Source organism: Exiguobacterium sp. s160 (genome assembly GCF_018617575.1).
In the GTDB taxonomy this organism is placed as follows: Bacteria; Bacillota; Bacilli; order Exiguobacteriales; family Exiguobacteriaceae; genus Exiguobacterium; species Exiguobacterium aestuarii_A.
Genome location: NZ_JACSKK010000003.1, coordinates 57,672 through 248,494, shown reverse-complemented (window position 1 = coordinate 248,494; position 190,823 = coordinate 57,672). Strand labels below are relative to the sequence as shown.

General features: G+C 48.7%; 189 protein-coding genes, 1 other RNA gene, 1 pseudogene and 4 other annotated features (1 of these 195 only partly in view). Of the genes and pseudogenes, 37 read left to right on the top strand and 154 right to left on the bottom strand.

The window, feature by feature from the left end:
• Window positions 1-231: 231 nt before the first annotated feature.
• The 4 genes from KNO86_RS09600 to KNO86_RS09585 all read right to left on the bottom strand — a co-directional run bounded on the left by KNO86_RS09600 (window position 232) and on the right by KNO86_RS09585 (window position 6,702).
• Window positions 232-1,578 (bottom strand): cryptochrome/photolyase family protein, encoded by a 1,347-nt coding sequence (locus KNO86_RS09600; protein WP_214695602.1) that lies wholly within the window; start codon window positions 1,576-1,578, stop codon window positions 232-234.
• A gap of 53 nt (window positions 1,579-1,631) precedes the next feature.
• A complete protein-coding gene (locus tag KNO86_RS09595) occupies window positions 1,632-5,066 on the bottom strand; it encodes a pyruvate carboxylase (RefSeq protein WP_214695600.1) in 3,435 nt (1,144 codons plus the stop codon).
• A gap of 35 nt (window positions 5,067-5,101) precedes the next feature.
• Window positions 5,102-6,337: an FtsW/RodA/SpoVE family cell cycle protein gene (locus tag KNO86_RS09590; protein ID WP_214695598.1), complete on the bottom strand. Its 1,236-nt coding sequence runs from the start codon at window positions 6,335-6,337 to the stop codon at window positions 5,102-5,104.
• A gap of 86 nt (window positions 6,338-6,423) precedes the next feature.
• Complete coding sequence (locus KNO86_RS09585) at window positions 6,424-6,702, bottom strand: Fpa/YlaN family protein (RefSeq protein WP_015881276.1); 279 nt, start codon at window positions 6,700-6,702, stop codon at window positions 6,424-6,426.
• A 172-nt stretch (window positions 6,703-6,874) separates the two neighbouring features.
• Here KNO86_RS09585 and KNO86_RS09580 point away from each other — a divergent pair, with 172 nt between their 5' ends.
• Window positions 6,875-7,342 carry a hypothetical protein gene (locus KNO86_RS09580; protein WP_214695596.1) on the top strand — a complete coding sequence of 156 codons (468 nt, stop codon included), beginning with the start codon at window positions 6,875-6,877 and terminating at the stop codon, window positions 7,340-7,342.
• Window positions 7,343-7,441: 99 nt separating this feature from the next.
• Window positions 7,442-8,638, top strand: coding sequence for a multidrug efflux MFS transporter (locus KNO86_RS09575; RefSeq protein ID WP_214695594.1), 1,197 nt, complete (start codon window positions 7,442-7,444; stop codon window positions 8,636-8,638).
• Between the two features lie 38 nt (window positions 8,639-8,676).
• Here the strand turns inward: KNO86_RS09575 and KNO86_RS09570 are convergent, their stop codons facing one another.
• Together KNO86_RS09570 and KNO86_RS09565 are read right to left on the bottom strand one after the other, a co-directional pair.
• Complete coding sequence (locus tag KNO86_RS09570; RefSeq protein ID WP_214695586.1) at window positions 8,677-9,993, bottom strand: PhoH family protein; 1,317 nt, start codon at window positions 9,991-9,993, stop codon at window positions 8,677-8,679.
• Between the two features lie 33 nt (window positions 9,994-10,026).
• Window positions 10,027-10,476 carry a PNPOx family protein gene (locus KNO86_RS09565; RefSeq protein ID WP_214695585.1) on the bottom strand — a complete coding sequence of 150 codons (450 nt, stop codon included), beginning with the start codon at window positions 10,474-10,476 and terminating at the stop codon, window positions 10,027-10,029.
• A 115-nt stretch (window positions 10,477-10,591) separates the two neighbouring features.
• On the opposite strand from KNO86_RS09565, the gene KNO86_RS09560 reads away from it, so the two are divergent.
• Window positions 10,592-10,792: a YlaI family protein gene (locus KNO86_RS09560; RefSeq protein WP_074034957.1), complete on the top strand. Its 201-nt coding sequence runs from the start codon at window positions 10,592-10,594 to the stop codon at window positions 10,790-10,792.
• Window positions 10,793-10,829: 37 nt separating this feature from the next.
• Here the strand turns inward: KNO86_RS09560 and KNO86_RS09555 are convergent, their stop codons facing one another.
• Complete coding sequence (locus KNO86_RS09555; RefSeq protein WP_214695583.1) at window positions 10,830-11,174, bottom strand: YlaH-like family protein; 345 nt, start codon at window positions 11,172-11,174, stop codon at window positions 10,830-10,832.
• Between the two features lie 88 nt (window positions 11,175-11,262).
• A complete protein-coding gene (gene typA, locus KNO86_RS09550) occupies window positions 11,263-13,107 on the bottom strand; it encodes a translational GTPase TypA (RefSeq protein ID WP_074034963.1) in 1,845 nt (614 codons plus the stop codon).
• Between the two features lie 163 nt (window positions 13,108-13,270).
• On the opposite strand from typA, the gene KNO86_RS09545 reads away from it, so the two are divergent.
• On the top strand, window positions 13,271-13,450 hold the full coding sequence (locus tag KNO86_RS09545; protein ID WP_074034965.1) for a DUF5325 family protein: 180 nt from the start codon (window positions 13,271-13,273) through the stop codon (window positions 13,448-13,450).
• Between the two features lie 58 nt (window positions 13,451-13,508).
• Here KNO86_RS09545 and KNO86_RS09540 read toward each other — a convergent pair whose 3' ends face one another.
• The 3 genes from KNO86_RS09540 to KNO86_RS09530 all read right to left on the bottom strand — a co-directional run bounded on the left by KNO86_RS09540 (window position 13,509) and on the right by KNO86_RS09530 (window position 15,532).
• Complete coding sequence (locus KNO86_RS09540) at window positions 13,509-14,762, bottom strand: inositol monophosphatase family protein (RefSeq protein ID WP_214695581.1); 1,254 nt, start codon at window positions 14,760-14,762, stop codon at window positions 13,509-13,511.
• 78 nt (window positions 14,763-14,840) lie between these two features.
• Window positions 14,841-15,029, bottom strand: a complete 189-nt coding sequence (locus KNO86_RS09535) for a hypothetical protein (protein ID WP_015881266.1) — start codon at window positions 15,027-15,029, stop codon at window positions 14,841-14,843.
• Between the two features lie 236 nt (window positions 15,030-15,265).
• Window positions 15,266-15,532 (bottom strand): UPF0223 family protein, encoded by a 267-nt coding sequence (locus KNO86_RS09530; RefSeq protein ID WP_214695627.1) that lies wholly within the window; start codon window positions 15,530-15,532, stop codon window positions 15,266-15,268.
• Between the two features lie 157 nt (window positions 15,533-15,689).
• On the opposite strand from KNO86_RS09530, the gene KNO86_RS09525 reads away from it, so the two are divergent.
• Window positions 15,690-17,171, top strand: a complete 1,482-nt coding sequence (locus tag KNO86_RS09525) for an aminotransferase class I/II-fold pyridoxal phosphate-dependent enzyme (RefSeq protein WP_074034979.1) — start codon at window positions 15,690-15,692, stop codon at window positions 17,169-17,171.
• 118 nt (window positions 17,172-17,289) lie between these two features.
• Here the strand turns inward: KNO86_RS09525 and KNO86_RS09520 are convergent, their stop codons facing one another.
• Window positions 17,290-17,595: a DUF3055 domain-containing protein gene (locus KNO86_RS09520; protein WP_074034985.1), complete on the bottom strand. Its 306-nt coding sequence runs from the start codon at window positions 17,593-17,595 to the stop codon at window positions 17,290-17,292.
• A gap of 75 nt (window positions 17,596-17,670) precedes the next feature.
• Between KNO86_RS09520 and aac(6') the strand changes: the two genes are divergently transcribed.
• Entirely contained in the window at window positions 17,671-18,120 is a 450-nt protein-coding gene (aac(6'), locus tag KNO86_RS09515) for an aminoglycoside 6'-N-acetyltransferase (protein ID WP_214695579.1), read from the top strand.
• 20 nt (window positions 18,121-18,140) lie between these two features.
• On the opposite strand, the gene lpdA is transcribed toward aac(6'), so the two are convergent.
• The 4 genes from lpdA to pdhA form a co-directional block, all read right to left on the bottom strand.
• Window positions 18,141-19,553 carry a dihydrolipoyl dehydrogenase gene (gene lpdA / locus KNO86_RS09510; protein WP_074034989.1) on the bottom strand — a complete coding sequence of 471 codons (1,413 nt, stop codon included), beginning with the start codon at window positions 19,551-19,553 and terminating at the stop codon, window positions 18,141-18,143.
• Window positions 19,554-19,557: 4 nt separating this feature from the next.
• Window positions 19,558-20,850 (bottom strand): dihydrolipoamide acetyltransferase family protein, encoded by a 1,293-nt coding sequence (locus KNO86_RS09505; RefSeq protein ID WP_214695577.1) that lies wholly within the window; start codon window positions 20,848-20,850, stop codon window positions 19,558-19,560.
• Between the two features lie 78 nt (window positions 20,851-20,928).
• Entirely contained in the window at window positions 20,929-21,906 is a 978-nt protein-coding gene (locus tag KNO86_RS09500; RefSeq protein WP_074034993.1) for an alpha-ketoacid dehydrogenase subunit beta, read from the bottom strand.
• A 3-nt stretch (window positions 21,907-21,909) separates the two neighbouring features.
• The gene (gene pdhA, locus KNO86_RS09495; protein WP_015881258.1) at window positions 21,910-22,995 is read right to left on the bottom strand and encodes a pyruvate dehydrogenase (acetyl-transferring) E1 component subunit alpha; all 1,086 of its coding nucleotides are present in this window, start codon (window positions 22,993-22,995) and stop codon (window positions 21,910-21,912) included.
• A gap of 331 nt (window positions 22,996-23,326) precedes the next feature.
• Between pdhA and def the strand changes: the two genes are divergently transcribed.
• Window positions 23,327-23,866, top strand: coding sequence for a peptide deformylase (gene def / locus KNO86_RS09490; RefSeq protein WP_214695575.1), 540 nt, complete (start codon window positions 23,327-23,329; stop codon window positions 23,864-23,866).
• A gap of 1 nt (window position 23,867) precedes the next feature.
• The gene (locus KNO86_RS09485) at window positions 23,868-25,493 is read left to right on the top strand and encodes an alpha/beta hydrolase (protein ID WP_214695573.1); all 1,626 of its coding nucleotides are present in this window, start codon (window positions 23,868-23,870) and stop codon (window positions 25,491-25,493) included.
• Between the two features lie 39 nt (window positions 25,494-25,532).
• On the opposite strand, the gene KNO86_RS09480 is transcribed toward KNO86_RS09485, so the two are convergent.
• Both KNO86_RS09480 and rnjA read right to left on the bottom strand, forming a co-directional pair.
• Window positions 25,533-26,990 (bottom strand): phospholipase D family protein, encoded by a 1,458-nt coding sequence (locus KNO86_RS09480; protein WP_214695572.1) that lies wholly within the window; start codon window positions 26,988-26,990, stop codon window positions 25,533-25,535.
• A 60-nt stretch (window positions 26,991-27,050) separates the two neighbouring features.
• Window positions 27,051-28,718: a ribonuclease J1 gene (rnjA, locus tag KNO86_RS09475; RefSeq protein ID WP_015881254.1), complete on the bottom strand. Its 1,668-nt coding sequence runs from the start codon at window positions 28,716-28,718 to the stop codon at window positions 27,051-27,053.
• A 212-nt stretch (window positions 28,719-28,930) separates the two neighbouring features.
• Between rnjA and KNO86_RS09470 the strand changes: the two genes are divergently transcribed.
• Complete coding sequence (locus KNO86_RS09470) at window positions 28,931-29,707, top strand: Cof-type HAD-IIB family hydrolase (RefSeq protein WP_214695625.1); 777 nt, start codon at window positions 28,931-28,933, stop codon at window positions 29,705-29,707.
• A gap of 79 nt (window positions 29,708-29,786) precedes the next feature.
• Here the strand turns inward: KNO86_RS09470 and KNO86_RS09465 are convergent, their stop codons facing one another.
• The 5 genes from KNO86_RS09465 to KNO86_RS09445 all read right to left on the bottom strand — a co-directional run bounded on the left by KNO86_RS09465 (window position 29,787) and on the right by KNO86_RS09445 (window position 35,268).
• Window positions 29,787-30,449: a potassium channel family protein gene (locus KNO86_RS09465; RefSeq protein ID WP_214695570.1), complete on the bottom strand. Its 663-nt coding sequence runs from the start codon at window positions 30,447-30,449 to the stop codon at window positions 29,787-29,789.
• Window positions 30,450-30,577: 128 nt separating this feature from the next.
• Window positions 30,578-31,609 carry a cytochrome d ubiquinol oxidase subunit II gene (locus tag KNO86_RS09460; RefSeq protein ID WP_074035002.1) on the bottom strand — a complete coding sequence of 344 codons (1,032 nt, stop codon included), beginning with the start codon at window positions 31,607-31,609 and terminating at the stop codon, window positions 30,578-30,580.
• A gap of 14 nt (window positions 31,610-31,623) precedes the next feature.
• On the bottom strand, window positions 31,624-33,012 hold the full coding sequence (locus tag KNO86_RS09455; RefSeq protein ID WP_214695568.1) for a cytochrome ubiquinol oxidase subunit I: 1,389 nt from the start codon (window positions 33,010-33,012) through the stop codon (window positions 31,624-31,626).
• Window positions 33,013-33,271: 259 nt separating this feature from the next.
• Window positions 33,272-34,393, bottom strand: coding sequence for an N-acetyldiaminopimelate deacetylase (locus tag KNO86_RS09450; RefSeq protein WP_214695560.1), 1,122 nt, complete (start codon window positions 34,391-34,393; stop codon window positions 33,272-33,274).
• Complete coding sequence (locus KNO86_RS09445; RefSeq protein WP_074035014.1) at window positions 34,390-35,268, bottom strand: transcriptional regulator CcpC; 879 nt, start codon at window positions 35,266-35,268, stop codon at window positions 34,390-34,392. The genes KNO86_RS09450 and KNO86_RS09445 overlap by 4 nt, the downstream gene beginning before the upstream one ends.
• A gap of 108 nt (window positions 35,269-35,376) precedes the next feature.
• On the opposite strand from KNO86_RS09445, the gene KNO86_RS09440 reads away from it, so the two are divergent.
• Entirely contained in the window at window positions 35,377-35,763 is a 387-nt protein-coding gene (locus tag KNO86_RS09440) for a disulfide bond formation protein B (RefSeq protein WP_214695558.1), read from the top strand.
• Window positions 35,764-35,807: 44 nt separating this feature from the next.
• Here the strand turns inward: KNO86_RS09440 and nadE are convergent, their stop codons facing one another.
• From nadE to KNO86_RS09400, 8 genes are all read right to left on the bottom strand, one after another.
• Entirely contained in the window at window positions 35,808-36,623 is an 816-nt protein-coding gene (nadE, locus tag KNO86_RS09435) for an ammonia-dependent NAD(+) synthetase (RefSeq protein WP_214695554.1), read from the bottom strand.
• A 111-nt stretch (window positions 36,624-36,734) separates the two neighbouring features.
• Window positions 36,735-37,529 carry a BsuPI-related putative proteinase inhibitor gene (locus KNO86_RS09430; protein ID WP_214695547.1) on the bottom strand — a complete coding sequence of 265 codons (795 nt, stop codon included), beginning with the start codon at window positions 37,527-37,529 and terminating at the stop codon, window positions 36,735-36,737.
• A 99-nt stretch (window positions 37,530-37,628) separates the two neighbouring features.
• Window positions 37,629-37,823: a hypothetical protein gene (locus KNO86_RS09425; RefSeq protein ID WP_214695545.1), complete on the bottom strand. Its 195-nt coding sequence runs from the start codon at window positions 37,821-37,823 to the stop codon at window positions 37,629-37,631.
• Window positions 37,824-38,068: 245 nt separating this feature from the next.
• Entirely contained in the window at window positions 38,069-39,160 is a 1,092-nt protein-coding gene (locus KNO86_RS09420) for a virulence factor (RefSeq protein WP_214695543.1), read from the bottom strand.
• Window positions 39,161-39,245: 85 nt separating this feature from the next.
• Window positions 39,246-39,485 carry a hypothetical protein gene (locus KNO86_RS09415; RefSeq protein ID WP_074035023.1) on the bottom strand — a complete coding sequence of 80 codons (240 nt, stop codon included), beginning with the start codon at window positions 39,483-39,485 and terminating at the stop codon, window positions 39,246-39,248.
• A 68-nt stretch (window positions 39,486-39,553) separates the two neighbouring features.
• A complete protein-coding gene (locus KNO86_RS09410; RefSeq protein WP_214695536.1) occupies window positions 39,554-40,114 on the bottom strand; it encodes an NADPH-dependent FMN reductase in 561 nt (186 codons plus the stop codon).
• The gene (locus tag KNO86_RS09405; protein ID WP_214695534.1) at window positions 40,101-40,820 is read right to left on the bottom strand and encodes an alpha/beta fold hydrolase; all 720 of its coding nucleotides are present in this window, start codon (window positions 40,818-40,820) and stop codon (window positions 40,101-40,103) included. The genes KNO86_RS09410 and KNO86_RS09405 overlap by 14 nt, the downstream gene beginning before the upstream one ends.
• Window positions 40,817-41,392 (bottom strand): GNAT family N-acetyltransferase, encoded by a 576-nt coding sequence (locus KNO86_RS09400; RefSeq protein ID WP_214695532.1) that lies wholly within the window; start codon window positions 41,390-41,392, stop codon window positions 40,817-40,819. The genes KNO86_RS09405 and KNO86_RS09400 overlap by 4 nt, the downstream gene beginning before the upstream one ends.
• A 149-nt stretch (window positions 41,393-41,541) precedes the next feature.
• Here KNO86_RS09400 and KNO86_RS09395 point away from each other — a divergent pair, with 149 nt between their 5' ends.
• Entirely contained in the window at window positions 41,542-42,273 is a 732-nt protein-coding gene (locus tag KNO86_RS09395; protein ID WP_214695530.1) for a hypothetical protein, read from the top strand.
• A gap of 273 nt (window positions 42,274-42,546) precedes the next feature.
• On the top strand, window positions 42,547-42,834 hold the full coding sequence (locus KNO86_RS09390; RefSeq protein WP_015881237.1) for a hypothetical protein: 288 nt from the start codon (window positions 42,547-42,549) through the stop codon (window positions 42,832-42,834).
• A 78-nt stretch (window positions 42,835-42,912) separates the two neighbouring features.
• Here the strand turns inward: KNO86_RS09390 and KNO86_RS09385 are convergent, their stop codons facing one another.
• The 4 genes from KNO86_RS09385 to KNO86_RS09370 are packed head-to-tail and all read right to left on the bottom strand — an operon-like array spanning window position 42,913 to window position 44,762.
• Window positions 42,913-43,104: a hypothetical protein gene (locus KNO86_RS09385; protein WP_214695528.1), complete on the bottom strand. Its 192-nt coding sequence runs from the start codon at window positions 43,102-43,104 to the stop codon at window positions 42,913-42,915.
• Window positions 43,097-43,633: a hypothetical protein gene (locus KNO86_RS09380; protein WP_214695526.1), complete on the bottom strand. Its 537-nt coding sequence runs from the start codon at window positions 43,631-43,633 to the stop codon at window positions 43,097-43,099. The genes KNO86_RS09385 and KNO86_RS09380 overlap by 8 nt, the downstream gene beginning before the upstream one ends.
• A complete protein-coding gene (locus tag KNO86_RS09375; protein WP_214695525.1) occupies window positions 43,630-44,217 on the bottom strand; it encodes a phosphatase PAP2 family protein in 588 nt (195 codons plus the stop codon). The genes KNO86_RS09380 and KNO86_RS09375 overlap by 4 nt, the downstream gene beginning before the upstream one ends.
• On the bottom strand, window positions 44,217-44,762 hold the full coding sequence (locus KNO86_RS09370) for a phosphatidylglycerophosphatase A family protein (protein ID WP_015881233.1): 546 nt from the start codon (window positions 44,760-44,762) through the stop codon (window positions 44,217-44,219). Before KNO86_RS09370 ends, KNO86_RS09375 begins: the two co-directional genes overlap by 1 nt.
• A 175-nt stretch (window positions 44,763-44,937) precedes the next feature.
• Here KNO86_RS09370 and KNO86_RS09365 point away from each other — a divergent pair, with 175 nt between their 5' ends.
• Window positions 44,938-45,447 (top strand): YjcG family protein, encoded by a 510-nt coding sequence (locus KNO86_RS09365; RefSeq protein ID WP_214695523.1) that lies wholly within the window; start codon window positions 44,938-44,940, stop codon window positions 45,445-45,447.
• Window positions 45,448-45,449: 2 nt separating this feature from the next.
• On the opposite strand, the gene KNO86_RS09360 is transcribed toward KNO86_RS09365, so the two are convergent.
• Together KNO86_RS09360 and fabI are read right to left on the bottom strand one after the other, a co-directional pair.
• Window positions 45,450-45,638, bottom strand: a complete 189-nt coding sequence (locus KNO86_RS09360; RefSeq protein WP_074035057.1) for a hypothetical protein — start codon at window positions 45,636-45,638, stop codon at window positions 45,450-45,452.
• Between the two features lie 83 nt (window positions 45,639-45,721).
• A complete protein-coding gene (gene fabI, locus KNO86_RS09355) occupies window positions 45,722-46,495 on the bottom strand; it encodes an enoyl-ACP reductase FabI (protein WP_214695521.1) in 774 nt (257 codons plus the stop codon).
• 149 nt (window positions 46,496-46,644) lie between these two features.
• Between fabI and KNO86_RS09350 the strand changes: the two genes are divergently transcribed.
• Window positions 46,645-47,811, top strand: a complete 1,167-nt coding sequence (locus tag KNO86_RS09350; protein ID WP_214695514.1) for an FtsW/RodA/SpoVE family cell cycle protein — start codon at window positions 46,645-46,647, stop codon at window positions 47,809-47,811.
• Window positions 47,812-47,873: 62 nt separating this feature from the next.
• Here the strand turns inward: KNO86_RS09350 and KNO86_RS09345 are convergent, their stop codons facing one another.
• The 6 genes from KNO86_RS09345 to yjbM all read right to left on the bottom strand — a co-directional run bounded on the left by KNO86_RS09345 (window position 47,874) and on the right by yjbM (window position 51,869).
• Window positions 47,874-48,038: a hypothetical protein gene (locus KNO86_RS09345; RefSeq protein WP_214695512.1), complete on the bottom strand. Its 165-nt coding sequence runs from the start codon at window positions 48,036-48,038 to the stop codon at window positions 47,874-47,876.
• Between the two features lie 20 nt (window positions 48,039-48,058).
• Complete coding sequence (locus tag KNO86_RS09340; RefSeq protein WP_214695507.1) at window positions 48,059-48,922, bottom strand: permease; 864 nt, start codon at window positions 48,920-48,922, stop codon at window positions 48,059-48,061.
• A gap of 110 nt (window positions 48,923-49,032) precedes the next feature.
• Entirely contained in the window at window positions 49,033-49,362 is a 330-nt protein-coding gene (locus KNO86_RS09335; protein WP_214695505.1) for an ArsR/SmtB family transcription factor, read from the bottom strand.
• Window positions 49,363-49,538: 176 nt separating this feature from the next.
• On the bottom strand, window positions 49,539-50,411 hold the full coding sequence (locus KNO86_RS09330; protein ID WP_214695498.1) for an RluA family pseudouridine synthase: 873 nt from the start codon (window positions 50,409-50,411) through the stop codon (window positions 49,539-49,541).
• Between the two features lie 3 nt (window positions 50,412-50,414).
• Window positions 50,415-51,212, bottom strand: a complete 798-nt coding sequence (locus tag KNO86_RS09325; protein ID WP_214695497.1) for an NAD kinase — start codon at window positions 51,210-51,212, stop codon at window positions 50,415-50,417.
• A 12-nt stretch (window positions 51,213-51,224) separates the two neighbouring features.
• Window positions 51,225-51,869 (bottom strand): GTP diphosphokinase, encoded by a 645-nt coding sequence (gene yjbM, locus KNO86_RS09320; protein ID WP_214695495.1) that lies wholly within the window; start codon window positions 51,867-51,869, stop codon window positions 51,225-51,227.
• Between the two features lie 109 nt (window positions 51,870-51,978).
• Between yjbM and KNO86_RS09315 the strand changes: the two genes are divergently transcribed.
• Together KNO86_RS09315 and KNO86_RS09310 are read left to right on the top strand one after the other, a co-directional pair.
• On the top strand, window positions 51,979-52,560 hold the full coding sequence (locus tag KNO86_RS09315; protein WP_214695493.1) for a CYTH domain-containing protein: 582 nt from the start codon (window positions 51,979-51,981) through the stop codon (window positions 52,558-52,560).
• A gap of 86 nt (window positions 52,561-52,646) precedes the next feature.
• On the top strand, window positions 52,647-53,420 hold the full coding sequence (locus tag KNO86_RS09310) for a DsbA family protein (protein ID WP_214695491.1): 774 nt from the start codon (window positions 52,647-52,649) through the stop codon (window positions 53,418-53,420).
• A gap of 204 nt (window positions 53,421-53,624) precedes the next feature.
• Here the strand turns inward: KNO86_RS09310 and pepF are convergent, their stop codons facing one another.
• Genes pepF through cls form a run of 3 tightly spaced genes read right to left on the bottom strand, consistent with a single transcriptional unit; the run spans window position 53,625 to window position 58,030 of the window.
• A complete protein-coding gene (gene pepF / locus KNO86_RS09305) occupies window positions 53,625-55,427 on the bottom strand; it encodes an oligoendopeptidase F (protein ID WP_214695489.1) in 1,803 nt (600 codons plus the stop codon).
• Window positions 55,412-56,506, bottom strand: a complete 1,095-nt coding sequence (locus tag KNO86_RS09300; RefSeq protein ID WP_214695487.1) for a competence protein CoiA — start codon at window positions 56,504-56,506, stop codon at window positions 55,412-55,414. Before KNO86_RS09300 ends, pepF begins: the two co-directional genes overlap by 16 nt.
• A 12-nt stretch (window positions 56,507-56,518) precedes the next feature.
• Window positions 56,519-58,030 carry a cardiolipin synthase gene (gene cls / locus KNO86_RS09295; protein ID WP_214695480.1) on the bottom strand — a complete coding sequence of 504 codons (1,512 nt, stop codon included), beginning with the start codon at window positions 58,028-58,030 and terminating at the stop codon, window positions 56,519-56,521.
• A gap of 83 nt (window positions 58,031-58,113) precedes the next feature.
• Here cls and KNO86_RS09290 point away from each other — a divergent pair, with 83 nt between their 5' ends.
• On the top strand, window positions 58,114-58,839 hold the full coding sequence (locus KNO86_RS09290) for an SDR family NAD(P)-dependent oxidoreductase (protein WP_214695478.1): 726 nt from the start codon (window positions 58,114-58,116) through the stop codon (window positions 58,837-58,839).
• A gap of 38 nt (window positions 58,840-58,877) precedes the next feature.
• Here KNO86_RS09290 and KNO86_RS09285 read toward each other — a convergent pair whose 3' ends face one another.
• From KNO86_RS09285 to KNO86_RS09270, 4 genes are all read right to left on the bottom strand, one after another.
• Window positions 58,878-60,110: a DUF2254 domain-containing protein gene (locus KNO86_RS09285; protein WP_214695476.1), complete on the bottom strand. Its 1,233-nt coding sequence runs from the start codon at window positions 60,108-60,110 to the stop codon at window positions 58,878-58,880.
• A gap of 64 nt (window positions 60,111-60,174) precedes the next feature.
• Window positions 60,175-60,831, bottom strand: coding sequence for an adaptor protein MecA (mecA, locus tag KNO86_RS09280; protein WP_214695474.1), 657 nt, complete (start codon window positions 60,829-60,831; stop codon window positions 60,175-60,177).
• A 171-nt stretch (window positions 60,832-61,002) separates the two neighbouring features.
• The gene (gene spxA, locus KNO86_RS09275; RefSeq protein ID WP_015881217.1) at window positions 61,003-61,401 is read right to left on the bottom strand and encodes a transcriptional regulator SpxA; all 399 of its coding nucleotides are present in this window, start codon (window positions 61,399-61,401) and stop codon (window positions 61,003-61,005) included.
• Between the two features lie 177 nt (window positions 61,402-61,578).
• Window positions 61,579-61,716, bottom strand: coding sequence for a hypothetical protein (locus tag KNO86_RS09270; RefSeq protein ID WP_214695472.1), 138 nt, complete (start codon window positions 61,714-61,716; stop codon window positions 61,579-61,581).
• 221 nt (window positions 61,717-61,937) lie between these two features.
• On the opposite strand from KNO86_RS09270, the gene KNO86_RS09265 reads away from it, so the two are divergent.
• Window positions 61,938-62,471: an HD domain-containing protein gene (locus KNO86_RS09265; RefSeq protein WP_074035089.1), complete on the top strand. Its 534-nt coding sequence runs from the start codon at window positions 61,938-61,940 to the stop codon at window positions 62,469-62,471.
• Window positions 62,472-62,550: 79 nt separating this feature from the next.
• Here the strand turns inward: KNO86_RS09265 and KNO86_RS09260 are convergent, their stop codons facing one another.
• The 5 genes from KNO86_RS09260 to KNO86_RS09240 form a co-directional block, all read right to left on the bottom strand.
• On the bottom strand, window positions 62,551-63,501 hold the full coding sequence (locus tag KNO86_RS09260; RefSeq protein WP_074035095.1) for an ABC transporter ATP-binding protein: 951 nt from the start codon (window positions 63,499-63,501) through the stop codon (window positions 62,551-62,553).
• Window positions 63,501-64,574 carry an ABC transporter ATP-binding protein gene (locus KNO86_RS09255; RefSeq protein ID WP_214695470.1) on the bottom strand — a complete coding sequence of 358 codons (1,074 nt, stop codon included), beginning with the start codon at window positions 64,572-64,574 and terminating at the stop codon, window positions 63,501-63,503. Before KNO86_RS09255 ends, KNO86_RS09260 begins: the two co-directional genes overlap by 1 nt.
• A 23-nt stretch (window positions 64,575-64,597) precedes the next feature.
• Complete coding sequence (gene opp3C / locus KNO86_RS09250) at window positions 64,598-65,623, bottom strand: oligopeptide ABC transporter permease (RefSeq protein WP_412093968.1); 1,026 nt, start codon at window positions 65,621-65,623, stop codon at window positions 64,598-64,600.
• Complete coding sequence (gene opp3b / locus KNO86_RS09245; protein WP_214695468.1) at window positions 65,623-66,549, bottom strand: oligopeptide ABC transporter permease; 927 nt, start codon at window positions 66,547-66,549, stop codon at window positions 65,623-65,625. The genes opp3C and opp3b overlap by 1 nt, the downstream gene beginning before the upstream one ends.
• Window positions 66,550-66,855: 306 nt before the next feature.
• Entirely contained in the window at window positions 66,856-68,475 is a 1,620-nt protein-coding gene (locus KNO86_RS09240; protein ID WP_214695466.1) for a peptide ABC transporter substrate-binding protein, read from the bottom strand.
• A gap of 269 nt (window positions 68,476-68,744) precedes the next feature.
• On the opposite strand from KNO86_RS09240, the gene KNO86_RS09235 reads away from it, so the two are divergent.
• Window positions 68,745-69,113, top strand: a complete 369-nt coding sequence (locus KNO86_RS09235) for a DUF3899 domain-containing protein (RefSeq protein ID WP_214695464.1) — start codon at window positions 68,745-68,747, stop codon at window positions 69,111-69,113.
• A 42-nt stretch (window positions 69,114-69,155) separates the two neighbouring features.
• Window positions 69,156-69,362: a binding site (T-box leader), on the top strand.
• 51 nt (window positions 69,363-69,413) lie between these two features.
• Window positions 69,414-70,415 (top strand): tryptophan--tRNA ligase, encoded by a 1,002-nt coding sequence (gene trpS / locus KNO86_RS09230; RefSeq protein WP_214695462.1) that lies wholly within the window; start codon window positions 69,414-69,416, stop codon window positions 70,413-70,415.
• A gap of 104 nt (window positions 70,416-70,519) precedes the next feature.
• Here trpS and KNO86_RS09225 read toward each other — a convergent pair whose 3' ends face one another.
• From KNO86_RS09225 to KNO86_RS09155, 15 genes are all read right to left on the bottom strand, one after another.
• A complete protein-coding gene (locus tag KNO86_RS09225) occupies window positions 70,520-72,178 on the bottom strand; it encodes a peptide ABC transporter substrate-binding protein (RefSeq protein ID WP_214695461.1) in 1,659 nt (552 codons plus the stop codon).
• 197 nt (window positions 72,179-72,375) lie between these two features.
• A complete protein-coding gene (locus tag KNO86_RS09220; RefSeq protein ID WP_214695454.1) occupies window positions 72,376-73,914 on the bottom strand; it encodes a peptide ABC transporter substrate-binding protein in 1,539 nt (512 codons plus the stop codon).
• 66 nt (window positions 73,915-73,980) lie between these two features.
• Window positions 73,981-75,213, bottom strand: a complete 1,233-nt coding sequence (gene fabF, locus KNO86_RS09215; protein ID WP_214695452.1) for a beta-ketoacyl-ACP synthase II — start codon at window positions 75,211-75,213, stop codon at window positions 73,981-73,983.
• Complete coding sequence (locus KNO86_RS09210; protein WP_214695450.1) at window positions 75,210-76,169, bottom strand: beta-ketoacyl-ACP synthase III; 960 nt, start codon at window positions 76,167-76,169, stop codon at window positions 75,210-75,212. The genes fabF and KNO86_RS09210 overlap by 4 nt, the downstream gene beginning before the upstream one ends.
• 85 nt (window positions 76,170-76,254) lie before the next feature.
• Window positions 76,255-76,956: a 5'-methylthioadenosine/S-adenosylhomocysteine nucleosidase gene (gene mtnN / locus KNO86_RS09205; RefSeq protein ID WP_214695448.1), complete on the bottom strand. Its 702-nt coding sequence runs from the start codon at window positions 76,954-76,956 to the stop codon at window positions 76,255-76,257.
• A 54-nt stretch (window positions 76,957-77,010) separates the two neighbouring features.
• The gene (gene greA / locus KNO86_RS09200; RefSeq protein WP_074035127.1) at window positions 77,011-77,484 is read right to left on the bottom strand and encodes a transcription elongation factor GreA; all 474 of its coding nucleotides are present in this window, start codon (window positions 77,482-77,484) and stop codon (window positions 77,011-77,013) included.
• A 66-nt stretch (window positions 77,485-77,550) separates the two neighbouring features.
• Window positions 77,551-78,186, bottom strand: a complete 636-nt coding sequence (gene udk, locus KNO86_RS09195) for a uridine kinase (protein ID WP_074035132.1) — start codon at window positions 78,184-78,186, stop codon at window positions 77,551-77,553.
• Between the two features lie 16 nt (window positions 78,187-78,202).
• Entirely contained in the window at window positions 78,203-78,844 is a 642-nt protein-coding gene (locus KNO86_RS09190; RefSeq protein ID WP_214695438.1) for an O-methyltransferase, read from the bottom strand.
• Window positions 78,845-78,906: 62 nt separating this feature from the next.
• Window positions 78,907-80,049 (bottom strand): endolytic transglycosylase MltG, encoded by a 1,143-nt coding sequence (gene mltG, locus KNO86_RS09185; protein ID WP_214695437.1) that lies wholly within the window; start codon window positions 80,047-80,049, stop codon window positions 78,907-78,909.
• Window positions 80,050-80,116: 67 nt separating this feature from the next.
• A complete protein-coding gene (locus KNO86_RS09180; protein ID WP_078146594.1) occupies window positions 80,117-80,413 on the bottom strand; it encodes a DUF1292 domain-containing protein in 297 nt (98 codons plus the stop codon).
• Window positions 80,414-80,426: 13 nt separating this feature from the next.
• A complete protein-coding gene (ruvX, locus tag KNO86_RS09175; protein WP_015881197.1) occupies window positions 80,427-80,849 on the bottom strand; it encodes a Holliday junction resolvase RuvX in 423 nt (140 codons plus the stop codon).
• A gap of 1 nt (window position 80,850) precedes the next feature.
• The gene (locus tag KNO86_RS09170) at window positions 80,851-81,117 is read right to left on the bottom strand and encodes an IreB family regulatory phosphoprotein (protein WP_015881196.1); all 267 of its coding nucleotides are present in this window, start codon (window positions 81,115-81,117) and stop codon (window positions 80,851-80,853) included.
• 37 nt (window positions 81,118-81,154) lie between these two features.
• Window positions 81,155-83,797: an alanine--tRNA ligase gene (gene alaS / locus KNO86_RS09165; protein ID WP_214695431.1), complete on the bottom strand. Its 2,643-nt coding sequence runs from the start codon at window positions 83,795-83,797 to the stop codon at window positions 81,155-81,157.
• 309 nt (window positions 83,798-84,106) lie between these two features.
• On the bottom strand, window positions 84,107-86,314 hold the full coding sequence (gene recD2 / locus KNO86_RS09160; protein ID WP_251126976.1) for an SF1B family DNA helicase RecD2: 2,208 nt from the start codon (window positions 86,312-86,314) through the stop codon (window positions 84,107-84,109).
• Window positions 86,315-86,384: 70 nt separating this feature from the next.
• On the bottom strand, window positions 86,385-87,071 hold the full coding sequence (locus KNO86_RS09155) for a hypothetical protein (RefSeq protein WP_214695426.1): 687 nt from the start codon (window positions 87,069-87,071) through the stop codon (window positions 86,385-86,387).
• Between the two features lie 115 nt (window positions 87,072-87,186).
• Here KNO86_RS09155 and KNO86_RS09150 point away from each other — a divergent pair, with 115 nt between their 5' ends.
• Window positions 87,187-87,735 carry a VOC family protein gene (locus KNO86_RS09150; RefSeq protein WP_214695424.1) on the top strand — a complete coding sequence of 183 codons (549 nt, stop codon included), beginning with the start codon at window positions 87,187-87,189 and terminating at the stop codon, window positions 87,733-87,735.
• 59 nt (window positions 87,736-87,794) lie between these two features.
• On the opposite strand, the gene KNO86_RS09145 is transcribed toward KNO86_RS09150, so the two are convergent.
• From KNO86_RS09145 to cymR, 4 genes are read right to left on the bottom strand one after another with little or no spacing between them, the layout of a single operon-like run.
• A complete protein-coding gene (locus tag KNO86_RS09145; RefSeq protein ID WP_031421459.1) occupies window positions 87,795-88,454 on the bottom strand; it encodes a tetratricopeptide repeat protein in 660 nt (219 codons plus the stop codon).
• A 10-nt stretch (window positions 88,455-88,464) separates the two neighbouring features.
• Window positions 88,465-89,586 (bottom strand): tRNA 2-thiouridine(34) synthase MnmA, encoded by a 1,122-nt coding sequence (gene mnmA / locus KNO86_RS09140; protein WP_214695422.1) that lies wholly within the window; start codon window positions 89,584-89,586, stop codon window positions 88,465-88,467.
• Window positions 89,587-90,723, bottom strand: coding sequence for a cysteine desulfurase family protein (locus KNO86_RS09135; RefSeq protein ID WP_214695420.1), 1,137 nt, complete (start codon window positions 90,721-90,723; stop codon window positions 89,587-89,589). It lies immediately after the preceding gene.
• A gap of 18 nt (window positions 90,724-90,741) precedes the next feature.
• Window positions 90,742-91,149 (bottom strand): cysteine metabolism transcriptional regulator CymR, encoded by a 408-nt coding sequence (gene cymR, locus KNO86_RS09130; protein ID WP_214695418.1) that lies wholly within the window; start codon window positions 91,147-91,149, stop codon window positions 90,742-90,744.
• 60 nt (window positions 91,150-91,209) lie between these two features.
• Between cymR and KNO86_RS09125 the strand changes: the two genes are divergently transcribed.
• Window positions 91,210-92,526 (top strand): replication-associated recombination protein A, encoded by a 1,317-nt coding sequence (locus tag KNO86_RS09125; protein WP_214695416.1) that lies wholly within the window; start codon window positions 91,210-91,212, stop codon window positions 92,524-92,526.
• 12 nt (window positions 92,527-92,538) lie between these two features.
• Here KNO86_RS09125 and KNO86_RS09120 read toward each other — a convergent pair whose 3' ends face one another.
• From KNO86_RS09120 to KNO86_RS09110, 3 genes are all read right to left on the bottom strand, one after another.
• Window positions 92,539-93,306 (bottom strand): tRNA threonylcarbamoyladenosine dehydratase, encoded by a 768-nt coding sequence (locus KNO86_RS09120; protein ID WP_214695414.1) that lies wholly within the window; start codon window positions 93,304-93,306, stop codon window positions 92,539-92,541.
• 96 nt (window positions 93,307-93,402) lie between these two features.
• Window positions 93,403-93,589, bottom strand: a non-coding RNA gene (gene ssrS, locus KNO86_RS09115) — 6S RNA.
• A 74-nt stretch (window positions 93,590-93,663) separates the two neighbouring features.
• A complete protein-coding gene (locus KNO86_RS09110; RefSeq protein ID WP_214695406.1) occupies window positions 93,664-94,878 on the bottom strand; it encodes a DASH family cryptochrome in 1,215 nt (404 codons plus the stop codon).
• A 337-nt stretch (window positions 94,879-95,215) separates the two neighbouring features.
• On the opposite strand from KNO86_RS09110, the gene KNO86_RS09105 reads away from it, so the two are divergent.
• Window positions 95,216-95,869, top strand: coding sequence for a YczE/YyaS/YitT family protein (locus tag KNO86_RS09105; protein ID WP_214695404.1), 654 nt, complete (start codon window positions 95,216-95,218; stop codon window positions 95,867-95,869).
• Window positions 95,870-95,894: 25 nt separating this feature from the next.
• Here the strand turns inward: KNO86_RS09105 and KNO86_RS09100 are convergent, their stop codons facing one another.
• Both KNO86_RS09100 and KNO86_RS09095 read right to left on the bottom strand, forming a co-directional pair.
• Window positions 95,895-96,935, bottom strand: a complete 1,041-nt coding sequence (locus KNO86_RS09100) for an alcohol dehydrogenase family protein (protein WP_214695402.1) — start codon at window positions 96,933-96,935, stop codon at window positions 95,895-95,897.
• Window positions 96,936-97,035: 100 nt separating this feature from the next.
• Window positions 97,036-98,748, bottom strand: coding sequence for an ABC transporter ATP-binding protein (locus tag KNO86_RS09095; protein WP_214695400.1), 1,713 nt, complete (start codon window positions 98,746-98,748; stop codon window positions 97,036-97,038).
• 120 nt (window positions 98,749-98,868) lie between these two features.
• Between KNO86_RS09095 and KNO86_RS09090 the strand changes: the two genes are divergently transcribed.
• Window positions 98,869-99,219 (top strand): iron-sulfur cluster biosynthesis family protein, encoded by a 351-nt coding sequence (locus tag KNO86_RS09090; RefSeq protein ID WP_214695399.1) that lies wholly within the window; start codon window positions 98,869-98,871, stop codon window positions 99,217-99,219.
• A gap of 308 nt (window positions 99,220-99,527) precedes the next feature.
• Here the strand turns inward: KNO86_RS09090 and KNO86_RS09085 are convergent, their stop codons facing one another.
• The 8 genes and pseudogenes from KNO86_RS09085 to secD form a co-directional block, all read right to left on the bottom strand.
• On the bottom strand, window positions 99,528-100,655 hold the full coding sequence (locus KNO86_RS09085; RefSeq protein WP_214695398.1) for a hypothetical protein: 1,128 nt from the start codon (window positions 100,653-100,655) through the stop codon (window positions 99,528-99,530).
• 169 nt (window positions 100,656-100,824) lie between these two features.
• Window positions 100,825-102,597: an aspartate--tRNA ligase gene (gene aspS, locus KNO86_RS09080; protein WP_214695395.1), complete on the bottom strand. Its 1,773-nt coding sequence runs from the start codon at window positions 102,595-102,597 to the stop codon at window positions 100,825-100,827.
• Window positions 102,594-103,874 carry a histidine--tRNA ligase gene (hisS, locus tag KNO86_RS09075; protein ID WP_251126098.1) on the bottom strand — a complete coding sequence of 427 codons (1,281 nt, stop codon included), beginning with the start codon at window positions 103,872-103,874 and terminating at the stop codon, window positions 102,594-102,596. The genes aspS and hisS overlap by 4 nt, the downstream gene beginning before the upstream one ends.
• A gap of 44 nt (window positions 103,875-103,918) precedes the next feature.
• Window positions 103,919-104,153, bottom strand: a binding site (T-box leader).
• A 38-nt stretch (window positions 104,154-104,191) separates the two neighbouring features.
• Window positions 104,192-104,635, bottom strand: a complete 444-nt coding sequence (gene dtd, locus KNO86_RS09070; RefSeq protein WP_031421442.1) for a D-aminoacyl-tRNA deacylase — start codon at window positions 104,633-104,635, stop codon at window positions 104,192-104,194.
• A 16-nt stretch (window positions 104,636-104,651) separates the two neighbouring features.
• Window positions 104,652-106,841: a RelA/SpoT family protein gene (locus tag KNO86_RS09065; protein WP_211781458.1), complete on the bottom strand. Its 2,190-nt coding sequence runs from the start codon at window positions 106,839-106,841 to the stop codon at window positions 104,652-104,654.
• A 189-nt stretch (window positions 106,842-107,030) separates the two neighbouring features.
• The gene (locus KNO86_RS09060; protein ID WP_015881175.1) at window positions 107,031-107,549 is read right to left on the bottom strand and encodes an adenine phosphoribosyltransferase; all 519 of its coding nucleotides are present in this window, start codon (window positions 107,547-107,549) and stop codon (window positions 107,031-107,033) included.
• 1 nt (window position 107,550) lies between these two features.
• Entirely contained in the window at window positions 107,551-109,845 is a 2,295-nt protein-coding gene (recJ, locus tag KNO86_RS09055; RefSeq protein WP_214695391.1) for a single-stranded-DNA-specific exonuclease RecJ, read from the bottom strand.
• A 99-nt stretch (window positions 109,846-109,944) separates the two neighbouring features.
• A pseudogene (gene secD / locus KNO86_RS14870) lies at window positions 109,945-112,162 on the bottom strand (protein translocase subunit SecD).
• 211 nt (window positions 112,163-112,373) lie between these two features.
• On the opposite strand from secD, the gene zupT reads away from it, so the two are divergent.
• Entirely contained in the window at window positions 112,374-113,234 is an 861-nt protein-coding gene (gene zupT / locus KNO86_RS09040; RefSeq protein ID WP_214695368.1) for a zinc transporter ZupT, read from the top strand.
• 36 nt (window positions 113,235-113,270) lie between these two features.
• Here the strand turns inward: zupT and KNO86_RS09035 are convergent, their stop codons facing one another.
• From KNO86_RS09035 to KNO86_RS08995, 9 genes are all read right to left on the bottom strand, one after another.
• On the bottom strand, window positions 113,271-115,043 hold the full coding sequence (locus KNO86_RS09035; protein WP_214695366.1) for a methyl-accepting chemotaxis protein: 1,773 nt from the start codon (window positions 115,041-115,043) through the stop codon (window positions 113,271-113,273).
• A gap of 184 nt (window positions 115,044-115,227) precedes the next feature.
• Window positions 115,228-115,506 carry a preprotein translocase subunit YajC gene (gene yajC, locus KNO86_RS09030; protein ID WP_031421435.1) on the bottom strand — a complete coding sequence of 93 codons (279 nt, stop codon included), beginning with the start codon at window positions 115,504-115,506 and terminating at the stop codon, window positions 115,228-115,230.
• Between the two features lie 84 nt (window positions 115,507-115,590).
• Window positions 115,591-116,736: a tRNA guanosine(34) transglycosylase Tgt gene (tgt, locus tag KNO86_RS09025; RefSeq protein WP_015881169.1), complete on the bottom strand. Its 1,146-nt coding sequence runs from the start codon at window positions 116,734-116,736 to the stop codon at window positions 115,591-115,593.
• Window positions 116,733-117,776, bottom strand: a complete 1,044-nt coding sequence (queA, locus tag KNO86_RS09020; RefSeq protein ID WP_214695614.1) for a tRNA preQ1(34) S-adenosylmethionine ribosyltransferase-isomerase QueA — start codon at window positions 117,774-117,776, stop codon at window positions 116,733-116,735. Before queA ends, tgt begins: the two co-directional genes overlap by 4 nt.
• Before the next feature lie 18 nt (window positions 117,777-117,794).
• The gene (gene ruvB / locus KNO86_RS09015; protein WP_214695364.1) at window positions 117,795-118,796 is read right to left on the bottom strand and encodes a Holliday junction branch migration DNA helicase RuvB; all 1,002 of its coding nucleotides are present in this window, start codon (window positions 118,794-118,796) and stop codon (window positions 117,795-117,797) included.
• Window positions 118,797-118,806: 10 nt separating this feature from the next.
• On the bottom strand, window positions 118,807-119,394 hold the full coding sequence (gene ruvA, locus KNO86_RS09010; protein ID WP_015881166.1) for a Holliday junction branch migration protein RuvA: 588 nt from the start codon (window positions 119,392-119,394) through the stop codon (window positions 118,807-118,809).
• A 701-nt stretch (window positions 119,395-120,095) separates the two neighbouring features.
• A complete protein-coding gene (gene nadA / locus KNO86_RS09005; RefSeq protein WP_214695362.1) occupies window positions 120,096-121,175 on the bottom strand; it encodes a quinolinate synthase NadA in 1,080 nt (359 codons plus the stop codon).
• Window positions 121,138-122,007, bottom strand: a complete 870-nt coding sequence (nadC, locus tag KNO86_RS09000) for a carboxylating nicotinate-nucleotide diphosphorylase (RefSeq protein ID WP_214695360.1) — start codon at window positions 122,005-122,007, stop codon at window positions 121,138-121,140. The genes nadA and nadC overlap by 38 nt, the downstream gene beginning before the upstream one ends.
• Window positions 121,961-123,394: an L-aspartate oxidase gene (locus KNO86_RS08995; RefSeq protein ID WP_214695358.1), complete on the bottom strand. Its 1,434-nt coding sequence runs from the start codon at window positions 123,392-123,394 to the stop codon at window positions 121,961-121,963. Before KNO86_RS08995 ends, nadC begins: the two co-directional genes overlap by 47 nt.
• A gap of 95 nt (window positions 123,395-123,489) precedes the next feature.
• Between KNO86_RS08995 and KNO86_RS08990 the strand changes: the two genes are divergently transcribed.
• The 4 genes from KNO86_RS08990 (at window position 123,490) to KNO86_RS08975 (ending at window position 126,716) form a co-directional block, all read left to right on the top strand.
• On the top strand, window positions 123,490-124,620 hold the full coding sequence (locus tag KNO86_RS08990; RefSeq protein ID WP_214695356.1) for a cysteine desulfurase family protein: 1,131 nt from the start codon (window positions 123,490-123,492) through the stop codon (window positions 124,618-124,620).
• Window positions 124,598-125,137: a transcription repressor NadR gene (locus tag KNO86_RS08985; protein ID WP_214695354.1), complete on the top strand. Its 540-nt coding sequence runs from the start codon at window positions 124,598-124,600 to the stop codon at window positions 125,135-125,137. The genes KNO86_RS08990 and KNO86_RS08985 overlap by 23 nt, the downstream gene beginning before the upstream one ends.
• A gap of 107 nt (window positions 125,138-125,244) precedes the next feature.
• Window positions 125,245-125,823, top strand: coding sequence for a DedA family protein (locus KNO86_RS08980; RefSeq protein ID WP_214695352.1), 579 nt, complete (start codon window positions 125,245-125,247; stop codon window positions 125,821-125,823).
• A 119-nt stretch (window positions 125,824-125,942) separates the two neighbouring features.
• Entirely contained in the window at window positions 125,943-126,716 is a 774-nt protein-coding gene (locus KNO86_RS08975) for an NUDIX domain-containing protein (protein ID WP_214695345.1), read from the top strand.
• Window positions 126,717-126,759: 43 nt separating this feature from the next.
• Here KNO86_RS08975 and KNO86_RS08970 read toward each other — a convergent pair whose 3' ends face one another.
• From KNO86_RS08970 to KNO86_RS08905, 14 genes are all read right to left on the bottom strand, one after another.
• A complete protein-coding gene (locus KNO86_RS08970) occupies window positions 126,760-128,028 on the bottom strand; it encodes a hemolysin family protein (protein ID WP_353047394.1) in 1,269 nt (422 codons plus the stop codon).
• A gap of 51 nt (window positions 128,029-128,079) precedes the next feature.
• Window positions 128,080-129,369, bottom strand: coding sequence for a GTPase ObgE (gene obgE, locus KNO86_RS08965; protein WP_214695341.1), 1,290 nt, complete (start codon window positions 129,367-129,369; stop codon window positions 128,080-128,082).
• Window positions 129,370-129,810 carry a Spo0B domain-containing protein gene (locus tag KNO86_RS08960; RefSeq protein WP_214695339.1) on the bottom strand — a complete coding sequence of 147 codons (441 nt, stop codon included), beginning with the start codon at window positions 129,808-129,810 and terminating at the stop codon, window positions 129,370-129,372.
• Window positions 129,811-129,876: 66 nt separating this feature from the next.
• Window positions 129,877-130,158, bottom strand: coding sequence for a 50S ribosomal protein L27 (gene rpmA / locus KNO86_RS08955; protein ID WP_015881155.1), 282 nt, complete (start codon window positions 130,156-130,158; stop codon window positions 129,877-129,879).
• A 12-nt stretch (window positions 130,159-130,170) separates the two neighbouring features.
• Window positions 130,171-130,506 carry a ribosomal-processing cysteine protease Prp gene (locus tag KNO86_RS08950; RefSeq protein ID WP_074035231.1) on the bottom strand — a complete coding sequence of 112 codons (336 nt, stop codon included), beginning with the start codon at window positions 130,504-130,506 and terminating at the stop codon, window positions 130,171-130,173.
• Window positions 130,507-130,509: 3 nt separating this feature from the next.
• Complete coding sequence (gene rplU, locus KNO86_RS08945; RefSeq protein ID WP_015881153.1) at window positions 130,510-130,818, bottom strand: 50S ribosomal protein L21; 309 nt, start codon at window positions 130,816-130,818, stop codon at window positions 130,510-130,512.
• Between the two features lie 15 nt (window positions 130,819-130,833).
• Window positions 130,834-130,906, bottom strand: a sequence feature (ribosomal protein L21 leader region).
• Window positions 130,907-130,961: 55 nt separating this feature from the next.
• Window positions 130,962-132,287, bottom strand: a complete 1,326-nt coding sequence (locus KNO86_RS08940) for a ribonuclease E/G (RefSeq protein WP_214695337.1) — start codon at window positions 132,285-132,287, stop codon at window positions 130,962-130,964.
• A gap of 43 nt (window positions 132,288-132,330) precedes the next feature.
• On the bottom strand, window positions 132,331-133,188 hold the full coding sequence (gene minD, locus KNO86_RS08935) for a septum site-determining protein MinD (RefSeq protein ID WP_214695335.1): 858 nt from the start codon (window positions 133,186-133,188) through the stop codon (window positions 132,331-132,333).
• A 5-nt stretch (window positions 133,189-133,193) separates the two neighbouring features.
• Complete coding sequence (locus KNO86_RS08930) at window positions 133,194-133,862, bottom strand: septum site-determining protein MinC (RefSeq protein ID WP_243834777.1); 669 nt, start codon at window positions 133,860-133,862, stop codon at window positions 133,194-133,196.
• Between the two features lie 5 nt (window positions 133,863-133,867).
• On the bottom strand, window positions 133,868-134,362 hold the full coding sequence (gene mreD, locus KNO86_RS08925; protein WP_083600174.1) for a rod shape-determining protein MreD: 495 nt from the start codon (window positions 134,360-134,362) through the stop codon (window positions 133,868-133,870).
• 1 nt (window position 134,363) lies between these two features.
• The gene (gene mreC, locus KNO86_RS08920) at window positions 134,364-135,254 is read right to left on the bottom strand and encodes a rod shape-determining protein MreC (RefSeq protein WP_074035245.1); all 891 of its coding nucleotides are present in this window, start codon (window positions 135,252-135,254) and stop codon (window positions 134,364-134,366) included.
• Between the two features lie 13 nt (window positions 135,255-135,267).
• On the bottom strand, window positions 135,268-136,305 hold the full coding sequence (locus tag KNO86_RS08915) for a rod shape-determining protein (RefSeq protein WP_214695333.1): 1,038 nt from the start codon (window positions 136,303-136,305) through the stop codon (window positions 135,268-135,270).
• Window positions 136,306-136,502: 197 nt separating this feature from the next.
• Entirely contained in the window at window positions 136,503-136,943 is a 441-nt protein-coding gene (locus tag KNO86_RS08910; RefSeq protein ID WP_214695331.1) for a hypothetical protein, read from the bottom strand.
• Window positions 136,944-137,017: 74 nt separating this feature from the next.
• On the bottom strand, window positions 137,018-137,788 hold the full coding sequence (locus KNO86_RS08905) for a DUF2785 domain-containing protein (protein WP_214695330.1): 771 nt from the start codon (window positions 137,786-137,788) through the stop codon (window positions 137,018-137,020).
• Window positions 137,789-138,127: 339 nt separating this feature from the next.
• Between KNO86_RS08905 and KNO86_RS14790 the strand changes: the two genes are divergently transcribed.
• Window positions 138,128-138,784, top strand: coding sequence for an excalibur calcium-binding domain-containing protein (locus tag KNO86_RS14790; RefSeq protein ID WP_214695328.1), 657 nt, complete (start codon window positions 138,128-138,130; stop codon window positions 138,782-138,784).
• A gap of 476 nt (window positions 138,785-139,260) precedes the next feature.
• On the opposite strand, the gene radC is transcribed toward KNO86_RS14790, so the two are convergent.
• From radC to KNO86_RS08845, 11 genes are all read right to left on the bottom strand, one after another.
• Window positions 139,261-139,890 (bottom strand): RadC family protein, encoded by a 630-nt coding sequence (radC, locus tag KNO86_RS08895; RefSeq protein ID WP_214695326.1) that lies wholly within the window; start codon window positions 139,888-139,890, stop codon window positions 139,261-139,263.
• Between the two features lie 23 nt (window positions 139,891-139,913).
• Window positions 139,914-140,498, bottom strand: a complete 585-nt coding sequence (locus tag KNO86_RS08890) for a Maf family protein (RefSeq protein ID WP_214695320.1) — start codon at window positions 140,496-140,498, stop codon at window positions 139,914-139,916.
• A 141-nt stretch (window positions 140,499-140,639) separates the two neighbouring features.
• Entirely contained in the window at window positions 140,640-141,347 is a 708-nt protein-coding gene (locus tag KNO86_RS08885; protein ID WP_214695319.1) for a hypothetical protein, read from the bottom strand.
• Complete coding sequence (gene pilM, locus KNO86_RS08880; RefSeq protein WP_214695317.1) at window positions 141,344-142,912, bottom strand: pilus assembly protein PilM; 1,569 nt, start codon at window positions 142,910-142,912, stop codon at window positions 141,344-141,346. Before pilM ends, KNO86_RS08885 begins: the two co-directional genes overlap by 4 nt.
• Window positions 142,913-142,925: 13 nt before the next feature.
• Window positions 142,926-143,678 carry a prepilin peptidase gene (locus KNO86_RS08875; protein ID WP_214695315.1) on the bottom strand — a complete coding sequence of 251 codons (753 nt, stop codon included), beginning with the start codon at window positions 143,676-143,678 and terminating at the stop codon, window positions 142,926-142,928.
• Between the two features lie 92 nt (window positions 143,679-143,770).
• Window positions 143,771-144,241 carry a prepilin-type N-terminal cleavage/methylation domain-containing protein gene (locus KNO86_RS08870; RefSeq protein ID WP_214695313.1) on the bottom strand — a complete coding sequence of 157 codons (471 nt, stop codon included), beginning with the start codon at window positions 144,239-144,241 and terminating at the stop codon, window positions 143,771-143,773.
• A gap of 142 nt (window positions 144,242-144,383) precedes the next feature.
• Window positions 144,384-145,601, bottom strand: a complete 1,218-nt coding sequence (locus tag KNO86_RS08865) for a type II secretion system F family protein (protein ID WP_214695311.1) — start codon at window positions 145,599-145,601, stop codon at window positions 144,384-144,386.
• 6 nt (window positions 145,602-145,607) lie between these two features.
• Window positions 145,608-146,645 carry a type IV pilus twitching motility protein PilT gene (locus KNO86_RS08860; RefSeq protein WP_214695310.1) on the bottom strand — a complete coding sequence of 346 codons (1,038 nt, stop codon included), beginning with the start codon at window positions 146,643-146,645 and terminating at the stop codon, window positions 145,608-145,610.
• The gene (locus tag KNO86_RS08855; RefSeq protein WP_214695309.1) at window positions 146,638-148,308 is read right to left on the bottom strand and encodes a GspE/PulE family protein; all 1,671 of its coding nucleotides are present in this window, start codon (window positions 148,306-148,308) and stop codon (window positions 146,638-146,640) included. Before KNO86_RS08855 ends, KNO86_RS08860 begins: the two co-directional genes overlap by 8 nt.
• 1 nt (window position 148,309) lies before the next feature.
• Window positions 148,310-148,594 (bottom strand): hypothetical protein, encoded by a 285-nt coding sequence (locus tag KNO86_RS08850; protein ID WP_214695308.1) that lies wholly within the window; start codon window positions 148,592-148,594, stop codon window positions 148,310-148,312.
• Window positions 148,591-149,802 carry a G5 domain-containing protein gene (locus KNO86_RS08845; protein WP_214695307.1) on the bottom strand — a complete coding sequence of 404 codons (1,212 nt, stop codon included), beginning with the start codon at window positions 149,800-149,802 and terminating at the stop codon, window positions 148,591-148,593. Before KNO86_RS08845 ends, KNO86_RS08850 begins: the two co-directional genes overlap by 4 nt.
• A 158-nt stretch (window positions 149,803-149,960) precedes the next feature.
• Here KNO86_RS08845 and KNO86_RS08840 point away from each other — a divergent pair, with 158 nt between their 5' ends.
• Genes KNO86_RS08840 through KNO86_RS08830 form a run of 3 tightly spaced genes read left to right on the top strand, consistent with a single transcriptional unit; the run spans window position 149,961 to window position 152,569 of the window.
• Complete coding sequence (locus tag KNO86_RS08840; protein ID WP_214695306.1) at window positions 149,961-150,410, top strand: prepilin-type N-terminal cleavage/methylation domain-containing protein; 450 nt, start codon at window positions 149,961-149,963, stop codon at window positions 150,408-150,410.
• Window positions 150,352-150,912: a PilW family protein gene (locus KNO86_RS08835; protein ID WP_214695304.1), complete on the top strand. Its 561-nt coding sequence runs from the start codon at window positions 150,352-150,354 to the stop codon at window positions 150,910-150,912. The genes KNO86_RS08840 and KNO86_RS08835 overlap by 59 nt, the downstream gene beginning before the upstream one ends.
• 16 nt (window positions 150,913-150,928) lie before the next feature.
• Window positions 150,929-152,569, top strand: coding sequence for a hypothetical protein (locus KNO86_RS08830; RefSeq protein WP_214695296.1), 1,641 nt, complete (start codon window positions 150,929-150,931; stop codon window positions 152,567-152,569).
• Window positions 152,570-152,614: 45 nt separating this feature from the next.
• Here the strand turns inward: KNO86_RS08830 and KNO86_RS08825 are convergent, their stop codons facing one another.
• Window positions 152,615-154,129, bottom strand: a complete 1,515-nt coding sequence (locus tag KNO86_RS08825; RefSeq protein ID WP_214695294.1) for a hypothetical protein — start codon at window positions 154,127-154,129, stop codon at window positions 152,615-152,617.
• Between the two features lie 74 nt (window positions 154,130-154,203).
• Window positions 154,204-155,418, bottom strand: coding sequence for a bifunctional folylpolyglutamate synthase/dihydrofolate synthase (locus KNO86_RS08820; protein WP_214695292.1), 1,215 nt, complete (start codon window positions 155,416-155,418; stop codon window positions 154,204-154,206).
• A gap of 109 nt (window positions 155,419-155,527) precedes the next feature.
• Here KNO86_RS08820 and KNO86_RS08815 point away from each other — a divergent pair, with 109 nt between their 5' ends.
• Together KNO86_RS08815 and KNO86_RS08810 are read left to right on the top strand one after the other, a co-directional pair.
• Window positions 155,528-156,964, top strand: coding sequence for a protein adenylyltransferase SelO (locus KNO86_RS08815; RefSeq protein ID WP_214695290.1), 1,437 nt, complete (start codon window positions 155,528-155,530; stop codon window positions 156,962-156,964).
• A 94-nt stretch (window positions 156,965-157,058) separates the two neighbouring features.
• Entirely contained in the window at window positions 157,059-157,514 is a 456-nt protein-coding gene (locus KNO86_RS08810) for an ASCH domain-containing protein (protein ID WP_214695612.1), read from the top strand.
• A 78-nt stretch (window positions 157,515-157,592) separates the two neighbouring features.
• On the opposite strand, the gene KNO86_RS08805 is transcribed toward KNO86_RS08810, so the two are convergent.
• From KNO86_RS08805 to KNO86_RS08700, 22 genes are all read right to left on the bottom strand, one after another.
• The gene (locus KNO86_RS08805) at window positions 157,593-158,312 is read right to left on the bottom strand and encodes a hypothetical protein (protein ID WP_214695288.1); all 720 of its coding nucleotides are present in this window, start codon (window positions 158,310-158,312) and stop codon (window positions 157,593-157,595) included.
• 128 nt (window positions 158,313-158,440) lie between these two features.
• On the bottom strand, window positions 158,441-161,092 hold the full coding sequence (locus tag KNO86_RS08800; protein WP_214695286.1) for a valine--tRNA ligase: 2,652 nt from the start codon (window positions 161,090-161,092) through the stop codon (window positions 158,441-158,443).
• Window positions 161,093-161,149: 57 nt separating this feature from the next.
• Window positions 161,150-161,373 (bottom strand) — a binding site (T-box leader).
• 47 nt (window positions 161,374-161,420) lie between these two features.
• A complete protein-coding gene (gene hemL / locus KNO86_RS08795; protein ID WP_214695278.1) occupies window positions 161,421-162,725 on the bottom strand; it encodes a glutamate-1-semialdehyde 2,1-aminomutase in 1,305 nt (434 codons plus the stop codon).
• Complete coding sequence (gene hemB / locus KNO86_RS08790; RefSeq protein WP_214684739.1) at window positions 162,722-163,702, bottom strand: porphobilinogen synthase; 981 nt, start codon at window positions 163,700-163,702, stop codon at window positions 162,722-162,724. The genes hemL and hemB overlap by 4 nt, the downstream gene beginning before the upstream one ends.
• On the bottom strand, window positions 163,699-164,385 hold the full coding sequence (locus KNO86_RS08785) for a uroporphyrinogen-III synthase (RefSeq protein WP_353047690.1): 687 nt from the start codon (window positions 164,383-164,385) through the stop codon (window positions 163,699-163,701). Before KNO86_RS08785 ends, hemB begins: the two co-directional genes overlap by 4 nt.
• Window positions 164,357-165,274 (bottom strand): hydroxymethylbilane synthase, encoded by a 918-nt coding sequence (gene hemC / locus KNO86_RS08780; protein ID WP_214695276.1) that lies wholly within the window; start codon window positions 165,272-165,274, stop codon window positions 164,357-164,359. Before hemC ends, KNO86_RS08785 begins: the two co-directional genes overlap by 29 nt.
• Before the next feature lie 53 nt (window positions 165,275-165,327).
• Window positions 165,328-166,674, bottom strand: coding sequence for a glutamyl-tRNA reductase (gene hemA / locus KNO86_RS08775; RefSeq protein ID WP_214695274.1), 1,347 nt, complete (start codon window positions 166,672-166,674; stop codon window positions 165,328-165,330).
• 184 nt (window positions 166,675-166,858) lie between these two features.
• Window positions 166,859-168,028 (bottom strand): AI-2E family transporter, encoded by a 1,170-nt coding sequence (locus KNO86_RS08770; RefSeq protein ID WP_214695272.1) that lies wholly within the window; start codon window positions 168,026-168,028, stop codon window positions 166,859-166,861.
• A 110-nt stretch (window positions 168,029-168,138) separates the two neighbouring features.
• Window positions 168,139-168,732: a ribosome biogenesis GTP-binding protein YihA/YsxC gene (gene yihA, locus KNO86_RS08765; protein WP_074032795.1), complete on the bottom strand. Its 594-nt coding sequence runs from the start codon at window positions 168,730-168,732 to the stop codon at window positions 168,139-168,141.
• Window positions 168,733-171,033 (bottom strand): endopeptidase La, encoded by a 2,301-nt coding sequence (gene lon, locus KNO86_RS08760; RefSeq protein ID WP_214695270.1) that lies wholly within the window; start codon window positions 171,031-171,033, stop codon window positions 168,733-168,735.
• 73 nt (window positions 171,034-171,106) lie between these two features.
• Complete coding sequence (clpX, locus tag KNO86_RS08755) at window positions 171,107-172,375, bottom strand: ATP-dependent protease ATP-binding subunit ClpX (RefSeq protein ID WP_015881113.1); 1,269 nt, start codon at window positions 172,373-172,375, stop codon at window positions 171,107-171,109.
• A gap of 211 nt (window positions 172,376-172,586) precedes the next feature.
• Complete coding sequence (gene tig / locus KNO86_RS08750; RefSeq protein ID WP_214695268.1) at window positions 172,587-173,879, bottom strand: trigger factor; 1,293 nt, start codon at window positions 173,877-173,879, stop codon at window positions 172,587-172,589.
• An 89-nt stretch (window positions 173,880-173,968) separates the two neighbouring features.
• Entirely contained in the window at window positions 173,969-174,880 is a 912-nt protein-coding gene (locus KNO86_RS08745; RefSeq protein ID WP_214695266.1) for a hypothetical protein, read from the bottom strand.
• A 542-nt stretch (window positions 174,881-175,422) separates the two neighbouring features.
• Window positions 175,423-175,935 carry a metallophosphoesterase family protein gene (locus KNO86_RS08740; protein ID WP_074032782.1) on the bottom strand — a complete coding sequence of 171 codons (513 nt, stop codon included), beginning with the start codon at window positions 175,933-175,935 and terminating at the stop codon, window positions 175,423-175,425.
• Between the two features lie 5 nt (window positions 175,936-175,940).
• Window positions 175,941-176,531: an XTP/dITP diphosphatase gene (locus KNO86_RS08735; RefSeq protein ID WP_214695264.1), complete on the bottom strand. Its 591-nt coding sequence runs from the start codon at window positions 176,529-176,531 to the stop codon at window positions 175,941-175,943.
• Entirely contained in the window at window positions 176,528-177,277 is a 750-nt protein-coding gene (rph, locus tag KNO86_RS08730; RefSeq protein WP_214695256.1) for a ribonuclease PH, read from the bottom strand. Before rph ends, KNO86_RS08735 begins: the two co-directional genes overlap by 4 nt.
• Window positions 177,270-178,073 carry a glutamate racemase gene (racE, locus tag KNO86_RS08725; protein ID WP_214695254.1) on the bottom strand — a complete coding sequence of 268 codons (804 nt, stop codon included), beginning with the start codon at window positions 178,071-178,073 and terminating at the stop codon, window positions 177,270-177,272. The genes rph and racE overlap by 8 nt, the downstream gene beginning before the upstream one ends.
• Before the next feature lie 113 nt (window positions 178,074-178,186).
• Window positions 178,187-178,450 carry a phosphocarrier protein HPr gene (locus KNO86_RS08720; protein WP_015881106.1) on the bottom strand — a complete coding sequence of 88 codons (264 nt, stop codon included), beginning with the start codon at window positions 178,448-178,450 and terminating at the stop codon, window positions 178,187-178,189.
• A 74-nt stretch (window positions 178,451-178,524) separates the two neighbouring features.
• On the bottom strand, window positions 178,525-178,965 hold the full coding sequence (locus KNO86_RS08715; RefSeq protein WP_074032771.1) for an acyl-CoA thioesterase: 441 nt from the start codon (window positions 178,963-178,965) through the stop codon (window positions 178,525-178,527).
• Between the two features lie 8 nt (window positions 178,966-178,973).
• Window positions 178,974-179,762 (bottom strand): succinate dehydrogenase iron-sulfur subunit, encoded by a 789-nt coding sequence (gene sdhB, locus KNO86_RS08710; protein WP_193343274.1) that lies wholly within the window; start codon window positions 179,760-179,762, stop codon window positions 178,974-178,976.
• Between the two features lie 8 nt (window positions 179,763-179,770).
• Complete coding sequence (gene sdhA, locus KNO86_RS08705) at window positions 179,771-181,528, bottom strand: succinate dehydrogenase flavoprotein subunit (protein ID WP_074032768.1); 1,758 nt, start codon at window positions 181,526-181,528, stop codon at window positions 179,771-179,773.
• A 16-nt stretch (window positions 181,529-181,544) separates the two neighbouring features.
• Complete coding sequence (locus KNO86_RS08700) at window positions 181,545-182,162, bottom strand: succinate dehydrogenase cytochrome b558 subunit (protein WP_015881102.1); 618 nt, start codon at window positions 182,160-182,162, stop codon at window positions 181,545-181,547.
• Between the two features lie 222 nt (window positions 182,163-182,384).
• Between KNO86_RS08700 and KNO86_RS08695 the strand changes: the two genes are divergently transcribed.
• The gene (locus tag KNO86_RS08695) at window positions 182,385-182,777 is read left to right on the top strand and encodes a YslB family protein (protein ID WP_243834707.1); all 393 of its coding nucleotides are present in this window, start codon (window positions 182,385-182,387) and stop codon (window positions 182,775-182,777) included.
• A gap of 25 nt (window positions 182,778-182,802) precedes the next feature.
• Here KNO86_RS08695 and KNO86_RS08690 read toward each other — a convergent pair whose 3' ends face one another.
• Complete coding sequence (locus KNO86_RS08690; protein ID WP_214695249.1) at window positions 182,803-183,579, bottom strand: aminoglycoside adenylyltransferase domain-containing protein; 777 nt, start codon at window positions 183,577-183,579, stop codon at window positions 182,803-182,805.
• On the bottom strand, window positions 183,576-185,366 hold the full coding sequence (gene uvrC, locus KNO86_RS08685) for an excinuclease ABC subunit UvrC (protein WP_214695247.1): 1,791 nt from the start codon (window positions 185,364-185,366) through the stop codon (window positions 183,576-183,578). Before uvrC ends, KNO86_RS08690 begins: the two co-directional genes overlap by 4 nt.
• A gap of 70 nt (window positions 185,367-185,436) precedes the next feature.
• Between uvrC and KNO86_RS08680 the strand changes: the two genes are divergently transcribed.
• On the top strand, window positions 185,437-186,750 hold the full coding sequence (locus KNO86_RS08680) for a dihydrolipoyl dehydrogenase family protein (RefSeq protein WP_214695246.1): 1,314 nt from the start codon (window positions 185,437-185,439) through the stop codon (window positions 186,748-186,750).
• A gap of 42 nt (window positions 186,751-186,792) precedes the next feature.
• Here the strand turns inward: KNO86_RS08680 and mnhG are convergent, their stop codons facing one another.
• The 7 genes in view from mnhG to KNO86_RS08645 are tightly spaced (at most 7 nt apart) and all read right to left on the bottom strand, a layout consistent with a single transcriptional unit that may run on beyond the window.
• A complete protein-coding gene (gene mnhG / locus KNO86_RS08675) occupies window positions 186,793-187,152 on the bottom strand; it encodes a monovalent cation/H(+) antiporter subunit G (RefSeq protein WP_015881097.1) in 360 nt (119 codons plus the stop codon).
• Entirely contained in the window at window positions 187,130-187,426 is a 297-nt protein-coding gene (locus tag KNO86_RS08670) for a Na(+)/H(+) antiporter subunit F1 (protein WP_026826530.1), read from the bottom strand. The genes mnhG and KNO86_RS08670 overlap by 23 nt, the downstream gene beginning before the upstream one ends.
• Complete coding sequence (locus KNO86_RS08665; protein ID WP_214695244.1) at window positions 187,426-187,911, bottom strand: Na+/H+ antiporter subunit E; 486 nt, start codon at window positions 187,909-187,911, stop codon at window positions 187,426-187,428. Before KNO86_RS08665 ends, KNO86_RS08670 begins: the two co-directional genes overlap by 1 nt.
• 7 nt (window positions 187,912-187,918) lie before the next feature.
• Window positions 187,919-189,403, bottom strand: a complete 1,485-nt coding sequence (locus KNO86_RS08660; RefSeq protein WP_214695242.1) for a Na+/H+ antiporter subunit D — start codon at window positions 189,401-189,403, stop codon at window positions 187,919-187,921.
• Complete coding sequence (locus KNO86_RS08655) at window positions 189,396-189,737, bottom strand: Na(+)/H(+) antiporter subunit C (RefSeq protein ID WP_015881093.1); 342 nt, start codon at window positions 189,735-189,737, stop codon at window positions 189,396-189,398. Before KNO86_RS08655 ends, KNO86_RS08660 begins: the two co-directional genes overlap by 8 nt.
• Entirely contained in the window at window positions 189,737-190,174 is a 438-nt protein-coding gene (locus KNO86_RS08650) for a Na(+)/H(+) antiporter subunit B (RefSeq protein ID WP_214695240.1), read from the bottom strand. The genes KNO86_RS08655 and KNO86_RS08650 overlap by 1 nt, the downstream gene beginning before the upstream one ends.
• A protein-coding gene (locus tag KNO86_RS08645; RefSeq protein WP_214695238.1) for a Na+/H+ antiporter subunit A crosses the window boundary here: on the bottom strand, window positions 190,146-190,823 show its 3' end. It continues 1,764 nt past the right edge of the window; the window shows 678 of its 2,442 coding nt (coding positions 1,765-2,442); its start codon lies beyond the right edge, outside the window; it ends in the stop codon at window positions 190,146-190,148. The genes KNO86_RS08650 and KNO86_RS08645 overlap by 29 nt, the downstream gene beginning before the upstream one ends.

Here is a 190,823-nt window from a genome sequence, read left to right as displayed (position 1 = left end):
AGCCTGTATGTGTAGCCTTTCAGCATGTCCGTCTCTCCTCCCCTCAGAAGATCGTGATGTGTCTTCTTCATCCGATACCCGTGGAGGGGGAGGGAGAATCTGACGGAATAACGAACTTTTGTTCGCAAAATCTGTCACAGGGAGAGAAAACTGTTGAACCGGGCGATTCATCCCCCACCTACGCCGGGCTACGCCCCGAGACGCTTAGAGGAGGAAGAATTCTCGCCTGATTTAGTTAAATCGTTCGAGGGCACGCTCTCTAGCTTCTTTATGGTCGACGAGCGGCATCGCATAATTGTCTCGCTCTGACGGGTCCGGAAAATGAATCGATTTGTCTGTCACATGTTTCAGCTCCGGCACATACTTCCGGATGAACGTCCCATCTGGGTCGAACCGTTCAGATTGCGTCGTCGGATTGAAGATACGGAAATACGGAACGGCGTCCGTTCCGACCGAGGCGGCCCATTGCCAACCCCCGATATTCGAAGAGGCCTCGTAATCAATCAACTTCCTCTCGAAATACCGTTCCCCTTTCCGCCAATCGAGAAGAAGGTGTTTCGTTAAGAAAGATGCGACAATCATGCGTAGACGGTTGTGCATCCATCCGGTCTCATTCAATTGACGCATCGCTGCATCGACAATCGGATAACCCGTCTCCCCGTTACACCACTTTTCGAACTGCTCCTCATTGTCTTCCCATTTGAGCGATTTGTATTTGTCATTGAACGGTTGATCTTTCAATCCTTTGAACTTCGCCATCACCATATAATAAAATTCGCGCCACAACAGTTCGTCGTAGTACGTGTCACGTCCTTTAGATTTTCTGGCGGCCAGCACCTGCTCGGTAATCGTACGAATCGATAATACACCGGTCCGTAAGTATGGGGATAACCGGCTCGTCCCGGCAATACTCGGGATGTCACGTTTTTCATCATAATCGACCATCCGATCATTGACGAAGCGCGTCAACCGCTTCTTCGCCTCGGTCTCCCCTAGCCCTTTCCACTCTCGCTCACAGCGTTTGAACAAGTCTTTCAGTTCACTCGGCTGCTCGTTTTTCGAGCTGATGAAATCCGTTAAACGATCGATATCGACATCGTACGGTTTCGGCGGTTGCTCGGCATAAGCCGCTTTTTTGAACGGGGTGAACACTTTATACGGATCTCCACTCTTCGTATTGAACGCATCGGGATGAAACAGATGCCGGTCAAGGAGTCGTACGACTTTCACGTCTTCACCAAGTGCCTCGATGACACGGTCGTCTCGCTGTTTGAACGGTTCCACATACTCCGCATTGAAATAAAGCACATCCATCTCCCCGACCTGTCCCACGAAATCCTTCTCCGTTTCCGCGACTAGTACTCGAAGCCCCAACCCTTTTGTCTCCAAATCATCCATAAACGTTCGCATTGTCGAGAAGAAATAATCATGACGAACTTCAAACGGATCACAGTATTTCGGATTTAACCAAAAGACGAAGGCGAGGTCGTCCCCCTCTTCCATATCTTTCAGCGCACGGTGAAGCATATGATTATCGGTCAATCTAAAATCCGATCGAAACCAACATACTCGTTTCATCATTCCCACTCCCATCTACAAAAAAGAAGCATAGCGAACTATGCTTCTTTTGATTATACAAATTCAATTAACAAGTCGTCACTTTGTATTGTGTCGCCTTCTTTAATATGGATGGCTTTGATTTCGCCATCTTGCGCTGCCTGGATGGTCGTTTCCATCTTCATCGCTTCCGTGACGAGCAGTTGCTCTCCACGATGTACACGACTTCCTGGTTCGACCAACACTTTCAAAACAGAGCCCGGCATTGAGGCGCCGACTTGTTTCGAGTTCGAACGGTCCACTTTCGGACGGCTCGTTGTCGCTGATTTGACGTTCACGTCTTTAATCTCGATTTCACGCGGTACGCCGTTCATCTCATAAGAGACGAGACGAATGCCATCTTCGTTTGCCGCGCTCACTTGAACGAGCTTGATGATCAATGTCTTCCCTGTCTCGATCTCGACTTGAATCGTCTCACCGACGTTCAAACCATAGAAGAACGTTAACGTGTCGAGGACGGATACGTCACCGTACGTTGTCGTATGTTTGACATAGTCTTCGTACACTTTCGGATAGAGAGCATGAGCGAGAAGTTCAAAGTCCGTGACCGGTCGTTCAAATTTCTCGAACAGCTCTTGGCGCGCTGATTCAAAGTCATATGGCTTAATCAATTTACCAGGACGGACGTTCAGTGGCTCTTCCCCTTTTAAGATGACTTGTTGAACATCTTTCGGGAAGCCACCAGGAGGCGTTCCTAACTCGCCACGCATCATCTCGACGACCGAGTCTGGGAAGTCCAGTTGATGGCCACGCGTCATCACATCCTCTTCTGTTAAGTTGTGCTGCACCATGAAGAGTGCCATGTCGCCGACGACCTTTGAAGAAGGCGTGACTTTGACAATATCGCCGAACAACATGTTGACACGGGCGTACATTGCCTTCACTTCACCCCAACGGTCTCCAAGCCCGACCGCTTTCGCTTGTTGCTGTAGGTTCGAATATTGACCACCTGGCATCTCATGTTCGTATACAGACGGATGTGGTGCGCGCATATCACTTTCGAACGGCTCATAGTTATGGCGCACGTCTTGCCAATAATCACTGATGACTTCGTATTGTTTCGGAGCGATCTTCGGCTGACGTTCGTGATGGTTGAGCGCGTATACCAAACTTCCGCCTGAAGGCTGTGACGTCATCCCTGACATCGAACTTGCGGCAACGTCGACGATATCGACACCGGCATCCGTCGCACGTGCGTATGTGAAGATCCCGTTACCTGAAGCATCATGTGTATGCAAGTGAATCGGTAAGTCGACCGCATCTTTCAATGCTGACACGAGCGCATAGGCTGATTCCGGCTTCAATAAGCCGGCCATATCTTTAATGGCTAGAATATGCGCACCACTCGCCTCAAGTTTCTTCGCAAGGTCGATGTAGTACGGAAGATGATATTTCGGACGGTTTCCGTCATACAAGTCACCTGTATAACAAATTGCCGCCTCCGCTACTTTCCCTGTCGGTAACGTAGCATCGATTGCCAATTGAATCGACTCTAAGTTGTTGAGACTGTCGAAGATTCGGAATACGTCGACTCCTGCGTACGCCGCTTCATGCACAAACTTTTCAATGACGTTGTCCGCATAGTTTTTATATCCAACCGCGTTCGCACCGCGAAGCAACATTTGAATCAAGACGTTCGGCATCTTCTCACGAAGCTTCATCAGACGTACCCATGGGTCTTCTGACAAGAAACGGTATGCGACATCGAACGTCGCCCCACCCCATGCTTCGACAGAGAACAATTCTGGCATCAGTTTACTTGTCGGCTCTGCGATGTTGAGAATGTCCTGCGTCCGCATGCGCGTCGCGAGCAATGACTGGTGCGCGTCACGCATTGTCGTATCCGTCAACAACAGTTCCGGTTGACGTTTGATCCAGTCAGCCAACCCGTCAGGACCGAGTTCCGTCAAAATTTGTTTTGTTCCCGGTTTTGCTTCTGCAGGTAGGTCTTGCGGGATACGTACCGAGCGGCTGATTGGTTTGTCTTTCAAACCGACTCCCGGGAATCCGTTCACTGTCACATCACCGATATAGTTCAACAACTTCGTCCCACGGTCTTTTCGTTTCGGGAAGACGAACAGTTCTGGTGTCTCATCGATGAATGACGTGTTGTAGTCCCCATTGATGAAATTCGGATGCTTCATGACGTTAATCAAGAATGGGATGTTCGTCTTGATTCCACGAATCCGGAACTCGTTCAAGTTTCGGACCATTTTCGAGGCGGCTTGTTCGAATGTCATACCGTGCGTCGACAGTTTCACGAGAAGCGAGTCATAGTACGGTGAAATTTCTGCACCGACGTACGCATTTCCACCGTCAAGGCGGACACCAAAGCCGCCTGGAGAACGGTATGCCATGATTTTCCCTGTATCCGGCATGAAGTTATTCCCTGGGTCTTCTGACGTGACACGTGACTGAATCGCATAACCAAGAAGTTTAATGTCCTCTTGCTTCGGCATTTGAATCATATCGCCATGCAGTGACTCCCCTTGCGCAATCATCAATTGCGTTTGGACGATATCAAACCCTGTGACCATCTCTGTGATCGTATGCTCAACTTGAACGCGTGGGTTTACTTCGATGAAGTAGAATGATTCATCTTCTGTCACTAAAAATTCGACCGTACCAGCGTTGACGTATCCGACGTGACGCATGAGTTGGACAGCCGCATCACAAATCGCTTGACGTGATTCTTCAGACAATGTCACACACGGTGCCACTTCGACAACTTTTTGATGTCGGCGCTGGACCGAACAGTCACGCTCGAACAAGTGAACGATGTGACCGTGCTCATCTCCGAGAATTTGGACCTCGATGTGCTTCGGACGCTCGACTAATTTCTCTATGTACACTTCATCAGAACCAAATGCTTGTTTCGCTTCCGATTTCGCGCGCTCGATGAGATCTTTCATTTCCGCTTCTGTACGGATGACACGCATTCCGCGCCCTCCGCCGCCCATCGATGCTTTGACCATGAGTGGGAATCCATGCTCCTTCGCAAATGCTTCAGCATCAGCGTACGAAGTGAGTGGTCCATCTGAACCTGGGATAACAGGAAGCCCCGCAGCAATCGCACTCTGACGTGCCCGAACTTTGTCCCCGAACGCATGCAAGTGCGACTCGTGTGGACCGACAAAGATGATGCCCTCTTCACGGCAACGTCGTGCGAGGTCAATGTTTTCTGAAAGGAAACCATATCCCGGGTGAATCGCGTCACTGCCTGACTCCTTGGCGATGCGAATGACACCTTCGATATCGAGATACGCATCAATCGGCTTCTTATCGAGTCCTACCAAGTAAGCTTCATCGGCTTTAAAGCGATGTAACGAACCGCTATCTTCTTGTGAATAGACGGCTACAGTCCGAATGCCTAACTCAGTTGCCGCTCGAAATACGCGAATGGCAATCTCCCCACGGTTTGCAACAAGTAACTTTTTAATTGGTTTCAAATGAAATCCCCCCGTTAATAAATTTTAAATGTTTCTTACCTGACCACATGAAGCGATGAACGTTGAACGTTCTCTTCGGACTTCACCCGAATTTCTTCTCGTCGTGTCGCTTCTCGATGACGGTTACGCATCGAGATACTACTAAGTACCCCAAGAACACCCATCATCATGATCAGCGACGTTCCCCCATAACTGACCAGCGGCAAGGTCACCCCTGTCCCCGGGAACCAACCAGACATCGCGCCGATATTGATGGCTGTTTGAATAATGATTTGTGATGCAATCCCAAACGAGACGAACATCGCAAAATGACTATCCGCATGATTGGCAATATGAATCGCGCGAAACGCGATGAAGAAGAGCAGTACCAAAACCGTCAGCACACCGAAGAACCCTAACTCTTCAGCAATGATCGACATAATATAGTCGGTTTCAGGTTCTGGTAAATACCCATACTTTTGAAAACTGTTCCCAAGTCCGACACCGGTCAATCCACCATGTACGATGGAAATAATCGACATGAGCAACTGATGACCGTATCCTTCCGGGTCCATGAACGGGTTAAATACGACCTCAATCCGGCTCCTTTGATTCTCAGAAAAGATTGTCGTGAACAATAAGAACACAACACCAATTCCGGCTAAAATCCCTGGAATCATGATTCGAAGTGGCGCACCGACTCCGAACCACATGAGAAGCATGATTGAGCCGAGGACGAATAATCCCCCCATATCCGGCTGCCCATTGATGGCGATGGCGTAGAACGAAAAGTAAAAGAGAACCGGTACTAAGAAGAACGCTCCGATTTGAGCGCGCCAACCTTTTTTCACGATGGCAGCACGAGCGAGACGACCTGGTAGTCCTTTCAACTCATTATTCCATAGCTCATGGTAATAATTCGCAAGCAGTATGATGAGAACGAACTTTGCAATCTCGACAGGCTGAATGGTAAATCCGCCGATGATGAGCCAAGCTCGTGCCCCATTCAATGGCGGCATCGCCCATGTGACAAATAGCAAGATGACAGAGACCGCATAGAGACTGAGACGAATGCCTTTCTTCCGAAACATCTCATAGCGGAACAGCGTCGCGATCAAGTAGACAAAGATCCCAATTCCTACGTAGACGAGCTGGCGATAGAACAAGCTGCTATTCGCATAGTCCCCACGATTCCAAACGCTCGCACTGTAAATCATGATCGAACTGATCCCGACGAGTAAGAGCACTGACAAAAACAACGCAAAATCAAAATACCGAAACCGTGTTTTCATGTATTCACTTCCTTATGTAAAACAATCCTACAACCTTTATAAAAAAATACTCAAACAGCGCCACTTGCACAGTTTGAGTATAAGGTTCATAATTCTGAAGCTTCTGCCAAGGCAGACAACTTTTGTTCCAATGAATCGAGCAGTCCTTTACCTTCAATGTCTGAAATGAGTCCAAGACGAACCGCAAAATCAATTTGGCGCGATAGTCCAAACATATGTGTATCAAGCACCTCTTCATAAAGCGGGCACTTCGGCATTTTTAGGTTTTCTAACTGCACTTCAATCAGACAACGGATTTTTTCAGCATCCGCCTCGAGTAACTGAAGCGCTTGCTCCCGTTGGATTGCAGCCAAATTTGTCGCCACTACGACCCCTCCTCCGTACGATGACAGACTGTTTGTCATAACTCAACTGTACATTATCTTTCATCATAATTCAATGTACAGTATGGATGATTGCGACATTCTTCCTCTTTTCCATTTTAAGAGAAAGAGCGCTATAATGAAACGTGTAATGTGTATAAAGGGGGATGTAAGCATGATTTTTCCACTAGACGGAGCGGTTCGTCACAGTTTGACGATTGACCCGACCGTATGGATTTTTGACGACCGAAAACGAAAGATTGAAGAATTGGACTCTGTGACGGAGAATGACCGTGAGGCCTACTATGCGAAAATGGGGAAAGCATGGGACGATGGTCTATCACAAGGAACAAGAATCGACCACAATAAACCGATGTCTCGTCAAGACAAGGACGCAGCTTTACGCGATTCGTTCGCGATGCCGCTCTCGCCATTTTTGAACAATGCCGAACCTGTTGATTTGGCCACGCATGTCCGTTTTTACGGAGAAACGGTGTTGACGCTGTCGCTTAGCGAAGCATCGCGCGTGTACTTACAATTTTCAAAAGACGGGAAAGTACTCGCTGACGGACCGGTCTATGTATTATATGAAGATCAGATCATCCGCCAAGTGAACCACATCACTGTACTGAGCAATCAATGAGAAGGGACTTCCCTTCTCATTTTTTGGACTTTTTAGTTCATAAAGTGTAATATGTAGTGTATTGACTACAAATGAATAAGAAAGGTCGTGACGCTTACGATGCCTTTATGGAAACGAAATTTAATAGTTGTTTGGATCGGTAGCTTCTTGACCGCCGCTTCAATGAGTCTCGTCCTCCCCTTCCTGCCGTTGTTTATTGAACAACTCGGGGTAAAGGGCCCTGACCATGTCGTCACGTGGTCGGCGATCGCGTTCGGGGCGACGTTCCTCGTGGCCGCCATCGTCTCCCCGATGTGGGGGCGTCTGGCTGACCAAAAAGGGAGAAAGTTGATGCTCATTCGAGCGAGTCTCGGAATGGCCATCGTGATGTTTCTCATTAGTTTTGTGCAAGACGTGTATCAACTGGTCGGGTTGCGTTTACTCATGGGTGCCGTTTCTGGATTTATCTCAGCCGGCATCACCTTGGTCGCTTCCCAAACCCCAAAAGAGAAAAGTGGCTGGGCGCTCGGTACTCTGTCGACCGGTGGAATCACCGGTGGTCTACTCGGTCCGCTCATCGGCGGACTACTCGCAGACTGGATTGGGCTTCGATCCGTTTTTCTCTTTACCGGAAGTGCACTCTTCCTAACATTCCTCATCACGCTTTGGTTCGTAAAAGAAGACTTTGTCCCAGTGAAACGTGAAGAACTCGCTTCAGTGAAGTCCATTTTCGCCTCACTGCGGCATCCACAATTGATTGTCGGGTTGTTTGTGACAACGTTCCTTATCCAGTTCTCAACACAATCCATCGGACCACTTCTGACGTTGTACGTACGTGAATTAAATCCGCATACGACCGCACTTGCCTTCATGGCAGGAATTGTCGCTTCTGCTCCTGGACTCGCCGCACTCTTTTCGGCGCAACGGCTCGGGCGATTATCGGACCGATACGGGGCAGAACGGATTTTATTTTGGGCACTGCTCCTCTACAGCTTCTTCTTAATCCCGCAAGCATTTGTCACTTCGACGACTCAACTCATTCTGTTACGCTTCGGGATTGGATTTGCGACCGCTGCGTTGATGCCATCCGTTCAGTCATTGTTGCGACAGCATACACCAACCGCTGCAACCGGAAGAATCTTTTCCTATAATCAGTCCGCTCAGTTCATGGGAAATCTACTCGGACCGCTATTTGGATCTCAAATCGTGGCACACTTCGGATTTTCCGCACTGTTCATCGTCACAGGATTGATCATGATCTCGAACGCCTTTTTAGAACGGACGAACGTCCAATCGCTACAACTCGATACAAAATAACGCCGAGCGCTTAGCTCGGCGTTATTTGTCTATCTCGCTTATAACAAATCGGCCGCCAATCTTGCGAGAGACGAACGCTCCCCTTTTACCAATTGAACGTGACCGAAGACATTCTGTCCTTTGAATCGTTCAACGGCGTACGTCAATCCGTTCGAATATTCATCTAAATACGGATGGTCGATTTGGTACGGGTCTCCGACGAGAACAATTTTCGAGTTCTCCCCGACACGGGTGAGAATCGTCTTAATTTCATGTTTCGTTAAGTTTTGAGCTTCGTCGATGATGATGAACTGGTCGGGCATGCTTCTTCCTCGAATATAAGTGAGCGCTTCGAGTTGAATCGATTTCATGCCGGCCAGAATATTTCCTAGCTCATCTTTTGAATTGGCACTGAAGAGAAATTCTAGATTATCATAGATCGGTTGCATCCACGGACGTAACTTTTCTTCCATCTCTCCTGGCAAGTAGCCGATATCGTTCCCCATCGGGACGACCGGTCGGGCAACGACGAGCTTATTGTATCGTTGCTCGTCCTCAACGAGTGAGAGTCCTGCCGCTAGGGCAAGGAGCGTCTTACCGGTTCCAGCTTTCCCGAGTAACGTGACGAACGGAATGTCATCTCGCAACAATAAGTCGAGCGCCATCCGCTGCTGGACGTTTCGTGGATGAATCCCCCAGATGTGGTCAGCGTCAAGTGCTAACGGACGAACAATCGGTTGGAGCGTGTCGACCACTGCGAGCGCACTCGCTTTCGATACGTTACTTTTTAACACGACGAACGAATTCGGATATAACGTTTGTTTCGTCAATGCGGATGTCGGAAGTTGGCGTACTTTATAAAATTCATCGATGAGTGACTGATCGACCTCGATTTCACGATAGCCGGCATATAAATTCGTCGTATCGACGATATGGTCGGTCAGATAGTCTTCTGCATCAATTCCGATCGCGTCCGCCTTCACACGGACCAATATATCTTTTGAGACGACGACGACTTTATGGTTCGTGTCATGCTCGTATTGTTTCATTAATTTTAAGGCAACGAGAAGAATGCGGTTATCGTTCGTCATCACGTCGAATGGAATATCGACTTCGTGTTCGTGTCCAATCTCGACAAAGAGACGTCCACCGTTTTCAAGTGGGACGCCGTCATGAAGTTTCCCCGATGTTCGGAGCTGGTCTAGAACACGCGACGTTTCACGGGCGTTTCGCCCGACCTCATCCATGTTTCGTTTTTTACCATCAAGTTCCTCTAAGACAATGGCCGGGATGACCACGTCATGTTCTTCAAATTGAAATAAGGATAGCGGATCATGTAGGAGTACGTTCGTATCGAGTACATACGTTTTTTTCATAGACTTTGCCGCCCCTCGACTATAGGATGGTAATCAAGAATGAAGACTTTCTTTAACTTCACGGTCTAACTTTTCCGCCGCACGAATATCATACGTTTTCGTAATTTCAGGCTGAGCATATGCTGCACCATAAAATGAGATATTCCTCACTTCTTCGACATGTCCTTCAAAAAAACGAAGATGAAGGCTCGGTTTTACCGCTGGTTCAAATTCTCGGATGGATGAAAGTAAAACATGATAGGACTGACCATCTTCGATAAAGATGAGACCTGCTGTCTTTTCGGTTGATAAAATCGTCACGATATGCGAATTCTTGGTTAAGGCGAACCGCATCGTGTCCTTGTCGAGTGCTTGCACCCAACTGATGGCGTGGCTGATTGGCCAACGCTTTGCCTCATCAAAACCGACGAGAAATGTTAATGGCATGTCATTCAACAATCGCTGTTGAGCGGCTGTCAATTCAAACGTTGCCTTACTCGCCATTCAACTCCCCTCCTTTTAACCGGGTATGGTTGTACCATTCTCCCTTACCGATTCAATTCCCTGCTTTCAACGAATGAAATCATGCTATACTCATCCTATAGAGGAAGGTGAGAAGATGCGTGTAAAATGTTCTCTTTGCGATAAAGTCGAAACGATCGACTCATGGTCGTTTGAAGCAAAACGATTGCGCAACAAGCCGGCTAAAACGTATATGTGTCAAGACTGCCAGGAGCGAATCAGCGAACGTACGGCTGAACGCGCCGCATCTGGACAATTCAAGTTATATCCTACATTTCGACAAAAACGAAATTGGTAAATGAAAACGGGCGCCTCCGAAGAGACGCCCGTATTTTTTATGACTCGACTGCATCCTGACGACGGTTCCACCAGAGGCGGCCGCGATAGATGGCCAACACGATGGCCATGACAGCAAGTACTTCCGGAATCGGCCACGTGAAAAAGACGAGCGCCATCGTACCTGCGCCAAGTGCAAGTAGAATATAGACGATGAGTGATTTCCACCATGCCAATTGTTTTGCAAAACCAAGCTTAAAGACGAGAATCGTCAGTAAGATGACCGTGACAACGAGTGCGTTGAATCCGACCGAAAAATCGTTCGGGTCGCTCCCGACACCTAGCATCGAGGCAATCCACGGAATATCAATTTGTGTGATATCGATTGTTTGAGAAGCTTTCAAGACAAAGAGTCCCCCTTTATTTCATACACATCCATTCTACACTATTCCATGAAAAAGGGAACGCCGAAGCGTTCCCTTTTTCACCTACTTATTCTTTACCAAGTTTACGACGCTTGTCAGCTTTCTCGCGTTCGTTCTTGTTCAAGATTTTCTTACGAAGACGGATTGACTCCGGCGTGATTTCACAGTACTCGTCATCGTTCAAGAACGTGAGCGACTCTTCAAGTGAGAAGACGCGCGGACGTTTCAAGACTTGTGTCGAGTCTTTTGCTGAAGCACGCATGTTCGTCAATTGCTTCCCTTTAACAGCGTTAATCGCAAGGTCGACGTCACGGTTACATTCACCGATGATCATTCCTTCGTATACATCTGTACCTGGCTCGATGAAGATCGTTCCACGGTCTTCGAGTGCACCGATTGAGTAAGCCGTTGACTTCCCGTTTTCGATACAAACCATAACACCACTGCGACGACCACCGATATCAGCTGCGATATACGGACGGTACTCTTCGAACGTGTGGTTTAAGATTCCGTATCCGCGTGTAGCAGACAAGAATTCGTTACGGTAACCGATGAGACCGCGTGATGGAACGATGAATTCCATACGTGTCTGACCGTTATCGTTCGTGTTCATGTTAGCAAGTTCACCTTTACGGAGACCGATCGACTCCATGACTGAACCTGTGTACTCTTCTGGTACGTCGATGATCACGCGCTCAAACGGCTCAACTTTCGTACCGTTTTCGTCTTCACGGATGATAACTTGTGGCTTCGACACTTGAAGCTCGTAGCCTTCACGACGCATGTTCTCGATCAAGATACCGAGGTGAAGCTCACCGCGTCCTGATACAACCCACTGGTCAGGTGAATCCGTGTTTTCCACACGAAGTGATACGTCTGTCTCAAGTTGTTTCATCAAACGCTCTTCGATCTTACGTGCAGTGACGAAGTCCCCTTCACGTCCTGCGAACGGCGAGTTGTTCGTCATGAAGCGCATTTGAAGTGTTGGCTCATCGATACGAAGGAGCGGAAGTGGCTCTTCTTTACCGACTGGCGTAACTGTCTCACCAACGTTGATGTCTTCCATCCCGGCGATAGCAATCAAGTCACCTGCTTTAGCTTCTTCAATTTCAACGCGCTTGAGGCCGAAGTAACCGAACAATTTTGTGACACGGAGTTGCTTCACCGTACCATCTGTCTTACAGAGTGATACTTGCTCACCGACTTTGATTTTCCCACGGAAGACGCGACCTACACCGATACGACCGAGGTAGTTATCGTAGTCGAGCATCGTTACTTGGAATTGAAGTGGCTCGTCTGAGTTATCTACTGGAGCTGGTGTGTTTTCAAGAATTGTATCAAGCACATGTGTAATCGTGTCTTCTTGGTTTGCTGGATCAGGATCGAACGAACTTGAACCGCTGACAGCCGATGTGTAGACGACAGGGAATTCAAGTTGATCTTCATCTGCGCCAAGATCGATCAAGAGATCGACGACTTCATCGACAACGTCGAGTGGACGAACCATCGGCTTATCGATTTTGTTAACAACGACGATCGGACGAAGTCCTTGGTCGAGTGCTTTTTTCAATACGAAGCGAGTCTGTGGCATACAGCCTTCACGCGCATCGACGACGAGGATAACGCCATCAACCATACGCATGATTCGCTCAACTTCCCCACCAAAGTCTGCGTGACCTGGCGTATCTACGATGTTAATGCGTGTGTCTTTATAATCGATTGCCGTGTTTTTCGCGAGAATTGTGATTCCGCGCTCACGTTCGATATCGTTTGAGTCCATCGCGCGTTCTGCGACTGCCTCGTTCGTCCGGAAAGTACCAGACTGTTTCAATAATTCATCGACTAACGTTGTTTTACCGTGGTCAACGTGAGCGATGATGGCTACGTTACGAAGGTTTGTTCTTACGTTCATGTAGTTATTCCTCTCTTATTTAAAAAGTTTCAGCTTTTCTTCAACTTTAAGAGTATAGCACACGTCACAGTACCTTTGTCGAGTGGAATCGACTGTGAACGTTTTCATTGGACGTTTTTTATCATACAATGGGGTAGAGAAGAGAAAATAAGGAGGAGTCTCCATGCAGCTTATGTTTCTATTGATTGCCATGGCCGTCGTCGCTGGATTTGTTGGCATCGGCATCGGGGTGGCTGAAGGCAGCGCCGCCATCATTTTAGGTAGTCTCGTACTTAGTGGTGTCGCGACGTTCTTTGGTATTCAATTACGTCGTCGCATTCTTTCTGATCGTCAATCTTCATAAAGATAGAGGGTTGCTCTGACAAAAGTCGAGCGAACCCTCTTTCCTTTTATTTGATGATTCAAATCGGACGCGTCAAACAGATGCGGTCACGTAGGACTAAACCATCTTCCTCAATCGGATCGTATCCATGTTGTTTAAAATAATCACGTTCCACAGAATCAAATCGGAATCCGGCTTGTTGATAAAAGCGCAATTGCATGATGCTTGAATTCCCAGTACAAACGAGGAGTTCTTGGCCGCCGAGTGTTGTCGCCCGTTTTACCGCGTCTTGTAGCATCCGCTGACCAATCGTTTGGTTTTGTCTCTCCGGCTTCACCGCGATATTGACAAGCTCGACCCGTCCTGCCCCGTTCGATACGAGCATATAGGCACCGACGATTTCTCCTCCGAGTAACGCTTTAAACGTTCGTCCTGTTTGAAACTGTTCTCGCACCATCGCTTCATTCGGATTCGCTAAAACGAGCAGATCACGAATTTCTTCATACGATTCATGTTCCACGATTTGAAGATCCGGCTTCGCTTCCGGGGTCACCCCTTTTGCGATGACATAGTGTTTGATGACGTCATTGACGAATGTCTCGCTTCCTGCCAATACAGATGTTCTCCCATCGTATCGAATCGGCTCCCCATATAAAGAAACGACTCGTCCACCCACTTCTTCTACGAGCAATTTTCCTGCAGCATAATCCCACGGCATATTGCGCATCGTAATGTATCCGTCCACTCGTCCTGCGGCGAGCCAAGCAAGCTCAAGCGATGCAGCGCCGTGCGCCCGTGTTCCAATCGAATCTCGAACAATCGGGGCAAGGATTTCCGGGGCAATTTGATGGTTCGGCGTGACCCACGTCGCATTCATACTCAAAAATGCATCTCGTACATGATGTTCATGTAGATTCGTCAATGTCCGTCCGTTCAATGTCGCACCATACCCTCTTCTTGCCATGAACATCTCATCCGCCATCACGTCATAGACGAATCCGTACTCTACGACCCCATCGACCATCACGGCCACCGAGATGGCAAACATACGCTTCTGATGAATAAAGTTTAACGTCCCATCAATTGGATCGACGAACCAGACCGTTCCTGATAACGTATCTGGCGTATCCGTCGTTCCTTCTTCCCCCATGATTTGATGGTCCGGAAATCGGTTTTGGATCCGGCGGACAATCAGCTGTTCCACCGCTCGATCGATTTCAGTAACCAAGTCTCCTTTTCCGGTCTTTCGTTCCACTTCATAATGTTGATCAATCTCGCGACGAATCAGCTCTCCCGCCTGTTTGATTAAATCGACTGCAAACCATTCTATCATCTGTGATCACCTCAACTGTATTGTACCAAACAAAAACCAGTATCCGCTCGGAATACTGGTTGAATGTGTGTGTAATGGTCAGGCTTCGAGACGCAATAATTCTTGGCGATACTTCTCTAACCGATGCTTGCTAGCCTGAACTGTAGCATCATCCTGTGACGCCATCGCATCGAAAAGGGTTGCCAATTCATAATCAATCTCCAAGCGCAGCACCGGAATCCGTTTTTCTGCGTCTTTTCTTTTGAATGCCTCAATCACTTGTTTCATAAGATGCCACACTCCTTTTGTTGGGCTACAAGTTACGGTTTAGTGAGTTGAATTGAGTATATCAGATAAAATTCGTAAAAGAAAGAGAATTGTCTGACTATTTTGAATTTTTTATCTTAATGGATATATTCCCAATTTCAATGCCCTTAAACCTGAATAAGTGTTAGATAACTGTACCCGATTTAAAGAAGAAATAACAAAAAAGCATGCCTGAATTTGCTCGGGCATGCTCGGACTTACAATTTAATCATTTTGCTCGACGACTTCATCGCCGCTTGAACGGTACGATACGTAGAATATCCAGTCTGTTCGTCGTGAACCGTGTTCAGTTGTTTCTCCTCTGACTTAGATGTTACGATTTGCTTGAAGGCACGATACGCGTCTAGAAAAACCTCACGCTCGACTCCACCTTCATTCGCTTGTGCGACGACATTGTAGAACTCGACGACTTCGATCAATTCATCGGTCGTCCAATCCGGATTAATCGGATAGTTGATTTGCATAATGTTCACCTCGACACTCATTGTATCAACAAAAAAAACTATTGCAAGTTACGTCAGAAATCTCTATAGTTTTTTTGTTGCTTCTTTTTTAAATCAACATATAAATTAACGATATCATTCATCTAATAAATAAACTGATTCCAAGGGGGATTTACGATTGAAATTAAAAGGTGCTACTCAGCTCGAAACGCCACTATTTGACACGTTACTTGAACATGTCGACTCAAATCCGATTGCGTTCCATATTCCTGGTCACAAGAGCGGGAAAGGGATGGATCCGGAGTTTCGTGACTTTATTGGCGAAAACGCCCTAAAAATTGATTTGATTAACATTGCCCCACTCGATGACCTTCATCATCCAAAAGCGGCAATCGCTGAAGCGGAACGCTTGGCGGCAGAGGCGTTCCGTGCTGATGAGACCTTTTTCTCCGTTCAAGGAACGTCGAGTGCCATCATGGCGATGATCATGGGCGTCGTCGGACCGAATGAGAAAATCATCGTTCCACGTAACGTGCACAAATCGGTCATGTCCGCGCTCGTCTTGACGGGTGCACACCCGGTCTTCATCCACCCAGAATTCGATGAGACGTACGGCATCGCGCACGGGATTACAGCAAGTGCCGTAGAACGTGCACTCGAGCTTCACCCAGATACAAAAGCCGTACTCGTTATCAACCCGACTTATTTCGGTGTTGCGGGTGATTTGGAGCGAATCGTTGACGTCGCTCATGCGCAAGACGTACCTGTACTTGTCGATGAGGCACACGGTGTCCATCTTCCGTTTCACGATGAACTCCCACTCTCGGCGATGCAAGCCGGAGCGGACGTGGCGGCAACGAGCGTGCATAAACTTGGCGGCTCGATGACAGGAAGTTCCATCTTGAACGTACGCCGGGGTCTAGTGTCACCAGAGCGGATTCACGCGATGCTTTCGATGATCACGACAACTTCAACATCATACTTGCTCCTCGCTTCTCTTGATGCGGCGCGTCGACAACTTGCGACGAAAGGTCATATGATGAACGAACGTGCGCTTGACCTTGCTCGAGCAGCACGTACAGCAATCGGTCAAATGCCGAACTTGTCGGTTTACGGACATGCGGAGCTTCACTCAGAGTCGACTTATGCACTCGATGAGACAAAAGTGCTCGTGTCGGTTCGTGAGCTCGGTGTGACAGGATTTGAAGTCGAGAAGTATCTTCGTGAGAAACACCGCATCGAAGTCGAGATGTCAGATTTATTGAACGTGCTCTTCATTGTCACGTCAGCAGACGATGAGTCGACGATTCAAGCATTGATTGAAGCGATGCGTGACGTCGTGTCCGTTTATCAGAAGTCTGGGAATGACTCACTCTCGATCATGCTTCCTGAAATCCCGCCATTGGCTCTTAGCCCGCGTGATGCGTTTTATGAAGAGACGGAGACAATCCCTCTTGAGAACGCCGTCGGACGCATTTCAGCAGAATTCATTATGGTGTACCCACCAGGGATTCCAATTATCATTCCAGGTGAATTGATCACAACGTCGACACTCGATTACATCATGGCCAACATCGAAGCCGGTCTCCCGGTTCAAGGTCTTGAAGATGAGTCTCTTCAGATGATCAAAGTCATCCAACAAACAAAAGCGATTCGCTAAACAAAAAATGAGCCAGTCATCGTGACCGGCTCATTTTTTATGTCATCTCAGAAAAGGTGGCTGTAGATGATCGAATTGCTTCCCCTATTGCCTATTATAAGAAAACGCTTACATTTTTTCAAGTGTCAATTTCTTCAGATGCTTCTGTTTTTTCAACTAGGCAGAGTCGTAAAAATTCAGCGACGTGCTCTGTGTCATTCAAGTTAATACCGAGCATCGGATACAATTGACGGGGCTCTTCTAAAGCATGCAGATCGAGAAGGGCCGACTGACCGGTTTGCATACAGACGACTAACACCTTGCCCATGAATTGGTGTGTATAGACAAAACCAAAGTCATAGCGGGCAGCTTCTGTCTCAATCCCGGTGAAACGTACACGACTCGTCTCGGATACGGTATATAATAACTCCTCATCGAATGCCATCAGGATTCCCTCCCTTCTCTCTTCACAAGTATTTTCCTTTATACTACAAGTATGAAACCTAAGGAGAGAGTCAACATGAAAATTGCGTATGCCACACCGTCAGACCAAGAAACACTTGTGCAGTTGATGCATGAGCTATGGCCCGACGCCCTGATTGAGGAATTGCGGATGGAAGTCAAACTCGGTCTTGCTTCAAAGAACATGCATTATTTCATCGCATCCTCTGACACAAAAGCGATTGGATTTTGCCAGCTCAGTTTCCGGCATGACTACGTGCCAGGTTCAAGCACGTCTCCGACAGCCTACGTGGAGGGAATCTATGCCGTTGAATCCGAGCGTCAGAGAGGTGTCGCTGCCCGTCTGATTGATGCTGCGTCAATGTTCGCGGCACGTCATGGTTGTATCGAACTGGCATCGGATACCGAACTTGAAAACGAGAGCAGTCAACAGTTCCATGAAAAGATTGGATTCCAGGAAGTTGAACGCGTCGTCACCTATATCAAAAAACTCTCTCACGAAACGTGAGAGAGTTTTTTCTAGCGTGCTTATTTAACGACGTGGATTGGCATACCCATTGCGATTTCAGCAGCTTCCATTGCCATCTCACCGAGTGATGGGTGAGCGTGGATTGTAAGTGCGATATCTTCAGCAGTCATACCAGCTTCGATTGCGAGACCAAGCTCAGCAATCATATCTGATGCGCCAGTACCCGCGATTTGAGCACCGATCAAGAGACCGTCCTCTTTGCGAGTGATAAGCTTCATGAAGCCGTCTGGCTCGTCAAGTGCAAGTGCACGACCGTTCGCCGCGAATGGGAATTTCGAAACTGTGATTTCGAGTCCTTCTTCTTTTGCGAGTGGTTCTGTGTAACCAACAGTTGCGAGTTCAGGATCTGTGAAGACGACTGCAGGGATTGCAGAGTAGTCGAGGTAAGCTGGCTTACCTGCTGCTGCTTCCGCTGCGATTTTCGCTTCGTAAGATGCTTTGTGTGCAAGTGGTGGTCCAGGAACGATATCACCGATTGCATAGATATTTTCGTTCGAAGTCTTACACTGGTCATCGATTTCGATGATTCCACGGTCGCTGATTTTAACGTCCGCGTTCTCAAGACCGATGTCGCCTGTGTTTGGACGACGACCAACTGTGACGAGGACATAGTCCGCTTCTACAGATTGCTCTTCACCGTTTACTTCAAACTTAACAGTTACGCCGTCTTCCGTTTCTTCGACGCCTTTAGCAAGTGCGTTTGTGTGGATTGTGACGTTCCCTTTTTGTTTGAGTTTCTTCTTAACGATTTGCGTCATTTGTGGTTCGAAACCAGACAAGATGTCGCTAGCGCCTTCTACAACAACTACTTCTGTATCGAAGTTAGCGTATGCAGTACCGAGTTCCATACCGATGTATCCACCGCCGATGACGACGAGTTTCTTCGGTACTTCAGGAAGTGCCAATGCGCCAGTTGAAGAAAGGACGCGTTTTGACCATTTGAACGATGGAATCTCGATTGGTGTAGAACCAGTCGCAACGATCGCTTTTTTGAATTTGTAAGGAGTTGAGCTGTCTTCTGTGATGACACGAACTGTGTCTTCAGAAGCGAAGAAAGCTTCACCTTGAACGATTTCAATCTTGTTTCCTTTAAGGAGACCTTTGACACCGCCAGTCAATTTGTTAACAACTGACTGTTTCCAGTCTTGAACTTTTGTGAAGTCCACTGACACGTTGTCAGACGAGATTCCCATTGAATCATGTCCTTTAGCGTGTTGGAAGTTGTGTCCAGCTGTGATCAACGCTTTCGATGGGATACATCCGACGTTTAAGCAGACACCACCGAAGTTGCCTTTCTCAACGATTGTTACTTTCATTCCGAGCTGTGCGCCACGGATTGCGGCAACGTATCCACCAGGACCGGCACCGATGACAAGCAAATCAGTTTCTTGTGCGAATTCTCCTACTACCATGTTCTTATCCCTCCATCATTAGAAGTGCTGGGTCTTCGAGCAAGCGTTTCACCATGTTAAGAGCGTTTTGTGCAGTCGCACCGTCGATGAGGCGGTGGTCAAAGCTGAATGAAAGTGCAAGTACTGGCGCAGCAACGATTTCACCGTTCTTCACGACAGCTTTCTCAGCGATACGACCGATACCGAGAATTGCAACTTCTGGGTGGTTGATGACAGGTGTGAACCATTGTCCACCAGCAGAACCGATGTTTGTGATTGTGATCGATCCGCCTTTCATGTCTTCCCCAGCGAGCTTACCTTCACGAGCTTTACCTGCAAGTTCGTTAATGTTTGTAGCAAGTGCATAGATTGATTTACGGTCTGCATCTTTTACGACTGGTACAACGAGTCCGTTGTCCGTGTCAGCTGCGATACCGATGTTGTAATAGTTTTTGTAAACGATTTCTTCGTTCACATCATCGATTGAAGCGTTGATTGTTGGGAATGCTTTCGCTGCAGCAGTCAATGCTTTCACGACGAATGGCAAGTACGTGAGTTTCACGCCTTGGTCAGCCGCGACTTGTTTGAAGTCTTTGCGGAGTGCGACGAGTTTTGTAACGTCGACTTCGTCCATGAGTGTAACGTGTGGTGCAGTGTGTTTCGAGTTAACCATAGCTTTCGAGATGGCTTTACGGATTCCACGGATTTTCTCACGTGTTTCAAGTTCTGGAGTCGCTGACTCGTAAGGCTTGATTTCCGTTTTCGCAGCTGCTGCTGGTGCTACAGAATCTGTTTTCTCTGTTGTAGCTTCTGCAGACGGTGCTTCACCGTTCGCGAATGCATCGATGTCTTCTTTCAAGACGCGGCCGTTGTCGCCAGAACCGTTTACTTCACGGATGTCGACACCTTTTTCACGTGCATATTTACGGACAGATGGCATTGCGATGACACGCTCAGATTTGTGAAGTTGAACGTCGCGTGGCGCGTCTTCTTTCACATCTTCTTTTACGTCTTCTGTCTTCTCTTCTGCTTTTGGTTGTTCAGGTGTCTCTTCTTCTTCACCTGCTGGTGCGTCGCCTTCGATGTCAAACGAAATGAGGACGTCGCCGACTACGGCAACTGTACCTTCAGAAACTTTAACTTCTTTGACTGTACCGTCGACTGGAGCTGGGATTTCAACGACTGCTTTGTCGTTTTGTACTTCTAAAAGAACATCGTCCTCTTTGACCGTATCCCCTGCTTTTACGAACCACTTGACGATTTCACCTTCGTGAATACCTTCACCGATATCTGGTAATTTAAATTCAAATACTGCCACTGGTTTTTCCTCCCATCAATTCATCATGTAAACACGACAAGGGAGATAATTCTCCCTCATCATTTATTCGACACGATCTTAGAAGTTCACAACTTCCTTAACTTTTGCAACGACATCTTTATGGTCTGGTAACCACATGTCTTCACCTTGTGCAAATGCGAAGACTGTGTCTGGTGCAGTTACTCGAAGAACTGGTGCTTCGAGGTGAAGAATTGCGCGTTCTTGAATTTCAGTTACAACGTTTGCTGCGATACCTGCTTGACGTTGTGCCTCTTGAACGACGATCGCACGACCTGTTTTCTTAACAGATTCTACGATTGTGTCGATATCAAGCGGGCTCACTGTCATGAGGTCGATGACTTCAACGTTGATGTTTTCTTTTTCGAGCTCTTCCGCTGCTTTAAGTGAAGTGTGCACCATCGCACCGTAAGTGATGATTGAAACGTCTGTACCTTCACGTTTCACATCTGCTTTACCGAGTTCGATTGTGTAATCACCTTCAGGTACTTCGCCACGGAATGAACGATACAATTTCATGTGCTCGAGGAACACAACTGGGTCGTTGTCACGGATTGACGCGATCAACAAACCTTTTGCATCGTAAGGAGTCGATGGAATAACGACTTTAAGACCAGGTGTCTGAGCCATCAAACCTTCAAGGCTGTCCGCGTGAAGCTCAGGTGTCTTAACTCCACCACCGAATGGTGAACGGATTGTGATCGGTTGGCTGTAAGCGCCGCCTGAACGGTAACGCATACGTGCCATTTGAGCTGCGATTGAGTCAAATACTTCGAATACGAATCCGAAGAATTGAACTTCCATAATCGGACGGAATCCAGTAAGACCTAGACCGATTGCAAGACCACCAATCCCTGATTCAGCGAGTGGCGTGTCGAAGACACGGTCTTCGCCGAGCTCGTCTTGGAGACCTTCCGTCGCACGGAATACCCCACCGTTTTTACCAACGTCTTCTCCGAAGAGAAGTACTTTCTCGTCGCGTTTCATTTCAACGCGCATCGCATCAGTAATCGCTTGGATCATTGTCATTTGAGCCATAACTTACTTCGACTCCTTTGCAGTATATTCTTCAAGCTGTTCTTTCAAGTTTGAAGGAAGTTCTTCGAACATGTTGTTGATGAAGTCCGAAACTTTTTGTTTTGGTTCTTTGTCAGCTTGGCTGATTGCTTCTTTCACATCAGCTTTCGCTTGCTCGATCACTTCGTTCTCCATGTCTTCGTTCCAGAGTTTTTTGTTCTCAAGGAAGAGACGGAAACGTACGAGTGGATCTTTTTCTTGATACTCTGTGTCGAGTTCTTTTGTACGGTAACGTGTTGGGTCATCCCCAGCGAGCGTGTGTGGTCCGTAACGGTAAGTGAGTGACTCGATGAGCGTTGGTGTTCCTTCGAGTGCGTCTACGCGAGCTTGTTGTGTCGCTGCAAGCACTGCAAGAACGTCCATTCCGTCTACTTGGATTCCGTTGATTCCAGCTGCAACAGCTTTTTGCGCGATCGTTTTAGCTGCTGTTTGCTTCTCAACTGGTGTCGAAATAGCGAAGCGGTTGTTTTGAACGACGAAGATTGCTGGTGATTTGAATGCACCTGCAAAATTCAATCCTTCGTAGAAGTCACCTTGTGATGAGCCACCGTCACCTGTGTAAGTAATAGCGACATTTTTGTTGCCGTTGCGTTTGAGGCCCATAGCCACACCCGCAGTTTGAATGATTTGTGCACCGATGATGATTTGCGGCATCAATACGTTGACACCTTCAGGGATACGGTTTCCTGCCACGTGTCCACGTGAGAACAAGAACGCTTGATAAAGCGGAAGTCCGTGGAATACGAGTTGTGGAATATCACGGTATCCTGGAAGAATCCAGTCCTCTTTGTCGAGCGCGTATTGCGTCCCGATCATCGTCGCCTCTTGACCTGCCACTGGCGCATAGAATCCTAGGCGTCCTTGACGGTTAAGTGAGATGGCGCGTTGGTCCCAGATTCGAGTATAGACCATGCGGCGCATGAGTTCCTGAAGTTGCTCGTCCGTTAGGTCAGGCATTGCGTCTTGGTTGACGACCTCACCCTTCTCGTCGAGAATACGGAACGTTTGGAAGTTTTCTTCCACGTTTTGAAGTACCTGAACGTTGTTCATTCGTTTCACCTCATCCTTTCAACTATGAGACAATTGTCTTTTTTGTGATCAAACACTATCTCAAATCTTACGTGTATCTGTCCAAAAAAGCAATCTGTATTAACGTAATTCAGGAAAGTTATGCTCTCCTGCCGTTTCCTAGTTAGTATAAAACGGGTTGTTATAATAACGCAAAAAATATGCTTACTGAAATAAAACGCTTACATTCAAGGGATATGACATTCATTTTGTCTCTGTATCATTTTCGTTTCACCTTCTGTACCATCCACATTCTTCTCTCTTTAAATATGATATAATCAATCATATATGTTTTATAGAAAGGAAGTTGCACATGTTAACGATGAAAGACGTCATTCGCGAAGGAGACGAACGACTCCGCACACGTTCAATTGAAGTACCGATTCCTCCAACCGAAGAGGACTTGGCGTTACTCCACGAAATGGAGACGTTCCTCGTCAATAGTCAAGACCCAGAGATGAGTGAAAAATACGAGTTACGAGGTGGTGTCGGAATCGCCGCGCCACAACTCGGGGTAAACCGTCGTTTCTTCACAGTCTTGCTACAAGAAGAGGAAGAGACGTTCAAACTTTCGATTTTCAATCCTAAAATCACGAGCCACTCTGTCGAACAGACATTTTTAAATGGCGGGGAAGGATGCTTGTCAGTCGATCGCGTGGTCAAAGGAAATGTACCTCGTTTTCGTCGAATCACATTAGAAGGGTTCGACCGAGACGGACAGCCAATCAAGCTGCGCCTTCGGGGAATGCGTGCAATCGTGTGTCAGCACGAGCTCGACCATTTGGACGGCATCTTGTTCTATGACCGAATCAATACGTCGAATCCGCTAGACACATACGGCGAACCGATCTAACATGTTTAGCTCGAGAAAAAGGGCACTGTTGTTACTATTCCCATTTTTATTTCTTTTAATCGGCGGATGTGTGCGCATTAATTACGATGCGACCGTGCATTACGATCAATCCGTTTCACTCGAAACCACTTATGCTTTCCGCGACCACCCAGTGATGAAGTTGCTCAATCTCAGGCTCGACTGGGATACGTGGAAGGAGCAGGCCGAGGATAATGGGTACGAGACTGAAGATTATTCGAGCGCCGATGATTATGAAGGGATGGTCTTGAAGAAGACGTTCCGCAATGTGGATGAGTTACAACAGATTAAAGAAGAATGGAAAACCGGTCCAGCCGGAATTCTCGTCCCACCTGACATTCAATTCGATATCGAGCAACGAGAAGGCATCTGGTTCGACTCTTACACGATGCAGACGAACCTCGATCTTCGACTTGATCAGGTTGACTTACCGGGTGTCGAACTATCGGGCTCCCCGAAGAAATTAGCGGAGCGATATATCCGTCAAGCCGATATCCGGTTTAATCTGACTGTTCCGACCGGTGTGTTCGTGGAAGACGGGACTGGCCTTGACCTTCGCTCCATGAAGCATGTCGAGTGGCAAGTGTACGGTGGTCGCCAAAATAATTTAACACTCGTCGCCCATGTGCCAAACGTTAAAGCATGGGTGATCACCATCATCGTATTTGTGGGAGCGATTATTTTAGGGTATTTCATTTGGCGCAAGTATCGAAAAAACGTCGGTAACCCTAGGGAAACATCGATTCGTTCGCGCCTGTTAGGGTTATTGATTGTCTCCCTTTCACTCGTATTGATTGTCGGGACATTCCGACAAGAATTGGCGAATGAGCGACAATCCGAGGCGATTCGCCAAGCGTCGCAGACGAACGAGTTTATCCCTACTTTCGCGGTGCATGGTCTACTCGGGACTGACCGAACGTTCCTCCGCTTCTCGCAAGCGATGGAAGAGAGTGGTCAGGCTACCGACGGCGCCCTTTGTACGGTAACTGTCAAAGGAAAAACCGATTGCGAAATTTATGACTATAGCTCGAATCGTCCAATCGTTCGAATCGAGTTCGAGGATGCAGAAGCTTCTTTGAACAATCAAACGAAATGGTTAAATTCAGCCATTGAAACGTATAAGAAAACGAGAAACCGCTCATTCGATCGCATGTATATCCTCGGTCATAGTATGGGTGGCGTTGCAGCAGCCAACTACATTTTGAATCAGGAGACATACATCGTCGACAAGTTCGTCACGTTTGATAGTCCATTCGGCGGCACTCGACTCGCAAACTTTGGCCTATCGGCTAGTAACTTTGGAATCAACACAGGTAGCCCAGCTATCCGTGACTTATCACCCAACTCGGACGGGCTACAAGCGTTCCAGTCAAAACTGGAGACATGGCCACGATCCGTACAAGTGCTATCCTTCTCTGGACGAGGCGGCGAGTTCAATCTGATTGAGCCGGAGAGTTCTCTGTTACTAGAAGAATATACGAATAACATTCAAACAGAGACCGTACCGTACGATCATTTCTCGCTTCACCGTAAGAGTGACGTCTTGAAAGAGACCGGGAAATTCTTATATGAGTATACGAATGAGTTTAATCCAATCGAGACGAACTAACGTCAAAACAGCTATCCCCAATTTGAGGATAGCTGTTTTTTAGTACGTCATCGTCCATGTCACTTTTTGAAGCCAATACATCACATACTTTCCAAGCGGGATGTCGGTTTGAATCTCGTCATATGCCACTGTGTACGTTCCATTCTCGTTATTCCATAAGCGATTGAAATAATCGTCTACTTCATCAAAGAAAACTGTATCCTCTTCTCCTTTTACCTCGACGTCAGCCTCAAGGTTGTAATCGTTCATATTTCGTGTCGTATAATTTCCAGAACCTAAGACGACTGTCTTCTCTTCTCCATCCACATATAGGATTTTTGGATGATATTGTTCCTTGCCGACATCATACCAACGAATTTCGATCTGTTCAGGATTGACGGTATTCAGTTCTGCCGTTACAGGTAAGTTCGGCAATCCCGATTTTGAGCGACCAAAAGCGTTCGTATTGGGGTCGAGAATCATGTTCACGGTCACACCTCGGCCAGCGGCATCCTCAATCGCTTGAATAATATTTCGGTCAGCCAAGTAGAACATGCCGATCCAAATCGTATCTCCGTTTTCCGCTCCATTCATCGCATCGAGCACCGACTCCTGAATCTTTCCTTCCGTTACGTAACGAATCTCCATCGGCGCATCGTTCGGCGCGCTCTCGATCTTCGATAATGCGTCATCGTCCGGGAAACGTCGTGCATCGCCTTTTGAGAACGTCGCGACTGCTTGTTCCCCTTTAGCTATCTCTTTTAAAATGGGTCCTTTTAAATGAACACCGACATTTGAGTGATACCCACTCGCATCATGCGGGTTCGCCGATAATACGAACCCTTCATTTTCTGTCACCATCACTTTTCGGTGGTTCGCTTTAATGTTCAGCAATCTTAAATACGCCCGAACGGTAATATCCGGTGCCGACGAGGCCATCGGATTCGGCAACCATCCGTCCTGACTATCCCCAAACCATTGAATCGCCATCCGATAAAACGTGGAGTACAAAATGTTTGGGTCACGAAGTGCGTCGAGATTCGTGTACACAACTTCCACCCCCGCCTCTTCTAGCACATCGAAGTGGTCGGAAACGTGCCCGTTATACGTCGTATTGATATCGTCTGTAATAAAGACGACTTTCAAGTCCGGGTATCGCTCCATTTGCTCCAGCAGCGCTGATGATAATCGCGCCGTTATATCCGGATATTGCCGGTCTTCATTGGAATATGGATTGAATAAGAAAAAGTCCATGACGATATATTCCTCGGCTTCCTGAATCGCTCGCTCGACTTCCTTAAAAATTTCTTGCTCGACAATCTCCGTATCCTCTCCTTGATATGTCAAATCATGAAGAAAGTCGATTTGATCATCCGAAATGAGATAAGGTTCAGATTGTCGTGACACCCCATCCGGTAACGGTTTTACCTGGTGATACACAAGTGTGATGAGAAAAATGACAGCGATGATGGCTAATCCCCACTTGAGCCAGCCTTTTTTCTTTTTTTCTTTAGCCATGAGTTCCCCTCCTCCTTTACGGTTCAAAAAAAGGACTGTAGTCACCTACAGCCCGTTAGATCATACTTCCATAATAATCGGCAGGACCATCGGGTGTCTCCGCGTCTTTTGTGCCAGATACGGTGTGAGCGTATCGGATACGAGTTGCTTCATCTCCGACCACTTCATCTGTTTATTTGACAACCCTTGCTCGACGGTTTTCTTCAACAAACGTTCGCCGTCACGAATCAAGCTACCCGATTCACGCATATAGACGAAACCACGCGAGATGATATCCGGTCCTGAAACGAGTTTACGTGTCTTGCCATCGATACTGATGACAACGACGACAAGTCCATCTTCAGAAAGGATACGACGATCCCTTAATACAATATTCCCGATATCGCCGATTCCATTCCCATCAATGTAAACGGCGTTTGCAGAAATTTTACCGGTGACCGCAGCCGACTCAGAATCGACAGCGAGCACTTCCCCGTTATCCATGACGAAGCTATTTTCTTTCGGAATCCCGACTGATTCAGCAAGCTCCGCATGTTTCTTCAACATGCGATACTCTCCGTGAATCGGCATAAAGAATTTTGGATTGAGAAGACGAATCATCAACAACTGTTCTTGTTGTGAACCGTGTCCAGACGTATGAATGTTCGTTAACTTCCCGTAAACGACATCAGCCCCTGCTTTATACAACTGGTCAATCGTCTTGCCGACCGAAATGGCGTTCCCCGGAATCGGAGAAGATGAGAAGATGACCGTATCCCCTGGGATGATCGACACTTGACGGTGTGTCCCGTTCGCGATACGACTAAGCGCGGCCATCGGTTCACCTTGTGAACCGGTACAAAGAATGGCAATCTCGTTCGGGTCATAGTGGCGCATTTGATTCGCTTCAATGATCATCCCTTTCGGAACGTTGATGAATCCTAGCTCTTGCCCGATCGTCATGACTTTCTCCATGGAGCGACCGAAAATCATGAGGTGACGTCCTGTCTCAGCACACGCATCGACGACTTGTTGTAATCGATAAATGTTCGATGCAAATGTGGCGAAGATGATTCGACCGTCCGCTTTACGGAACGTCTCGCTAATCGTCCCCCCGACGACGCTCTCACTCATCGTGAAGCCTTCGACTTCCGCATTTGTCGAGTCAGACAAGAGACAGAGCACGCCTTCTTTTCCAATCTCCGCCATCTTGGCGAGGTCGGCCGGTTCACCGACTGGAGTAAAGTCGAACTTGAAGTCACCCGTATGGACGATGTTCCCTTGTGGTGTTTTGACGACAACACCGAGCGAGTTCGGAATCGAGTGCGTCGTTCGGAAGAACGAAATGCTCGTTTTACGGAACTTGATGAGTGAATCCTCATCGATTTCGTGGAGTTCCGCCTCACGCAACAATCCATGCTCCTCGAGTTTTACTTTAATCAAACCAAGCGCAAGTTTCGTAGCGTAAATCGGTAACTGAACTTGCTTGAGTAAGAATGGAATTCCCCCGATATGGTCTTCGTGACCGTGCGTGATGAATACCCCTTTTACTTTGTCCTTGTTCTTAATCAAATACGAGTAATCCGGAATCACATAGTCAATCCCAAGCAAGTCATCCTCTGGGAACATGATTCCCGCATCGATGACGATGATTTCATCTTGAAATTGAACAACGTATGTGTTCTTCCCGATTTCTCCTAGTCCGCCTAGTGCGAACACGGCTGTTTGGTGGTTCTTAACAAACTTCATTTAATCTCTCCTTACTTCAATTATTAATACATCTATGTGAAACATAAGTGATTCTCGAATATGTCCGTAAGATTCTTTTTTCATTATAGCTCATATCGTGGCAATATTTCACTAACGATGTGATATTCGTGGTAGTTTCCCTATTTCGTGTTATCCTTTTAGTGGGATCGAAAAACATATTTTTTAGATAAAGAGAAAGATTGGTGAATCAAATGGAAGATCAAAAAGTTGTTTTCTTCGACATTGACGGCACACTCTTGCATGAAGGTAGCTATATTCCACCTTCCACAATTTCAGCGATTCAAGCGCTTCGTGATAACGGCGTCGAGACGTTTATCGCGACGGGACGAGGACCAGCGATGTTATCGGATATTCCGGAACGCGTAGGAATCGATAGCCTTGTTTGTTATAACGGTCAAATCGTCGTGCATAAAGGTGAAATCGTGTATCGTAACACGCTCTCTAAAGATGCGCTCGGTCGTTTGACGACTCATGCCACTTCGAACGACCACACGCTTGTCTACTTGGGACAAGATCGAGGCGGCGCTTCAAAACCGGATGACGCCATCGTCAAGCAATCGCTCGGAGAACTCGACATGCCGATTCCTCGCTACGAACCAAACTTCCACGCAGAAGAAGACGTTTATCAAACGCTCCTTTACTGTACACCTGAAGATGAGCATCACTATCTCAATGCCTATCATGAGTTCGACTTCATCCGCTGGCATCCACATGCGATGGACGTCATCAATAAAGGTGCTAGTAAAGCTGATGGAATTCGTCACTTTATCGAAGCGAACGGTTATCGACTCGAGAATACGTACGCGTTTGGAGACGCTTTGAACGACTTGGCCATGCTCCAATATGTTGGGACAGGGATTGCCATGGGAAATGCCCGTTCTGAAGCGAAAAACGTTGCGGACTTTGTGACGAAATCGATTCTTGAAGATGGAATCGAATATGGATTGAAAGCGATGAAATTAATCTAAAAAAAGAGACCTCTTGCGTCAAACCGCCGAGTTGGATCAATCGATTCAACGATCACGGTATCGCTCAAGAGGTCTTTTTTTATTTCGAACGTAACGTCCGTTCAAGTCTATCGAGATCGGTATCTTTTCCGATGATAATCAAAATATCTTCTGATAAGATCATCTCATCCGCCTGCGGAGAAATGAGGACATCGTCATCACGACGAATGGCGACAATGTTGACCCCATATTTTGCCCGTAAATCCAAATCGATGAGCGATTTATTCGACAACTTATCTGACGCTTTGATTTCCACGATTGAATGTTCATTTGATAATTCAAGATAATCTAAAATGCTCTGGCTCATCAACCCGTTTGCAATCCGAACGCCCATATCTCGTTCTGGGTGGACGATATTATCTGCACCGATGCGACGGAGAACTTTTTCATGGTAATCATTTGTCGCTTTGACAGTGATAATTTGGACGCCAAGTTCTTTTAAGATCAACGTCGTCAAAATCGAAGCTTGAATGTTTTCACCGATGGCAACGATGACGTGTTCAAAGTTACGAATCCCTAAACTCTTCAACACGTTTTCATCTGTCGTATCCGCGATTACGGCATGAGTAGCTAAACCCATAAACTCATTGACGCGTTCCTCATCTGAATCGATGGCAAGAACATCGTATCCGTTTGAAGACAACTCACGGACGATCGACCCACCAAATCGCCCTAAACCAATGACTGCAAATTCACCTGTCATAATCCTACATCCCTTTCCTACACATGGTCTCTTCTTGATTCTTCGTTCAGTGTAACTGATTCCCTTTCAAAACTCTACATAAAACAAGATGGGATCTCCTTCATGTGAAGGAAATCCCATCTTTAAAGTCATGCTTTTCCGCTCGAACGTTTCCCGCGTACATAATCGTTGTCAAACAGGAACAAACGGAGCAACAAGTAGAGCGCCGGAACGAGAAGGAGCAATCCTAAGATGAATACGACGACGAGTGCTACCGCCATCGACTCGTTGACGACACTTCCATTGATATCGATATACGGATACAGGATATACGGTAAGTGTGAATATCCGTAGCCGAACCATGCCATAAAGAATTGTCCCATGACCATCAAGAAAGCAATCCCGTAATTTCGCTTCATATAAACGAATGATACGGCAATCACGAAGAAGAGGAAGCTCATTGCGAACCACCACCAGTTTCCTCCTAAGATGCTCTCGTAGTGCCAAGCAGCTTGCGACTTCAAACCGAAGAAGACGAGCCCAGAAGCAATAATCGTCGGAACGCTCCAGAAGAGCGCCCATTTTCTGACGAGTTCGACCGCATTTTGATCGCGTGCTTTGTCCGCATAGAACAAGAGGAACATCGCGCTAATATAGAGGACTGAAACAATCGCCAAGATGACGACTGTCCATGAATAAAAATTGGTGAACAACTTCGCGCCGTCAAAGAAGACGCCGTTTTCCGTCTCGGTGATGAATCCACCTTGACTGACCGTCAATACGGTCGACATCGAAGCTGGGATGAGTAATCCTGTGGCTCCGTATAGGAACATATACAGCGTGCTTTCTTTCGACCCATAGTTCGCGAATGCGTAAAAGCTACCGCGAATCGCAAGTAAAATCAACACGACGGATGCCGGAACGAGTAACGCCGTTCCATAGTAATAAGCTGTATCCGGAAAGAATCCGACAATCCCGACGAAGAAGAAGACGAAAAACACGTTCGTCACTTCCCACGTCGGTGACAAATACCGTTTAACGAGACGGTTCACCAAGTGATCCCGTTTTGTATAACGGCTATAGAATGCGAAGAAGCCAGCACCGAAGTCAATCGATGCGACGATGAGATAGCCGTATAGGAACGTCCATAAGACGGCAATCCCTAACTCTTGAATTTGCATGTCATACCCTCCGATCACACTTCATCCGCAAACATCGCTTCACCACGATGTTCGGATTGTTTTAGTTCTTTCCCTACTGGGTTCTCTTTGAACAGACGTGATAGAACGACCACTGTGACTGTTCCGAGCACCGCATAGAGGATCGCGAAAGCGACAAGCATCCAACCGACATTCGCTGATGTCGTAGCTGCTTCACTCGTACGCATCAACTCATAAAGCGCCCACGGTTGACGACCAAATTCAGCGAAGAACCAACCGAATTCAATCGCTGCCATCGCAAGCGGTCCACCGGCTGCAATCGCAAAGAGCATCGGTTTACTGAACTGATTCAAACGTTTAATATAACGCCCTAATACGAACAGGAAGGAAATCAGCGCTAGAAGCATCCCGATTCCAACCATCGCATCAAACAAGTAGTGAACAAAGAGCGGTGGCTGGTCTTCTTTCGCAAATTCATCGAGACCTGTCACCTCATAGTTCGGAACACCACCAGCAAGAATTGAAAGCGCGTAAGGAATTTTTAAGGCGCCGCGGACTTCATATCCGCCCTCACCGTCATCTTCTAACCATCCACCGAGAATCAATTCCGCCTCGGAGGAGGTTTCAAAGTGCCATTCGGCTGCTGCTAATTTATCCGGTTGATATTGTGCCAAATACTTACCTGAGAAGTCTCCGACAAGTGCTGTCGCAATCGCAAAGATCAAGGCGACTGTCATCGTCAAGCGAAGACCTTTTTTGTGATATTCGATTGACATCTTGTCCAGTTGATTACGACGTTGACGTAACAACTGTACAGCTGCAATCGCTGCTAAGATGAACGCAGACGTTAAAATTGCAGACGTCAATACGTGTGCCATCTTCGTTGGCATAGCTGGACTGAACATCGCTTCAAGCGGACTGACGTTCGCCAAACGACCGTCAACGATATCAAATCCTACCGGTTGGTTCATAAAGCTGTTTACCGTTGTGATAAAGAACCCTGAGAACAATGCACCGACTGCGACCGGAATCCCGAGAAGCATGTGATGCCACGGGTTTTTAAAACGATCCCACGTATACAAGTAAATTCCGAGGAAAATCGCTTCGAAGAAGAAAGCGAACGTCTCCATGAATAGTGGAAGTGCAATCGTTTGACCCGCAACACGCATCAAGTTCGGCCATAATAACGAAAGCTGTAGACCGATTGCTGTACCCGTTACAACCCCGACCGCTACGGTCACGACATAACCACGTGACCACCGGCGAGCCATGAGGGTATATTTCGGGTCTTTTTTACGAATTCCTAAAAATTCAGCCAATAAGATTAAAAGTGGAACCCCGACGCCGAGTGTGGCAAAAATCACATGAAAACCTAATGTGAGTGCCGTCAATGCTCGGCTCATCAGGACAGGATCTTGAAACATCTATTGATTACCTCCTATCTCTCTCTATCGCTTCGAACCCATGTATGAAACGACAATCACAGATGAATACCCTTCGATACTTCCATCATAATGATTTTATATTGTGCTGTAATGTCTCAATGCTCGAGTTTGCAAAATGTTCACATTTGAGCAATCGCCACAGAATTGTCGCTTTACATTCATATTTGATTCCCTTTTTGCTCACACTTCACTCTTTTTTGGGCACACTAAAAGCGGTCTCAAATGAGACCGCTTCGTGTTATTGAATCATGACCGTACGGAAATAGTGGTCAAACAATTCAATGGCTACTTCAATCGCTCGTTCGTCCGGGTTGAGTGTCGATTGATGGAGACCCGACCCCATATCGTTCACACCTAGCCAAACCATGAATCCAGGAACTTGTTTCAGCATATATCCGAAGTCTTCCCCTGTCATGGCAGGAACACACGTCTTATACGAATATCCTACCTCTTCGACCGCTTCTTCGAACTGATAAAGATAGCGTTCATCGTTGACGACCTCGTGATAGCGATTGCCGAATTCAAGGTCGATTTGAACGTTATACGTCATTTCGACACCGGCGATAATCTGACGAATCCGGCTCTCGAGTACAACCATCTCCTTGTCAGATAACGCACGTACCGTTCCATCTAACTTGGCCGTATCGGCGATGATGTTCTCTTTTGTTCCCGCTGCGACTTTCCCGATGCTGACGACCGCACTCCCCATCGGATCGATGTTCCGTGACACGATGGTTTGCAGTTGCATGATGAGGGCGGCTTGGACGATGACGGCATCAATTCCTGCGTGGGGGAATGCACCGTGCCCTCCCTTCCCATGAATCGTAATATGGAGTTCACGTGCACTTGCGAATAATACACCCGGTCTAGACGCTACCATCCCGACCGGATATTCCGGAGCGACATGTAATCCGAATAGCGCGTCCGGACGGAAGTGATAGAACAATTCGGATTTCGCCATCGGTTCTGCCCCGCCCGGCCCTTCTTCAGCCGGTTGGAAGAAGACGACAAGATGGTGGTTGAACGGGACTTCGACCGCTCGTTTGATCAATCCGAGCGCGATAGACATATGGACATCATGGCCGCACGCATGCATCATACCTTCATGAAGCGATGCAAACTCCAATCCGGTCTCCTCGGTAATCGGTAGCCCATCCATGTCGGCTCGGTACCCAATCGTCTTCTCCCCGACGAGACCATCCACGCGAACGAAAAGGCCCGTCCGCCAGTGCGTGATATGAACACGCGGCGAATCGAGCGAACGGATCAGTTGTTCGAGAGTCGCCTGTGTTTTAAATTCTTCATATCCAGCTTCCGGGATTAAATGCAGTTGTCTTCTTGCTTCGATTGCCCAATTCATGATTCAGTCTCCTTCGTAACTTCTTCAACAATGTTCCAAAATGCTTGTACTTGTGCCAATTCCAACATCGATTCTGTCGACAGCATCCACGTGTCCCGAACGAGCGGGACACCACTCGAGGACGTCAACGGAATCTTGTTCATTTCATTGACATCTTTAATGGTCGACTCCGGTAAAATGGCGAAGCCGATTCCGTGTAACGCCATCTGTTTACACGTTTCAATCTGATCCACGACGAGTGTGGTGAGCGGCGGACTCGAAAATCGTTCCTGCCACCATTCTAATATTTCCTGGTAATATGTCGAGTCGCTCTTAAATTGAATAAATGAGCGTTCGTTATTTTTTAGCTGGGCGAGATCTGTCATTTTTAAATCGACCAAGTGTAAGGAATCAGAGAACAGCTTCATGCGTTCCCCGCGCCAATCCGGATTTCCCCGAATGATGCCGATATGAAAATTCTCTTCAAGCATGTAACGCATCATTTCACTCGACCATCCGGTGACTAACTTGACACGGACAGACGGATATCGCTCCACGAACGTCTTTAACACCTTCGGGAGCCAATACTGTCCCATGATGGAAGCGACGGCAATCTTTAACGTCCCATATACTTCTCCCGGATTTGCCGTCAGCTCGCTGCGTAGCTCTTGTTCTTCACTGTACATTTTCTTGGCGAACTCGATGATTTTCTCCCCGTCTGGCGTCAAGGCAAGACCACGTGTCGAACGAACGAAGATCTTTTTTCCCCATTGATGTTCGATTGTCACGAGCCGTTGACTGAGCGCTGGTTGAGAGACGAATAACCGTTCCGCCGCTTTGCGCATATTCAATTCTTCTGCAAGGATAATCAACACTTCTACTTCCGATACTTGCATGACGTCACCTGTTTCTCTATCATTTGAAAGATTGTATACTGAATAAGTATTTGTTTCAATGTATCATATCATGTTTATTCATCAATTTGATTGTTAGGAGGAAATCTGATGCAACGCCATCATTTCGCCTTTATCGTTGCGACCGTCGCGACGCTTGGCAGCCTTTACTTCTCTGAAATCATGCTCTTTTTACCGTGCAAATTGTGTTGGTTCCAACGCATCTTTATGTATCCACTCGCCATCTACTACTTGACGATCATGTTGACCGCCCGCGATGTGAATCGATTGTTTGTCGGAATTATGGCCGGCGCCGGCTGGTGTATTAGTCTTTATCACGTCATCCTAGAACGTATTCCGAACGGAGAAGCCTTCTGCACGAACGACTGTCTCATTCGCTGGGTGAATTACTTTGGTTTTGTTACCATCCCACTTCTCAGTTTTATCGCCTTTACATGTATTCTCATTATCCAATTCGTCCCGTTCAAAAAAGCGTAAGACGTACAAAGGAGAAGCCGTCATCATGACGGCTTCTCCTTTTCTTATTGCCACCACTCGTCGTACAGAGAAGCAGGCATGTGATGCTTATGACGTGAACGTTTGAAAATCGTCTCAATCCGCTCTGCAATCACCGGGTCGACGGATTTTCCTTCTAAATAATCATCTAATTGGTCATATGTCATGCCGAGCGCCACTTCGTCAGGCAGGCCAGGACGACCGTCTTCAAGATCGGCTGTTGGCACTTTATAAATAACACGTTCATGTGCCTCTAGTTCGTGAAGCAACGCTTTACCTTGACGTTTGTTCAGACCAGTCAACGGTGTGAGGTCACACGCCCCGTCTCCGTGTTTCGTGTAGAATCCCGTCACATATTCCGCTGCATGGTCCGTGCCGACGACAAGGGCACCAAACGTTGCCGCGATATCATATTGCGCCTTCATCCGTTCACGCGCTTTCGTGTTCCCTTTATGGAAATCACTCAACTCAAGACCTGTCGCTTGTCGGAACGCTTCTACCGATGCGTCGACGGCAGGTTTGATATTGACGGTGAGCGACTTGTCCGGACGGATGAACTCGAGGGCGAGTTGGGCATCATCTTCATCATGTTGTTCGCCATACGGTAATCTTACCGCATAAAACGTGTAGTCCCCCGCATCTTCCGCTCGTAGTTCTTCCATGGCGAGCTGACACAGTTTCCCTGCCAAACTAGAGTCTTGTCCACCTGAAATTCCAAGGACAAGTCCTTTCGCACCGGCACGTTTCACATACGCTTTCAAGAAATCGATTCGTTGACGAATTTCCGCCTGCGGATCGATGGTCGGTTTGACATGTGTTGATTCGATAATATGTTGTTGCATGAATGACCCTCCCATAATTCTCTCATTTCGTTTTATTGTCTGATAATTCACAAACCCCGTCAACTAGCGACGTACAAAAGAAAGACGGAAACATTCGTTTCCGTCTCATGATTATTGAATTTGGAATGACGTAACTTCTCCACCAATCGGTGTCAATTCAAGGAATAATTTTTGACCTTCCGCTGGCGCTTCATCGAGCAACACACCAAATGTGAAGCTTCCACCCGTCACTTCTGCCGCACCTTGAGCATATAGGTTATGCCCGTCTGACACAGACCATTCAAACTCTACTTCTTCCGTGAAGCCACTGACTTGAATCATCGTATCATTCACATCGATTGTTACATCGCGGAACGCACCGTCTGTTTGCGGTTCAGATGCAGGTGTTTCTTCTGGCGTTTCTGTTGTGTCCTCTTCTGGCTCTTCTGCTACTCGTTCAACAGTGAAGAACGTCTCATCAGTCACAGCGATTTCTGGTGCTCCATCGACTTGACCGAGTGCGATCACTTCGACCGAGTATTCACCAGCTGCCAATTCTAATGGGAATACCTCATCGAAGATCTTTTGTTCATCCGCTTCCCACGTCTCTTCGATAATCGATTCCGTAAACATATATTCGCTACCATAGTCAAATACGGTTTCGTCACCTTGTTTGATGATCAATTGGAAGCGTTGTGAAGAGTTGAACGTCACTTTCGCCGCCTCTTCATTCGGGTTTGTCATCTTGACAGTTGCTGATAATGTATTGGCTGACGCATCATATGCCATTTCCGTGTCAAGCGTTAATGGAGCTGGTGGTTCAGACGAATCGCTATTCACTTGACTCGGTTTCGCCTCTTCTTTTCCACATCCTGCTACGACTAGTATGATTGCCGTCACGACGGCGAGTAACCAAGTTTTTTTCATGGATCCCACTCTCCTCAACAAAATAAAAAAACGTCTATAGCACCAGTGTATACAAAGTGCAGACGTTTGTAATGATTTTCCTTATATTATTTACCTTTTTTACGAAACTTTAGCTTGTTCCATGTACTGTTGCCAACCGGTCATGAACAACGAATCAGCGATATCGAGATCAGACCGGACTTGAGCCGAAATGGAGAACGTCTCACTATGCATCGATTCAAACGTGACGACCATCGTCTCTCCTACCACTTCTTTATAAGCTACAAGTTCAGGCGTTTCTGCAAACAACATCATAAGTATGGCTCCTTTGTTCATCTGTGATAAACCTAGTGTACCAATCTGAAACCAAGATGTAGGTCCTATCGTTCGACAGGAGAACAGTGACATTTTACCTATTGTCGAAACGCTTACATCAAATGTTAGTCAAATGGTGAAATGTGCATATAAGATATCGAAAAAGAGAGGGAATCCGCCTTGAAGACCCCTCTCCTTTCCTGAAAATGTAAATGAAATTGATTCATCACATGTCGAACGAAACATCACTTCGTGCGGTTTGAAATTTGTTGCCATACAGTTCCGAGAGCCGTTTCTCCGCTTGTGATCCGTTCTTTTGCGAGTCGTGCCTGCAATGAAACTTCAAATTCGCGGTCTTGTTCGGCAACTGTCAAAGCCGGAACAGCGCGTTCGTCTCCACAATCGAACAAGAAACGAGCCGCACGCCAACGAACGAGTTTATTCTTATCTTTCAGCGCCTCAATCATCGAAGGTTGAGATTGAGGTAACGCCCAATCTGAGACCGTATCCCCAGCCGTACGTCGCACGATCGGAGAAGCGTCCACAAGAGCTTGTTCGATATATGTGACATATTCCTCACGACGTTCTTCAAACATCCCGATCATAACGACAGCTTGTCGACGAATCGCCATCACGGAATCTTCGAGTGCACGGCGGAAATACACCATATTCTCGTCTTGAATGTCCAATTCGTCTAAGAAAGCCATCCGGTCTTTCCAATTGTCAGATTGCAAGTGGTTCGCATTTGCTTCAAAGTCAGCCTCGCGCCCAAACGCTCGAGCCACGATACGCTCCACTCGTTCTTGTGGATACGCAGCTTCTAACTCTTCTTGAGCGACGACACTGACCTCATCCAGTTCACCATAGCGTGGGGCTTGCTCCACCCAACGACGGTCTTGAATGACATTCTTCACTTGTGCTTGAACTTCCATGGCCGCGTCGACGAAACGTTTCGATAACCCGATCCGTTTTTCCTCGTCCCCTTTGACGAGTTTCAACTGCATCGGGACATCGAGCACGAACTGGACGGATACATGGACCGGTTCATAGTCTGTATCCATCTGTGCAGATTCGACTTCCTCGACTTGTTCTCCGAACGCCCGTCGGATTTCATTCATCACGTCATGCCAGTCATGTTTCGGATGACGCTCGACAGCGAGAAAATCAGATACCGCATATACGGATTTGACGCCTCGAAGCCCAACGATTTCTTGAATAATGGCTGGGGCATCCGTACTCGCTTTGTCATACGTGGTGCCTCTCCCTTCAAACGGAGGGTCCACAATGATCTTCAAGTTATTTGGACTTGGTGTCGGTTCAATTGCTACTAGTTTCATCCTCATCACCTCACTCTCAATCGTGACGAAAATGACAAAAAAACGCAAGCGAGTCGCTTGCGTTCGAGTCACCCATCTATTCTATTTAGAACAACGCGATAAACTGTTGGAGTGAATACGTCGTACCATCCACAGTAAACGTGTCGTCCTCTGAAATCGGTTCAAGGAAGAAACGTTTTTCACCATTCTCTTTTACGTAACCAAAAATATGATTGGATTGATAGAACAATTCAACAATCGTCATCCGTCCAAACGTCATTCCATCGTTCATTACCGCCCGATCACCTAATTCGCCGCCATTGTACAGTTCGATGTAAGTTTCCATTTTGGTGTCGCTCCTCTTGTGTTTGTTTTCACAATTCCTTTCTATCAAACTAAAAGAGCGACTTCAAGTTAATTTTTTGCGTTACGCTTCCAAAATTCAATCCATTTACGATACTCCGATAATGTTCTATTAATTTGATGAATCGATTTCTCATCGTGTAATCCCGTATCGTCAATCTTCTCCTTACAATGCGTGATGAAAATTTCATTTCCCGGTAAAACATTTGCACGATTTGTGGCAAATACTTGTCGGAGATGAATTTGACATCTGGCCGTTCCAAGGATGCCTGGTGAGGCACCAGCAATCATGACCGGTTTATCTCGAAGTGGCGTCCCCGGCTCGAGCGATAACCAGTCGATTGCATTCTTTAAGACACCAGGGATGCTATGGTTATATTCAGGTGTGACGATTAATAGTCCGTCGGCTTCTCGAACGGACTGCTTCAAAGCGGCCACAGCTTCTGGTTCATCCGGATCAATCAAATCGTCGTTGAACAGTGGGAGCTCAATGGAAACGACTTCAATATCAAAATCATCTTGAGCCAATTCAATAATTGAATGTAAAAGAGCGGTATTAAAAGATTTCTTACGCAGACTACCCGACATGGCGATTAATTTATATTTTTCCATGCTCTACCTCCTGAATCCACTTATTCACGATTTCCGCTTCTTCTTCAGGACCTTCCATCATCCCCATGTGACTATATGGGACAATCGCTGTCACATGACGTTCTGCACCTAGAAACGCACGCTCCTCATTCATATTCGGATCTTTTTCCCCATAAATGAATAAACCAGGGAGTTCAGTCGCCTGAACGGTATCGACTTCGTCTTCACGATCCCGAATCGCACGTTGCGCGTTCACAACCCCTTCAACCGACATCTCGTACCCAATCTCGATTGCTTGTTGGATGAGAACAGGATTTGAATCCTTTGTAAAGACATTCGGGATCATCCCGTCGATAAACGGCTTTATCCCTTCTTCAATGACCTTGTTGATTGCCCCGTTCCGTTTTTCTTTCGCTTCTTCTGAATCAGAGGCAGCGGTCGAATGCATCAATCCAAAGCCGGATAACTCTGTAGCATAGCGACGAACAAGGTTGGTCGTTACATATCCTCCGAACGAATGTCCGATAACAAGTGGTTGTTCAAGATTTCGAAGTCGAATCTCTTCCATGACCCAATCTGCGAACTGGTCCATCGTTTCCGGTCCGACTTCCGTTCCTGCATGACCCGGAAGTGTGAGTGCATGAACTTCAGCGTTCAATAACGGTTCTAACTGTTCAAAATATGTTGGCGAACCGCACAATCCATGTAACAATACGAGTGCTTTCATATCATTGAGTGCTCCTTTTCTTCCCATTCTGTTTTAAGTAGCCGATACATCGTCAAATCCATGAACCGACCGTGGCTGTATGCATAATCATGTAAGAGGCCTTCTTCTATAAATCCGAGCTTTTGTACGAGGCGATTCGACCCCTCATTCCCTGGTGCCACCAAGGCGGAGATTCGGTGAAACTTGAACTCTTCGAATCCATGTTGGATGACGGCAGTCGCCGCTTCAAAAGCCACCCCTTGTCTCCAATAATGGGGAGAGACTTCGAATCCGATTTCAGCCCGGTAATATTGAGGCGTCCAATTATGAAAACCGATTGTGCCGATTAACTCGTTTGTCAATCGATCACAGATGGCCCAACGAATCGCTTTGCCTTGTTGAAACTGGTCTTTAAAATAGGCGATGACATTTTTCGCCTCATAAACAGCAAGCAACGGGTCCGACCCATAATAACGCATCACTTCTTCAGTGGATAAGATGGTATAAAGTGCTCTAGCATCACGCGGTTCTAGCTCTCGCAGGATAAACCGGGGCGTAGCGAGCTCAGGAAAACTACGTTTCAATCCCCACATGTGGAACCCGCCTTTCCTTTTCGTTTCCTCAAGTATACTTCTATTTTCCCAAATGTATCGAACTCAACCCTCTTGAACCGTCTCAAGATAGCGGAAATCATGTGTTTTTGCTACTATGAATGTAGTATGTCAAACTGAGGGGATACCATATGTCAAAACAACTCTTTTATTTAAAACAAGACCGAGATGTCCAGCGCTTTACGCTACATGGCGTGACATTGGCCGACATTACAGAGGCCCTTTCCGTTACGAGACCAATGATCATTTGTCGAACCGATATTAAAGGAATGAGGCAATCTTCTAGGTCGCGTTTCCGATATATCGAAGCGCATGAGCTCTCTTCATTCTCGTCTAAGTATTTAAATAACCAAACGACATTCACTGCAATCGATTTCCCGGACTACAATACGCTTGAGACGCTGTCGGATCACGAAATCGCAGAGATCCTGTTTTTAAGTCATATGGAGCGCGGGATCAAGAAACCGTTTCTGGATTCACTTGATAATGAGATTGCGTTCTTCAATGAAGCGAACGATCGTCACAGCAGTCTCTACATTCGTGATTGGTCGACAATCAATCGTTTCGTTCAAAACATGTTGCAAAGCAAACTGGACCGAGACATCCGAAACATTAGCTTCGTGCCGATTCCACTCCCTGTCATCGATGAATTGCTCGAGTTGGCACCTCAAGGGCTCATCATCGATTTTGATCACACGAAACGAAGCCTGTTCAATCGTCAAATCGTGATTTCCTTCTATGTGGCCGGTCGCTACGAAGACATGTCCGTCCTCGAAGAAGACTTTGACGCCAAAAAAGAATCAATCGCGCTGAAAGGTCAGTTGTTATATCGTCGTCGCACGTGGCATATTGAGCGGTTATAAGGTCATGGATGTAAGAAATGGAATTGAACCTCTGAAAACGAGGTTCTTTTTTGCTATTTTCAGACCGATTGTTTCAAGTCAATTCCCTTCACGAGCGAGTGTGAACGCTATTCTTAAAAATTGATAACAAATTGTCTTAATTTTTTGTTAAATTAACACTTTTCTTTTTCGGACGAGGCGTTATACTAGGAATAACCTTCTGGAGGAATGGAAGGCAATATAGAGAAAGCGAGGTGAAAATCTATTCATCACGCGGATGGATAGATACACGAAATGGAACAACTGAAAGTACAAGGAGTCTCTTCGTTCACCAAGTTTGCGACGAATGGAAAAATGCTAAAACTTAAAGATGCTCACGCAGGGGAACAACGCATTTCACTTCAGGATGCGACTGACATTCAAGTCTCTCTGCTCGACGAGGACCATTCGCGCTTCACTATATTTGGTCATGCCCACCCACTCGTGGAACTGACCCTTCCTCATAATTCTTGTGAAGTCCTCTATGCATGGTTACTCCACAAGATGAAACGACAAAAAATTAAACTCGCTTCGAACGCGTAAAAAAATGAGGTCTTGTCTCCAGATGGGAGAAAGACCTCATTTTTATATAAAGTGAAGAAAATATCGTACCCTATTTTATTACGAAGTCGGTGCAACCGGATTGCGGCGATAAATTGTGATCCCGCCGTGCTTGGCTTCTCCTACAACTTGAAAGAGCCAGCCTTTCTCAATCAAAATCGTTCGAGCGTTCAAAAAATCTTCTCGAGGCACCTGGACTTCGTCCACTTCTTGATCAAGCAATTGTTGGAACGTCATTTCCCAATCAGTCATGTCCATTCTCCTTACGTGCGTCTTCTCCTTGAATCCATTCGAACAAACGATACCCCGAATTCAACCGGTCTGTCGCATCCCATAACTCGGTCGGAACGTCGTGACCGGTATCGATGGTCTCATCTCCTGCAAAGACGACACGTTCATTCGTCATCTTTTCAAGATAGTCGAGCGCAAACGATAAGATTGACGTTTCCGAGACGTGCCCACTTTCTTGTAAGGCAAGATTGTATGACTCGTCTCGTTGATTATTCACGAGTAACGTTCGTCCCCCGTCAAGTAATGCCATTGGTGGGACGGCATCAACGTGGAAAACTTCATATGAGCGATACGTTTCCTCATCATAAGCTAACAACGGAACGAATTGACGTTGACCCGTCCATTTTTTTAATTGGAATAAAATCTTCATGGAAGTGAACCACGTGGCCCCTTCTATCTTCTTCTCTACTAAAATCGTAGGGACCGACGCCTCATCCGCTTCTTTCTTTTGAACAAATAACCACTTCTCTACATCTACAACGACGATCAAACCGTTTTCCTCCTTATAACCCATTCAGATAAGGCGATCATAGTCAGCGCGACGAGCCAGCCTCCAATCACATCACTAAAGTAATGGACGTTTAAGACGACTCGACTGAGCGACACCGCAAGGACGAGGCACACAAGTACGATGACGGCGAATGTTGACTGTCTCTTGCGATATAAGACATAAGCCATTAATCCGTATAACGCCAGCGATCCTGATGCATGTCCACTCGGAAAGCTATATGTCGTCGCATCGAGGGACGCATCAATAAGCGGGCGATCGATTCCGTAAACGAGCTTTAGTACTTGTGTGAAAAGAAGTGTCCCAATCCCAACGAGCGCGAGTCGCCATGCCTCGACGCGGTTACCGCGCCACAACCAAAACAATAAACCTAAAATCGAGAGCCCGACTATGACTTGAGCGCTCCCTAATTCTGTGACGTATGCAAATACACGATCGGGTAACGGCTGTAACAATTCATACACGAACGTATTCATAGGGCCGACTGCTCCCAAAACGACAAACACCGACACGATCACATATGCAATCGTCCCGGTGATGACCACCTGCATCGGTGTCAATTTCATCAATACAACCCTTTTCGTTCACGCATCTCTTCTTCTCCGAAGTCGACCATATCACGAAGACGGTGTGCCAATCGTCCAGACGCGTTCGCCGCAATCGCGCCGACGAGGTCGTCCATGAACGTATGCACTTGCCCGTCATCCATTTTCGTATCAAGCTGTTTGATGATGCCGATCTTGGCCTTGTCTAAGTACCCGAACGTCGTTACGGCAATCGAACCATATGTGTTCACGGCACCGATCGCAATCGTTTCATCCACTCCAAATAAGCCTTCGTCAGATGCGATGATAGACAAGAGCGGTTCAGACAGTTGACCCTTCTCCGCCAACATATCGAGCTCCGATCCGACGAGAATGGCATGTTGCAATTCTCGTTTATCGAGAACCGCTTCGACGGAATCCATGCAATCTTTCAACGAAAGATGCGGCGAGTAAGGCGCCTGCATCTGATAAACGATTTCGGCAATCGATTCAATCGTGACGCCGCGCTCGAGCAGGCGAGCACGAGCTGCTTCACGGACATCTCGTGAGTGTGGTACGTGTTTCATAATAGGCGCAGGATTAAAATCCCGCTTCACATCCCTTCGTTCAGAGAGTCATCATCTCTCTAGTTAATATAACCATTATACTGAAAAATCGAAAAAAGACGAACCCTGCTTTGACTTCCCTCATTAAATCGGTCATCATAAACATGTAGGTTAAACGATTAAAGGGGGAAGAGGAATGAAGATTGGGGTAGTCTTATTTCCGTCTAAACAAGTGCAAGATTTTGCGAACTCTTATCGAAAACGTTATGACACAAAATATGCGTTGATTTCACCTCACGTGACCATTAAGGAACGGACGGAGGTGTCAGAAGAGGACTTGCCAAAAGTACTGGAGTACTTGCAACAAGTCGCGGATTCGACTAAACCGATTCAGTTAAAAGTCGATGGTGTCCGCTCTTTTGCGCCGACGAACAACGTGCTGTATTTGAAAGTGTTGCCGACACGTGAACTGTCTGCTCTGCAGCAGCGACTTCACGAAGACGTGCTCGGTCAGGCACCAAAATATGAATTCTTGCCACATATCACAATCGGTCAAGATTTGACCGATGCCGAACTGTTCGATGTCCTCGAACGGATGCGGATGGAGCAAGTTCATTTCGAAGAGACGATCACTCGGATGGCTGTCATGTACGAACTCGAAAATGAAACATGGAACGTCTATGAGACGTTCCGTTTCCGAGGCTAATCCTATATGCTCCGGTCGACAAAACGACCGGGGTTTTTTTCTTGCTCTTCTTCTAACCATTCTTCCCGCCGAGGTCGGATACGTTGAACGCGTTTGATCCGCGTCACTGGTTCGATGCTGGCTCGACCTGAAGGCTGGACTTGGCGGTTGACGTACTGAACGACAGTAAAATCAATCTGATAAGGACCCATGATCTGACCTCCTTCATAGGTACTTACCCCATTCAACCGCTAGATAATACAAAAATGGCGCATCACTGCGCCATTTCCCAAACTTATAAAATATGGTATCCGCTATCGACGTGAATGACTTCACCCGTGACGCCGCTTCCCATTCCAGAGAGAAGGAAGAGTCCTGTCGACGCTACTTCTTCTGCAGAGACGTTTCGACGTAACGGCGCTTTTTGTTCAAGCTCCGAGAGGATACTGTTAAAGTCGCCTACCCCTTTAGCCGACAAGGTACGAATCGGACCAGCCGAGATTGCATTGACGCGAACACCGTGCGGACCGTACTCGTTTGCCAAGTACTTGACACTTGAGTCAAGCGCCGCTTTTGCGACACCCATCAAGTTATAGTTCGGAACGACGCGCTCCCCACCGAGGTACGTCAACGTGATCACCGAGGCATCTGATGCAAAATATGGTTTCGCTGCTTTCACGACAGCCGTCAAACTGTACGCCGAGATGTCTAACGCCTGCGCGAATTGTCCACGTGTCATTTCCGAGAATTCGCCGCGAAGCGCTTCTTTATCTGCAAACGCGATTGAGTGGGCGATTCCTTGAATCTCCCCTGCTTGTTCATGGATTGAACGGAATGTCGTTTCAATCGCTTCGTCATTTGTTACGTCACACTCGAGCAAAATTGCTTCTTGTTTCAACTCGCTCGCAAGTGATTCAAGACTTGACTTGAAACGTTCAGCCGCGTACGTTAATACGAGCTTTGCTCCCGCTTCATCAAGCGTTTTAGCAATCGCCCATGCGATGGAACGCTTGTTGGCAATCCCCATGACGACATAAGTTTTATTCGTTAACGTTGGAAAAATTGACATCATAAACTCCCCTTTTTAGTACCTGGTGATAATATCTGTTATCAGATTACAGAAAGGTTTCTGTTTTGTCAACCGGCTCGTTTCGTATTGCGATTTTTTTAAGTTGCGGTAAGATAAAATACGTATAGAAAGGGTGACTCGACTCCATTATGAACCGTATTCAATCATATTTTAAAAGTTTAGACACGACGCTATTGACCATCGTCTTCCTATTGATGATCATCAGCCTCGGTGCAATCTATACGGCACAACCGATGTTGCCGACTCGACTTCAACATATCAACTTCGCTCTCGAACAGGGTATTCGATACGTCATCGGCTTTTTCGCGATGTTTGCCATCATGACAATCGAGTATGAGCAGCTCCGAAAAATCCATTGGTACTTATATGCATTCGGTCTCCTCTTGCTAGTCGGACTCATCCCGCTCCGTGATACGACACTCGTTCCGAACATTAACGGAGCGTATGGATGGTATAACGTACCAGGTTTCAGTTTCCAACCGGCAGAGTTCATGAAATTGTTCCTTCTCATTTCGATGTCGACGATTGTATATGACCACAACAAGCGATACGGCTCATCTCAACTCGACACGTGGCTGTTAGTCAAATTGGTGTTAGTCGCCATTCCGCCACTCGGTCTGATTGTAACGCAACCGGATTTAGGGACTGGACTCGTCTTGATGACGATGCTCGGCGCAATCATCATCGTCTCCGGTATCGGCTGGAAATGGTTACTCGGTCTGTTCAGCGCAGCCGCTTTGACCATCGGAACGTTCATGTATTTGTTCTTCTCTCATTTCGAAGTGCTACAGGCGTTCGTACCAGGGCACGCCCTGAACCGATTCCAGGCATGGATTTATCCTTACGAATACTCCGACGATTTGGCGTTCCAGCTGATCAAATCGTTGCAGGCGATCGGGTCTGGTCAGATGTTCGGAGCCGGATATGGACAAGGACTCGTCTATCTACCGGAATCACAGACAGACTTCATCTTTGCCGTCATCGCCGAACATTACGGCTTTATCGGCGCAGCGCTTGTAATCATCGTTTTCTTCTTGTTCCTCTATCGCATGATTCATATCGCGCTTGAATCAAGCAGCGCGTTCGGAAGTTACATCGTCACTGGCGTCATCGCGATGTTCACGTTCCAAGTGTTCCAAAACATCGGGATGACGATTGGTGTGTTGCCAATCACCGGACTCACTCTGCCGTTTGTCAGTTACGGAGGAACGGGAATCATCATGAACATGATTGCCATCGGTCTTGTCATGAACGTAGCCTCTAAATCAAAAACCTATATGTTTGATGACGATTAATATTCATCGTGATGTAAAAGGATCGAAGCAATGTCGCTTCGATCCTTTTATGATGGGTTTACTCATTCAGATTTTTCTTTTAAGTAATCTCCTGTTTGCTCGTTATCCTCAAGTTTTTCAGAATCACAGTTCGAATGATTCTCCTCACTTTCAACCTCTTGAATGTTCACCGTGCAACACGATGTAGCCGTCGGTTTAGATAATTGTTTTTTGAAGAATTTAAACATGTTTTTCACCTCCTCAGGATTCACACAAAGTAAAACATGATTCCTGATATCATCGACATCGACAGAACAGACAAGATGAATGCGATAATGAGTTCCTTTCTAAATATCGATTTCATCAGTACGATTTCTGGTAAACTTGCCCCTGCTGAACTGATCATCATGGCCATGACAGGACCTAGCGCCATCCCTTTCATAATCAATACTTGAGAGATGGGAATCATGCTCGACAATCGAATATATAAGGGGATCCCAATCACTGCCGCAATCGGAATCAACCACCAAGCATCATGACCGAACCATTTGACAATCCATTCAGTCGGCACAACACCATGTATCAATGACCCGATTGCAGCGCCAATGATCAAGTAGGGGTACACATTCTTTATCAATTGCCATGTTTCGTTCCATGCCCCTGACCAATTGAAGGTACTGGTTGACGGTTTAAACCCTGTCATCGTGACGCGTTTGACATACTTCTCAAAACCGAAGTGGTCCAAAGTGAATCCGATGATGATTGAACTGATGGCCGTGATGAGCGTATAAAGCCCCGCAATTTCCCATCCCATCACGACCCCCATCACCGTTATAATCGTCGGGTCAAGCACTGGTGAGGCAAAAAGAAAAACCATTACGATGGAAAATGGAATCTTATTTTTTAATAAATTCACAACGATCGGAATCGTTGAACAGGAACAAAACGGGGTAATAAAAGCGAATACAATTGCTACTATACTCGCCCCCATCCGATTGTTTCCGGTCATCTTCTTCTCGATTTTCTCGTAAGGAACGTATGCTTGTAAGATGTGAATCACAAAAGAAATAACGAAAAATAAAATGGTCAATTCAAGTGCAAGGATGCTAAAACTTTTTAGTATGTCGATCATCGGGCTGTACCTCCATTTCAATAAGGTTGATTTTTACATGCTTGATGATTAAATCAAATTATATTGATTTAATCATCAAAAAAAATTGATTAATAATTCAATTGATAGACCTAACAAACATCGTTAGGTCTGAACAAACAACATAATTCTGGGGACAGAAGATGATTCACTTCCTTTTCGTTGATTTGGTAATAACTCCACGTCCCTTTTGTCTCTTTCGTAATGAGGTTCGCCGTCAATAAGATTTTCAAGTGATACGACAGCTTGGATTGTGGCATATCGAATATCTCTGATAAATCAACAACGTTGATTGGTCCAGCGCACAATTGATTCAATATAAGCAGACGCTTTTGATCGGCTAGCGCTTTAAATCTCGCCTCATAATGTGCGAACGTATCCTGTAGCGACGAATCGATGGATGACTCTAGTTGATTACTCATTCGAACACCCCTTTCATCAACTTTTATTGATTAATCAAATCGTACTTCATCCCATGAAGAAAAACAATCATTTTAATCAAAAAAAATTGATGTATAATTCGCAACGACCTTTACGTTTCAAAATATGCGAAACAGGCGCAATGAGAAATCTCATCACGCCTGTTCGAACGTTCCAGTCAATCGTTTGTCACGTTTAAAAAATCTTCTGGGATTGGTGCTTCAATCATCACTTTTTCCCCTGTCATCGGATGAATAAAGTGCGCAGAGGCGCTGTGAAGGGCGTGACGTGACATTCGAGCCGCTCCCCCATACATCGAGTCTCCAATCAGCGGATGACCGATATGACGCAAATGAACGCGGATTTGATGGGTACGTCCGGTCTCGAGTTGAATCGTCAACAATGAGTCGCCACCAAATTGCCGACAATCGAGTATATGTGTAACAGCTCGTTGTCCGTCTTCAGATACGATTCGTTCGATGATAGAATTCTCGGCACGCCCAATTGGTGCATCGATTGTTTGGATGGGGACTTCTCCTTCTACAAGGGCCACATAAGAGCGCGTGAGCGCATTGGCTTTCTGGAGTTCGCTAAACCGATGGTGAATGAATCCATACTTCGCAAACAAAACGACGCCGCTCGTATCGCGATCGAGTCGATTGATCACATGAATCGCAGATGTCAAACCAATTTGTCGATAGTAACCGAGTACGGCGTTCGCGAGTGTGTCGGTCGGATGCAGTCGTGATGGAATCGTCGCGATTCCTGCCGGTTTATCGACCGCCAGCACCGTCTCATCCTCATACAAAATGTGAATCGGTCTATCCGAGACGACCATATCTGTCGAAGGCGACTCGGGCGGGAATCGCACCACTACTTCATCTCCTGGCTCGAGAACGTGCCGAACCGTACGATGAATCCCGTTCACTTCGATTTCTCCATCATGCTTTAAGAGCGTGAGCATCTTTCGAGAGATTCCGAGGTCTCCCATTAAAAAGTCGCGCAGTGGAAGAGCCTTCTCCACAACGCGATGAATCATAAATCCATGCATTCGTTACTTTCCTTCCTCAATGAACGATTCGCGTACACGGCGCCAAAACGGGAACGGGCGGAAACGGGCGAACGTCACTTTTTCTTTTGCGACCGCGCAACGAATCGACACGACGTCTGACCATGACAACGCTTCTTGATGGTCAAACGCCAATTCGAATTCCGTTTTCGTATGCGGCTTGATTTTCACTTGATGATGTTTCGGCAAAAGGAGCGGCGCCCCAATCGTCCGATAGACCAGATTATTGATAGAAGCCATTTCCGTCACTTGGATTGCTTCAATCGATGGATGGACGATTGCACCACCGAGCGCTTTGTTGTAGGCAGTCGAACCAGAAGGGGTGGAGATACACAGTCCATCACCACGGAACGTTTCAAAATAATCATCGCGAATCGACAAATCACAGACGAGCGTCCGCTTATAGTTTTTAATCGTACAATCGTTCATCGCCAATTGACGATCGGTCTTTCCATTCTCGTAATCGATCAGTACTTCGACGAGCGGGTATGAGACCGGTTCGAACGACTCACTCGTGATCATTTCCGTCAGCTCATCCAATTCATCCGGTTGCCAATCCGCATAAAATCCGAGGTGTCCGGTATGGATGCCGACGAGAAGCGTTTCATCGAGACGGTCAATATACTTATGGAACGCTTGTAGCATCGTCCCGTCCCCACCGACTGACACGACGATGCGTGGCTCTTCCGATAACGTATGCCCAGCGGCTTCAAGTTTTTCAGTCAGTTCCTGGGCGATTTCCGCTGATCGCGCATCTCCCCTCGATACAATCGCAAACTGCATATCGATTTCCCCCTAGTCCTCGTCTGATTTCACATTCATTTCTTTAACCCGAAACACTTGCTGCGCGTCTTGAATCTCGACACGGAGTTGACTCATCTCTGCATCGAGAAGAAATGCCGCCTCAGCCGCACGTCTCAATCGCTCTTGTACTTCAAGAGGCATATCGCCATCATATTTATAATTCAAAGAATGCTCGATCGTAGCCCAAAAGTTCATCGCAAGGGTACGAATTTGCACTTCGACAAGTGTCGGAATCTCCCCATGAATCGTCTGAACCGGATATTCGATAATGACATGATACGACCGATAGCCAGAATCTTTCTGATGCGTAATATAATTGCGTTCTTCCACTATTTTAAAATCTGTCCGACGATGAAGCAAATCCAAGACGTGAACGATATCATCGACAAACTGGCACATGATTCGTAATCCAGCAATATCTTGCATGTCGGTCGCAAGTTCATGGTCCGCAATATTTTTTCGCTTCGCTTTTTCAAGAATGCTCCCAACCGGCTTGACCCGACCTGTGACAAATTCAATCGGAGAGTGGTCATTTTGCGACTTGAATTGCTTACGAACGGCTTTTAACTTTACTTTCAACTCGTCTACCGCGATTTGATACGGTACTAAAAACTGATCCCAGTTCACTGATTGCATACGCTGTCACCACTTTCGTTCTTTTCCGGAAAAAACGCGTCCTTTCCGTATGTATCCGTTTGTATGGTATCATAAACGAACAATTGTTCATAGAATGGAGCGATGATTTATGACCCAAGAAGTGGAAATTGAATTTAAATCCATGTTAACAAAAGATGAGTATGAAAAACTGATTCAAGTTTACAAACTAGAAGATCAAGTCCGCTGGCAAGCAAACGATTATTTCGACACGCCATCCTTCCAGTTAAAAAAACAAGGTGCTGCCCTTCGTATTCGTGAGAAGAAACATGGTCAAGTGTTGACACTGAAACAACCGAACGAAGTCGGATTGCTTGAGACGCATGCCGCAATCACTGAAGAAGAAGCGGAAGACTTATTCAAGTACGGAATCATTCATGATGATCAAATGAAGCAAGCCCTCGCCCCGTTTCAACTGAATGCCGCACTCGAACACCTCGGACGCCTCGAGACAAATCGAGCCGAACATCAAACGGAAGATGGTCTTCTCGTTTTAGATGAAAGCCATTATTTGGAGACGACCGACTATGAAATAGAATTTGAAGTCACGAATGAAGAAGCGGGCAAACGTGCATTCGAACGACTGTTAGCAGAACACGGTCTCCCGTACCGTCCCGCCAAAAATAAAATCGTTCGATTCATGGAATTAAAAATGAGTCGGTCTGAAGGTTGAGCAGATACATTGCCAACCTTTTTTTTTCGTTGCTACAATGAGTTTACAACGTTAAATGAGTTTTTTGCCGAGAGGAGGCGACACAAATGGAACTTGAACAATGTAATGGGTCATCCTGTTCACTGGAAGAAACTCCTATTCAAGTAACGTATAAGCCATTGGAGTTATTCTATTTCATGGACATCTCGAGTCCTGAAAATTTTCACGTGATGACACTGATCAAAAAGTTAGAGATTGAATACGGACATGTGATTCGTTTCCGAATGGTCTCTACCGTTCCTAGCTGTGTTGGCGGATGTCAGGAAGAAGTTCGCCTTCTCACAATGATCAAAGCGCTAGAATTACAAGGGAAACGTCATGCGATGCGTTTTTTACGTCATTTGCATGTGAATGATTTATTCTCTGGTAAACAGTTAGGCTCAATTGATTTATGGGAAATCGCACGGTCTTTCGAAGAGTACGGTCTTGATTTGGATGAACTTGAAGCCGATCTTCAATCGAACCAGCTCTTGAATGCTTTAGCAGTCGATCATCAAGTGCTGAAAGATTGGGAGATTGAGTCATTGCCCGCTCTTACGTTCGTGACGCGCGATGAAGCATTGAAGATTGAAGGTGTCTATCCGTACGACGTGTATCAATCGGTCATGACCGAGTTGCTCGGTTATGCCCCGAGTCGTACGACTGACTGGGATGTAGCCAAAGTCTTGGCTCGTTATGACGCGTCGACGATTACTGAACTATCGTATATTCTAGACTTAGATAAAACTGTGATTGAACGCGAACTGAAGAAGCTCTCCTTGCAGCAACGCTGCCGCCCTGTACCGGGATGTAGCGGTGAGGCATGGGCGCAAACGAAATAAAAAAGAACCCCACGGCCGGGGAGCCGTGGGGTTTTTGACGTCTCAAGCGGGGACAAGAGCCGTCGTACCTTGAGGCCCGGGGAAGGCCTACAAGATGGGAGAAAGTTTACGGTCAATAAAGGGGTTTGTGATTGATTTCACACTTATAATATACCGAGTCCCTCTTCATCTGACAACTAGTTTGTGTACATTGTCACATATTGTTCACGAGAACAATAATGATTCCATTTCATCGAGCACCGCTTCGAACTGATCAAGCGCTTTGAGGACCGGTTCTTTCGTCGTCATATCGACACCTGCCGCTTTCAAGACCTCGATTGAGTAGTCGCTAGACCCAGCTTTGAGGAAGTTATCGATGTAACGACGTACGGCCGGCTCTCCCTCTTCCATGATCTGTTGCGACAACGCTGCCGATGCCGAGATTCCCGTCGCATATTGATAGACATAGTAGTTGTAATAGAAGTGCGGGATACGCGCCCATTCATATGAAATCTCTTCATCGATGACGATTTCTTCTCCGAAGTAGCGTTTGTTCAACTCTAAGTACGTCTCATTCAAATATTCAGGTGTGAGCGATACGCCTTCTTGAGCAGCCTTGTGAATCATATGCTCAAACTCAGCAAACATCGTTTGACGGAACAACGTCCCACGGAATGTTTCGAGTTGATTGTTCAACAAGTAGAGACGTTCTTCTTTTGCCGTCCGCGTTTTCAATAAATGGTCGTTCAATAACGCTTCGTTTGTCGTCGACGCGACTTCTGCTACAAAGATTGAGTAGTCACCATACGGATACGGCTGTGACGTACGCGTGTAATGGCTATGCACCGAGTGACCGAACTCATGCGCGAGCGTGAACAAGTTGTTGACGTTGTCCTGCCAGTTCATAAGGATGAACGGTTGTGTATCATATGCTCCTGATGAATATGCCCCGCTCCGTTTCCCACGTGTCTCGCGTACGTCGACCCAACGTGAATCGAGACCGTCTTTCACGATTTGAACGTACTCTTCTCCGAGTGGTGCCAAACCATCAACCATCAACTGTTTCGCTTCTTCGTACGACACTTTCATCTCTACATCTTTGACGAGTGGTGTATATAAATCATACATATGCAACTCATCTAATCCAAGCGCGCGTTTCCGCAATGCGACATATCGATGTAGCAAATCAAGACGCTCGTTGACCGCTTCGACTAGACCGTCGTACACAGACTCTGGAATCGCATTGTGGTGAAGGGCTGCCTGTCGCGCACTTCCAAATTTACGGACACTTGCATAGAAGTTGTCTTTTTTCACACTGCCTGAAAGCGTCGAGGCAAACGTGTTCAAATACTGCCCGTATGTCCCGTACATCGCTTTAAAGGCGTTCTCGCGGACACTTCGATCACTCGATTCGAGGAACGTGATGTAACGTCCGTGCGTCAATTCGACCTCTTCCCCTTTTTCGTTCTTCACTTTCGGGAATTTCAAATCCGCGTTATTGAGCATACCAAACGTCGAACTCGATTGTCCGAGCACGTCTCCAGCTTGCGCAAGGATTGCTTCTTCCGCTTCCGTCAATACGTGTGGACGTTCTTGCGCCAACTCATCGAACGCATGACGATACACGCGAAGTGACTCGTGTTGTTCCATAAAGGCTTCAATTTGAGCTTCATCGATTGAAAGAAGCTCTGGTGTCATGAATGCGAGTTGGGCTGAAATTTGCGAGGCGAGTGAGCCTGCACGGTCATTCAATGCCTGATAATGGCTGTTCGCCGTATCTTCATCGTAACGCATGTGCGCGTACGTATACAGCTTATGTAACTTACGAGAAAGCTCATCACGGAGTTGTAACGCTTCGTATAACGTTTCTGCCGATTCACCGAGTTTTCCTTTAAATCCGATCAAAGCCGGTACCTGCTCCTTCAATGCTTGAAAATCTGCTTCCCATGCTTGGTCGTTACTGTAGATCGTCTCTAAGTTCCACGTCTCTTCGACTGGAACTTGTTGTCGTGTCAATACTTCTGACATACGTTCACTCCCTTTTCTGATTGGTTCGTCGATTGTAACATCAATCGCTGAAGTCCTTGATACAATCGTGTATCGTGACGTCTCGCATCTTCATAGGTGATTGGAAGCACCCAAGTCGTGACATCACACGATAGACGACATGCATTCAAGAGTTGTTTCCATTGTACATGAAATGACTGGGAAAAGTCGCTTGTCGGTGTCACTCCGAACTGGCGGCACGTCTTTTGAATGCTCCACTCCACCGAATCATTCGGTGACTCATATCGATTTAAATAGAGGACGATTTGAAACTCAATCGGATGGATGTGTATTCCCCAAAGTGACGTGAGCGGAAGATAGCAGGCGGTCGGTAACAAAGCGGGAATCACCCCTAAAGGGTACAGCCGATTTAACATGAGACGTCGATTCTTTGGGGATGGGTAGATTGGCGACATTCGCTTTCGTCGAATCATCTCCGTCCATTCAAATGCATTGAACCGATAATATGCTTCATAGGGGGAGGTAATCACTGAAGACGAGACTTCCCAATTTCCGATTCCATACTTGATTGAAATGGGAAACCCATTGAAACGCACCAACTGTCCGTTTCTCACAGTCATCAACCGATGTCGTCGAAATAGTTCGAGGCGCATCCACGGTTGAAAAGATTGATTCATTCTAAGATCGAAACCGCTCGCAAGCCAAATCACATCCAGGCCCGCTCGTTTATAATCGTTCGTTCGTGCGATATATTCCTCCGGTCGCAATGGAGATGCCTGAATCTCAAATACGGTTGGCAACTCATCCACATTCGTAAGAATGTCGGCCCGCCGATTCTTAATCGTCACTTCTTGATCGACAGGGTACCCTCTTTCTTGTAGCCATTGGCATACTGCCCATTTATCCTGATGGTGCGTAACGGATTCCGCTCTCCCGCACGTATGGATGTGGGCGAAATGTAGCCGACGTTTCGCACCTTGCTTTAACATCAACATTTCCTGGCACGTCGGACATCGAAAAGGAGCAAGCTGCTCCGCCTGCATTCGATTTAGAGTAAAGGAATCAACGATATCCCCTTCTCGACCGATCGCAAACCGCATCTTGCTCCCCCCTTATAGTAGTGGTGAAAACATTCTGGCCAATGATTCTACGAGTTTTATAAAGAATGAGCGCTTCGCAAACTCTTCTAATACAAGTTCGTGAGACCCTTCAAAATCATGATATAAGTCTTGTTTCAACTGATGGACCGAGTTCGTGTTGTACAGGAGAGCATTTACTTCGAAGTTCAAATGGAAGCTACGAAAATCCATGTTCGCCGTCCCAATCGTGGCAAGTCCGTCATCGACGACGATGACTTTTGAATGCATGAATCCTTCTTCGTATAAATAAATCTTTACCCCAGCCAACAGTAACTCCTCATAATAGGAACGACTCGCATAAAAGACGATTTTATGGTCCGGATAGCTCGGTAAGACGATCCGAACATCGATGCCCGATAAAGATGCTGTCTTCAAAGCACTCATAATGTCCTCATCAGGAATCAGATACGGGGAGGAAATATAGACGGACTTTTTCGCAGCATTGATCAACGAGAAATAAATCGATTTCATCGTCTCGTACGGTTCATCAGGTCCGCTGGCAACGATTTGGACACCTCCGCTCGCGCTTCGTACCGTTTCGAGCGGTTCTAAATAGAATGGCGTGAACAGCCGTTCTCCCGTCATGTAGTACCAGTCTTGTAAAAAGATCAACTGTAACTCGGAAACCCCTTCTCCTCTGACATACAGATGGGTGTCGCGCCAAAAACCAAATTTAGAGTGTTCGCCTAAATACTCATCCCCTACGTTCAAACCACCAGTGAACGCCTCTGTTCCGTCGATGACGACAATTTTTCGATGGTTTCGATAGTTCGTCTTACTCGACACGAGCGGAAGGACGACTGGGAAGAACGCCTGCACTTGGACGCCAGCTTGTTTCATCTCCTCGAAAAACGTACTGCTCGTATGAATGGAACCGACGGCATCATATAAGAATCGAACTTCGACCCCTTTTTTGGCTTTCTCGATTAAAATCCGCTGAATTTCCCGAGAAATACGGTCTTCTCGAAAAATGTAATACTCTAAATGGATGTGCCGTGTCGCGCCTTTCAGAGCGGGCAATAACTTCGAGAATTTTTCACGTCCGTTCGTCAAAATCTGCGTGTACGTATTCGAAGAGACGGGCAATTGGTTCAACGAAGAGGTGAGATGCATCAACTTCTCATAATCATCATGCGCAAACATCAGTGACGGAGAGAGCGTCATCGCTTTTTGCCGATAGGCCAAGTACGTCTCTTCGTCGAGCATCGCCTTCTCTTTGAACATCCGCTTGCGACGATAGTTCTGACCGAACACAAAGTACGCAAATAGCCCGATGACAGGAAAGCCAATCATGACAATCGCCCAGATCAACGTCCGTTGCGGGTTGCGATTTTCAAGCAAAATCACAAGCAAAATACTGAACGTTGTCAAAAAGACGAGAATCGAGAAGAGCCCAATCACTTGTGAGCTCCAGTAATACGATAATATCGCAATGAGTCCTGCGAGCAAAATAAGGGAAAAGAGTACTTGTATGCGTCGCAACATATTATAACCTGACCTCGTTTCTGTCATGTATTATCATTAATTATACATCGTAACGCCAATTTTTTGAGGGGAGCGAATGAATTATGGGGACTTTTCTAATAACAGGCGCAACAAGCGGGATTGGGCGCGCCGTCGCCTTGCAGTTAACCGAGAATGGGCATCGTGTCATCGGAATCGGTCGTGATGAGACACGGGGGGCTTCTCTCGAATCAGATTCGAACGGATTGGCCACGTTCATCCGATGCGACCTCCATTCAGCGGAAGACATCGATCATCTCTTTGGACACTTAAAGGAACAAGGGGTGACGTTACATGGTCTTTTCAACAACGCCGCAACATTTGGTAGACCCGGTACACCGGAGCGTTTGACTCAAGACTCATACAATGAAGTGTTTGACGTCAACCTCTATGCACTGAACACCGTCACACAACGTGCCATCCCTTTGTTTGCTCAAGGCGCGAGTGTCGTCAACAACGCCGCCATCGTCGGACACGTCAAATTCCCACCTATGCTTGCTCATTATGCCGCCTCGAAAGCCGCCGTGGTTGCCTTGACGAAAACGTTCGCACATCGGATGAAAGGAAAGGTTCGATTCAATGCCGTCTGTTTCGGTCCGGTCGATACACCGCTCAGTCATAAACTATACGGTGGAAAAGCAAAATTCAAAGAGGCAATGTCCCATCATTTCCGGGGACATGCCGCCCTACCGGAAGAAGTGGCGCCTGTCGTCGAGTTTTTGTTAACCGATGCCTCAACCTATATAAATGGGCAAGCCATCACGGTCGATGGCGGATATACGCTCTCTTGAACAGAGACCACCTCTTCTTTTGAAAAGGTGGTCTCCTGTCATGTCGTCATCTTTTTAGCTCGCCCTATTTTATTGCGTAAATAGTTCTGTTCTTTCGAATGAAGACGTTCCCAATCAATCACATCTTCAAAATAATCAATCATCTCATCAAATGTCGAATCCAGCGTCTCATGCGCCTGGAGACGCGCCATTCGAATTGCCTCGAACACGGACCCCATCACAAAGATGTCTTTACTCGCGTAAGTCTGCATCGGCGATAGCGATTCAAAAAGAATCGTCTCGAGCGTTTTTCGCTTCACATGCCAATCGGATTTCCCATTCGAGTATAGAAAATCTCCATCCGGCAGTTCGCAGAGCTCCCGTAAAATATCCCCGATGTAATGAATCGCATGAATCGCCGTATTCGGGTCATTGATCCCTGGAGAGATTCCACGTAACGCAATCTCACTCAACTTTTCAATCGCAAATGAAGGGTCTTGCATCGAGGACCGCACTTCACCGATCTCAAATGGCTCGATGTCCGGGGCATCCTCACCTTTCCAAAATCCGAGTAAATCCCCTTTTGCGACAAATTCACCTACGGCTACGACCGATTCAAAGTCTGTTTCATGATCTCCCTGCTTCTCTCTTAAAAATAAGCGGATATACCCCGTCTGCGGCGCCCGTACCGCTTGACCTTCAAACGAATGAACAGAACGTGGTAATACGAGATTCACGTCATCTGACTCGATGGCGTCTTTTTGCTCACTGATTACCGATAGTGCTTCTTTATGTAACGCGGATAACAAACGTTCTGCCTGGATCGAGACACTGATGGTCTGAATGAACTTGACGAACGCCCAAATCGAACCAATGACTAAGAGTACACTGATTCCTGAAGATAATACGACACCATCATCTGCCGTTCGGACGAGGAATAAGTTCGAAATCCCGTAAACGGTCGTCATAATGAAGAGACCAAGCGTATGCTTAGCCGACGTGTTCGTCAAAAAATTATTGATGGTCCGTGGAGAAAACTGAGAAGAATATGTCGTCAACACAACAAGGATTGTCGAAAAACTAAACGTCATCATTGTCATAAGACTCGTGAACGTCGAAGACAGCACGGACGCCGCCGAGTCCAAGTCCAAATAAATAAAGTCCGGTAGTAAATCTCGGAAAAATTCACCGAACAGTTGTGTCAACGCTGTTAACGCGATGCCCCCCATCCCATATAGGAATGGAACGAACCATGCACTATCATCAAGTAGTAGTCGAATTCGTCTCACCATACCAACACCTCTTTACCATTGATTTGAAAAAATCGCCTGTCCGTCTGAACAGGCGATTGATCATTTAGAAGTAATGACGCACTTTCGCGAAGACGTCGCCATCGAGAATGAGTTTACCATACTCTTCAAGCATCGGTTGCGTCTGTGTACTAAATGTTAAATATTCTGCTAGAAGACTGAGTGCGTTCTCTTCGTCTTCAGGCTCCATTTCATCCGGGAAATCAATCCACAAGTAGTAACGGTCTTGATAATGATATAGTTTCAAATCAAGGTCACTGAACGTGTCACCTGCACGCTTACTCAGTGAAATGATCGCCTCGAAATCATCTGTTTCCATTGCGAGTGGCGCCCAAGCATCTGCTTCCGCTTCGAGTTCATCCAACTCACTCAATTGGTCGAGTACCGATTGTTGATCTCGTGCTTCATCAATCGCTGAACGAAGAAGCGAACCGAGTTCAGAATCGTCTTCCGTATCCATCACATTTTTCGCAATTGTCACGGTCACTTCTAGACCTTTTTCAAAAGCTTGGACTTGAATCCACAGTGGACCATCAAACGAGATGTCTTCACGTTCGTGAGCCTCGTCCATCATCTGCCAGAACAGCTGCTCGCCACGTTCTCGGTTGTACCAAATTTCATCACGTGCGAAGCCACGTTTTTCAATGTCCACATATGTGATGAAAAATTTGACGGTATTGTCATTGATGCGCTCAATTTTCACGATTGTCCACTCCCTTCTCACCTCGCTCCCATTTCACATAAGGAGGAGAGGGGAAATTGTCTTGTTATCTTTGTACCCTTTTTGACATCGTTCAATCTAGATGACGGGTTATAACTTTATTTTATAGGAAATAATCGATAATAAAAAGCACACTGCTTAGACAGTATGCTCTCATTCATTCACAAGTCGCTGTGCTTCTTGCAATTGGAACGTTCGAACCTTCCGTGGCAAGAATCGACGAATCTCATCCTCGTTGTATCCGACCTGTAGTCGTTTTTCATCAATCAAAATCGGACGACGTAGTAAGCCCGGATATTCTTGAATCAAATCATACAATTGTTGAAGCGATAACGCATCAACGGATACATCGATTTTAGAAAAGACTTTAGAACGAGTTGAAATAATCTCATCCGTTCCATCTTCTGTCATGCGTAAGATCTGCTTAATCTCATTTAGTGAGAGCGGTTCTGAAAATATGTTTCGTTCTGTAAACGGGATATCGTGTTCTTCGAGCCAAGCTCGTGCCTTTCGGCAAGATGTGCAGCTTGGAGACGTATAAAGTGTGACCATTTTTCTTCCTCCCTGATCGAGTATGCGTCCATCTTTTTAAGTGACTCTATCTGTATACCCAAATTCGCATCCACTTAATTATAATAATTCTTAATTATTAAAACTTCAATGATATTCTTTATCATTCAGATATGAAAAGAGGGCGCATTCGGTGAATGCGACCTTGAATGACCCATCTCAAGATGCCGGGAACCGAGACACTGGTTGAGACACCGTCTCTTTCCCTGGCTTGACTTGCAAGTCTTTCAACTTTTTCTTCAACACTTCTTTCAAAAGTCGTTTTTTCTCTCGTAGAACTTTGTCACGTTCTTTCATGGCCTCTCACCCCCGTACAGCGTAAGCAACCGACCGAGCATTACCGATTCTGAAAATCTTGAACTTGCACTAATCTACAAATAAATTATAGCACATTTGTTTGTGAAATGTGAATCATTCTTACGAGTTCATCATTTCTTTACACGGATATCATTTGCATTACGTACAAAAAACCTGTATAGTTTATAGAAATAACCTTTTTCTATTTAAGGAGGAGAGCGATGATGAGAATCACATTAGAAACCATTATGGGACATCCGGTAACCCAAAAATATTTAACTCGATCAGGATTAAAACATGCTGTAGACGTTTGTGAGCGCGCTCTCGAAATGGCAACGAAACGTGGTCTCGATACAGATCTAGCGACGAAAGCTGCGCTACTTCATGATATCGGTCACTATGAATGGTATACAGAAGGCAAATGGAATTATGACTTATATCGTCAGAACGATATTCATGCGATTAAAGGTGCGGAGCGGGCACATAAATTACTCATTCGTCTCGGGGAAGACCCTGCCCGTGCCAAAGAGATTTCTGTCATGATTCTTTTGCACACCGATTCCTATTTACCACCAAGCCGAATTCAACGGACCCCGCTTCAACAGCTCGTTCATGACGCCGATACGTTCGTAGAGCAACCAGGTGGTCTGCACCATTATGAGACAATGGAAATCGAAGATGCGCTAGCACGCGTCCGTCAAATCGATGCTATCGTTGAACGTCTCTCAAACTTACCACGCATTTCAAACGGATAATCCGTCACCTAGCACATTAGGTGACTTTTTTTTTGCGCTAAAAAAACCCTGACTTCCGCATGAAGTCAGGGTCATCATATTAAACGAGTTGTGCTTTATATGCTTCGTACTCTTCGTCTGTGAGCGAGACATAGTGTCCTGGCTCGACTTCGCGAAGTGGTGGGATACTTGAATCTTCATCCGAACGTCCGACTGGACCTTTCGAAGTTGACTCGTATACGATCCGTTTACGTGTACGTTCATGCTCCGGATCCGGAAGCGGAATCGCTGATAACAGCGATTTCGTGTACGCATGAATCGGGTTCTCATAAAGGCGATCTGCTGTCGCAAGCTCTACGAGGTGACCTTGATACATAACACCGATACGGTCAGAGATGTATTTAACCATCGACAAGTCGTGGGCGATGAACAAATACGTCAAATCGCGATCGCGTTGCAATTCTTTCATCAAGTTGACGACCTGCGCTTGAATCGAAACGTCAAGTGCAGAAATCGGCTCATCGGCGATGATGAAGTCTGGTTCAACCGCAAGGGCACGGGCAATCCCGATACGCTGACGTTGTCCACCCGAGAATTCGTGTGGGTAACGGCTCGCGTGCTCTTTCGTCAAACCAACCGTTTCAAGAAGGTCATACACACGGTTCATACGATCTTCTTTCGTCTTCGCAAGACCGTGAATATCAATCCCTTCTGCGATGATATCCGCAACCGTCATACGCGGGTTAAGCGATGCGTATGGATCTTGGAAAATCATTTGCATAGCACGGTTGAATTTCAACTTGTCAGCTTTTGATTTTTTACCGTGGACGTTTTCGCCTTTGAACACAACGTCGCCGTCAGTCGCGTCATAAAGACCGATGATTGTACGTCCTGTCGTAGACTTCCCACAGCCAGACTCTCCTACGAGTCCGAGCACTTCACCTTTGAAAATATCAAACGAGATTCCGTCGACCGCTTTGACAACGCGGCCACGGCCAATTTTAAAGTGCTGCTTCAGGTTTTTTACTTCGAGTAATTTCTCGCGTTCCATTATTCAGCACCACCTTTCGTAAACGATTTTGCGAACGCACTGTCCGGACGATACTTGAGAGCGAGTTCACGAATCGCACGTGGCGGACTAACCGCTGGTGCTTGTGGGTGTAATAACCAACTAGAAGCAAAGTGTGTATCACTCACCTGGAACATCGGTGGCTCTTTCTCAAAATCAATCTTCATCGCGTATGGGTTACGCGGTGCGAATGCATCCCCTTTTGGAGGATCGAGCAAGTTTGGAGGCGTACCCGGGATTGCCGGTAACGCTTCGTTACGGTCATCTGTCGGACGCGGCATCGAACCAAGAAGTCCCCATGTGTACGGGTGACGTGGCTCGTAGAAGATTTCATCAACCGTTCCTTTTTCAACTAGACGACCTGCATACATAACAGCAACACGGTCAGCCATGTTCGCAACAACGCCAAGGTCGTGCGTGATGAAGATAATCGCTGTACCTGTTTTTTGCTGAATGTCTTTTAATAGTTCAAGAATTTGCGCCTGAATCGTAACATCAAGTGCTGTTGTCGGCTCATCGGCAATCAACACTTTCGGGTTACATGCGAGGGCGATCGCGATAACGATACGCTGACGCATCCCACCAGAGAGTTGGTGTGGGTACTGTTTCAAACGCGCTTCTGGGTTTGGAATCCCTACAAGTGTCAACAATTCGAGCGTACGTTTCTTCGCATCCTCACCTGTCAATCCTTGGTGCTGTTTCAACCCTTCTGCGATTTGTTTGTAAATCGTCATTGTCGGGTTAAGTGATGTCATCGGGTCTTGGAAAATCATTGCGATATCGCGACCACGAATTTTAAGCATTTCTTTTTCCGAAAGTTTCGCCAAGTCTTTCCCTTCGAACATGATTTCTCCGTTCGTGATTTCACCTGGAGGGTTCGGAATGAGACGCATGATCGCCTTCGAAGTAACGGATTTACCTGAACCCGATTCTCCTACGATGGCGAGCGTCTCGCCTTTTTTCAAATCAAACGATACGCCACGAACGGCTTGAACCGTTCCTGCATATGTGTGGAACGAGACCTCTAAATCTCGGACTGATAAAATCGTTTCCATGCACGAGTCCCCCTCTTTCTTTTTTATTTACGCATTTTCGGATCGAACGCATCACGCAAGCCATCGGCAAGCAAGTTGAAGCTGACCATGAGCAAGACGATGATGACCGACGGGATAATAAGAAGGAACGGGAATGTCCGTAGTTCTTTGTATCCATCGTTGATCAACGTACCAAGTGATGCCTGTGGCGGTTGAAGCCCGATCCCGATAAAGCTGAGGAATGCCTCGAAGAAGATGGCAGATGGAATCGTGAACATGAGCGTGATGATAATCGCACCCAATGTGTTTGGAATCAAGTGTTTGAAAATCAATCGCGTACTAGATGCACCAAGTGTGCGAGCTGCCAAGACAAACTCTTGGTTTTTGAGTTTCAAAATCTGACCACGAACGAGTCGACTCATCCCGATCCAACCAGTGATGGCCATGGCGAGGATGATGGTGAATACACCAGGGTCAAAGATTAAGATGAACAAGATGATTAAGATCAAGTTAGGTACACCTGTCAAAATCTCAACAATCCGTTGCATGATGTTATCCGTACGTCCACCGAAGTAAGCTGAGACACCACCGTATGCGACACCAATCAATGTATCGATGATGGCCGCAACGAAACCGATGAAGAGGGAAATACGAGTCCCTTCCCAAATACGTGACCAAAGATCACGACCAAGGTAGTCCGTACCGAACCAGAAGTTCTCTTCTACGTTCTTTTGTTCGTAGAAGTCGATATCGCGACCACCGAGTGTCGCCATCCCATCAAAGCCAGCCCATTCAAGACCTGTGACTTTTGGCGGAAGTTTCGCTTGTGAAATGTTTTGTTCATACGCATCACGAGCCGATAACATCGGTCCGAACAATGCAAGTGCAACGAGAATTAAAATAATTGATAGCGAGATGATGGCCGCTTTGTTTTTCTTTAGGCGCATCCATGCATCTTGCCAGAAGTTTAAACTTTTCCCAGCGATTCGTTCACCAAGCTGTTCATTCATCTCAACAGGTGTGAACATGTCTTGGTCGAACTGTTCGTAATTCTTTTTGTTTTCAATCATCAGTTATTCCCCCCAAGACGAATACGTGGGTCAACAACCCCATAGAGCAAGTCGACAAGCAAAATGATAATAATGAACAATCCTGAGAAGAACAATGTCGTTCCCATGATGACAGAGTAGTCGTTCAACGTGATTGACGTGACGAACAATTCTCCAAGTCCTGGAACAGCGAAGATTTTCTCGATAACGAATGTACCCGTTAAGAGTCCAGCTGTCATCGGTCCAAGGATGGTGATGGCAGGAATCATCGCGTTACGAACCATGTGTTTCCACACGATGGCGTTACCCGTCAACCCTTTCGCTTTCGCAAGCGTGACGTAGTCTTGTCCGGTAACCTCTAACATCTCGGTTCGGACGAAACGGGCAATCGCTGCCGTGACACCGAGTGACAACGAGATTGTTGGTAAGACTGTATGTGCTGGTGTTTCCCAGAATGCAACTGGAAGCAACTGCAATTTAACTCCGACATAGTACTGAAGGAGGGCTGCAAAAACGAACGATGGGACAGAAATCCCGATTACCGATACGAACATTGAACCATAGTCAATGACCGTATTGTGACGAATCGCCGCAACAACACCTAACAATACGCCTACAAGAGTTCCGAGAACTAATGCCTGGAGCCCTAATTGTGCCGAAGGACCAATTCGTTCCATAATCAATTCAGTTACTGGACGGTTCGCCGTACGGAATGAAACGCCAAGGTCACCTTGGAGCATGTTTCCGATGTACGTCGCATAACGGACCGGAAGCGGATCGTTGAGTCCGTAGCGGTCATTCAATAATTGAATTTGTGATTCTGTCAGTTTTTCCTGGTTCTGATACGGTGAACCTGGGAGCAGGTCCATCAGGAAGAACGTGAACGTGGCAATCAAGAAGAACGTGATGAGGCCGTAAGTCAGCCGTTGTAGGATATAACGTCCCATGAATAAAAACCCCCTGTTTTTTCTAATTCTATCTACTACTTGCACCAACAGCTTCACTATGACATATGACCTATTTTTCAAATTCACAAAATGAAAGGAATATTCTGAAAGAATAGCGTATACGTCATCTCAAGGCTCTTAGCACAGCGGCTGAAAACAAAGAATATTCTTTTCAGAGATTATTCTGAATTTTCACTGTTACTACATTATACTTTACCAACAAAACATTTGAACAGTATTTTCTCTTACTTCGGTAGAATTTTTTAGAAAATCGGGGACATGCGGTTCGCATGCCCCCTCATCCCATTACTTGATATCAACGTATTTGTACTGGTAATCAGCACCGAACAGTTGACGGTTAAAGTTTTCGATGTTTGGACGAATCAAGTACGCCACACCAGCTTGATAAATCGGCATGATCGCTTGGTCTTGTTCGATTAAGAGAGCCTCAGCTTCTTTGAACAAGTCATAACGTGCATCGATGTTTGTTTCAGCAGACGCTTCATCAATCAACTGGTCATATTCAGATGACGCATAGTTAATGTCGTTTTGTCCGTTGTCTGATGTGAAGATACCAAGGTTCGTAAGTGGATCTTGGTAGTCAGGTCCCCAAAGTGCGAATGACATTTGGTAGTCACCGTTTGCTTCACGCTCAAGTTTGTTGTTGAAAGGTTGTTGAGCGATTTCAACCGTTACGTTCGGCAAGTTCGACTCAATTTGACCTTTCATATACTCAGAGATTTGTTTTGAAACTTCGCTATCGAACGAGAGGAGTTCGATTGTTGTCGCTTCTCCGCCTGTTGCTTCTTCCCAAAGTGAAGCAGCTTCGTCAGCGTTTGTTTGGAAGTACTCAACACCCTCTGTGTAATCCGTACCGTCTTCATATTTGATGAAGTCTTTTGGAATGAATGATGTTGTTGCAATTGAACCATTGTTCAAGAGTTGGTCGATGATTCCAGTTGGATCGACCGCACGTGCGATTGCTTTACGTGCATTCACATCAGAGAAGATTTCATCTTCGTGGTTGAATTTGAAATATCCGACAGCAGAACGAAGACCTGTGTTGTAATCTTCATCTTCTTGGAAAGCAGCAACTTGTTCTGATGCGAGACCTGCATAGTCAACATCACCAGCTTCATACAAGTTTACGACTGTAGATGTTTCTTTTACGACGCGAACATCAACGGCTTCAAGCGCGACGTTGTCTTTATCCCAGTACGTGTCGTTCTTTGTTAAGACATAACCTTGTTCACGATCCCACTCTGACCATGTAAATGGTCCGTTGTAGAGAAGGTTTTCAGGGTTCGTTGAGAAATCTTCGCCTTTCTCTGTCGCGAATGCTTCATTGATCGGTGTGAATGTACCGAATGAAGTAAGTGAAAGGAATGATGGGTCTGGACGCTCGAGTGTGACTTCGAGTGTTTTCTCATCGATTGCTTTAACGCCAAGCTCTTCTTTCGGTGTGTCACCTGTGTTGATCGCTTCAGCGTTTTTAATTGTGTTCATGATGTATGCATACTGTGAACCTGTTGCAGGATCAACTGCACGTTGCCATGCATACACGAAATCGTTGGCTGTAACTGGCTCTCCGTTTGACCATTCCGCATCACGAAGCGTGAATGTGTACACAGTCTCATCTTCGTTTACTTCTGGTTCGCCTTCAGCGAGAGCAGGTACGGCATTTCCATCTTTATCAAGACGGTAAAGACCTTCCATTGTGTTGGCGATCAAGTTGAATGCGACCGCGTCTGTAGCAAGAGCCGGATCGGCTGTTGTGATGTCTGACGTATCCGTCAAACGAAGAACTTTTTCTCCGTTTGAAGAAGAACCGCCGCCATCAGAGTCTCCGCCTGTCGAACAAGCCGCGAGTACTGAACCGAGTGCCAAGATGATCGTCATCATGAGCAAAATCGATTTTTTCTTCATTGCGATTTCCCCTTTCGTATTAAAAAGCTAGCCATTCGTCGAATGAACATCTTACTTTTTCTTTAATTTTCTGAATATTTCATAAAGTATTCGACGAAAGAACGTTAGGGCTATTGTAAGAAATTTTTAATCAAACTGTCAACTACATAATAAAACGCTATCATCTCATTCGAATTTCATACTCGCATTCTGCCCTACCTTACTAGTATCATAGAAGAAACGCGGAACGGTTGCTCGTTCCCTTTATGGCGTGAAAGGAGATTACATCGTTGAAAAAGTTTCGAAATATATTGATTGTTTGGGGGATTGTCACAATCCTGTACACCGTTTGGTCGATTTTTTCATATTTCCGAAGCGAATCTTTCCTGTTTCATTTGAGCGGCGGTCTATTCGTTTCCGGAATTCTCACGTTTGCGATCGGGATGTTCTCACATATGAGTGCGACAGGATTGTTCGATGGGATCATGTACGGTTTCAAGCGAAGTCGACGTGCAAAACTCAAAGAAATTGATGCGGATTATGAAGAGGATGAAGAAGAAGATCCTGAAGATCGGCAACTCCGTAAGCAATCGGCTTGGAACTGGGTGTTTGTCGGTGTCGGAAGTATCGTTCTTTCGTTTCTCATTGCGTTGATTTAATCTTTTCGGAAGCGACGTCCTATGCTACACTAGATGCAGAATAAGAACACTTGGATGAAGACAAGTAATTCAAATCCCCTTTTCCTCAGAGAGTCTACGGTGCTGCGAGTAGATGAAAAGACTTGAATGAATGGACTTCGGAGTGGCTCGCCTGAACATGAGTATGGCGAGACGGTTCACGCCCGTTACAGCGTTCAAGTGGCATAGTTTATGCAAATTTGGGTGGCACCGCGGTTATTCGTCCCGATTTATTCGGGCGGACGACTGCGGTTTTTTTATATTCTTCGGAGGTGTATACACATGGCAACGATTTTTTCAGGAATCAAACCGACCGGCGTCGTGACGCTCGGGAACTACTTAGGCGCGATGAAACAATTCGTCGATCTTCAAGATGACAACAATGCATATTATTGTATCGTTGATTTGCATTCCATCACCGTACAACTCGACCGTGTCGAGTTAATGAACAACACGCGAAAACTAGCGGCACTTTATCTCGCTTCTGGTCTCGACCCAGAGAAAGCGACAATCTTCGTTCAATCTGAAGTGAAAGCGCACGCTCAGCTCGGATGGATGTTAACATGCATCGCGGGAATGGGTGAGCTCGGTCGCATGACACAATATAAAGATAAATCGCAAGGCAACGAAAATGTTGGGGCCGGATTGTTCGTTTATCCAACACTAATGGCATCTGACATTTTGTTATACAATACGGAACTCGTTCCTGTCGGAGATGACCAAAAACAGCATATCGAATTGACTCGTGATTTGGCGGAACGGTTCAATAAACGTTACTACGAGACGTTCACGATGCCTGAACCACTTATTCAAAAAGAAGGCGCACGCATCATGTCTCTCACAAATCCCGTGAAAAAAATGTCAAAATCCGACACAAACGCCAAAGGATACATTTCAATGCTCGACGAGCCGAATGTCATCCGCAAGAAAATCAAGAGCGCCGTGACTGATTCAAGTGGCGTCATCTCGTTTGATCGTGAGAACAAACCAGGGATTTCAAACTTGTTAGAAATTTATTCACTCTCGACATGTACATCAATCGATGACCTCGTCAAGCAATACGAGAATTCAAATTACGGCACATTTAAACAAGATGTGGCAGAAGCAGTCGTCGCCTTACTCGAACCGATTCAAGCCCGTTACCATGAATTGATCGATTCTCCAGAACTCGATGAGATTCTCGATGCGGGTCGAGCCAAGGCTGAAGCCGTCGCGAATAAAAATCTCACGAAGATTGAAAAAGCAATGGGACTCAGTCGTAAACGTGCCAAAGTTAAAAAATAAACCTATATCAACAGAACTCTCCATGCGAGAGTTCTTTTTTTATAAATAATTGCATAAAAAAGAGAGACAGGCGTCCCTGTCTCTCTTGTAAGCGTGTAATGAAATTATTCTTTGCCTTCGATTGAAGCCCACTTGTAAGAGTAGTCTGCACCGAATGCGTGCTCAACGATACCTTTAACATATGGCTTCGTGAGGCGAGCAGATCCACGTTGGTAAACTGGTGAGATTGCGCTCTCTTCAAGAACGATCTTCTCAGCTTCTTGCATTTGTGTCCAACGTTCAGCTGGATCTGTGCTTGCTTTCGCATCAGCGATGAGTTTATCGAACTCGTCGTTCGACCACTTACCACGGTTGTATGGTCCGTCTGTGACGAAGAGGTCAATGAATGTCATTGGATCTTGATAGTCAGGACCCCAACCAGCGAATGTGAACTCAAACTCTCCTTTGTTCTCAAGGTCAAGTTTGTTGTTGAACGGTTGTTGCTTGATTGAAACGCTCATACCTGGAAGGTTCTTCTCAAGTTCACCTTTGATGAACTCACCGATTTGCTTCGCAGACTCTGAGTCATAGTTGAGGAGTTCAAGCTCAACTGTATCCGTTCCGAGCTCAGAAAGACCTTCTTCCCAAAGCTTTTGAGCTTCTTCCACGTTGTATCCGCCGATGTCGCCATTTCCTTCACGGAAGTCTTTTCCGTCTGGACCTGTTACGAAATCTTTTGGTACGAAGTAGTTAGCAGGGATTGAACCGTTCGCGAGAAGCGTTTCAGCGATGGCAGTTTTGTCATACGCACGGTCAATCGCGTTACGGATTTTTTGGTTGTCAAGCGCTTCCACTGCAGTGTTGAACTGAAGGTAGAAGAGTGTTGGCTCAACGACAGTTGAGAAATCTTCGTTATCTTGATATTGAGCAACGAGCTCAGAAGTCAAGCCTGTGCGGTCAACGTCGCCGTTTTCATACAAGTTAACACCTGTTGAAACTTCTTTAACGACTTTAACGTTGATCTCTTCAAGTTTAACTGTGTCAGCATCCCAATAGTCTTCGTTCTTGACCATTTTCCAGCCTTGCTCGCGCTCCCAGCTGTCGAGTTTGAACGGTCCGTTGTAGAGAGTTGTCTCTGCAGATGTACCGAAGTTCTCGCCTTGCTCTGTATCGAATGACTCAAGTTTTGGCATGAACACGCCGAAGCTTGTCAATCCGAGGAAGTAGTCAGCTGGTGCTGTCAATTTAACTTCAAGCGTTTGATCGTCGATTGCTTTAACGCCTACTGCATCACGCTCGCCTTCGCCAGTGTTGTACGCTTCTGCGCCTTCGATGACTGACATAACGTATGCATATTGTGAAGCGTTATCTGGGTTGAGTACTTCTTTCCAAGCGTATTCGAAGTCGTTCGCTGTGACAGGCTCCCCGTTTGACCAAGTCGCGCCTTCACGAAGTTTGAACGTGTACGTTTTTCCGTCTTCTGAAACTTCGTGAGATTCAGCCATACCTGGAGTTGGCTCATCGTTCTCGTCCATGCGGTAGAGACCTTCGTTAACGTTGTTTAATACGTTGAACGATACAGCGTCCGTTGCGAGCGTTGGGTTAAGTGAAGGAATGTCTGAGCTGTCGAGCAAGTTGAGGACTTGCGCTTCGTCTGCAGAACCTTCCGAACCTGATCCGTTTGAAGACCCTGTGTCTTCATCCCCTGTCGAACATGCAGCTAGGAAAGCACTTGAAAGAAGTGTAACCGAAGATGCTAAAGCAAAACCTTTTTTCTTATTCATTGCGATGACCCCCTGATTTTTTCGTTTTAACGAAGTGAATGATGGTAGAAAATTCAGTCATTTCTTCTGACAGTATTTGTTACCAAAATCCCGTTGATGCAATAATACAATATTCTGATAATTTTGCAAAGTGTTTATTTTGATTTTTCTAAAAAATTTTCTCTATAGTCAAAAAGCCCGCCTAGAGCGGCGGGCCTTTAGCTCAATTTTCGTATTTTTTTCGAAAAGGTTAGGACATATGAAGGACCGATGACCGGATAACCAATCTGATCGTATCCTTTTTCAACCAAATAAGAACGCCCTGCTTGATAGATTGGCATAACAACCGCCTCTTCTAACAGCTTCGCTTCCGCGTTTCGTAAAATGATATTACGTTCGTCCAAACTCTCGGTGGAGCGGGCTTGATCCATCAATTGATCGTATGACTCATTTGCATAACGACTTGAGTTGAGTACATCATCAGACTCGAATTGCGTCAAATAGGCAGATAGCATCGGGTAGTCGGGTTGCCATCCAGATAACGAAAAGGAATAATTTCCTGAGACTTCTTTCCTAACTTTATCTCCAAGTGGAAGCTCTACAACCGTGACGGTCAACCCGTCCAACTGTTCCAAATTCTCTTTTAATCTTGTCGAAATTTCACGTGCTTCCTCATCGACAAAGCTAAGCAATTCAATCTCGATGGTTTCTGTTTTTAAGCGTTTTTTCACAGTTTCAAATAATTGGTTGGCATCACCTTCCAACTCTGCAACCGAATCCTCCTCATCCATGACGAGAAGTCGTTCCGTCGTTTGTTCCGCTCGTGCAAGCGATTCTTCGAGTGCCGTCCGCTCAAGTGTCAGGGCGAGGGCTTTTCGAAATGCAACATCATTGAATGGTGCTTTTTCAACATTCGGTTTTAAATAAAACACCCCACTTCGCGGAACGTCTTTAATATTCATGACTTCCTCATCAATGGTAGAAGTGTCGAAGTCATAAGGAATCGGATGCATCCCTGACGTCGCAGTCAGATTTGATTCACTTTGGATGGTGATTGTTTCAAGCGTAACGTTGTCGACTTCTCGATACGTTTCGTTTTTATGTATCGAGATGCTTGTATCATCCATTCGATCAAATTTAAATGGACCGTTTGTTTCTAACTCATCCCATGATGTCACGGATGGTTGTGGCAAAAACGCTGGCATAGCGAAAACTTCTTCGAATCCTTCCATCGGTCGGATGAGGGTGATCTCGAGCGTTCGCTCATCGATTGCTCGAACACCTAACGTATCCGGTTCTTGTTGCCCGAGTCCGATTTCTTTCGCAGATTGGACATCCGCAAGTAAAAAACTGAATGGTGAGTTCGTCTCGTCATCGACGAGTTTACGGAAATGGCCGACGAACGTCTGCGCGGTAACTGCATTCCCTTCTGTCGTCATACTCTCTTTCAATGTGAACGTATAGACCGTTCCATCTTCAGATCGTTCTAACTTCTCGACGAGTCCTGGTTCAATCGCTCCATCTGCGCCGAACCGATAGAGTCCTTCATATAGATGTGACAATACCGTTTGGGATGCCGGGTCAATCGCGAGCATGACGTCCGGTTGAGTCGGAAGGGATTCCCCATGAATCGTAATGGTTTGTTCTTCTGGTGGTAGTAGTTCACGTGACTGCTCTCGTTGTTCGTTCCAAATGAATAAAAAAAGGATAAGGACTGAACCTAACAAGGCGGCCACGATGAATGATTTCTTGTTCATTCGTTGCACTCCTTTCTGTTAGACCAACCCTTATACCCTAACCTTTTTTGAATGATTTTTCTACCGTCAGTTCGTCACTTTCGCAAATGCGAGTGTCGCATTGTGGCCCCCGAAGCCAAGTGAGTTACTGAGTGCATACTGAATGTCAAGTTCCCGATTTCCTTCACGTACATAATCAAGGTCGCAATCTGCTGCAGGTGATTCACAGTTGATCGTCGGATGAATCTTCCCTTCATGAATCGAAAGAGCTGTGATGACTGCCTCGACGCCACCTGCTCCTCCGAGAAGATGACCAATCATCGATTTCGACGAGTTGACCGCGAGTTTGTCGGCGTGTTCCCCGAACACACGACGAATCGCTTTCGTCTCAAGCATATCGTTGAGCGGTGTGCTCGTGCCGTGTGCGTTGATGTATTGAACGTCTTCCGGCTTGATTCCCGCATCGCGAATCGCCTCACTCATCGCTTTTGACCCGCCTTCTGCTTCTGGTGACGGAGCAGTGATGTGATAAGCGTCTGAACTCATCCCGTATCCGACGACTTCTGCATACATTTTCGCTCCACGTGCCTTCGCATGTTCGTACTCTTCTAATACGAGTACGCCAGCGCCTTCACCCATGACAAACCCATCGCGGTTCTCGTCGAATGGACGGCACGCTGTATTCGGGTCCGGATTCGTCGAAAGTGCTTTGTTCGAACAAAAGCCAGCGAACGAAAGTGGTGTAATCGGCGCTTCCGCTCCACCGGCGAACATGGCAATCGCATCTCCCCGTTGAATGACGCGGAACGCTTCTCCGATTGAGTTCGTCCCTGATGCACATGCAGTCACGGAACAGTTACTTGGCCCTTTAGCCCCGAGGTAGATCGACACTTGTCCGCTCGCCATGTTCGGAATCATCATTGGAATGAAGAACGGGCTTACACGACGCGGTCCACGGTCATGAAGGATGGCTGACTGCTTGTCGATTGTTTCAACGCCACCAATTCCGCTTCCGATCCACGTTCCGACTTCATCGGCAATCGCTTTGACATCGAGTCCGCTGTCTTTATGGGCAGCGTCTGCCGCCAAAAGTGAGTATTGGATGAACGAATCCATTTTACGCGCTTCTTTTGGTTCGACTAAGTGTTCGATGTTCCACTCTTTTACTTCCGCTCCGACTTTTGCCGGATATTGGCTGATGTCGATTTTCGTCAACGTATCGATTGCGTTGTCCCCTTTTAAAAGACGATCCCACATTGTCGACACGTCGTTTCCTAACGGTGATACGACTCCTAATCCTGTCACTACTACTCGTTTCATGAATGATTCCCCTCCGTAATTGTTGCATGATTCCATGTCAGACAGCTTGCACCCCACGTGAGTCCAGCTCCGAAACCTGCGATGACGATTGTTTGTCCGTCTTGGATTTTACCAGATTTGACGGCTTCCGCTAAGGCGAGCGGAATGGATGCCGCCGATGTATTCGCATGGTCTTGAATGGTCATGACGACTTTCTCTTCTTCTAAATCTAAACGTTCCATCGCCGCATCGATGATTCGACGATTCGCTTGGTGTGGCACAAGGACGTCGAGGTCGTTCAACGACTTATCGGCCTTGTTTAACGATTCGAGCACGATCTCCGGCATTTTCCGTACGGCGAACTTAAACACTTCGCGACCGTTCATGACGATCTTTCCTTCATCGTTTTCGTACAAGTGCTTGCCACCTGTACCGTCACTTCCAAGTACGATGGAGTCGATTGAAGCGATCTCGTCTTCCCCGAGTACGACAGCTCCAGCTCCGTCTCCGAATAGGACAGCTGTCGACCGGTCATCCCAGTCAATCAAACTTCCCATCTTCTCTGCTCCGATGACGAGCGTTTTCTTGAAGCCTTTCGAGTCCATAAGGCTTTTCGCTGTATCCATTGCGAAGATAAATCCACTACATGCTGCACTGACGTCGAATGCCACAGCGGCTTTCGCGCCAAGATTCGCCTGAACCACGCAGGCGGTTGCCGGGAAGGCTGGCGCAGTCGCCGTCGCACAGACAATCGCCTCGATCTCATCGATGCTGACCCCAGCGCTCTGTAACGCCCGTTCTGCAGCACGTGTCGCCATATCCGAGACTGATACGTCACTTTCTGCTAAATGTCGCGCCTCGATGCCTGTACGCGTACGAATCCACTCATCGCTCGTATCCATTCGTTTTTCTAAATCGATATTTGTCACCCGATTGTTCGGTAAGAACGATCCGATGCCGATGATTCCAATATTCATATCGTCGACCCCTATTCTTAGTATCTGGTACTAATATAAGGGAATAAAAAGAGGATGTCAATGCATCCTCCTCATGATCAATCGATTAAGCTTGTTCGAGACGTTTCGTGACAGCCATGACCATCTTCGCAGAGTTGATCGACGCCGTTTCTAAAAATTCATCAAACGATAAGTTCGCCTCTTCGTCTGCGCTGTCTGAAATCGAGCGTGTGACGACGAACGGGACACCGAACTGGTAACACGTTTGCGCGATTGGAGCAGCTTCCATCTCGACGGCAGCGACGCCATCGAAATGCCCAAGGATGTCTGCTACGCGTTTCGAGTCGTTGATGAACGAATCTCCCGTTACGATCAATCCTTGATGCACGTTCACGTCCGGTAAGTTTTCAATCACATCTTTACAGACGCTGACGAGCTTTGGATCGGCTTCATATGCTGGTGGCATCCCTGGTACTTGTCCGTACTCATAACCGAATGCTGTCACGTCGACATCGTGGTGACGTACTTCTGTTGAGACGACGACGTCACCGACTTTCATCCCTTTTTTAAATCCGCCGGCAGAACCCGTATTGATCACGACGTCCGGTTTGAACTTATCAATCAAGAGTGTCGTCCCGATGGCGGCATTGACTTTCCCGATGCCTGACTTCAAGATGACGACTAGCATGTTTCCAAGATATCCTTCATAAAAATGATAGCTTGCGATTTCTGTATCTTTACGTTCAGTTAGTTCGTTCCGAAGTAAATTCACTTCTTCTTCCATCGCACCGATGATTCCAACTTTCATTCCGATTCCTCCTCAGAAAGAGAGCGACTTCCAAGATGGAGGTCGCTCAACAACTTATTTGATTTCTTTGATTTCGACAATCATGTCGCCACCTGGTGTTTGAACCGTGACCACATCTCCAATCGTACGGCCAAGAAGCGCTTTCGCGATTGGTGATTCGTTCGAGATTTTCCCTGTGAACGGGTCTGCCTCGGCACCACCGACGATTGTGTATGTCTCGTCTTCGTTATCTTCTTGGATGAAGAACGTTACCGTTTTCCCGATTGAGACAACCGAGTTATCTCCTGCATCATCTTGAATGATGACTGCGTTGCGGAGCATTTCTTCTAATTGTGCGATTCGTCCTTCGACCATCGCTTGTTCTTCTTTCGCCGCGTCGTATTCCGCGTTTTCTGATAAGTCACCGAAATCACGAGCAATCTTAATATTTTCAACGACTTCTTTACGGCGGACCGTCTTCAGTTCGTTTAATTCATTCTCGATCTTCGCTTTTCCGTCTAACGTCATATAGTGTTGTTTTTCAGCCATTTCTGTCACTCCTTCATTGTCTCCTAGTATATTACAGCTAGGGTAAATTGAAAACGATTTATTTCCTCACGCGCGATTACGCTCAGTGAGCACCCAACGGATCTTCGTCACGAGTAAATCGATTGCGACAAAGTTTTCTCCGCCTTCAGGAACGATGATATCCGCATACCGCTTCGTCGGCTCGCAGAACTGCAAATGCATCGGTCGAACGACATTCGTGTATTGTGCCACGACTGAATCAATCGAACGTCCACGTTCATTGATATCCCGCTGCATGCGGCGCAGGATGCGAACGTCAGCATCCGTATCCACGAACACCTTAATATCCATCAATTCACGCAAACGGGCATCTTCAAGTGCTAAAATCCCCTCAACGATGACGACATCGACCGGTTCGATCAAAATCGTCTCATCAGAGCGCGTATGGGCCGCGTAGTCATATACCGGCTTCTCGACAGCCTGATGTTGTTGCAATTGTTGGATATGTTCAATTAGCAAATCGTTATCAAAGGCGAAGGGGTGGTCGTAGTTTGTCTTGTACCGCTCCTCCATCGTCATTTCAGATTGATCTTTATAATACGCGTCTTGTTCAATCATGACGACCGATTGACCTTTAAACGCATCGACGAGCGCACGGGCCACGGTCGTTTTTCCAGATCCGGTACCCCCGGCCACGCCAATAATGACGGGTTTATGTTGCATCAAAGTTAAGTCCTCCTCATCGTAATTTACGACTGATTGCTAGGCCATCACCAAGGGGCAAAATTGCAGTATGATAATCGGTCCGTGCCATCAATTGCTCAGTAAACTGCTTCACGAGACGGACAAGTCGGCGTCGACGTCGGTCCAATACTGACACGTCCTCGAGCAAGACGTCCCCTCGTAAAAACAAATTATCGCTGTAAATCGTACCACCAATTGGTACTAAAGCGCCATACCCATCAAAAAATTTTTGATATTGTCCTTTTGCCGCATCAATAAACACGGCATCGAACTTACCTTCAATCGAACCAATCAATTCAACGGCGTCACCGTGAATCAATGTGATGCGATCGCGAACATCAGAACGTCCGATAAAACCAGTCGCCTCTTCGAATCGACGAGCATTTCGTTCAATCGTGACGATTTCGGCATCTGGTAACAACTCTGCCATACGGATTGCACTGTAGCCAATTGCCGTCCCCACCTCAAGGATGCGGGTCGGTCGCTGCATCGCCAACAAAGAGAGAAGTACTTCAGAGCCCGTCAAGTCCATGATTGGGACGTGATGTTCTCGCGCAAATGCCTCCATCTCTGTTAGTAGCGGAGAGCGGTCATTAATCAATTGTTCTACATATCCCTCATAGGATGCATGGTCCACTCGTTCCACCTCTTAACTCTTTTCATTCAAACGACCGGAAGCATCCGCTTCCGGTCGTCCCATCAATTACTGTTCGCTTCTTCAAACGCTTCCCATTCGGAACGGTACGTATTGACGTTTTGTTGATGGTCCTCATAATTGACTTCGAACAAGACTTCTCCATTCGGGAAACCTTCACGTGGAGGGCGTGCATAGAAGTAAATGTTCTCTGTGTCGTTCGGGTTGAGTACCGCCTCAAACGCGTCGCGACTGACAGCCGCGATTGGACCGATTGGAATCCCTTCATAACGGTACGTGTTATATAAGGAATCGTTCTCCAAATCTGCGAATGAAGTGAAAATCGATGTCTCCCCCGTGCCGTACCAGACGGTCGGGTCAGACTGTAATTTCATGCCGTCGTTCAGGCGATTTTCAAAGACACCGGCAATCTCTTTCCGGTCTTCCGTCGAAACAGCCTCTTTCTCGACAACCGATGCGAGCGCGAGCGTCTCATGGAAGGTACGTCCTGAATCGGCCAAACGACCTTTGTACTCTTGATACATACTTTCAGTCGGGAGTAGCATCTCATCGATAATTTCAGTGAGTGTTACCCCTTTGTTGAATTCATATGTTGCTGGGAACAGGTATCCTTCAAGCGGATGATAAATGCCTTCCTGCAATACTTCCTCCGTCAACATCTCATGCTCGTTCACGAGCGAACTGATATATTCACGGTCACTCAATTGTTCGGAAATCTCTTCTTTCGGAATATCGGCCTCTTTCGCAAGTCGCGCGATGACCTGGTCGATTGTGAACCCTTCCGGAATGACGAGCTTGATATCAGGAACCACAATGACTTTACCTGTTTGCAACGTTTCAATCAACTCATCGATTGATTGAGATGGTGACAACGTATACGTCCCCGCTTGGAACGATGACTCGTTTTTAAAGCGTGTATAGAAACGGAAAATCGTGCTACTCCTTACAAGCCCATTCTCTTCTAGTAATTCACCAATGTATCCCGAACCGGCACCGAGTGGGACTTCGACCTCAACGGTTTCCGTCGATGTCGGATCAATCGGTTCGACGGAGCGCTTCACGAAGACGTAAGCGAGTGCCGAGCCTGTGGCGATGACGAGAAGGAAGATGGCAAGGATGACAACCGTGATGCGACGAACAATCCGGTTGCGGGCACGTTTCTCATCTGACATAGATGGATGATTCATGCATTTCTCCCCTGTTCATTTTATAAAGAGAGGCGACGAGGGAAATCCCTAGCCGCCTGTCCCCTATTTAGTCTAGACCGACTTCGTCATTGACGATATCGAATGCTTCCATGACCTCTTCGAAGTCTTCATCGTCTTCGACGAGCTTCAAGATGAATTCGCCATCTTCAAGTTCTTCAATTTCAAATGCGTATACTTCGATTGTGTCTTCATCTTCTGTTTCCGGAGCGCCGACTGGTTCGAGTACAACGAATGTTTTCTTCGAACGGTCGCTTGTCATACGGAAAATTTCTGCAAATAAATGCTCGTCTCCATTTTCATCTGGAATACGGTACATTTCTTCTTCACGACGGATTTCTGCCATGAGAGATTCCTCCTTATTTCCCGGAACGGTCCAGGTAGTTTTGTAAAATCATCACGGCCGCCATTTTGTCGATGACCGCTTTTCTCTTTTTGCGGCTGACATCTGCTGAAATGAGCATCCGTTCCGCTTGCATCGTCGTTAATCGTTCATCCACCAACACGCAAGGTAAGCCTGTCTGTTCGGTGAACGCCTCGGCAAACGCCTCTGACGCCTCACCGCGCGGACCAACTGTTCCATTCATGTTTTTCGGGTGACCGACGACAACTTCTTTCACATCGTACTGCTCGATAAACGGACGAAGGAGACGGACGGCTTCGTCAAAGTCGGGTTCGGTCCAATAGACCGTCTCCACACCTTGTGCCGTCCATCCCATCAGGTCACTCACCGCGACACCAATTGTCTTCGATCCGACATCGAGTCCCATGACTCGCTTCATATTAATCCTCTCTACGATCGTTCAAATACGATTTGACCAACTCTTCGAGAAGTTCATCCCGCTCAATTTTGCGAATCAAGTTTCGCGCATCATTATGACGTGGGATGTAGGCGGGGTCACCTGACAATAAGTATCCCACGATTTGATTGATCGGTTGATAACCTTTTTCCTCGAGTGCTTGATATACCGTAATCAGCGTCTCACGTGTGTTAGCACGTTGATCATCTTCTGGAAAATTGAATTGCATCGTGCGATCCATTTGGCTCACAAGAATCCACCTCTTTCCGTTTGCACTTCACACTCTATTATGCCAGTGATTGGACGTAATGTGAAGCAAACTTCAATGCTTCGTCCAGTTTTGTTGCATCACGGCCACCTGCTTGTGCCATGTCAGGACGACCGCCACCACCGCCGCCACAGCGTGTTGCGACTTCTTTAATGAGTTTTCCGGCATGGAAGCCACGGTCGTTCAAGTCTTTCGTCACACCTGCGACGAGGTTGACCTTCTCACCGTTCGCCGACCCGAGGATAATCACGGCAGAACCGAGCTTCCCTTTCAAGTCGTCGACCATGCTACGGAGGGCATCCATATCTTGTCCATCGACACGCTTCGCAATCAATTGAACGTCACCAATCGTTTCGATTGCATCCGTCAATGAAGAAGCTTCGATGTTCGCAAGTTTTGCTTTGAGCGACTCTGAAGCACGCTCCACGTCTTTGATTTCAGCCTGGAGTGCTTGAACACGTGCTGGGACCTCAAGTGGTTTCGTCTTCAACAGTTTCGCTGCCGCTTCGAGCGTCTCGATTTGCTGGTTCATCACTTCGTATGCGCCAGCCCCTGTGACCGCTTCGATTCGACGTGTTCCTGCGCCAATTCCTGATTCAGACAAGATCTTGAAGAGTCCAATTTCAGCCGTGTTAGATACGTGACAGCCACCGCAAAGCTCAACTGAGTAGTCCCCAGCCGATACGACACGAACGACATCGCCGTACTTCTCACCGAAGAGTGCCATCGCACCTTTTGCTTTCGCATCTGCGATATTCATTTCTTCGATGTCGACACCGATCGATGCCCAAATCTTCTCGTTCACTTGACGCTCAATCGATTGAAGCTCTTCAGCTGTCACTTGACCGAAGTGAGAGAAGTCGAAACGAAGACGATCTGGTGTCACGAGTGACCCAGCCTGGTTGACGTGCTCGCCGAGCGTGTCTTTCAAGGCACGGTGAAGGAGGTGCGTCGCCGTATGGTTTTTCACGATCGCTTGACGTGAGTCTTGGTCAACCGTTGCTGTCACTGCCACTTCCGCTTTCGCGACGCCTGACTCGACTGTGACCGTGTGCAAGTTTTGCCCATTCGGTGCTTTCGACACATCTTTTACGCGAAGAAGGAAGTCTTCGCCGACGATTTGACCTTTGTCACCGATTTGACCGCCGCTCTCTGCGTAGAATGGCGTTTGATCGAGGATCACTTGTGCCTCTTCCCCTGCAGCGACGACGTCAACGAGTTCCCCGTCGTGAATCAAGCTGACGATTTTCGCGTTCGTCTCAAGGTTGTTGTATCCGAGGAATGTCGATGGCATCGTGATGTCCGCGAGTACGCCAGACTGGATTTGCATCGATTCAACGTCAGCGCGCGCTTGACGTGCACGTTCGCGTTGCTCATTCATCGCTTCCTTAAAGCCGTCTTCATCGACCGTCATCTGATGGTCTTCAGCGTATTCGATTGTCAATTCAAGTGGGAAGCCGTACGTGTCATAGAGACGGAACGCATCTTGACCACTGATCACGTTTGAACCTGCAGCTTTTTGCGCTTTCGCGACTTCGTTCAAGATTGCGAGTCCGTCGTTCAACGTTTCATGGAAACGCTCTTCCTCGTTCTTGATGACTTTCTTGATGAAGTCTTTCTTCTCGTTCACTTGTGGATAGAAGTCGACCATGATGTCACCGACGACATCGACGAGCTCATACATGAACGGACGCTCGATGCCGAGCATCTTCGCATAGCGGACCGCACGGCGGAGAAGACGACGGAGGACATATCCACGTCCTTCGTTCGACGGGAGTGCACCGTCTCCGATCGCGAACGATACGGTACGGATGTGGTCAGCGATGACTTTGAACGCCACATCCTTGCTGCTGTCTTGACGATACACGTCGCCACTGATTTTTTCTGTTTCACGAATGATCGGCATGAAGAGGTCCGTATCGAAGTTTGTCGGTACGTCTTGAAGGACGCTCGCCATCCGTTCGAGTCCCATCCCTGTATCAATGTTTTTACGTGGAAGCTCTGTATAGTTCCCGTGCCCGTCATGGTTATATTGGCTGAACACGATGTTCCAGATTTCAAGGTAACGCTCGTTTTCTCCACCTGGATAGAGTTCAGGGTCTGTCGGGTCGTCTCCGAACGCTGGTCCACGGTCGAAGAAGATTTCGGTGTTCGGACCAGATGGGCCTTCGCCGATTTCCCAGAAGTTATCTTCAAGTGGGATGATGCGGTCAGCCGGCATGCCGAGGTTCAACCAGATTTGTTTTGATTCTTCATCGTCCGGGTGAATCGTGACAGAGAGGCGATCTGGGTCGAGACCGTACCACTCGTCACTCGTCAAGAGTTCCCAGCCCCATGTGATCGCTTCTTCACGGAAGTATTCTCCGACTGAGAAGTTTCCGAGCATTTCGAAGAACGTATGGTGACGTGCTGTCTTCCCGACGTTCTCGATATCGTTCGTACGAATCGATTTTTGTGCGTTGACGATTCGTGGGTTCGCTGGGATGACACGTCCATCAAAGTATTTCTTCAATGTCGCGACACCAGAGTTGATCCATAACAAAGTCGGGTCTTCGACCGGTACGAGCGACGCACTCGGCTCAACGCTGTGACCTTTTGATTTGAAGAAATCTAAGTACATTTGGCGAATCTGTGCGCCAGTCAATGATTTGAGCGGTTTCATGAACAATTCCTCCTTATTTCTGAACGAAACGAAAAAAAGCGATGCCTGCCCCTGTGGAAAGGGACGAAAGCATCGCTTCGTGGTACCACCCTCGTTCGCACGGTAAACACCGTGCCTCGAACATCCGTTAACGTGGATGAGGCGCCCAGGTTGAGTGGGGACTCCAGAATAGCTTCGGTCGGCCAACCTCCATCTTCTCGCAGCCTAGGAAGATGTCTCTGTAGAGGCGGTGACGACGTACTCATTTCCTTCATCGTCTGTATCGTTTCAGTTGTCTATTCGTCATTATCACATGCGCTTATGAAGACGTCAAGACTTCCCGCCTAAGCGTTCGACCAATTTCGTTCGACGAACCGGCTCTTCTTCTCGTGTCGCTGCCTCGAGCGCTCGTACGTCTCCAAACAACAGTAAGCTTTTCTTCGCTCGCGTGACGGCCGTATAAATCAAGTTCCGCGACGAGCGGAAGCCTCCAGTGAAGAAGACCGGCATGAGCACGATCGGGAATTCGGAACCTTGCGACTTATGAATCGTGATCGCATACGCATGAGTGAACTGGTCCCATTCACTGCGGTTATATTCGACTTCTGTCTGATCGAATCGGATATAAATTTTATCGACTTTATCGACGTTCTCTTTTGCGAAGAAAATATTTGTGATTTCCCCGATATCTCCGTTATAGACGTTCTCTTCGGCGTTGTTGACGAGTTGTAGCACTTTATCGCCATTTCGGTAAATACGTGTCCCATGCTTCACTTCTCGGGCGCTGGATTTCGGATTGAATACGTGTTGGAGCGCCTCGTTCAACCCGTCGATTCCACACACACCTCGATACGTCGGCGCGAGCACTTGGATATCAAATGGCGAATAGCCTTTCCGGAGGGCCGCACCTGCCATCTGACAAATCGCTTGAAGCGCCGTCTCTTGGTTCGCCGTGTAGAAACGACGGTCCGGGAGCGCCGCCAATAAGTCTTCTGGCATCTTTTTGGCGTTCAAGGAATGGGCGAGCCGTAAAATACTTGACTCCGACGCTTGGCGGTGGACGACGTCGAGGCGGACGACCGGAATCCCATCCGTCGCCATCAAATCGGCGAGTACTTGTCCCGGTCCGACTGACGGGAGCTGGTCGCGGTCGCCGACAAACAAGATCTTCATGCCGTTCGGCACCGCTTTGAGTAAGCTTCTGAATAAGAAAATATCAATCATCGACGCTTCGTCGACGATGAGCACTTTCCCCGCAAGTGGGTTCGTCTCATCGACTTGGAACGAACTTCCGTCAAATTTCAAGAGACGGTGAATCGTCGATGCCGGAAGACCCGTCGATTCACTGAGTCGCTTCGCGGCCCGACCCGTCGGTGCGGCCAAGACGAACGGGAACGGTTGGTTCGGTACAGGCTCTAGCTTCCAGTCGAAGACGTCACTGAGTGCATGAATGATGCCACGGACGACCGTTGTCTTCCCCGTACCCGGACCACCAGTGAGCACCATGAGCGGCGATTTGAGCGCGAGCTCGATCGCTTCTCGCTGTTGGGTCGCATATTCAATCGAAAACATCTCCTCGACACGTCCGACCGCGTCAAAGATTGTCGTCATGTCCACGTCTTCCGTCGTCGATGTCGCCATGATACGCGCCAATTCCTCTGCCGCCTTTCGTTCAGCGCGGAACACCCGAGGATGATAGACGACCCCGTCATCGATGACGACCCGCTCTTCTTTTGCGAGCGACTCTAATGCCGTGACGAGTGAGTCACCTGGGTCCGCCCCGATGATCCGAGGCATCTCCGCTTCGAGTTGCTCCGCCGTCACGTATAGATGACCGTTCCCTTGTTCGAGTTCTAACACGTAAAGTACCGCTGCCGCGATGCGTTCAGGATGAATGCCTTGAATCCCGAAATGCGCGGCGATGGCATCCGCCGTCTTAAATCCGATGCCTTGTACATCGTACATGAGTGCATACGGATTCTTCTCGATCGTCTCCATCGCCCGTCCTTCATATTCTTTATGAATCTTTGAGGCGAGACGCGGTGTCACATCAAACGGAGCGAGAAACAAGAGCAGTTGGTCGACCCCGTATAAGACGTTCAGACGTTCCGTGATCACACGTGCCTGCTTTTCTTTTAACCCATCGACTTCTGACAAGATGCTCGGATGTTTCACGATTTGGTCGATGCAATCATCCCCGAGCGTATCTGCAATCTTCTGAGCGGTCTTTTGTCCGATTCCGGGGAAGGAGCCGTTCGTCAAAAAGCGGACGGCTGCTCGTTTCGTCATCGGAACGACGCGACGAATCCAATCGGCCTTCATCTGTTTTCCGAATCGGGGATGTTCGACGAGACGACCGTGCGCCTTATACGTCTCCCCTTTTTCGATGCCGACCCCGACGCCAGCGATGACCATCTCGGTCTCGTCCGTCTCAAAATTCTTTTCTTTTATTCGTACGAGCGCAATCGTATGCGCTTCTTCTTCTGATTGAAACAGGACTCGAATGACTTTTCCAGTCAACTCGTAAGGTGCTGCCATCATATCTGACACCTCCAGCTATTTTTCCATCATCCATTATAGCCCGAGATGAATCGATTGAACAAATGACCTATCCGAACAGATTTAGGATTTGCTCGATTCGGTCGAGGTCGACGACTTCCAAAATGCGAATGAGTTGTTCGAGGTCGACCCTGTCCAAAATGCGCTCGACTTGTTCGAGGTCCACTTCTTCAATCAACCGCTGGATTCGGTCTAAATCACCCGACGCCTCGTACGCCTCGAGTCTTGTGAAGAGTTCTGTCTTCTCGATTCGAATCGAATCCTCCAACATCCCCCGAGCACCAAATAAGACAAGACCGATGACCCCCAATTGAATCAACCAATTCGTCACGACTTTCCAGAATAGGACGGTCTGTCCGATCAATGGGATGAGCGGGATGAACGTCAATTGTAGGAGCAACATCCCGACCTGAACGTATACATTCGGAATCAACAAGCCTAAAATCGCAAGAATCAACGGAACGATCCATCCGACCCCGACATGTTCAGACGTGAGTTGCCAGGACTTCTGTTCCGCGTACACATAATGAACAATCCATCCGACAATGAGGAGCACCACGAATAGAATGAGCAACAGCGTTAAAAGCCCCTGCGGTTCGACGACCACTTGATATAAAATCGTGTTCGTCCACCTCCCATCCGCAAGTCGCTGATTCACCGTTTCAAATAATTGCGTGAACCACACATACTCAATAATGAAAAATAAAATGACACTGACCATGCTATATTTTCGCAAGTCATTCGACCTCCTTCTATCCATTGTCATTCCCTGACTTCGAGACAGCTAGTCGCGTTTTTGATTTGAAGAAAGCGGGAAATGTTCGAATGACATAGTGAAGGAGGAGTCATATATGGGTAAACGAATTCCAATCAGCGGATTATGTGAACTTGTGTTAGAAGTGACAGATATGGAGGAAGCCGTTTCGTTTTGGTCTGAGAAATTAGGTCTCCCCGTCGTCGAACAATGGGTCGGAGACGATGCCGAGCCAAGTGAATCGCAAGAACAAGCGAACGAGCCTTGGGCAACGTGGCTCTACATCGGAGGCAATACGCGACTAGGGCTTTGGCTAAAACGAGACTTCACCGAGGAAGAGGATGCGAACCGTAAACAGGACGTGACCGAGTGGGATACACTCTATGATGAAGGTGGGGTCCATGTCCACTGTGCGTTCTTCGTTCCGATGGAGTCGTTTGAAAAGGCACTCGAGATCTTGGATGAGACCGATGTCCCTGTAAAACTACGGACGTGGGACGAGGATGAGACAAAGAATGGGAAAGAACGCTCGGCATACTTCAAAGACCCGAGCCACAACATCATCGAACTGTATACGAAAAATATGGACGAGGCATACGGCGACTTCGCCGGGGAACCCGTCAAAATCACGACGAAACAACTCTAATCGCGTTAACGAAAAAAGTGCCATCGCTCATGGGCGATGGCACTTTCCTATTCAAGAGATCAGTTCCCGAGCAGTGCGTCCATCTTCGCGATGGCATCACGTGCGAGTTCGTGATCCGGTTGCATCTCCAAGACGCGTTGAAGCTCGGCATACGTCCGTTCCTGGTCACCCAAGAACGCATACGCGATTGCCAAGTTGTAACGGGCATCCGTATGGCTCGCATCGAGGTCGAGCGTCTCTTCTAACGCGACGACCGCTTCTTCAAGCTGTTCACTTTGTGCGAGTGCAAGTCCGTATTGGAACGTGATTTCCACGTCTTCCGGCGATTGTTTCTTCGCTTCACGTAGGCGTGGCATCGCGCGGACGAAATCACCCATCGCTTTGTACGTCAAGCCGAGCATGAAATGAAGATCGGCATCATCCATCCCTGAAAGGAGCGCTTGGCGAAGCGACGCTTCTGCCGACTCCAATTGCTCGAGTTCATAGGCAAGGGCACCTTTCGCATAATGCGCGGCACCAAACGAGCCATCGAGTTCAATCGCTTTGTCATAAAAGATGACGGCACGATCGTAATCGTTGATCGCCTGAAGCAACGTCCCCATGTTGACGAAACCAGTCGGGTCCGTCGGGTTCGCTTCAATCGCCTCATTGAAATGTTTGGCTGCCTGTTCGAATTCACCTTGTTGCATCGCTTGGATGCCTTGTTCGTTTGCGTTCATATCAATCACCTCATCCGATATAGTCGAGTCGTTTTCCGTTTCGGTACGCTTCGTCAATCGTTGCCCCACCGAGACAGATGTCGCCGTCATAGAAGACGACCGCTTGTCCAGGAGTGATGGCACGTTGTGGCTCATCGAACTTGACGAGTACTTCGCCGCCCTCAAGTGGAGCGACCGTGACCGGCACGTCTTGTTGACGATAGCGGAACTTCGCCGTTGCCCGGAATTCTCCTGTAGGAGCAGCCCCTGTCCACGAAAGTTTCGAAGCGAGAAGCGCATCTGAATAGAGCGCGTCGTGATGGAAGCCTTGTCCGACGAACAAGACGTTGTTCTCGACATCTTTCCCGACGACGAACCAAGGGTCCCCATCGCCACCGATTCCGAGACCGTGACGCTGTCCGAGTGTATAATACATCAACCCGTCATGACGTCCTTTGACGACACCGTCGAGCGTCCGCATTTCACCTGGCTGTGACGGAAGGTATTCCGACAAGAACTCTTTGAAGTTCCGCTCACCGATAAAGCAGATTCCGGTCGAATCTTTTTTCTTCGCTGTCGCGAGTCCTGCTTCTTCAGCAATGACACGCACATCTTTCTTGTCCATATGACCGATCGGGAACATCGTCCGCGCGAGTTGGTCTTGAGACAATTGGTTCAAGAAATACGTTTGGTCTTTGTTGTCATCTTTCCCACGCAACAAGCGGTGTTCGCCGTCGACGTATTCCACTTGTGCATAATGACCGGTTGCGACAAAGTCCGCACCGAGTCGAAGCGCATGGTCCAGGAACGCCTTGAATTTGATTTCTTTGTTACACATGACGTCCGGGTTCGGTGTACGACCGAGACGATATTCTGCCAAGAAATACTCAAAGACACGGTCCCAATATTCTTTTTCAAAGTTGACCGCATAATATGGGATCCCGATTTGGTTCGCGACGGCGATGACGTCTTCATAGTCCTCTGTCGCCGTACATACACCATTTTCGTCCGTGTCATCCCAGTTTTTCATAAAGATTCCGATGACATTATACCCTTGTTCTTTCAATACGTGGGCCGTCACCGATGAATCGACGCCACCTGACATCCCGACGACGACCGTCGTCTCTTCAGGGGCTTTCGTGCGTAAATTCATCTATCTCACTCCGTTCATAAATGTCGAGACGACTTCTTGTAGTCGCTCCGCGAGCCGTTTCGCGTCCTCGACCGAGTTACCGTGGCCAAAACTGATTCGAACAGACTGACGCGTCCGCTCTAAATCCCCGTACATCGCCGACAATACATGGGACGGTTCGACCGACCCTGCCGTGCAGGCACTTCCACTTGAAATCGCCATGCCCCGCATATCCATCATGATGAGGAAGGGTTCAAGGTCAATTCCAGGAAGGTATAGGTTCACGATGTGAGGTAAGCGATTTGATCCGTTCACCTCATAAGATACGCCTAGTTCGTCAAGGCGCTGACGTAGTGCCAGATCGAGCGACTCATAGAGAGCCACTCGATCTTCACGCTCTGCCATGACGAGTTCAGCTGCTTTTTGGAATCCGACGGCACCCGGAACATTTTCCGTGCCGGCTCGACGTTTACGTTCTTGTTGTCCACCAAAAGAACGTGACGCTAATTTTACACCTGTTTTCATGAAAAGAAAACCGATACCTTTTGGTCCATTCACTTTATGTGCGGACGCCGACAATAAATCGACATGAATCGCCTTTACATCAATCATTTCTGTACCGAGCGCTTGTACCGCATCGGTATGGAAAATGGCGTGATGGTCTTGTAACAACTCACCGATTTCTTGAATCGGTTGGCGCGTCCCGACTTCGTTATTGCCGTACATGACCGATACGAGAATCGTGTCATCCCGTAAGGCTGAACGCACGGCGTCGACAGTGACGGATCCCGACGCATCGACATCGAGATACGTGACCTCGAAGCCCTCACGCTCGAGCTGTACCATCGCATGAAGAACGGCATGGTGCTCGACTTTTGTCGTGATGATATGTTTGCCTTTTTCCTGATGGGCATATGCCGCACCGAACAAGGCATAGTTATCTGACTCCGTCCCACCCGATGTAAAGACAATCTCGTTTGGTGAAGCACCGATCCATTTCGCGAGGACGCGACGTGACGAATCGAGCGCCGCCCGCGCGTTACGCCCAATTCCGTGAATGCTCGACGCGTTGCCGTACGTCTCTAAAAAGTAAGGGGTCATCGCCTCGAGGACTTCTTGTCGCATCGGTGTCGTCGCAGCGTGATCAAAATAGTTCATGTAAGGGTCACCTCGTTCTTAAATATAAAACATATAGCCGTCTGACTCTTCCTCGGCAAGGTCGGCGAGTGTCGTTTCGTCAAGGACGGTATCGATGGCTTCTTTGATTTTATCCCAAAGCTTCCGTTTCACCGCATCATCTGCTTCAGATTCCTCGACCACGGCTAACGGCCCTTCGAGTAAGCGAATGATTTCACCCGCCGTCACTTCTTCTGCCGGTTTGACGAGCTGATAGCCACCGTACGCGCCGCGTACACTCTTGACGAGTCCACCATTACGGAGTGGACCGATCAATTGCTCCAAATAATGCTCCGGCAACTCATGGCGTGCCGCAATCTTCTTTAAGCTGAGCGGCTTGTTGTCAGTTTCTCGCGCCAACGCAATCATGATCGTTAAGCCATAACGGCCCTTAGTAGATATTTTCATCTTCAAGTCTCCTTCTGTTATACTAATCGAACAAACGTTTGTCGAAAGGAATGGTTACGTATGTCTGATTTGTTTCATCAATCGAATGGCGGACCGCTCGCCAATCGCATGCGCCCCGAAACGTTAGATGACGTCATCGGACAGCGCCATATCATCGGTGAGGGCAAGCTACTTCGTCGTGCCATCGAAGCCGACCGACTCGGCACGATTATCCTATACGGTCCGCCTGGCACCGGGAAGACGACACTCGCCCGTGTCATTTCGAATTATACGAAAGCGACATTTGTCCAATTGAACGCCGTCACAGCCAAACTTGATGAATTGCGGAACGTCATTCGTGAAGCGGAGTCCCGGTTTGATTATGAGGACGAGCGCACGATTCTCTTTTTAGATGAGATCCATCGATTTAATAAGCTTCAGCAGGATGCGCTCCTCCCTGCCCTTGAGTCCGGAAAGCTCGTCCTCATCGGAGCGACGACCGAAAACCCAAGCTTTGAAGTAAATGCCGCCCTCTTGTCACGGGCGACCGTATTTCGGCTTGAACCACCAGGTGCCGAGGAGTTACGTATCGTCCTCGAGCGTGCACTACACGACTCACGCGGGCTCGGAAATTACCCGGTGAAGATGGATGAAGCTGCCGCTGACCATTATATCAAAATGGCGGATGGTGACTACCGTGTCCTATTGAACGCACTCGAACTCGCCGTCTTAACAACGCCAGAAGTGGATGGACAAATTCACATCACGCTCGAGGTCGCGGAAGAGTCGATTCAACAGAAGTCGATCAAATACGATAAGACGGGTGACCGACATTACGACGTCATCTCGGCGTTTATCAAATCGATTCGTGGGTCGGACCCTGATGCGGCGCTATACTGGTTAGCCGTCATGATCGAGGCTGGCGAATCGCCGCGCTTCATCATGCGTCGCCTTTACGTCCATGCCGCCGAAGATATCGGAATGAGCGATCCGAACGCACTACTCATCGTGGATGCGGCGGCTCGAGCGAGCGAATACATCGGTTTCCCGGAAGCCCGCATCCCGATTGCCGAAGCTGTCATCTATTTGGCGACCGCACCAAAATCAAATGCGGTCATCACCGCCATCGACAAGGCACTCCATCACGTCCGCACAGTTGAGGGTGGACCTGTACCCGTAAATCTCCGTGATGCTCATAGTCCAGGGGCTCGCGAACTCGGAAACGGGGTCGGATACAAATACCCACACGATGAAAAAGATGGGTTCGTTCCTCAAAACTATTGGCCAGAAAACTTAGCCCGAAAACGACCAACCTACTATAAACCGACGCCACGTGGATTCGAGCAACAAGTTCAAAAACGGCTCGATTATTGGGAAAAACGACGCGACTCGAAATGAGCCAGCGTCGTTTTATTTTTGGATGCGGTTGATTTCGACGCCCGCCTTTTCGAGCAAATCGTTAATGACGTAACCGGCAGCCACAAGTCCTGCAACCGATGGGACGAACGCGTTCGAACTCGGTGGCATCTTCGCTTTGCGGATTGGAGCGTCTTTCTTCCCGACGACTTCATTCACGTCTTCGCGTGTCACGATCGGAGACTCATCTGAGAAGACGACCGGAACACCTTTGTAGATTTTTTCTTTACGTAGACGGGTACGGACCATCTTCGCGATCGGGTCGTATGACGTGTCTTTAATGTCGACGACTTTGATACGTGTCGGGTCCATCTTGTTCGCCATCCCCATGCTCGAGATGACCGGGATGCCGCGACGCTTACATTCCACGATTAAATGAATCTTATAAATAATCGTATCTGAGGCGTCGATGACGTAATCGATATTTTGAGCGAAGAACTCCTCATATGTCTCTTCTGTATAAAACATTTTCAATTGGACGAGGTCTAAGTCCGGGTTGATGTCGAGTAGACGTTTTCCCATCGCTTCGACTTTCGGTTGACCGACCGTCGACAATAATGCGTGGATTTGACGGTTAACGTTCGTGATGTCGATGTCATCTTTGTCGACGAGGACGATGCGTCCGACGCCACTGCGCGCAAGTGCCTCTGCCGCAAATGAGCCGACGCCGCCGATTCCTAAAATCGCGACTGTTTTATTCTTTAAAACATCAAGGCCTTCAGAACCGATAGCCAATTCATTTCGTGAAAACTGGTGTAACATATTTCTTCCTCCAACTAATTCTATTTTCTCATACTATTTTACTCGGAATTATATTCAAAAAAAAGACGTCTCGCGACGTATTTACAAAAAAAATCGATGGGGCCCGGAGTGCCGTGACGATGCCTTGCTTTTGAACCTGCGTATGCAGGTGGGTGACCTAGCGTTTCCTTCACAAGTCCTCCTGCACGTGATGAGGCAGTTGATCTGGTTAGCAGTTCGGTCTCCCGTATTCAAAGTGTTGGCTCAAAATAACGAAGGCGGCTCTCGTACACCTCAGGTATCCCATCTGTTGATTTAACTATAGCGCTTCTGTAAAAAGAAGTCAATGAGAAACACCGACTTCTCGTGACAGTTTGGTCACAACCATCTGTTACGAAACGCACGATCTGGGTCATACGTAAACTGCTGACGATCGATGTTGAAGCGTCGGTCGCGTGAGTCGTTTCCGACACCGGCCTGGTACGCCCAATTGCCGTAATTGCTCGCGACATCGTAATCGATCAGTTTCGATTCAAAGTAGGCAGCCCCGTAGCGCCAATCTTGCTTTAACTCTTTGGCAAAATAATTGGCCACGATTTGCCGTCCCCGATTGGACATCCAGCCCGTCGCATTCAATTCGCGCATAAACGCATCAACGAAATCGACGCCCGTCTCTCCCCGTCGCCACTTTTCAATGACATCCGCCTCGACGCGCCAGTCTTTTCGTTTCGACCGGATGCCTTGTGCCCGAAACAATTTCTTCCCTTGTTCGAGCGCAACCCATTGGAAAAATTCACGCCACAAGAGTTCAAAGTAGAGCCAATAGGTCGATTCGTTCACCCCATGCGTTCGTTCATGCGCTTCAAGTTCAAAGAATACCCGTCGTGGCGATAACGATCCGTTCGCTAAATATGCAGACAACTTCGTCGAGTCATCGACCCCAAACCCATTCCTCGTCTCTTTATATGTTCGAATCGGTACAGATAAATAGTCATTCAATCGACGCTTCGCAGCCAGTTCGCCACCTTTAAACGGAAATGCCGTCCTTGGGTCGTGCTCGACTTCTTGAACCGGAAACGGGAATGTCACCTCACGTGTGGCAGCAGTCGCCTTTCGGGAGATCAATTCACGAGGACGGACATCATATTCGACCGCTTTTCGAAACTCCGTAAAGAGAAACGGCATTTTCTCAAACGGGATGTCATCCTCTTCAAATAACGTGAATCCAGCGAACGCCTCGTACTCCCCTTTCCACTTTTTCATCACCTCACCTTCACGCCGGCGCTCATTGTACCCAATGGCCCGTTGAAACAAGAGACGGTCATTCGGATCGAGTGTTTCGAGCGGATGACCGACATGAACAAAAAATGGGATTCCGAGCGCATCCAATGAACCGGCCACATCTTCTAACGAGTCTTTCAGGAAGTGGAGTCGTTCGCTCCCGAGTGGAATGACACCATAACGATTTTCAACGAGTTGTTTTGGACTAATAAAATAATGACCTTCAATTGGATCATCATGACGCAATGCTTCCTCGAGGGGCAAATGATCATCGACACGTAAATCGTTTTGGTACCAAATGATTGTTTTCATGAATAGACCTCCTCCACTTCTTTAGTATGATAGGTTTATATGCAGTCCATAAGGATGGAATGTGCTAGGGATATGTTTTTAAAATCAAATTGTGTGGAATATATTGTTCTAGAAGAGAAAGGGGTGCAGCATAATGGCTAAGAAAGGCAAAATGGGAACACTGATCAAAATCGCGACGGCGGTCGCTCCGTTCGTCTACGATTATTATAAAAAGAACAAAGCAAAGAAATCACCGAAGAAATGAATCCAGCGTCTCAGCCAACAAGCTGAGGCGTTTTTTTCATGTTTTCAAATCGAATGTGCTAAGATAAATCAATCATTTCATGGAAACGAGGCGATGTTCGTGCAAGTCCGATCCATCCACTTTTTACGAATTCTCTTCAAATGGGGTCTTTTCATGACCGGGCTGTTCTTACTCGCACTCGGATCATCGATCATGATCACGGCAGATCTCGGTGTCTCCACCTGGGACGTCCTCCATATCGGGATTGCCCATCACCTTCCGATTTCAATCGGAACTGTCATCTTATGCGTGGGACTTCTACTCGTCCTGTTCAAATACATACTCGACCGAATCCGCCCTCAATTCGGTACGCTCGTCAATGCGGTGTTTGTCGGGGTATTTATGAACCTGATCTTAAACGAGCAATGGCTCCCGACATTCGATGGCTTATTTGTAAACGTCGTTTGGCTCACGTTCGGGATATTCGTCATGGGGATGGGGGCTGGGCTGTACGTCGCCGTCGGATATGGAGCTGGTCCACGCGACGGACTGACACTCGCCTTAGCAGATCGTTTTCAAACGTCTGTCCGTTCCATGCGGACCTGGATGGAGCTGATCGCCTGTCTCATCGGTTTGGCGCTCGGGGGGCCGCTTTTCTTCGGTACCGTCCTATCCATCTTCCTCATCGGACCGTTCTTCCAGTTCTGGTTGGAACGCTTCCGTCTGTTCATCGCCTACGTTGATCGCCTGAAAGTCAAATTTGCATGAAAAAGAGAGGGATCACCCCTCTCTTTTATGTGTTCGGAATCAAGACGATCTTTCCGAACTTACCCGATTGTTTAAAATACGTTTGTGCCTCACGCGCTTCTTCGAGTGGGAACGTCCGATCGATGACCGGCTTTAACTTCCCTTCTGCAATCGAACGCAACATTTCAGCGAACTCATAGCGTGTCCCGAGTACAGACCCGTACATGGCGATATGCTTCAAGTAGAGTGTCCTGAAGTCGAGATGGGTCGTCTGTCCCCCGGCAGATCCAGAAATGCAGAACTTTCCACCTTTCTTCAATACTTGAAGAGATACATCAAATAACGCATCTCCGACAACATCAAGCACCGCATCGACCGGACCACCGTTCGCAGCGATGATGTCCTCGGCGAGCGTCTCAGAACGATAAGAAAACACTTCCGTCGCCCCGAATGATTTCAACTCTTTCTCATTTTTTAAGTCACCGACGATGGCGAACACCTTTGCACCAAAAACGTTCGCGGCAATTTGAACGTTGAGCGAACCGACCCCACCGCTCGCGCCTGTGACGACAATCGTTTCACCGGAACGGATGTGTAACTGCTCGTTCATATGCCATGCCGTGAGTCCGCTCACAGAAAAGACCGCACTTTCGACAAAATCATCAAGTGGCATATCAAAACAAAGGTCAGCCGGCCAGGCTACGTATTCTGCGTAACCTCCGTCATATTCCGACCCGATGAAGGACATATCGTCCGACAAATGTTCTTTTCGTTCAGGACCGCTCGAGGTGAATGGGAACAAGACGACGTGGCGTCCCATCATCCCTTGGTCGACCCCGTCCCCGAGCTCGACGATTTCTCCTGTGATATCCGATCCTGGAATACGCGGGAACTGGACGCCTTCCGGACGCCAACCTGACTTCTCACCAGTTCCGTACGCCCCTTCTCGCATCCATATTTCTGTATTGTTTATGGCACAGGCGCGTATCTTGATCAGCACTTCTCCAATTTTTGGTGTCGGTTTTGGGATATCGACCACCTGGAGTTGATCGACATCTCCGTATCCTACAACTTGTACAGCTTTCATGGTGTATCTTCCTCCTTCTCTTTCGCTCATCCATATGTATTTACCCACGAACCACCCATATCACGCCAGAAAGGCCACCTTTTAAAAGGTGACCTTCCGTTTACAGTTGTTGACGTTGTAGCAGGTTCGTGAAGACGCCGCCTTTTTGGCTAAGCTCTTCATGCGTTCCATCTTCTACGATTCCTTCTGCCGTCACGACAAGAATCCGATCGGCATTTTTTACTGTCGCTAAACGGTGGGCGATGATGAGCGTCGTCCGATTCGCAGCCAGTTCATTAAGTGAATCTTGAATGATGGCCTCCGTTTCCGTATCGAGCGCCGAGGTCGCCTCGTCCAAAATCAAAATCGGCGGATTTTTCAAAAACATGCGCGCAATGGCGATGCGTTGTTTCTGACCACCCGAGAGCTTCAGTCCCCGTTCCCCGATTTGTGTGTCGAGACCGTGCTCGAGTTCCTCGACGAGCGTCCCGAGATGCGCTTTCTCGACCGCGTGCATGATGTCCCCATCGGTCGCATCGAGCTTCCCGTAAGCGATATTCTCACGTAGCGTACCCGCAAACAAGAAGACGTCCTGTTGCACGATTCCGATTTGACGACGTAAGCTCTCTTTCGTCATATCGCGGATATCCATGCCGTCAATTGAGATGGCCCCATTCGTCACATCATAAAAGCGAGGGATGAGTGAACAGATGGTCGTTTTCCCCGCTCCACTCGTTCCAACTAATGCAACGGTCGTCCCTGCCTTGATTGACAAGTCAATATCCGTCAACACTTGGCGGTAGTCTGAGTAGCCAAACGAGACGTCGTCAAAGACGATATCGCCCTTCAACGTCTCGACTTCGATGGCATTCTCACGGTTCTCGATATCTGGTTCCTCATCGAGCAATTGCGTGAACCGTTTGAACCCTGCCATCCCTTTCGGATACATCTCTAAAAGCGCCGTGATTTTTTCAATCGGCTTGATGAGTAAGTTCATGTACAAGATGAACCCGACGAGCTGTCCGTATGATAACTGACCCTCGTACGTTAAGTACGCCCCGTAGACGAGGACGAGCAACGTCATCAAACGCGTCGTGATGTAAATGCCCGCGAGCGACGTACTCATGACGCGATATGCCTCAATCTTCGAGCCACGATAGAAGTTGTTGTCTTTTTGGAAACGTCCGATCTCGAACGCCTCGTTCGTAAACGATTGGACGACACGTGCTCCGGACACACTGTCCTCGACGCGTGCGTTCACTTCCCCGATATTCGTGTACATCTTTTGCCACGCCTTGTTCATATTCTTATTCGCATACGTGATCATGATGATCAGGAACGGTACCGCGACAACGGTGACGAGTGCGAGTTCCGGGTCGATCGAGAACATGATCCCGAACGCACCGAGTAACGTCATGATGGCGATAAAGAAGTCCTCCGGTCCGTGGTGCGCCACTTCCCCGATGTCGAACAAGTCGTTCGTGACCCGACTCATCAAATGTCCGGTCTTATGATTATCAAAGAATCGGAACGACTGTTTATGGATATGCGTGAACAACTCTTCCCGCATGTCTGTCTCGATGTTGATCCCGAGCTTATGCCCCCAGTAGTTGACGACATACTGCATCATCATGGCCAATATGTATAGAATCAATAGACCAATGCTGACGATGATAATCCAGTTCCATTCCCCACCCGGCAACAAGTCATCGATGAACCATTGAACGGCGAGCGGAAACCCGAGTTCAAGTAGTCCGACGAGAATCGCGAATGAAAAATCGAGCAGGAATAACTTTTTATGTGGTCGATAATAACTAAAAAAACGTGAAATCATTCTCTTTCCCCCTTCTCAACACTCTAAGTGTACGCTTTTTTCCGAAAGGTGGAAAACAGGATGCATCCCTTTTTCATTCTTTTTTCAATCGGCGTATAATAAAGGTAAGGAGTGATACACATGCATGTACACATTACAGACCGCGCGCTCGAACGAATCGAGTCATTGAAAGGCGAACGTGAGGGACAGATGCACCTTTTCTATGAGACAGAAGGTTGTGGCTGTGGAAATAGCGGGATTTTCGAAATTCGATACGTCACGGGGAAGACCCCAGAAGACGTCGAAATCGAATCGAACCTTGGTCCAATCTTAATCAAAAACTGGACGAAAGTATTTTTAGACGAACAGATGAAAATCGACTTCCTTGAAGACCGTCGTACGCTCGTCTTGAAAAGTGACGGACAAGTGTTCAATTCGAACCTTCTCGTCACGGACGGTACAGGTTGTCAGTTGAACGTTCCAAGTCGATGAAACAGACGCTGAAACAACATCCGAGACTCCTTATTCTTTTTTTCGTGAGTTTTGGGCTTGGACTGTTCGGAATCTATCTGGCGCTCATCAATTCGGTATACACGATGTCCGCAGTTATCGCCTCGCTGTTTGCCTTTGGTTTCGCTTTGCAGCGAACAGCGAAATATATGCAACGCGATGAGGAAAAGAATTAAGGGAGATATCGTCTTTCAGGGACGAATCTTCCTTTTTTATATTCAAAAGAAAAGGGTTCGCATTTGCGAACCTCCTCCCTTCATAAAACCGTACTACCGATGATATTTATCGTTTTACTTCACATCAATGACGTAGAAACGAACCAATCCCTCACCGTCTAATTCAGCATACGCTAATTTTCCATCTTTAAAGACTGGCTTGGATACCGTTCCACCGTCATTCGGTAAATACGAAACGGTCTCTTCTCTTAAATCCGCGATAAGCAATCGATTCATCCCTTCGCGGAACAATATATAATCGTCACGCAAATAGCGAAACGCATCGAACGTAATGTTTTTCTGCGAGCCGTTATACACGTATTTCACGTTGGACGGAGTTGCGGATATAAATTCGACTCTTCCTTCTTTGCCAAGGGAGACGAACTTGCTTCCTCGTTCGAAATCAATCAATGCCCCACCTTCTTCATCAAATGAACCATCGGTCGTGACTAATCTACTCGTCAGGTCACCTTCGTTGAAGACACTTTTATGTAGGATTAATCCTTCCTCACCCGAGCGATAATCAAAGATATATTCCCCGTCACGCTTTCCCTCTTCTTGGAGCGTGAATGCCTCAATCGTTTGAATCGAATCCGACATCGGAGAGAACTGCATGACCGTCGTCTTTGTATCCGATGCCGACGCCTCATAATCGACCCATGTGACGGTATCATCTGAAGCTGTTACATAAGGAACGGGCGTCTCAAATCGACTAGTCCCTTCCGCTATTTGTTCAGGTTTTTGTTCGTCCAACGACATCGTAAAAATCGACCATTCATATGCATACTCTTCAGCCTGTGCATATTCAACCCAAAACACTTCATCTTGAATCCCGACAAGATTCCCAATCGTTTTGGAGGACGTATGAATAAGATCGTTTGTATTACGCCCCGTATCGTACACATTTATTTGACTGCTGCTTTCTTCAATCAACTCCGTATAGACGATTCGGTTGCCAGTGATGTGCTCTGGTGCGATCATCGGTACTTGATCTGCAAAGAATAGAGATAAGTCATACGATTCCACTTCCCCAATCGATTCGCTCTCTCCCGCACTTTGTAAACGGATGGCTGGTTCCGACGTTTCCTCCGGTTCGGATGTTGCTGGTGCATCCGGTGTCGATTCTGTCGTCGACTCCTTCTTTTGAACAACCTCTTCCACTTTTGGTGCAGCTTTTGTGTCATCCGTACACCCGGATAACATCGTTGCAACCCCTAGACATACCCCTAATGCCAACGTATTGATTCGCTTCAACATTTCCCCTACTTTCAAAATACATTTTATTCCATAATCGTATCATAACCTTATACAAAGTTGTCAGAAAAATATAAAAAAGGATTCGCCGAGAACGACGAATCCTGTATGAAGCGTATTATTTTTTCTCTTTTACTGCCGTACGAATCGACAACTCTTCAAGTTGCGCGTCCGCGACCGGGCTCGGTGCTTGCGTGAGCAAGTCGCTTGCCGAAGCCGTTTTCGGGAAGGCAATCGTGTCGCGAAGGTTCGAACGACCAGCAAGAATCATGACGAGACGGTCGAGACCGAGTGCGATTCCCGCGTGTGGTGGTGTACCGTATTCGAACGCTTCGAGTAAGAAGCCGAACTGTTCAACTGCCTCTTCTTGCGTGAAGCCGAGCAATTTGAACATGCGCTCCTGGATGTCACGCTCGTAAATACGCTGTGAGCCACCACCGAGCTCGTAACCGTTCAAGACGAGGTCATAGGCGATGGCGCGTACGCTTGCCGGGTCTGTCTCGAGAAGGTGAAGGTCTTCACGGTTCGGCATCGTGAACGGGTGGTGGTTCGCATAGAAGCGACCGTCTTCTTCTTCAAACGTCACGAGTGGGAAGTCTGTCACCCATAGGAAGTTGAATTTGGACTCGTCGATGAGACCCAGGTCGTGTCCGAGTTTGACGCGGAGTGCGCCAAGGCTGTCTGCGACGACAGTTGGTTTCGATGCGACGAAGAGGAGAAGGTCTCCTGCTTCTGCATTCGTTGCTTCGATCAACTTCTGTGCGTACGTTTCGTCGAAGAACTTCGCGATCGGACCGTTCAAGCCTTCCGCTGTCACTTTGAGCCATGCGAGACCTTTCGCACCGTAGACCGCTGTGAACTCTTGAAGCTTGTCGATGTCTTTACGTGAGAAGTTGTCCGCCTCACCTTTGACATTGATTGCTTTGACTTGCCCGTTTGATTCGAGTGCGGCGTCGAACACTTTGAAGCCGGCACCTTTCACCGCGTCTGCCACATCGATGAGTTCAAGACCGAAACGCGTGTCCGGCTTATCTGAACCGAAACGGCGCATCGCTTCCGCGTATGTCATACGCTCGAACTTAGCCGGTGTATCCGTGCGACCGAGTGATGACTCCATGACTTCACCCATCATTGATTCCATCATCGCCATCAAGTCTTCGATATCCATGAAGCTCGTCTCGATGTCGACTTGCGTGAACTCAGGTTGACGGTCTGCACGAAGGTCTTCGTCACGGAAGCAGCGTGCGATTTGGAAGTAACGGTCAAATCCTGCGACCATGAGCAACTGTTTGAATAGCTGTGGTGATTGCGGGAGTGCATAGAACTCTCCACCGTGGACACGGCTCGGTACGAGATAGTCACGTGCGCCTTCAGGTGTCGACTTCGTCAAAATCGGCGTTTCGACTTCGAGGAACTCTTGCTCCGTCAAGAAGTTACGAATCGTGTTCGACGTCTTCGAGCGGAGACGGAACGTCTCTTGAAGCGCTGGACGACGCAGGTCGAGGTAACGGTATTTGAGGCGAAGGTCTTCTGAGACGTTTTCCGCTTCGTCACCGATCGGGATTGGTGTCATCTTCGCCGCGTTCAAGATGTTGATCTCAGACGCGATGACTTCGATGTTTCCTGTCGGCATGTTCGGGTTCTTGTTCTCACGCTCGAGAACCGTTCCTTTTACGTCGAGGACATACTCGCTACGGATTGTTTCCGCGAGTTGGTGGACTGCTTCATTTTCTGGGCGTACGACGACTTGGACAATCCCTGTGCGGTCACGAAGGTCGATGAAGATGAGTCCCCCGAGGTCACGACGTTTTTGTACCCATCCTTTTAATTGTACTTCTTGGCCGATGAGTGACTCTGTCACGCGGCCGTTCATATGTGTGCGTCCGATCATTGTCCTGCTCCTTCCGATAGTTCACGAATTTTGTCTGCGACGGCCGAAAGTGGCACGTCAACTTGTTCACCAGTCGTCATATCTTTCAAGGCGGCTGCCCCGCGCTCGACTTCATCATCCCCTAAGATGACTGTGAACTTGGCTTTCAGGCGGTCCGCCTGTTTGAATTGTCCTTTGAACTTGCGTCCTTGGTAATCACGGTCAGCCTTGAAACCTTCCATGCGAAGGAGTTGCAAGAGGCGCGTCGCCGTTAGTTCAACTTCTTTCTCACCTTGCGCAACGATGAAAACATCAAGACCTGTCTCGAGTTCAGGTAAGACTCCTTCATTCTCCAATGCGAGGATGAGGCGCTCCAATCCGATCCCGAAACCGATTCCCGGCATGTCCGGTCCGCCGATATCTTGTACGAGACCGTTATAGCGTCCACCGCCACAAAGTGTCGTGATGGCTCCGAACCCTTCTGCCTCGGACATGATTTCAAACGCCGTGTGTGTATAGTAATCGAGTCCACGAACGAGCGTCGGGTCGACTTCATAGGCGACACCGAGTGCGTCGAGCTGAGCGAGCACTTGGTCGAAATATGCTTTCGACTCTTCGTTCAAATATTCAAGGATCGACGGTGCTGTCTTCATCGATGGGTGATCGCGGTCGACCTTACAATCCAAGATGCGAAGCGGGTTCTTGTAAAGACGTGACTGGCAGTCTTGGCAAAGTTCGTCTGCCACCGGCTCGAAGTGACGGATGAGCGCATCGCGGTGGGCGTTGCGGCTTTCCGCGTCCCCAAGCGAGTTGACGACGACTTTGATTTTCTGAAGCCCAAACGACTTGTAGATCGAGTAGGCGAGGCTGATGACTTCAGCGTCAACGGCCGGATCGCTACTGCCGATCGCTTCGACACCGTATTGGTGAAGCTGACGGAAGCGGCCTTTTTGAGGACGCTCATAGCGGAACATCGGTCCCATGTAGTAGAGCTTCGTCGGTTGGTCCGGATTTCCGAACAGTTTGTTCGTCACGAACGCACGGACGACAGATGCCGTTCCTTCTGGGCGAAGCGTGTACTCGTCTTTCCCTTTCTTCACGAGCGTGAACATCTCTTTTTGTACGATGTCCGTCGTTTCCCCGACACTGCGTGTGAACAGGTTCGTTGTTTCAAAGATTGGTGTGCGGATTTCTTTATAGTTGTAACGGGCACTCATGTCGCGAAGTTTTTCCTCGACATATTGCCACGTCTCGACCGTGCCCGGAAGCAGGTCTTGTGTACCGCGTGGTGCTTTCATCATCACATTTCCCTCCTTAAAAAATACAAAAAGGCCCTCGTCCGCAAAGGGACGAGAGCCTGTGTAAGTTTCCCGTGGTACCACCCTCGTTGCAGAGCCATTACTTGAAACTCTGCCACTCGAAATCGGTTAACGCCCGATGAGACGGCTCCCCCTACTCGTTTTCAAGGGAGCACCTCCAAAGTGTCGTTCGGGTCATCATCCAGTCGATGCTTTCAGCCAAGGCATCGCTCTCTTTGCTGGTGGGTTGACCGTACTCTTCTTTATCATAGGTGTTTGACTATATGCTTCATGATGCCGAATCAAGCTGGCATCTGTCAAGCGTTTTTTTCGAGCATGAGTGTGACCGGTCCGTCATTGACGAGTGCGACGTCCATCATCGCACCGAAGCGTCCCGTCTCGACGACGAGCCCGTTTGACCGGAGTCGCTCATTGAATTTTTCATAGAGCGTCTCGGCCATGTCCGGTTTTGCGGCCTTTGTAAAAGCAGGTCGCCTTCCTTTCATCGTATCTCCATACAATGTGAATTGCGAGACCGACAAGATTTGACCGGACACATCTTGAATCGATAAGTTCATCTTTTCTTGATCGTCCTCGAAGACGCGAAGACCGGTCACCTTATCGGCGAGCCAGTTCACTTCTTCTTCAGTATCTTCATGTGTCACACCGACGAGAAGCAAGTATCCGGCGTTGATTGCACCGACGACTTCTTCCTCGACTGTGACCGATGCTTCTTTCACTCGTTGCAATAATACACGCACGTTCCTCTTCCTTTCGTCACGTCATCATGACTCGGCTGACCGAATACACGTCTGAGATTTGTTTGATGCGCTCGACGACTTTCTGCAAGTGATTCACGTTCGGAATCGAGATCGTCATCGAGATGCGGGCTTGTTTGTTTTGGTCGCCCCGACCGCTGACGGCCACGATATTCGTATTCGTCGCCGATACTGCTTGAAGGACGTCGTTCAAGAGACCTGAACGATCATATCCCGTGATCTCGATATCGACGTTATAGTTCTTCTCTTTCGCCTGTCCGACTTCCCATTCGACGTCAAGGAGACGCTCCGGGTGTTGTTCATTGACGATGTTCAAGCAGTCTTTCCGGTGAATCGAGACCCCGCGTCCACGGGTGATGTATCCGACGATTTCATCTCCCGGGACCGGGTTACAGCAACGGCTCATACGGACGAGCATATTGTCGATCCCTTTGACCGTTACGCCCGCTTCCGTCGTTTTCTTCTTCGGTGCCTGACTGACTTTTAGTTCGCTGATCGCTTCAGAAAGTTCGAGTTTCGGCTCTTTCCGCTGTTTCTCCGTCAATTTATGTGCGACTTGAGCGGCCGTGATGCCTTGGTAACCGACAGCGGCATACATCTCTTCCTCGTTCCCGAAGTTGAACTTCTCGACGACGATACTGAGTGCCGGCTCATCGATAATCTCTTTCGGTTCAAAACCAAGCTTCTTGATTTCTGCCTCGACGAGATCTTTCCCTTTCTCGACGTTCTCTTCACGCTGTTGACGTTTGAACCATTGACGAATCTTGTTCTTCGCCTGACTCGAAACAGCGAGTTTCAACCAGTCCTTACTCGGTCCATAACTGTGCTTCGACGTGATGATTTCAATGATGTCACCCGTCTCGAGTTTGTAGTCGAGCGGGACCATCCGACCGTTCACTTTCGCACCTGTCATCCGATGGCCGATCTCCGTATGGATCCGGTAGGCGTAGTCGATCGGGACAGAGCCTTTCGGCAATTCGAATACGTCCCCTTTTGGTGTGAAGACATAGAGCATATCACTAAAGAAGTCGACTTTAAGCGACTCCATGAATTCCTCGGCATCGGTCGTATCTTTTTGAAGCTCAAGAATCTCACGAAGGTGCGCAATCTTCTCGTCAAACCCGTTCGTCGAGACGTTTTTGCCTTCTTTATACGCCCAGTGTGCCGCAATCCCGAACTCGGCGATAAAATGCATGTCTTTCGTCCGAATCTGGACTTCAAGCGGTTCACCTTTCGGACCGATCACGGTCGTATGGAGCGACTGGTACATGTTCGGCTTCGGCATGGCGATATAATCTTTGAAGCGCCCTGGCATCGGCTTGTATTGCGTATGGATGATCCCAAGTACCGCATAACAATCGCGAATCGAGTCGACGATAATGCGGACCGCCATCAAATCATAAATTTCATTGAATTCTTTTTTATGCTTCACCATCTTATTGTAGATGGAATAAATATGTTTCGGTCGACCATTCACGTCGGCATCGATATGCACTTCTTCAAGAACTCCGTTCACTTCCGTGATGACAGAAGTGACGAGCGCTTCTCGTTCCGTCCGCTTCTGTTTCATCATCGAGACGATCTTGTAGTATTGCTGCGGGTTGATATAACGTAACGAAATATCCTCGAGCTCCCACTTGATCGTCGAGATCCCCATCCGGTGTGCGAGCGGGGCAAAGATTTCTAGCGTCTCTTCGGCCTTTTGGACTTGCTTTTCTTTCGGCATATGCTGAAGTGTCCGCATGTTGTGAAGACGGTCCGCGAGTTTGATCAAGATGACGCGCACGTCTTCCGCCATCGCGATAATCATCTTCCGGTGGTTCTCGGCGAGTTCTTCTTTTTTCGACTTGTATTTAATCTTACCAAGTTTCGTGACGCCATCGACGAGCATGGCCACGTCTGGACCGAAGTCGTCCGTCAATTGCTGTAACGAAATATCCGTATCTTCGACAACATCATGTAAAAGCGCTCCGATAATCGTCGTGGCATCTAAGCCGATATCAACGAGAATACCGGCCACTTGGACCGGATGGAGGATATAGGGCTCGCCCGAACGTCGGAACTGACCGGTATGATGAAGTTTTGCGTATTCGTAAGCGCGTTTCACTTCGGCTATATCGTCGTCACCCATATACTCCCCGAGCGCGTCGAGAAGATCCTCAATACTTACGATTTGTTTTTTGGTCATAACATTCGACACCCTTTTTCTTACCGCTCCAATCGCCTCGGATTCGTCGCAGCATGGTAGTAGTTTATATACAAGATTCTCTAATTTTTATAACCATTATCGAAAAAATCTGACGACCTGTCAAAGGTTGTAGGTTATTTTCCTCAAAAACTATTCAAAAACGGGAAGCATATGCTTCCCGTTTAAACATTAGTCTTCGTATCGGATGAGTGAGAAGACGTCATATCCTTCAAGACGCTCACGTCCACCGAGTCCGTCGAGTTCGATCAGGAACCCGATTCCTGCCACAACTCCACCGAGTTGTTCAATCATTTTGATCGTCGCTTCAATCGTACCACCTGTTGCGAGCAAGTCGTCGAGGATGACTACTTGTTGTCCAGGTTGGATTGAATCTTTGTGCATCGTTAAGATGTCTGTTCCGTACTCGAGACCGTATGATACACGTACTGTCTCACGTGGTAACTTTCCTTCTTTACGTACAGGTACGAACCCGAGTTCAAGTGCATATGCTGCCGGGCAACCGACGACAAATCCGCGCGCTTCCGGTCCAGCAATCAACTCTGCTCCACGTTCACGTGCATAAGCGACGAGTTCATCTACCGATTTCTTGTAGACTTCGCCATTTTGCATGAGTGACGTGATGTCTTTGAAGCTGATTCCTTCCTTCGGGTAATCCGCTACTTCTTTAATATGCTGTTTGAAATCCATTTTATGTGTATGCCTCCTGCATCTTGTTCGATCGCAACGATTGTAACCGCTCTTTGAGCTCCGCCAATGACGCGTATACGAAACGCTCTTCGAGTTGTTGGCGCCCAATTCGGCGTTGATAGCACGGCGCCTCGGTCAAATCGCGTTTCGGTGCTTCTGGATTGACTCCAGGCAGTCCGTCTTCCATTGTAACAAGAAATTCGAGTTCAGAGAATACTTGATGCATAAATTGAATCGTATTTTTTGACCATTTTCGCTCTTTTGACAGACGAATCAGGTTTTCACGTAGATTTTTCCGTTCGCATGTCGCCATGTGTACATAATACGTTCGGAAATCCTCACGCGAAGGAAGCCGTTCAAAGAAAGAGTCACCCTGTCCGAATGCGCAATAAATCCGCTCGACGCCTTCATGGAGTTTTTCTGCGAGAATATCTTCATCGTCAGGCAAATCGAGCAGGACGACGAAACGATTGAGTGGCTCGTCTCCCTCATGGAGCGGGTAGTCTTCGGTTGTTCCCTGGAACGACAAGAACGACGTATGTTCTTTCGGTAAGTCCTTCAGCTCTTGTACCGATTTTTTCTTCCCGCGATAGTCGAACACTTGGAAGTCATCGACGCGTAAGTCTTGAATCATGAGTTGAGGCTTTCGCATCCCGTTCCATTCATTCACTTGAAGACTGCCCATCACCGAGATGTGGGCCATCTGTGAGATTTCCGAGACGACATGTCCGAAACCGAAGCCGATGCCGTCGAGTTCACGCTTGTCTCCGGCGAGCTGTACTTTCAAATGTGTCGCATCACGTCCGATTTGACGAATGTCGCGCAGTTTCGCATCTGCGACGACGACGCGTGGAGACGGGTTGCCCATCCCGAACGGTGCCAGTTTCGCAATCTCTGAAATCAAATCGAGCGAGACGTCATTGACCGTCAGCTTCAAATCGACGTTGACCCGCGGCACGAATACGTCATCTGGAATCCCATCTGCTTGGCGATTCAGTCGTTCGCGCAGTTCGGCGACGTTCTCGGACTGAAGCGTCATCCCAGCAGCGGCCGGATGCCCCCCGAAGTGCGGCAAAATGTCTTCATTTTTCGAGAGTTCTTTAAATAGGTCAAACCCATCAATCGAGCGACCCGATCCTTTCGCCTTTCCCGTCTCCGGGTCGTGGCAAAGGAGAATGACCGGACGATAGTACGCCTCGACGAGACGAGAGGCGACGATCCCGACGACTCCCGGGTTCCACTTCTCACTCGCGACGACGAGCACACGGTCCTCGGTCATCGATGCTTCGACGAGTTCTTTCGCTTCAGCCGTAATCGTTTTGACGATGTCTTGACGTTCTTTATTCTGCTTATCGAGCTGTTTCGCAAGTTCGAGCGCTTCTTCGACGTGTTCGGCAAGGAGCATTTGCAGCGCCGGCATCGCTGAATCGAGACGTCCCGCCGCATTGATCCGTGGACCGAACGCGAAACCGACCGATTCTTCGTTTAACACGCTATCACCGAGACCACACACTTCACGTAATGCTAAAATGCCAGGTCGTTTCGAGGCTTCGAGTGCCGCGATTCCTTTTTTCGCGAGCAATCGGTTCTCACCGTCGAGTGGGACGAGGTCAGCAATCGTTCCGAGGACGGCCAAATCAAGGAGTTCCTCTGGCATTCTTCCTAAAACGGCATGCGCCACTTTGAGGGCGACCCCCGCACCGGCGAGTTTATCGTATGGATATCTCGGGTCGATGTGCGGGTGGATGATGGCATACGCGTCTGGGAGTGTCTCCTTCGGTTCGTGGTGGTCGGTGATGATCAAATCGACACCAAGGTCTTTTAACAGTGTCGCTTCTTCAATCCCTGAGATTCCACAGTCCACTGTGATCACCAAGGTGAACCCTTCGTTCGCTGCCCATTGGAACGCTTCCTTGTTCGGTCCATACCCTTCCGTGAAACGGTTTGGGATATAGCACTCGGCCATGACACCGATTTCGGTCAAGGCGTGCCACATGACCGAAGAGGCACTGACACCATCGACATCATAGTCGCCATAGATGAGTACCATCTCCCCGTCGTCTGCAGCCTGCTTGATCCGGGATACGACTTTTTCCATTTGTTCAAACAAATACGGGTCATGAAAGACGAGTTCTTCCTCGGCATACAAAAATGCCTTGGCCGCTTCTACATCCTGATGTCCACGCTGAACAAGCAACGTCGCGAGTTGTGCTGATATATTTAATTCGTTTTGTAAACGTGTGACATCGTCCGGGTTCGTTTCCGGGTAGAGCCACTGTTTCTTCGAATGGTACATGTCCTTCACTCCAATCAATTGTAGATTATAGCAGACCACGTGAAAGATGTGCCGTCTTGACATTTAAAAAGGTCTCCCGTTTGAAGGGAGACCCACTTGTTACGCCTCTGTGACCGGCGTATCTTTTTTCTTGTTGATGGTCGTGCGTTTGATGAGGAGCCACAAGTACGATGCGATGAAGATGGATGAGTACATCCCCATGAAGAGTCCGATAATCAATGCGAGCGAGAAGCTGCGAATCGACTCGGCACCGAACACGTACAAGGCGATCGCCGTCACGAGTACCGTGATGACGGTGTTGACCGAACGGACAATCGTCTCTTGAATCGATTTGTTGATGATCGACTCATAGACGTCCATCGAACGAATCTTCCGTTCTTTTTCATACGACGTGATGTTCTCCCGCACGCGGTCGAACGTAACAATCGTATCGTTGACGGAATAACCGATAATCGTCAGAATCGCTGCGATGAAGTACAAGTTGACTTCAATCCCAAAGAGTGAGAATGCGACGATCATGAAGAAGGCATCGTGTAACATCGCCACCACTGTCGCAACCGCATAGGAGAACTGGAAACGGACCGTGATGTACAGGATGATCCCGATCGACGCAACGGCTACCGCATACAAGGCGTTTTTCGCCAAGTCACGACCGACCTGAGCCGACACGGTGCTGATGTTCGGGTCGTTGCCGAACTGCTCCGTGAACGCCGTCTTGACGCTTGCGACTTCTTCTTGACCTAGTTGTCCGACGAACGTGACATATGCCAAACGTCCTTCATCTGCATATTGGACACTCGAAATCTCTTGGTCGATGCCTGCGTCATTGAACGCTTGCGTGAACTCTTCTTGCGAGACACGTTCTTCCGTTAATACCTCGACACGTGTTCCTGAGGCGAAGTCAATTCCAAGGTTCAATCCCCGGAAGAACAAGAGACCGATTCCGAGAACGACGATTGCCGTCGAAACCAAGAACATCGTGCGCATATGTTTGACGTAATTCCATTCAGTAAGCTTAAAGTTCACGGATTTCACTCTCCTTCACACCAAACCATCCTTTACGTTTGTCGAACAGACGACTTGAGACAAGGAGGTGCATCAAATAACGTGAGATGAATACGTTCGAGATGAACGTCATCCCGATTGAAATCATGAGCATGACGGCGAACCCTTTGACCGAGCTTTGTCCAAAGTAGAACAAGACCGCAGCCGAGATGAGCGTCGTCAAGTTGGCATCAATGATCGTACTGAGGGAACGACGGTTACCGGCACGGAATGCCGACAAGACCGACTTCCCAGAGCGGAGCTCATCTTTGATTCGTTCCGCCGTGATGATGTTCGCATCGACCGCCATCCCGACCCCGAGGACAAGTGCCGCAATCCCTGGGAGCGTCAAGACCGCATTGATTCCATTGAAGAACAACATGATCAAGTTAATATACAGTACAAGCGTGATGATCGACACGAGTCCAGGTAGACGATAGAAGAACAACATGAAGATGAACACGGCAATGATCCCGATTGAAGCGGCAAATACCGTCTCTTCTAATGCGTCTTGACCGAACTGAGCCGATACCGACGTCGAGTAGATCTCGTCAAGTTTGACCGGGAGTGCCCCTGCGTTCAAGATGTCGGCAAGGCGTTGTCCGCTCTCCGCATCAATCCCACCACCAGAGATAATCGCTTTATCTGACAAAATCGGACCATTAACAGAAGCATCCGAAACGATTTTCGAGTTTTCTTTTTGAATCTCTTCTTCGTATGTGTCACCTTCTTCGTAATCGAGCCAGATGACGAGACGGTTCTCAGGAGCCGGACGTTGTGAGATTTCAGACGTCACTTCGCCGAACTGATCGGCCGATTGAAGTGTCAACTCAACGACTGGTTGCCCTTGCTGATTGTAGCTAAGTGCCGCACCACGAGGCGCCAAGTCTTTCCCGTCGAGCAAGACGTTGTCGTTCACGTCACGGAACGTCAATTGCGCCGTTGACGAGATGACTTCGCGCGCTTCGTTTTGGTTCGATACGCCGGCAAGCTGGACACGGATTCGATTGTTCTCTTCGATTCGAACGTCCGGTTCGGAAACCCCGAGGACGTTGATTCGGTTGTTGATGGCGCGAACGGTTGCATTCATCGCCGACTCGTCGATGACGTCGCCGTCTTCGAGCGGTTGTACTTCATACAAAACTTCGAATCCACCTTTTAAGTCGAGTCCGAGGTTCGTGTTCTTGACGACCCAAGGTGTCGAGAACACAGCGAGCAGGATTGTCGCAATCATGATGATCGCGAAAATCGCAATGTTGCCTTTTTTGTACATACGACTATTTCCTTTCTAAACCACTGTTCTTTATATAACTTCTCTCGTTAACATTACAAATTTTCTAAACATTTATCAATCATTTTCCTAAAATTGTAACGTCTATTCACGGAAATGTAGCGTTAATTTGCGTACGAGACTAAATGTTGCACAAGGGCAAAACTTCATGTATGATGTAGCTAACATCACAACATCAAAGGAGTCTTACCACATGGACAGCACAATTATTTTTGCGTTCCTCCTCACCTTGTTCGCAGGTCTTGCGACAGGGATCGGGAGTATGATCGCATTCTTTGCGAAACGAACGAACACGGCTTTCTTGTCCATCTCTCTCGGATTTTCAGGCGGTGTCATGATTTACGTATCCTTTATTGAGATCTTCCCAAAGGCGCTTGAAGAACTTGTCGGTGCACACGGGGAGTATACTGGAACGATTTACACCGTCCTCGCGTTCTTCGGGGGAATGTTCTTGATCGGTATGATCGATAAGTTCATCCCGAAAATGGAGAACCCGCACGAGGTCAAGTTCGTTGAATCGATGCAGAACGATCCGTCAACGCAAGAGTTGGCAACGACAGCAACAAATGAAGCGGCTCCAATCAATCATCCTGAGACACAAAGTCGCCTAAAGAAAATGGGAATCTTCATGGCACTCGCCATTGGGATTCACAACTTCCCGGAAGGACTTGCGACGTTCATCTCAGCGCTTGATGACCCAGCCGTCGGCGTGGCCATTGCCATTGCCATCGCGCTGCATAACATTCCAGAAGGGATCGCCGTCTCTGTGCCGATTTATTATGCGACCGGTTCACGGAAAAAGGCGTTCAAGCTTTCGATGTTATCCGGTCTTGCAGAGCCTGCCGGAGCAGCCATCGGATTTTTACTCCTCATGCCGTTCTTGAGCGACACGGTATTTGGTCTCTTGTTCGCGGCAGTCGGTGGGATCATGGTCTTCATCTCGCTCGACGAGTTGCTTCCTGCAGCCCGTGAATATGGGCATGCCCACCATTCAATGTACGGAATGGTCGCCGGAATGATCGTCATGGCGACAAGTCTGATCCTATTAATGTAACGAGTAATGCCCTGACGCGAGGCGTCAGGGCATTTGTCATGTCGTCTTAAACACATGGACGACATCTTTTAATTCAGACGACATATGGCTCATCGTTTCGGCGATGCTGTTGATTTCTTGGATGGCCGCGAGTTGTTCCTCGACATTGGCCCCCGCCTCTTCGACGCTTCGTTGTGTCGAGACGGCGTTCGTGGACATATCCTCGACCGAAACGGCAACTTCTGTCGTATTGGCACTGACTTCTTCTGTCGCCGCGGCAATCTCACTCATCTGACGCGACGTCTCTTCGATGACCGATACAATCTCACGGAACGCCGAGGCGACTTCACCCATCTGTGATACCCCACTCTCGACATGCACGCTCGATTCTTCGAACGCCGTCTCGACTTGCTCCGTGTCGCGCTGGATGTCACGGACGACAGTCTGAATTTGAATGGCAGATTGCTTCGACTCCTCGGCAAGCTTTCTCACTTCTGCCGCGACGACCGCGAACCCTTTCCCATGTTCACCCGCACGTGCCGCCTCGATGGCCGCATTGAGCGCAAGCAAGTTCGTCTGTTCCGTGATGGCCGTGATCGAACGCGTAATCTTCTCAATCTCAAGCGACTGATTCGAAAGACGGGTCACCATCTGTTGCGTGAGCTCATTGGCGCGACGAATCTCTTGCATTCGTTTCTCAGCTAATTGAACGGTCTCAAGTCCACCGTTTGCTGCTTCAAGTGTATGAATCGTCTGTTCGTTCACTCCTTGTGACGCTGCAGCAATCTGGTTCAACCCATCGACCGCTTGATTGACGCCAATCGTCCCTTCTTCCGCTCGTTTAGACGACCCTTGGGCCGCCACATTCATGTCTTCAAACAAACGAGAGACACCTTGAGTCGTTGTCGCCACGTGGTCCGTACTCGCATACAGTTCTTCTGAATAGGCAGTGACTTTCTCTGAAGCCTCGCCAACTCGACGAATCAATCCGACGAGGTTATGTTTCATCTCATTGAAAGCCGTGACAAGATCTCCGAGCTCATCGTTTGAGGCGACCTCAATATCTTCGCCCGTCAAATCCCCGCCCGCCATAATTCGCGCTTGACGACCGAGTCGGTTGATCGGTTTTAAGAAGAGGCGTTGTAAGGCAAGCAAGGACAGGATTCCGATCACGACACCGACGACGCTGATGACAAGCATCCAGAGGATTGAACTCTCCGCTTCGGCTTGTACAGCTTTCGTCTCGGATGCGAGGAGTTCACCTTTGTATTCGACAAGGTCTGTCACTGTCATCCGAACACGGTCCGTTGTCGGCGTCACGCTCGTATTGAGGACCGTCTTATACCCAATCTCATCTTGTTGCTGGCGAAGTTCGATTGCACGATTCATCTCACGGTCCAACAACTCGTTAAATTTCTCCAAATCCCCCAACCAAGATAAAATCTTCTCATCTGAAGAGGATTCCTTCAGTGAAGCCATCAACTCGTCACGCTGCTCCTGAACACTTTGCAGACTGATGAGTGTTTTCGGATTGGCAACGAGCATATAGTAGTTCAAATAACGTTCTGCATCGGTCACCGCAAGCGACAGATTTTCAGCCAACAGCATTTCCTGTGTTCCCTCGTTCAGCACCCGGTCATATGCAGCAGTCGATTGTCTCAGTTGATATGAACCAAGCGCTCCGACAAGGACGAGCGCGATAATTGTGGGAACTAGCGCGATCGACATTCGTCTTCTGAGAGAAGAACGCCCTTTCTGTTTTGTACCGCTCCGCTTCCATGTCCACCCTTTCCACTTCTTCATCGGTCGTACCAATCGTTTCACGTCCATGTCATCCGTTCTCCTTCATCTCGAATTTCTTCTCAATTTGACATTAATGCAAACGTTTTCATGAATCAAATCGATTTTTCGAAATGAGGTGGATGAATCACCTAATTGACATACTTTGTCAAAAAACAGTCGCTTTTCTATTTAAAAAAAAGCGTCCGACCATAATGGTCAGACGCTTACTTGCTTATTCCTCAAATGAGGCATTCGCTTTTTTCACGACTTCCGCAACTGCGCTTCGGTTGAAACGGAGAAGCGATTGATCGCATTTCAAAACGACATGTGTGTCTTCGATTTGATGAACGACGCCGTGTAAACCGCCGATTGTGACAACGCTGTCGCCACGCTCGAGGGCGTTTTGCATCGCTTGTACTTCTTTTTGGCGTTTCGTCTGTGGACGAATCAACAAGAAGTAAAATACGACGAAAATCAAGATCATTGGTAATAACGCAACGATTGTTTCCATGAGTAACATTCACCCTTTCCTTCAATATCAGGTTCATTATACCGTGAAACTGAAGCATTGTCACACAATGTCCGACACGTTTCCTTAGAAATTCTTCGCATTCGGCTTGTTGTAGCCGTATTCTTCGAAGAACTCTTCTTTGAAATCGAGCAAACGGTCTTCGCGAATCGCTTGACGAACCTGCTCCATCAACTTCACGAGGAAGTGAAGGTTGTGTGTCGTACATAAGTGAAGGCCGAACATCTCGTCCGCACGAATCAAGTGATGGACATACGCACGTGAGTAGTTCTTACACGTGTTGCAGTCACACTTCTCATCGATCGGGCCGAAATCCGTCTTATACTTCGCTTGCTTGATCGTGACGCGACCTTTCGATGTCATAAGCGTCCCGTTCCGTGCAATCCGTGTCGGGAGGACGCAGTCAAACATATCGATTCCACGAATCGACCCTTCAATCAACGCGTCTGGCGAACCGACACCCATCAAATAACGTGGTTTGTTTTCCGGCATGAGCGGCGTCGTGAACTCGAGGGCACGATACATGACGTCTTTCGGTTCACCGACCGAGAGACCGCCGACCGCATATCCTGGGAAATCGAGTGAGACGAGATCTTGTGCGCTTTGACGACGAAGATCCTCATATTCCCCACCTTGAATGATCCCGAAGAGCGCTTGGTCTTCTGGACGCTCGTGTGCCTCAAGGCAACGTTCTGCCCAGCGGCTCGTGCGTTCGACCGACTTCTTCATGTATTCATGTGTCGCCGGATAAGGTGGGCACTCATCGAATGCCATCATGATATCCGACCCGAGTGCGTTTTGAATCTCCATCGCCTTTTCCGGTGACAAGAACAACTTGTCGCCGTTCAAGTGGTTACGGAAATGGACGCCTTCTTCTTGAATGTTTCGAAGATCGGCAAGCGAGAACACTTGGAAGCCACCTGAGTCCGTGAGAATCGCGCCGTCCCAGTTCATGAACTTATGAAGCCCGCCAGCTTGTTTGATGACCTCATGCCCCGGACGAACCCATAGGTGGTACGTGTTCGACAAGATGATGTTCGCACCCATCGCCTTGACCTGTTCTGGTGCCATCGTCTTGACGCTCGCTTGCGTCCCGACCGGCATGAAGACTGGTGTCTCGAACGACCCGTGCGGCGTATGGACGATTCCGTGCCGCGCTCCGGTCTGTTTACATGTGTGAATGTGTTCGTATGTGACTGCGTGTTTTGTCATTTTGTTACTTCCTTCCTCGTGATGAGCATCGCGTCTCCAAAACTGAAGAAGCGGTATCGTTCTGCGACCGCAGTCCGATAAGCGTGTAAGATGATGTCGCGCGTCGCGAATGCAGAGACGAGCATGACGAGTGTCGATTTAGGCAAGTGGAAGTTCGTGATCAATCCATCGATTGCCTTCAACTCGACACCAGGGTAGATAAAGATATCCGTCCAGCCCGATGACTCGACGAAGTCCCCATGGTCTCGCATGATCGTTTCGAGCGTTCGTGTCGATGTCGTACCGACCGCAAAGATGCGACCTCCGTTCGACCGGACATCTCGGAGCGCTTCAGCCGATTGAGCTGACAACTCGAAATATTCGCTATGCATCGTATGTTCTTCAATCGAATCAGCCGTCACCGGACGGAACGTACCGAGACCGACGTGAAGCGTGAGCGGGATCAATCGAACCCCTTTCGCCTTCGCTGCCTCGAGCAGCTCTTCCGTGAAATGGAGACCTGCTGTCGGAGCGGCTGCACTGCCTCGTTCCCGCGCATAGACCGTCTGATAACGATCCTGGTCATCGAGTTGTTCACGGATGTACGGTGGGAGTGGCATCGTTCCGAGCTCGTCTAAAATCTCGTAGAAGATGCCGTCGTAGTCGAACTTGAAGCGACGTCCACCTTCCGGGAGTTCCTCAACGCATTCCGCGCGGAGAAGTCCGTCACCAAATTCGACAATGGAACCGACACGAACTTTTTTCGCCGGTTTGACGAGCGCTTCCCATACGTCGTCTTCCGTCTGTTTCAATAAGAGCAGTTCCACTTTCCCGCCTGTCTCTTGTTTCGCTCCGAAGAGACGAGCCGGTAAGACGCGCGAATCGTTGACGACGAGCGCATCTCCCTCGTTCAAGTAGTCGAGCACGTCACGGAAATGACGATGCTCGATGTCTCCTGTCTCACGGTCCAATACGAGCAGACGCGAGCTCGTCCGATCAAGCAATGGGACCTGGGCAATCAACTCTTCTGGCAATTCAAAATCATAATCGTTTACGTTCAATTGAATGTCTTGCATACCTTACTCCTCTTCCTCTTCATAACCAAAATGCGACTTGGCAAACTGTGTGATCATCCGTCCTCGCGGCGTCCGCTGCAAGAACCCTTGTTGTAATAAATATGGCTCGTAGACGTCTTCGATCGTCTGAGCATCCTCACCGATTGTTGCGGCGAGCGTCTCGAGTCCGACCGGTCCACCTCCGAATCGCTCCACCATGGCCCGAAGCAATCGATGGTCGACTTCATCGAGTCCGAGTGCATCGACGTGTAGACGGTCGAGCGCATCGGATGCGAGAACTGGATCGATTTCTTTCGTGCCGGCCACCTGCGCGAAGTCACGGACTCGGCGCAAGAGACGATTGGCGATCCGCGGTGTCCCTCGCGAGCGCTTCGCAATCGCGCCACTCGCCTCAGGTGAGATGGAGAGGCGGAACAGCTGGGCCGTCCGACTGACAATCGCCGCGAGTTCGTGTGGCTCATAGTATTCAAGTTTCAGTGTGACCCCGAAACGGTCCCGAAGCGGCGCCGATAACATCCCGGCCCGCGTCGTCGCCCCGACGAGTGTGAACGGTGGCAAATCGATGCGTACGCTTCGCGCCATCTCACCTTGTCCATAGACGATATCGAGACAGTAGTCTTCCATCGCCGGATAGAGAATCTCTTCAATCGTCCGACTCAACCGGTGAATCTCATCGATAAATAAGACGTCACCCGGCTCAAGTGTCGAGAGGATCGCGGCCAAATCACCTGGTCGTTCAATCGCCGGTCCGGCGGTCGTTTTGATGCCGACGCCCATCTCGTTAGCGATAATTTGCGCAAGCGTCGTCTTCCCGAGTCCCGGTGGTCCATACAATAGGACGTGGTCGAGTGTCTCACTGCGAAGTTTAGCGGCCTGAATGAAGACCGACAAATTACCTTTCGCCTTTTCCTGCCCGATATATTGCTCGAAGCGCTGCGGACGTAAGCTCCACTCTTCAGAGTCTTCATATTGCTGATGAGATTGTGACAACAATCGTTCGTCCATAGCTTCCTCCTTATTTCAATAACAGCTGTAGCGCGCGTTTTATGTACGCGTCGGTCGTCAAGATCTCGCCGCTCAATGCTTTGCGGACTTTCGCGATCTCTCGTTCAGAATATCCGAGGGCGACGAGCGCCTCACACGCCTCGTCTAGTTCTGATGCACCTTGTGCGAACAATCCTTCGTTTGGCACATAATCCGGTGCAAGTTCGGATAACTTCCCTTTCAAGTCGAGTGCCATCTGTTTGGCCGTCTTCTTCCCGACTCCCGGGAACTTCGTCAAATACTTCTCATTCTCGGTTTCAATCGCATCAATCAACGCGTCGATATCTCCAGAGGCGACGATTGCGAGTGCCCCCTTCGGTCCGATGCCGCTCACGCTAAGGAGTTTATTAAAGAGCTCCCGTTCCCGGCGTGACCGGAAACCGTATAGCGTCTGTTGATCTTCACGGACGTAATGATGCGTAAACACGATTACATGTTCGTCTTGTTCACGATAAAAAAACGGGTTAGGCACATGTACTTTGTAGCCGACGCCCGAGACATCTAACGTTATATATTCCGCACACACATAGGCGACGGGTCCTTTTACGAATTCAATCACGGTGTAATCTCCTTTTCGGTCGGAAAAACTGCATTTATTGTACCATAACGAGCGATATGAAAAAAGGACAGGCGTTTGCCTGTCCTCAGCTTGTTGACAAATAACATGTTCGAACTCGTCCTTCCGGCGCCCACGCTTTCCGCAGGCAATCCCGGAGCCGCATCGCGACCTAGGTCGCTGCTGGGTCTCCGTCGGATTGCTTTCCTGCAGGAGTCGGGGCGCCGTCGGGCGAGCAACGCAAACGGTCGTCATCTGGCGGCCGTTTGTCTTTTTCTAAGGCCCCGACGGCCGAAGAAAAAGCTCGGTACTTACTTCGAATCGATGTATTAGGGGAAAGGGAAAACGCCGAGCCCGCCCGTCATCGATCCCGAGATCATCCTCCTCGGGCCGCCGTTCAACATCCGTTCCGTTCGTCAGACCGTGAAGGATGGATGGTGTCGACTTGTTGATTATCAGATCCGCCCCCTGTGTGTTCTTCTCACACCATTATGTGGGATGAAGGACAAAAGGTGACCAAGAACGGGCAGGCGAGACTCCTGAGGGAATAACAAGCAAAGGGAGACCCAGCAGTGACGCAGTCGCGATGCGGCTCCCTGCTTGCCCCTAGGAAAGCGAGCCATGTCCGGATTGGGCATAAAAAAGACATTAGACCTATACTTTGTCTACAGTCTGAGGACAGGCGTTTGCCTGTCCTGAAGCGATTACCGTGCGAGCATACGTTCAAGTGCACGTTTCGACCACTCTGTCGTCTCAGCATCGACGCGAATGATGTTCACAGGGTCCGTCTCGAGCGACTCGAGCGCCCAGAGGAGATGTTGCAAGTCGATTCGGTTCATCGTCAGACATGGACACATGAACGGGTTCAACGAGACGATATCGAGATGCGGGTACGTCGCCGCCAATCGGTTCACGAGGTTCATCTCCGTCCCGACCGCCCATTTTGTCCCGGGTTCACTCGCATCAATCTTGTCGATGATATACGACGTCGATCCGGCCTCGTCGGCTGCCTGCACGACATCAAACGTACATTCTGGATGGACGATGATGCGACGATCCGGTTCGCGCTCACGGAACGATTGAATTTGCGAGACCGTAAATTTCTCATGGACAGAACAATGCCCTTTCCAAAGAATGACCCGAATCTGTTCGAGGTCTCCTTCTGCCACTAGTTCTTCGCGGAGCGGATCCCAGACGGCCATCGCCTCGAGCGGGATGCCGAGGTCATACGCCGTATTCCGTCCGAGATGCTGGTCGGGAAGGAACAAAATCCGCTCTCCTGCCTCAAGCGCCCAGCGGACGATCTCATGTGCGTTCGACGATGTGACGGTCGCCCCGCCATGACGTCCGACGAAAGCCTTGATGGCCGCCGTTGAATTGACGTATGTAATCGGGATAATCCCTTCCCCGAACTGCTCCGTCAACTCTTCCCACGCAATCTCTGTCTGATCGATATCAGCCATGTCTGCCATGGAGCAACCGGCCCGCATATCAGGCAAGACGACAATCTGGTCGTCGCGTGTCAACATGTCTGCTGTCTCCGCCATGAAATGCACGCCACAGAAGACGATGAATTCCGCTTCGCTCATCTGTTCCGCGAGGCGCGCGAGCTGGAGCGAATCCCCTGTCGCGTCCGCGAATTGGACGACCTCGTCTTTTTGATAGTGATGCGCCGGTAAGAAGAGACGTGTCCCGAGCCGGTCTTTGACCGCCTGAATCCGTGTCTCCATTTCCTCCACTGACAGATTAGCGTACGTCGGTGGGAGTGTTCCGAGTAGTTGCATGTTTCATTCCTCCTTGTAAATTCATACTGCAGTCGAGCGCCCGTACCGAGTGGGTCAACTGACCGAGTGAGATGACATCGATGCGAATTCCTTGATAGTCGGCAATCGTGTCGAGCGTGATGCCGCCAGACACTTCGATCGTGATATGGTCCGGAATATGCTGGACCCATTCTCGCAGTTCATCCGGCGTCCGATTATCGAGCATCACAATATCCGGATTCGCTTGAACGGCTTCTAAGAGCTGGGCGAACGATTCGACCTCGACTTCAATCGGGGTCGTATGACCGACTCTAGAACGTGCGGCGTGAATGGCTTCTGTCACACCGCCGAGTGCGACGATATGGTTGTCTTTGATCATGACGGCATCGTCGAGGCGGAGTCGATGGTTGTAGCCGCCACCGATACGAACGGCATACTTCTCAAGCATGCGAAGTCCCGGTGTCGTTTTCCGCGTATCCGTGACATGAATCGAGTCGTCATCGAGCGCATCGACACATTGACGTGTCATCGTCGCAATCCCGCTCACACGCTGAATCACATTCAATAAGACACGTTCCGTCTCTAACAGGACACGAGTCTTCCCTTTCAAGACGATCAGTTCATCGCCAGGGGCAATCCGACTCCCGTCATCTTGGCAATCCACCAATTCGAGTTGTTGCATTCTAGCAAGTTCTTGAACGATTGGCTTCCCGCAGAAGACGCCTTCCTCTTTTGCAATGATGGTCGCGACTGACTTGTCCTGTTCATCGATCAGTTCACTTGATAGATCGCCATATCCGATATCCTCAATCAGAAACTGTCGTAGCTGTTCGCGTAGATAAATCGTGTTCATCGTACCTCTCCATTTCGAGGATGCTTTGCGCGATGAGACGCGCCGCATCGAGTTGTAAAGTTTGTTCACTTAATTGTCTTGTCACGTGTTTCGTCATGGTCAACGTTTGGGTATTTTGTAAGAAACATTTTATTTCGTCATGATTCGGTGAAATCGTCATCCACTTGCCGATTTGATGACGGAGCGCACGGAACGTGTCAGGTGAGATGTCATACGCCATCACATCGCTCGTCGCAAAGCCTCTGTCCTTCACTTGAATCGCCTCGGCGACACGTTTTCCGAACACCCAGCATTCCAAGAGTGAATTCGAGGCCAGTCGATTCGTCCCGTGTACACCTGCTTCCGCCACTTCTCCGACGGCATACAAACCGTCGACGTCCGTTCGACCCTCGTCATCCACTTCGATTCCGCCCATATGAAAATGGAGCCCTGGGCGAACGGGAATTTGGCGAAGGTCGATGCCTAACTTGTCACACGTCGTTGCGAGTTTTGGGAACCGTTCACGTAGTCGTGTCACACCAGTCGTATCGAGAAAGATGGGTTCTAATCGGTCTGTTAAGACACGGGCCACCACGTCTCGAGGGGCGAGACTCCCAAGTGGGTGATGCGCCATCACATCGTTTCCGTATGGATTGACGAGCCTCGCACCGGCACCACGGAGCGCCTCGGTGACGAGATGAGGTTCCTCGGCGGCCAACAAAGTCGGGTGAAATTGGATTCGCTGTAAGTTCGTCAGTTTGGCCCCGCATCGATTTGCCAAGACGAGACCGTCACCGGTCACCGTCTGCGCGTTTGAGGTCCAATCGACAAGTCCACCGATTCCGCCGGTCGCGAGAACGACGGCACCTGCCTCGATGTGTAGCCATTTTTCTTTCTGAAACGCCATCGCACCGACGACTCGTCCTTCCTTCATCACAAGGTCATGGACGAGGACGTGTTCGAGTATGTTCACGTTGTCCGGTAAAGACTGACGCAAGTGCCGCATGACATGTCGACCAGTCTCGTCACCTCCGGCATGAAAAATACGATGCAACCGATGAGCCCCTTCCCGTCCGAGGGTATACCCTTTCTCGTCACGATCGAAGCGGACACCGAACCGTTCCATCTCTTCAATCGCTCGACGTCCTTCTTCCACGAGAATGTCGACGCGTTCTGAGCACGATGTCTGATTCGAAGCAAGCATCGTGTCTTCTTTATGTGCCTCACTCGTCTCCTCGAGATACGAGCTCGCAATCCCTCCTTGTGCCAAATCGGAGTTCGTCGACGTCGCCTCCCCTTTGGAGACGAGGAGGACAGAGAATGAGGATGGCACATGTAGCGCCGTCGCGACGGCGGCAAGTCCTGTTCCAATAATCAAAATGTCGGTTTTCTCTATCTGTAAAGACACCTGTATATCACCTGTTTTTCATATGTAATGTTGACTTGTAAACTAGTTTCGCATAATTTTGTGTAGAAGACAACATGAGAAAAGGGGAGTCCATGATGAACCGCTACTTCGACTACGCCGCTACACATCCTATGACACATGCAGCATTAGACCATTACGTGGCTATGGCCAAAAACGTTTATGGGAACCCATCATCACTCCACGCGCACGGATATATGGCTGAAGATTATTTGACAGAGGCACGGCGACTACTTAAACAAGCACTCGGACTCGACGTCTTACGTGGGAAGTTATTGTTTACCGGAAGTGGTTCTGAAAGTAACTACATCGCACTGACGAGCCTACGGAAGCGCATGAAAGGGAAAGAAGTGATCACGTCCTGGCACGAACATGATTCAGTCGCCCTTTTGCTTGAAGAATGGGAACGCGAAGGGGTCATCGTCCATCGCTTGAAATTGAAAGACGGAAAGTTTGATTTGGAGACGTTCACGCACTTACTTGACCGTGACATCGGACTCGTCACGCTCCAACACGTCAATTCCGACACGGGATGGGTGTTGCCGCTCCATCACATCCAATGTCTCCTAAAATATAAAAAGATTCTCTTTCACGTGGACGGGGTACAGGCACTAGGGAAAATCCCGATTTCTGTGGAAGGAATCGACGCCTACTCGTTCAGCGCCCATAAGGTCGGTGGACCAAAAGGGATCGGCGCCCTCTATATGGAACGCTTGATTCCCCCACCTTACTATCCAGGTCATCACCAATACGGGATTCGTCCGGGTACGATCGATGTTCCAGGAATCAGCGCCTTCGTCAAAGCGCTCGGGGAACGTCAGGATCAACTGACACGTTTTCAGAGAAATTTCATGGCGTTTCGTGCTATCTTGAAAGAGAAGACGTCAGCGTATGTCCATTGGCTCGAGTTTGACGAACAAAGTCCCGCTATCTTTTCCTTCGTATCCCATCAACGCGACGGACAATGGTGGATGACCGAGCTCGACGATCTCGGGTTCCAAGTATCCGCCGGGTCAGCATGTCGCGCCGGTCAGAACGGACCGAACCGCATGCTCGAAGCACTCGGATATGAGACGAGCGCCTGCCACGGACTCGTCCGCATTTCCTTCGGCGCGCAAACGACCGTCGAAGACACATCGGCCCTCGCCGATGCCATCGTCACTTTAGCAAGGAGAGTCGAACATCATGAACAAACGTTTAGCCGGTGAAGAACGCCGTCGCACTTTACTTCAACTGATCGAATCGAGCAATGAACCGATCACTGGATCTGAACTGGCAAGGCACGTATCCGTCAGTCGCCAGGTCATCGTCCAAGACTTGTCGCTCTTAAAAGCGAAAGGTCACCAAATCGTCGCCACCGCGCGCGGTTATGTTTATTTGCACGGCGACTTCACCCCGTCTACCTATTCAAAAAAAGTAGCTTGCCGCCATACGGCAGAGGAGATGGAGGCAGAGATGAACGCCATCGTCGATGAAGGGGTCACCATCAAAGACGTCATCATCGACCACCCTGTTTACGGATCCATCACGGGACAGCTCATGGTGAAGAGTCGACGTGACGTCCGCGCCTTCCTCGAACGGGTCAAGGCACACGGGGCCTCACCGCTCTCGCAATTGACCGGAGGATTACATGTCCATACACTTGAAGCCGATCATCAGGAAGCGATTGATGCCGCGGTGAAAGAGCTTGACCGACTCGGTATTCTCGTATCCGAATTAGATTGAAGAGATGTCACGAATATGTGACATCTCTTCTTTTTCTTTTCAGTCATGTCCGTTATACTGATGGATGGAACAAGTTTCCTGCAATCACCTTGAAAGGAGGTCTCGTCATGAACGTCCTCGAGCACATGCTCGCCGTATGTGGTGTCTTCAGCATTCCTCTCGGCATCTTCATCCAATTCATCCCGAACGAACTCGTTCTCGCATATGGCGGCTTTCTCGTCGATTCGCATGACGCGTCTTTCTTCCTGATGTTCCTACTGGCGTGGGTTTCCTTCACGCTCAGTCAGATCGGTCTTTACTGGATCGGTCGATATGGTGGGCGTCCCGTCGCCTTGAAGCTGTATCGTTACTTCCGGATTCGGCAAGACAAGCAACTGCGGGCCGAGCGCTGGTTTGAGAAGTACGGGGCATGGATCGTCTGTCTCAGCCTGTTCTGGCGCCAGCTGTTCGCAGTCAGTGCCGGCGTGATGCGCCTGTCGTTCCGAAAGTTCTTGTCGGTGACGACACTCATTTTTGCCGTCTGGTCATTCATCTTCATTCATGTCGGGATGATGCTCGGCAACAACTGGCGGATGATTGGCCACTTCATGGACGACATCCTGCCCTTCCTGGCGCTCGCCATCGGAATTTTTCTCGTTGTCCGTCATCTTCGTCAGCATCCGAAACACGTGAAAGAATCAGCGTAACTTGCGCTGATTCTTTTTTTGTCAGAAAGGGAAACGCTCACATCTGTCGAATAAGAATCATGTAAGCGAATCGCGGTCACACAAACAAGACATCGCACAACGAAAAAGGAGGAATCACCATGTTCCATCGCCGTAAAACGTATACGATTCGACCTGAACGCCTGCAAGAATTCACCGACTTCTTCCATACATACATCTATCCGATTCAAGCGTCCCATGGCGCCCGACTCGTCGGACGCTGGGTGACCGAGGACAAGTCGGAGGTCATGGCACTATGGGAATACCGAGACCGTGAACACTATGAACAAGTCGAACGGGATTACCGCGGCAGTACGTTACGACGGGACGCCATGAAACAGCGGGCCCGCCTCGGAAAAGACCTGTATATCAAGTCGAGCGAAGAGTTCATGATGCCGACCGGTCACTATACGCCACCACGTGCGATCGTCTGTGTGACAGCGTATATTACGAACGAAGCAGGTGAGGTCCTACTCGTTAAAAATATGCATCGAAACGACTCCTTCGAGATGCCGGGCGGACAGGTGGAAGAACACGAGTCACTTGTCGACGCCATCCACCGTGAAGTGGACGAAGAGACCGGCGTGAAAATTGAGGTCGAAGGCATCACGGGAATCTATCAAAACGTGTCGTCCCGCGTCCTCTGCGTCACGTTCCGTGCAAAATATGTATCCGGGGACCTCAGACCACAAGCCGGGGAAACACAGGAAGTCGGATTCTACAAAGTCGACTCGCGTAACGTCGGTGACTATATTAAACGGGAGCACTTCCAGATGCGCTTCCTCGATGCAATCGATCCTGTGTATATGCCATACGCCATCTATAAAGTACGTCCATACGAATTGATTGAGCGCATCGAGCGCCAATCGGTGTAACGCAAAAAGGGATGATCCGCTACGCGCGAATCATCCCTTTTCTTTATGCTTCTTCTTGTAGGTCTTCTTGCTGTGATTGTCCAGTCTCCACTAACAGTTTCCGGACACGGCGTTTTTCCACGTGGAGAACGGTGAATGTCATGTCTTGATACGTGACTTGTGCACCTTTCTCCGGAATGTCGCCGAGTAATTCAACGAACCAACCGCCCATCGTGTTGGAATCGACGTCTGGTTCCGCAATCCCCATCTCTTCCGCGAATTCATCGACGTTCATGTCAGCCATACACTCGTAGACCCCTTCACGGAGACGTCGGAGATAGACGACGGATTCGTCGTGCTCATCCCAGATGTCGCCGACGAGTTCTTCAAGCATGTCTTCTAACGTGATGAGACCCGCCGTGCCCCCGAATTCATCGAGGACGACAGCCATGTGAGATTGCTTCTGTTGGAGAATCGGAAGTAGTTCAATCAATTTCGTCTGTGGTGACACGTACGTGAGCGGTCGGATGAGCGAACGGACATCCGTCACTTCATCCTTCATCATCGAACGTAAGAAGTCACGTTCTGACAAGACACCGATGACGTTGTCAATCGAGTCTTTGTAGACCGGCAAACGCGAATGTCCACCACTGAAAATCGTGTCTTTGATTTCATCGAGCGAATCGTCGATGTCGACTGCCAAAATATCGATTCGCGGCGTCAAGACGTCATCGACGGTAATATCGTTGAAAGCGAAGGCGCTATGGACGAGCTCAGCTTCCGTCTCACCAAGCACACCTTCCTCTTCTCCCATATCGACGAGCACTTTCAACTCTTCTTCCGTGACTGACGGCTCCTTGTCTTTCATCCCGATCATCCGAAGCGTCAACTTCTTCAAACCAGTGAAGATCATCGTCACCGGTTTGAGGATCTTGACGAGGAAGACGAGAATTCCGCTGATAAGAAGCGAATACTTCTCCGCAAACTCTTTAGCGAGCGACTTCGGTAAAATCTCACCAAAGATCAAAATGATGACCGTCGTCGCGAACGTCGACACGAGAAGACCCGTACCGCCACTAAAAATCGACGTGGCGATCGCCGTTGATACCGTTGCCGAACCGATGTTGACGATGTTGTTCCCGACGAGGATCGTCGAGAGCGTATCGTCAAAGCGGTCGACGAGACTGAGGACGCGTTTGGCGGCTTTGTCGCCGTCTTCTGCCATCCGAATCATCCGAACACGGTTTACACTTGAAAGCGCCGTTTCTGCTGATGAGAAAAACGCTGACAACATGATGAGAACTACATATAGAATTAAACTTGACGAGGGCACAGGGTCCACGTTAGCTTCACACTCCGTTTCTTCTTAACAAATAATTTTTTCTTACTCCACGAACTCGAATTCGAAGTCGAGAATCGCAACGACGCTGCCGTCTTCGGCACCGAGCTTGCGAAGATCATCATCGACGCCCATCTGACGCATTTGACGAGCGAATCGTTTGATCGACTCATCATGGTCAAAGTTCGTCATCTTGAAGAGCTTCTCGATGCGAGGGCCCGTGATCACGAAGCGATCGTATTCATCGATGTGGATCTGATAGCCTTTCTCTTCCTTCTCATAACGATACACGACACGAGGCGTCGCTGTCTTCTCTTCAAGCTCATCGAGTGGGAATTCAGGTGTCGTATCGACAAAGTTCGCCACTTCGATCAACAAGTTACGAAGACCATCTTGTGCGAGGGCAGAGATTGGGAAGACTTTGACATCGTCTCCTACTTTCTTCTTGAACTCTTCGAGATGTTCCTCTGCGTCCGGCATATCCATTTTGTTCGCCACGACGACTTGTGGGCGTTCGAGGAGACGTAGGTTATACGACTCGAGCTCACGGTTGATCGTCGTGTAGTCTTCGAAAGGGTCGCGTCCTTCCATTCCACTCATATCGATCATGTGAACGATGACTTTCGTCCGTTCGATATGACGAAGGAATTGGTGACCGAGACCGACGCCTTGGCTAGCCCCTTCAATCAAACCTGGAAGGTCGGCCATGACGAAGCTACGGTCGTCCGCTGTCTTGACGACACCGAGGTTCGGTGTGATCGTCGTGAAGTGGTACGCGCCGATTTTCGGACGTGCCGAAGAAACGACCGACAGAAGTGTTGATTTCCCGACAGACGGGAAACCGACAAGTCCGACGTCTGCGAGGAGTTTCAATTCAAGACGCAATTCGCGTTCTTGACCTGGTTCACCGTTCTCCGCGATTTCTGGAGCCGGGTTGGCCGGTGTCGCAAAACGACAGTTCCCACGTCCACCACGTCCACCTTTAGCGATCGTCGCTTGTTGTCCGTGCTCCGTCAAGTCGGCGATGACTGTATCCGTCTCTGCGTCGAATACGATGGTGCCAGGTGGGACTTTGACGATGAGCGGCTTCGCTTTACGTCCGTGCATCCCTTTTGACATCCCTTTTTCGCCGTCGTGGGCGATAAACTTCTTCGAATAACGGAAATCAACGAGTGTGCGCAATCCTTCTTCTACTTCGAAGATGACGTCTCCACCGTGACCACCGTCACCACCTGCAGGTCCACCATCTGGGACATACTTTTCGCGACGGAAGGCAACCATCCCTTTTCCGCCGTCTCCAGCTTTTACAAAAATATTAACCTGATCGACAAACATTTATTTCCCCTCCTTTATGTGAAACGTAGTCATCTCTACGTTCTGTTCGTACACATCGGCTGACGTGAACACGTCTTCCGGGACTTCTCCCGTGACGCGAACCATCAGTCCGTCCGTGAACGTCACATGAATCGGCCCGTCCGTGTCTTTCAACAAGCGGACAAGCATCTCTGCCACTCGCGCATCATCGAGGGCGAGTTGGTCGGTCGAAATCGTATACGTCATCCGTCCTTCCCAATTCGCTTGAATCACGACAAGGCTCGTCTGTGGCACGTTCAGACGAACGAGCGCACTCTCCTCGTCGGCCTGTTTCCGATAGCGTTCGTAAAGTTCCTCGAGCTTAGTCGGATCGAGTGCCGCATAGAGCGAGATCAATTGAAGCCGATTCATCCATTCGTGACGGACGGTCGATAAGAGCTCGAGTGTCTGTTCTGAATCCATTTGATCCTCTCCTAGAAAAAAAGACTCTAACCAAAAAAGTGGCTAGAGTCTTCTGCGTCGTTCAACTTACGCGACTGGGTAAACGCTCACTTGTTTCTTGTCGCGACCAAGACGCTCATAGCGTACTACGCCGTCAACTTTCGCAAACAAAGTGTCGTCGCCACCACGGCCAACGTTTTCACCTGGGTGAATCTTTGTACCGCGTTGGCGGTAAAGGATTGATCCAGCTGAAACTGTTTGTCCGTCAGCGCGTTTTGCACCGAGACGTTTCGAAATTGAGTCACGACCGTTTTTAGTCGAACCAACTCCCTTTTTCGAAGCGAAGAACTGAAGGTTCAATTGTAACATGAGGTCCACCTCCTATTGTTCAATTTGGATATATTCACCGTAGCTTTGGGCGACCGTGTCTAACTGCACGAGCATCCCTTCTAATAACAGTTGGGTGCGTTCCATATCCTGCGGTGATAAGTCAGGATACGTCTCGACATAAAAGTAACCACCCTCTGTTTGATCTGCCATTTCTACAAGAAGCGATTGACCCGCAAGCGTTTCGACGGCGTTATAGGCACCAAATATGATGGCTGAAACACCGGCGCACACCAAGTCAGAACCAGGTTCTGCAAAGTTGGCATGACCAGTCACTTCGACGGAGCGAATCGAGTTCGCCTCGTCTCGTCTTACCTTGACCCGAATCATAGCTTACGCTTCGATTTTCTCGATGCGAACTTTCGTGTAAGGCTGACGGTGACCTTGCTTACGACGGTAGTTTTTCTTAGCTTTCATTTTGAAGACAGTGATCTTCTTAGCGCGGCCGTGTTTTACCACAGTACCGACAACTTTAGCGCCTTCTACGAGTGGAGCGCCGACTTTAACATCGTCACCACCAACGAAAAGAACCTCACCGAATTCTACAGTACCTTCGACATCAGCATCGAGTTTTTCGATGTAGATCTCTTGACCTGCTTCAACTTTGATTTGCTTACCACCAGTTTTGATGATTGCGTACATATACGTGCACCTCCTTGTTAAACTCAGACTCGCCATCCTGGGCAGGGCAAATACCTTTAAAACCCGTTCTGTGCGGTTGTAGCCATTTGGGTGCTTCCAAACGAACTAACGTTATAGATAATACCACTCTCAATTATTCATTGTCAACGGCGAGATAAGAAATTCTGACATTCTGCGGACGTCCCGTAAAAGGCGAACTCCGGCTCCCCTTCGACGAGGTGTACGTCAATGTCAAATTCATGCCAGGAAGCGTCATGCCACTTCTTAGGTAGTGAGAGCACAACCGCTTCGTATTGCCCGCTCAGATCAAGGAGCGCTCGTTCAAACTGCGAGAAGACGGCCAGTTTCGATGGCTTGCCTCCATATGTCATCCGGTCTTGGATCGAGCGTCCGGTCCGTTCTCGTGACAATTCGAATAATCCCATCCGTGTGAAGCCGTACACTTCTACCCGTCGTGGGTCACGTGCCCCGAGCTCTTTCAACTTTTTCAGGAGACGGGTCTGACCATCTTTCGAACCTCGCAGAAAGTCGATGACGATCATGCCGCCGATATTACGTAAGCGCAACTGCTCCATGATCGTATAGAGCGCCGCTTCATTGATTGTGTCGGCCGCGCGCCCCTTGTCTTTGACGGCGACGTTCTTTCCACTGTTGACGTCGATGACGGTCATCGTCTCGACTTGTTCGATCAAGACGAACGCCCCGCCATCTAACCAGACGGCACGACTCTCGAGCTTTTCAATCGCCTCGTCGAGACGCTTCGCCTCCGGGATTCGTCCTTTCCCGATGTGACGTTTCACGGGAACGTCCAAGCGTTCAACGCGAGCTTGTCCTTCCTTGTCGTTCAAGAGGACCGATTCGACCGCATGACGCCGCACGAAGTGTTCACAGAGTAGTTCGTCTTGCCCGTACCGTTGTTCGATCACAGCTTTCGCACGGCCGCGGAGCAGATCGAGTTCTTCCTGTAAGGCGTCTGGTGCCACTTGTCCGGCCTCCGTTCGAAACAGGACCCCTTCCTCTTCTGTAAGGGCAACCGACTTCGAGAGACGGTCCTGCGTGACGAGGTCGAGCTTCCGACTGAACAGTTTACGACGACCGTACGGGAAGTAGACGAGATAGCGTCCACCGAACCGAATGTTTTCGGTCACTTTATGATGCTTGCCGTTGATGCCTTCTTTCGTCACTTGCACGAGTCGTTTTTCCCCGACAACAGCCGCTTGTCCGATGGCAGGAACGTCCGGATACGAGGCCAGTGCGCGAAGCGTCTCCGCAATCGGTAAAAAGAACGTCGTCTCCCCGTCCGTCAAAAAAGCCGCGCCGAGTGACGGGTGGATCCGTTCAATCGCAGCCTCGACAATCGTACCGACCGATAATTGGTCGACGAAGCGTTCTTCGACCTCGAGTAACCGTTCCCCGTCCACGAGCATCGCCCGTTCAATGGAAGGTGTTCGTTCGTAGATTAACTTCATGTGCACCTCTCCTTTCGACAGAAAAAGGCAACTTTCGTTGCCTTTACGCTTTTTTCATTCCAAATTTCATCATGAGTCGTGCCCAGAAGCCGACCGGCGCCGTCTCTGTCTGAATCGACATGAGCGGGACCGATTCGCCGAGAATGCGACGCGTGATGTTGCGGTACGCTTGTCCGGCATTGTTGTCCGGGTTCATCGTGACCGGCACCCCGCGGTTCGCAGCGGCAATGACTTCCTCATCATCGATGACGACGCCAAGGAGGTCGATCGACAAGATGCGCATGATGTCATCGATATCGAGCATATCGCCCGATTCGACGAGGTGATTTTTCACCCGGTTGACGACGAGCTTCGGTGCTTCGATGTGACTCGCTTGCTCAAGCATCCCGATGATGCGGTCCGCGTCTTGGACGGCCGCCTTCTCAGGTGTCGTGACGACAATCGCCTCGTCCGCTCCGGCGATCGCGTTCATGAACCCTTGCTCGATTCCTGCTGGACAGTCAATCAAGACGAAGTCATATTCCGTCTTCAATTGGTCGACAATCTCTTTCACTTGCTCAGGATTGACCGACGTCTTGTCTTTCGACTGTGCGGCCGGAAGTAAGTACATCTCTTCGAACCGTTTGTCGCGAACGAGCGCCTGATTCAACTTACATTGTCCCGTGATGACATCGACGAGGTTATAAATGCTCCGGTTGTCGAGTCCGAGAATGATATCGAGGTTACGCAACCCGATATCCGTATCGACGAGACAGACCGAGTGTCCAGACAAGGCGAGCCCCGTCCCGATGTTGGCGGTCGTCGTCGTTTTCCCGACGCCCCCTTTTCCTGATGTCACGACGATGGCTCTGCCGTTTTTCACTTCTTTTTCTGTATGTACAGGCTCCACTACTTGCTCCATTCCACTCACCCTCTCTGTAATTCCATTGCATATGCGTCTTTCAGACCGGTCATGACGTGGCGGAGACGTGTCATCTCAATCCCGTCATTCGTCTGATACGCACAACCCATCTCAATCTCAGGAAGTTCCTCCTCATCGTCGGACGTGAGAACATGTTCGCCGATTGCCAAAAACTTCGGATGGAGGAGGCTCGCGGTAATGACCGCTTCTTCCCATCCTTCGACACCCGCACGCACATTTCCTCGTATCGTGCCCAAACAATAAATACTTCCTGTCGCCCGGACCTCAGAACCAGGATTGATATCCCCAATCACAAGCACCGAACCATCAAACGCGAGGACCTGTCCACTGCGAATCGTCCCGCTATGATAATGGAACGTCTTTCTGCCATACGTCGCTTTCGCTTCTTCCGTCAACATGACATCGCTCGACAAGTCTTCAATATAAAAAACGCCATGACGAGCGACGACCTCACGAATTTGACGTGTCAGCTCCTCGTCAAGATAACGAGTACCCGCGTGCAACTTCAGGGCAATCTTACCGGACGGCGGCTCCATTTCTTGTAATGTCGCTTCAAAGTCCGTAAGCACCTCGTCGATGCCACTCTTCGGATTGAAGTGGATGGCAATTCCGTTGCGATGTCCTTTAATCGTAATGTGTCGTTTACGCTCCATCATGGCTACCCTCTTTTCACAACAGGTCGGATCGTCACATACCGCATCATCGGATAATAAAGAATCACGATGGCGATGGCATTGACGAGCACGGTCCCTGGAATCTGTTCAATCAATAGTGTTTGAATCGTCATCAACGTCCCACCGATCGCTGCCATGATCCCGTATATCGCAACTGTGAATACGACAATCATGAACGTGAAGGTGATGGTGACGGAGAAGAAGTTCTCACCTATATATTTTAACACGAAGCTGGCTAAGAGAGGAATGAGTGAAAAAGTAAATACATAAATTCCGAGCAAGTCGGTGTAGACGATGTCATACAGTAACCCGAATACAAGACCGAACCCGAGCGCCGTCTCCCATCGACCGTACAGACTGACGAACATCAGCCCGATTAGCGTCAATAAAAGATAAGGCGTGGCATAGTGCCACGAGAAAATCGATGCCCATGTTCCTTCAATAAGAAAAAGGAGGAACAGGGCGATGAACACTTTCATGTTACTCACCCGCTGCTCCTCCTTCCTCGGGACCCGTTAGAAACGGTTCGTCTAGTGTCCGATCAATCACGTACATTTGTGAGAACTCATTGAAGTCGGCCTCCGGTTTGATCCGGGCCACTTGAGAGACGCCATATTCGTCCGTCTCGATCGACTCGATCGTACCGATGACGAGTCCGGCTGGGTAACGTCCCCCGAGTCCAGAGGTCGATACGATTTCTCCTTCTTTCAGCTTGACGCTATTCGATACTTTCGTGAAGAACAACTCGTTCGTCTCCGTATCGAAGCCGTCAATCGTCCCATACGTCGCTTTGCCGTCCGCATCTTTGACGACAGCCGAGACGTTGTTCGTCCGGTTGTTGTCGCTGAGCAGTTGCACTTGTGACGTATAGGCACTCGTTTGAATGACACGACCGACCATTCCGCTCGCCGCGGTCACGGCCATGCCTTTCTCAACGCCGCTTTCAGAACCGACGTTGATAGTGACGTAGCGTTGCCAATCGTTCGGTGTCCGACCGATGACCTCCGCCGGAATGAGGTCGAAGTCGCGTAACGACTCGTCTTTCGCTTCGACCATTTTCCGAAGCTCCTCATTCTCACGGCGCAAATCATCCGCCTCAACCGATACCTCGGCATACTTCGCCAAATGTTCTTTCAGTTGACGGTTCTCTTCGTAGATGTCGCGGACGTCCGAGATGGATGAGACGGTCGAGTCCATCCATCCGATTGGTACCGCGAACACTCGCTGGAACGTGCCGACCACATCACGCGTGACGTCTTGGTACCAGGCTGATTCCGATCGTCCTCGAATCGAAACCCCTAAAATGACGAAAAACAAGATCAGTACAATTAGCGTGATGATGAGCTTTTTATTACGTACGAATCGGCTCATCGTGTCTCACCTCTCATCGACGTGACGAGATGCCTGATTTCGAACGGAGGACGTCCATCATTTCAAGAGATTTTCCTGTACCGACTGCTACACAGTCGAGTGGCTCATCCGCAACGAGTGTCGGGATGTGCGTCTCGTCTGAGATGACGTCGTCCAAGTTTTTGAGGAGCGCGCCGCCGCCAGTCAAGACGATTCCACGGTCCATCACGTCAGCCGCGAGTTCTGGTGGTGTTTGTTCGAGCGTCTGCTTGACACCTGCCAAGATCGCTTCGACTGTATCTGAGAGTGCTTCGCATACTTCTGTAGATGACACTTCAATTTGTTTCGGAAGTCCTGTCACGAGGTCGCGACCACGGATTTCCATCTTTTCTGCCTCGTTCGATGCGTCGATGCGCGCCGAACCGACTTCCATCTTGAGTGTCTCGGCCGTACGTTCCCCGATCATGAGGTTGTACTTGTTTTTGATGTAACGAATAATGGCGTCATCCATTTCGTCACCACCGACACGAATCGATTGGCTTGTCACGATGCCGCCGAGTGAGATCACTGCGACTTCGGTCGTACCGCCACCGATATCTACGACCATCGAGCCAGTCGGTTCCCAAACCGGGAGACCTGCGCCGATTGCTGCCGCGAACGGTTCTTCGATTGTATAAGCTTCACGAGCGCCTGCTTGTTTTGCCGCATCTTCAACAGCACGTTTTTCAACAGACGTGATACCACTTGGCACACAAATCATGACGTTCGTCTTCGATGAGAACAAACCGCCTTTTGATTTTTGAGCTTGCTCCATGAAGTATTTGATCATCGTTGCTGTCGTTTCAAAGTCAGCGATAACGCCGTCTTTCATCGGACGACGAGCAGAGACGTTCCCTGGCGTACGTCCAATCATATCTTTGGCCTGGTTACCAACGGCCTCAATTCTACCTGTATCTGTGCGGAACGCCACAACGGACGGTTCACGAACAACAATTCCTTGACCCTTTACGTAAACGAGCGTGTTAGCCGTTCCAAGGTCGATTCCGATTTCTCGGTTAAAACTACGAAACATAGGTGTTGCTCCTCTCTTCGTTACACTATTTTTTATTATAACGGAAAAATCATGTTTGAAAACGTTCATTCGATTACAGGTTATTTACAATAACCGCATCTCAGTCCTGTCTCACCGTCTACTAGTTTGCCTTCTTTTGAGGAAAAAGGCAAATCAAAAAAGCAGACGCGAGTGGGCGTCTGCCTAAGAGAGAACGGTTACAAACCAGGTTGGAGCGGAAGTAGTAACATCGCGCCGTAAAAGAAGACTGAGAAGATGAGTACCGGTCGAAAGAAGCGGGACGGCTTCAAGCGCGTCGCTCCGGCTAAAAAGCTCGTTGTCGTCATGACGAATATGTAGATGCCGACATACATAAGAAGTAAGCGGACGAGCACCGTCCAAATGCCGAGTTGGTCGAGTTCATTGAATGCGAGCACGATTAGACCAAGGTAGGCGATGAGCGATAGGACGCCCACTCCGACGCCGACGAGCGGAGAGACACGATCGAGCCAGTGGTCCTCGTCAAACCGAAGGAATAGCGCCGTACTCACGAATAAAAATAGAACGAATAGGACGAGCGAGAAGGTCGTTGTGTCTAGATGGACGTAGCTCACAAGGAGCGAGACGCCGATCATGAACAACCAGATGATTTTTTCCATGTTGAACACCTCATCTGCTATCTTACCAAAGTCCGCGATTCAATTGGAGGAAATTGTATATTCCTTTATCTTAGTCATAGTTTTTTTACTATATGCAAGATAGTTTGTTGCAAGGAGATGTGAAGATCGTCTTCGCTTAATCGGACGTACAGACTTTTAAAAAATGTTTTCACGTTATGAACGACGTACCAGTATCGTTCATCATCAAGATATGGTTTTCGTTCCTCCAAGAGAGATGGGAGCTGTTCTACATGACGAAGGATGATTTCAGAATCCATCCCCCGCTCAAGTAAACGTAGGAGCGGATTGATAAGACGTTCGTCTTCATCATGCGCCAATATGTCGGAACGCATGACTTGTACGATGATGCTATTGAAAAGTTCAGGAAATAACTTCTGATTTAGTTTGGGGTTTGCAATGAGCTCATCCGCCGCATCTGCTGCATGGGCGATGGAATGGGCCCATCCTTTCCCATTTACATATCCTCTTGTGTCTTTCTCTAATGTTAAGTATCGAATAAGAGCAGTCGTTGTCCGCTTGAACTGCTCCTCTGTCAAAAAGTTCTCTTCTAAATCTCGATGGAGGATCAATGCTATCAGTAAAGTCGTGAACGTTCTCGTGAAAACGTCGTCTGAGTTCGTTTCCTCGATTCCCTGAAATAGAAGAAACTCCACGGACGTTTCAAGTAGCTCACTCATCTTGTCAATTTCGATGTCTTTTTGTTCATTGATGAGACGAAAGAACATTGTGTATATGAGTCGATCACGGAGTTCGCCGTCCGGTGATCCGATATGCTGAACCATACTTGTGAGGATGATATCTTTTTTCATTACGTAATGTGTCATATCCCCATGTTTCATCATCTGAAGAATATTCTTTAATTCATTTTCACTCAAAATACTCATAGTAGTTCACCAACTATTCCATTTTTTCTACAAACTGTCCATTCTAATAATTCTCCTTACAGTTTGCTATCCATATAAGATTTAGAATTTGCTTTATTCATCCATTATTACACATATGAATTCCAAACTTTTCAACAAACGAAAAAGTCACAGCTTTCGACAAGTATCTTCAAACATTGTCGAACGAATATTAATCAAGTTGTTTTGAATTCAGGTATATAAATATTAGGAAAAGCTATAATAAAATTATATTTTAGCTATTTTCAGGAGGTTTTTAGAATGAAGTTTTATAAAAAGACTTGGTTTATAGTCCTTATGTTAATCTTATTTTTCCCAGTCGGGCTAATTCTTATGTGGAGATTCGATAAGTTTACGATTCCTAAGCGAATCATAATTACCATCTTACTTCTTTTATTCTTTGGATGGATGTTTACAGGTGAAGAAAAGATTAGTGCCGATCAGTGTAAACAAAGTATCGATCAGGTAAAAGCCCAACTGACTACTCTGCAAAGTGAGTATGACGAGCTGTCAGTAAACATTGATAAGTATAAAAAAGAGATTGCGACTTTGACTAGAAAGGTCGAATCAGCTGATAAAATCACAGCTGAAAAAGTAAAAGATGCTGAAGATAAAATTCGTAAAGAAAGTGAAGCAGAAATAAAGAAAGCCATTGCAGAGGCTGAAAAGCGTGCTGATGAAGAAATAGCCGAAGCCCAAGCAGAAGCTGATCAACAAGTTGCGGCTGCAATCTCAGAAGCTGAAGCACAGGTTCAAGAAAATACTTATGTGGCTGCCGAGACAGAAGCTTCTGCCGCCCCACAGTTCTTCCAAAACTGTACGGATTTAAGGGGGACGCATCCGGGCGGAGTACCTTCAGATCATCCAGATTATCAACCTAAGATGGACCGTGACAAAGATGGATGGGCATGTGAGTAATTGAAAGCAAAAAATATAAGAAATCGAAAACCACCCGTAAAAAGGTGGTTTTCGATTTGAGGAAATTAATTCAACTGTTAACTCGACGATTATGATGCTTGTCATTAACTCCATAAAGAACCATTGATAGACCGATAATTATACAAATTAGACCACCAAGACCAGTTGTTATTATTGAAGACTGTTCAGGATAAAATTCTTTACTTAGAGTCAGGAATATAAAAAATATCCATCCTACAAGATTAATCATATGTCTCTTTGACAAGTCAGCTCCTCCTTATCAACCAAAGGGTTCATATCTTTTATTCAATCATTGTCTTGACCATATTTTCTACCTGATATTTCTTTTTAAGAGGTCAGTTATACCTGTTTCCTGAAATGTTTTAATTTTATACACGCCATCATTTCCGATAGCGATTTTTATAAAAATAGAACGAAACAAAAAAGCAGACATCCTTATGCCTGCTTCCCACTTCTCACCCATTCATATATCCCCGCTGCTTCATGCTGACATAATGGTCTTCCCCGATAATGACGTGATCAAGACAGGCGATGCCGACGATATTACCCGCTTCAACCAACCGTTCGGACACCTCGATGTCTTCCCGACTCGGCGTCGCGTCCCCGCTCGGATGATTATGCACGGCGATAAAGCACGCCGCCGATAACTTGAGCGCTTCGCGGAACACGTCGCGCGGATGCACGATTGACGAATTAAGTCCACCAACAAAAAGCGTCTTCCGGGCAATCAGTTGATTTTTCGTGTTGAGATACAGACAAACGAAATGCTCTTGATTCAGTAGCCGCAACTCATCTCGCAACAACTCATACGCATCTTGCGGCGACCGAATCGTCGGCATACTCGCCTTCGGTTCCTCGACGTATCGAATCCCAATCGTGAATGCGGCCAGGAGTTGCTCGGCCTTCTTCTTCGTCATCCCTTCGATTTTGCACAAGTCATGGACGGACGCCTGCGACAGCGCCCGTAACGTCGGATACACATCCGAGATCCGGCGTGCCGTCTCCATCGGGTCCTGTCCCCGTCCTCCGATTTGAAGCAATCTCGCGATGGCGGTCTCTACACTACGGTCAATCACCATGGTCATTCCTTCACCTACTTTCAAGGCATTCACAGGAAGCGAGGCGTCACCCCATGCCGGTCGAGCGTCTTGACGAGCGGATGGATCGGTAAGCCGACGACGTTATAAAAATCACCTTCGATTTTTTCGACGAAAAGACCACCCGACCCTTGGATGCCATATGCTCCCGCCTTGTCGTATGGTTCTGAGGAATCAAGGTAATCTTCCATCCAACTTTCTGGAATCACATCGAATGTCACATGCGTCGTCGTGACGAACAAGTCCTGCGTCGCACCGATGATGCTAACGCCCGTGAGCACTTCATGGGTCGAGCCGGACAAGCGTTCGAGCATCCGTTTCGCATCCTCACGGTCCGCCGGCTTCTCCAAGATGACGCCGTCTAAGACGACGACCGTATCCGCACCGATCACGATAGCATCTCGATGATCACGCGCCACATCCATCGCTTTCTCACGGGCGAGACGGGCGACATAATCGCTCGGGGACTCCTTGCCGTCCGTTCCTTCCATCACGTTCGATGGGATGACCTCATGCTCGATTCCCGCTTTACGCAGTAACTCCGTACGTCGTGGTGACATCGAGGCGAGAATGACACGCTTCTGTGTTGAATTCATTGTATCGACTCCTTCTCTTCTTCTAAAACGGGCTTCCTTGCCGTTTCACACTTCTCTGTTGATTGTAGGCAACGCGCGTCGTAAACACAATCACTCGGGTCGAAAAAAACGCCCCTTCATTTTCTGAAGGGACGTGTCGATTTATGGTGTCGTATAGTCGTAAACCGGGATATCTTTCTGTTCGAAAGCTGGTTCCGGGATGTAACGATCTGGAACGAGTTGATCGAGGTCCGGGCGATAGAAGGCATCCAGCTCGACCGTAAAATCAAGCGCTTGTACTTCTTCGACCGTATTTGGTCCTGTCTCGGCTGGTCCCGTGAATTGAATCGTCCGCAACACATGGATGCGGTTCATCGACTCAATCGATTCCAAGAACGAGACGAGGGCATCATACGTTTCGGCCTGAAGGGTCACGGTCGAACGAATTGTCGAGGCGTTGACCGGTGCGACGTCCGTCGGTTCAGCCGGTTCGTTCGTCTCACTGACGTCGGCCGGATTGAACGGCTCGACTGTCTCAGGTACTTCCGACTCAGCTACTAGCCCATCGGCGAACGCGATACTCGTGACATTGACGCCAGCTAATAAACTTGCCTGTGACAACGCCTCGACAACCGTATCGAGTGCGGGTGCCGTCGGAACGCGTGTCTGAAGCGTTTGTGAGTCCGCCACGTCAACGACCTTCCCTTCCTGACGCAACAGTTCAAGCTTCGTCCGTTCGAGCGAGAGGTCTCTCTCGAGCGCCTCGACTTCTCCTTGTTTGATGAAGTACGTATAGCCGAAGTAAGCCGGTGCTACGATGGCTGCGAGGAGGCAAATCGCAAATAACGCATAAATTGTCGAACGTTTCATTGACTCACCACCTCCGCATCTACTTCCTCTTCTTCAGTCAATTCTTCCTCCACGTCTTGGAACATGAACGTGAACTCTCCGATGTAGCGTGGAAGCGGGTCTTCTTCGAATGAATTTTCCTCTTCTTCCTCTTCTGCCGCCTTCAATTCGGTCGTCACGCCGAGGAGCTTCACGTCAAGGAAGCGTTCATCGGTCATGAGCGAACGTTGGAAGGCGTTCAAATCCTCGAGCGTCTCAAATTGTGTCCGTACGCTCATAATCGAGCCGTCCGCGTAGTTATACGTCAACACGTAACCCGTCGGAGGCAATTGTTCGGTCAGCGCCCGAAGTGCCGGCACTGCATCTTTTTCCATGTCCGTCAACGCCGTCACGGTCTGGTCGAGCGAGAGCACTTGTTGTGCTTTCGAGTTCACCTGTTCGGTTTGATAGATCTCAACAAGTTGGAGTTCCTCTTCAATACGTGCTTGTTCTGCTTCCAATTGCCCCACCTCGTAGTACAGGTAACCGGCCGCGCCTCCTCCGAGGAGGAGGGCGACGAGTCCCGTCACGATTGGCCAACGAAGCGTCACATCGGTCGAGTTGATAAAGTTCGTATCCTGGTCCCGTTGAAGCGTCGCCATCCCGAGTAAAGGAAGCATCTGATGCGATAGCGGTGTCACATGGGCAATCGCGAGCGGTTGTTCGACCCGTGTGACGGAGACGAGGGACTCGGATTGAATCATGTGAACAAGATCGTCCACTTCAGGTACCGTTCCCGAGACGTATAAGTCGTCGATGGCGCGACCATCCGTCCGTAGCGAGTAACGATAGAAATCGAGGAATCGGGCGAGTTCGTTCAACCAGTCGTCCATCTGGTTCGCTTTCATCTCATCCGTTCCGTTGTATGTATACGTCACGACGCCATCTTTCGTACCGACTTGGTACGGGAGGTCTGACTCGATGGAACGAATGAAGCGTATCTGTCCTTCTTCTAGCACCAACAATTGATGCGAGAATGGTGTGACATGCCAGATGAGCGTCGACTGGAGCGAATCGATGTCTGATAAGCGCATGACGCCGTTTGCGACTGCGACCGAGCGTGGCGTGATTTTTTTCAACGCGAGACCACGTTTTTTCATGTACGAGCGGAGCGACTTCGTCAGCTCAATCGATACGGCATGAAGCATGACGTCCGTCTTGACACCGTCTTCACCTAGCACTTCATAATCAAACGACACGTCGTCGAACGGTAAGATGATGGAACTGCCGATCTCCATGAACAAATAGCCACGAATCTCATCCTTCGGAATCGTAGAAGGAATCTTGACTTTCCGTGACAACACTTCCGTCTCGTCCAATGCGACCGCACATGTCATGCCACGACGGACTTTCAATTTGCGACAGAGTTCGTCGAAGGCGAGACTGAACGCCGTCTCGTCGAGAATTTTTCCTTCTCCGTACGCATCTTTCGCCAACTGAACCGAGGCGCTTCGCTTGAACACACCTTGTTTGATGACGGCACCGTGGATGCTGAGAGCATCAAACGAAAAATAGGTGACCGTCCCTTTCTCTATCCCACGACTCATGATCGTTTTCCCCCTACATCAACTCAAAATACCAATCAAAAAAGCTTTCACTAAACCAAAACGTCAACATCGTCCCGAGTGCGATGGATGGCACGAACGGAATCGGTTGTTTTCGTCCAATTTTCTTTGAGGCGATCAATGCCACTCCGACAACCGCTCCAATCAAACTCGACAAGAACAAAGCGACGAGTACATCACGAGGACCGAGCACGAGACCGATCATAGTAAACAATTTGACGTCCCCTGCCCCAAGTCCCCCTTTTGAGACGAAAAAGACGGTCGCCAAAAGAGAAAATCCGAGGAGCGCCCCAGCAAGCGGCGACCACCACGTGGCCCCTGTCACATAGGTAAGGACGAGTAAGATCGGTGCCGTGACACGCAAGATGACGTTCGGCACGAGCATCGTCGATAAATCAGATACGGCGAGCGCCAACAACGTCGATAAAAAGGCGAACGCAAGAAGCGTCGTCATACTAAATCCGTAAAGCATAAAGCTATAGCCATATCCGATGGCTCCGAGCAATTCAAAGATCGGATACGTCGGCGCGATCCGCTCGCCACATCCACGACATCTCCCTCTGAGGGTGAGATAGCCGAAAATCGGGATGAGTTCCCACGGTGACAATTCGTGACCGCAAGACGGACAATGTGAACGCGGTGTCACGATGGATTGTTGACGTGGCACGCGGAGCCCGACGACGTTGGTGAACGACGTGATGACCGCCCCGAGGACGATGCTATATAAGAATCCAATGAATTCAATCAAGGGAGGATCCTCCTTTTGTAAGTATATGCCAAAAACAGAAAACCGGCTAGGCTGAGCGAGTGCCCAGCGCCAGCCGGAGGATAAATTATAATTTATTTAACGTCATCTTTGTTTAAACCACTACTGTCTTCAGGACTAGCCAAAGTCCCAATTCGTTTAGTCCCGCTTAACCAAACATTATAAGTGTATTTATTATCAGTTCCTTTGTTTACAACTACAACTCCGTTTGAGTATGAAGCTGTTCCAAATGGATCTTTCATTGTGTCAATCATATTCAATCCATCTTTTTCAGTAGCTCGTTTAGTTCCAACAAATCGAATGACCTCTCCGTCAGCAACTTCATTCGAAGCTACATATAATTTGGCTGCATTGACCATCTGCTTCGCATCGGCAACCATCGCATCCTTCTTCGAGTTCTCAATAATCCCACCAATCGCAACGACCGCGATGGCTGCGATAATTCCTAAAATAACAACGACGACGAGCAACTCGACAAGTGTAAGTCCACGCTCATCTTTTAATTGTTTGGCATCTTGCCAAATCATTTTCAACTTCTCTACCATGATTCATTCTCCCCTTTTGTGTATTGTGCTGCATGTAAGCTAGATTCATTACGAAAGACCTAAACTAGAAGTAGAACAATTTTACTATACCTTCTAAATTTAGTATTGAAAAGGTATATTTTCAAAACTCTGCATATTGCGTTTACTGATTTTGAATATCGCCATAGATTTGAAACATCGGGACGACAATCGAGATGACAATCACCCCAACGACACTCGCTAACACAACAATCAAGAGCGGTTCGATAATCGACTTGAGTCGATCCGTTGTCGTCTCGACCTCCGTCTCATAAAACTCGGCGACCTCATTCAACATCGAATCTAAATCTCCACTCTCTTCTCCGACCGCAATCATTTGCGTCATGAGCGGTGGGAAGTTCGAGTTACGCATGAGCGGCTCGTGGAGCGGAATCCCTTGTGCCATCATTTCACGTGCCTCCGTCAATCCCTTCCGGATGACACGGTTCGACACGATGCGTTCCGTGATTTCGATGGCCGTCAAAATCGGTACCGCCGCCTGTAAGAGAACGGCCAAGCTTCGCGTGAGTAGCGCGATTTGCGACTTCGTCACGATTGGTCCGAAAATCGGCATTTTCAGCAGCAAGCGGTCGATGACGAATCGTTCTCGGTCCCGCTTCAGCATCCATGTAAACACAAACACCCCGAGTATAGCGATGGCGAGTAAGAGCCACCAGAACGCAGCGATAAAGTCTGAAACGGCGACGACGATTCTCGTGATGAGAGGAAGCTCACCACCGAGTTGACCGAAGATGCTCGCGAACGTCGGAACGACGTTCACCATCAAGAAAGCGACAACGCCGATGGCGACAATCGAGACGACCAACGGATACGTCAGGGCGGAGATGACTTTCCGCTTCACATCATATTGTTTCTGGAGTTGGAGCCCAATCTGATCGAGCGCCTCCTCCAAGTTCCCACTCGTCTCCCCGGCAAGTGCCATCGAACTGAAGAAGTTCGAAAAGACGCGTGGATGCTTCTTGATCGCCTCAGAATAGGCAATCCCCTCTTTCAAATCGTCCTCGACTTGACTGAGCGTCTTCTTCAAGACTTTTGATTCGGACTGTACCCGCAAGATCGACGTCGCACGGACGATCGGCACCCCCGCCCGGATGAGCGTCGCGAACTGTCTGACATACATGATCAGATGTTCGATTTTGACGCGTTCCGGTAGGATATTGACCTCTTTGTTTAGTCCGGTCGACTCGAGTTCGGACAAGTCTGTCACGAGAATCGATTCTTGGCGTAACTTATCTTTTGCCTCCCGAAGCGAGACGGCCGTGATGCGACCTTTCTTGCGCTTCCCGTTCAGGAGCTTTCCTTCGTACTGAAATATCGCCATCACTCATCACCTCATCTCTTCTGTCGGGACGGCGTTCGGATTGATGATTCCTTGCCGTACGAGCTGTTCAATCGCGGCATCCATCGACTGCATGCCATGCTGACGACTCGTCTGGATGACGGTCGGAAGCTGGAACTCTTTTTCATTTCGGATCAAGTTGGCGACAGCCGGGTTCCCTAACATGATCTCCATCGCGGCGACACGGCCTTTCGGCACGTCGATCCGCGGGAACAATCGTTGACTGACGACGCCGAGCAAAACGTTCGCGAGTTGCGTCCGGATTTGGTCTTGCTGCTCAGCCGGAAACGCATCGATGATTCGGCTAACTGTCGACATCGCACTCGACGTGTGGAGTGTCGCCATGACGAGGTGCCCCGTCTCGGCTGCTGTCATCGCCGTCGAAATCGTTTCTAAGTCACGCATCTCCCCGAGCAAAATGACGTCCGGGTCTTGTCGTAAAGCAGCTCGTAGGCCGCTCACGAACTTCATGACGTCCGACCCGATTTCGCGTTGGTCGACGATGCTTTGGTCGTGTGAATGCAAATACTCGATAGGATCTTCTAACGTGATGATCCGCTTTCGTTGCGTCCGGTTGATCTCGTGGATCATCGCCGCAAGTGTCGTCGATTTCCCAGACCCGGTCGGCCCAGTCACGAGGATGAGACCATGCGGCTTCTCAATCAATCGCTTCAACACCGTCGGCAAGTTGAGTTCATTTAATGTCGGGATTTCCCCGGAAATGGAACGGAATGCGATCGCAATCGTTCCCCGTTGATAGTACGCGTTGACACGGAAGCGTGAAACACGCGGCACCCCGAACGAGAAGTCGAGATCGCGCTCATGTTCGAGACGTTCGCGCATGTCTTCCGTCATAATTTCTTTTAAATATCCTTCAAGATGATGGGGCAATACCTTCTCCTCACCCATCGTGATAAGACTCCCATCTACCCGGATGATTGGTGGAGAACCCGCCGTCAAATGAATGTCTGAGGCGCGTCGCTCGACCGCATTCGTCAAGATGACTTCAATCGATTGATTAATCATAAGCACTCTCCGTAATGACCGTTCGTAATATTTCTTCAGTCGTTGTCAACCCGGCTGCGACTTTTTCTAATCCGTCAGCCAATAAGAAGGTCGCTCCTTGCGACTTCGCGTACTCCACCATCTCGGACTCGGTCGCCTGGTTCATGATCATCCGTCGTAACCCTTCGTTGATTGGAATCACTTCATGGATGGCGAGACGTCCTCGGTACCCTGTCGAGTTGCACGAAGAACATCCCTTTCCACGAACAATTCGGTCGATGTGAATGCCTTCTGCTTCGAATAGGCGTTGCTCACTTTTCGAGACAGGTTCTGCCTGACCACAATCGCGGCAGACGCGTCGTACGAGACGCTGCGCGACGAGTCCGGTCGTTGAAGCGGCGACGAGGAACGGTTCGACTCCCATATCGACGAGACGGGTGATGGAACTGATAGCCGAGTTTGTATGTAGTGTCGATAGGACGAGGTGTCCCGTAAGCGAGGCCCGAATGGCAATCTCCGCTGTTTCGGTATCACGAATCTCACCGACCATGACGATGTTCGGGTCTTGTCGTAAAATCGAACGGAGACCGGAAGCGAACGTCAAGCCGACTTTCGAGTTGACCTGGACTTGGTTGATGCCGTCGAGCTGATACTCGACCGGGTCTTCTACCGTGATGATGTTTTTCGTCTCGTCATTCAACTCTACTAGCGAGGCATAGAGAGTCGACGACTTTCCTGAGCCGGTCGGACCGGTGATGAGAATAATGCCGTTCGGACGTTTGAGCATTTCGCGATACGCTTGCTCGTTTCGTTCCCCGAATCCTAGTTTCGTCAAATCTGTCAGCCCTTGCGACGAGTCAAGCACTCGAATAACAATCTTCTCCCCGTACATCGTTGGGAGTGTCGACACACGGAAGTCATAGGCGCGATTGCGTAACGTATACTTGATCCGTCCGTCTTGCGGGAGACGACTTTCCGTGATGTCGAGGTTACTCATGACTTTAAGGCGCGTCAGCATGACACTTTGAATTTTCTTCGGATAAATCGTTTCCGTACGCAAATCCCCGTCGATCCGAAAGCGGACGTGAAGTTGTTTCTCATGCGGGTCGAAATGGATATCTGATGCTCGTTGATCGATTGCGCTCAAGAAGATTTGGTTCACGAGACGAATGATTGGGGCATCGTCCCGACTAGTCGTTTCTTGTCGATCCATCTCCGGTGCATCTTCTTTTAAAATCTCGACGAGTGAATGATCCATCTCATAATAACGACTGATTGTCTTTCGAATCTGTTCACGTGTCGAAATACCAATCTCGATATTCATCCCAGTCTGCAAACGGACGTCATCAATCGCAATCAAATCGAGCGGGTCGGCCGTCGCAATATGAAGCGTGTTTCCAATCAATTGATATGGCATGACATCATGTTTTTGTGCCAATGCTTTCGGCACGAGCTTTGTGACCGTCACGTTGATATCTTGCGCATACAACTCGATAATCGGCACATGTAGTTGTTCATGAATCATCTGAATCAATTGCGTTTCGGTAATGTGGTTCAACCGAATGAGTGTATCCCCCAGTTTTTCACCTGGGCGTTTTTGTTCGAGCGCCTCATCGAGCTGACTCGTCGTAATAAGTCCCGCCTCAATCAGCATCTCGCCGAGTCTTCGCTTCGTTCGTCTCACATTACTTCACCATCCTTTGAGGAGCCTCCTCTTGCTCGACTTCCCTCTCTTCGACGAAAGTACTAGCCGTCACTCCACCAATCAATATGACAACGAGTATGGACCACGCCCACCAGGCTTGCGTCAACGATTCCGTCACCATATAGTAAATCCCCACTGAAAGAAGTGCCGTCCATACACTGATGAGCAGTTTCGTTTCACGCTTTTTCATCGATGGGACAGACAAGGCGAATAACGTCAACGTGGCCAATACCCAAAAGCCAAGTAAAATCATATAACCAATCATCCGACTGCCTCCTGTTCTGCAGGGTCTTCTTCAAATACGGGTGGTTCTTCGAAGTTGTCATTTAGTTCATCGTCAAAAGTTGGGTCTTCTTCCACCTCTTCATCCGGGAATGTTGGGATGACCGGTTCGACCGGTTCAGGTGGCGGAAGTGGGACCGAGCTCTTCGTCACGATTTCCGGTGTCGGGGTATAAAAATCAAATCCGAGCAATTCCATCGTTTCTCCTTCTTCCGTCACTTTGACACGGTACAACTTCCCTGACTGGCCCGTTTGTCCGGATTGCGTGACCGATGAACTGCCTGAAGGAAGTGATGACGAGAATCGGACGACTTTTGGATAAGGAACCGAAGTCACTTCTTCCACTCGCGCCTCGTAAGCTGATTCAAACGGTTGACCGAGTAATTGGACGATCACAGCATTTCCTTCATTCAAAACGAGGATGGCGTATGATGACTTCTCACGGTTTTGCACCGCAAAGTTCGAGCGGGCGTCCACTTTCGTGTCATATCCAAGTTCGACACCAGATGGAAGCGTCTCATGTGGCACACGTTCAAGAATGGCGAACGGCGTGGCAGCAAACATGCGATAGAACGAAGACCCGAGCGTCGTGAGCGCCTCAAAGTCTTCCCCGAACGATTTGAGACTAAAGATATCACCTGCTGCCATCTCGAATCCGTTCATTCGATCGAGCGTGGACTGCATCGCCGGAGTCGGGCTCACGGTAAACGAAGCGACGACTTCACTCTCCGCCGCGACTTGTTCCAATGTGACCGTTGACTCAAGCATCGATGCCGCTTCCATCAATGCCGGGGCAATCATAGTCATCGTCACAGGTTGGCCTTCGAGATATGGTTCGACTTTTGACTCATCAATCGCAGTCAACAATGGGTATTCACCGTCATCTGTGATGGCATCGAGCGTGTTCGGTACATCGAACGTCACGACTTCTTTTCCGATTTCAATGACGGTCCCGTCCATCAGATTGACCGAAAACGGCATCGTGTTGAAATCTTTGATGGCGTTATCGAGACGAACGTCAGCCTCTTCCTTCGTCATCCCGGAAACATCGACGCCCGCGACGGTTGTTTCTGTATATGTAGCACTTGACTCGGCGGACGCATCTAAGTAATTGACGAGTCCGATGGTCGGCAACGTCACGAGTGCGACGAGTCCGATCAGAATGAAAAGATGCATCCCATACCGTTTCATGTAAAAATCCCCCTATGTTTCATATGTCTTCTATTCTATGTATCCGTTCAGTGTGTAACTTTAGTATAATATGTATTGTACAAAAAATAACAATTTATTCATTATTCCATACGATATTTACCGATTGTTTTACTTTTTTTGAATAGGAGGTCAACGTTTTGTCGCATAACGAAAAAGGGTTTACGCTCGTCGAAGTACTCGTCTCCATTGTCGTCGTTTCCATCTTGGCAGGAGCCATGATGAATATCTTCTCGCAAAGTCTTCAAATTACCTCTTCTGATTTAGATCGAACGGTTGCAAATCAAATTGCGCAAAACACATTACATACAATCGAACGCAGAGCGAAGGAATCCGATACTTCATTTTCTCTTGATGCATTGAAATCAGATGTGAATGGCATATGCGATTTATGTTCGGCCACAATCAACGGTCGCGATTATTCGATTGATATTGCGTCTGTTCAAACTTCTTCGAACGTCATGGACGTGACCATCATCGTCGATTCCGATACGTTGCTCCAACCAATCACGTTGAAAGGAGTCGTGACCCATGCAAGCCTCCATGAAAAGTTCCCTGAAACGAGTAATCCAGAAGCTACAACGCTCTGAAGAAGGTGTCACACTTGTTGAATTGTTGTTAGCGCTAGTTATTTCCACCATCTTCGCCGGAATTATCATCACGGTATTTTTATCTGGGACGCTCGGCTTTCGTTTGACGAATGATTCGAGTTCCCTTCGAGCAGAAGCGGACTATTTGATTGCTTCGGTCATGCAGGACTTGAATCAAACGAAATTTGATGCGATGACTGAAAGTAATGGGGTCTATACGTTTCACGTCTTAAATGACCCGAAAGTATCGGCGAATGGGATTTTGTATCGTGAAAGCGGCTATCTCGATACCGGCAAAACATTATCCGCTGCTTCCTTCTCTTCTTCTACGAATGATGTCGTACTCCAATCGATGGACATTTCGATTGTTGACGGTGCAGTCGAAGCGAGAGTCAATCAGCCATCCTACTATAAGTCTGGCTTGATTGAACTGACAATCACACTATCTCCAGCCAATGATCCATCTGAGACGAAGACGTTCAAGAGCGCCATCCCATTCTGAAAAGGAGCTTGTACCTATGAAGCAAGATGAACGAGGTTACGTCCTAATTCTTGTCCTCGTGACCATGGCGGCATTAGCCGTTCTGTCACTCGCTGCCATCCAAGTCAACTTGGCGACAAATAAACAGACCATCATTCGCGTCGACGAGACACAACTCGATGCCGACGTCAAAAGTACGTTAAATCTTCTAGTTGCTGATTTAAAGACAACATTTCCGATTCACGATGAAGCGGATGTACCCAATTACATGAAATCGGAGCAAGCCTTTCAAAACGAAATCACTTCGTTACTCGTGAGTAATCAACCATATACCGGAAACCAATTGTCCGGAGATAACGATGTCGTCTATTCGATTGAACGCTCTACTGCTGATCGAACCGATGCCCCATTCACGACTGTACTCACACTGACAGCAACAGGCACGACCGTCCCAAAAGTAGAACAACCGACGCAAACAGCAACCTATACACAAGAAGTATATGTGACCGCCCTGCCATCTTTTTTGTATTACGTTCTCGGGTCTGACGAGCAATTGTCAGTCAATGGTCCACCTAAAATCACAGGAAACATCTTTGTCGGAAACAGTGATGTCGCGACGAACGAATTGAACGTTCAACGAACCGCCTTCTACCAACTAGGCTCAACACAAAAGTCGCTAGAAAATAGTTCGACGAGTCGATTTTATTTAGATGGTAAAATCGACTTTGCCCCTGGAGCGACATGCGATGGTTGCGAATTAAATGAGTATTTCACGAGTGACACGACACCAATCGCAGGAGAAAAACCAAAGATTGGCGAGATTGATTCTTCCTTCTCACCATTCAATTTCGACTATTCGATTATTCAATACGTCAACCGTTTTCAATCAGGTACAGAGCTGAGCTACGAGAATGCGCCGGGTACTTCCATTTTTAATAGCGGACGAATACCAGCAATCTCAAATCCTCCTTACTTGGAGCAACCGAATCTCGGATTGACTGAATATGTCGACAAGCAACAGATTGATGGGATCGATTCTCTGAAAATCATCACATCACCCGTGTCTTCTCCATCCATCATCAGTGAATCAGTTGCAAGTTCGAATGTGCCGCTCTTATTCGATGGGGACGTGATCATCGATGCGGTACGTCCAATTACAATCAGTCGACCACTAATTGTGAACGGAAACCTCACGATCCGAGGCAATGTCGCATTCGACACGACTGTATATGCCTTGAAAGATGCCTTTATTGACCGTGCCTCAATCACGGGTGTCAGTCAGTCCCAAAATAGCTCTCTCGTTCTGTTAGCGAAAGGAAAAGTCTTGTTAAATCGAATCAATGAATTTGAAGACGCGACGACACCGCTCCAAGCATTTCTATACAGTGACTCAGAGGAGAAGAGTAAACTGTACGCAGTTGGCTCAATCATCAATATAAAAGGTGGTCTTTATAGTCGTGGTCCACTAGAAATCAATACGTTCCGTGGGACGTTCCGCCCATTACCAGCCCAAAGTGCAAAAGAAGCCCAATTTGCACCAGGTAACCGAACCCAGACTGATGATATCGAAAAATCACGTCTGATCATGACATATAACGAAGGGGTGTTTGAACAAATCAATACGTTACCTGTTTCCAACCAGCTTCAGCTATTCACGGCACGCCCGGTCAAACAATGAACATAAAAAAGAAGCCGACATCAAATCGGCTTCTTTTTCGTATACTTAGTAAAAATCACCCGCCGGTGTATCGACACCAGGGTTTGGATCTGTGCCATCTTTCACTTGGACGTAGAAATATTGGGAGATTGGCTCTGGACCCCCGCCGTTCGGGAATGAGGCGCTGACGTCTTGTGTCACGAGCCCCACTTTTGCAAGTCCGGGTTTCAACAGTTTCAACTCTCCCTGATCAATCGTTAGCACATCTGTCCCTTCCAATACCGTCAATCCGTAGCCCGTGACGTTTGCAGTATCTGGATAGAAGGTGATTTGTTTGCTGTACGAATATGGGCTGTCACTCATGTACAGGATGACGTTAGGCGTTGAAATCAACTGCGGGTATTCTTTGACGTCAATCAAAGTACTTTTCGATTGCCCTGGATAATCTGTAAGTTTACCTAGTATGGTAACGCCACCCTGACTTCCGTGTTCGGCACGAACCGTTGCAACGTTCGTTCCAGTTTCAGAGACAGACAATGCAGTGGATGAGGACGTCCAGTCAACTCCTAGCGGTGCACTCAACTTAGGCCCATCTAATTTCGTCTGGTCTAAGGTAAGGCTCACAGATTGTTTGATGAGTGTACCTTGCGCATCTTGATATACCCATAGTTCATTCGGTTTCGGATTCAATGCGAGATCTGGCAACTTGACAATCACTTTTAAATCATTCGACTTCACGACATGACCATTCGGATACGTATATGTCGCCCGAATTGTCGTCTCCCCTACTGTTTTAGGAGAAATCGCAACATTAGCCCCATTTGACTTCAGTCCGATAATGTTGTCTTTGTCGCTTTCCCATTTTAGTTTAGAGAAATCAATGGACCCAGATGCTTGTGCATTTACTGATGCCGATTCTCCGACATACAGGGTTAACGTTTTTGGAATGGTCAAGGAAACGCCTTTTATAGTTACCTTTTGAGATGAAAAAGTTCCTGGATTATCATCTATGGTGCGATCGTGTTTCGTAGTGCCTTGTCCGGCATGATCGGCATAAAACGAATACATATAATTTCCTGTATTAAATGTAAATTCACCTGGTGTTGTCGCAATTAGAGGAATAGAAACGACAGTTAACAACTGACTCGTTGATAAATCTTTGCATTTCACGTCTACTCCGGCTTTCTTTTTTCCACATTCAATCGAGACTTTCCCTTTTAACTCTCGCGTATCCGAATTGAACGTAAATCCTTCAGGCAAATCTCTATTATCAGGAACAGTAAACTCTTTAGGAATCTTCTCAACGAATTCAGCATCCCATTCAACTAATTCATAAGAATTTAAGTTAGGTCCCTTCACTTCAGTAAGGATTTTTTCTACGTTAAAAGAATACGTTAACATAATTTTTGATTGAACCCATCCAACGCTCGGTGAAATTGTGCGAGTCACTTCATCATTAACTGGTGTCGTGATCGGATAATCGCTATCTTTCTTAGCAAACGTTGAGGAGTAAATAGAAAGGATGAATACTGTTGCAATCAATATGATCAGGCCGTACTTGGATCTCGGATGCTTGAACATGGAAAGTCCTCCAGTCGGTTTGTCGTCACACTTCTTCAGTTAATTCATACCCTTTCCAATCCCATTTAACAAGTTCATTTTTTCAAACTTTGGAAATGAGTTCTTACTTCACTAATGAAATAAAGAGACCCGGTCACAATCAACGTCTCACTCGTCGGCGCTTCCATCCAATCGTTTAGCCATTCTTGCCATTCAACGAAGCGTGCTCCATCTTTTATAAGCTGCTCTTTCGTTCTCGCACGTGGAAAATCAAACGTCGTCTCATACACGTCGCCAATCTCTTGAAGCGCGTGAACCATCGTGTCACGGTCCTTATCTGCTAATATCGCTGTCAGCACGGTCACATCTGTCTCTTGTTTGGCTTGAAGGACCAACGCCTCGATGCCTTCCTGGTTATGCGCCCCATCCAAGATCACTCGTGGTCGTTTGGAGACGAGTTCATATCGCCCCGGATGTTGTGCCCGCTCAAGTCCCGACCGAATCGCCTCTTCCTTCCAACCGAGATGAAGCGCTACGGCGACGGCACATGCCCCGTTATAAGCTTGATGATGACCCGTCAACCCGAGCACGACAGGTGTCATACCTTCATATGTCACAATCGTCTCAGCCCCGTCCTCAATCTCTTTCACAAGTGTCCGTACATCATGAATCGAAGCGCCTACGTCTTCTCCTTTTTGAAGCAACAGTTCAATCAACTTTTCCTCACCGACACTATGGAACATCGGCACGTCACGCTTCATGATGCCGAATTTTTCAAGCGCAATCTCTTCCAGCGTGTCGCCAAGAATTCCTTGATGGTCATGTCCGATTGATGTCACAACGGTCGCGAGTGGATGTGTCAACACGTTCGTCGAGTCCAGTCGTCCCCCGAGACCGACTTCCCAAATGATCACATCAGGACGTGTGTCATCAAAATAGCACCAGGCCATCATCGTCAAGAGCTCAAATTCCGTCAACGTCTCCGGTGCCGTGTCCGCACACGCTTTGACACGATTCGCCACGTCGACGAGCGCATCTTCTTGAATCGGTTCCCCGTTCAACATGATTCGTTCCTCGAACTGAATGATATAAGGCGACGTGAACGTTCCGACGGATAATCCATTCTTCATCGCCATCGCCCGTAAAAATGCAACGGTCGACCCTTTTCCGTTCGTCCCTGCCACATGAATGGATGGACGTTCTTCTAACCCTAACTGCTCAATCATCCAGTTCATCCGCTCGAGACCCGGTTTGATCCCGAAGCGAAGCTGTCCACTCAACCAATCAAATACATCTTGTCTCGTCTTCATCTTCCACACTCCTACTGTTTACACTTCTGTTTCATCTTATCAAAATTCACGACAGCCGTTATGGAAAACAGTCTGTGCTATACTCGAAGCGAAGAAGGAGGCATGCGCCATGACAACTGATCGGAACTTCGAGGCGACGTACCTCGAACTACGTGACATCTTTTACGACCGTGGACCCATCCATCCGGTCGACAATCCAACACTTGTCTTGTTTAACGATCCATTAGCCGCCTCACTCGGGCTTGATGCACAAACACTCAAACAAGACATCGATTTACTTGCCGGCAATCGTCAAACCGAGACGTCGTTCTCGCAAGCCTACGCCGGACATCAATTCGGCAACTTGACGATGCTCGGGGACGGAAGGGCCCTCATGCTTGGGGAACACGTGACTCCGAACGGGAAACGTGTCGATGTACAGCTCAAAGGATCCGGACCGACGGAGTACTCGAGAGGTGGTGACGGTCGGGCCGCACTCGGTCCCATGGTACGAGAGTTCATCATCAGCGAGGCGATGCACGCGCTTGGCATCCCGACGAACCGTGCACTCGCTGTCGTTCAGACCGGGGAAGCCATCATGCGTCAAGGTCCAAAGCACGGAGCCATCCTGACCCGGGTCGCCTCGAGTCACTTGCGTGTCGGAACGTTTCAATTCGCGGCAGGTGCCGGCTCCATCGATGACGTCATCGCGCTCGCGGAGTTTGCAATCAAACGTCACGACCCAGACTTCATCGATGCACCCGATCGCTACGAACAGTTCCTTGGACGCGTCGTCGAAAGACAGGCGAGACTCATCGCCAACTGGCAACTCGTCGGGTTCATTCACGGCGTGATGAATACGGACAATATGTTCATCAGTGGAGAAGGTCTCGATTACGGACCGTGCGCGTTCATGGATACGTACCACCCGGAGACGGTCTTCAGCTCGATCGACCGAGAAGGACGATACGCCTACGGAAATCAACCGTACATCGGGTCTTGGAACCTTGCCCGACTCGCAGAGACATTGCTGCCGCTGCTTGGGGAGACGAAAGAAGAAGCAGTCGATGTGGCAAACAAACAACTCACACGCTATACGGAGTTGTATAAAGAAGCCTACTTTACCGGACTCACGCATAAGATCGGCATATACGTCCGAAAAGACGGTGACGATGCACTCAACGATGAACTGCTCCGCTTGATGATGGAGACAGAAGCAGATTATACGAATACGTTCCGCTCGTTGACGCTCGGAGAGATCGATTCGCTCCCATTCGCAACTCGTGAAGGTGGGAAGGCGTGGATTGATGCTTGGCAAAAACGCCTAAACGAACAAGGTCTTCCGGATGAGGACGTCAGTAGAATCATGCGCCAATACAACCCGGCCGTCATTCCACGTAATCATCACGTCGAGAAAGCAATCCAAGCAGCAGAACGAGGCGACTTCGGCCCGACCGAGGCGCTACTCACGATTTTGCGTGACCCTTATAACTACGACCAACCGTCTGAGTACGTATCAGCAGGTCCACCGCGGACGTATCCGTACCAAACGTTTTGTGGCACATGAACCATTTCGCATTCGCGAGATGGTTTTTTTGAAACTTCTTTCTCATTCTTACGTAATAAGGAGTGTTCAAATGTGAAAGGAAATGATGATGATGATGAACGAAAAGACACTCGCCTATTGGAATCAATATTGGAAAAAACGTGAAGCTCATCCGCCGTCTGAAGTGGAAGCGTTTCAGTTTGGTGATGACGCAAATGGACTAGCAGAACTCGTCGTCTCTGGAAAGAAGACCGCTACATGTTCCGCGCATATCCTTTACGAGATTGAGAATGAACCGCTCCCCTACGTCGGACAGTACGCCATCGTTCTCGACGAAGCAGATCAACCCTTGGCCATCATTCAAACGACCGAAGTCACGATTCAGGCGATGAATGAGGTATCTGAAGCGTTCGCATTAGCTGAAGGTGAAGGAACATACAAAGAATGGTGGGACATTCATGAGCGATTCTTTAGTGAGCTACTCGGTTCGTATCAAATATCTTTTGCACCAAATATGAATATTGTCTGTGAACGATTTAAAGTAGTGGACCGATTCTATGCGAAAGAGTGATTGAACGTAAAAATGACTTCGAGTGAGGACCATTCTTTTGATAACAACCCGAACGTCGCTCGACGCTCGGGTCTTGTTTTACTCTGAATCATCGAAAGGGAACGATACGGACGAAGGTTCCGGTAAAGAATCAGCTAGTGTCAACAGTTCTTCTTCCGAGATGTTTCCCGTCACGAGAATTAGTTTGTCTTGACTGATGAAGTAGATTCCATTGCCGCTCGGCTGATTCAATCGACCATACTCCACTCCATCCGTCTGACGATTGATTCTCTCACCGTCGCCTACACTGAATGCATCGGTCATCAAAATGGTGACCAGTTGCGACTCATCATAGAACGTCCACAATTTTACCGGTCGTTCCACGTCATCGATTTCACTATCAATCGTATACATCGAATCTTCTGGGAGTGACAAACCGTGGCTTCTTTTTTCGGAAGCGTCAGTGATTCCAAAGTGCTTCATCCCATGCATGACCCATTCCCCGTCCCGTGAATAGTGATAGACACCGAAGGAAGGTGTTTGGTTAGGATGAGCCATCGCTACCAATCCGATGTCTCCAACTGTCGCCTCATAGATGACGTCCTTTGTGGAAAGGTGACCTTCCGATCCATCTTGATATTGAAGCGTGATTTGATGAACTACCGCATCTGCTAACGATTCGGTCCCTTTTGGTACGTCTTCAATGAGCGTGCCGACCCATTCACTCGTGAGTGCTTTGGACTCCTCACTCATTTCAATTTTCTCTATATCTGTACCGACCTCTTTCTCTTCTGATGTCGTACATCCAGTCAGCCCCAATACAAGAACACACATTAACCCGATTCGTTTTCATCTCGTATCCCCTTATCTACATCTACCTCTCCAAATTCTACCAAAACACGAAAAAACCTTCTTCAGAGAATTAATCTCCAAAGAAGGTCATGGTCTTACTTACGCAACTCTTCCAAACGGGCGCGGACCGCGTCACGCTTGTCGAGGTAGTCTTTTTCTTTTGCTTTTTCTTCGTCGATGACGTGAGCCGGTGCCTTGGCGATGAAGCCTTGGTTTCCGAGTTTCTTCTGTACGCGCTCGACTTCTTTCTCATACTTCGCCACTTCTTTTTCAAGACGCGCGATTTCTTCTTCGAAGTTGATGAGGTCTGCGAGCGGGATGAAGAGCTCCGCTCCCGTCATGATCGCGGACATCGACTTGTCCGGAGCCGTGAGGCCACGTCCGATTTCAAGCTCTGTCGCGTTCGTGAACTTGCCGATCGTCATTTCGTTCGCGCTCAAGTAACCTTGCGTCGCATCGTCGCTCGTCGAGATGAAGAGCTGGATTGGTTTTGACATCGGTGCGTTCACTTCTGCACGGATGTTACGAACTGAGCGGATGACGTTCATCACAGCTTCAAACGCTGGAACTGAATCGGCGAAGTGAAGGTCGTCACGACGCGTTGGGTAGCTTGCACGAACGATTGAATCGCCTTCGTGCGGCAAGTGCTGCCAGATTTCCTCTGTGAGGAACGGCATGAACGGATGCATGAGACGCATGATTGAATCGAGCGTATGCGCGAGGACCGAACGTGTCGTGTGCTTCGCTGCTTCGTCCTCACCATAGAGCGTGAGTTTCGCCATCTCGATGTACCAGTTACAGAACTCTTCCCAGATGAAGTTGTACAGGTAACGACCGGCTTCACCGAACTCGTACTTGTCGACGAGGCGTGTCACTTGGTCGATCGTATCGTTCAAGCGTGTCAAAATCCACTTGTCAGCAAGCGTCTTCTCGCCCGTGAGGTCGATTTCTTCCACTTTGAGTCCATCCATGTTCATGAGAGCGAAACGGCTCGCGTTCCAAATCTTGTTCGAGAAGTTCCATGTCGACTCGATCTTCTCCCAATAGAAACGAAGGTCGTTCCCTGGTGTCGAACCTGTGAGGAGGAACCAACGGAGTGAATCCGCTCCGTACTGGTCGATGACTTCCATCGGGTCAACGCCGTTACCGAGTGATTTCGACATCTTGCGCCCTTCCGAGTCACGGATGAGACCGTGGATGAGGACATCGTTGAACGGTTGTTTCCCTGTGAACTCGAGTGATTGGAAGATCATGCGTGATACCCAGAAGAAGATGATGTCGTATCCCGTAACGAGCGCGCTCGTCGGGAAGTAACGGTTGAAGTCCGGTGCGTCCGTATCCGGCCAGCCCATCGTTGAGAACGGCCAAAGCGCTGACGAGAACCATGTGTCGAGAACGTCCTCGTCTTGTGTCCAGTTCTCACTGTCCGCCGGTGCTTCTTTTCCTACATACACTTCGCCTGTCTCGTTATGATACCAAGCCGGGATGCGGTGGCCCCACCAAAGTTGACGGCTGATACACCAGTCGCGGATGTTCTCCATCCAACGGAGGTATGTGCCTTCGAAGCGCTCTGGGACGAAGTTGACTTTCGTGTCGTCGTTTCCTTGTGCTTCGAGTGCTGCTTTAGAGAGTGGCTCCATGTCAACGAACCATTGTTTCGAAAGGTATGGCTCGATGACTGCGCCTGAACGCTCTGAGTGACCGACCGAGTGCGTGTGCGGCTCAATCTTCACGAGTGTGCCGTCCGCCTCTAAGTCTTTGACGAGTTGCTTGCGGCATTCGAAGCGATCAAGCCCTTCGTAAATGCCCGCGTTCTCGTTCATCTTCCCGCCTTCGTCCATGACGAGGATGCGTGGAAGTTCGTGACGGTTTCCGATTTCAAAGTCGTTCGGGTCATGGGCTGGCGTGATTTTTACGCAACCTGTACCGAACTCCATGTCCACATAGTCGTCCGCAACGATCGGAATCTCACGGTTCATGACCGGAAGCATGATCGTCTTACCGATGAGGTGTGTGTAACGCTCATCTTTCGGGTTGACGGCAACCGCTGTATCGCCGAGCATCGTCTCTGGACGTGTCGTCGCGATCTCGATGTGACCTGAGCCGTCAGCGAGTGGATACTTCATGTGATAGAACGCACCCTCGACTTCTTGGTAAATAACCTCGATATCCGAAACTGCCGTCTTTTGAGCCGGGTCCCAGTTGACGATATATTCGCCACGGTAGATTAAGCCTTTTTCATACAAGCGAACGAATACTTCTTGAACGGCTTTTGAGAGCCCTTCATCGAGTGTGAAGCGTTCACGTGAATAGTCGAGACCGAGACCGAGCTTAGACCATTGGTCGCGAATCGTCTTCGCGTACTCGTCTTTCCATTCCCACGTCTTCTCGAGGAACTTCTCACGTCCGAGGTCGTAACGCATCACGCCTTCTTCACGGAGCTTTTGTTCGACTTTCGCCTGAGTCGCGATGCCGGCGTGGTCCATCCCTGGGAGCCAGAGCACGTCATAACCTTGCATGCGCTTGAGGCGCGTCAACAAATCTTGGAGCGTCGTGTCCCAAGCGTGACCGAGGTGAAGTTTCCCCGTAACGTTCGGTGGTGGGATGACGATTGTGTACGGTTGTTTCGAATCGTCCTCATCTGCTTTAAATACATCGTTCTCTAACCAGTAGTCGTACCATTTTGACTCCGTCGCACTTGGGTCGTACTTCGTCGGCATGGTGATTTCGTTTGTCTCATGGGCCATGTGTGGCGCCTCCTCTATATCTTAATGAACACAAAAACGGCTTCTCTCGTCCTATACGCTAAGGACGAAAGAAGCCGTGATCTTCCGCGGTACCACCTTAGTTCGCCAACAAGTGGCGCACTCAAAATCGAATAACGGTCGATGGACCGAACTTTCTTACTCCATTCAGAAAGTCAGCTCCGAGGCGACTTCCGCGTCCATCCCTCGCAACCTTTCACCAAGCGGTCGCGTCTCTAAAAAAGGAATGGATGATGCGTACTACTCCTCATCAATGCTTTTCATCGTATCTGTTAAATAATTGTAGCGACAGAAACGTCAGCAGTCAAGATTAGAGTGAAAACTCTTCTTGAAGCTCTTTAAACGTCGCTTCGACCGCTGCAATCGTCTTCTCGATATCCTCATCCGTATGTGCCGTCGATAGGAACAATCCTTCGAACTGTGACGGTGGCAAGAATACGCCGCGCGCTGCCATCTTCTGATAGTACGAACGGAACATCTCGAGGTTCGCCGATTTCGCTTTTTCGAAGTTCGTCACTTTCTCATTCGTGAAGAAGAAGCCAAACATCGAGCCGGCACGGTTCGTGTCGTGCGGGATGTTGTATTTCTCACCAGCTTGCGTGAAACCTTCCGCGAGACGGTCTGCTTTACGCTCGAACTCCGCATAGTGCTCCGGTTTGAGTTGCGAGAGTGTCGTGTAACCAGCAATCATCGCGAGTGGGTTACCCGAGAGCGTACCCGCTTGATAGATCGGACCTTGCGGTGCGATCTGTTCCATGATTTCACGTTTTCCACCGTAAGCGCCGACCGGAAGTCCACCGCCGATAACCTTACCGAGACACGTGAGGTCCGGTGTGACACCGAAGTATCCTTGTGCACAGTTGTACCCGACACGGAAGCCCGTCATGACCTCATCAAAGATGAGAAGCGCGCCGTTTTGTTCCGTGATTTCACGGAGTCCTTTGAGGAACCCTGGTTGTGGTGGCACGAAGCCCATGTTTCCAGCAGCCGGTTCGACGATGACACCAGCGAGGTCGTCACCGTATTTCTCAAACGCGACGCGGACTGCGTCCAAGTCGTTGTAAGGAACGGTGAGCGTGTGGCTCGCGAGCTCTTTCGGTACACCTGGTGAGTCCGGGAGACCGAGTGTTGCGACACCAGAACCGGCTTTAATGAGAAGCGAGTCGCCGTGTCCGTGGTAGCATCCTTCGAACTTCAAGATCTTCGTCTTCCCTGTATAGCCGCGCGCGAGGCGAAGTGCCGCCATCGTCGCTTCCGTACCCGAGTTGACCATGCGGACCATCTCGATTGATGGGACGCGGTCGATGACGAGTTCTGCCATCTTCGTCTCGAGCTCGGTCGGCGTCCCGAACGTCCAGCCTTTTTCAGCTTGTTCTTGAATCGCTTTCGTGACGACAGGGTCACGGTGACCGAGGATGAGGGGTCCCCATGAGAGGACGTAATCGATATACTCGTTGCCATCGATGTCATAGACGCGTGAACCTTCACCACGTTCGGCGAAGATCGGCGTCATACCGACCGATTTGTAGGCACGGACCGGACTGTTGACGCCGCCTGGCATGAGTGGGCGGGCTTGTTCGAACGCTTCTTGTGAGCGCGTTTGGTTGTATGTCATGCGTAGTCTCCTTCCAAATAGCGACAGACGTCTTTTGCGAAATACGTGACGATGAGATCTGCACCGGCACGTTTGAATCCTACCATCGTCTCCATGACGATGCGTTCTTCATCGACCCAGTCGTTGAGTGATGCGGCTTTGATCATCGCGTACTCTCCGCTCACGTTATACGCCACGATTGGCATATCGAGTGAGTCACGCATATCACGGATGATGTCCATGAACGCGAGAGCCGGTTTGACAATCATAAAGTCGGCACCTTGTTCGACGTCAGATTGTGACTCGCGGAACGCCTCACGACGGTTCGCCGGGTCCATCTGATAGCCTTTACGGTCGCCTTCCCCTGGAGCCGATTGGGCAGCGTCTCGGAACGGTCCGTAATACGCTGACGCATATTTCACGCCATAGCTCATGATTGGGATGTGGCTGAATCCGTTTTGGTCGAGACCTTCACGGATGGCTGTGACGAATCCGTCCATCATCGAGCTCGGTGCGATGATATCGGCACCCGCTTGTGCTTGCGTGATGGCTGTCTGGACGTGAAGTGGAAGCGATGCGTCGTTATCGACGTCCCCGTCCTTCACGAGGCCACAGTGACCTGTAGACGTATATTCACATAGGCACGTATCGGCAATGACCGTGAGCTGTGGCGCCCACTCTTTCACTTTACGGATCGCTTCTTGGACGATGCCGTGGTCATGATACGCTTCACTGCCTTCCGGGTCTTTATGTTCCGGCACGCCGAACAAGAGCACGGATTGGAGACCGAGGTCGACGATTTCTTTGATTTCTTCTTCGAGTCGGTCAAGTGAATAATTAAAGACGCCAGGCATCGAGCTGACTTCACGTTTAATGTTAGTCCCTTCAATGATGAAGAGTGGGTAAATCAAATCTTCTTTCCGAACATGATTTTCACGTACGAGGGCACGCATCGACTTCGATGAGCGAAGACGACGGTGACGGTCAAACTGGTTCATGAAAAATCCTCCCCTACACACTGTATTAATGCATCCATAGTATAACATTCTGGCACTCGTACCGGTAACGTCGACACTTGTCGGACGGCACGTTCCGTCACTTCGCCGATGGCGTACCACGTCCCGGTGAAGCGGGACAAGTGCGGTGTGAGCGCCTCGACGGCCGACGGGCTCAAGACGAGCAGTGCCTTCACGGTCTCGAGTTGTTGCTGTTGCGCCGATGTCAGTGGCAACGGAATCGTCTCGTAAACGACCCAGTCCTGCACGTGAGAGAGCATCGTCATGTGCTTCGTGTTCGCCAAATTGCCACGCGCGAACAAGACGACCTCATCGGCGGAAACGACATCGCGTAACTGCTCAAAGAGTGCCTCACCCGTATACGTCTCCGGCATGAGCGAGACGGTAAACCCTTCCGCTTCAAGCGCCCGCTTCGTCTTCTCACCGACAGCAGCGACCTTGACATCACGCGTCAGATTTCGAAGCGCGGGCACCGCGTTCTGGCTCGTGACGACGAGCCAGTCGAATCTCTCCACGGGTGGTGGGACGTGCGTCTCTCTCGTCTGAATGAGCGGGACATGATGAACGGAAAGACCGCTCGCCTCGAGCAGCGCCCGTTGCGAAGCGGTCATTCGTTTCGTTCCCGTGTACCAGACGTCACTCATTGACCGAGGCGAGGATTTCACGCCCGCCACGTCCAAGCAATTCTTCTGCGACGTCCATTCCGAGTGCGACCCCGTCCGTTGACGTTTTCGTCACGCGAAGTACTTCTTTCCCGTCCACTGACGCGATGAGGCCCGTGAGCGTCACTTCGTCACCGTCGACCGTCGCGTAACCGCCGACCGGGACGTGACAGCTTCCCTCGATGGCTTTTAAGAAAGTCCGTTCCGCTGTCGCGGCTTTTGCCGTCACATCATCATGTAACAGTTGAAGCACTGCCGTGACTTCTGCATCATTTTTACGACTCTCGATCGCGAGTACGCCTTGTCCGACAGCAGGTACCATGACGTCTGGGTCAAGCGCTTCGAAATCGACACGGTCCGTCCACCCCATCCGTTCGAGCCCGGCTTTTGCGAGCAAGATGGCGTTGTAGTTCTCCGAATCCAATTTCTTCAGACGTGTGTCGATGTTTCCGCGGATCCATTGAATCTCAAGGTCGGGACGTGCCGCTAAAATCTGTGCCCCACGACGGAGGGAGCTCGTTCCGACGATCGAACCTTTTGGAAGCGTCTCGAACGTGTAGCCGTTCTCGCAGATGAGGACGTCACGTGCGTCGACACGTTTTGGCATGCAGCTGATATAGAGTTCTTCCGGAAGTTCGGCTGGAACGTCCTTCATGCTGTGGACGGCGAAGTCGATGTCCCCGTCGAGCATCTGTTGTTGAATCTCTTTGACGAATAGACCTTTCCCGCCGACTTTTGACAATTGTACATCGACGATTTGGTCCCCTTTCGTCACGATTTCTTTAATCTCGAACTCGTTTTGTGCTCCGGCTTGTTTCAATTGCTCGATGACCCATTTCGTTTGAGTCATGGCGAGTTGGGAACGGCGTGAGCCGACGATGATTTTTCGCATGTTGAGTCTCTCCTTCATAGAAAAAGGCGACACATGTCGCCTTTTATATCTTGTTAGCGCATCAATGCGCGAAGTGGTGCTTTGGCAGAAGTGGCATCTGTTTCTTCCACTTCGTCTACCGGCTGTTCTGGTAACTCGACATCGAGTCCGAACGTCTCGACAAACTGGGAAATTCGAACGTTTGCGTCCGGCTGTGCCGCTGCATCTTTAATGTAGTCAATCGGGTCACGAAGCATCTGGTTGATGATGGACTTCATGTGCTTCCCGATGACTTTCTTGTCGCGCGCCGACAAGTGATCGAGCTTACGCTCTAGACTCGTCATCGTGTCTTCTTGAATATCAAGGGCACGGGCGCGCAACTCGTTCATGATTGGTACGACACCGAGCGTGACGAGCCATGTTTGGAACTCTTGAATCGCTTCATCGATCTTCATCTCAATCTTCTCGGCCTCGAGGAGACGAGCTTCGAGATTCTTGTTGACGATTCCATTCAAATCATCGACATCGAACAAATGAACACCTGGAAGTGTCGCGACCGCTGGATCGATATCTCGCGGCACAGCAATGTCAATGAGAAGAAGTGGGCGTTCACGGCGCAACAATTGTGCCGCTGCCACATCGTCATATCCGATGACGGCGTCTTTCGCCCCGGTCGAACTGATCAAAATATCCGCATCGAGTAAGCCACATGCGATTTCACGAATCGAATGGGCACGACCTTTGAACTTATCTGCAACAGCTTTTGCCTTGCTCTCCGTCCGGTTGAAGACCGCAATCTGTTTGGCACCAGCCTCGAACAAGTTGAGTGTTGTCAGTTCACCCGTTTCACCGGCTCCGACGACGACGACTTGTTTGTCTTCGAGCTGTTGATACATCTCTTGCGCCAGCGTCACGGCAGCCGAACTGACCGATACAGACATTTCCCCAATTTGCGTGTCCGTATGGGCGCGCTTGGCGAGTGTGACCGCTTCTTTGAATAATTTGTTGAAGACCGTTCCTGTCGTTCCATGCTCTTGGGCACGGAAGAAACTCGTCTTCACCTGACCTAAAATTTGTGTTTCCCCGATGATCATTGAGTCGAGGCCCGATGTGACACGGAATAAGTGACGAATCGCCTCTTCCCCTTCTCGAATCGACAAGTATGGTGTGAACTGCTCCATCTCTAGGTTGAACCAGTTCGCCAAGAAACGTTTCGTGTAATAACGTCCAGTATGGAGTTGATCTGTCACGACGTACAGCTCCGTTCGGTTACACGTAGACAAAATAACCGACTCGAAAATGCTCTTCTCTTCGCGAAGTGCAATCATCGCATCCACGATTTCTTGCTCCCCAAACGAGAATTGCTCCCGAATCGCGACAGGGGCTGTCTTGTTATTTAGTCCAACGACGACAATATGCATGTATCTCTTCCCCTCATCTAAAATCCACCGACGGTTGTCTCTTCTTTTTTTCAATCTCTACCGTACATTATAACAGTTCTTATCTGGTAACTATAATCTTCTGTTTGATTTTCCTGAAATAAAATAAGAACTTTTTGTGACAAAAAGAAGTAGAAATGGCGAAACCCCATTTCTACCCTTCCTCTTATGAATCTGATGAGTTTAAATCCGTAATGATAGAACTTTCCGTCTCTTCTTTGTCTAAATATTGTTCGCGCTCCTTTAATTTATAGATACGAACGATATTCTGGACAACTGTTTTTGCGACCGCATACGTAGGTACTGCAATAAGCATCCCGATAATCCCAGCCAAATTTCCAGCCACGAGCAAGACGATAATGATCGTGAGTGGGTGGACTTTCAAAGATTTTCCTTGAATAAGTGGTGAAATGACGTTCGATTCAATCTGCTGGACGATAATCACCACGACGATGACCCAGATGACTTTAATCGGATCTTGAATGAACGCCACGATGACAGCTGGAATAGCACCTAAGAACGGTCCGACGTATGGAATGATATTCGTCACCATCATGAAAAGGGCAAGTAGAATGGCGTAGTCAATACCAACAATCAACAGCCCAATGAGAGATGTAATACCAATGAAAAACGCAACGAGCAATTGTGCGTTGACGTAGCTTCGCACCGTCTCGTGCATGTCGTGCAGAATGTGGCGCGTCTCTTTCTCATAGCTCGATGGAAGCAATTTGACGATGGCGTCCGGCAGACGTTTCCCATCAAGCAACATGTAGAGAAGCATAAACGGGATGACGACGATTGTGATGACCGCTGACGTCACGAATCCGACGACTTGACCGAATGACGAAGCGATGTTTCCAAATAATTCTCCTAAGTAGGACGTAATATTTGTCGTCAAATTGCGGAAAATCTCGTCATTCTCAGCCATGAAGCGTGACAAAAATTCATTTTGCATCAATGTATCTCGGACGGCGAACGCCTGCTGTTGGAGCTCTTTTGCGATACTTGGCATCGCATTGATGAGCGACGTGACCTGTTCAGCAAGGACCGGTCCGAGAATACTGAAGACGATGGTAAAGATGAGCACGAGACCGATCAATGTCATCGCGACCGCAAGTGCCCGTTTCCCTTTCAACCGTTTTTCTAAAAAGTCGACGATGCCGACCAAGAAATAAAAGAAGAGCCCGGCCACAATGAGTGGGACCGTGACAAGTGCCAAAATAACTTGAATCGGTTCAAACACGAATGAGATCTCTGTTCCGACCCAAATGACTAAAAAGATGGTCAGCGTCCAAAAGAGGGCGCGGTACCATTTGTTTTCAAACATGCGCTGCATTTCTCCACCTCGTTTACGATTATGACTATGTACTAACTATGATTATACGATAATTACCCGATTGCGGGATGAGAAAAACAAAAAGGCGAAGGAATCCCTTCGCCCATACTTCATTCACCTTCCGTGATGAGTGCATAAATCGCTTTCCATGCGTCGTCTTTTCCTTCTGCTGTTTCGGCTGAGAAAGCGACGAAACGGTCAGATGGATCGAACTGAAGCTTACGTTTTACTGCTGCCTCGTGCTTTTGACGCTGGCTCTTCTTGATTTTATCGAGCTTCGTTGCTACGACGATGACAGGAATGTCATAGTGCTTCAAGAAGTTGTACATCGTCACATCGTCACCCGTCGGTTCATGACGGATATCGACGAGTAAGACGACGCCGCGAAGCGCCTCTTGGCTCGTCAAATATTGCTCCATCATGACGCCCCACTTCTCACGTTCCGTCTTCGATACTTTCGCATAACCGTATCCTGGAACGTCAACGAACATGATTTCATCATTGATGTTGAAGAAGTTGAGGGTCTGAGTCTTTCCTGGTTTTGAAGACGTACGTGCGAGCGCCTTCCGTTGGCAAATCTTATTGATGAACGACGACTTCCCGACGTTCGACCGTCCGGCAAGCGCCACTTCCGGCAACTCATGGACCGGATAATGGTCTGGCGCGACGGCACTCGTCACGAATTCTGCTTTGTTGATTTTCATTTAATTTCCTCCAAATGCTACATCTAGTACTTCATCGAGTGTCGTCACGGGAACGAACGTCAGTTTCTCACGCACCGTTTCTTGAATGTCATCGATGTCTCGCTCATTATCTTTCGGAATGACGATGGTCGTCAACCCGGCCCGATGAGCGGCGAGCGCTTTTTCTTTCAATCCACCAATCGGTAAGACGCGTCCACGAAGTGTGATTTCCCCCGTCATCCCGACATCGCGATGGACTTTTTTTCCGGTCAACGCAGAAATGAGTGCTGTCGCAATCGTGATCCCGGCCGAAGGTCCGTCTTTCGGTACGGCACCTTCCGGAACGTGGATATGGATGTCTTGTCGCTCATAAAACGTCGGGTCAATCCCGAACCGCTCCGCATTCGCACGGACATAGCTATATGCCGTCTGTGCCGACTCCTGCATCACGTCACCGAGTTTACCCGTCAACTGAAGTTTGCCTTTCCCTGGTGCGAGCGCCACTTCGATTGTGAGCGTGTCTCCACCGAACGCCGTGTAAGCAAGACCTGTCACTGCACCGATTGAATCCTCGGTCTCCCCTTTTCCGTAACGATACTTCGGTTTTCCGAGATACGTGATGATGGCTTTCTTCGAAATCGTGACCCGTTTCTTCTCACCGATTGCGATTTGTTTCGCTGCTTTACGGCAGAGCGAACCGATGACGCGTTCTAAGTTTCGGACACCCGCTTCACGTGTGTAGCGGCGTACGACTTCATAGAGCGCATCTTCTTTGATCGTCAATTGGCTTTTCTTCAATCCGTGCTCTTTCAACTGTTTCGGCACTAAGTGACGCTTCGCGATTTCGACTTTTTCGAGCTCCGTATACCCACCGATTTGGATGAGTTCCATCCGGTCAAGGAGCGGTGCCGGAATTTGCGAGACGTCGTTCGCTGTCGCGATGAAGAGGACGTTCGATAAATCGAACGGTTCTTCGATGTAGTGGTCCGAGAACGATACGTTTTGCTCTGGGTCGAGTACTTCGAGCATCGCCGACGCTGGGTCTCCTCTGAAGTCAGAAGCCATCTTGTCGATTTCATCGAGTAAGAAGACGGGGTTCTTGCTTTCCGCTTGCTTCAACCCGCGGATGACACGTCCTGGCATCGCGCCGATATACGTCCGGCGGTGACCACGGATTTCTGCCTCATCGCGTACCCCACCAAGTGAGACACGAACGAAGTGACGTTCAAGCGCCGAGGCGATAGAACGGGCGAGCGACGTCTTCCCGACCCCTGGAGGTCCGGCGAGACAAAGGATTGGTCCACGAAGCGAGTTCGTCAACTGACGGACAGCCAAGTATTCAAGGATTCGGTCTTTTACTGACTCTAAACCGTAATGGTCATCGTCAAGGACGTCTGCTGCGTGTTTCACATCGAGCTTGTCTTCCGTCTCGATGCCCCATGGAAGGGATGCGACCCAGTCAAGGTAGTTACGGATGACCGCATACTCCGGCGACGTTTGTGGGACGACGTTCAATCGCTCTGCTTCACGCATGACGTTCTTCCGAGTCGTCTCTGGCAAGTCGAGCGCCTCTAACTTCTCGCGGAGGCGGTTCGGCTCAGACTCTTGCGTCTGGTCACCGAGCTCTTGTTGAATCGTCTTCATCTGTTCCCGTAAGTAATACTCGCGCTGCGACTGCTCAATCGACTTCTTCGTCCGCTCGCGCATCTCTTGCTCGAGTTCGATCACTTCCACCTCGTGTGCGATGATTTCAAGCAGTTCAAGCCCTCGTTTGACCGCATCTGCTTCTTCGAGCATCGCTTGACGAAGTTCGACATCGACATCGAGTTTCGACGTGATATAGTCCGTAAGCGACTCGAGCCGCTCATACATTTCGAAACGACGACGTTCGTCCGGGGACATGCCTTTAATGTTGGCGACAAGTTTTCCGAACTGCTCTTTCAACAGACGGACGAGCGCCGTACGTTCGACTTCTTCCCCTTCAGCGAGTTCAAGTGGTTCGACGTTGGCGAACCAGCCTTCATCCGTCGATTCGACCGAGTCGACGCGGACACGCTCTTTCCCGACGATGCGAACCCGGATCGTCTCGTTCGACAATTCGCTCATCTTGGCGATATGGACACGCGTTCCAACCGTGTACAAGTCTTCCGGTTCTGGTGATTCGTTCCCGGTTTCTTTTTGAGTGACGACAATTAAATCCGTCTCATGCTCCTTTGCAGCAAGGAGCGCCCGAAGTGATAACGGGCGTCCGACATCGATTGTCACACCGATGAGCGGATATACGACGACTCCTCGCAACGGAAGGATTGGTAATTTTTCCATCTACAACGCCTCCTGTGCAAAAAGGCCCAAAACTCGGAGTGTGCCGAGTGTTTGAGCCTTCTTCGTTAACAAATTATGCTGTCTCTTTGTTGTCCCCTGTCTGTTCGACAGTACCATCACGAAGGACGTATTTCGGACCGGCAAGACCCGTAATCGTTTCATCTGTGATGATGACTTTCTCGATATCGTCACGCGATGGGACGGTGAACATCACATCGAGCATCATTTCTTCGATAATCGAGCGGAGACCGCGCGCGCCAGTCTTACGTTTGATCGCAAGTTTGGCGATTTCGATCAATGCCTCGTCTGTGAACGTCAATTCGACATCGTCAAGCTCGAGCATTTTCTCGTACTGACGAACGAGGGCATTTTTCGGCTTCGTCAAGATTTCAACGAGTGCTTCCTCATCGAGTGTCGTGAGCGTCGCCATGACTGGCAAACGACCGATGAACTCAGGAATCAAACCGAATTTTTGAAGGTCTTCAGGAAGTGCGCGGGCGAGCAAGTCTTCTTGCGTCAACTCGCGATTCTCTTGATCGTTTCCGAAACCGATGACTTTCTTCCCGATTCGGCGTTTGACGACCGATTCAATCCCGGCGAATGCTCCGCCGACGATGAAGAGAATGTTTGTCGTATCGATTTGGATGAATTCTTGATGCGGATGCTTACGTCCACCTTGTGGCGGTACGCTCGCTGTCGTGCCTTCAAGAATTTTAAGGAGTGCCTGCTGAACGCCTTCACCAGATACGTCACGCGTAATCGATGGGTTTTCAGACTTACGAGCAATCTTATCGATCTCATCAATATAGATGATTCCTTTTTCAGCCTTCTCGACATCGTAGTCAGCTGATTGGATCAATTTGAGCAAGATATTTTCGACGTCTTCACCGACGTAACCCGCTTCCGTCAAGCTCGTCGCATCCGCGATTGCGAATGGGACGTTCAAGACGCGAGCCATCGTCTGGGCGAGAAGCGTCTTCCCGCTACCAGTTGGTCCGATCATGACGATGTTCGACTTCGCGAGTTCGACATCATCTGAACGGCCGCCGGCGTTGATTCGTTTATAGTGGTTATAGACAGCTACTGAAAGCGCACGTTTTGCGCGGTCTTGTCCAATGACATAATCGTCTAGAATGTTACGAATCTCTTGTGGTTTCGGAATGTCTTTGAATTCGACTTCTTCCTCTACACCGAGCTCTTCCTCAACGATTTCATTGCAAAGTTCGATACACTCATCGCAAATGTATACGCCTGGTCCGGCGACTAACTTACGAACTTGTTCTTGCGATTTTCCGCAAAACGAGCACTTGAGTTGCCCCTTTTCCTCGTTAAATTTGAACATTCGATACACCCCTTCTGTGGTGAAAATGGATGTAAGTGCGATAAATCGCGATTTGTATTTTCTGGTGCGATGCACCGCGAAAAGACATTTTACATCTCTGCGTTGAAATAATTGTAGCATGAACATATTGCGACTTCAAAGAATTACACATCCAAAGTGTTGTGACAGAAAAAAGGACGACCGCTAGGCAGTCGTCCCACTAAAAATCAACTTACTTCGCTTTACCGTTTTCAACGAGGATGTCGATCGCTTTACGGAATTTGAGGTCACCTTTAAGTGTCTCAAGACCGCCTTGTGGAGCGAGCATCGTACGGAGTTGATCCGGTGCGATGTTGTAAAGTTTAGACATTTCTTCAAGCTCTTTCTCAGCATCTTCGTCAGATACTTCGATTGCTTCTTTGTCAGCGATTGCTTTCAAGACGAGACGAGCTTTAACGCGCTCTTCAGCTTGCTCTTTCATCTCTTCGCGCATTGCTTCTTCAGAAGTACCAGTGAGTTCGAAGTACATGTTAAGGTCGATTCCTTGTGAAGATACACGTGAACCGAACTCTTGTACCATGCGGTCTACTTCTTGGTCAACGAGAACTTGTGGTACGTCGATTGTCGCGTTAGCAGTTGCCTGCTCAACGAGTTGGTCGCGCATTGTACCTTCAGCTTCTTGTTTCTTACCAGCTTCTAAACGCTCACGGATGCTCGCTTTCAACTCGTCGAGTGTCGAAACAGACTCGTCGATGTCTTTTGCGAACTCGTCGTCGAGTTCAGGAACTTGTTTTGTTTTCACTTCGTGAAGTTTGACTTTGAATGTCGCTGGTTTACCCGCTAAGTTTTCAGCGTGGTACTCTTCAGGGAATGTTACTTCAACGTCTTTTTCTTCACCAGCAGTCATGCCGATCATCTGCTCTTCGAATCCTGGGATGAATTGACCAGAACCGATTTCGAGTGTGTAGTTCTCAGCTGTGCCGCCTTCGAACTGCTCACCGTCAGCGAAACCTGCGAAATCAAATACAGCTGTATCGCCGTTTTCGATTGCACCTTCTTTAACAGCGAGTTCTGCGCCTTGCTGTTGAAGTGCTTCGAGTTCTGCTGTTACTTCGTCTTCTGTTACTTCAGTTGAAACAGCTTCGTACTCGAGGCCTTTGTATTCGCCAAGCTCAGCTTCTGGCTCAACCACGAATGTCACTTTGAAAGCGACTGGTTTGCCTTTCTCGAGCGTGCCGTCTACATCGATGTTTTCGAGCGCGATTGGTTCGAAACCAGCTTCTTCAACCGCACCTTGGATTGTGTCGCGGTAGAGAATGTCGAGCGCATCTTGATAGAGTGCTTCTTCTCCATACATTTTGTTGAACATTGGGCGTGGCAATTTACCTTTACGGAAGCCAGGCACGTTCAAGTCTTTGACGACTGTTTTAAATGCGGCGTCAACTGCTTTATCAAAAGCTTCTGCAGGAGCTTCGTACGTGAGTACGCCTTGGCTACCTGATGTTTTTTCCCATTTTGCTGTCATGCTAAGTCCCTCCAACAATTCGTTTATACCGTACAAAAATGTACAACAATCCGTATTATAGCATAAATCCTCGGTATGCACACAAGGATTTAGTCTAATAACGCCTGTGTGAAGCGCAGATCCGCCTCTAAAATCGCAGCTGCCAAACCGTCGACTGCCTCGTCATGCAAAATCGCTTGTTTCGCCTGTACGAGCGCCTGTTCCACGTCCGCTTTTTCGGCCGGCACATACGGATAATGCGTGTACATATAGTTCATCAACAACTGAGTTCCGATCTCATCGCCCTCAACTGATTTTTGAAGCGCTAGGACAGTCTTCTCCCACGTCTCGATTTGCGATGTTGCCTCCATTTGCGACATCTCGTTCGTCGAATCCCCATCCGACCACTTGATGACCGCAAGTTCGGCAAAAGCCTTCTCTAACACGATTAATTTGACGAGCTTCGGTCGCTTGGATACGAGTAGCTCATGCAGCACATTGTCGAGCACCGAATCGATATTGAAATGAACATGTTGCAACGCCTCGATTTGTTCCCCTGTACTGCCGCGCGTCAACGTCCGTTTCAATTTGGCGATTGCCGCCGGAAACTCCGTCATCTTCAACACTTGAAGCACTTGATGTGCCTGTGTGTTGACCGTATCTTTTTTGTCTTGCCATTCGAGATACTGGTTGATCCAGTGCGCCGCTTCAAACGGCTGGTCCCGCATGATGTAATACTGCGCAATCTGTAATCCGCCCGAAGCCGGTTCTTCCGCTTCCGCCATCTGGATGGCGACGAGTTCCTGCAACTTCTCGAGCGTTTCCGGGTCGTCCGGTTTTTCCATCGCACATTGGAAGATTTCCATGAAAATAAACGGGTCACCCGGAATCGCCTGATACCAATCCCATAAAATCGGTTCGATCCGCTGTCGTTCCCCAGAGGCATCTGCTTCTTGAATCATCTTATGCAGACGCGACCAATTCCCGGGGAACGGATAGTCCTGGTCCTTTTCCTTCTCCATCTTCCCTCACCCTCTCTTCCATTCCCTTTCATCTTCCGTTAGGACGCGATTCCTTGTCAATCGATTTCCCGGAAAATGAAAAAAGAGACGTTCTCCGTAGAGAGCGTCTCTATTTTAATGGAAGCGTCCCAAGAGGGATTCGAACCCCCGACCGACGGCTTAGCTTACCACCATGACTTTCGTCACCAACATCGTGTTGTTTGTAGTCTGGACTATATCTTCACCGTTTCAGGTGCGACACGTGTAGTCTCTACGGAACCTCACGAGCACGATGCTCCTCCGTTGACTCTACCTCTATCTTCATAGACATTCGAATCAACTCGACCCGATCAAGCGGGAATGAGTTTCCTCGGTATTACCATCAGCATCATCTGTTAAGGCTTCACCGATATAGTGTCGTCCACTTTATAGGTTTCTGTTTCCCTATAAAGGCTCCTATTTGTCTTGAAGGCCGTTGCTCTATCCTGCTGAGCTATTGGGACATTGACATGAAAACTATAATAGAAAAATGGTTTCCTGTCAATCGATTTCCCATTCGAAACTCATAGTTTTCCTGCGATGTCCAAATCTTCGACGTGAGAACCGTCTTCCGAGCGATAAAAACGTACCGCCGCTTCCCCGTTTTCTAGGTCAAGAAGCGCATACGTTTTGTCCGAACGTCCCCGTGGCATACGAATCGAACCGGGGTTGATGTAGACGACCCCATCCTCGATTAAAGCACCCGCCACATGCGAGTGACCGAACAAGACGACGTTCGCGCCGACTTCTTCAGCCCGGTAACGCAGCCGATTCAAGTCGAATTTGACGTCGTGATGATGCCCGTGGACGATGAGGATCGTACCGGCATCTGTCGTCTCGATTCGTTCGAGCGGAAGGTCTCCACCAAAATCACAATTCCCACGGACCGTTCGATACGGCAATAGATGTTCATCGACAAGTGCGAGTTGTGAATCGCCGCAATGGAACGCGTCATCAATCTCCGCCTCGTGTCGTTCAAAAATCGTTGTCAATTCTTCCGTCAGACCATGACTATCACTCACTATTAGAAAACGCATAAGCTTCATCCTTTCATGAATGGAATGATTTCTGCCTCCAGTTTTCGTAATGCCTGTCCACGGTGACTGACGACCGCTTTTTCTTCACGTTCTAGTTCAGCCGCTGTCTTGTGGAGCGATGGGACGATAAAGAGTGGGTCGTATCCGAAACCGTTCTCGCCACGTGGAGAATAGCCGATTGTCCCTTCAATCGTTCCGCGAACGGTCAACGTCTCTCCTGTCGGTTTCGCTAGGCAGAGGGCACAGACGAAGCGGGCCACGCGATTCGTTTCGCCGTTCAACTTTTCAAGAAGAAGCGCATTGTTCGCCTCATCCGACTTTTCAGGACCGGCGAAGCGAGCTGAATATACACCAGGTGCCCCGTCGAGCGCGTCAACTTCAAGACCGGAGTCGTCCGCGAGAACAGCATGCCCGAAATAGGCAGCCGCTTCCGTCGCTTTTAACGCTGCATTTTCTTCAAATGTCGTCCCTGTCTCATCTGTTTCCGGCGCATCCGGATAGTCGAGTAGTGACTCGACCTCGAATCCGAGCGGTGTCAACATCCCTTCTAGTTCTTTCACTTTTCCAGGATTGTGTGTCGCAATGATCAACTTCATAATGTCTCCTCCGAACATTCTCCGACGTACCACCAAGAAGCACCGAGTGCCTCTTCAGCCGTCTTGAATAATGATTCGATTCCGTGTTGCGCGAGCGCAAGCATCTCGTTCATCTCTTGAAGCGTGAACGTCGCCTCTTCACCTGTCCCCTGTACTTCGACGAAACGACCGCTCGCCGTCATGACGACGTTCATGTCAACCTCAGCCGCCGCATCTTCCATATAGTCCAAGTCGAGAACGAGTTCATCGGTCCGTCCGACCGAGATGGCCGCGACGCCTTCTTTGATCGGTGTATCGTCGAGCTTCCCTTGACGAATTAACCGGTCGACGGCGAGGACTAGGGCACAAAAACCACCCGTGATGGATGCCGTACGCGTACCACCATCCGCTTGGATGACGTCACAGTCAATCCAAATCGTTCGTTCGCCAAGACGTTCCAAGTCTACGACCGAGCGGAGTGATCGGGCGATGAGACGCTGAATCTCCATCGTTCGACCCGATTGCTTCCCACGTACCGCTTCTCGGACAGTCCGGTCACCTGTCGCACGTGGCAACATCGCATACTCGGCATTGATCCAGCCTTGCTTCTTCCCGCGAAGGAAGTTCGGAACACGTTCTTCGACAGTCGCTGTACAAATCACTTTCGTATCACCAATCGAAATGAGGACAGACCCTTCCGCATGCTTATTCACATGAGGTACGATTTCGACTGTTCGTAATTCATCAAATCGTCTCGTATCACGCAATGCCGGTCACCTCGACTTTCTCCGCATGGACCGGACGACCGAGCCATTCGCTCGCTAGTCGGTCAAACAGTTCAATATCCCCCGTCGCATAAAAGGCATGGGATGGGACAGTATCTAATCCGTTCTCAAGCTCTTGATAATCAAGCATCGCTGCGACTTCAAGCGCCGTCTCGTCACCCGACGAGATGAGGTGCACGTTCGGTCCGACCACGTCCTGGATGACAGGCGCAAGAATCGGATAGTGCGTACAACCGAGAATGAGTGTATCCATCTCGGAAGATTGTAGCGGACGCAGCGTCTCTTCCACAATTTGATGGACGCGGTCTCCCGACACGTCCCCCGCTTCGACGAGCGGGACAAAAGGCGGGCAAGCGAGTGAGTACACGTCGACCTCACCAGCCACGTGACGAAGCGCCTTCTCATACGAAGCGCTCTCAATCGTCATCTTCGTACCGATGACTCCGATATGTTTGTTTCGCGTCCCTTTGACGGCCGCACGGGCACCTGGGTCGATAACACCGATGACCGGGATATCGAGGCGTTTCCGCGCCTCTTTCAAAACGACCGCCGTCGCCGTGTTACACGCGATGACAATCATTTTGACGTCTTTCTTCAATAGAAACTCAATGAGTTCCCATGTATAAGCTTCAATCTCATCGTGCGGACGCGGTCCGTATGGACAGCGTTCCGTATCCCCGATATAGATAATTTCTTCTTTAGGGAGCTGGCGCATCAATTCTTTGACTACCGTCAACCCGCCGACTCCTGAATCGAGGACTCCAATCGCTCGTTTCATTTTGCATCACTTCCATTCTCACCTATCTTACCAAAAAACATCAGACGGAAAAAGAAACGTTCCCATGACAAAAAAAGACGAGGTCGCCAGTGGCGCCTCGTCCCTTACCCGAATTACTGAGCAAGACCTTCGCTAGTGAGCATGTCAGAAAGCGTGTTGATCGCTTCTTCTGCATCTTCACCTTCAGCAGTGATCTTGATTGTAGAATCTTTTGCGATACCGAGTGAAAGTACACCCATGATCGACTTCAAGTTAACTGTTTTACCATTGTACTCGAGGTTGATGTCTGATTGGAACTTAGAAGCTGTGTTAACCAACTGAGTAGCTGGACGAGCGTGAATTCCTGAATCAGCAACGACTGTGAACGTTTTTTCCATGAGATGATGGTCTCCCTTCAAAATTCAATTCTACAGGCGAACCGGCAGAATATTTTTTGTTTGTGAACTCATTATCAAATGATAGCGGATTCGCAAAAATTCTGCAAGCGGTTTTTATATTCCGGAGTCCATTCCGTTGGACGACCTTCCTTCGTCAAATGAACGAGGCTCGTTCGTCCCGCGAAGAGGAGTTGTTCTCCGTCATATGCCCCGTAATGAATATCACATGAAGTGTTTCCGACCGTCAAGATATTGGCATGCACGGTCAGCTGTTGACGTGGCATGACTTGTCGAACATAGTCACATTGCGCATCGGCGACGACGACAAACCCGTCCTTCAAGGAGAATCCTGTCGCTTCTAACAACTCAATTCGCGCATCTTCGAAATAGATGAACGGGATCGTGTTGTTCATGTGACCGTACGGATCGCACTCCGAAAAGCGGACTTTCACATCGAGCGCGACCCCTGCTTTGACACGTGTTTCCCAACCTGGCTCTCGAAAGTACTTGGTCATCGGCTCGCTTATGCCTCGACCGCAGAACCGGTGCGACCTTTGTCACTACCGAAGAACTGTTTGAACGAGTGAAGCGTCGTTTGACGGTTCATCGAAGCGATAGACGTCGTGAGCGGAATGCCTTTCGGGCAAACTTCGACACAGTTTTGTGCGTTTCCGCACTGCATGATGCCGCCGTCTTCCATAAGGGCTTCAAGGCGGTCTTCCGCGTGGAAGGCACCTGTTGGATGCGAGTTGAAGAGACGGACTTGCGAAATCGCTGCTGGACCGATGAAGTCCGACTTGTCGTTGACGTTCGGACACGCTTCAAGACAAACCCCACATGTCATACATTTCGATAACTCGTATGCCCATTGACGTTTGTTTTCTGGCATACGCGGTCCTGGACCGAGGTCATACGTTCCATCGATTGGAACCCATGCCTTCACTTTTTTCAACGCGTCGAACATACGTTGACGGTCGACTTGAAGGTCACGGATGACCGGGAACGTCTTCATTGGCGCGAGGCGGATCGGTTGCTCGAGTTTATCGACGAGCGCTGTACACGATTGGCGTGGCTTCCCGTTGATGATCATCGAGCAGGCACCACATACTTCCTCGAGACAGTTCATGTCCCAGTTGATCGGTGTCGTCTTGTCGCCGTTCGCGTTGACCGGGTTACGGCGGATTTCCATCAATGCCGAGATCACGTTCATGTTCGGACGGTACGGCACCGTGAATTCTTCAGTATACGTCGCTTGATCCGGTCCATCTTGGCGTTCAATGATGAAGCGGATGTCTTTTTGTTCAGATTGCATTGGCGTCGTCATTTCGTCTTCGCCCCTTTCTTCGAGTAATCCCGTTTACGTGGCGGGATTAACGAAACATCGATGTCTTCATACGAGATATCGACTTCCCCATCTTTGTAACGTGCCATCGTCGTCTTCATGAACTGCTCGTCATTACGTTCCGGGAATTCCGGTTTGTAATGGGCACCACGGCTCTCGTCCCGCTTGAGTGCGCCGAGTGTGATGACGCGTGCGAGGTCGAGCATGTGGTCGAGTTGTCGAATGAACGATGCCCCTTGGTTGCTCCAGCGTGCCGTATCCGTAGCCGAGATGTTATGGAAACGTTCACGCAATTCTTGGATTTTCTTGTCCGTCGCTTCGAGCTTGTCGTTATAACGAACGACTGTGACGTTGTCCGTCATGAGTTCACCGAGTTCACGGTGGATTTGATACGCGTTCTCTGTCCCGTCCATCGCAAGGATGTCGTTGAAGCGTTCGATTTCTTCACGCTCGTTGAAGTTGAAGAGTGCGTCAGAGACGCTTTCTGTCGCTTGGTCGAGACCACGCATATAGTTGACCGCTGCAGGACCTGCTTCCATTCCGCCGTGAACGGCTGAGAGGAGTGAGTTCGCACCGAGACGGTTCGCACCGTGCATCGAGTAGTCACATTCACCGGCTGCGAAGAGTCCAGGGATGTTTGTCATTTGATCGTAGTCGACCCACAGTCCGCCCATCGAATAGTGGACTGCCGGGAAGATCTTCATCGGTACTTTACGCGGGTCGTCCCCTACGAATTTCTCGTAGATTTCGAGGATCCCACCAAGTTTGATGTCGAGTTCTTTCGAGTCTTTGTGCGACAAGTCGAGGTACACCATGTTCTCGCCGTTGACGCCGAGTTTTTGGTTAACACATACATCAAAGATCTCACGTGTCGCGATGTCACGCGGTACGAGGTTTCCGTATGCTGGATATTTCTCTTCGAGGAAGTACCATGGCTTCCCGTCTTTGTATGTCCAGACACGTCCACCTTCCCCACGAGCCGATTCACTCATGAGACGAAGTTTGTCGTCCCCAGGAATCGCAGTCGGGTGAATTTGGATGAACTCCCCGTTCGCGTAGACAGCACCTTGGCGGTAAACCGCTGCCGCTGCTTGTCCTGTGTTGATGACCGAGTTTGTCGACTTACCGAAGATGACCCCTGGGCCACCTGTCGCCAAGATCACCGCGTCCGATGGGAACGCTTTAATTTCCATCGAGCGCAAATCCTGACAGACCGCACCGCGGCAGATCCCTTCTTCATCGATGACGGCACGAAGGAATTCCCATCCCTCATATTTCTCGACAAGACCTTGTGCTTCATAACGACGAACCTGCTCATCGAGTGCATAGAGAAGTTGTTGACCTGTTGTCGCTCCAGCGTATGCCGTACGGTGGTGAAGCGTCCCACCGAAACGACGAAAGTCTAAGAGACCTTCTGGCGTACGGTTGAACATGACACCCATCCGGTCGAACATGTGGATGATTTTTGGTGCATTCTCTGCCATTTTTTGAACAGGTGGTTGGTTGGCGAGGAAGTCGCCCCCGTAGACCGTGTCGTCAAAGTGTTGCCAAGGAGAATCGCCTTCCCCTTTCGTGTTGACGGCCCCGTTGATGCCACCTTGGGCACAAACTGAATGTGAACGCTTGACCGGTACAAGCGAGAATAGTTTTACCGGAACACCCATCTCTGCCGACTTGATAGTCGCCATGAGTCCAGCTAGACCGCCACCGATGACGATCAAACTTTGATTTGCCATGTAAAATTCCCCCTAATTACAAGATGCCTGCAAACGTCAAAATCGAACGGATGCCGACAAAAGATAGTGCCAAGAACACGACACCTGATACGTAGCTCATGAGACGTTGCGAACGAGGTGACTGTGTGATTCCCCACGTGATCGAGAACGACCAAAGACCGTTCGCGAAGTGGAACGTAGCCGAAAGGATTCCGACTATGTAGAAGATCAACATGAGCGGGTTGTCGACGATGTTTTGCATCATCTCCGCATTGACTTCTACCCCGCGTAATTTCGCTAAGCGCGTTTCCCAAACGTGCCATGCGATAAAGATCACGAGGAAGACCCCTGTGAAGCGTTGGAAGAGATACAACCAGTTGCGTGCGTATGAATAACGGTTCGAGTTAATCGATCCAAGAAACGCATAGTACACGCCGTACACTCCGTGGAAGATCATCGGCAATGCGATAATCGTCACTTCAAGGAAGTACAAATACGGTAAGTTCTCCATGAATTTTGCTGCTTTGTTGAATGACTCCACCCCATCGACGATGTAGTAGTTGACCGATAAGTGAACGATCAAAAACAAACCGATTGGAATGACCCCAAGTAGCGAATGGACTTTACGACTGAAGTAGTCACGATGCGCTGCCATTCTAGTTCCCCCTTTTCACGAGCATTGGCTCGTTTTGTCAATAAAAGCGTTTTCAAATGCAGATATAGCTTTCTGACTCCTATTCTACTCTTGTGAAAATTGTATGACAAGATAACCTAGCCGATTTGTGCCACATTCTTTTCAAAAATACAGGATGACCAAATTCCGATTGGTCGTTATAATGATATAGAGAGATTGGAGTGATGGGATAGAATGGAAACGATGAGCCAACCAATTTTCGCGATTGAACTTCTTCGCGACTATGTGTTGACGGACTTGCTTGGTGAAGATTACGCCCAAGTCATCTATTGGTCAGGAAAACGGGTCGCCCGCAAATTCCCGACGATGTCTGACGATGAACTGACTGCATTCTTCGACGAGGCAGGTTGGGGAGCGTTGACGCTCAAAAAGGAACGTGGGAGTAAATTTACATACGAACTGATCCCACCGCCCACGACCCAAGCCAAGGCGACCGGTTACTATCAGCTCGAAGCTGGATTTTTAGCCGAACAGATTGCAGGTCGTTTCCAGTGCGTCGCGGAAGGATATGCCGATCCCGCCCGAAAAACTGTCCAAATCACCGTCCAACTAGACCGGAAAGACGATTACGAATAAGAGTCGATGCGTTTCGCATCGACTCTTATTTTTGATTCTGCTGAAGTTGCTCGTTCATATACCGACGTACTTCACTGAGTTCGTGTTGATTAAACGTCACGTCTTCCCCTTCATAGCCCTGAGTCGCCTTACGAACGACCGCTAAAACATTTCCCGGAAAATGTCCGTTCTCTATCACCCAACCGAGCGCTTCTTGTTTCGAGAGAAGGACACGTTCTTGTTCATAGGCCAGTCCGCGTAACAAGTTCAACACGCAATAAATTGGATTTTCATCCATCGTATCGAGACAGTCGAACGCATCTTCCCGAATCGCATCAGAAAAATGAGCGGAATCGAATCCGCAGAGCAATTGATGAAGTGGCTTTCCGCGCCAAGTGATACCTCGTTGTAAAATCATCATTATATGAGCCGCCAAGTCAGGATCGGTGAATCCTTGTTGCAATTCGGTCCTCTCTTCCTTACTGGCTTCTTCAAAACGAGAACGCCACCCTTCACTATAGTGAAACTCGAAGGGACTCGGGTGACACCAGTCTTTTAGCTGCGCTGTCGTCATGATGCTCAGTTCGAGCGGATATGGTTCGTTGGAGTATAAGAGACAACAGTCGATGAGTTTTTGTCGTTCCTCCCGAGTCAATGCGTTCGATACGACGAGCAACAAATCTACATCACTATGTTTCGGATGAAAGCCACCCATCGCTAATGAACCATGAATGTATATATGCTGAACGGTTGGCAGAAATTCATCAATCGCTCTCACGAATGAAGCGATTGTATTCTCCACGTCTGTCGGAAGCTGTCTCATTCATCCGTATCCTCGTGCACATATTGAAGGACGGTCTCCGCCAGTTTTTCCGGTAGTCCCGCTTCTTTCAATTGTTCAAGCGAGGCCAGACGAATCTGTTTCATCGACCCGAAATGACGGATGAGCTGTTGACGACGCTTCGGACCGACTCCCGGAATCTCGTCTAGAATCGACTTCGTCATCTTCTTCGTGCGCAAGCTGCGGTGGAAAGTGATGGCGAAACGGTGGACCTCGTCTTGCATCCGCTGTAATAGATAAAAGGCACTCGATCGTGGATGAAGTTCCACGACCGCACCATGTTCACCGAACAACAGTTGGCTCGTCCGATGTCGGTCATCCTTTTTGAGTGAGCCGACCGGCAAGTCGAGCCCAAACTCATTTTGGATGACGTCGAGCGCGGCATTCAATTGCCCGATTCCTCCATCAATCAATAGGAGATCCGGTAGACGCTTGTCTTCCGTCAACAGACGGCGGAACCGTCGCCGCACGACTTCGCGCATCGTCTCATAATCATCGGGTCCTTGGACGGTCCGAATCTTATATTTCCGATACTCTTTCTTGAGTGGCTTCCCGTCTTCAAAGACGACGAGCGCCGATACGGCGTCCGCCCCTTGAATGTTCGCGTTATCGATGATGTCGACACGCGACAAGTTCGGGATGCCGATTGCTTCCCCAAGTTCACGCATCGCGAGCAACGTCCGCTCTTCGTCTCGGGCGAGCAATTCGAACTTCTCATTCAAGGCGATCGTTGCGTTCTTCGTCGCTAAATCGAGCAGTTGCTTTTTCGCTCCTCGTTTCGGCTGCATCACTTTCGTGCCGATGGCGTCATTTAATAAATCGAGACGGACCGTTTCCGGTACGAGGATCTCTTTTGGCACGACGTTTTGTTCATAGAACTGGACGATGAAACTTTCGAGTTCTTCGGAAGGCTCTCCATGAATCGGGAAGAGCGAGACATCTCGCTCGATCATCTTACCGCCTCGCATGTAGAACACTTGGACACACATCCAGCCTCGGTCAAGCGTATAACCGAAGACGTCTCGCGCCGTCGGGTCGGCCGTAATCATGTTCTGTTTGTTCATAATCGATTCGACCGCTCGAATCTGGTCGCGTAGTTCAGCCGCCCGCTCGAACTGCATGTCTTCAGCGGCACGTCCCATCTCCACATTCAGCTTGGCGAGCGTCTCGCTTGTCTCACCGTTCAGGAAACGACGAATCTCGTTGACGATCTCTTTTTGCGAATCCGTGTCGACCGCGAGCTCACAAGGTCCCAGACATTGCCCGATGTGATAATAGAGACAAAGTTTCTTCGGCATCGGCTGACATTTACGGAGCGGGTAGAGTTTATCGAGCAGACGTTTCGTCTCGTTCGCTGCGTAAGCGTTCGGATACGGTCCGAAGTAATGTCCACCGTCTTTCTTCAGCTTACGTGTCGTCAACAACCGCGGATATGGTTCGTTCGTGATTTTGATGTACGGATACGTCTTGTCGTCTTTCAGGCGAATGTTGTACTTCGGGTCGTGCTTTTTGATGAGCGTCATTTCAAGGAGCAACGCCTCGAGTTCGCTCGCCGTCACGATGTACTCAAAGTCACGGATCTCTGCGACGAGGCGCATCGTCTTGATGTCGTGTGCACCCGTGAAGTAAGAGCGGACCCGATTCTTAAGATTTTTCGCCTTCCCTACATAGATGACCTCACCATATTCATTTTTATGCAAATAGCAACCCGGTTCGTCCGGGAGTAGCGCCAATTTATGTTTAATGTGGTCGGTATGACTCAATTCCATTCACCTCAGTTTAGCTTCCTCCTGGACGGGAAAAAGAGTGTGATATCTCGTCAGAGGAGGATTTTATATTATGAAACGATACGATGTCATTATTGTCGGTAGCGGATCAGCCGCGAGCCAAGCCGCCACGATTTTACGTGACGCCGGTAAAGAGATTGCTATCATTGAAAACTGGACGTTCGGAGGAACGTGTCCCCAGCGTGGATGTGACCCGAAAAAAATGCTCGCCGAAGGTGCCGAACTTCTCGCCCGCACGGAACGTATGCGCGAGCTCGGCGTCGAAGGAGGCCTATCCCTCGATTGGTCGTCCTTTAAAAAGCGGATTGATGAATATCGCTTCTCGATTCCTACGTCAAAAACGCAACATTGGAACGAGATGAACATTGATTTATATCAAGGGGAGCCTCACTTTATCGATGAAGACTCGATCGTCATCGATGGTCACGAGCTCTCCGCCCCTCAATTTTTAATCGCGACGGGCCAAACACCACGTCCTCTCGACATCCCAGGTGGCGAACTGGCCATCACGAGCGATGATGTGTTCGACCTCGACACGTTACCGAAATCGATTCATATTGTCGGTGCCGGTTATATCGCTTTTGAATTCGCCCATATCTTCCGACGCTTCGGAAGCGACGTGACCCTTCTCATTCGTTCACGTGCGCTGAAGGCATTCGACCCGAACGTCGTCCATCGGCTCCTCGAAGAATCAAAACGAATCGGGATCACTGTCCGACACGACGTCGAACCGACACGAATCGACGGGAACGTCTTAACGTTATCAGATGACTCTACCCTTGAAGGAGTTGTCCTTAACGCCACCGGGCGAATTCCAAGCATCGAGCGACTTCATCTCGAAGCAGCAGGCGTCAATGCCGATCATCATGGTGTTCAGGTGAACGAGCATCTCCAGACGAGCAATCCGAATATATACGCCGCCGGAGACGTCGCTAACAGTCCAAATCCCGCACTCACTCCGTTCGCCGGTCAGGAAGGTCGTCTCGCTGCATTGAACATGCTTCACGGGAATACACGGCCACTCCCGGAGCGCCCGGCACCGACCATCGTCTATGCGACGCCACCGATTGCCAAAGTGGGGCTCACCATGGAGGAAGCGGAAGCCGAGGGCATCGACTTCGACGTGAAAGAAACGGACATGTCCCATTTCCTCACCTATTCACGCATCAATGACACGACCGCCTATTCGAAAGTACTGTTGAGTGCGGAAGGTCATATCATCGGCGCACATCTGATTGGACACCATGCCCCGGAACTCATCAATCTGTTCTCTTTCATTATACAGAACAAACTGTCGCATCAACACGTGAAGCACTTAGAAGTCGCCTATCCGACGGCCGCCTCTGACCTGACCTATCTCATCTAAACAAAAGACGGGACTCGCCACACGGCGAATCCCGTCTTTCTCTTATTCGATTCCTTTATCCTTGTCTTCTTTCAATGCGTCTTGTAACGACTTCTCCCAAAGCGGGACTCCCTTCGCGTGCGCCGCACGTGAGATGAGGTGCCCCCCAACAGGAGCCGTCAAGAGGACAAAGAAGAGACCGAGCAAGAGTCTTGCGTCAAATACCCGTTCATCGACATATACGTGAAGCACGGCCGCAAAGAGGACGAACATGACACCGAGTGTCGCGCTCTTTGAGGCAGCGTGTGTTCTCGAATAAATATCTGGGAGACGGATGAGACCGATCGCGGCGACGACCGTGAAGAAGACACCGATGATCGTGAAGATGCCGGTAATGAGATCAAAGATCATTGTCGCGGTCATGTTGGATAATCTCTCCCCTCTCTAAGAATTTCGAGAACGCCACCGTTCCGATGAAGGCCAAAATACTGAGTAGCAAGATGACTTCAAAATATAGAGTCGTATCGAGCAGGATCGACAATAACGCGACGACCGAGATGAGCGCGATCCCGATTGAGTCGAGCGCGATGACTCGGTCTGCCGTTGTCGGTCCTTTGACGACGCGATACAACATCATCAACATCGCAAGCAAGAGAATGGCGAGCGAGATGTAGATGAGAATGTCTAGTAAATCCATCACTCTGTCGCCTCCTTAATGCTTGATTCAAAGTTATCATAAATGTCTTTTCGCAATGCTTCTTTATCCGGCATGTTGAGCGCGTGGATATAAAGCACGGAATTGTCTTTTGACACCTGAACGACGAGCGTCCCTGGTGTGAGCGTGATCAGCATCGAGAGCAAGCTGACTTGCCATCCTTTGTCGAGGGACGTGTCATACCGGAAGATCCCCGGTTGAATCTTCAGCTTTGGACTGAGGACGAGACGTAACACCTCGAAGTTCGCGAGGAACAGTTCCCGGATGAAGATGAGGAGCAATTTGAACAGACGCCAAACGCGTGTGAAGTAAAAACTGCCGCCACCAGATTTAAAGAATCGGCGCATCATGAACAAGATGAGCAATCCGAGTAAATACCCGACGAAGAATCCGCTCGATGTGAACGATCCCGTGAGGAACATCCAGATGAACGCCAAGAAAAAGTTAATCAATAGTTGATAAGCCATCTGTATTTCACTCCTTTATCACGGCATCGATATAGATTTCTGGATTGACGAGCGGCTCGATCGCCTGCGTGATATACGGATGGATGGCTTCTGCCCCGAATCCGTATGCGACCGCAATGATGAGCAACAAGAAGACCGGTACAATCAGACGTTTCGTATATGGGACGAGCGGTCCGTCATACTCGCGCTTCGCTTCTCCCCAGAATCCGTTCAGGAAGATCTTCATGACCGAATAGAGGACGAACAGACTCGACAAGAGAACAAGGAGTGGTCCGAACAGCTCTCCTTCGTCCATCCCACCTGAGACGATCAATAACTTCCCGAAGAATCCACTGAGCGGCGGAATCCCTGCGAGCGAGAGCGCTGCGACGAAGAACGTCCATCCGAACAGTGGGAAGCGTGTGATGAGTCCACCCATATCGCGCAATTGACCGGATTTGGTGATCCCAATCATCATCCCGACGAGCATGAAGAGAACTGCCTTGATGATCATATCGTGAATCAAGTAGTAGAGCGACCCTTCAAGAGACGTCTGCGTGTTGACGGAGATCCCGTACAAAATGACCCCGACCGCGATCATGATGTTGTAGATGATGATCAACTTCACGTCGTTATAGGCGATCGCTCCCGTCATCCCGATGAAGATCGTGAGGACAGCTAGCACCATGAGGAACGTCTGTAAAAATTCACCGTTCCCGTCAAAGAGTAGCGTGTACGTCCGCAAAATCGAGTAGACCCCGACTTTCGTCAAGAGTGCCCCGAACATCGCGAGAATCGGAGTCGGTGCGACCACATACGCTCCAGGGAGCCAGTAATGAAGTGGGACGAGCGCCCCTTTCATCCCGAAGACGATGACGAACATCACACCGATGACGGTAATGACATCCGGGTTATCGACGAGCGGAATTTTCATCGCCAAGTCCGCCAAGTTGAGGGTACCTGTGACGCCGTAAAGCAAGGCGACCGACATGACGAAGAGAGCCGAGGCGATGATGTTCACGAGCAAATACTTGATGGACTCTCGTAATTGGACGCCACGTCCACCTAGAACAATCAACACGTATGAGGACATCAAGAAGACCTCGAAGAAAACGAACAAGTTGAAAATATCACCTGTCGTGAAGGCACCGTTCACCCCGACGAGCAAGAAGAGCATCGAGATGTACAAGTAGTTGCCTTCATATGAGTCTGAGAAGTAATGGACGGCGAACCACACGATGAAGAGCGTGAGGAGAGTCGACGTCGTCACGAGTAGAGCTGACAACATATCCGATACGAGTGTGATCCCGAACGGCGCTTGCCAGTTCCCGAGGTTGAGGGTTTGAATCCCCTCCGTGGAGACCGTGTGCACAAGTAAGAGTGACACGATCGCCGTAATGACTAAAGCTCCAAGAGCCATCCAACGCTGCAGCTGGACCCGTTTTGGCATGAACATCATGATGATGGCCGCAAGCGCAGGAATGACGATTGGAAAGACCGGTAAGTTAATCATACGATTCTGTTCCTTTCATTTCTTCCATATTGTCCGTGCTGAGCTCCTGATACGTGCGGTAGGCAAGTACGAGGAAGAACGCCGTCACCCCGAAACTGATGACGATTGCCGTCAAGACGAGCGCTTGCGGTAACGGGTCTGTGAATTCAGTCACACCGTCGACGAGGACAGGGGCCGCCCCTGTCTTCAAACCTGCCGTCGTCAAGACGAGAAGGTGTGCCGCGTGACTGAACAAGGCTGTGCCGATGATGATGCGTAACAAACTTCTTGAGAGAACAAGATAGACGGCACACATCGTCAGGACACCGATGATGATGCTAACGAAGATTTCCATTATTCACTCTCTCCAATCGTTTGTATAATCGTTAGGGTGATTCCGATGACTACGAGATAGACCCCTAAGTCAAACGCAATCGCCGTATGGAGCGTCTGTTCACCGAGAAGTGGTAAGTCAAACTTCCCATAAGCATGCGTCAAGAACGGACGACCCAAGAATACCGAGTGAAGACCTGTTAAAAGTGCGATCAATAATCCCGTCGCAGTCATGAGACGGTAGTCGATTGGGAGCACGTTCGCAAGTGTCTTCGAATCAAATGCGAGTAGCAACAAGACGAGCGCGGCGGATGTCATCAATCCACCGATGAACCCTCCACCTGGTGAATAGTGCCCGGCAAAGAACAAATCGATCGAGAAGATGATGATGATGAAGAAAATGATAATCGCGGCCGTCTGCAATATGACGTCATTGACGCGTTTGCTGTTTTGCTTCATGTGCACCTTCTCCTTTCGTACGTCGTGTTGTTCTAAATTTAATCATCGTGTAGATCCCGAAAGCCGCAATTCCGAGAACGACGATTTCAAACAAAGTATCAAATCCACGGAAGTCGACGAGGACGACGTTAACCATGTTTTTACCTGCTGCAAGCTCATACACGTTCTCTTTGTAATACTCCGAGATCGAAGTGAGCGATTTGTTCGTGAGCGCCATGAAGCTGAGAAGCGTCACGGTCGTCCCGACGAGAATGGCCACGATGGCATTCCCGACTTTGAAACGCATCCGTACTTCCTTCTTGCTGATGTCCGGCATGTGATAGAACACGAGCAAGAACAAGGCAACCGAGACCGTCTCGATGACAAGCTGCGTGAGTGCCAAGTCAGGTGCACCGAAGAAGACGAAGAACAGTGCCACGCCGTAACCGACAACCCCGAGTAAGATGATGGACGGTAGACGCGAACGCATAAATAGAATCGCGAGTGCTGCAAGCATGACGACAGCTCCGAGCACGTATTCATACGGTGCGATCTCTGCCAAGTTCTCGAACGAGAATCGGTACATGTCGAACCACCAAATGCTAAAGAGCATCATGCCTGAGAGGAAGACGAAAATATAGATCAAATACGACCGGATGAAGCCAGTCAT

Coding starts and splice junctions, on each gene's coding strand:
- KNO86_RS09600 (WP_214695602.1), bottom strand. CDS start 1,578: ATGAAACGAGTATGTTGGTTTCGATCGGATTTTAGATTGACCGATAAT.
- KNO86_RS09590 (WP_214695598.1), bottom strand. CDS start 6,337: ATGAAAACACGGTTTCGGTATTTTGATTTTGCGTTGTTTTTGTCAGTG.
- KNO86_RS09580 (WP_214695596.1), top strand. CDS start 6,875: ATGATTTTTCCACTAGACGGAGCGGTTCGTCACAGTTTGACGATTGAC.
- KNO86_RS09575 (WP_214695594.1), top strand. CDS start 7,442: ATGCCTTTATGGAAACGAAATTTAATAGTTGTTTGGATCGGTAGCTTC.
- KNO86_RS09570 (WP_214695586.1), bottom strand. CDS start 9,993: ATGAAAAAAACGTATGTACTCGATACGAACGTACTCCTACATGATCCG.
- KNO86_RS09565 (WP_214695585.1), bottom strand. CDS start 10,476: ATGGCGAGTAAGGCAACGTTTGAATTGACAGCCGCTCAACAGCGATTG.
- KNO86_RS09560 (WP_074034957.1), top strand. CDS start 10,592: ATGCGTGTAAAATGTTCTCTTTGCGATAAAGTCGAAACGATCGACTCA.
- typA (WP_074034963.1), bottom strand. CDS start 13,107: ATGAACGTAAGAACAAACCTTCGTAACGTAGCCATCATCGCTCACGTT.
- KNO86_RS09545 (WP_074034965.1), top strand. CDS start 13,271: ATGCAGCTTATGTTTCTATTGATTGCCATGGCCGTCGTCGCTGGATTT.
- KNO86_RS09540 (WP_214695581.1), bottom strand. CDS start 14,762: ATGATAGAATGGTTTGCAGTCGATTTAATCAAACAGGCGGGAGAGCTG.
- KNO86_RS09535 (WP_015881266.1), bottom strand. CDS start 15,029: ATGAAACAAGTGATTGAGGCATTCAAAAGAAAAGACGCAGAAAAACGG.
- KNO86_RS09530 (WP_214695627.1), bottom strand. CDS start 15,532: ATGCAAATCAACTATCCGATTAATCCGGATTGGACGACCGATGAATTG.
- KNO86_RS09520 (WP_074034985.1), bottom strand. CDS start 17,595: ATGGCATTCGATGAGGAGTTATTATATACCGTATCCGAGACGAGTCGT.
- lpdA (WP_074034989.1), bottom strand. CDS start 19,553: ATGGTAGTAGGAGAATTCGCACAAGAAACTGATTTGCTTGTCATCGGT.
- KNO86_RS09500 (WP_074034993.1), bottom strand. CDS start 21,906: ATGGCTCAAATGACAATGATCCAAGCGATTACTGATGCGATGCGCGTT.
- pdhA (WP_015881258.1), bottom strand. CDS start 22,995: ATGAACAACGTTCAGGTACTTCAAAACGTGGAAGAAAACTTCCAAACG.
- def (WP_214695575.1), top strand. CDS start 23,327: ATGTTAACGATGAAAGACGTCATTCGCGAAGGAGACGAACGACTCCGC.
- KNO86_RS09485 (WP_214695573.1), top strand. CDS start 23,868: ATGTTTAGCTCGAGAAAAAGGGCACTGTTGTTACTATTCCCATTTTTA.
- KNO86_RS09480 (WP_214695572.1), bottom strand. CDS start 26,990: ATGGCTAAAGAAAAAAAGAAAAAAGGCTGGCTCAAGTGGGGATTAGCC.
- rnjA (WP_015881254.1), bottom strand. CDS start 28,718: ATGAAGTTTGTTAAGAACCACCAAACAGCCGTGTTCGCACTAGGCGGA.
- KNO86_RS09470 (WP_214695625.1), top strand. CDS start 28,931: ATGGAAGATCAAAAAGTTGTTTTCTTCGACATTGACGGCACACTCTTG.
- KNO86_RS09465 (WP_214695570.1), bottom strand. CDS start 30,449: ATGACAGGTGAATTTGCAGTCATTGGTTTAGGGCGATTTGGTGGGTCG.
- KNO86_RS09460 (WP_074035002.1), bottom strand. CDS start 31,609: ATGCAAATTCAAGAGTTAGGGATTGCCGTCTTATGGACGTTCCTATAC.
- KNO86_RS09455 (WP_214695568.1), bottom strand. CDS start 33,012: ATGTTTCAAGATCCTGTCCTGATGAGCCGAGCATTGACGGCACTCACA.
- KNO86_RS09450 (WP_214695560.1), bottom strand. CDS start 34,393: ATGAATTGGGCAATCGAAGCAAGAAGACAACTGCATTTAATCCCGGAA.
- KNO86_RS09445 (WP_074035014.1), bottom strand. CDS start 35,268: ATGCAAGTATCGGAAGTAGAAGTGTTGATTATCCTTGCAGAAGAATTG.
- KNO86_RS09440 (WP_214695558.1), top strand. CDS start 35,377: ATGCAACGCCATCATTTCGCCTTTATCGTTGCGACCGTCGCGACGCTT.
- nadE (WP_214695554.1), bottom strand. CDS start 36,623: ATGCAACAACATATTATCGAATCAACACATGTCAAACCGACCATCGAT.
- KNO86_RS09430 (WP_214695547.1), bottom strand. CDS start 37,529: ATGAAAAAAACTTGGTTACTCGCCGTCGTGACGGCAATCATACTAGTC.
- KNO86_RS09425 (WP_214695545.1), bottom strand. CDS start 37,823: ATGATGTTGTTTGCAGAAACGCCTGAACTTGTAGCTTATAAAGAAGTG.
- KNO86_RS09420 (WP_214695543.1), bottom strand. CDS start 39,160: ATGAAACTAGTAGCAATTGAACCGACACCAAGTCCAAATAACTTGAAG.
- KNO86_RS09415 (WP_074035023.1), bottom strand. CDS start 39,485: ATGGAAACTTACATCGAACTGTACAATGGCGGCGAATTAGGTGATCGG.
- KNO86_RS09410 (WP_214695536.1), bottom strand. CDS start 40,114: ATGGAAAAATATAAATTAATCGCCATGTCGGGTAGTCTGCGTAAGAAA.
- KNO86_RS09405 (WP_214695534.1), bottom strand. CDS start 40,820: ATGAAAGCACTCGTATTGTTACATGGATTGTGCGGTTCGCCAACATAT.
- KNO86_RS09400 (WP_214695532.1), bottom strand. CDS start 41,392: ATGTGGGGATTGAAACGTAGTTTTCCTGAGCTCGCTACGCCCCGGTTT.
- KNO86_RS09395 (WP_214695530.1), top strand. CDS start 41,542: ATGTCAAAACAACTCTTTTATTTAAAACAAGACCGAGATGTCCAGCGC.
- KNO86_RS09390 (WP_015881237.1), top strand. CDS start 42,547: ATGGAACAACTGAAAGTACAAGGAGTCTCTTCGTTCACCAAGTTTGCG.
- KNO86_RS09385 (WP_214695528.1), bottom strand. CDS start 43,104: ATGACTGATTGGGAAATGACGTTCCAACAATTGCTTGATCAAGAAGTG.
- KNO86_RS09375 (WP_214695525.1), bottom strand. CDS start 44,217: ATGAAATTGACACCGATGCAGGTGGTCATCACCGGGACGATTGCATAT.
- KNO86_RS09370 (WP_015881233.1), bottom strand. CDS start 44,762: ATGAAACACGTACCACACTCACGAGATGTCCGTGAAGCAGCTCGTGCT.
- KNO86_RS09365 (WP_214695523.1), top strand. CDS start 44,938: ATGAAGATTGGGGTAGTCTTATTTCCGTCTAAACAAGTGCAAGATTTT.
- KNO86_RS09360 (WP_074035057.1), bottom strand. CDS start 45,638: ATGGGTCCTTATCAGATTGATTTTACTGTCGTTCAGTACGTCAACCGC.
- fabI (WP_214695521.1), bottom strand. CDS start 46,495: ATGTCAATTTTTCCAACGTTAACGAATAAAACTTATGTCGTCATGGGG.
- KNO86_RS09350 (WP_214695514.1), top strand. CDS start 46,645: ATGAACCGTATTCAATCATATTTTAAAAGTTTAGACACGACGCTATTG.
- KNO86_RS09345 (WP_214695512.1), bottom strand. CDS start 48,038: ATGTTTAAATTCTTCAAAAAACAATTATCTAAACCGACGGCTACATCG.
- KNO86_RS09340 (WP_214695507.1), bottom strand. CDS start 48,922: ATGATCGACATACTAAAAAGTTTTAGCATCCTTGCACTTGAATTGACC.
- KNO86_RS09335 (WP_214695505.1), bottom strand. CDS start 49,362: ATGAGTAATCAACTAGAGTCATCCATCGATTCGTCGCTACAGGATACG.
- KNO86_RS09330 (WP_214695498.1), bottom strand. CDS start 50,411: ATGCATGGATTTATGATTCATCGCGTTGTGGAGAAGGCTCTTCCACTG.
- KNO86_RS09325 (WP_214695497.1), bottom strand. CDS start 51,212: ATGCAGTTTGCGATTGTATCGAGGGGAGATGCGCGATCAGCGGAAATC.
- yjbM (WP_214695495.1), bottom strand. CDS start 51,869: ATGCAATCAGTGAACTGGGATCAGTTTTTAGTACCGTATCAAATCGCG.
- KNO86_RS09315 (WP_214695493.1), top strand. CDS start 51,979: ATGACCCAAGAAGTGGAAATTGAATTTAAATCCATGTTAACAAAAGAT.
- KNO86_RS09310 (WP_214695491.1), top strand. CDS start 52,647: ATGGAACTTGAACAATGTAATGGGTCATCCTGTTCACTGGAAGAAACT.
- pepF (WP_214695489.1), bottom strand. CDS start 55,427: ATGTCAGAAGTATTGACACGACAACAAGTTCCAGTCGAAGAGACGTGG.
- KNO86_RS09300 (WP_214695487.1), bottom strand. CDS start 56,506: ATGCGGTTTGCGATCGGTCGAGAAGGGGATATCGTTGATTCCTTTACT.
- cls (WP_214695480.1), bottom strand. CDS start 58,030: ATGTTGCGACGCATACAAGTACTCTTTTCCCTTATTTTGCTCGCAGGA.
- KNO86_RS09290 (WP_214695478.1), top strand. CDS start 58,114: ATGGGGACTTTTCTAATAACAGGCGCAACAAGCGGGATTGGGCGCGCC.
- KNO86_RS09285 (WP_214695476.1), bottom strand. CDS start 60,110: ATGGTGAGACGAATTCGACTACTACTTGATGATAGTGCATGGTTCGTT.
- spxA (WP_015881217.1), bottom strand. CDS start 61,401: ATGGTCACACTTTATACGTCTCCAAGCTGCACATCTTGCCGAAAGGCA.
- KNO86_RS09270 (WP_214695472.1), bottom strand. CDS start 61,716: ATGAAAGAACGTGACAAAGTTCTACGAGAGAAAAAACGACTTTTGAAA.
- KNO86_RS09265 (WP_074035089.1), top strand. CDS start 61,938: ATGATGAGAATCACATTAGAAACCATTATGGGACATCCGGTAACCCAA.
- KNO86_RS09260 (WP_074035095.1), bottom strand. CDS start 63,501: ATGGAACGCGAGAAATTACTCGAAGTAAAAAACCTGAAGCAGCACTTT.
- KNO86_RS09255 (WP_214695470.1), bottom strand. CDS start 64,574: ATGGAAACGATTTTATCAGTCCGAGATTTAGAGGTCTCGTTCCACACA.
- opp3C (WP_412093968.1), bottom strand. CDS start 65,623: ATGATTGAAAACAAAAAGAATTACGAACAGTTCGACCAAGACATGTTC.
- opp3b (WP_214695468.1), bottom strand. CDS start 66,549: ATGGGACGTTATATCCTACAACGGCTGACTTACGGCCTCATCACGTTC.
- KNO86_RS09240 (WP_214695466.1), bottom strand. CDS start 68,475: ATGAAGAAAAAATCGATTTTGCTCATGATGACGATCATCTTGGCACTC.
- trpS (WP_214695462.1), top strand. CDS start 69,414: ATGGCAACGATTTTTTCAGGAATCAAACCGACCGGCGTCGTGACGCTC.
- KNO86_RS09225 (WP_214695461.1), bottom strand. CDS start 72,178: ATGAATAAGAAAAAAGGTTTTGCTTTAGCATCTTCGGTTACACTTCTT.
- KNO86_RS09220 (WP_214695454.1), bottom strand. CDS start 73,914: ATGAACAAGAAATCATTCATCGTGGCCGCCTTGTTAGGTTCAGTCCTT.
- fabF (WP_214695452.1), bottom strand. CDS start 75,213: ATGAAACGAGTAGTAGTGACAGGATTAGGAGTCGTATCACCGTTAGGA.
- KNO86_RS09210 (WP_214695450.1), bottom strand. CDS start 76,169: ATGAATATTGGAATCATCGGCATCGGATCGTTCTTACCGAACAATCGG.
- mtnN (WP_214695448.1), bottom strand. CDS start 76,956: ATGAAAGTTGGAATCATCGGTGCGATGGAAGAAGAAGTGAATTTACTT.
- greA (WP_074035127.1), bottom strand. CDS start 77,484: ATGGCTGAAAAACAACACTATATGACGTTAGACGGAAAAGCGAAGATC.
- udk (WP_074035132.1), bottom strand. CDS start 78,186: ATGCAACATAAACCCGTCATTATTGGCGTGGCCGGGGGTACCGGATCT.
- mltG (WP_214695437.1), bottom strand. CDS start 80,049: ATGAATCATCCATCTATGTCAGATGAGAAACGTGCCCGCAACCGGATT.
- KNO86_RS09180 (WP_078146594.1), bottom strand. CDS start 80,413: ATGGCAGAAATCCGTCGTGAAGAAGAAATGTACCGTATTCCAGATGAA.
- ruvX (WP_015881197.1), bottom strand. CDS start 80,849: ATGAAGCGAGTCATGGGACTCGATGTCGGATCGAAGACAATTGGTGTC.
- alaS (WP_214695431.1), bottom strand. CDS start 83,797: ATGAAACCGCTCAAATCATTGACTGGCGCACAGATTCGCCAAATGTAC.
- recD2 (WP_251126976.1), bottom strand. CDS start 86,314: ATGGCAGCACCTTACGAGTTGACTGGAAAAGTCATTCGAGTCCTGTTT.
- KNO86_RS09150 (WP_214695424.1), top strand. CDS start 87,187: ATGGGTAAACGAATTCCAATCAGCGGATTATGTGAACTTGTGTTAGAA.
- KNO86_RS09145 (WP_031421459.1), bottom strand. CDS start 88,454: ATGAACGCAAACGAACAAGGCATCCAAGCGATGCAACAAGGTGAATTC.
- mnmA (WP_214695422.1), bottom strand. CDS start 89,586: ATGAATTTACGCACGAAAGCCCCTGAAGAGACGACGGTCGTCGTCGGG.
- KNO86_RS09135 (WP_214695420.1), bottom strand. CDS start 90,723: ATGAACTATTTTGATCACGCTGCGACGACACCGATGCGACAAGAAGTC.
- cymR (WP_214695418.1), bottom strand. CDS start 91,149: ATGAAAATATCTACTAAGGGCCGTTATGGCTTAACGATCATGATTGCG.
- KNO86_RS09125 (WP_214695416.1), top strand. CDS start 91,210: ATGTCTGATTTGTTTCATCAATCGAATGGCGGACCGCTCGCCAATCGC.
- KNO86_RS09120 (WP_214695414.1), bottom strand. CDS start 93,306: ATGTTACACCAGTTTTCACGAAATGAATTGGCTATCGGTTCTGAAGGC.
- KNO86_RS09110 (WP_214695406.1), bottom strand. CDS start 94,878: ATGAAAACAATCATTTGGTACCAAAACGATTTACGTGTCGATGATCAT.
- KNO86_RS09105 (WP_214695404.1), top strand. CDS start 95,216: ATGTTCGTGCAAGTCCGATCCATCCACTTTTTACGAATTCTCTTCAAA.
- KNO86_RS09100 (WP_214695402.1), bottom strand. CDS start 96,935: ATGAAAGCTGTACAAGTTGTAGGATACGGAGATGTCGATCAACTCCAG.
- KNO86_RS09095 (WP_214695400.1), bottom strand. CDS start 98,748: ATGATTTCACGTTTTTTTAGTTATTATCGACCACATAAAAAGTTATTC.
- KNO86_RS09090 (WP_214695399.1), top strand. CDS start 98,869: ATGCATGTACACATTACAGACCGCGCGCTCGAACGAATCGAGTCATTG.
- KNO86_RS09085 (WP_214695398.1), bottom strand. CDS start 100,655: ATGTTATCCGGGTGTACGGATGACACAAAAGCTGCACCAAAAGTGGAA.
- aspS (WP_214695395.1), bottom strand. CDS start 102,597: ATGATCGGACGCACACATATGAACGGCCGCGTGACAGAGTCACTCATC.
- hisS (WP_251126098.1), bottom strand. CDS start 103,874: ATGAAAGCACCACGCGGTACACAAGACCTGCTTCCGGGCACGGTCGAG.
- KNO86_RS09065 (WP_211781458.1), bottom strand. CDS start 106,841: ATGACCAAAAAACAAATCGTAAGTATTGAGGATCTTCTCGACGCGCTC.
- KNO86_RS09060 (WP_015881175.1), bottom strand. CDS start 107,549: ATGGATTTCAAACAGCATATTAAAGAAGTAGCGGATTACCCGAAGGAA.
- recJ (WP_214695391.1), bottom strand. CDS start 109,845: ATGTACCATTCGAAGAAACAGTGGCTCTACCCGGAAACGAACCCGGAC.
- zupT (WP_214695368.1), top strand. CDS start 112,374: ATGGACAGCACAATTATTTTTGCGTTCCTCCTCACCTTGTTCGCAGGT.
- KNO86_RS09035 (WP_214695366.1), bottom strand. CDS start 115,043: ATGGACGTGAAACGATTGGTACGACCGATGAAGAAGTGGAAAGGGTGG.
- yajC (WP_031421435.1), bottom strand. CDS start 115,506: ATGGAAACAATCGTTGCGTTATTACCAATGATCTTGATTTTCGTCGTA.
- tgt (WP_015881169.1), bottom strand. CDS start 116,736: ATGACAAAACACGCAGTCACATACGAACACATTCACACATGTAAACAG.
- ruvB (WP_214695364.1), bottom strand. CDS start 118,796: ATGGACGAACGATTGTTGTCACAATCTCATCAGCAATATGAAGACTCT.
- nadA (WP_214695362.1), bottom strand. CDS start 121,175: ATGCAACTACTCGGAACACTCCCACCGACGTACGCTAATCTGTCAGTG.
- nadC (WP_214695360.1), bottom strand. CDS start 122,007: ATGAACACGATTTATCTACGCGAACAGCTACGACAGTTTCTGATTGAG.
- KNO86_RS08990 (WP_214695356.1), top strand. CDS start 123,490: ATGAACCGCTACTTCGACTACGCCGCTACACATCCTATGACACATGCA.
- KNO86_RS08985 (WP_214695354.1), top strand. CDS start 124,598: ATGAACAAACGTTTAGCCGGTGAAGAACGCCGTCGCACTTTACTTCAA.
- KNO86_RS08980 (WP_214695352.1), top strand. CDS start 125,245: ATGAACGTCCTCGAGCACATGCTCGCCGTATGTGGTGTCTTCAGCATT.
- KNO86_RS08975 (WP_214695345.1), top strand. CDS start 125,943: ATGTTCCATCGCCGTAAAACGTATACGATTCGACCTGAACGCCTGCAA.
- obgE (WP_214695341.1), bottom strand. CDS start 129,369: ATGTTTGTCGATCAGGTTAATATTTTTGTAAAAGCTGGAGACGGCGGA.
- KNO86_RS08960 (WP_214695339.1), bottom strand. CDS start 129,810: ATGGATTCAGAACAGACACTCGAGCTCTTATCGACCGTCCGTCACGAA.
- rpmA (WP_015881155.1), bottom strand. CDS start 130,158: ATGTTACAATTGAACCTTCAGTTCTTCGCTTCGAAAAAGGGAGTTGGT.
- KNO86_RS08950 (WP_074035231.1), bottom strand. CDS start 130,506: ATGATTCGGGTCAAGGTAAGACGAGACGAGGCGAACTCGATTCGCTCC.
- rplU (WP_015881153.1), bottom strand. CDS start 130,818: ATGTACGCAATCATCAAAACTGGTGGTAAGCAAATCAAAGTTGAAGCA.
- KNO86_RS08940 (WP_214695337.1), bottom strand. CDS start 132,287: ATGAAGTTAATCTACGAACGAACACCTTCCATTGAACGGGCGATGCTC.
- minD (WP_214695335.1), bottom strand. CDS start 133,188: ATGGAGCAAGTAGTGGAGCCTGTACATACAGAAAAAGAAGTGAAAAAC.
- KNO86_RS08930 (WP_243834777.1), bottom strand. CDS start 133,862: ATGGAGCGTAAACGACACATTACGATTAAAGGACATCGCAACGGAATT.
- mreD (WP_083600174.1), bottom strand. CDS start 134,362: ATGAAAGTGTTCATCGCCCTGTTCCTCCTTTTTCTTATTGAAGGAACA.
- mreC (WP_074035245.1), bottom strand. CDS start 135,254: ATGAGCCGATTCGTACGTAATAAAAAGCTCATCATCACGCTAATTGTA.
- KNO86_RS08915 (WP_214695333.1), bottom strand. CDS start 136,305: ATGTTTCGTAGTTTTAACCGAGAAATCGGAATCGACCTTGGAACGGCT.
- KNO86_RS08910 (WP_214695331.1), bottom strand. CDS start 136,943: ATGGAAAAAATCATCTGGTTGTTCATGATCGGCGTCTCGCTCCTTGTG.
- KNO86_RS08905 (WP_214695330.1), bottom strand. CDS start 137,788: ATGACACATTACGTAATGAAAAAAGATATCATCCTCACAAGTATGGTT.
- KNO86_RS14790 (WP_214695328.1), top strand. CDS start 138,128: ATGAAGTTTTATAAAAAGACTTGGTTTATAGTCCTTATGTTAATCTTA.
- radC (WP_214695326.1), bottom strand. CDS start 139,890: ATGACCATGGTGATTGACCGTAGTGTAGAGACCGCCATCGCGAGATTG.
- KNO86_RS08890 (WP_214695320.1), bottom strand. CDS start 140,498: ATGAATTCAACACAGAAGCGTGTCATTCTCGCCTCGATGTCACCACGA.
- KNO86_RS08885 (WP_214695319.1), bottom strand. CDS start 141,347: ATGAAACGTTCGACAATTTATGCGTTATTTGCGATTTGCCTCCTCGCA.
- pilM (WP_214695317.1), bottom strand. CDS start 142,912: ATGAGTCGTGGGATAGAGAAAGGGACGGTCACCTATTTTTCGTTTGAT.
- KNO86_RS08870 (WP_214695313.1), bottom strand. CDS start 144,241: ATGGTAGAGAAGTTGAAAATGATTTGGCAAGATGCCAAACAATTAAAA.
- KNO86_RS08865 (WP_214695311.1), bottom strand. CDS start 145,601: ATGGCGATATTTCAGTACGAAGGAAAGCTCCTGAACGGGAAGCGCAAG.
- KNO86_RS08860 (WP_214695310.1), bottom strand. CDS start 146,645: ATGATTAATCAATCGATTGAAGTCATCTTGACGAATGCGGTCGAGCGA.
- KNO86_RS08850 (WP_214695308.1), bottom strand. CDS start 148,594: ATGATTGGTTATATGATTTTACTTGGCTTTTGGGTATTGGCCACGTTG.
- KNO86_RS08845 (WP_214695307.1), bottom strand. CDS start 149,802: ATGAAACGGTATGGGATGCATCTTTTCATTCTGATCGGACTCGTCGCA.
- KNO86_RS08835 (WP_214695304.1), top strand. CDS start 150,352: ATGCAAGCCTCCATGAAAAGTTCCCTGAAACGAGTAATCCAGAAGCTA.
- KNO86_RS08830 (WP_214695296.1), top strand. CDS start 150,929: ATGAAGCAAGATGAACGAGGTTACGTCCTAATTCTTGTCCTCGTGACC.
- KNO86_RS08825 (WP_214695294.1), bottom strand. CDS start 154,129: ATGTTCAAGCATCCGAGATCCAAGTACGGCCTGATCATATTGATTGCA.
- KNO86_RS08820 (WP_214695292.1), bottom strand. CDS start 155,418: ATGAAGACGAGACAAGATGTATTTGATTGGTTGAGTGGACAGCTTCGC.
- KNO86_RS08815 (WP_214695290.1), top strand. CDS start 155,528: ATGACAACTGATCGGAACTTCGAGGCGACGTACCTCGAACTACGTGAC.
- KNO86_RS08810 (WP_214695612.1), top strand. CDS start 157,059: ATGAACGAAAAGACACTCGCCTATTGGAATCAATATTGGAAAAAACGT.
- KNO86_RS08800 (WP_214695286.1), bottom strand. CDS start 161,092: ATGGCCCATGAGACAAACGAAATCACCATGCCGACGAAGTACGACCCA.
- hemL (WP_214695278.1), bottom strand. CDS start 162,725: ATGACATACAACCAAACGCGCTCACAAGAAGCGTTCGAACAAGCCCGC.
- hemB (WP_214684739.1), bottom strand. CDS start 163,702: ATGAACCAGTTTGACCGTCACCGTCGTCTTCGCTCATCGAAGTCGATG.
- hemC (WP_214695276.1), bottom strand. CDS start 165,274: ATGCGAAAAATCATCGTCGGCTCACGCCGTTCCCAACTCGCCATGACT.
- hemA (WP_214695274.1), bottom strand. CDS start 166,674: ATGCATATTGTCGTCGTTGGACTAAATAACAAGACAGCCCCTGTCGCG.
- KNO86_RS08770 (WP_214695272.1), bottom strand. CDS start 168,028: ATGCAGCGCATGTTTGAAAACAAATGGTACCGCGCCCTCTTTTGGACG.
- yihA (WP_074032795.1), bottom strand. CDS start 168,732: ATGAAAATCAACAAAGCAGAATTCGTGACGAGTGCCGTCGCGCCAGAC.
- lon (WP_214695270.1), bottom strand. CDS start 171,033: ATGGAAAAATTACCAATCCTTCCGTTGCGAGGAGTCGTCGTATATCCG.
- clpX (WP_015881113.1), bottom strand. CDS start 172,375: ATGTTCAAATTTAACGAGGAAAAGGGGCAACTCAAGTGCTCGTTTTGC.
- tig (WP_214695268.1), bottom strand. CDS start 173,879: ATGACAGCAAAATGGGAAAAAACATCAGGTAGCCAAGGCGTACTCACG.
- KNO86_RS08745 (WP_214695266.1), bottom strand. CDS start 174,880: ATGGAGAAGGAAAAGGACCAGGACTATCCGTTCCCCGGGAATTGGTCG.
- KNO86_RS08740 (WP_074032782.1), bottom strand. CDS start 175,935: ATGCGTTTTCTAATAGTGAGTGATAGTCATGGTCTGACGGAAGAATTG.
- KNO86_RS08735 (WP_214695264.1), bottom strand. CDS start 176,531: ATGAAGTTGATCATTGCGACACACAATCCTGGAAAAGTGAAAGAACTA.
- racE (WP_214695254.1), bottom strand. CDS start 178,073: ATGAAACGAGCGATTGGAGTCCTCGATTCAGGAGTCGGCGGGTTGACG.
- KNO86_RS08720 (WP_015881106.1), bottom strand. CDS start 178,450: ATGGAAAAAACGTTCACAGTCGTTGCTGATTCAGGAATTCACGCTCGT.
- KNO86_RS08715 (WP_074032771.1), bottom strand. CDS start 178,965: ATGACCAAGTACTTTCGAGAGCCAGGTTGGGAAACACGTGTCAAAGCA.
- sdhB (WP_193343274.1), bottom strand. CDS start 179,762: ATGCAATCTGAACAAAAAGACATCCGCTTCATCATTGAACGCCAAGAT.
- sdhA (WP_074032768.1), bottom strand. CDS start 181,528: ATGGCAAATCAAAGTTTGATCGTCATCGGTGGCGGTCTAGCTGGACTC.
- KNO86_RS08700 (WP_015881102.1), bottom strand. CDS start 182,162: ATGGCAGCGCATCGTGACTACTTCAGTCGTAAAGTCCATTCGCTACTT.
- KNO86_RS08695 (WP_243834707.1), top strand. CDS start 182,385: ATGAGCCAACCAATTTTCGCGATTGAACTTCTTCGCGACTATGTGTTG.
- KNO86_RS08690 (WP_214695249.1), bottom strand. CDS start 183,579: ATGAGACAGCTTCCGACAGACGTGGAGAATACAATCGCTTCATTCGTG.
- uvrC (WP_214695247.1), bottom strand. CDS start 185,366: ATGGAATTGAGTCATACCGACCACATTAAACATAAATTGGCGCTACTC.
- KNO86_RS08680 (WP_214695246.1), top strand. CDS start 185,437: ATGAAACGATACGATGTCATTATTGTCGGTAGCGGATCAGCCGCGAGC.
- mnhG (WP_015881097.1), bottom strand. CDS start 187,152: ATGACCGCGACAATGATCTTTGATCTCATTACCGGCATCTTCACGATC.
- KNO86_RS08670 (WP_026826530.1), bottom strand. CDS start 187,426: ATGGATTTACTAGACATTCTCATCTACATCTCGCTCGCCATTCTCTTG.
- KNO86_RS08665 (WP_214695244.1), bottom strand. CDS start 187,911: ATGGCTTATCAACTATTGATTAACTTTTTCTTGGCGTTCATCTGGATG.
- KNO86_RS08660 (WP_214695242.1), bottom strand. CDS start 189,403: ATGATTAACTTACCGGTCTTTCCAATCGTCATTCCTGCGCTTGCGGCC.
- KNO86_RS08655 (WP_015881093.1), bottom strand. CDS start 189,737: ATGGAAATCTTCGTTAGCATCATCATCGGTGTCCTGACGATGTGTGCC.
- KNO86_RS08650 (WP_214695240.1), bottom strand. CDS start 190,174: ATGAAGCAAAACAGCAAACGCGTCAATGACGTCATATTGCAGACGGCC.